Origin of the sequence: Sinosporangium album, assembly GCF_900100605.1 — a bacterium.
GTDB classification, from domain to species: domain Bacteria; phylum Actinomycetota; class Actinomycetes; order Streptosporangiales; family Streptosporangiaceae; genus Sinosporangium; species Sinosporangium album.
The window spans coordinates 115,344-290,649 of record NZ_FNCN01000008.1; the positions used below are offsets into that span (position 1 = coordinate 115,344).

Here is a 175,306-nt window from a genome sequence, read left to right on the forward strand (position 1 = left end):
TGGTTCGCCGGCTACACCCCCGAACTGGCCGCCGCCGTCAGCATCGGCGACCTGCGCGGGTCCTACCGCCACCCGCTGCGCGGCGTCACCATCGGACGCTCCTACTACGGCTCCGTGCAGGGCGCCTCCCTGCCGGGGCCCATCTGGGTGGACTCCATGCGCGGCGCCCTCGCCGGCGCCCCCGCCACGCCGTTCAACCGGCCCAATATGGCCCGCTTCGGCGGCGGTCACACCCCCGGCCTCGAACAGGCCGAACGCGAGGAACGCGACCGGCGCCGCGGGCGCGACGAGCCCGACGCCCGCGACGAGGCCGACTACCAGGCAGGCATCCTCGGCGAAGGCTGGCGCTGGCCCTGGGAGGACTGACGCCCCTCCCCGCTGCGGCCCGCCCGCTCAGGGCGGCGCCGTACGGCACGGCGAGGATCGTCGAACAGAGCGGCCTTCCTGGCCGCATCGCCCACGCCCGGGCCTTGGCGGCCCTCCCACTCCCGATTCCCCCGTCGCCTGAAGGCGACGGTCCCCTCGGGAGAATCTCATGGCACAACAAGCGCGTTCGCGCCCAAGAGGACTTTGATGTCTCCGGCGAACGCGCCGTTGCTGGTGTTCACCGAGTAGTGAGGAAGCGTAACGATGTTGATCTTCCGGTTGAGCCGCTCTACTCGCAGGTGAACAGGAGTTTCGCCGGGATGTACGTTCAAGATGCGCTTGAGTTCGTCGACGAGCTCTCTGTTTATGCGTTCCTCACGGAGGGCGATAACGATCGGTTCGCGGCCATCGTCCTGGATTCCTGAGACGTCGAGGAACGTGATCTCGGTGGCGTTGAAGGAGATGGTGGCTTCGTCTCCGTCGCCGCGTGAACGGATCCGGCCGGTGACGGCGACGACCAGGTCGGGGGCGAGGTTGGTGCCGTAAAGCTGGTAGGTCTGAGGGAAGCAGGGCACCTCGATGGACGCGTCGTGATCCTCGATTTTGAGGATGGCCCAGACGTCTCCCTTTTTGGTGACCTTCTTATCGATGCCGGAGATAATTCCGGAGATGCGGATATTACCTGCTCCGGCCTGCCCGTCCAGCACTTGGGCGATGGCCAGGTCCCGGTTACGTTCCAGGATGCGTTCGGCGCCGTTGAGGGGATGATCGGAGACGTAAAGGCCAAGCATTTCCCGCTCGAAGGACAGTTTCGTCTTCTTATCCCATTCCCCTTCGGGGACTGAGATGTGGAAGACGCTTCCCGCTCCGCTGTCGTCATCGAAGGCGCCGAAGAGCGAGTCCTGGCCAAGGGCTTCCTTACGCTTGACGTCGATCACAGCATCCACGGCCTGGTCGTGAATCTGCATCAGCCCTTGGCGAGGGTGACCGAGACCGTCGAATGCTCCGGCTTTGATCAGAGATTCAATAGTGCGCTTGTTGCAGACGACCTGGGGAACCTTGGTCAGGAAGTCGTTGAAGTCGGTGTAGGCCCGCTTCTCGCTACGTGCGGAGATGATGCCCTTGATGGCGTTCTCCCCGACGTTCTGGATCGCGCCCAATCCGAAGCGGACGTCCTCCCCGACGGCCGAGAACCGCAGACCGGATTCGTTGACATCAGGCAGCAGGACCTTGAGCTTCATGCGTCGGCACTCAGCGAGGTAGAGCGCCATGCGATCCTTGTTCGTGCCCACAGAGGTGAGCAGGGCGGCCATGTACTCGGCCGGGTAGTTGGCCTTGAGGTAGGCGGTCCAGTAGGAGACGAGACCGTAGCCGGCGGTGTGGGACTTGTTGAAGCCGTAGGAGCTGAACGGTTCCAGAACGTCCCAGACGGCCTTCGCGGCTTCCTCGGTGTAGCCCTTGGCGACCATTCCAGAGGAGAACGTGGCCCACTGCTTGTCCATCTCCTCTTTCTTCTTCTTGCCCATGGCCCGGCGCAGGATGTCGGCGCCGCCGAGGGTGTAGCCGGCCATCTGCTGGGCGATGGCCATGACCTGCTCCTGGTAGACCACCAGGTGGTAGGTGGTACCGAGGATCGGCTCAAGGGCTTCCTTGAGCGAAGGATGGATCGGGGTGATCCCCTGCTGGCCGGCCTTGCGCAGCGCATAGTTGACGTGAGCGTTCGCCCCCATAGGGCCGGGACGGCCCAGGGCCAGGATGGACGAGATGTCTTCGAATCGGGCCGGAGCGATCAGCTTGGTAAGGTCCCGCATCATCGAGCTGTCGAGCTGGAACACGCCGAGCGTCTCGCCGCGGGCCAGTAGCTCGTAGGTCTTCTTGTCATCCAGCGGAAGGCTGATCATGTCCAGGTCGATACCGCGGTTGTCCTTCACGTTCTGCACCGCGTCACCGATGACGGTCAGGTTGCGCAGGCCCAAGAAGTCCATCTTCAGGGCGCCCATGGACTCGGAACTGGGTCCGTCGAAGCCGGTGATGTGAGCACCGTCATCAGGACGCATGAAGATCGGCATGACGTCGATCAACGGCTGCGAGGACAGGATAACTCCCGCCGCGTGCACACCGGTGCCCCGGGTCAGCCCCTCAAGCCCAAGCGCCGTGTCAATGACCTGCTTGACGTCCGTGTCTTCCTCGTACATCTTCCGAAGCTCGGTCGCCTCGGCGTACCGGGAGTGCTTCTCATCGAAGATGGCGGTAAGCGGGATTTCCTTACCCATGACGGCCGGCGGAAAGGCTTTAGTGATCTTCTCGCCCACCGGGAAGGGGTAGCCCAGGACGCGGGCCGCGTCCTTGACCGCCGCCTTCGACTTGATCGTCATATAGGTGATGATCAGCGAGACATTGTCCTCGCCGTACTTCTCGGTGACGTAACGGATCATGTCCCCGCGCCGACGCTCGTCGAAGTCGAGGTCGACATCGGGCATGGAGATGCGTTCGGGGTTCAGGAACCGCTCGAACAGCAGTGAATGCTCGATGGGGTCGAGCTCGGTGATGCCGGTGACGTAAGCCACCATCGAGCCGGTGGCGGAGCCTCGGCCCGGGCCGAGCCAGATTCCGTTCTCCCGGGCGTGGCGGCAGATGTCCGCGACGACGAGGAAGTAACCGGGGAACCCCATCCCTTCGATGACGCCGAGCTCGTATTCGATCCGCTCCGTCACATGGGTTGGAACGGGATCGCCGTAACGCCGCACCGCGCCACGGTGTGCCTCCTTGCGGAGCCAGCTCATTTCGGTCTCCCCCTCGGGGACCGGGAACTTGGCGGCAAGGTCACGGTGGGCGAACACCTCGTCGTACGGCTCGACCCGCTCGGCGATCAGCAGGGTGTTCTTGCAACCCTCGGCCCACACATCGGAGTTGGGGTCCAGCGCCCACATCTCCTCGGCCGTGCGTACGTAGTAGCCGTTGCCGGAGAACCGGAACCGGGTGGGGTCGCTGAGCAGGGAGTTGGTGCCGACGCAGAGCAGCGCGTCGTGGGCGGTGGCCTGGTCTTCGGTCACATAGTGGGAGTCGTTGGTGACCAGGGGCGGAATGCCGAGAGCCTTGCCGATCCGCAGCAGGTCCTCGCGGACCCCCGTCTCGATCGGAATCCCACCGTGATCCATGACTTCCAGGAAGTAATTGTCCCGCCCGAATATCTCTTGGTACTTGGCGGCGTATTCCAACGCCTTGTCGTACTGCCCGAGCCGGAGCCGCGTCTGCACCGCTCCAGACGGGCAGCCCGTGGTGGCGACGATCCCTTCGTGATACTGCTCGAACAGCTCGTCGTCCATGCGCGGGTATTTCTTCATGTGGCCTTCGAGAGAGGCCAGGGACGAGATCCTGAACAGGTTCCGCAGGCCCTGGGCGTTGACCGCCCACATGGTCTTGTGAAGGTAGGTGCCGCCGGCCGACACGTCACCGCCCAGACCGGTGCGCTCGTCCGACTTGCGCTGGTGGGGCTCCCCCCAGAACACCGGTCGCTTGTAGTGGCGGGATTCGGGGCTGACGTAACCCTCGATGCCGATGATGGGCTTGACCCCGGCGGCCTTCATCTTCGACTGGAACTCGTAGGCGCCGAACATGTTTCCGTGGTCGCTCATCGCGATCGCGGGCATGCCCAGCGCGGCTGCCCGCTCGGCCAGTTTGCCGATCTTCGCCGCTCCGTCCAGCATGGAGTACTCGGTGTGAACATGCAGGTGAACGAACGAATCAGCCACCGGTGACCTTGGCCTTTCGTGGTGGGTCGAGTGGAGGCTCCTACTCTATCGAGCACCCGAAGTGGCCGTCGTGACTCATCTGGAAATAGATGATCATTGGTGCGGGAGACCTCCCGGCCACGCGAGAGGCCCCGCAGCCGGACGGTTGCGGGGCCCCGTGAGACAGGTAGGCGTCACGCATGTCGCCGTGGTCGGTGATCGCGATGGCGGGCATCCCGAGATCTCCGACCCGCTTGACATCTGCTTCAGCCGAGCGGCTCCGTCGAGCATGGAGTACTCGGTGTGAACATGCAGATGAACAAACGACTCACCCGTACGGCTCCCCTATTCGTGCGGCGCGCCAGCGCCTACGCGTGTTGAGGCCGCCCCGGAGGCACAGCGCGCCCTAAGGTCGGTCCTATAACCAGCTAAACCACTTTGAGCTGGGAAAACAGCGGGGGAACCGGGATGGCGTCAGAGTCAACGGAACAAGGTTATAGCCATGTCCTGAGCAGCCGGCAGGTCCAGATGATCGCGATCGGCGGGGCCATCGGCGTGGGTCTGTTCCTCGGGTCGGGAGGCCGCCTCGCGGCGGCCGGTCCCGGCCTGGTGCTGTCCTACGCGGTGGCCGGGATCGCGGCGTTCCTCGTCATGCGGGCGCTCGGCGAGCTTGTACAGCACCGGCCCACGTCGGGCTCGTTCGTGGACTACGCCCACGAGTTCGTCGGCCCGTGGGCGAGCTTCGCCAGCGGGTGGATGTACTGGATCAACTGGGCCTTCACCGGCATCGCCGAGCTCACCGCCATCGCCACCTACGTGCACAAGTGGGCCCCTGATCTTCCGCAGTGGATCACCGCCCTGGGCGCGCTGGTGCTCGTGCTCGCCGTCAACCTGCTCTCGGTGCGCCTCTTCGGGGAGTTGGAGTTCTGGTTCGCCCTGCTCAAGGTGCTGGCCATCACGGTGTTCCTGGTGGTGGGCACCTGGATGGTGGTCTTCGCCGTCAACGGCGCGGGGCCGGCCAACATGACCGCCGATGGCGGGTTCATGCCGTTCGGGCTGCCCCTGGTCCTGATGAGCCTGCAGGCCGTGGTGTTCGCCTACTCCGGCATCGAGCTCGTGGGCGTCGCCGCCGGGGAGACCAAGGACGTGCGCAAGGTCATGCCGAAGGCCATCAACGGCGTCGTCTGGCGCATCGCGGTGTTCTACGTGGGATCGGTGCTGCTGCTGATCATGGTGCTGCCCTGGACCGCGTACAGCGGGACGCAGTCGCCCTTCGTCACGGTGTTCAGCTCGCTCGGCGTCCCCTGGGCGGGCGACGCGATGAACCTCGTCGTCATCACCGCCGCCATGTCCTCGTGCAACTCCGGTCTCTACTCCACCGGCCGCATTCTGCGCTCCATGGCCCTGAAGGGCGAGGCGCCCGCGGTGACGGGTCGGCTGAACTCGCGGCATGTGCCGTACGGCGGGATCGCCATCACGGCGGCGGTGTTCCTCGGCGGGGTGGTGCTCAACTACTTCGTGCCGAAGCAGGCGTTCGACATCGCCATCGCGATCGCCTCGCTGGGAGTGATCACGACGTGGGGCACGCTGCTCTACTGCCAGATCGGGCTGCGCCGGGCGGCTCTGCGCGGCGAGGTCGCGCGGCCGGGGTTCCGGATGCCCGGCTCGCCGTACACGAACTGGTTCGCTCTGGCCCTGCTCGGCCTGGTCGTGGCGCTCATGGCGTTCGCCGACGAACCCCAGCGGATCGCTTTCTACAGCATTCCGCTGCTGGCGGCGGCCATCGCGGTCGGATGGCGGATCGTGAACGCGCGCCGGGGGCACCTGCGCAGGCCCCCGGCCGCCGGGCAGCCGATCGTCAGCGGCCCTGTCGCTCCGCCAGGCGCAGTCCCGCCTCGATGACCGCGTTCATGACCGGCGCGAGTCCCGCCTCCCCCAGCGTGGGGGCGCGCTCCGCCATGGCCGCGACCAGGCGGCGTTCCCGTTCCATGTCGCGCCCGGCGAACCCGCCGACGGGCTTCAATCGCTGGACGACCCCGGCGAGCGCGGCCCTGCGCTCCAGCAGGACGGCGAGCGCCGCGTCCACGCGGTCGATCGCCCCGCGGGCGGTCGCCACCGTGTCGGGGACCTCCTGCCGCACCACCGCGCCGATCAGCACCGCCGCCTCGCGGGCCCGGGCCACGGCCTCGGCGCCCGCCTCGGGCGCGACCATCAGGCCGTCGGCCCCCGCGGCGACGGCGGGCGCGGCGAGGTCCGCCCCGCCCGCAAGGCCCGCCAGCACGGGCCTGCCCGACCGCTCACGCGCGGCGCGCATCAGCGCCAGGTCGAGGGCGGGGCGGGCCAGGTGGGTACGGCTCCCGCTCTCGCAGAGCACCACGTCGTCGTTGCCCTCGGCGGCGCAGTAGTCGCCGACCGCCAGCCATTCCTCAAGCGTCGCCGTAGGGCCGCGCCGTACCACGACCGGCAGCCCGAGCCGGGCCGCGGTCCCGACGAGCCCGAGGTCCTGCGCCCACTCCCCGCCGATCACGACGGCGTCGGCCGCGGCCTGGATCGCGGGCAGGTCCGCCGAGGAGAACGGCTCCACCAGCAGCGGCCCGGCGAACGCGGCCCGGGCCTCCCCCACGGCCTCCTCCGCGCGACGCCGCCCGCCGTGCTCGCGCAGCGACACCCACCGGGCGTCCGGCCCCGCGGCGGCCTCCCCGCCGATGACCACCACCGGGCCGGTGCCCACGCACAGGTTTCCGATCCGTACGGCGCGGGCCTCGCGTTCGGTGTGAGGAGTCGATGACATATATGGATCTCCCGTGGGTAGGGCCGGCGACCGGGTCCGAAGCCGACCAGGGACGACACGTCGATGAGACGGTCTGTGTCGGTAAAGCCTGGAAAACACGAAAGGCAGAGACTTTGGTCTCTGCCTTGGCGCCGGCTCCGCAGGGGTCGCTAGATCACATGTATGCGACCGGCTCTCGCGGAGCCGGCTGAATAAACGCGAAATAGCGGGTCATGGCGTCGACCATAGGGCATGCTCCTCCGACGTGCCACTTAATGGATAAATTCGTCCCACATGACGAGACGGCAAATACGGGTGAAATCTCCGTACGGTCGATGTAGATCCCCCGCTATGGGAGGATTTCTAGGGCTGGGAGGGGGTTTGAGCGGTGATGCAGTGGGACGGGGAACACCGGAACGATCGCCGCATCGCTGACCGCTACCACCTGCTCGAACCTATCGGGCAGGGCGGCATGGGCGTGGTCTGGCGGGCGCATGACGAACTGCTCGACCGGACCGTCGCGGTCAAGGAGGTCCGGTACGGCGGCGGTCTCGGCGACGAGAAACACGTGCTGAACCGGCGGATGATGCGTGAGGCCCGGGCCGCTGCGCGCCTGACTCACCCTAACGTCGTGGTCGTCTACGACGTGATCGAAGAGGACCACCGGCCGTGGATCGTCATGCAGCTGGTGCCCTCCCGCTCGCTCGGCCAGGTCATCAGGGCCGACGGCCCGCTCAAGCCGCGCCGCGTCGCCGACATCGGCCTCCAGGTGCTCGACGCCCTGCGCGGCGCGCACCGCGCGGGCGTGCTGCACCGCGACGTCAAGCCGGAGAACGTCCTGCTGGCCCATGACGGCCGCGTCGTGCTCACCGACTTCGGCATCGCGACGCTGGAGACCGAGACCGCGCTCACCATGACCGGCCTGGCCGGCACCCCGGCCTTCATCGCGCCCGAACGCCTGCGCGGCCTGCCCGCCCGGCGCGAGTCCGACCTCTGGTCGCTCGGCGCGACGCTGTACGCCGCCGTGGAGGGCAAATCCCCGCACGACCGGGGCATGGCCATGGCCACGATGCACTCGGTGCTGAACGACGCGCCCGCGCTGCCGCGGAACGCCGGGCCGCTGTTCCCGGTGCTCGACGGGCTGCTGCGCAAGGAGCCGGTCCAGCGGCTGACCTACGACGAGGCGGCCGACATGCTGCGCAAGGTCATGGAGGGGCACTCGCCCACCATGCCCTTCGGTGTCGTCGCCCCGCGTCCGCCCGCGGCCTCGCCCGCGGCGGAGCCCATCCCCGAGACCGGCCATCACGCCTCCCCTGCGCGCCCCGCGGGGCCGGGCGACGCCGGCAAGCGGCCGGGCAGGAACCCCTACCAGGGCCAGGGCGACGCACAGCAGGGCCGGGGCAACGCACAGCAGGGCCGGGGCGACGCGCCTCGCCTGAGGGGCCACGCCCCCGTCGCCGGCACCGTACGCCCGCGGCGGCCCGCGCCGCCCCCGGAGCCCCCGGCGGCCGACGACGTGGAGATCGCGACCCGCAAGTCCCGGCTTCCCGGCACCGCCGGACCGGGCCCGGCCGCCGCACGCTATGGCACGGACGCGGCCGAGGCCCCCGCCACGCGGCGACCCGCCCCCGGGGCGACCTCGGAATCGCGGGCGGCGGAGAAGAGCCTCCTGGAGCCCTCTGAGGCCGTCGGCGGCCGTCCCTCTTCCGCGCGCTCCCACGGGGGCCTGCCCGAGGTCGACGCCCCGCGCACGCCGTCCACCTCTGCGAGCGGCAAGACCGCCAAAGGCCGCAAGCCCGGCGCGGGCGGCGCCGCGGCGGCCGGCAAGGCCGCGAAGGCGGACGGCCCCGCCCCTGCCGGTGCGGCGGCGGCCTCCGGCGACCCGCTGGAGGACGACGCCCTCACCTCCCCCAGCCTCGTCATGCCCGCTATCCTGGACGACGCGCCGCCCCCGTCCGGCGGCGACGCCGCCCCCGGGATGACCGTCACCGCCTCCCCCGCCAAGGGCAAGACCGGCGCAGGCACGGCGTCCACCGGCAAGGCCGGCACGAGCGCGGCCAAGTCCGGCACGGGCAAGGCGGCCTCGGGTACGGCGGACGCCGCCAAGTCCGGCACCGGTAAGTCCGGCACGGGCGCAGCGGGCAAGGGCAAGCCGGGGACCGGCCAGGCCAAGACCGGATCCGGCTCGTCAGACGCGGACACATCGGACGCAGGCAAGCCCGGCAGATCGAGCTCGGGCAAGAGCGCCGACAAGTCCCGCATTGCCGGGCCGGGCACCGATGTAACGGATACAGATAAGTCCGGCACTTCGGGCCCCGACGCGAACGCCGGGAAGCCCGGAACAGCCGACCTGTACACAGACACCGCAGGCACGGACAAGTCCGCCACTTCGGATACAGGAAGCGGCACGCCCAGGTCCACCAGCTCGCGCGCCACCCCCACCGGCTCGGACAAATCCGATCTGCCGGACTCGGGTCCGGACGACCTGGACACAGACGCCACAGACACCGGCACCCCGACCCCGGGCAAGCCCGGATCCGCCACACCCAGCCCGGACAGCACCAGCAAGCCCGGCACATCACGCACAGGCAAGACCAGCACCGGCAAGACCGGCACATCCGGCCCCGACACGAACGCTGGAAAGCCCGGAACAGCCGACCTGGACACGGACACCACGGGCACGGACACGGCGGGCACGGACACGGCGGGCACGGACGGCGGCAGTCTGAGCACGGGTGCCCGCACGCTGGGCACCGGAAGCTCGCGCACGGCGCCCACGAGCTCAGACAAGTCCGGCACATCAGGCTCGGACGCGGACATCGACGGCCTGGACTCAGACGGGACCGACAGTGACGCGGCGACCCCGGGCAAGCCTGGATCCGCCGCGCCCGACCTGGACACCGCAAGCACCAGCAAGCCCGACTTGTCCGGCCTTGACACCGACACGTCAGACAAAGACGCCGCAGAAACGGATACGGCGAGCACAGGGACGGCAGGCACCGGCAGCATGAGCGCCAGCGCCCGCAAGCCCAAAGCCGACAGCCCGGACAACGCCTCGACGGGCACGGGCAAGCCCGGCGCATCAGGCTCGGACGCGGCCGATGCCGCCCAGCCCGCATCCGGCGACCCGGACCTGGACGCGGCGGACGCCGAGGCGGCCTCAGGCACCGCGGCGACCGGCAAGGCCCGCTCCCGCACGACCGGCAGCGGCAAGTCCAAGTCCGGTGCGACGGGGTCGTCTGCGACGGGATCCTCCAAGGCGGGAACCGGCAAGCCCGGCGCGGGATCGGCGGACGCCGTACTCGGCGCCGACAGCCCCGCCTCCCTCCACGAGAACGCGTCCGACTCGGCGAAGAACCACGACGGGGACGCCCAGCACGGGGACTCGGGCGACGCCGACCGGCCACGCACCGCCGCCGATAAACCCGGCAAACCCAGCGAGACCGGCAAGGTCTCCACGTCCTCGGCCCGGTCCGGTGGGGCCAAGCCCGCCGCGAGCACGTCGGAGGCCGAAGACGCGCCGCCGCCGGAATCCGAACCGGCCTCGCCGGCGAGGGCCTCCCTGGGGGCGGACGACGCCTCCTGGAGCGACTCGGGCGAAACACGTAAGCACCCGACGATGGGAAGCCCGGCGTCGGAGCCCGCATCCACGCCCGCATCGGGCTGGTCCTCCAGGTCTGCCCCCGGCTCCGCGTCCGGGGCCGACTCGGCGCCACGGGCGTCCACCTCGGCCTATGGCAAGGCCGAGCCCAAGGCCGCCTCTCCGAAGGCGGGTGTCCGGGACGAGGAGGCGGTCGCCGTACCCGGCCTGGTGGGCACGCCGACGGTAAGGGTGCGCGAAGAGCGGCCCGCTCTCGACGACCTGCCCCCGTCGTACTTCGGGGCGACCGCGAAACTGCCCACTCCCCCGCTGGAGCAGGCCCCCGCCGCCCCGCGGCAGCCGCTCGCCGACGCTCAGTCGACGGTGATGGGCCTGCGCCCCTCGATGCCGCCCCGCCGGTCGTCGCCCCTGCGCAAGGTCGTGCCCGCCGTGACCGTCGCCGTGGTCATCGTGGCGGGCGTGTCGCTGTACCTCGGCATGCGGAGCGGCGAGGCGGTGAACCCGGCACCCCCGGAGGTGACCACGTCGGCGTCGGCCGCGCCGAGTACGGCCGAGCCGGAGGGGGGGCGCAGGCCCGCGGCTACGCCCGCCGAGCCCGCCGAACCGACGGCGACGCCCGCCGAGAAACCCGCCGAGAAGGAGGAGAAGGACGCGCTTCCGGCGGGTTGGAAGATGTACAAGGACAAGAAGATGGGCTTCTCGGTCGGGCTTCCCCCCGGCTGGAAGGAGCTTTCACGCACCGGCAGCTGGGTGCGTTTCCGGGGGCCGGGCGCCAGCCCGAGCTCCTACCTGCACATCGAGGAGGCGAGCGAGCCCGGCGGCGACCCGCTGAAGGACTGGCGCAGGCAGGAGCCCACCCTCAAATACAACTTCGGCGGCTACAAGAAATTGTGGATCAAGAAGGTCGACTACCAGAAGGCCGCCGCCGACTGGGAGTTCACCTGGCGTGCCAACTCCGGCAAGTCGCGCGTACGCAACCGCGGTTTCGTCACCGACAACGGCCGCGCCTACGCGATCTACTGGCACACCCGGTCGAACAAGTGGAAGGAGCATCTCCGCTTCTTCAACGGCTTCGCCGACACCTTCAAGCCCGCCAAGTAGCAGCGTGACCGGCGGACGGGGGGGAAGCGCGGTGAGCGGGCAGCGCCGCGTGGCCGGCCGCTATCTGCTGATCGAGCAGATCGGCCAGGGCGGCATGGGCGTCGTCTGGCGGGCCCACGACGAGCTGCTCGACCGCGTGGTCGCGGTCAAGGAGGTGCGCTACGCCGGGGTCGACGACGAGAAGCGGGCATCCCTCAACCAGCGCACCATGCGCGAGGCGCGCGCGGCCGGACGGCTGGACCACCCGTCGGTCGTGGTGATCCACGACGTGATCGAGGAGGACGGCAGACCGTGGATCGTCATGCAGCTCGTCCGTTCGCGGTCGCTCGGCACGGTGGTCCGTACACAAGGACCGCTCGCGCCGCACTACGCGGCGTCGGTGGGGCTCCAGGTGCTGGGGGCGCTGCGGGCCGCCCACGCCGCCGGTGTGCTGCACCGCGACGTCAAGCCCGAGAACGTGCTGCTGGCCGATGACGGGCGGGTCGTGCTGACCGACTTCGGCATCGCGACCACCGAGGAGGACCCGGCTCTCACCAGCACCGGCGCTGTGATCGGCACCCCCGCCTTCCTGCCGCCCGAGCGGCTGAACGGCCTGCCGGCGACGGCCGAGTCCGACCTGTGGTCGCTCGGGGCGACCCTGTACGCCGCGGTCGAAGGGCGATCGCCGTTCGACCGGGGGGCCACGGCCCCGACCATGGCGGCGGTGCTGTACGACGAGCCGACCCCCATGGCCCGGGCCGGGCTGCTCGCGCCCGTCATCACCGGGCTACTCGCCAAGGACCCGGATACGCGCATGCGCGCCGAGGAGGCCGCCGAGCTGCTCCGCGGGACCTCCGAGCGGCATGTGCCCCCTCCGGCCGCACGCACCGCCGAGCGGCCGGTGCGGCCCGCCGCCCGGCGCGGCCGTACGGCACTGCTCGCGGCGGCGGTAGCCGTACCCCTGGCCTTGGCCTCGGCGGGTGCCGCGGTCTGGCTCGCGCTCCGGGGCGGCGAAACGGCCGAGCCGCCGCCGGGCTCGACGCACGTGGCGATCGCCACCGCGTCGCAGGCCCAGCGCACAAGCCCCTCCCCGCCGACGACGCCGCGCCCGGCCCCCTCCCCGTCGTCGTCCCGTACGGCACAAGCCCCCGCCACCGGGCGCGTCGCCGTGCCGCCGAGGTGGAAGCCGTACCGCCATCCGACCATGGGCTACTCCCTCGCCATCCCCCCGGGGTGGAGCGCGACCGACCACTCCACACGGTCGCGGACGGAGATCCGGAGTGCCCGCGGCACGAGCTACCTGTGGGTGGAGTGGACCACGCCCGAGGATCCGACGGGCGACCCGGTGCGCGCCATGGCCGAGCTCGAACGGAGGGTCCTGGCCGAGAAGTCCCTCCCGGGCTACCGGCGGATAGCGATCCGGCCGCTCACCTACCTGGGCCGGCCGGCCGCCGACTGGGAGTTCACCTTCACGACCACCTCCGAAGGCACCGTCCACGTGATCGACCGGGGCTTCCAGACGGAGAGCGGTCAGCACTACGTGATGTACTGGCGGACGCCCGAGACCGAATGGCACCGGAACCTGCACTACTTCAAGGCCTTCGCCCGCACTTTCCGCCCCTGAGGCCGACCGCCGCAGGACCGCCCCGACCGGCCCCGCGAGCCCGCCTCCGTCCGGCGGGCCCGGGGCTGCCCGATGGGCGACGCGGTCAGGATTCGCACCCGATGGGCGACGCGGTCAGGATTCGCACCCGATGGGCGACGCGGTCAGGATTCGCGCCCGATGGGCGACGCGGTCAGGATTCGCGCCCGGCGAGCTCCAGGGCCGTGGCGAGATCCTCGGGGTATTCGCTGGTGAAGGACACCCACGCGCCTGTGGTCGGGTGTTCGAAGGACAGGGTGACGGCGTGCAGCCACTGCCGGCCCACCTTGAGCCGGGCGGCCAGGGTGGGGTCCGCGCCGTACATGAGGTCGCCGACGCACGGGTGGCGCAGTGCGGACATGTGCACGCGGATCTGGTGGGTGCGGCCGGTCTCCAGGCCGATGTCCAGCAGGGAGGCGGCCCGGAACGCCTCGACCGTGTCGTAGTGCGTGATGGAGGGCTTGCCGCCCGCCACGACCGCGAACCGGCCGTCGCCGGACGGGTGCCGGTCGATCGGAGCGTCGACGGTGCCGCGCAGCGGGTCGAGGTGGCCTTGCACGAGCGCGTGGTAGCGCTTGTCGACGCGGCGCTCCTTGAAGGCCCGTTTGAGCAGGGAGTACGCCACTTCGCTCTTGGCGACGACCATCGTGCCGCTCGTGTTGGCGTCGAGGCGGTGGACGATGCCCTGGCGTTCGGCGGCGCCGCTGGTGGCGACGGTGTGGCCCGCGCCGAGCAGTCCGCCGATGACGGTGGGGCCGGTCCAGCCGACGGTCGGGTGGGCGGCGACGCCGATCGGCTTGTCGACGACGATGAGGTCGGAGTCCTCGTAGAGGATCTTCATGCCGGGCACGGGCTCGGCCACCGGCATCGGGGCGGTGGGCGGCGGCGGCAGGGTGACGTCGAGCCACGCGCCGGCGTGGACGCGGTCGGACTTGGCCGCGGCCTGGCCGTCCACGAGCACGTCGCCGACGGCGATCAGCTCGGCGGCCCGGGTGCGGGAGAAGCCGAACAGCCTGGACAGGGCGGCGTCGAGACGCTCACCGGCGAGGCCGTCGGGCACGGGGAGACTCCGCTGGTCAGCCATGAGCGCCGTCCTTCCCCGCGTCACCGGCATCGCCACCGGAGCCGGAAGCCGGGCCGGCCCCGGGAACCGGGCCTGAGCCCGGTGCCGATCCGGGCCCGTCCGCATCGGCCTCACCGGCCTCACCGGCCTCGGCGGCCTTCGCCGGGGCGACGTCCCCGGTGTCGCGGGTGCCGTCGATCTGGTAACCGCGCCACGCGAGGAACACGGCCAGGGTGCCGCCGCAGACGATGGACGAGTCCGCCACGTTGAAAATCGGGAAGTGGCCCGGGAACACCTCGACGAAGTCGACCACGTGCCCTTCGAAGACGCCGGGCGAGCGGAAGACGCGGTCGGTCAGGTTGCCGAGCGCCCCCCCGAGGAGGAGGCCGAGGGTCACGGCCCAGGGGAGGCTGCGGAGGTTCTTGGCGGTGCGCAGGATCGCGATCACGACGATGGTGGCGACAGCGGTCAGCAGCAACGTCAGCCCGGCGCCGATGCTGAACGCGGCTCCGGAGTTGCGAATGACCCGGAACTGCAGGAGCCCGCTGATGAGCTCCACCGGCGCGCGGCCCTCGACGGTCTCCACCACGACGATCTTGGAGGCGAGATCGGAGAGGTAGATGGCCACGGCGATGACCGCCAGCAGCCCCACCCGCTTGGGGAAGGGCGAGGTGCCCCGGGAGTCGCCGGGAGCGTGGGATCCGCCGCGCGGCGCGGAGTCCGCGCCGCCGGCCTCGCCGCTCCCGGCACCTTCACCGGAGCCGCCGTTCAGCGGCGCTCCTCCCGCTGCTTGCAGGCCACGCACAGCGTCGCCCTCGGGAACGCTCGCAGCCGTTCCTTGCCGATCGGCTTGTGGCACGATTCGCACACTCCATAGGTCCCTGCGTCGATCCGGGCGATCGCCCGCTCGTTCTGCGCGAGTAGGTCGCGCGAATTCAGGGTAAGGGCGATCTCACGTTCCCGCTCATACGTCTTCGCCCCGGCGTCGGCCTGATCATCCCCCGCGCCCTCGGACATGTCGCCGGAGGCGATCTCGGACTCCGCGCGGGCGATATCGCGCCTGAGGGCCTCGATCTCCTTGGCCAGGGTCCGGCGGACCTCGGCGAGCTCCTCCGGGGTCCAGGTTGCCGCGGGGGCTTCTTCTGTCCTCTTCGCGGTGCGCGTGGTCGCGGCCATGGCAGCCTCCTTGCTGTGCCGTTCCCGTTCGACGCGTTCAACGGGTGCCGAGAGCATAGGTCGCCCATAACAGAACGGCAAACGACCCGCCGTAACATTTACCACTCCCGTACGATGACCCCCCTCTTCAGGGACTCCTCATCGTTACCCATAATTTCCATGCCTTTGTCTACTTCTTCCACTTGCCTGCTTCCCACGGAGGACACGCGGTCGTGCGGGGTGCGTTATCGTGTGAAGCTGCAAGGCGTTGATGGGGACGAGTAGGTCCGAGATTTCCCGCTGAGCGACCCGGGGACGGTGCGAGCCCGGGGCGGGAGCCGGTCCGAAGATCACCCCGGAGCCGCCGGAAGAACGGCATCCAGTCACGGAAGGCCCAGTAGACCCGGCCGCACCCCAATCGAGAGGGCACCCGGAGCTCCCGGTGCCAAGGAGGGTGGTACCGCGGGGCCGCGCATCGGTCTCGTCCCTCCGCGCCACCAGTCTCACCGGCTCTCTCGGCGTGGAGGTCCCGCCCGCGATGTCACCCCAGTATTTCCAGCATCTCCCGGCCTCGGTCGACCTGCCCGCGCTGGAACGCGAGGTCCTCGACCGCTGGCGCGACGGCAAGATCTTCGAGCGCTCCCTGGAGCAGAACGCCGACCGCCCGTCGTGGGTGTTCTACGAGGGCCCGCCCACCGCCAACGGCATGCCCGGCGTCCACCACGTCGAGGCGCGGGTCTTCAAGGACCTCTTCCCCCGCTACAAGTCGATGCGCGGCTTCCACGTCCCGCGCAAGGCCGGCTGGGACTGCCACGGCCTGCCCGTCGAGGTCGCCGTGGAGAAGGAGCTCGGCCTCGCGGGCAAACCCGAGATCGAGGCGTACGGCATCGCCGAGTTCAACGACCGCTGTCGCGAGTCGGTGCTGCGGCACGTGGACGCCTTCGAGGAGATGACCGAGCGGATGGGCTACTGGGTGGACATGTCCCAGGCCTACCGCACGATGGACCCCTCCTATGTCGAGGCGGTCTGGTGGTCGCTCAAGGTCGTCTGGGACAAGGGCCTGCTCATGCGGGACTTCCGCATCACGCCCTACTGCCCCCGCTGCGGCACCGGCCTGTCCGACCACGAGCTCGGCCAGCCCGGCGGATACGAGACGATCACCAGCCCGTCGGTCTACGTGCGGATGCCCGTCACCTCGGGGCGCTTCGAGGGCGTCGACCTGCTCATCTGGACCACCACGCCGTGGACGCTCGTGTCCAACACGGCTGTCGCCGTACACCCCGAGGTGACCTACGTCGTCGCCGAGAAGGACGGCGAGAAGCCGGTGATCGTGGCCGAGCCCCTGGTCGCGGCGGCGCTCGGCGAGGAGTGGACCGTCCGCGAGCGGGTGCTCGGCACCGAGCTGGAGCGCACGCCGTACTCCCGGCCGTTCGAGCTGGTCGACATCCCGGACGCTCACTATGTCGTGCTGGCGGACTACGTCACCATCGAGGATGGCACGGGTCTCGTGCACCAGGCGCCCGCCTTCGGCGCGGACGACATGGTCGTCTGTAAGAAGTACGGCATGCAGATCGTCAATCCGATCGGCCCCGACGGGCGGTTCCTCCCCGAGGTCCCGTTCGTCGGCGGTGTCTTCTTCAAGGACGCCGACGAGCGCCTGACCGAGGACCTGCGCGAGCGCGGCCTGCTGTTCCGCGGCAGCCACTTCGAGCACAGCTACCCGCACTGCTGGCGCTGCCACACCTCGCTGCTCTACTACGCGCTCCCCTCGTGGTACATCCGCACCACCGCCATCAAGGACCGGCTCTTCGCCGAGAACGAGAAGACCAACTGGTTCCCGGAGAGCATCAAGCACGGCCGCTACGGCGAGTGGCTGCGCAACAACGTCGACTGGGCGCTGTCGCGCTCCCGCTACTGGGGCACGCCCCTCCCGCTGTGGGTGTGCGGCGAGGACGAGAGCCACGTGACCTGCGTCGGGTCGCTCAAGGAGCTGAGCGAGCTGGCCGGCCGCGACCTCACCGCGCTCGACCCTCACCGCCCCTACGTCGACGACGTCACCTTCGGCTGCCCCGACTGCGGCGCCGAGGCCCGGCGCGTGCCCGACGTCATCGACGTCTGGTACGACTCGGGGGCCATGCCGTTCGCCCAGTGGGGCGCGCCCCACATCAACGAGGACGAGTTCGAGAAGGCGTTCCCCGGCCAGTTCATCTGCGAGGCCATCGACCAGACCCGCGGCTGGTTCTACTCGATGATGACGGTCGGCACCCTGGTGTTCGACCGGTCGTCCTACGAGAACGTGCTCTGCCTCGGCCTGATCCTCGCCGAGGACGGGCGCAAGATGAGCAAGCACCTCGGCAACGTCCTGCAGCCCATCCCGCTGATGGACGACCACGGCGCCGACGCCCTGCGGTGGTTCATGGCGGTCTCCGGCTCCCCCTGGGCGCCGCGGCGCGTCGGCCACCACGTGCTGGAGGAGATCATCAGGAAGGTCCTGCTGACCTACTGGAACACCACCTCCTTCTTCACGCTCTACGCCAACGCGGAGTCCTGGTCTCCCGAACGGCTCGCGACCGCCCCCGCGTACGGCGACCGCCCCCTCATCGACCGGTGGGCCCTCGCCGAGCTCCACCGCACCGTCTCCGACGTCACCGCCTCCCTCGACGAGTTCGACAGCGCCCGCGCCGGGCGGCGGCTCACCGAGTTCCTCGACGATCTCTCCAACTGGTACGTCCGCCGGTCCCGCCGCCGCTTCTGGACGGGCGAGGAGTCGGCCTTCGCGACGCTGTACGAGTGCCTGACGACGGTGTCGCAGCTCATGGCCCCGATCGTGCCGTTCCTCACCGACTACCTGTGGAACGTCCTGCGCGCTCCCGACGCGCCGCCGTCGGTGCACCTCAGCACCTGGCCCGCGGTACGGCAGGAGCTCCTCGACCCCGCCCTCAGCGAGCAGATGGCCCTCGTACGCCGCCTCGTCGAGCTCGGGCGCTCCGCCCGGGCCGCCGGCGGCGTCAAGACCCGCCAGCCGCTCGGCCGGGCCCTCGTCGGGGCCCCGGGCTGGGCCGACCTCCCCGAGGCGCTGCGCGACCTCATCGCCGACGAGCTCAACGTCCAGACGCTCGAAAACCTCTCGGGCTTCTCCGCCGACCTCGTCACCTTCACCGTCAAGCCCAACTTCCGCGCTCTCGGCAAGCGGTTCGGCTCCCAGACCAAGGCCGCCGCCGCCGCCGTGTCCGCGGCCGAACCCGCCGCCCTCGCCCGCTCCCTGCGCGGTGGCGGCACGGTCACACTCACCGCCGACGGCCTCGGCGAGATCGAGGTCGGCCTCGACGACGTCATCGTCACCGAGCAGCCGAAGTCCGGCTGGGCCGTCGAGACCGGCGCCATCGACACGGGCACCGGCGAGACCGTCGCCCTCGACCTGGCCATCACCGACGAACTGCGCCGGGCCGGCCTCGCGCGCGAGGTGATCCGCCTCGTCCAGGAGTCCCGGAAGGCGACCGGCCTGTCCATCACCGACAGGATCGACCTGTTCTGGTCGACCTCGGACCCCGACCTCGCCGCGGCCCTGCGCGACCAGTCCGACGCCATCGCCGCCGAGGTCCTCGCCACCACCGTCGTGGAATCCCCCGGACTCGACCAGGTCACCCACCACGACGCCGACCTCGACCTCACCTTCCAACTCCGCCGCACCACGGCCTGACCCGACCGCCGACCGCCCCGGAAGACCACACGGCCTTCCGGGGCGGTTCTGATCACCTTTGGCGACTTTCGCCGGTATGGATTAGCCAGTGGGCTAGACGGCGGGCCTTAAATGAAATGCGGTGCACGAGCGAGCATCGAAACAGAAAAATACGCCACTTCATCAGCCTGCAGGCTCTCGCAATTTCCCGTCCTGGTTCTGGTCGGCCTGCCGTCAAGTGACACCACGCCATCGATCCCCATACCGGGGGCGCGTGCCGTACGGCTTGCGCGCGGCAGGCTCAGTGCTGGCAGATGGAGCAGGCCGTGAAACCGCCGCGGACCGCTTCCTGGCGGAGCATGGTGTCCAGGGCCGACTCCTCGGTGGCGCGGACGATCGGGCACGAGGAGTCGTGGTAGCGGTGGGTGCCGGAGATCACCGTGACGGCGGCCGGGAGGCCCTGAGCGGTCGCGGCGGCGTCGGGCTGATCCTGTCCCGGGTAAGCCGGGGACCCGGAGTCTGCGAGGCTCTCAGAACCCGCGGAGGGCCCGTTCTGCTGCTGCGGCCCGTCGCCCTTGCTGGCGAACCAGCCGCCCGTGGACCGAGAGGTGGCCGGCGGGATGATCGGAGGGGTGAATCCCGGCACCGCGGGCGGTTCGGCGCGGTGCGGCCGGGGGTCGTCCAGGGATGGAGATCCACCCCGGTCGCCGGAACCATAGGTGGTCGGGCTGGAGTCGGGCCAGTCGGACAGGGCGCCCGAACCCAGGGGGGCCGACGTGGAACCGGCCGCGCCCGCGGGGTGGGCCGCGCTCGGGGAGCCGGTCTCGGAGGGGGCGGCGGTGCCGGAATAACCGGAGTAACCGGGCAGGTCAGCCGATCCGATCGCGGTGGCGGTGTAACCGGGCAGGTCGCCGGAGCCACCGGATGAACCCGGAGGCCGTGTCCGATCACCGGAACCTGCGGAGGGGGCGTGGAAGGCCGGTGAATCATCGGAACCGGCGAACGCGGACGGCCCGGAAGACGTCAGCGGACCCTCGGCGGACAGGCCGGACGCCCCAGAGGAACCAGGAGACGCAGAAGACGCAGAGGGACCGGGAGACCTGTGAAGGTCTCCGGAATCCGCAGGGAAGTGTGCGGCCTCGGAGGGGCCTGCGGATGAGGCCGTGCCGGTGGTGGGGGGCGTGGACTCCGGAGAGGGGGTGTCCGGATCGGCGACGGAAGGGAGCTGTCGACCGCCGAGCGCGGCGTCGGGAAGGCACGTGGTGCAGGGCGAGAAACCCTCGTCCCTGGCCTCCTCGTAGGTCAACTGCTCAAGCTGCTTGCCGATGAGCTGGCGGCAGCCGGCCGCGTGATAGCGCTTGCGCCCCGGCACGACCAGGACTATGGCGTCCGGAGAGATCCCTGACGGCGCGGGCCCGGCGAGCGGCCCGGCCGAGGGATGGGGGCGGGAGTGGGTCGCGGTGATCGTCGCTGCTTGACGGTGGGTGGAGGGGCCCATCGAGGGGGTTGCGACCGACGTCGTCGTCGGCGCACCCATGAACCCGCCTGGATGAGCGTGAGCCGGCGGTGCCCCCGGCAAGTGCGGTGCCGGGGCCTCGGCGTCGGCTCTCCCGCCGCCGGGAAACAGCTTGTGGCGCCAGAGCAGTGCCGCGATAACGAGGAAGACCGCGGAGAGCACACTGAGCACGATCGACCACATGACGAGGAAGACCTTGCCCAGGACGATGCCCGCGATCAGCAACACGATTGCCGCGAGCACCAGACCGGCACTGACGAGGATCACAGGGAAACTCCCGGTTGACGGGCCGAACGAGGAGTCGACCCGAAGGTGAGCTCTCTCATCTCACCGGTGTCCTCGGACGTGGAGCCGCGCCCGCGAGAGCGGCGGCACGCACCCGCTCGGGGTGTGCGACCGGGGATCGCCGTGGATGAGCGAGGCTCGCTGCTAACGGCGGTCGGAGTGCGGGCCGTCGGCGGTCTGGAAGGCACCCGGGTGCTGCGCGGGGTCGGCACCGAAAGGCGGAGGACCTCCGGGGATGGCCTGCTGGACGCCCGGTCCGTGCGGAGCCATGGCCGGGGCCGGACCCATCTGGCCGCCACCCATCTGGCCACCGCTCATCTGGCCGGGCCCCATCTGACCGGGCCCCATCTGACCGCCGCCCATCTGACCGCCGCCCATCTGACCGCCGCCCATCTGGCCGGAGCCGATCTGGGGCGGGCCGACGGGAGCCGCGCCGATCTGGTTGGCGCCCATCTGAGCCGCGCCGACGATCGGGAAGGCACCGCTGGCGTCGGCGGAGACGTTGAGGTCGGCGAGCCGGTCTTCCAGATAGAGCTTCAGCCTGCTGCGGTATTCGCGCTCGAAGCTCCGCAGCTCCTCGACCTTGCGCTCAAGCTCGTCACGTGTCTGCACGAGGGAGCCCATCGCCTGGCGGTGCCGCTCCTGCGCGTCGCGTTCCAGCGTCTCGGCGCGGGCGCGGGCGTCGCCGATGACCTGCTCGGCCTGGCGGCGCGCCTTGCCGAGGATCTCGTCGGCCTCGCGGCGGGCGCGGGTGACGGTCTCGTCGGCCTCGCGGCGGGCGTCGGAGATCGCCTGGTCGGCTGTCTGCTGCGCCAGCGCGAGAACACGGGCCGCGGTGTCCATGTTGTCCTCGGGGGGAGGCATCATGGAGACGGGGGCGGGCACCTGGACCGGCTCCGGAGGCTTGATCGGCTCGGGCGGCGGCGGCAGCATCATCTCGGGCTTGGGCTCGGCCACGGGCGCCGGGGCCATCGCCATGCCCATACCACCGGGCACCTTGCCGCGCAGGCACTCGGCCAGTTTCGCGCGGAGCTCCTCGTTCTCTTGAATAAGGCGGTCGAGCTCTGCTTCGACCTCATCGAGGAATGCGTCGACCTCCTCCTCGTCGTATCCCGGCCTCAACCGGGTCGTACTGAACTGCTTGTTCCGCACATCAGCGGGCGTCAGCGGCATTTCGGTCTCCTTGGCGCGCTTGGAGTCTGTCCGGAGGGACGGTACCCGATCAAAGAAGCGCGGACACGAGTTGGATCATGACCAACACCACAATGAAAAGCACTGTGAAGCTTAGGTCAAAAGCCACCGTACCCAACCTGAGGGGCGGAATGAAACGGCGGAGGAACTTGAGAGGTGGGTCGGTCATCGTGTATGTCGCCTCGGCCAACACCAGCACAAGCCCGGTGGGGCGCCAATGGCGCGCGAACGCCTGGACCGTCTCAAAGATCATCCTGCCGATCAGGAGCACCAAGTAGAGAGTGAGCGCGAAGACCAGGATGCTCTCAACAACCGCCATGGTCTCGCCTCCTCTCTGTCTCGGTCCACCGTCCCCGGTCCCCCGGGGACCCGTCCGGCCAATCAGTGTTCATGGTGGCACTCTAGCTCTGGTTGAAGAACCCGCGTTCCGCGATTCGGGCCTTGTCCTCGGCAGTCACCTCGACATTGGCAGGGGTCAACAGGAACACCTTGTTCGTAACACGGTCGATGCTTCCGTGTAGGCCAAAGATGAGACCTGCCGCGAAATCGACCAGCCTCCTGGCGTCGGAGTCAACCATCTCCGTCAGGTTCATGATGACCGGAGTGCCCTCGCGGAAGTGTTCGCCGATGGTCCTCGCCTCGTTGTACGTGCGGGGATGCAACGTAGTGATCCGCGCCAGATCGGTGGTGCGAGACTCGACCACGGCGGCCGCCTGTCTCGGCGCCGGCACGTCGGTGTCGGCATCCTCATCCCGCTCGTCGACCTCCGGCGGCAGCTCCTCACTGTGGTGGCGCCGCTCATAGTCGTCGACATAGTCCGGGTAGGAATCCGAATACGGCCTATATCTCTCGTGGTCGTCCTCCACCAGACCGAGGTAGACCGCCATCTTGCGCATCGCGCCGCCGGCCATTGCTACGTCATCCTCCGTCGTCCGTTGAAGGCCGGTGGCGGCAGCCGTACCCCCCCACAGCTCGCCACCGCTCGACCTCTACTCCAAATTTGCGGACACCAGGCCCACTTGAGGGGACATTACCTGACGAAGGGCCTTCGACGGCCGAGCAACGCCGTACCGATCCGCAGGTGTGTCGCACCATTCACAATGGCTTCCACGAGGTCGCCGCTCATGCCGGCGGAAACGATGTCCGCGGAGGGGTGCCGCGAACGTACGGCTCCCGCCAGCTCTGTCAGAAGCGTGAACGCCTTGCCCGGGTCACCGCCCAGCGGCGCCACCGCCATCAGCCCGCGAAGACCGAGTCCTTCGGCCCGCTCGACCTCTTCGGCGAGGGGCAATACGTCGGCCGGGCGCACCCCGCCCCGGGTCGGGTCGTCGTCAAGGGCCACCTGTATGAGACAGCCGAGCTCCCGACCTGCGGCGATGGCCGCGCGACCCAGCGCGGCGACAAGCCTGGACCGGTCCACGGAGTGCACAAGATCGGCGTACTCGGCCACGGAACGGGCCTTGTTCGTCTGCAATTGGCCGATGAAATGCCAGGTCAGCCCGAGATCGTGGCACTCGCGCGCCTTCAGGGCGGCTTCCTGGTCGCGGTTCTCCCCGACGTCGGTGACGCCGAGCCCGGCGAGAACGCGGACGTCTGAAGCCGGATAGGTCTTGGTGACGGCGATCAATGTGATCTCGTCGCGGGAACGCCCCGATGCCCGACAGGCATCGGCGATGCGTTCCTCCACCTCGGCCAGCCCGGCCGCGATCTCGTCGTGTCGTGTCTGTTCTGTCACTCTGGCCGCCTATAACGCAGTGGAACCGGCGGCTCTATCGTGCCCTCTCACGCGAGGGGCGGCTTACGCGCCCCCGAGCGAGGGAGGCTGCTGCCGGAGGAACTCGGGCACGTCGAGTTCCTCCTCCTGCTCTTCGAAAACCACGGGTTGCCGCACGCCGAAGCCACTGAGCCGGGTCGGCATGGGCGTCGGCGGAGACTGCGGCTCCGGAGCCGGACGGGGAATCGACACCACCGCGGGCGACTCATCCGCGGGTACGGCGGAGCCCGCCGAACCCGGGGAGGCCGCGGGCGACACCGGGTGCACGGGCGACACGAGCGGCGCGGCGGAGGGTTCGGCGACCGGGGCCGGAGCCACCGCCGGCGGAGGCATCTCGACGACGGGCGGAGCGGGCGGCGGCGGGGGGATCGGCGGCATCACGGGCCGCAGCGGCGAGTGCTGCGCCGAGACCGGGGAGCTCCCCAGCGGGTTGGACCTGGCCTCGGTCTTGACCGTCGGCGCCGCCGTCGGCGGCTTGGGCGACGAGGTCACCGTCGCGGACGGCGGCGGAGTCGCGGCCGCCTGGCGCTGCTGCCGGCCCTGCGGCGCCATCAGCTGAGGCTTCTCCTGCGCCTGCGGCTCGTCGAACCCCGCGGCGATGACGGTCACGCGGACCTCGTCGCCGAGGGCGTCGTCGATGACCGTGCCGAAGATGATGTTGGCGTCGATGGCGGCGGCGTTGGACACGAGCTGGGCGGCCTCGTTGATCTCGAAGAGGCCCAGGTCGGAGCCGCCGGCGATCGACAGGAGGACGCCGTGGGCGCCGTCGATGCTGGCTTCGAGCAGCGGGCTCGACACGGCCATCTCGGCGGCGGCCACCGACCTGTCGTCACCCCTGGCGTGGCCGATGCCCATGAGCGCGGAGCCCGCGCCGGACATGACCGACTTCACGTCGGCGAAGTCGAGGTTGATCAGGCCGGGCGTCGTGATGAGGTCGGTGATGCCCTGCACACCGGAGAGCAGCACCTGGTCGGCCGCCTTGAAGGCGTCGAGCACGCTCACCTGCCGGTCGGAGATCGACAGCAGCCGGTCGTTGGGGATCACGATGAGGGTGTCGACCTCATCGCGCAATGTCTCTATTCCGGCCTCCGCCTGCATGGCGCGGCGACGGCCTTCGAAGCTGAACGGCCTGGTCACCACCCCTATGGTCAGCGCGCCGAGGGATCGGGCGATGTTGGCCACCACCGGCGCGCCGCCGGTGCCCGTGCCGCCGCCCTCGCCGGCCGTCACGAAGACCATGTCGGCCCCCTTGAGGACCTCCTCGATCTCCTCGCGGTGGTCCTCGGCGGCCTTGCGGCCCACCTCGGGGTTGGCCCCGGCGCCGAGGCCGCGCGTGAGCTCCCGGCCCACATCCAGTTTCACGTCGGCGTCACTCATCAGCAGCGCCTGGGCGTCGGTGTTGATGGCGATGAACTCGACGCCCTTGAGTCCCTCCTCGATCATCCGGTTGACGGCGTTCACTCCGCCGCCGCCAATGCCGACGACTTTGATGACCGCGAGGTAGTTCTGCGGTGCTGCCACGACGAGGGGCCTTTCCGCTCGTTGACTTGCCATTTCGTGTGGTACGGCGAGGCGCGGTACCACGATTCCCAAACTCTCACCCTCAAGTTGAGATTTAGATTTATGTCAACCTGAGGATTGATACGGACAGTAGGGTTACGCACCACTCGGGTCAACTAAGCGCGCCGCAAGCACGCCCGGCGTGTCGCGCCCTGTCCCTTTCGCACGAACCCTGCTTTCCTGCACTCCCGACCCTCTCACTTGTCCGCTATCAGTCCCGCCGACTTGACCGGGACCACACCGATTCATTTGACCGCGACCACGTCCGGCGAACTCACGTCATACACGTCGTACGGCTTGCGCAGCAGACCGGTGACCACGCGCACCTTGTCCTCCGCCCGGTCCGCCCCTCCCCAGACGACCTCGCGGCCGTCCCCGAGGACCAGGGAGACGCTCTCAGCCGACGGGGCCCGCACCTCCTTGACCCTGCGCCCGAGCTCCTCGGGCAATGCCCTGATCACGGCCAGTGCGGCGGCCGTGGCCGGGTCTCCGGGCCGCGGGGCCGAGACCCTCAGCACGGGCAGCTTCGCCGGGGCTCGCTGCTCGATGCCCATGACCACTCCGTGCCGGTCGACGAGGGCGAAGGCCCCGCCGTACGGCAGGGCGGCCACCGCCCGCCGCTCCACGACGCTGATGCGGAGGGTGCCCGGCCACCCCCGCTCGATGCGCGCCGACTCGAGCTGCTTGATCTCCAGCACGCGGCTCTCGATCTCGGCGAGGTCGAGCGTCGCGAGCGGCTCCTGGTCGGCGACGTCGGCCGCTTCACGGACGCGCTCCTTGGGAATTGTGACATTTCCCACTATCTGCACCTCGCTCACGCCCAGGACCGGAGAGAAGAACACCAACCACGCGGCCGTGCCCACCACTCCCACGGTGAGCAGGGCCACGAACGCCGTGCGCGCCTTCATAGAGTCGCCCCCCGATCGGCTCCCTCGGACAAGTGGTCAGCGGCCGGACAGCTCCGTCACGATGCGGGGCCCGAGCTCGGTCACGTCTCCCGCGCCCATCGTCAGCACGATGTCGCCCGGCCGCGCGCGCTCGGCCACCAGCGCGGGCACCGCACCCCGGTCGGGCGCGTAGGAGACCTGCTCCGCGGGGAGCGGCACGTGTCCCGCGACCAGCGCGCCCGAGACTCCGGGCTCGGGGTCCTCGCGCGCGCCGTAGACGTCCATCACGACGGCCTCGTCGGCCAGCCCGAGCGCCGCCCCGAACTCCGCGGCGAAGAACCTCGTGCGGGAGTACAGGTGCGGCTGGAACACCGCGATCACCCGGCCCGTGCCCGAGAACGACGCCACCACGTCGCGGGCCGCCTTGAGATCGGCGGCCAGCTCGGTCGGATGGTGGGCGTAGCTGTCGAAGACGGCCACGCCCTTCGCCTCCCCCTTGTGCTCGAACCGGCGCTTGGCGCCGGTGAAGGCGGCGAGCCCGTCGCGGATCTCGGCGAAGGGGACGCCCAGCTCGGCCGCCACCGCGATGACGGCGGTGGCGTTGAGCGCGTTGTGCGCGCCGGGAACCGCGAGGCGGACCCGGCCCCCCGACCCGTTCGGACCCTCGACGGTGAACACCACGCCCATGCCGTCCGGCGTCACGTCGGAGACGCGGAAGTCGGCGCCCTCGGCCTCGCCGTATGTCCGCACGGTGAGGCCCCTGCCCGTCGCGACGGGCACCAGGGCCGCGGCCCCGGGGTCGTCGACGCACACGACGAGGACCGAGCCGACGCGCTCGGCGAACCGCGCGAAGGAGGCGTGCACCGCCTCGGGCTCACCGTAGTTGTCGAGATGGTCGGCCTCGATGTTGGTCACCACGGCGAGGCGGGGGGCGAGCATCAGGAAGGAGCCGTCGCTCTCGTCCGCCTCCGCCACGAAGACCTCGCCGGAGCCCTCGTCGGCACCGAGCCCGGTCGTGACGAGCTGGCCGCCCACGCAGTAGGACGGATCGGCCCCGCACTTCTGCAGCGCGACGGTCAGCATCGAGGTGGTCGTCGTCTTACCGTGGGTGCCCGCCACCGCCACGGCGGTGCGCCCCGCCATCACCGACGCGAGCGCCGCGGCCCGCGGGATCACCCGCAGTCCCCGGCGCAGCGCCTCGCCGAGCTCGGGGTTGGAGTCGCGGATGGCGGTGGACACGACCACCGTGTCGACGCTCTTGATGTGGGAGGCGGCGTGTCCGATGTAGACGGTCGCGCCGAGCGCGCGCAGCTCCGTCAGGATCTCCGAGCCCCGGGCGTCGCTGCCGGACACCCGCACGCCGCGCTTGAGCAGGATGCGGGCGATCCCCGACATGCCCGCTCCACCGATGCCGATGAAGTGGACGCGGCCGAGGTCTTCGGCCGCGACGGGGGCGACGGGCGCGACCAGGCTCATCTGCGGCCCCCGGCCTGGGCGATGCGGATCACGCGGTGGGCGAGGTCCACATCGGCGTCCCGCCGTCCGAGCTGCAGCGCCGCCTCCGACATCATCGCGACCCGCTCGGGGTCGCGCAGGATCGGGATGAGGTTGTGCACGATCCACTGCGGGGTCAGCTCGGCGTCCTCCACCATGAGCCCGCCGCCGCCCGCCACCACGGGGGTGGCGTTGAGCCGCTGCTCGCCGTTGCCGTGGGGCAGCGGCACGTAGGCCGCGGGCAGGCCCACCGCGGTGAGCTCGGCGACCGTCATCGCCCCGCTGCGGCACAGCGCGAAGTCGGCCGCGGCGTAGGCGAGGTCCATGCGGTCGACATAGGGCAGCACCACGTATTGCGGGTCGCCGGGAGGCGGCTCCTCCTCAAGCTGGTTCTTGGGGCCGAGCACGTGGAGCACCTGGACGCCCGAGGCGCGCAGGGCCCGCGCCGACTCCAGGGCGGCGTTGTTGATCGAACGCGCGCCCTGCGAGCCGCCGAACACGAGCAGCGTCGGCAGATCGGCCTCCAGCCCGAACCACGAGCGGGCCTTGTCGCCCATGACCAGCCGGTCGAGCGAGACGATGTCGCGCCGCAAAGGAATGCCGACGCACTGGGCGTGGGGCAGCACCGTCTCGGCGTGGCCCGTGAAGACGTGCTCGGTCAGCCGCGCGCCGAGGCGGTTGGCGAGACCGGGTTTGGGGTTGGCCTCGTGGACCACGATGGGGACGCCGCGCCGCCGCGCCGCCACGTAGGCGGGGGTGGCGACGTAGCCACCGAAGCCCACCAGCACATCGGCCCCCACCCGGTCCAGGATCTGGGCCGCGGTGTTGACCGCTCCGGCGAGTCTCCCGGGCACCGTCAGGAGTTGCGGAGTGATCGACCTCGGTAGCGGCACGGCCGGGACGAGCTCCAGCTCGTAGCCGCGCTGGGGCACCAGTCTGGTCTCGAGGCCGCGCTCGGTGCCGAGACAGGTGATGCCGATGTTCGGGTCAAGCTGACGCAGAGCGTCGGCCAGAGCCAGGGCCGGTTCGATGTGACCGGCCGTCCCGCCGCCGGCGAGGACCACCCTCATGTCGGTCCTTTCGATTTCCCGTGCCGTTGATGACCGCCTTGTGGAAAACCCGGCGTATCCTCGACGCCGCACCACCCAGGCCAAGCCAGCTTAGAGCCCGCGCCGCCGGTCCGGGGCCACGCGCGGCCAGCGCCTCGGCCGCACCGGGCTCCCGTTTGGCGAACGAGAGCAGCATTCCGAGCGACGCCAGCGTCGGCAGCAGGGCCGATCCACCGTAGGAGACCAGCGGAAGCGGGATGCCCGTGACGGGCACGACTCCGATGACCGCTCCGATGTTGACCATCGCCTGCCCGGTGATCCAGGCGATCACCGCGGCGGACGCCAGTCGTACGAAGGGGTCCTTCGCCCGCGAGGCCACACGCAGGCCCGCGTAGCCGAGGATGCCGAACAGCGCCACCACGGCCAGCGTGCCGAAGAGCCCGAGTTCCTCTCCGAGGATCGAGAAGATGAAGTCGCTCTCGGCGTGCGGGATCCAGCTCCACTTCTGCCTGCTGCTGCCGAGCCCGAGACCGAACCACCCGCCGGACCCCATCGCGATCTGCCCCTGAACCGCCTGGTAGCCGGTGTCCTGGGCGTCGGCCCACGGGTCGAGGAAACCGGTGATGCGGTCCATGCGGTAGGGCTCAACGTAGATCATGATAATCGCCGCGAGCGCGGCGATTCCCATGATCCCTGCGAACAACCGGATCGGCGCACCGACCACCCACAGCAGCGACAGGAAGATGATCAGTAGGACCAGTGTCGTGCCGAGGTCACGCCCCAGCATCACCATGACGGCGAGGATCACGGTGCCGGGCATCAGGGGGATGAGCAGATGCCGCCATTCGATGCGGCCCGCGCGGGCCTTGCGGGCCAGTAGATCGGCGCCCCACAGCGCGAGCCCCAGCTTGGCCGGCTCGGAGGGCTGGAGGTAGAACGGTCCGACCGCGATCCACCGCTGCGCCCCGAGCTGCGACTCTCCGACGAAAATAACGACCAGCAGGCCGATGATCGACAGCGCGACCAGCGGATATCCCGCCCAGCGGAAGAACTTCTGCGGCAGCCGGGAGCAGATCCACATCAGTGTCACACCGAGGAACGCCGAGAACGACTGCTTGAAGAACCAGTAGAACGGGGTGCCCGTCTCCTCGATCGCCTCGATGCTGGAGGCCGACAGCACCATCATCAGGCCGATCACCAGCAGCAGGGTGGTGCACCCGAGCACGAGGTAGTACGACGTCAGGGGTCGGTTGAGCAGCTCGCGCAGGGTGCCGAGCTGCTCGCGCGGCCAGCGGGAGGCTCCGGCCGCGGCGCGCTGGGGGCCTGTGGCCGCGGCGTCCTCGCTCACCCCTCCTCCAGGCGGCCTACGGCGCGGGCGAACGCCTCTCCCCTCGCACCGTAGCCCGTGAACATGTCCAATGACGCTCCTGCCGGGGCCAGCAGCACGGTGTCCCCGGGGGAGGCGAGCCTTGCGGCTTCGGTGACGACACGGTCCATGACCCCAGTCTCTTGCCCGGGCACCTCCACCACGGGGACATTCGGCGCGTGTCGCGTCAGAGCCTCATGGATCAGTCCGCGATCGGCCCCGAGAAGCACCGCTGCGCGGAGCCGGGGCGCGGCGGCGCGCACCAGGTCGCTCACGTCGGCGCCCTTGAGCTGCCCGCCCGCCACCCACACGATCGACCCGTAGGTCATGAGCGATGCCGCGGCGGCGTGCGGGTTGGTGGCCTTGGAGTCGTCCACGTAGTCCACGCCGGCGACCGTGGCCACGTGGGCGATGCGGTGGGGGTCGGGGACGAAGGTCTCAAGGCCCCGCCGTACGGCGTCGGCCGGCACGCCGAGGGCCCGGGCGAGGGCGGCGGCGGCCAGGGCGTTGGCGACATTGTGCGGGGCGAACGGCCGTACATCGGACAGGTGGGCCAGCTCCTCGGCCGTCGACCGGGGGTCGTCGACGAAGGCGCGGTCCACGAGGAGGTCCTCGACCACCCCGAGCTGCCCCGGCCGCGGCACCTGGAGGGTGAAGCCCACGGCTCTGGTGTACGGCGCCGCCAGCTCGGCCGCCACCTCGTCGTCGGCGTTGTAGACCACGGTGCCCGCGCGTTCGAAGATGCGGCCCTTGGCCTCGGCGTACGCGTCCAGGGAGCCGTGCCAGTCGATGTGGTCGGGCGCGACGTTGAGGACGGCGGCGGCGAGCGGGGCGAGCCCGCTCGACCAGTGGAGCTGGAAGCTGGACAGTTCCACCGCGAGCACGTCGGCGTGCCCGCCGACGGCCTCGACGATGGGGGTGCCGACGTTGCCGACGGCCAGGGGACGCCGCCCCGCCGCAGCGAGGATCGACGCCAGCATGCGCACCGTCGTGGTCTTGCCGTTGGTGCCGGTCAGCGCGAGCCACGGCGCGGCGCCCTCGGGGCGCAGCCGCCAGGCCAGCTCGACCTCGCCGATGACCTCGACGCCCCGCTCGCGGGCGCCCGCGAGCAGCGGGTGGGTGGGGCGCCAGCCGGGCGAGGTGACGAGCAGGCCCGTGCCGTCGGGAAGCTCCTCGGCCCCGAATCTGACCTCGACGCCGAGCCCGGCGAGCTCGGCCGCGAGCGCCCGCTGCCGGTCGCCGTCGGAGCCCTCCAGCACGACGACCCGGTCTCCCCGTACGGCGAGAGCCCGCGCCGCGGCCGAACCCGACACGCCAAGACCCGCCACACAGATGGTCTTACTCACGAACTGGGCACCCATTCCACGTAGAACAGTCCAAGGCCGACGGCCGCGAACAGCCCGGCGATCAGCCAGAACCGCACCACGATGGTCGTCTCCGCCCACCCCTTCAACTCGAAGTGGTGTTGGAGCGGCGCCATCCGGAACACACGTTTACCTGTCATCTTGAAGAAGCCGACCTGGATGATCACGGACAGCGTGATCATGACGCAGAGGCCCGCCAGGATGACCAGCAGCAGCTGGGTGCGGGTGGTGAAGGCGAGCCCGGCGAGCACGCCGCCGAGGGCGAGCGAACCGGTGTCGCCCATGAAGATCTTGGCGGGAGGCGCGTTCCACCAGAGGAACCCGACCAGCGCTCCGAGGACGGCCGCCGCCACGACCGCCAGGTCGAGCGGATCTCGCACCCAGTAGCAGTTGGGCCCGAGCTGCTGGGTGACGCAGCTGTTGCGGAACTGCCAGTTGCCGATGACGACGTAGGCGCCGAGGACCACACCGGCGGCGCCGCTCGCGAGGCCGTCCAGGCCGTCGGTCAGGTTGACCGCGTTCGAGAAGCCGACGATCCAGATCAGCACCCAGACGGTGAAGCCGATGAGGCCGATGGAGGGGCCGAAGTCGCGCAGGAACGAGAAGCGGGTCTCGGCCGGGGTGATGGCGTAGCCGTTGGGGAAGCGCGTCACCAGCACGGCGAACACCACGCCGACGATGAGCTGCCCGAACGCCTTGGCGCCGCTGCGCAGACCGAGGCTGCGCTGCTTGTAGATCTTGATGAAGTCGTCGAGGAAGCCCACCGCGCCGAGGCCGGTCATCAGGAAGAGCACCAGCAGCGCCGAGGCGGTCGGCTCCGACAGCGTGGCGAGGTGGGAGGCGGCGAAGCCGAGCAGGGCCGCGATGACGATGACGGTGCCGCCCATCGTCGGGGTGCCGCGCTTGCCCTGGTGGGCCTCGGGGCCCTCCTCGCGGATGCTCTGGCCGTAGCCGCGGCGGGAGAACAGTCGGATCGCGAGCGGCGTGCCGAGCATCGACAGCACGAGCGCCACCGCCGCCGCGATGAGGACGTTGGTCACGTCGCGGAACCTCCGAGCAGCGCGGCCGCGACCCGTTCCAGCCCCATGGCCCTCGGCCCCTTCACCAGCACGACGTCCCCGGAGACGAGTCTGCCGCCGATCTCGGCGGCGGCGGTCTCGACGTTCTCGGCGTGGACCACCTCTGTCCCGGAGCCCGCCGCGTGCGCCCCGGCGAGCACGGGCCCGGCGTCCGGGCCGACCACGACCAGCGCGGCGAGGCCGGCTCCGCCGGCGAGGCGGCCGAGTTCCTCGTTGAGTCTGGCGCTCTCGTCGCCGAGTTCGCGCAGCGCCGCGATGACCGCGAGCCTGCGCCGCCCGCCCGCCAGTCCGCCGAGCGCCCGGAAGGCGGCCCGCATCGAGTCGGGGTTGGCGTTGTAGGCGTCGTTGACGACGGTGACGCCGTCGGCCCGGTCCCGGACCTCCATGCGCCAGTGGCTGCGGGGCTCGGCCAGCGACAGCTCCTCGGCAATCGTCGCGACGGGGATGCCGAGCTCGTAGGCCGCCGCCGCGGCGGCGAGCGCGTTGCTCACGGCGTGCTCGCCGTACAGGCGCAGGCGCGCCTCCGCCGAGCCGGACGGCGTGCGCAGCGTGAAGGACGCGCGCCCGCCGGCGATCACGACCCGTTCGGCGCGGACCGAGGCCTCGGCCGAGCGGCCGAACAGGGTGACGCGCGCGTCGGTGCGCTCGGCCATCGACCGCACGAGCGGGTCGTCGGCGTTGAGCACCGCCACGCCGGACGGGGGGAGCGCCTCGACGAGTTCGCCCTTGGCCTTGGCGATCGCCTCCCTGCCGCCGAAGACGCCGAGGTGGGCGGTGCCCACGTTCAGCACGACGCCGATGCGCGGCGGGGCGATGCCGGCGAGGTAGCCGATGTGGCCGGCGTCCCGCGCGCTCAGTTCGAGCACCAGGAAGCGCGTGGACTCGTCGGCCCTCAGCACGGTCAGCGGGTGGCCGATCTCGTTGTTGAACGAGTTGACCGGCGCCACAGTGGGCCCCACACGCGCGGTCAGCCCGGCGAGCAGGTCCTTGGTCGAGGTCTTGCCGGACGAGCCGGTGATGCCGACGACCGTCACCGAGGGCAACTCGGCGTGTACGGCGCTCGCCAGGTCGGCGAGGGCTCGCGTGGTGTCCGGCACCACCACGGCCGGTCCGTCGACGGGACGGCCGGCCAGCACGGCGACGGCGCCCGCCTCGACGGCCTGCGCCGCGAAGTCGTGCCCGTCGGAACGTTCGCCCCTGATCGCCACGAACAGCGACCCTGGCACGACCTCGCGTGAGTCGATCACGACCGGCCCGCGCACGAAGGCGCGGGGGTCGGCCATCCCCGCCAGGGCCCCCGAGGTGATCTCGGCGATCCTGGCCAGAGGCAACGGGATCATGTGTTCTTCCTACTCTCCACACGTGCTCTGACGGCCTCGGCGACCACCTGCCGGTCGTCGAACGGGATCACCTCACCGGCGACGTATTGCCCCTGCTCGTGTCCCTTGCCCGCCACGACGACGACGTCGCCGTGCTCGGCCCGGTCGACCGCCAGGGCGATGGCCGCCGCGCGGTCGGGCTCCATGATCATATGAGCCCGCTTGTCGCGCGGGACCCGCAGGGCTCCGTCCATCATCGCGGCCAGGATCGCAAGGGGGTCCTCCGAGCGTGGATTGTCGCTGGTGAGAATGGCCACATCGGCCAACCGGGCCGCGGCCTCGCCCATCAGCGGGCGCTTGCCCCGGTCGCGGTCGCCACCGCAGCCGAGCACGACGGTCAGCCGTCCCTCGGTGACCTCGCGCAGGGAGCGCAGGACCGATTCCACGGCCCCGGGTTTGTGAGAGTAGTCCACGATGGCCTGGAAGTCGCCTGTGGTGGGCACCCTTTCCATGCGGCCCGGGACGCCGGTGAGCGTGCCGACCCCGGCCACGGCCGCCTGAAGCGGCACGCCCGCCTCGACGAGCGTGACGACGGCGCCGAGCGTGTTGGCGACGTTGAACAGGCCGGGCAGGGCCGTCGTCACATCCGCCTCGACGCCGCCGGGGCCGACGACGCGGAACGAGCTGCCCTCGCCGCCGAGGCGCACACCGGTCGCCACCCACTCGGCGTCGGCCCGGCCCTCCGCCGAGAACGTGGTCATCGGCACCTTGGCGCGGCGCAGCAGCTCGCGCCCGTAGGCGTCGTCGATGTTGACCACGCCGGCGCGGCTCCGCTCAGGGGTGAACAACTCCACTTTCGTCGAGAAATAGTCATCGAGGTCGCGGTGGAAATCGAGATGGTCCTGCGACAGGTTGGTGAACAGCGCGACGTCGTAACGCACCTCGTCGACGCGGCCGAGCGCGATCGCGTGGCTGGAGACCTCCATCGCGGCGGCGGTGACGCCCGCCTCGCGCATCAGGGCGAACAGGCCGTGGAGCTCGGTGGCCTCGGGCGTGGTCAGCTTGGGCACGAACCGCTCGCCGCCCACGTGGATCTCCACCCCGCCCACCAGGCCCGTGCGGTGGCCTGCGGCTTTGAGACCGGCTTCGAGCAGGAACGTGGTCGTCGACTTGCCGCTCGTGCCGGTGACCCCGAGCAGCAGCAGGGACGCGGCAGGCCGCCCGTAGACCCAGGCGGCGACCTCGCCGAGCACCCCCCGGGGGTCGTCCACGACCAGCACGGGCAGGCCGGTCGCCGCGGCGCGTTCCCGCCCCGCGGGGTCGGTGAGGACGGCCACGGCGCCCGCCGACAGCGCCTCGGCCGCGTAATCGGCTCCGTGCGCCGAGCTGCCGGAGAGCGCGACGTAGAGGTCGCCGCGCATCACCTGGCGGGAGTCGATGGTCACCCCCGTCACCGCGCCGCGGGGCACCCTCGGGGCGCCGGAAGGCTCTTTGAGCAGGGCTGAGAGCCCGGACAGTGGCCGGGGCGGGCTGGATTTCGGTCGCATCGACGACGGGGGACGCACGGCGAGAGCGTACCTTCCCTCGTCACCCACCGGCGCGTATCCGCACCTTCGGCGGTGTCGCGCCGGAGGGAGCGATCTTCCGGTTCTTGAGCGCGAAGGTCATCACGTCCTTGAACACCGGAGCCGCGATCTCCCCACCATAGTGGCCGTTCCGGGGGTCCTGGATCACCGCGAGCACGACGATCTGCGGATCCTCCACCGGTGCGAATCCCACGAAAGTGGCGGTGTATCCGCAATAACCCTGGCAGCTCTGGTCGTAGCGCATCGCCGTACCGGTCTTGCCGCCCACCCGGTAGTCCTTGATCGCCGCGAGATTGCCCGTGCCGTCCTCACTCACGGCCGCCTCCAGCATCAGGCCGATCTCCTCGGCGGTGCGCTCGCTCACGACGCGCCGCTGCTCACCGGGCGCGGCGGGCACCAGCTTGCCCTGGGAGTCGGTGGTGCCGGCGACGATCCTCGGCGTGACGCGCACGCCGCCGTTCGCGATCGTCTGGTACACGCTCGCCATCTGCAGCGCGGTCACCGACACGCCCTGGCCGTACGACACCGTGCAGCGCTGGCTTCCCGACCAGTTCTCCCATTTCGGCAGCAACCCCGCCTCGGAGCCCGGCAGCCCGCCGCCGGGCCGCTCCCCGAAGCCGAACGCCTTCAGCATGTCGTGCAGCTTCTGGTCGCCCACCTTCTGCGCGGCCAGGATGGTGCCCACGTTGCTGGATGTCGCCACGATCCCCGAGAACGTCAACCTCTCGGGCGGATGCGGGTGGGCGTCCTTGAGCGTGCGGTCGGCGCACCGGATGCTGTCCCTGACCAGGAACTCCGTCTCGGGCCGTACGGCTCCCGCCTCCAGAGCCGCCGCCGCCGTGATGACCTTGTTGGTGCTGCCCGGCTCGAACACCTCGGCCACCGACCGGTTGATCCAGTGCTCCTGAGGGGCCTTCTGCCAGTTGTTCAGGTCGACTTCCGGCGCGTTGGCCATGGCGAGGATGTCGGCCGTCTTCACGTCCAGCGCGATGAGGCTGCCGCCGCGCGCCCCCACGGTCTTGACCTGGTCGGCGATGACCTTCTGGGCGGCCCACTGCAGGTCCCTGTCGATGGTGAGCCGCACATCGCGGCCGGGCTCCGGCGCCTGACGCCTCACGCTGGTGAGCGGAATGCGCTGCCCGTCGCGGCCCATCTCCGTGGTCTGGCTGCCGTCGCGCCCGGACAGGGTGCTGTTGAACGCCTGCTCCAACCCCGACAGGCCCTTGCCCTCGTCGCCCAGGAACCCCACGAGGCTGCCCGCGAGGTCGCCGCCCGGGTAGGTGCGGCGGTACTCGTGTTTCGAGCTGATCCCCTTGAAGTCGTTGTCCATGATCCGCTTCGCCACCACCGGGTCCACCCAGCGTGCGATGCGCACATAGCGCCGCTTGTTCTTGGGGGTCAGCTTGGCGGTGATCTCGTCTTTGGCGATCCCCAGCTCGGCGGAGAGCACAGAGGCGATCTTGTCGCGCCCCTGGGGCGGCACGTTCTCGGGATCGGCGGCGATCTCCCTGGACTCGACGGTGACCGCCAGCTCGTTGCCCTTGGCGTCGGTGATGGAGCCCCGGCGCGCGGGCAGCGTCTCGGTCTGCACCCGCTGCGTGGCGGCGGCGGCCTCGTACACCTTGGAGTCCAGGCCCTGCATCTGCACCAGCCGACCGGCGAAGATCGACAGCACGAAGGTCATCGCGACCAGGCCGATGTTGATGCGCCGCCGGGGGTTGCCCAGCATCAGCACGGACGGGGACCTGCCGGGTGGCCGCGGTCCGCGGCCTCCGGGCCGCGCCGTCCGCACGGCCGTCGTCTCGTCCTCGCGTACGGCACCGCCCCGCGGTCGCCCGCCCCGCACGGGCCCCTGGGCCGCGCGCCTGTCGCGGGACCCGCCGGGGGCCTCGCGCCCCGCCGCGTCGCGCCCCACGCCGTCGCGGGACCGCGCGCCCCGGCCCGCTCCCTCACGGGACGCACCCTCGCGGCTCACCCCGTCGCGCTCACCCCGGCCCGCCGTACGGCTTCCGCCCTGCCCGGGGCCGCGCCCGTCCGGACGCCCGCCCCCTGGCCCGCCGGCGCCCTCACCACGCCCGTCGGAACGCCCGGCCCTGCCGCCCCCGGGCCCCGCCGCGCCGGCCTCGCCGCGCTTGTCACCCCGGCCCGCCGTACGGCTTCCGCCCCGATCACGGCCTTCGCCACGGCCTTCGCCACGGCCTTCGCCCCGCCCCGTGCCCGGGCCGGCGGCACGGGCGCCGCGTTGGCCGCCCCTGCGCCCGTCGGGACCCTCATCGTGGTCGCCACCGCGACCGGCCGCGGCACCGTCGCCGTCCTGGCGTGGAGGACGGGCGGGACCGTCGGCGCGGCCCTGGCCTCCCTGGCCTCCGGGCCCCCGGCGCGTCGCGCCCGGGCCTCCGGACGGTCCGGCCCCGGAAGCACCGCGGCCGGGGCCTTTGCCCCGGCCGCCACCGCTTTCTCTCACTGGCCCCTGTCCCCCGGCCGCTCACCTTCGGTGCCGCCCGCACCCGAACCTGTGCCCGCGTTCGCGATGTTCCCCGCGGGTCCACCGTGACCCGCCACGCCGACGTCGGCGGCCGTGCCGCCCGTGCCCGCCGGGTCCTGGCGAGCGGGGCTTCCCGCCGTGCCGACGTCGACCACGCCCCCCAGACCGGTGCCGCTACCCGTGCCGCTGCCCGCGCCCAGACTCGTGCCCGTGCCGGGACCGCCGGCCGTGCCGCTCGCCGCGCCCGTGGCGGAGCCGGCGGGCGCCGGCGGCGCCTTCTCGCTCGACCGCCCGGTCAAGGCCGTCGGATTGTCAGGGTCCACGAAGTCGGGCGAGCCCCACGCGGGCCGCTCGCCGAGCCGTGCGGCCTCGTTGGCCATGTTGCGCGGTTGCTCCCGCACCACGTTGTCCTGTCTGACCCGCTCGGCCTTGCGGAGGATGTCGTTGGTCTCGTTGCGCAGCGTCGTGGCCTCGAACGAGTCCTGCGCGAGGACGGTTTTCAGCAGAAGCAGGCTGACCAGTCCGCCGCAGAGCAGACCCACCAGGAGCAGCACGAACGGCGCCCGAGGGGCCCGCGCGCGACGCCTCACCGGAGCCGGGGCGGGGCTCTCGGCGGCCGGTGTGGGCCGAATCACTCCCTCGGAGGCCCTAAGATCGTGTTCCACCTGGCGGGGCACCTTCGTACCACCGCGCCCGGGAAGGCCGCGCGTCGGCACGCGCGCGGGCTTCACCCCACGGGAAGCGGGGCTCCGCCTGATCTCACGGTCAGTCTTCGTCAACTGGCTCACGGATCCTCTCTGCTGCCCGCAACCGGGCCGAGGCCGCCCGCGGGTTTCGGGCCGTCTCGGTCTCGCTCGGCGGCTCGGCTCCCCTGGTAAGGAGGCGGAACCTCGGTTCATGACCCGGAAGCGGGACCGGCAGCCCTGCCGGGCTGGTGTCCTTGGTGCGCGCTGTGAGGGCCTGCTTGGTCAGCCGGTCCTCAAGCGAGTGGTAGGAAAGCACAACCACTCGCCCACCCACCGTCAGCGCATCGAGGGCTGCGGGCAGGGCGACGTCGAGTGCCGCCAACTCCGCATTCACCTCGATACGCAATGCCTGGAAAGTCCTTTTTGCGGGGTTTCCACCTGTTCGTCGCTTAGCTGCTGGAATCGCCTCACGGACAATCTCAGCAAGTCGCTTAGTCGACGTTATGGCCTCCTTGGCCCGTTCCTTGGTGATTAGGCGTGCGACACGCGGAGCAGATGGTTCTTCGCCGTAATCGCGAAGGATGCGGGTTAGCTCCGCAACCGTGTAGTTGTTCACTACATACTCGGCCGTGAGCTCCTGATCCGTATCCATCCGCATATCCAGCGGCGCGTCGTACGAGTACGCGAAACCACGCCCGGCTTCGTCGAGCTGGGGCGAGGAGACACCGAGGTCGAACAGGACTCCCTGTACGCGCCGGACACCCGCGTGCCGAAGCACGTCGGTCAACTCATCGGAGACCGCCCGCACCAGCGTGACGCGCTCGGCATAGGGAGCGAGCCTGGCGGTCGAGTGCTCGATCGCGAACGGGTCGCGGTCGATCCCGATCAGCCTCAGCGAGGGGTGCGCCCGCAGGAGCGCCTCCGCGTGCCCGCCGAGCCCGAGGTTCGCGTCGACCAGGACGGCGCCGGGAGCGTCGACAGCGGGAGCCAGAAGCTCCAGCACGCGCTCCAGCATCACCGGCACATGACCGCCCGGAGGCGTCGCGCCGTCCCGCGGACGGCCCTCGCGCCCGGCCTCCGGCCCGGTGGTGCCGCCCTTCGCGCAGTTTTCTACACGCATGCGAAAACCCCCCTCTCACGCCTGCTCGCGGATGACGAGGCGGGCGAACAGCGAGCGTTGAGTGCTGCCGCCGACCCGATCGCCGGCGACGCTGCCGCCGGCGATCCGACCCACACCCCGGCTGGGGCTGCCGCACAGCCAAGACCCACCCATATGGGTGACCCGCCCATATGGGCGGAAAAGCTCATTTGATGTGACTGTAAACGGGTCCCCACCCTGGCCGTCCGGCCAGGTCCCCATCCGCAACCTCTTCGAAGTAGCCGGCCACCTGACACCGGGGAAGGTGCATCAGCTCACCGGCAAGCGGGTGCGGGTGGAGACCTCGCCGAACGACGTTTTCACCGAAATGTCGATCTTGGATTAGAGAACTCCTGGCAGCACCTCCTCCGACAGGTCGGCGAAGGCCTGCTCCTGATCGGTCAGATAGGTGTCCCAAGCCTTGGCGTCCCAGATCTCCAACCGGGTGTTGGCTCCGATGACCGCACACTCGCGCTCAAGCCCCGCGTAGGTGCGCAGACTCTGCGGAATCGTGATGCGGCCCTGCTTGTCGGGGACCTCGTCGGACGCACTGGCAAAGAAGACGCGGCTGTAATCCCGGACCGCCTTCGCGGTCACCGGCGCCGTCCGCAGGGCCTCGGTGATGCGTTTGAACTCCTCTACTGGAAAAACGTAGAGGCAACGCTCCTGGCCTTTGGTGATCACCAGACCCTCCGCCAGCTCCTCGCGGTACTTCGCCGGCAGGAACAGCCGTCCCTTGTCGTCCAGACGCGGGTGATGAGTGCCGAGAAACACCGGCCCCACCTCCCGTGCCACATGGATCGTCAGGCGCTAGAGCCCCTGCTCTCCACTGCGCACCACCATACTCCACTTCTCCCCACCGTCAACTGATTCCAACCGCCTTCATCAGGTGTTTCCCTCACGTTTTCGCAGGTCAGAGCGGTGGGGCAGAGTGGAGCGCCGTCGCGGTGCGGCGCGAGTCACGGGCGTGTCGGAGCTTGATCGGAGCTTGATCCGACACGCTGCGTGAGCGTCCGGAGCGGCCCTCCCGGAGGGGTCGGGGACTGTTGGGGTGGTTCACCGCGAATCCGGCTAAAAGTCGCCGGAGACCTCATCGCACCGTAGTGTCTGTACACACAATGGAAAAGGAATCGCAAGCATCCCGCGATCTCCAGACGCTAATAGCGGGGTGTCTGTCGCTCTCCCCCTGGAGGTCTGGTGGCACTAACCCATGACGTTCCTCCCCGGCTCGACGACCTCGTGCCGACGGCACACCGGATCGGACAGGCGATCGAGTCCGTCATCGAGGGGAAGGGCGACGTCATCCGGCTGACCCTCACCGTGATGCTCGCCGAAGGCCACCTGCTGATCGAGGACGTCCCCGGAGTCGGCAAGACCATGCTGGCCAAGGCACTGGCGCGTTCCATCGACTGCACCGTACGGCGGGTGCAGTTCACGCCCGACCTCCTCCCCAGCGACATCACCGGCGTGAGCGCGTACAACCAGCAGACCAGGGACTTCGAGTTCAAACCGGGCCCGGTCTTCGCGAACATCGTGGTCGGCGACGAGATCAACCGCGCTTCCCCCAAGACCCAGTCGGCCCTCTTGGAATGCATGGAGGAGCACCAGGTCACCGTGGACGGCGTGACCTATCCGCTGGAGTCGCCGTTCATGGTCATCGCCACCCAGAACCCGATCGAGATGGAGGGCACCTATCCCCTCCCCGAGGCGCAGCGCGACCGGTTCACCGCCCGCATCGCCATGGGCTACCCCGAGCCCACCGCCGAGCTGGAGATGCTCGACGTGCACGGGGGGACCTCCCCTCTGGACAAGCTGCAGGCGGTCGCGACCACCGCCGAGGTCACGGCCCTTATCGCGGCCGTGCGCGCCGTTTACGTGTCCCACCCCGTCAAGCGCTACGCCATCGACCTCGTCACCGCGACCCGCCGCTCCCCCGACCTGAGGCTCGGCGCGTCCCCGCGCTCGACCCTCCAGCTCGTCAGGGCCGCGCGGGCGCACGCCGCCCTGCAGGGACGCGACTACGTGATTCCCGACGACCTGCAGGACCTCGCCGTACCCGTGCTCGCCCACCGGCTCCTGCCCAGCATCGAGGCCCAGAGCCAGCGGCGCCTGCCCGAGCAGGTGATGGCCGACCTCCTGCACCGGGTGCCCGTTCCCGAAGCGCGGGCGAGGTGACGTCCGCCCTCAAGGCGCTCACCCCGCGCGGCCGGTCCTTCCTCGCCTCGGGCCTCGCCGCGCTGCTCTGCGCCGTCATCCTCGGGGAGCACGACCTGCTCAGGATCGCCGTACTGATCACGTCCCTGCCGCTGATCGCCGCCCTTGTGGTGGCTCGGACACGCTACCGGCTGAGCTGCGCGCGACGGGTCCACCCCGCCCGCTGCGAGGCCGGGGGCGAGGCCGTCGTGACGCTCAGGCTGGAGAACGTCACCAGGCTCCCCACCGGACTGCTGATGATCGAGGACACCGTGCCGTTCGCGCTCGGCGCGCGGCCCCGCTTCGTCCTCGACCGGGTCGAGGCCCGGGGCGTGCGCGAGGTCGAGTACAGGGTCCGGTCGGACCTGCGCGGCCGTTTCACCGTCGGGCCCCTGACCGTGCGCATCGCCGACCCGTTCGGACTGGTCGAGCTGGGGCGGGCGTTCACCGCCACCGACACGTTCGTCGTCGTCCCGCAGGTCGTCCCCCTGCCGCCGGTCCGCCTTTCGGGAGAGTGGGCCGGCGGAGGCGACAGCAGCAACCGCAGCATGGCCTCGGCGGGCGACGACGACGTCGCCCCGCGCGAATACCGCTACGGCGACGACCTGCGCCGGGTGCACTGGCGTTCCACGGCGCGCCGCGGCGAGCTGATGGTGCGGCGCGAGGAGCAGCAGTGGCAGAGCCGCGGCACCCTGCTGCTCGACACCCGCAGATACGCGCACCGCGGCGAGGGGCCGCGCTCCTCCTTCGAGACCGCCGTATCGGCCGCGGCCTCCATCGGCACCCACCTCAGCCACAGCGGCCTCGGCCTTCGCCTGGTCACCGACCAGGGCGCCGAGCATGTCGCCGACCAGGGCATGAGCTGGTCGCTGCTCGACACCCTCGCGGTCATACGGCACAGCGGCGGACGCGCCCTGGACCTCGGTCTCGCCGCGACACGGCAGCGCGGCGGCGACGGACTCATCGTCGCCGTGCTGGGAGCGGTCGACGCCGACGAGGCCAGGGCGCTGGCCCGGCTGCGGCACGGCTCCATGACCGGGGTCGCGGTCCTGCTGGACGTCGCCGCGTGGGACCAGAGCGACCCCGACCGGGACGAGCTTGAGCGTGCCGCCGGGGCGCGAGCCGCGCTCGCCGCGGCGGGCTGGCGGATCGTACGGCTGCCGCCCGGGGTCCCGATCTCCTCGGTGTGGCCCGAGGCCGCGGGGGAGCGCGGCCGGATGTCGTACACCGGAGGCGCGGCATGAGACTCGCCCTCGCGAGCGGCGCCGCGACACTGGCCGTGTCGTTCACGCTGTATCCGCTGTTCGCCACCGGCGCCTGGTTCTGGTACGCCCTCGGCGCCATCCTCACCGTCACGGCCCTCGGCGCGGGGGCGAGCAGGTTCAGCATCCCGGACTGGGCGGTGCTCCCGGCGGGGCTGGTCGGCCTGACGATGTATACGACGGCCGCGTTCTCTCGGGACCAGGCGTGGCTGTGGGTGTTCCCGACCTTCGACTCGGTCGCCGAGGTGGCCGCCCTGTGGGCGCTGGGCTTCGACGACATCCAGCGCTACGCGGCCCCGGTGCCCGCGAGCCAGGGGATCATCGCCTTGACGACGGCGGGCGTGGGGCTCATCGCCCTCCTGGTGGACCTGTTCGCCGCGCGGATGCGCCTGGCCGCCCTGGCGGGGTTGCCGCTGCTCGCGCTGTTCACGGTCCCGGCCGCGGTGATCACCGAGCCTCTCGCGTGGCCTTCGTTCATCATCGCCGCGCTCGGATACCTGGTGCTGCTGCTCGCCGACGGGCGGGAGCGGGTGAACCGCTGGGGACGCGCGGTGCTCGCACGGCGCCAGGCCGGCGGGAGCGACTCCCCCGCCACTCAGCCGCATGTGGGAGCGCTGAAGCTGTCGGGCAAGCGCATCGGTTTCGCCGCCATCGCCCTGGCGGTGCTGGTGCCCACCGCGCTGCCCACGCTCTCCCCCAATCCGCTGTTCGGGTTCGGAGTGGGGGGCGGCCTCGGCAGGGGAAGCAACACGATCACCATCCCCAACCCGATCGCGGGCCTGCGGGGCCAGCTCGAACTGCCGGCCAAGGCGACCGTCCTCAGCTACACGAGCTCCGACGCGGCTCCGCGCTATCTGCGGCTGTGGTCGCTGGACACCTTCAACGGGGACGAGTTCCAGATGACCGCGCCGACCGGGCGTCCGGAGGACCGGGTCGGCGCCGGCGGCCGGCTTCCGCCTGCGCCGGGGCTGTCGCCCAGTGTGGCGATGCGGACGAACGAGCTCGGCGTCGAGGTCAGCCCCGACATAAATCGGCTGGAGTTCCTACCGCTGCCGTACAACACGACGTCGGTCGACATCGAGGGCGACTGGCGCGCGGACCGCAGCACGCTCGTGGTGTTCTCGACCACGGAGCTGGCGGCGGGCCAGAGCTACCGCGTCACCACGGTCGAGCCCGAGCCCACCGCGCGGACGCTCGACGGGGCGGCGGCGCCGCCGGACGACATCAAGACCCGCTACCTGCAGCTTCCCGACGATCTCCCCGAGGAGATCAGGGAACTCGCGGTGCGCGAGACCGCGGGGGCCCGGACGCCGTTCCGGAAAGCGGTGGAGCTGCAGAACTGGTTCACCAGGCGCGGCGGGTTCACGTACTCGCTGGCCACCGGCGGCCACGGCTCCTCGGCGCTGATCGACTTCCTGATGCACACCCGGACGGGCTACTGCGAGCAGTTCGCGGTGTCCATGGCAGTGCTGTCGCGGGTGCTCGGCATTCCAGCGCGCGTGGCGATCGGCTACACCGGCGGCACCCGGGTGGGTGACCGGTGGGAGGTGTCCACGCGCGACACCCATGCCTGGCCCGAGCTGTACTTCGAAGGTGTCGGCTGGCTCGCGTTCGAGCCGACGCCGGCCGGCAGTGCGGGGCAGGGCAGCGCGCGCGTCCCCGCCTACACCCGCATCGCGGAGCCTTCCGACGACACCGAGCGCCCGGGCGACACGGCCGCCGAGCGGAACTCCGAGCCGGACGAGGCCGACCCCTCGGCCGCGCCCGCGACGCGCGGCCAGGGCCCGCTGGACCGCGAGGGCACCTCCTCCTCCACGGCCGTGGAGGAGGAGTTCCCGGTGATCGCGTGGGTCGGCGTCGGTGTGGGCGCGGTGGCGCTCCTGCTGCTCGTCCCCGCTTTCGCGCGGGTCGTCATGCGCTTCCGCAGGCTGCGTGCCATGTCGGTGCCCGTCGCCGCGCGGGAGGATGTGGCGGTGCCGTACGGCCGAGCCGTCGAGGTGCGTTCGGCCGGCAGGGAGGGTGCGGTCACGCGGGTGTGGGCCGAGCTGGACGACATGCTCTACGACTACGGGATGTCGCGGGAGCCGAGTGAGAGTCCGAGGGCGCTGGCCCGCCGGCTGAGCGAGGGCAACGCGTTCGGGCCCGAGGCGGCCGAGGCCGTGAAGAGGATCACCGCGGCGATCGAGCGGTTGATGTTCGCCCGGGATCCGGGCGGGACCGCGGTCGGCGCGGCCGATCTGAAGCTGGTGCGCGCGGCGCTCGCCGCCTCGGTGGGCCGTCGGCGGCGGTGGCGGGCCGCTCTGCTGCCGCCCTCGACGCTGCGGCGGCTGGGAAGCGTCGGCACGCGGCTGCTGGATGTCTTCGACAGGCTGGAGAGCCTGGAGATCAGGCGGGCGACGGCCCGCAGGTAGGCACATAGGCGCAGGACCTCATGCCTCTGGATCCGCGGCCGGATCCGTCGCGGTCCTGGGCCGGTGGCCTCTCCTTTGCGGGGAAGGGGCGACTGGTCCGGGGCCGCGACCTCACATCCTCCGGCGGGGAGAAACGCTCACTGGTCGTCGTGGCGACGACGCCAGCGCTCCTCCATGCGTTCCATGAACCCGGGGCGTCGTTGCCCGCGCGGCCTTCCCGCGGGGCGCTGGCGACCGGGGCCACTGGGCGCGGCGGCCTCTGTGCCCCCGAACCCGTTCATGCGCTTCCAGCTCGACAGACCCCACAGGCATGCGGCGAGCATGACCACGAAGCCGCCGACACCGAGTGCGATGACCTGCGACACGACACCGACCATCAACAACACGACGCCGAGGAGGAAGCCGATGGAGGCCTTCACCAGGCGGCGCTTGTAGTGGTTGCGCGGATCACGGATCCGTACGGCATTGGCCCACTTCGGGTCCTCGGCGTAGAGGGCCTGCTCGATCTGGTCGAGCAAGCGCTGCTCGTGCTCAGAGAGCGGCACGGCGCCTCCCAAGGACGGCCCCAGGACGGGGTAGACGGCAACGGACGACACGGGGTGTCCGAACCTCGCGGTCGGTTATCCCCAGAATACGAGGCTGTAGACGTGGGCGAAAGAAAACGTCCAACGTAGACCAAACCGGAGGCGATGTCATAGATCCATTCCATCAAAGAATGGCGGAACTCGTGACATCAGACTGCTGGCACTTTGCCGCCCGCTGGGCGTCTCCGCACCGGCTCCTCCGGTCTTCCGTGCCCCGGCCTCCCCGCGCCGGGGACCCCACGGCGAGCCGTCCCGAGCGGATACCGCCCTTGGGCGGACACCCGCGCCGACGGATCTCACCGATCTGGACATATCCACCTCCTTTTTGACGTCGATGTCATAAGTCCATTTCATCAAATCTCGGACGGACCAGCGAGGCGGGGACCACAGCACCGGGCCCGAACCTTCGAACCGCTTTGTCCGCCGCGAGTTCGGCCTCCCTCCGGCCGAGGTCGCGCTCACCCAGTTTGAGCTGGTGAGAGACCCCTTCGACCGGGCGCAGGCCCTCGACCCGGACGCCCACGAGCCGCAGCCTCACCCGCTGGAGCCCCGCGGCGGCGAAAAGATCGCAGGCCGTGGCGTAGATCTCCGCCGCGACATCGGTCGGCTCCCGGAGGGTCCTGGACCTGGTGATCGTGGTGAAATCCGACCTGCGCAGCTTGACGCTGACCGTGCGGCCGACGTGGCCCCCCTCGCGCAGGCGGGCGGCGACCCGTTCGCTGAGGCGCAGCAGTTCGCGCCGGATCACCTCGGGATCGTGCACATCGGAGGCGAACGTCTCCTCCGCCCCGATGCTCTTGTCCGGGGTGTGGGGCGTGACCGGGCGCTCGTCGCGGCCCCAGGCGAGGGCGGCCAGGTGGGCACCCGCGGCCTGGCCGAGCTCGCGTTTGAGCGTCGCGGGAGGGACCCGGGCGAGGTCTCCGACGGTTTTGATGCCGAGCCTGGTCAGCGCGCTCTCGGTGCGCTCCCCCACACCCCACAGCATCGCGACGGGAAGCGGGTGGAGGAACTCGACCACCCCGTCGGCGGGGACGACCAGCAGGCCGTCGGGCTTGCACTGGCGTGAGGCAAGCTTGGCCACGAATTTGCTGCTCGCCACGCCGACAGAGCAGGTCACCCCGAACTCCTCACGCACCCGCCGCCTGATCAGCTCCGCGATCACGGCGGGCGAACCGATCAGCCTGCCCGCCCCCGACACGTCGAGGAACGCCTCGTCGGAGGCGATCGGCTCCACCAGCGGCGTGAAGGACTGGAACAGCTCCATGATCCCTCGGGAGACCTGCGAGTATTTCCCGTGGCTCGGCGGGATGACCACGGCCGACGGGCACAGGCGGCGTGCCCGCGTCATCGGCATCGCCGAGTGCACGCCGAAGCGCCTCGCCTCATAGGTCGCGCTCAGCACCACCCCGCGCGCCCCGGCCGCCCCCACGATCACCGGCCTTCCCCGGAGCTCGGGCCGGTCGAGCAGCTCGACGGCGGCGAAGAAGGCGTCCATGTCGACATGGAGGATCGGGCAGCCCGTGTCGTCGGCCCTCGGCCCACCGCCCCGGGCGCCGCCCTGGATCACCTGCTTACGCGACACGCCATCCAGTCTATGCGAACTGCCGTTCGATCACTGTGCGGCACGAGCCGTCACTGCCGCAGACGGCACGGGCACGAGCGCGGCGCGGACACGGCGCGGACACGGACGGCACGAGCCGTCACGGCCGAGGACGGCACGGGCACGGCACGGCCGAGGACGGCACGGGCACGGCACGGGCACGGCACGGCCGAGGACGGCACGGCCGAGGGCCGGTCAGGCGCGGTGGCCGAGGATGTGGACCTGGGTGGCGATGTCGCGCAGCACGGGGTGGCGGGCGGCCGCGTGCTCCAGCGCCGCGAACGCCTGGGCCGCCCCCGGGTCTCCGTCCAGCAGGCGGCTCGGCACGAGATCGGCGAAGACCCGCACCCCGTGCACCTCACCCGGAACGAACCCCGAGGCGGCGAGCAGCCCGGCCAGCCCCTCGCCGGTGAAGCGGCGCGGAGTCGGGTCGTGGTCGCCCCAGTGGCCCGCGGGGTCGGCCAGCAGGCTCAGCGCCTCCTTGAACCGGCCCGAGGTCGCCCGGTGGATCGCCGTGGCCACCGGATTGGCCGCCAGCACGCTGATCACTCCGCCCGGGCGCAGCAGCCCCGCCATGGCGACCAGCGCCGCGGCGGGGTCCTCCACGTATTCGAGGACGCTGTGGCAGAGCACCAGGTCCGCGCCCCCGGCGGGAAGCAGCTCGGCGAGGTCTCCCGCGTCGCCCTGGAGGGAGCGCACGCCCACCCCGGCCTCCGAGGCGCGCCGTTCGAGCGCGGCGAGGGAGTCGGGACTCGGGTCCACCACCGTCACCGCGTGCCCGAGCTCGGCGAGAGGTACGGCGAAGCCGCCCGTGCCTCCCCCTGCGTCCACGATGTCCAAACGGTCCCGCCCGGCGGCGGAGGCCAGCTCGTCGAGCACCGCTCGCAGCGCGTCCCACACCACCGCGGTGCGGACCGCGGTGGCTCCCACGGGTCTCATCACACTCTGGTCGCGCATTGGATCTCCCCCTCCGTCAAGGCTCAGTCAGAGCCTAAGGCTAGAGGGCGAGCTTGGGCTTGAGCTGATTGAAGCGGGCGAGCAGCCCGTTGACGAACTGCGGCGAGTCGTCGGTGGACAGCTCGGAGGCCAGATGCACCCACTCGCTGATCACGACGCCGTCCGGCACGTCGGGCATCCAGAGCAACTCGTAGGTGCCCGCGCGCAGCACGTTGCGATCGACGGCCGGCATGCGGTCGAGCGTCCAGCCCTCGGAATAGGTCTCGATGAGGTCGTCGATGCGCCTCACATGCCGGACCACGCCCTCGACCAGGGTCGAGGTGTATTCGTTGACCGGCGGCTCGGCGCGCGCCACCCTCTCGGCGAGGACCGTGAGCGGGTTCTCGCTCCGGAGTTCGGCCTCGAAGAGGATGTCAAGCGCGCGGCGGCGCGCCTTCCCTCTGGCCGACATCAGGCGCGGCCGAGGTATTCGCCGCTGCGGGTGTCCACCTTGATCTTCTCGCCGGTCGTGATGAACAGCGGCACCTTGATCTCGGCACCGGTCTCCAGCGTGGCGGGCTTGGTGCCGCCGGTGGAGCGGTCACCCTGCAGGCCCGGCTCGGTGTGGGACACGGTCAGCTCGACCGCGGCCGGAAGGTCGACGTAGAGCGCCGAGCCGTCGTGGAACGCCACGGTGGCGAGGGTGTTCTCCAGCATGTAGTCGGCGGCCGAGCCGACGGTCGCCCTGGGCACGTTGACCATGTCGTAGGTCTCGGTGTCCATGAAGACGAAGTCGTCGCCGTCGAGGTAGGAGAACTGCATCTCGCGCTTGTCGACGTTGGCCACGTCGACCTTCACGCCGGCGTTGAAGGTCTTGTCGACCACCTTGCCGGACAGCACGTTCTTGAGCTTGGTGCGGACGAAGGCACCGCCCTTGCCGGGCTTGACGTGCTGGAACTCCACGACGGCCCAGAGCTCACCGCCGTCAAGCTTGAGCACCATGCCGTTTTTGAGGTCGTTGGTCGTCGCCACTCGTCTCTTCTCCCGCGTACAAGCCCTATGCGCATACTCGGTCGCTCAGTCTACCGGCCCCGGAACAGGGCGACGGCCGCTCGGGTGCGGCGCGTACCGCTCGGGACGGCCCGTACGGCGTACGCCGAGCGGCCGGCGTCCGCGGAGGGAAACAGCTCATTGACCGCCCCCCGGCAACGCCACTACCGTGCCGATGAAGGTTAGGAAGGTTTCCTAACTTTCACCCCCTCGCTCAGGAGAGCCGATGAGACCACGCACGCTCGCGGTCGGCGCCCTCGTCATGGGCCTTGTGGCCGCAGGGAGCCCCGCCATGGCCGAATCGAACCCCTCACCAGTCCTGATCAGGGTAGACCAGGTCGGATACGCGACGACCGAGTCCAAACACGCCTATCTCATGACCTCCGCCCCCTCCCCCGGAGCCGGATTCACCGTCGTCGACCACAGGGGCAGGGAGGTGCTGCGCGGAAAGGCCGGAGCGGACCTCGGCTCCTGGAACAGCGCATACGGCCACGTCTACACACTTGACCTGTCACGGCTCCGCCGTACCGGCACCTATCACATCAAGAGCGGCACGGCGGTCTCGCCGGGCTTCCGGATCGCCCGCCACAGAGCCTTCGCCGACACGGCGTCCAAGGCCGTGACCTTCTTCGGCGGCCAGCGCGACGGCGCCGGCGTGCTGCCCGGACCGCTGCGGCGCAAGCCGAGCCACCTCAACGACCGGGCCGCGGACGTCTACGACTGGCCCACGTTCACCGGCCCCGGCACCGACCAGATCAAAGGCGAACTCACCAAGGTCGGCGGACCCGTGGATGTGGAAGGAGGGTGGTACGACGCGGGCGACTACCTCAAGTTCACCCACATCCTGTCCTACGTCGATACCTTGATGTGGGCCACCCAGCGCGACGCCGGGCGGGCGGCCGACCCGCGCCTCGCGGCCGAGGCCGCGCACGGCCTCAGGTGGCTCGACAAGATGTGGGACGAGAAGACCAAGACCCTCTACATCCAGGTCGGCATCGGCGCGGGCAACGAGGAGGGCACCTTCGTCGGCGACCACGACATCTGGCGCCTGCCCGAGGCCGACGACGGCGACACCGGCGCCGACCGGAAGTTCATCCGCAACCGCCCCGTGTTCCGCGCCGCCGCCCCCGGCCGGCCGATCAGCCCCAACCTCGCGGGCCGTACGGCTGCCGCCTTCGCCCTCGCCTCCCAGGTCGAACCCGACCGCCGCCGCGCCGCAGGGCTCCTGGACAAGGCCGCCCAGATCTACGCCATGGCCAAGACCGAGAACGTCGGGACGCTCGTCACCTCGCTCCCCCACGCGTTCTACCCCGAGACCCTGTGGCGCGACGACATGGAGCTCGGCGGCGCCGAGCTCGCCCTCGCCGCGGCGCGGCTCCGCGACCCGCGCGCGGCCGACTGGCTGCGCCAGGCCGCGCACTGGGCTTCGGAGTACATCACGCATGACAGGGGCGACACGCTCAACCTCTACGACGTCAGCGCGCTCGCCCACGCCGACCTCGTCAAGGCGATCCGCGCCACCCGCGCCACCGGGCTCGCCGTCGGCGAGGCCGACCTGCTCGGCGACATCAAGGCCCAACTCGACATCGGCGCCGCCCGCGCCGCCGCCGACCCGTTCCGGGCCGGGGCGCGGTACGACCAGTTCGACTCCGTGCCCCGCACCTTCGGCCTGATCGCCACCGCCAAGCTGTACCGCGCCGTGAGCGGGGACAGGACCTACGACGACTTCGGCACCAGGCAGCGCAACTGGGCCCTCGGGGCCAACGCCTGGGGCACCTCTTTCATGGTCGGCGCCGGGGAAGGGGCCATCGCCTGCCCGCACCACCAGATCGCCAACCTCACGCGGCGCCCCGCCGTCGGCGCCGTCGTCAACGGCCCCAACAGCAAGACCCTCTTCGACAGCGGTCTCGGCGGCCACTTCGCCGAAATGAACCACTGCCCGCCCGACGGCGTCGACCGTTTCGACCGGTTCACCGGGCGGGGTTCCCGCTTCGTCGACGACGTCCGCTCGTGGCAGGCTTCCGAGCCGGCCGATGACTTCGCCGCCATCGCGCTGTACGCCCTCTCCCTCACCGCCAAGGGCTGACGCCCCGCCGACCCCGCCGGGCCCCTCGCTCCCCCCGGGGCCCGGCGGCCCGGGCGGGGCCCCCGGCCGGGCGGCCACGGGTGGAGCGAAGCGGCCCGGCAGGGCTAGGAGGCCAGCTCTTTGATCTTCTCGATGAGCTTGAGGCGGTCGGCGTGGGAGGCGGCGAGAGGGGTGACGTTGAGGGTGGTGACGCCGGACTCCCGGAGGGCGGCGATGCGGTCGCGGATGAAGCCCTCGGGACCGATGAGGGAGGTGGATTCGAGGAGCTCCCTGGGCACGTGGGCGGCGGCTTCGGCCTTGCGGCCGGCGAGGTAGAGGTCTTGGATGGTCTCGGCCTCCTTCTCGTAGCCGTAGCGCCGGGCGAGGTCGTTGTAGAAGTTCCTGCCCTTGGCGCCCATGCCGCCGATGTAGAGCGCGGCGTCGTCTCTGCCGAGTTCGAGCAGGTCACCGGCGTCGTCGCCGATGGCGAGGGGGGCGTTGGCGATGATGTCGAGCCCGCCGAGGGCGGGGTCGCGCCGGGCGTGGCCGGAGGCGAGGGAGTCGCCCCAGACGTCCTTGGCCTTCTCCGGCATGTAGAAGAGCGGTTGCCAGCCTTCGGCGAGTTCGGCCGCGAGCTCGACGTTCTTGGGGCCGATGGCGGCGATGACGACGGGGATGCGGTCGCGGACCGGGTTGTTGATCAGCTTGAGGGGTTTGCCCAGGCCGGTGCCGCGCTCGGGGGGCAGCGGGAGGGTGTAGTGCCTGCCCTCGTAGGTGAGCCGCTCCTTGCGCCACACGGCGCGGCAGATCTCGATGATCTCGCGGGTGCGCCCCAGGGGCGCGGTGTACGGCACGCCGTGGAATCCCTCGATGACCTGCGGCCCGGAGGCGCCGAGGCCGAGGGTGAAGCGCCCGCCGGACACGTAGTCCATGCCGGCGGCGGTCATGGCCAGCAGCGCGGGGGTGCGGGAGTAGATGGGAAGGATGCCGGAGGCGATCTGGAGCCGTTCGGTCTTGGCGGCGATGAACCCCATCTGGCTGACGGCGTCGAACGTGTACGCCTCCGCGACGAAGACGATGTCGAGCCCGGCTTTCTCGTAGTCGGCCAGTCCGTCCACCGTCTCCTTGAAGCCTCCCGCGTAGTTCAGGGCCATTCCGATGCGCATGTGCCGGGTTCCTTCCGTTTCACACCCACGACCACGTCATAAGACCGAACAAGATTCGGTCCGCTCAGTCAGAGGCTAGCGGATCGCCCCGCCCCCGCCACTCCCCATGATCGCCTCCACTCAGCGGCAGTCACGGCGCGCTGCGGTTGTATTACCCCTCGTGAGCGACCTAGCCTACGCAGGGTGCTGAGACGGGTGGTCATGGTTATGGCGGCGCTGATCGCACTCGTCATGGGCGGCCACAGACTCCTTCCCGAGCTCGGCGGTGTCACCCCCGTCCTGGAGAGTCTGCTGCCGTGGCTCGGGGTCGCCGTGCCCTTCCTCCTCGTCGCCGCCCTCGCCGCCCGGTCGGGGTCGGCGGTGGCGACCGCGGCCGTCCCCGGGCTGGTGTGGGGGCTGATGTTCGGGCCCGACCTGCTGCGCAGCGGCCCCGGCGGGCCGAGCGACCTGTCGGTGGCCACGCTCAACATCGGGGCGGCGACCCCCGACCAGGCCAAGGCCGTCCGCGCCGTCGCCCGTGGACGCGACCTGCTCGCGCTCCAGGAGCTGCGGGGAGGCGGGCTGGACCCGGTCCTCGCCGCTCGTTTCCCCTACCACTTCACCGCCGGCACGGTCGGCCTGTGGAGCCGCTACCCCATCACCGAGACCAGCCGCCTCGACCTCGGCCTCGGGTGGCCGCGCGCGCTGCGCGCGGTCGTGAGGACGCCCAAGGGCCGGGTCACGGTCTACGTGGCGCATCTGGCCTCCGCCAGGCCCGGCGAGACCGCCGTACGCGACCGCACGCTCGCCGAGGCCCGCCGCGTCATCGCCCGTGACGGCAGCGACCGGCTCCTGCTGCTCGGCGACCTCAACACCGCGACCACCGACCGCAAACTGGCCAGCCTCGTGCCACCGCTCACCGACGCCCACGTCGAGGCCGGGACCGGCTTCGGCTTCACCTGGCCGTCGATGTTCCCGATCACCCGGCCCGACCACATCCTCTACCGGGGGCTCACGGCCACGCGGGCCGGAGTGGAGGCCGCCCCCGGCAGCGACCACCTCGCAGCGGTCGCCTGGCTCCGCATCTGACCGGCGCGCGCACGCCCCGGCCTCCCCCGCCCTGTCAGCCCCGCCCTGTCAGCCCCGCCCTGTCAGCGCCCGCGGGCCTGCGCGAGGTCGTCGGGGGTGTCCAGGTCCGCCGGGTCGCCCGCGTCGTCGCACGGCACCTCGGTGACGAGGTGCCGGTGAGCGGCCAGGAACGGCCGCGCCCCCACGTCGCCCACCGCCAGCGACGCCACCGCGTCGAAGTGCTCCCGCGCGATCAGCACAGGGTTGCGCCTGGCCCCGCCGTACGTCGCCACCGCGACGTACGCGCCGGCGCGGTGCGCCGCCACCAGGCGCCGTACGGCGCGGGCCCGGATTCCCGGCTGATCCACCAAGGCCACGACCACCGCGCTCGCCTCCGGCGGCACGGCCGACAGCCCGACCCGCAGCGACGATCCCATCCCGGAGCGCCACTCCGGGTTGCGGGCCACCACAGCGCGGCGCACCGGCACGACGGCCGCGCCGAGCACCACCACGACGGGGTGGCATCCGCCGTCTTCCAGCAGCCTGACCCCGCGGTCGACGAGCCGTTCGCCGTCCAGCTCCACCAGCGCCTTGGGGGTGCCCATGCGGGTGCCCGCGCCAGCGGCGAGCAGCAGCCCCGCCACGGGCGGCCCGCTGTCGTGGTGTCCGAGGTCGACCGGGGTGGCGGCGGGATCGTCCATGGCGGTCGGCGTTCTCCCTGTTCTCTAGAGTGTCCGCGCTCAGCGCCCTCAGCGCCCTCAGCGCCCTCAGCGCCCTCAGCGCCCTCAGCGCCCTCAGCGCCCTCAGCGCCCTCAGCGCCCTCAGTGCCCTCAGTGCCCTCAGTGCTCTCCGTGGATGCGGCCGATCGTGTCGGTCAGCGGGCGGCCCGATCCGCCCCACCGGAGCTGGATGAGCTCGGCCGCGATGGACACGGCGGTCTCCTCGGGGGTCCGCGCGCCGAGGTCCAGCCCGACCGGAGAGCGCAGCCGCGCGAGTTCGCCGCCGGTCAGGCCGGCCTCGCGAAGCCGTACCAACCGGTCCTCGTGGGTGCGGCGCGAGCCCATGGCGCCCACGTAGCCGGCGCGGGTGCGCAGGGCCACCTCCAGCAGCGGGACGTCGAACTTGGGGTCGTGGGTCAGCACGCAGATCGCCGTACGCTCGTCGACGCCGGCCGCGACGGCGCTCAGGTAGTCATGCGGCCACTTCACCACGACCTCGTCGGCCTCAGGGAAGCGTTTGGCCGTCACGAAGAGCGGCCGGGCGTCGCAGACCACCACGTGGTAGCCGAGGAACTTGCCGATGCGCGCCACCGCGGCGGCGAAGTCGATCGCCCCGAACACCAGCATGCGCGGCGGCGGCACGAACGAATGCACGAAGACCGACAGGTCGTCCAGGCGCCGCTCTCCCTCGGCCCCGTAGCGGCGCACGCCGGTCAACCCCTGGGCGAGCATGCCGCGCGCGTCGTCGTCGACCGCCTCGTCCAGCCGTGCCACGCCGAGCGAGCCCGAGGCCCGGTCGGGCCAGATGACGCGCCTGGCGCCCGTACGGCCGGGGCCCGCGATGATCGTGGCCGTCGCCACGGGCTCGTGCGCCTCGATCGACGCGGCGATCTCCCCGAGCTCCGGGAACGTCTCGCGTGACACCGGCTCGACGAGCACATCGAGGATGCCGCCGCAGGTCAGCCCGACGGCGAACGCGTCGTCGTCGCTCACGCCGTACCGCTGGAGCACCGGCCCGGTCGCCTCGGTCGCCAGCTCGAACACCGCGCCTTCGACGCAGCCGCCCGAGACGCTGCCGACGACCTCGTCGCGCAGCACGGCCATCGAGGCGCCCGGCGGCCTCGGCGCGCTGCGGAAGGTGTTCACCACCGTGGCCAGCCCGAACCGTTCGCCGGCCCTCCACCAGCGCACGACCTGTGAGAGAACGTCACGCATGAGCGAGCCTTTCCGCGATACGAACGGTTAGCGGCTAAGTGTTCATATGGCGGGGTGGGTTGAACGGTTGCGGGGTCAGCGTTCGGGGGCTTCGCCTCGGCTGCGGATGAGGGCGAGGAGTTCGGCCACCTGGCGGCGGGCGCGATCATGCTCGGAGCCCTGGATGCCGACGGCGCCGATGGTGGCGCCGTCGGCGAAGTCGATTTTGGCCCAGGGGTCGCCGTCGATGAGGGTGACGTCGAGGACTTCGGGCCACTCGTAGCGGTGGACCCGCAGGGGGTTGACCAGGGTGATGCCCTTGTCGGTGGCCTCCACCCGGCAGCGGCCGAGAAGGTGGAGGACGCCGGCGACGAAGCAGCCGAACGCCACGACGCCGATCTTGTCGGCGATCTTGAAGGGCGGGGGCAGGGCGACGGCCATGATAACCGCGCCGACGACGATGACGCCCGCGAAGCCGTACGCCACGATTCTCCCCTTCTTGGGCCGCCAGACGACGGGGAGGGGCGGAGGGTTCACGGTGTCAGACATTACGGGCTCGCTGCTGCTCAGAAGGGTTGGAGGAACGACTGGCAACCTATCGCACAGGACCGCCGCCCCCGATCTTCACCTCGCCGTAAGCGCCGAGCGCCTCCCGCCCGCGCCTCCCGCCGCGCCCGCGGCCCGACCGGGAGGCCGGTGGCAGGCCCGGCCGTGCGGGTCGCGGAGACCCGCACGGCCGGGCCGTGCCGAACTCGCCGAACTCACTTTCGCAGATCGCGCAGCACCAGGGCGGTCTCCAGGGCGGCGACCGTGGCCTCGTAACCCTTGTCCTCCTTGCTACCGGGGTGACCGGAGCGTTCGAGGGCCTGGTCGAGTGTGTCGCAGGTGAGGACGCCGTTGCCAACGGGGGTTTCCTCGTCGAGGGCGATGCGGGTGAGGCCGGCGGTGACCGAGTCGCACACGTAGTCGAAATGCGCCGTGTCTCCGCGGATCACCGCCCCCAGCGCCACGACGGCGTCGCGGCGGCGGGCGAGTGCCTGGGTGACGACGGGGATCTCCAGGGCCCCCGCCACCCGCACCACGTCGCAGGCGGCGCCGCTGTCCTGCGCCGCCTGTACGGCACGGGCCACCAGTTGGTCGGTGACCGCGGAGTGCCAGCGGGCCGCCACGATGCCCACGGTGAGCCCGCCCGCGTCCACGATCTCCGCCTCGGGCCGTCCTGTGCCGCTCATGGTGCTTTCTCTCGATCCTTGTCGTAGGGCTGGGGAGGCCGTCCTGCTCCCGGCGTTCCCATCATGCTCGTCGTTCTCGTCGTTCTCGTCGTTCTCGTCGTGCTCGTCGTTCTCGTCGTCGTGCCGCGCCGCTGGCGGCCCGACGCGGTTGAAGTCCGAGGCGGGACGCCTCGCGTGCCGTTCACGGCGACTCCCGGCCGCCTTCGCCGCCGGATGCGCCGAACCTCCGTGTCCACGTAACTCCGTATCGCTTCATCGATTCTCCGAAAAGCGTGGGTGTTCACCGTTGATGACAGCTTTCAGCCGCGGACCTTCGGTGATTCACCGCGTCCACGTCACGCCAGACCGCATCATCGACACCTCCTCGGCCTTAGTCGTATCCCTGTGTGTTGCGACTCCTGAAAGCTCCGCTCATGACGCGTTTCGATGAGATTTTTCTTGTCTGCACGACGCGGGACCGGCGTCGGTGCTCCGGGCCGGTCGCCACGCCCTTCGCCGCCGCCCCTCCTCTACAAGAGTGCGCCGACCGCCCGCCTGATACCTCGGCTCGGTGAGATAGGCGTACCGGAGCGCGTGCCCCACCTTCCCCGCGCGGCGTGGTCACCGGGTCTCCGGCGTGCCGTCGCCCTCGGAGAGGCTCAGGGCGTCGATGTGGTGGCCGAGGCGGTGGCGCTTGGCGGCGAGGTAGCGCTCATTGTGGGGGTTGACCGCGACGGGCATAGGCTCCCGGCCGAGCACCTTGATGCCGTAGCCGTCCATGCCGCGGAGCTTGGCGGGGTTGTTGGTGAGCAGCCGGACGGACCGCACGCCGAGATCGGCGAGCATCTGGCCGGCGTTGCCGAACTCGCGGGAGTCGACCGGCAGCCCGAGTTCGAGGTTGGCATCGACGGTGTCGTGGCCGTTGTCCTGGAGGCTGTACGCCTTGAGCTTGGCCAGGAGCCCGATGCCGCGCCCCTCGTGACCGCGCAGATAGACGACGACGCCCCGGCCCTCGGCGGCGATGGAGGCCATGGCGGTGTCGAGCTGGACACCGCAGTCGCAGCGCAGGGAGCCGAGCACGTCGCCGGTGAGGCATTCGGAGTGGGCCCGGACCAGGATGTTCTCGCCGTCGGCGATGTCGCCGTAGACGAGGGCGATGTGTTCGCCGCCATCGATGGCGCTGGAGAAGCCGTAGGCCCGCCACATGCCGTAGCGGTTGGGGAGGGTGGTCTCGGCGACGCGGGTCACCATGCGCTCGGTGCGGCGCCGGTAGTCGATGAGCTGCTCGATGGACACGAGGGAGAGGTCGTGTTCGTCGCAGAACTCGCGCAGTTCGGGGAGGCGCTTCATCGTGCCGTCGTCGTTGACGACCTCGGCCAGGGCGCCGGCGGGGCTGAGGCCCGCCAGGGCGGCGAGGTCGGCGGCGGCCTCGGTGTGGCCGGGCCGTACGAGCACGCCCCCCTCGCGGTAGCGGAGGGGGAAGACATGGCCGGGCCGTACGAGATCGCCGGGTTCGGTCGCCGAGTCGCACAGGATGCGAATGGTGCGGGCGCGGTCGGCGGCGGAGATGCCGGTGGTGACCCCGTCCTGCGCGTCGACGCTGATGGTGTAGGCGGTGCGCATGCGTTCGCGGTTGTCGCGCACCATGAGGGGCAGGCCGAGCCGGTCGAGCTGCTCTCCGTGCATGGACACGCAGATCACGCCGCTGGTGTGGCGGATGGTGAAGGCGAGGAGCTGCGGGGTGGCCTTGGCCGCGGCGAAGATGATGTCGCCTTCGTTCTCGCGGCTCTCGTCATCGACGACCACGACGGGCTTGCCCTCGCGGATGTCGGCCACGGCGCGCTCGATGGGGTCGAGTCTGATGTCGCTCATGGGATCACACACCGAACCCGTGGGCGCCCACAAGCTTCTCGACGTACTTGGCGATGACGTCGACCTCCAGGTTGACCGGATCGCCGGGACGTTTGAAGCCGAAGGTCGTCAGGTCGAGCGTGGTGGGGATGAGGCTCACGCCGAAGGCGCCGTTCGAGACGCCGGTGACGGTCAGGCTGACGCCGTCGACCGTGATGGAGCCCTTCTCCACGACGTAGCGGTCGAGGTCGGCGGGCAGCGAGACCCTCACATCGACCCAGTGCTCCCCGGGCTCGTAGGAGAGGATCACCCCGCTGCCGTCGACATGGCCCTGCACGATGTGCCCGCCGAGCCGCCCGTCCGCGCGTACGGCGCGCTCCAGATTGACCTTGGACCCCACCGACAGAGCGCCGAGCGAACTGCGATCGAGGCTTTCCTTCATGACGTCCACCGTGAACACGCCGCCGGTGACTTCCACAACGGTCAAGCAGACGCCGTTGACGGCGATCGACTCGCCGTGGGAGGCGTCGGATGTGACAAGTTCGCCGCGGACCGACAGGCGTGCGGAGTCATGTCCATGTTCGAGGGCGACGACCTCGCCCAGTTCCTCGATGATTCCGGTGAACAAACTCGGCTCCTCACCTCAGGGTCTTCCGCGCACGGGCGGCGGCCCCGGGGGTGAGGGGTGCCTGGAACACACCCTTGGCGGAAAGCCCCCGCTCAGGGGACGCCTTCCGCTCGCGCGCTTCCTCCCATCCGGACTTTCACCGTCGGTCCCGGATTTCCACCGGATCAACCGGCCGATGGACTCGGCCGGGTCGCGGACTGTCACCGCCGGTTCGGAATTACACCGACCCCGGAGCACGCTGCTCTGGCATCAGTTTGCCATGCCTGTCAAAATCACCGCGACCGCCCCCCGGCTAGGGCCCGGGGGCGGTCGCGGTAGGCGCGCGCCAGGCCCTGCGGGAGGGCCGGGACGGGTCAGGTGAGGGGGGACGCCTTCTCGGCGAGGGCGCGGAGGTGGTCGATGGCGCGGGCGGGGTCGTCTGCGCCGTAGACGGCGCTGCCGGCCACGAAGACGTCGGCTCCGGCCTCGGCGCAGCGCTCGATGGTCTCCGCCGACACCCCGCCGTCGACCTGGAGCCACAGCTCTCCGCCGCGGGCGGCGATGAGAGCCCTGGCCCGCCGCACCTTGGGCAGCACGACGTCGAGGAACCTCTGGCCGCCGAAGCCCGGCTCGACGGTCATCAGCAGCAGCATGTCGATCTCGCCCAGCAGGTCCTCGTACGGCTCGACCGCCGTGGCCGGGTTCAGCGCGAACCCGGCGCGGGCCCCGGCCGCGCGGATCTGCCGCAGCGTGCGCACGGGCGCCTTGGCCGCTTCGGCGTGGATGGTGACGCTGCCCGCGCCGGCCTCGGCGTAGGCGGGCGCCCAGCGGTCCGGGTCCTCGATCATGAGATGGCAGTCGACGGGGGTGTCCGTCGCCTTGAGCAGGGACTCGACGACGGGCAGCCCGAGCGTCAGGTTGGGCACGAAGTGGTTGTCCATGACGTCGACGTGGAGCCAGTCGGCATTGGCGACCGCCGCGGCCTCGTCGGCCAGACGGGCGAAGTCCGCGGACAAAATGCTGGGAGAGATCTGTACGGCCATGATGACAGGAGTCTAGGGGGCGACGGGCCGGGCGCGTTCGGCCAGCCCCAGCGCCACGAAGACCAGCGGCGCCCCGAGCACCGCCCACAGCGACAGCGCAGCATAACCGAGGTAGGCAGCGGCCTCCGTCAGCACGATGGAGCCCTCCACTGCGATCATCCGCGTGGCGAGCCAGATCACCACGGCCCCCGCCACCCCGACGAGCCAGCGCAGCCCCCTGGCGACCAGCGAGCCGGCCGCCGAGAAGCCTCCCCGCGCGAAGAGCACCGACCCCCCGGCGATCACGCCGAACAGGCCTCCCGCGATGGCCGCCAGCCTGCTCTCCTCCCACGGGGCGACGAATCCCGCGAAGCGCCACGCGTCCGGCAGGCTCCAGCCCGCGCCCGCCAGCGAGGCGAGCACCGCGAGAGCCACCACCCCCAGCGAGACGGCCAGAGCGAGCAGCACCTGCACCCCGATCGTCCGGGCACGCCACCACGCCATCACCGGCTTCTCCAGCCGGGACACCAGCAGGAGGATCACCAGCCCGACCAGGATGCCCGCCGCCACATCCGACAGGAAGTGGACCCCGAGGTAGAGCCGCGACCAGGCCATCAGCGCGACGAACACCACGGCCGCCCCCACGGCGTACGGCTTGCGCGCCTGGAGCGCCAACCAGCCGGCGAACACCGTCGCCGTCTGCGCGTGCCCCGACGGGATGCCGAACGTCGGCTCCCTGGCGAAGGCGTGCACCCGCGCGTCGATCCAGTAGGGCCTCGGAGCCTGCAGCAGGAGCTTGCCGACCGAGTTGAGGCCCGCCGACAGCAGCACCACCAGCCCGAGGCGCAACCCGAAGCGAGGGTTGACACACCAGTAGACCACCGAGAGGACCACGACCACGAACCCGTTGGTGCCGAGAGCCGACACCACCTTCAGCGGCGCCTCCAGCCAGCCGGGCAGGGCCTGGAACCACAGGATCAGATCGATCTCGTCGTATCTCAGCCGTTCCAGGAAGTCCACGGTCTCCTCAGATCCCCCGAGCGGAAGCCCCCTCCGGGAAGGCCACGGGCCTGCGGAGCCCACGAGCACAGCCGAGAAGGCTCAGTGTGGATTCCCACCGTAGCCAGAACCGACCGCCCACGCGCGAAACCGTCACTGGGAACCCAACACGAGCAACCCACCAGGACGACCCGGCAGAACGGCCCGACAGGACGACCCAACAGGACGGCCCGGCAGGACGGCCCGACAGGACGGCCCTGGCGCCGGGGCGCCAACTCGGGCGACCGACTCCTAGGAGGACGTCCACTCGACGAGTTTGGTCACCGTGTTCCAGTTGCGGCTCGTGGCGACGACGCCCTTGAACAAGGCCGGGCGCGCGAGCGTCTCGGCCAGCTTGGAGCGGCCCATGCCGCCGGGCAGATGGAGGTAGATCACCCGGTCGCCGAGCGCGAACCGCTCGGGCAGGAACGCCTCGGCCCGGATGGAGGCAAGCCTGTCAGGTAAGACCCGTTCGGATAGGAATGTGGCGTGCACCACCGTGCCCTCGGCGGCGTGCTCGGCGAACGGGTTGGCCTGGGCCACGGCCTGAAGGTGGGCACCGCTGCGGACGAGGCAGGAGACCGGGAAGCCGAAGCGCCTCTCGATCCCCTGCTCGATCTCACCGGAGAGGGAACCCTCGACCCCAGGCGCCTCCGCCGGCCCGCGGAAGACCACGTTGCCGCTGGCGACATAGGTGCGGACGCCCTCATAGCCGAGCCCCTCGACGACCTGCCGCAGCTCCGCCATGGGCACCTTGGCATGGCCGCCCACGTTGACCCCGCGAAGCAGCGCGGCATAAGCCGTCATCTGAGACTCCCCCCTCACAGCCATCGTCGGCACCCTAGCCCCCGCCACCGACAAAACCGCCCCCGACAGAAGCAGCGCCCGGCAGAAGCAGCTTGTCGGTGGGGTGATTGCCTACCAAGGCGACGACGGGTAGCCGACCTGAGAGGGCGACCGGCCCCCTGGAACTGAGACACGGCCCAGGCGCCTACGGGAGGCAGGCGCCGGTGGCCAACGTGCCCCTCAGGGCGCGGAACGGCGGTTCCCCATGGGGGGTCAGAGGCGGCGCAGCAGGGCGAGGAACATCGCGTCGGTGCCGTGCACGTGCGGCCAGAACTGGGCGTACGGCCCTTCGCCCAGATCGCCCACCTCCGGCAGGTAGGCCCGCGCGTCGAGCACCTCGACCCCGTCCTGCCCGGCGACGACGTCGCGGGTCTCGGCCAGGTGCGGGGAGCAGGTGACGTAGGCGACGACGCCGCCGGGGCGCACGGCGTCGACGGCGGTGGCCAGCAGCCGGCGTTGAAGCGCGGCGAGTTCGGGGACGCTGCGCGGGTCGCGCCGCCAGCGCGCCTCCGGGCGGCGGCGCAGCGCGCCGAGGCCGGTGCAGGGCGCGTCGACCATGACGCGGTCGAACACACCGGACCGCCACGCCGGAGCCGTGCCGTCGGCGGTGACGACGGCGGCCTCCCGGGTGGTCTGACGTACGAGGCGCGCCCGGTGGTATTGCAGGTCGGCCGCGAGCAGGTGGGCGCCGCCGGGGTGTCCGCCGGGATGCTCACCGGGGCGCCCGCCTGGACGTTCGCCGGGGTCGCCGTCCGGAGCGAAGCCCGGCATGCCGTGGGTGGCGACGGCGTCGAGCAGGCCCGCCTTGCCGCCGGGCCCGGCGCAGAGGTCGAGCCAGCGGGTGTCGGCGCCGTCGACGGGGACGCGGGTGAGGGCGAGGGCGACGAGCTGGCTGGCCTCGTCCTGGACGGCCGCCCGGCCTTCGGCGACGGCGGCGAAGGAGCCGGGGTCGCCTTCGGGCAGGTAGGCGGCCTGCGGGGAGTAGCGCGCCGGGGCGCCGCCGGCGGCGAGCAGTTCGTCGACGGTGGCGCGGCCGGGCCGGGCGACGAGGACGACCTTGGGGCGGTCGTTGTCGGCGGCGAGGAGCTCGGCGGTCTGGTCGGCGTCGCCGCCCAGGGCGGCGAGGAACGCCTCGACGATCCACCGCGGGTGGCTGTGGGTGACGGCGAGGTGGCCGACGAGGTCGTCGGCCGCTTCGGGGGCGACGATGGGGAGCCATTCGTCGATCTCTCGACCGGCGATCTTGCGCAGGACGGCGTTGGCGAAGCGGGAGGGGCCGACGCCGACGCGCAGCCGTACGAGGTCGACGGTGGCGCTCACGGCGGCGTGGGCGGGCACGCGGGTGCGCAGGAGCTGGTGGGCCCCGAGGCGGATCGCGTCGAGGACCGGCGGGTCGATGTCGTAGGGCTCGCGGTCGCTGCACACCGCGATGATCTCGTCGTAGGTGCCGAGACCGCGCAGGGTGCCGTAGGCGAGTTCGGTGGCCAGGGCCGCGTCGCGCCCGCCGATGCCGCGGTCGCGCAGCATGCGGGGCATGAGCAGGTTGGCGTAGGCGTCGCGCTCGTCCACGGCCCGCATGAGGTCGTAGGCGGCGTTGCGCGCCTCGTCTCTGTGGGGCATGTCGCGTTTGCCGCCGCGCTGTGGAGGACGCGGCCCGCCCCGGTGGTGCCTTCGGTCGTTCCTCATCTGGAGCTCAGCAGATCCTCATCGTTCGGTCGCGTGCCGCGTGCCCATTCCACGGCGGTCATCAGGCGCTTGCCCTGCGGCTGGACGTCGCCGAGCCGCACCGGGTCGGTCACCGTGCCGACCAGGACGGCGTCCTTGCCCGCCTGGACGCGGCCGGGGGCCAGGCGCGGGCCAGGCTCGGGACGGACTGGGCCGAGTTTGAGGCGGGCGCCCCTGAACTCGGTCCACGCCCCCGGCGCGGGCGTGCACGCGCGGATCAGGCGGTCGACGCGTGCGGCCGGGGCCGCCCAGTCCACTCTGGCGTCCTCGACATTGATCTTGGGGGCGAGGCTCACCCCGTCGGCGGGCTGCGGCCTGGCCGAAAGGGTGCCGTCCTCGACGCCGTCCATGGTCAGCGACAGCAGCTCCGCTCCGGACACGGCGAGCCTGCCCAGCACGTCGCCACTGGTGTCGTGCGGGCCGATGGGCTCGGTGACGACGCCGAAGACCGGTCCGGCGTCGAGCTCCTTGACGATCCGGAACGTCGCCGCGCCCGTGATCTCGTCACCGTGGAGCACGGCGTGCTGCACGGGGGCGGCTCCCCGCCACGCGGGCAACAGGGAGAAGTGCAGGTTGATCCACCCGTGAGGGGGGATGTCGAGGGCGGCCTGCGGGAGCAGCGCCCCGTAGGCCACGACCGGGCAGGCGTCGGGGGCCAGCTCGGCGAGCCGGGCAAGGAAGTCGGGATCGCCCGCCTTGGCCGGTTTCAGCACCTCGACGCCGTGCTCGTCGGCGAGCTGCGCCACAGGGCTCGTGTGGACGCCGCGACCGCGGCCCGACCGGGCGTCGGGCCGCGTGATCACGGCGACGACCTCGTGGCGCGGCGAATCGAGCAGCAGGCGCAACGAGGGAAGAGCGGTGTCCGGAGTGCCGGCGAAGACCAGACGCAACGTTCCTACAGACCCTTCCCGTAAGTCTCGACAGTCAGCCCAGTCTAGGGGCGACGCCGGAGCGAGCCTTCATCGCGGCCTTCCTCGCGGCCTTGGAGACGGCCGGCTCGGGGTGGTGTGTGCCGAGCATCTCCAGCACGCTCAGCGTGTCGGGATGGTCGACCGACGTCATCTCCTCGACCAGCCGCACGAGGTCGTCGCCCGACTCCAGCGCGCCGAGCTCGGCGGAGGTGGAGAGCGACTGCGGCAGGCAGGTCAGCGCGGCGAGGGTGTCGACCGCGACCCAGACGTTGTCGTCGCCGGTGAGGCACGGGGCGGGCAGGTCGCGGATGTGCAGCCAGGAGGCGGCGTATCTCCACACCATCGGCTCGCCGAGCGCGTCGCGCACCGCCGCCTCCGCCTCCGGGCCGAGCTCCTCCAGGATGGCCGTGGCCGTGCCGCGCGCCCCTGCCGACCCCGACACGGCCACGGCGATCAGCTCGCGCGCCGCCTCCTCGGGGGATCGGCGCTCCAGCCAGACGGCGACGGCGCTCGGCGCGGCGGCGCCCGAGGTCGCGGCCTCGACCAGCTCGGCGGCCGACAGGTCGGCGAAGACGGCCACCTCTCCCTCGGTGGGGACGTCGTGGCCCTCGCGGAGGAGGTCCTGCCGGACCGCCCACACGCCGAGCGGCGAAAGGCGGAACCTGCCGTGCGGCGCGTCCTCGACGAGCCCGCAGTAGGCGAGCAGGTCGAGCGCTCCGGTGAGCTCGTCGGCGAGCGAGCCGGCGAGGCGGCGCATCTCGGCCTGCCCGGCCTCGCACGCGACCTCGTGGGATTGGAGGACCCCCTTGGCGAGTACGGCGGGAGCCAGGCCGTCCTTCACCGAATACATCGTCGCGAGCACCTCGGCGAGGTGGTCGTCCATGACGGCCGAGCCCGTCAGCCCGCCCTCCTGCCCCTCGTCGGCCCGGTCGAGGACGTCCATGACGACGCCGTCCCAGAACTCCAGCAGCGCGGTCTCGGAGAGCCCGGACAGCCTGTGGAGGGGGCCGGGCTCGGCCGTGCCGCCGTTGATCCGCAGCAGCCTGGTGTTGACGGCGACGACCCACAGGAGGTGGAGGCGGGCCGCCTGCCGCGCGGAGCCGGGCGGACCCGGCAGGCCGAGCGCGGCGGTCGCGGCCCGGGCGGCGGGCCCCGGCAGCAGACCGCCGGGGCCGACGGGGCGGGTGCCGGTCCAGGCGGCGAGACGCAGGGCGTCGGCCACCAGGGGCACCTGAGGGACGGCGCGGGCCAGATCGGCCTCGCAGGCCAGCTCGACGGGTGGGAAGCTCAGCATGTCGCCGCCGCACTCGGCGCAGTCGCAGGCGTGGTCTCCCCCGCCGTGGGAGCGGCCCCCGTCGGGGCCCGCGAGTGTGTCGCCGAGCAGGGAGGTGCGCTCCTGCGGCTGCGCCTCACCCAGCTCGTCGATCAGCTTGCGAAGCTGAAGGAGGTCGAACACGTTGCCGCTCTTGGTCACTCAGGAAACTTAACGCACACCGGCCCCGGGGAAGTACTTCAGCCGATGGCCCGGGACCGCGCCTTGAACGCGGCCTTGCGCGCCGCCTTGGCGACGTCGGGGTCGGCGAGCGATCGGCCGAGCAGTTCGAGGACGGCGACGACGTCGGGGTGGTCGACCCGCCACATCTCCTCGATCATGTGGGCCGGCGGGCCGGAGGCGGCCATGTTCTCGGAGAAGTTCTCGGGGTCCTCCTCGGCGGCCGGCATGGCGAGCGCCAGCATGTCCACGCTCATCCAGAGCAGCTCGGCCTGGGTGAGGGCGGGGGCGGGCAGGCCGCGCGCCGCGAGCCAGTGGATGGCGTGGGGGCGCAGCTCCGACTCGTCGAGGGCGGCGCGGACGGCGGGCTCGGCCTCGGCGGGGAGCCTGTCGACGATCGTCATCGCGATGCCCCTGGCGACGGCGGGCGCTCCGGCCGCCGCGCCGAGCAGTTCGGCCGCGGCCCGGCCGGGGTCGCGCCGTTCGAGCCAGGCGTCGATGTCGCGCTCGGCCAGCTCGGTGGGCACGCCGCTCAGCAGGCCCTCGATGAGCCCGACGGCGTCGGCCTCGGCGAGGTCCTCGGCCTCGGGCGCCTCCATGCCGAGGCCGAGGTAGAGGCGGCGCAGCGCCCACAGGGCGAGCGGGGTGAGCTCGAAGGTGTCGCCGCGGCGGGCGACCAGGCCGCAGTAGGCCAGGCGGTCGAGCGCCCCGCCGATGTCGAGGCCGCCGGTCTCCTCGCCGAGCTCGTCGAGGTATTCGAGGACCGTCGCGGTGGGCACCGGCACCTGGAGCCGGTAGAGCAGGTGCAGCAGGTCGTAGAGTTCGCGGTCGAGCACGGGGGCGCCGGTGACGGCTCCCCCGGCGTCGGCCTCGACGAGGAGGCCGACGGTGTCGGCCCACATCGCGAGCAGGTCGTCGTCGTCGCGCTCGGCGGGCGGCGCGAACCCGGCGCGGACGGTCATCGACGCGCGCGAGGTCTCGACCTCGCCAAGGCCGCGGGCGAGGTCCCACAGGAGCGCAGGCCGGGGAACGGGGGCGTGGGCTGCGTCCTTGACCCGCAGGGCGCCCTTGACGGTGGGGGTGCGCTCGCTGTCGCGCATCCAGGCGATCAGGGTGTGGAGGTCTGCCAGCAGCGGCACCTTTCGCGCGGCGGCGGCGAGCTCGGCGGGGGGCGCCAGCCGTACCGGGGGCAGGGGGGCGCAGGCGGGGCACTCGCAGGGGGTCTCGGCGAGGAGTTCGGCCTCGCCGGAGGGGATGACGAGGGTGTCGGGCTGCTCCAGCGACTCGGGGCCTATGGCGCTGAACATGCTCTTGGCCATGCCGTATCTGGACGTGTCGGCCAGGGCGTCCGGCATCTCCGGCTCGATCCCGTCGAGCCGGGCGCGCATGCCGGTCGCGAGCTCGGCGGAGGAGTGGCCGGAGTCGAGGAGGAAGTCGACGAGGGTGCGGGCGGCGGCGACCGTCTCGGAAGCGCTCTCGGGCGGTGCGATGACCTTGCGCGGGTAAATGGAGAGCAGGAGTTCCTCGAACGTGTCGGCGGTGAAATCGCCGAGCTGGTTCACCCCCAAATAGTCACTTGCGTAGTCGCAGAGCAACCGGATCTCATCCACATCCACGTCAAGGCCGCGGGAACGCCCCCACGCCCGCAGATCGTCGACGACTTGATTCACCCATTCGATCGACACATGGAGAAACTAACGGCTCACTGTCAGCTCGGCGAATCGGGGAAACAGGCTAAATCAGTTCGAGCGGGTCGACGCATATCCTGACCACCTCCGGAGCCTTGCGGGCGGATCGCACTCCGGCCGCCCCTTTCAGCGCCGCCACCAGGTCGGCTCCTCCCGCGCGTGGCGCGCGCACCATCGCGCGCACGGTCTCGGTCTCGCCGCCGCGCGGGGTCTCCACCGGCACCGGGCCGAGCACCTCGGCCGTCTCCGGCAGACGCGCCTCCGCCAGCATCTCCCGCACCGCCGAGGGCGACCCGGTCAGCGTCGCCATGCGTACGGCGGGCGGAAACGCGAGCTCGGCCCGGTCGGCCAGTTCGCGTTCGGCGTGCGTGACGGGATCCCAGCGCAGCAGCGCCTGGACGGCGGGCAGGGCCGCCCCCGCCAGCACGACGAGCTCGGCGCGCGGGCGCAGCAGCGCGGCGGCGTTCATCCAGCGGCGCAGCGCCTCCTCGGCGGCGCGCAGGTCGGCCCGGCCGAGCAGCGCCCACCCGTCGAGCAGCACCGCGGCCGCGTATCCGTCAGCGACGACCGGCTCGGCCCCCGGCGTCGCGACCACGAGCGCCCTGCCCGGCCCGACCGAGGCGAGCACGCCGTCGCGGCCCGAGGTCCTGACGGTCACCGAGGGGAAGGCCCTGCCGAGTTCCTCGGCGGTGCGTCTGGCGCCGACGACGACCGCCCGTATGCGCGGGGTGCCGCAGGACGGGCACCGCCAGTCGGCCGCGATGCGCCCGCACCAGCGGCAGGCGGGCGCGGAGTGGCCGGCGCGCAGCGCGAGGGGACCTCGGCAGTGGGCGCAGCGCGCGGGCGCCCGGCACCCCTGGCACGCCAGTGCCGGCAGGTATCCCCGGCGCGGCACCTGCACCAGCACCGGCCCGCTCTCCAGGCCGTGCTTGAGCGCCTGCCAGGCGACCGACGGCAGCCGGGCGGCGCGGGCGGCCTGGTCCCGGGCGAGGTCGGCGTCCTCGCCCGCGGGGCGCACCCTCGGCGCGCGCGTCCGGACCGTCTCGCGGGCCGCGGCGATCGGCCTGGCCCAGCCCGCGGCGATGAGCTGGGTGGCCTCTGCCGTACGCGTGTATCCGCCGATCAGCAGCCCGGCGCGTGCGCGGTGCGCCCGCAGGGCGAGCACGTCGCGGGCGTGCGGGTAGGGCGCGTGGGGCTCGGCGTGCAGGTCGTCGCCGTCGTCCCAGATCACGGCCAGCCCCAGGTCGCGCACGGGCGCGAACGCGGCGGCCCGCGTGCCCACTGCGGCTGCCACCTCGCCGCGAAGCACGCGCAGCCACCGCCGGTAGCGTTCGGCGGGGCCGAGGTCGGCCGTGAGCGCCACGTGCGCGCCGGTCCCCAGCAGGGCGGTGAGCGCCGCGTCGGCCACCGCGACGTCCTTGCCGTCCGGCACCACCACGACCGCGCCCCGGCCGCTCCTCAGCGTCGCCCAGACGGCGTGCGCGACCTCCCCCGGCCATCCGGGCCCCTCGGGCCCGGCGCCGGGCAGCGCCGTCCAGACCGCGCGCGGGGAGCGCCCTTCGGCGAGCGCGGAGAGGAAGGACCCGCCCATGGGGTAGTCCGCCCAGCCGGGTTCCGACGGCTCGGCGTCCCCTTCCCCGACTGCGGACGGCTCAGCGGCGGATATCTCGGCGGCGTCCCCTTCCCCGACTGCGGACGGCTCAGCGGCGGATATCTCGGCGGCGGCTCCTTCCCCGGCGATGGACGGCTCGGCGGCCGACGGCTCGGCGGCGGGCCGCGCCTCGGACTCCACGCGGGCGTGCCGGGGAGGTACGGCAAGGCGGAGCACGTCGGCCATGGTGCCGGCGTAGTGGTCGGCCACCGCGCGGGCCAGCCCCGCGATCTCGGGTGTCACCACCGCCTCGGGCGACACCACCCGGGTGAGGGGCGTCAGCTTGCCCTGGTGCTCGCTCTCCTCGGCGCGCTCCAGCAGGAACCCGTCGACGAGCTTGCCCGCGAAACGCACCCTCACCCGGCACCCGGGCACCGCCGTGTCGGCCATGTCGTGCGGCACGAGGTAGTCGAACAGCCGGTCCAGGTGCGGCAGCGGGTTGTCGACGGCCACCCGCGCCACCGGCGACGATTCGGCCGGCCGTACGGCGGGGGCCGCCGCGGCGGGCTTGCCCCCCGGCGCGGCGCGGCCGGCGGCCCTCCCGCCGCCGGTCCGCGGCGTGGAGCGACCGGCGCCGGATCCGCCGGCCGCCGCGTCCCCCTCCGCCTCCCCCGCGGCGGGCACCGCCGTCACCGCCGACAGGGGCAGCAGGGCGTCGTCGTCGGACGGCTGGGCGAAGTCGGTCACGACCTACGTCCTACCAGAATCGGCGGGGGTCGCCGAACGACCCGCGCGCGTGTGTGCGCACGTCACCCCAGGTCATCTCAAGCCGGACACCCAGAACAGGACGCGTGTCGCGCGAGGCGGGGCCTGTCGGATCGGGGATGTTTGGCCAGTGGGTCGGCGCCATGGAGCGCTCCATGGGAAAACCCAGGCGACGGGGGGACCCCTCCCGGATCGGCGCCTGAGCGCTGCGGATCACACTGGCACACCATGCCGCCCACTGGCCACTCGTAGTTTTCCGTCGGAGCATCGCTCCCACATCGGGAATAGTGCCTAACCCTCTACGCAGAGAGCGTCACCCGGAACGCACGCCGCCCCTCGCGGAATCGCGGGGACCGCCGTCACGGGGTGCCGAGTGCGCCTCGGTCGCCTCGGTCTCCGCCACGGGTGTCGCCTCCACGGCTCACCGGGGTCGTCCGGGCTCCGGCCGTTACAGCGACCTTCCCCCGCGAGCCGGATATCACGCCGACTTTCCGAGAACCGCGTTCGGCCGAATCGCGAACACGGGAGCACCACCGCCGACAATGCCGGGAGCAAAGGCGGGAACACACGCTCAGGGGCCTCGAAGAGGGCGCCGCACCGGCCGGGGCGCGCGTCTGGCCGATCACGCGCGTCAGTGTAGAAGCGCCGCCGGAGCCACGTACAGGTTTTCCCGGCAAAGGTCGCGCACGGGATTTCCGGACTGCCGCGAGTCGGCGTTCGGGCTGGTCACACATGCATTGTCCCCGTTGCCGCCGTTGTCACTGTTGTCCCCGTTGTCGCCAGCGAGCGCTCACGCCCTGGGCCGCACTCGCCCCAGCACGCCCCCACCGGCCGGGAACACCCGCGTCGCCTCGCCGGCGCCGTGGTGGCGCTCGGCGACCCACGCGGCGACCTGGGTGCGCGATGCCAGGCTCGCCTTGGTGAGGATGTTGCGCACGTGCGCGTCCACGGTGCGTTTGGCGATGCCGAGCTCTACGGCGATCTGCCGGTTCGTCATCCCCTCGACGATGAGCTCGGCCACCTGAAGCTCCCGGGGACTCAGTGGCGGCGCGGCACCGGAGGGGCGCCCGGCGGCTTCAGCGGGCTCGGGCCCCGGAGTCGACGGGCCCGGGGCGGACGCCGCCTCGCGCCGGTCGGCACGGTCCACGGCCGGCGGGCCACCGGGCTCGGGGACGGCTCCGCCCGCACCACCGCCCCGCTCGGGCGACGGCGCCTGCTCGGGGATGCGGATGCGGACGGCGGGGCCGCCACCCGCCCGGCCCCGGGCGAACTCCGCGTGGAGGAACGGCAGGCGGTAGCGCATGCCGTAGTCTCCCGCCTCGCGCAGCACCACCGACGCGTCGACCAGGGCCGCGAGCACCCCGGCCACACCGCCGTACGCGGAGGCGCCGGGCACGGCCTGCGCGGCGAGCGGCAGCACGCGTTCGGCCGTCTCCAGGTCGAACGGGCCGTCGAAGACCGACAGCGCCGACCACAGCGCCCGGCCGGCCGGGTCGCAGAGTTCGTGGCTCCACGCGATGGCCGCCCGCATGTCACGGTGGCGTGCGAGCCTGCTGCGGCTCGCCCCGAGCACCTCGAAGGGGTCGGCCAGCCGGTCGAGCAGCTCGTGGGCCGACAGCGACCGCAGGCGCGCGGCGGCGAGCTCGATCGCCAGCGGGATGCCGTCGAGGCGGCGGCAGATGTCGGCGACCGCCGGAAGCGCCTCCGGGGTGGGCGCGAAGGCCGGGTCGACCGCTGCGGCGCGCTCGGCGAACAGCTGTACGGCGGGCGAGGCCGGCGCCGCGGCGCCGCCCTGCGCTCCGGCATCGTCGGCGGCCCGCACGTCGCCGCCCGACGCGTCCGGCCCACCGGCCTCCGGGATCGGAAGCGGCGGCACCGCCAGCAGCCGCTCGCCGGGGACGCCGAGCGGACGGCGGGAGGTCGCCAGCACCCCAATGCGGGGGGCGCGGCGCAGCAGCGCCTCGGCCAGCAGCGCCACGCCCTCGACCACGTGCTCGCAGGTGTCCAGGACGAGGAGCGCCCGAAGGCCGCGCAGCGCCTCCACGACGCGCGTGAGCTCGGCGGGGGTCCCAGCCCGGACGCGGGAGTCGGCGGCATGGCCGCGCGGGTCGGGGCGGGCGCCGTCGCGCGGGCCGAGGACCGCGGCGATGAGCGCGGCCGGGCAGGACCCGGCCGGCACGGAGGACAGCTCGATCTGCCAGACGCCGTCGGGGAACCGCCGGCGGGACAACCGGGCGATCTGCGCCCCCACCCGCGACTTGCCCACACCCGGGGCGCCCGTGACGGTGACCAGCCGTGCCTCGCCGAGCAGCCTGACACCGTCGGCCACCTCGGCCGCCCTGCCGATCAGGGGGGTGATGTCGGCCGCGAGATTGCCCGGGCGCCTTGCCTGCACCGGCCACCTCCCCCGGGTATCGACAGGAGCCGGACATTAGCACGAGCCGCGACACACGCGCCGGGCCTGTGACAACTCCGTATCGGCCAGGGTTTCCTCACCCGTCCCCGCGGCGGCCCGGCCCCGAGGACAGGTCACAGGGCTGGGTCACAGGGCTGGGTCACAGGGCTGGGTCACAGGGCCCCGCGCCGCCGTTCGTCACCCCGCCGGTTCGCCGCCCACGCGGCGACCTGCGCCCGCCCGGAGAAGCCGAGCTTGGCGAGGATGTGCTCGACATGGGTGTCCACGGTACGGCGGGCGACCACGAGCCGCTGCGCGATCTGGCGGTTGGTCAGCCCGTCGGCGACCAGCTCGGCGACCTCCCGCTCGCGCGGCGAGAGCGGCGCCCACAGCGACGGGCCGGGCGTGAGCGCCGGGGAGTCCGACGGGCCGAGGGCGTACGCCACGATCTCGTCGGTCGGCAGGGCCCGCCCCGCGGACACCGCGTCGGCGTAGGCGGCGGGCGTGAGCAGCCTGCCGAGCCGCTCCTCGTGGCGCTGGTGCTCGGCGAGGAAATGCGGGGAGCCGAACAGGAAGCGCCCCACCGACGACCAGCGCTGGTGCGCCGCGCTGAGCAGCCGCGCGGCCCGCTCGGGCACCTCCTCGTCGGCGGCGATCCACGCCAGCAGCTCCATGCTGAGCGCTGTGCCGACCGCGTCCTGCAGCTCGTGACCGACCCGCAGCGCCCCCCGCGCGTGCTGTACGGCCGCCGCCGCGTCGCCCTTGGCCCGGGCCACCAGCGCGAGCCCGATGTCGGCCCACGAGCGCGACCACGCCTCGCCCTGCGCCAGGCACACGGCCCGGCACTCTTCGAGGACCGAGGCCGCCGCGTCGATCCGCCCCGCCCATACGTAGGTGAGGCCGAGCTCCACCATGGCCGTCAACCTGACCGTGGGGGGGAGGCTCTCCCCGCCCGGTCCGCGCACCGCCTCCGACAAGCACTTGTCCGCCGTCTCGATGTCGCCCCGGCTGAACGACACCGTGCCCTGCACCTTGAGCATGTGGACGCGCTCCTCGCGCACGCCGAGCCCGCCGCACTCCGCCAGCGCCGCCTTGGCCGCGGTGAAGTCGCCCTGGCCGGCGGCGAGGTAGGCGAGCCTCAACAGCGCCCTCGACCTCTCCGCCGGGTTCCCCTCCCCGAAGGCGAGCAGCGTCTCCAAGTGGTGGCGGCCATCCCTGGTCATGCCGCAGGCGACCCAGAGGAACCACAGCGCCGACGCCAGCCGCAGCCCGACCGGCGCCTCCCCCGGCCGCGCGGCGCAGAACTCCAGCGCGGCGCGCAGATTGGGCCAGTCATCGCGCACCCGGCTCCACTCGGCGACCTGGTCGCCGCCCGGCGGTGTACGGCTCGCCGCCTCCGCCTCCGCCAGGTAGTGGTCGCGGTGCCGCGTCGCCAGCGACAGCGCCTCGGCGGGGCCGTGCCACTGCGCCTTGCCGTACTCGCGGATGCTGTCGAGCATCCGGTAGTGCGTGCGGTGGCCCTGCTTGACGCACACGACGATCGACTTCTCCACGAGGCCGTCGAGCGCGGGGAACACCCGGCCCGCCGGCAGGGTCTCGTCGGCGCAGACCGCATTGGCCGCCACCAGGTCGAACCCTCCGGAAAACACGGAGAGCCTCGCCCACAGCGTGCGTTCCTCGGCCGTGCAGAGGTCGTGGCTCCACGCGATGGCCGCCCACATGGTCTGGTGGCGCGCGTCGGCGGTCGCGATCGCGCCGGATCCGTTGCCCGGCCGCTCACGGATGAGCTGAAGGATGCGGCTGACCGGCAGGGCACGCGCGCGGACCGCGGCGAGCTCGATGGCCAGCGGGATGCCGTCGAGGCGGCGGCAGAGTTCGGCGACGGCGGGAGCGTTGTCGCCGGTCAGGGTGAACCCCGGGTCGACGGCCCGGACACGGTCGAGGAAGAGCCGCACCGAGTCGCATTCGCCGAGAGCGGTCACGGACACGGGAGCGACCGACTCGGGGGCGGCGGGGTCGGCGGGCGCCGGGGTGACCGGCGCGGAGGTGACCGGCGCGGAGGTGACCGGCGCGGAGGTGACCGGCACGGGAGCAATGGGCGCGGGGGTAACGGGCACGGGGGCGGGAGTGACGGGCTCGGGAGTAACGGGCACGGCCATCGGATGCACGACGAGGCTGTGCTCGCCGGGCGCCCCCAGCACCTGGCGGCTCGTGGCGAGCACGCGCAATCCGGGAGCGGCGGCGAGCAGCGTCTGCGCCATCTGCGAGCAGGCGTCCACGAGGTGTTCGCAGGTGTCGAGCACCAGGAGAAGCTCGCGGTCGGCGAGATACTCGGCGAGCACCTCCGCAGCCGGTCGCGTCGAACGGTCCGGCACGTCGAGCGCGTGCGCCACCACCTGTTCGAGCCGCCTCTCGTCGGACAGGCTCGACAGCTCCACCAGGTGCACCCCGCCGGTGAAGGCCCTGCGCAGACTGTGCGCCGCCCGCAGCGCGACGCGCGTCTTGCCCACCCCGGGAATGCCCGTCACCGTCACCAGCCGCGAATGCTGCAGCATGCGGCGCACGGACGCGACCTCTCCACGCCGACCGATGAAAGGCGTCAGCTCGGCGGGAAGCTCACCCCGCCGGTTCATGCCCACGTCTCGACCTCCAGGACCACCGAGGCCACTGCGGGACGGCGGGGGGCGGAAAGAGCGAATGCCACGATCCGTGGCAGCTCCACGGATCGCGGCATTCGCGCCAACGGTCTACAGTCCGGCGGCGGTGCGGAGGGCCTCGGCGCGGTCGGTCCTCTCCCAGGAGAAGTTCGGTTCCTCACGGCCGAAGTGGCCGTACGCGGCGGTCTCCGAGTAGATCGGGCGCAGCAGGTCGAGGTCGCGGATGATCGCGGCCGGGCGCAGGTCGAACGTCTGCAGCACGGCCTCCTGGATCTTGGCGATCGCGACCTTCTCGGTGCCGAAGGTCTCCACGAACAGACCGACCGGCTGAGCCTTGCCGATCGCGTAGGCCACCTGGACCTCGCAGCGGTCGGCCAGCTCGGCCGCCACCACGTTCTTGGCGACCCAGCGCATCGCGTAAGCGGCCGACCGGTCGACCTTGGACGGGTCCTTGCCGGAGAAGGCGCCGCCGCCGTGGCGGGCCATGCCGCCGTAGGTGTCGGCGATGATCTTGCGGCCGGTGAGGCCGGCGTCGCCCATCGGACCACCGATCTCGAAACGGCCCGTCGGGTTGACCAGCAGCCGGTAGCCCTCGGTGTCGATGTCGAGCTCGGCGAGCACGGGGTCGACCACGTGCTCCTTGATGTCGGGGGTGAGCATCTCCTTGAGGTCGATCTCGGCCGCGTGCTGCGTCGAGACGACCACGGTGTCGAGGCGGACGGGCGTGTCGCCGTCGTATTCGATCGTCACCTGCGTCTTGCCGTCGGGGCGGAGGTAGGGCACCGTGCCGCTCTTGCGCACCGCCGACAGGCGGCGGGCGAGGCGCTGGGCGAGCTGGATCGGCAGCGGCATCAGCTCGGGGGTCTCGCGGCAGGCGTATCCGAACATGAGCCCCTGGTCGCCCGCGCCCTGGCGGTCGAGCTCGTCGCCCGCACCGCCCTCGCGGTGCTCATAGGCGTCGTCGACGCCCTGGGCGATGTCCGGCGACTGGGCGCCGATCGAGACCGACACCCCGCAGGAGGCGCCGTCGAAGCCCTTGTGGGAGGCGTCGTAGCCGATCTCAAGGATCTTCTCGCGAATGACGCCGGGAAGGTCGACGTAGGTTTCCGTCGTCACCTCACCCGCGACGTGGACCTGGCCGGTAGTGATCATCGTCTCGACGGCGACCCGGCTCCTCGGGTCGTCCTTGAGCATGGCGTCGAGAATCGCGTCACTGATCTGGTCGGCGATCTTGTCCGGGTGGCCCTCTGTGACCGACTCGGAGGTGAACAGGCGACGGGACAACTCAGTGGCTCCTCATGCAGCGGCTGCTGACGTTATCGATGCTCGGAGGCGACGGCACGCCGCGAGCACTCGGGGCGAAGTCTAGCCCCACCCACCACGACGCGCCTAAACCGTCTTCGATGCGAACCCCCCGGCACACCCCTCCCACCCTCATCGAACCCTCCGGCCCCCATGCCGCTCACGCCGCATTTCCCCCCAGGTCAGAGGGGATTTCTCCGCCGGTCGGCGCAAGCCGTACGGCGACACGCCGGGGCCGCGCGCTCAGAGGTCGGGCAGGGGGTCGAGGGGAAGAGTCTCCGGGGCGAACACCTCGGCGTCGGCCGCGGTCACTACGGCGAGGTATTCCTCGTTCACGTTGAAATGCGTGGCCCCGATCCGGATCGTCGGCATCGGACCGAACTCCACGGGGCCGAGGCGTGTTCTGCGCGGCAGCGCCTGGTAGATGTCGATCGGCGTGTCCCGGTCGAAGTACCGGGTCGCCAGGACGAGGATCCGCCGGTCCCCGACCACCACCAGGAAGTACGCCGGCCCCGGCGTCCCCGACAGCGTCGCCGGAAACACATATCGGATCTCCTCATCGGCTTCCATGAGGCCCCGGCACCGCTCTCTTACGGCTCTGGCCACCGGCATGATCGCCCTCCTCGCCACACCGCGATCTCGACGCTAGTGTCCGCGCTCCGGCCCTCCATCGCAATGCACAAAAACGCTCCAAAACCAGTCCACATTGCCCCACCGCCGCATTCCCAGACCCCCACCCACCAGCCCAAAAACCCTCGCCAACAAAGTCGGAACCCCAACCTCACCCCCACCAGACCGGGAGCCACGTCCCCGGATATCAACCAGACCGGGAGCGACCTCCCGGGATGTCGGCCAGACCGGGAGCGACCTCCCGGGATGTCGGCCAGACCGGGAGTGCGAGGGGGCGCCGGTGTCTGGACCGACGAACGCAGGGAGCGCAGCGACCGGAGAGAGGAGGGAAGCGACATCAGGAGCCGCCCTCCGTGGGGGCCGACCTCCCAGGCCACCGGCCAGACCGGAAGTGACCTCTCGGATATCGGGCCGAGGGGGTGGGTCAGGCCAGGCGGGGGGCCACGAGGTCGAGGACGACGTGGGCCAGGGCGTCCTTGGGGCCGCGGGGGACCTCGACGGCCGGGCCGTCGGCGCTGAGGATGACGGCGGCGTTGTCGGGCGTGCCGAAGGCGAGGTTCTCGCCGACCTCGTTGACGACGAGCAGGTCGCAGCCCTTGCGTTTGAGCTTGGCCTGGCCGTTGGCCAGGATGTCGTCGGTCTCGGCGGCGAAGCCGACGATGACGGCGGGCCCGGGGCCGCCGGTGTCGCGGCGGAGGGCGCCGAGCTCGGCGAGGATGTCGGGGTTCTTGGTGAGGTGGATGGGGTCGGGCTCGTCCGACGTCTTCTTGATCTTGGACCCGCTGCGTTCGGCGGGCCGGAAGTCCGCCACGGCGGCGGCCATCACGATCACGTCGGCGGTGCCGTACGCGGCGAGCACGGCGTCACGCATGTCGCGCGCCGATTCGACCCGCACCACGGTCGCCCCCGCCGGGTCGTCGAGCGTGACGTTGGCGCTCACAACCGTGACCTGCGCCCCCCTCGCCACGGCGGCGCGCGCCAGAGCGTAGCCCTGGAGGCCCGACGACCGGTTGCCGAGGAAGCGCACCGGGTCCAAGGCCTCGCGGGTGCCGCCGGCGGACACCACCACGCGGCGGCCGGCCAGGTCGCGCGGCCTGCCGGAGAGAATGGCACGGCAGACCTCGAAGATCTCCCGCGGCTCGGGCAGCCGTCCCGGCCCGGTGTCGGCGCCGGTGAGCCGGCCGACGGCCGGGTCGATCACCAGGGAGCCGCGTTCGCGCAGCGTGGCCACGTTGGCGCGGGTCGCGGGGTGCTCCCACATCTCGGTGTGCATCGCCGGGGCGAACACGACCGGGCAGCGGGCGGTGAGAAGCGTGTTGGTCAGCAGGTCGCCCGCGAGCCCGCAGGCGGCCTTGGCGAGCACGTCGGCGGTGGCGGGCGCGACGACGACGAGGTCGGCCTCCTGGCCGATGCGCACGTGCGGGACCTCGTGGACGTCCTCCCACACCTCGGAGGCGACCGGGTGCCCGGACAGCGCGGCCCACGTGGGCGCCCCGACGAATTTCAGCGCCTCGCGGGTCGGCACGACACGCACGTCGTGACCGGACTCGGTGAACAGCCGGAGCAGCTCACACGCCTTGTAGGCGGCGATGCCGGCGCTCACGCCGAGCACCACCCGCGGCTTTCGCGACGCCGTCTCCCCCGCTGCAGAACCCACGAGCCCCTCCGCCTTCCACATCGCCGTACGTGCGTCCCGGCCCCGGCGGACACATCACACCGGAACCGCGAACCCCACCCATCGTGCACGAGCCCCCAGTCGGCCGCGCAGGGACCCCGTCGATAGACGGGTACGGCAGAGCCGAACAGGCGGGCACACGGCGGGCGGCACGGACCAGACCCCGGACGGCGGCGGGGCCGGTGCGGGGTGGATCAGCCCTCGATGGGCTCGGAGGTGAGCAGACTCTCGCTGACCTCGCGCAGCGCGATGGACAGCGGCTTCTCCTGAGCGTGGGTCTCCACGAGCGGGCCCACGTATTCGAGCAGGCCCTCGCCGAGCTGCGAGTAGTACGCGTTGATCTGGCGCGCCCGCTTGGCGCCCATGATCACAAGACTGTATTTGCTGTCGACCACGTCGAGAAGCTGGTCGATCGGCGGGTTGGTGATGCCTTCGGCGGTCTGGGTGGTGCCTGCCACGTCGTCATTCCCCTAGGTCGGTGAGTGCTGGTCTGCCGGGGGCCTCCTCGGGGGGCAGAGCTCCCTCCGGGCCGGTCATCAAGGCTATCAGCCGATGACACACATCCTGGACCGATGTGTTGACCAGCGTCAGGTCGAATTCTTTCTCGGCGGCCATCTCCACGAGCCCGGCCTCAAGGCGTCTGGCGATGACGTCCTCGGGCTCGGTGCCCCGGCCTCTGAGCCTGCTCTCCAGCTCTTCCCAGCTCGGTGGGGCGAGGAAGACCAGAAGCGCCTCCGGCATGCTCTCCCGGACCTGGCGCGCCCCCTGCAGATCGATCTCCAGCAGGGTGGGGACGCCGTCGGCCAGGCGTTCGAGGACGGGGCCTCGGGGCGTGCCGTACCGATTGCCGGTGAACTCGGCCCATTCAAGCAGTTCGCCGGACTCGATGAGTCTGTCGAACTCGTCGGAGTCGGCGAAATAGTACTCCACCCCGTGGGTCTCACCGGGTCGAGGCTTTCGGGTGGTCACCGAGACCGACAGCCACACCTCGGGGTGTGCCCGCCGGAGCTCGGCGACAACCGTGGACTTACCGACGCCCGACGGCCCCGAGAGAACCGTCAGGCGCCTGCCGGGCCGCCCGGAGGAGGGTTCGACCTTCTCCGCGGGACCGGCCGAAGGCATGGCGTCACCGTCACCTGTCCCGGACCCGCCGGAAGCGGTTGCCTGGTCGGCCCGACCACCGTCAGGCCAGGACGTAGCGATCACGCCAATACCCCCGTTTATGTCCTTCGTTCGGGCGAGACCGAGATCAGCTCTCGGAGCCGCCGAACTCGCGCTCCAGGGCGGAGCGCTGGTTGGCACCGAGACCCCGCACACGGCGGGACTCGGCGATACCGAGTCGCTCCATCAGCTGCTTGGCACGGACCTTGCCCACACCAGGGAGCGACTCCAACAGCGCCGACACCTTCATCTTGCCGATGACGTCGTCGGTCTGACCATCCTTCAGCACCTCAGCCAGAGAAACCGCGTTGCGCTTGAGCCGGTTCTTGACCTCGGCACGCTCACGGCGAGCCTTGGCAGCCTTTTCCAGGGCTGCGGCGCGCTGCTCGGGGGTCAGGGGAGGAAGAGCCACGCCGGGTCACCTCGAATTTCTGTCGATGTACTCGGACGGGAGGGGAAACTAGCTGGTCTTGGGCCATCAGGCAACGTCAAAGCCGGTTTCTGTCCCCACAAAATCTACTTCGACACTCTCCGTAATCACTAGATCACAGATAGCAGACGAAAACGCCCGGACATCTGGCTTTCCCCACAGGGCCCTCGGAGGGCCGTCAGCCCTCCGAAGCCGTACGGCGGAGCGCCGCGGCGATGGCCGCGGCGGCGGCTCCCGGATCGGGCGCTCCGGTGATGGGCCTGCCGATCACCAGGAGGTCGGCCCCGTCGGCCAGGGCGCGCTCGGGGGTGGCCACGCGGGCCTGGTCCTGGGTCGCCGCCCCCTCGGGGCGCACACCCGGGGTGATCAATGTCACGCCGGGCCCGACCTCGGCACGCACGGCGGCGACCTCCTGGGGCGAGCAGACCAGCGCCTGGGCGCCCGCGCCGACCGCCATGACCGCGAGCCGCCGTACGGCGTCCGCCGGCGGGCCTTCGATGCCGATCGCGGCCAGATCCCCGGCGGAGAGCGAGGTCAGGACGGTCACGGCGGCCACCTGGGAGCCTGGGAGGGCCTCTACGGCGCCCTGGATCATCGCGGGGCCGCCAGACGCGTGGACGGTCAGGATCGCGGGCTTGAGGCGTGCCACGGCCCGCGTGGCGGCCACGACGGTGTTCGGGATGTCGTGGAGCTTCAGGTCGAGGAAAACCCGCACTCCACTGGCTCCCCGCACAGAAGCGATCACATCGGGCCCGTAACGAAGGTAGAGTTCGAGCCCTACCTTCACGGTGCTGACATGCGGGGTCACCAGAGCGGCCCAGCGGGCGGCGGTCTCAAGGTCGGGCGCGTCCAGGGCGACGGCGATGGGCGCTCTCGTCACAGCGAGCTCTCCTCCAGGTGCCGGGAACCGCTTCCCGGCGGGCGGTGGGCCCGGCCGACGGCGTCGGCGAGGCGGTGGATGCCCCTGGCGGCGAGCAGCTCCTCAAGCTCCTTGAGGATCCGCACGGCCGCGAGGGGGTCGTGGAACAGCGCGGTGCCGACGGCGACGGCACACGCTCCGGCGAGGATCATCTCCAAGGCGTCCCTGCCGGTGGTGACGCCCCCCACGCCGATGATCGGCACAAGGGGCAGGGCGTTGTAGACCTGCCACACGCACCGCACGGCGAGCGGGCGCACGGCGGGCCCCGACAGGCCGCCGGAGACGGCGGCCAGCGCGGGGCGCATGGTGTCGGTGTCGATGCTCATCCCCAGCGGGTTGTTGATCATCGACAGGGCGTCGGCCCCGCCCTGCGCGCAGGCGGCGGCGACGGTCACGATGTCGGTCACGTCGGGCGACAGCTTGGCCACCACCGGCACGTCGTCCGGGATCACCGTGCGCACCGACGCGACCACCTCGGCGGAGGCGGCGCCGTCGCGGGCGAAGACCCTGCCGCGGTCCTCGATGTTGGGGCAGGCGAGGTTGACCTCGACAGCGGTGACTCCGGGCGCGCCTGCCAGCCTGCGGGCCAGGGCGGTGTACTCCGCGACCGACCCGCCGCCGATGGACACGATCGTCCGGATGGAGCGCTGGGCGAGCCACGGCAGCTCCCGGTCGAGGAACACCTCGATCCCCGGCCCCGGGAGGCCGACGGCGTTGAGCAGTCCCGAGGGCGTCTCGGTCATGCGCGGCGTGGGCCGCCCCGCGCGGGGGGCCATGGTGATGGAGCGGGTGGTGTGGGCGCCGAGCCGGCCGAGGTCGAAGAACGGGGCGAGTTCCCGTCCCGTGCCCGCGCACCCGGCCGCCGTGATGACGGGGTTGGCCAGTTCGACGTGCGTGATGTAGGTGCTCATGTCGACGGAGCGCCCGTCAGGTGACATTGCGTGCACTCCCTCCGCCGGGAGCCCCCAGCGCGTCGAAGGGGATCGTTCCGATGTCGTCGAACCGGACCCGCTCGCCGCGGAACACCGGCCCCTCCGCGCAGGCGCGGACCATGCGGGTCACCCCGTCGTCGCCGATCACGGGGAGCACGCACGTCATGCACACGCCGATGCCGCACGCCATGGCCTCCTCCACCGCGACCTGCACTGGTATGTCGAATTCGATGCCGACCGCGGTGACCCCGCGCAGCATGCCCATGGGGCCGCAGGCGTAGATCACGTCGGCGCGCACGTCGGCGATGACGCCGGGCAGCACGTCCGCCACCCGGCCCCGCAGGCCGAGGGAGCCGTCCTCGGTGGTCAACGTCGCGGTCTCGCCCATGCGGCGGGCGCGCAGCGCGCCGAACACGCGGTCGGCGCTCGCCGCCCCGAGCACGAAGTCGACCCGGCAGTGCCGCCGCAGCAGCACGTCGGCGAGGCCGAAGAGCGTGGCGGAGCCGTACTCGCCGCCGACGAGGACGCAGTTGACGGGGTCGCGCGGCAGCGGGAAGGCCCGCCCGAGCGGGCCGACGAGGTCCAGGGTGTCCCTGGCCCTGCGGTCGGCCAGCCAGGCGGTGCCGGGCCCGCTCACGGCGATCACGAAATCCACCGTGCCGCCGTAGTCGGGCTTGACGTCGTGTACGGCGAGGGCCCGGCGGGTGACCATCGGCGTGCCCGGCCCACCGACGGCGACCGAGACGAAGTGCCCGGGTCTGTAGCGCTCCGCGATGCCGGGCGCCACGACGGTCAGCGCGTGGTAGGCGTCGACACGGCGCGTTGTCAGCACCGTGCCGGTCACCTGGAGTGGGCTACCACCCAAACGTGCATCCCTTCGCCGCATGTTCTCCGCACAGCGGTCGGCGGCCAGGCTGACGGCTATGCGCTGCCTTGTTCGCCGGTGCGGCCTCTGAGCCGCTCCGCGTGCTCTTGAAGGGACCGTACGCCCACTTCTCCTCGGACGATGGCCTGGATGCCCTGAACGGCCGCGGCGAGCCCTTGGACGGTGGTGATGCACGGGATCTCCCGCAGCACCGCCGCCGTGCGGATCTCGTAGCCGTCCAGGCGCGGCCCGGACTGGCCGGGGCTGCCGAACGGCGTGTTCACGATGAGGTCCACCTCACCGTCGAGAATGCGCTGCACGATCGTCGGCTCGCCGTCGCTTCCGGCCCCCTCACTGTGCTTGCGCACGATCTTGGCACGGACTCCGTTGCGGCGCAGCACCTCCGCCGTGCCCTCGGTGGCGAGGATCTCGAAGCCGAGGTCCGCCAGGGCCTTCACCGGGAACACCATGGCGCGCTTGTCGCGGTTGGCCACCGAGACGAACGCCCTGCCCTTGGTCGGGAGCTGCCCGTAGGCGGCGTCCTGCGACTTGGCGAAGGCGTGGCCGAACACCTCGTCGATGCCCATCACCTCGCCCGTGGAGCGCATCTCCGGCCCGAGCACGATGTCCACGCCCCGGAACCGGTTGAACGGCAGCACGGCCTCCTTCACCGCGACCGGCGCGTCCAGCGGCAGCGTGCCCCCGTCTCCGTCGGCGGGGAGCATGCCCTCGGCGCGGAGCTGCGCGACCGTGGCGCCCATCATCACGCGGGCCGCCGCCTTGGCCAGCGGCACCGCCGTGGCCTTGGACACGAAGGGCACCGTACGGCTGGCGCGCGGGTTGGCCTCAAGGACGTACAGCACGCCCGCCGACAGCGCGTATTGCACGTTGAGCAGTCCGCGGACCCCGACGCCGCGGGCAATGGCCTCGGTGGCGGCGCGGATGCGCTTGATGTCGGCGCCGCCGAGCGTGATCGGCGGCAGGGCGCACGCCGAGTCGCCCGAGTGGATGCCGGCCTCCTCGATGTGCTCCATGACGCCGCCGAGGTAGAGCTCCTCGCCGTCGTAGAGCGCGTCCACGTCAATCTCGACGGCCTCGTCGAGGAACCTGTCCACGAGCACGGGGTGCTCGGAGGAGGCCTGCTCCATGTAGCGGGCGAGGTTGTCGTCGTCGTAGACGATCGCCATACCGGCGCCGCCGAGCACGTAGGACGGGCGCACCAGCACCGGGTAGCCGATCTCCCCGGCGACCTCGATCGCCTCCTCGACGGTGAGAGCGGTGCCGTGCTTGGGCGCGGGGAGCCCCGCCTCGGCCAGCACCCGCCCGAACGCGCCGCGCTCCTCGGCCAGGTGGATCGACTCGGGCGAGGTGCCCACCACCGGCACGCCGGCGTCCTTGAGCGCCTGGGCCAGCCCGAGCGGCGTCTGCCCGCCGAGCTGCACGATCACGCCGACGACCGGGCCGGTGCGCTGCTCGGCGTGCACCACCTCCAGCACGTCCTCCAGGGTGAGCGGCTCGAAGTAGAGCCGGTCGGAGGTGTCGTAGTCGGTGGAGACGGTCTCGGGGTTGCAGTTGACCATGACGGTCTCGAAGCCCGCGGCCGACAGCTCGAACGAGGCGTGCACGCAGGCGTAGTCGAACTCGATGCCCTGCCCGATGCGGTTGGGGCCGCTGCCGAGGATGATGACCTTGGGCCGGTCGCCCGTCGGGACCTCGTCCTCCTCGTCGTAGGTGGAGTAGAGGTACGGCGTGGCCGCGGCGAACTCGGCGGCGCAGGTGTCCACCGTGTTGTAGACCGGCCGCACCCCGAGCTCGTGGCGCAGCGCCCGCACCTCGGCCTCGGCCAGGCCGCGCAGGCCGGCGATCTGGGCGTCGCTGAAGCCGTACCGCTTGGCCGCGGTGAGCTCGGCGGCCGACAGCCGCTCGGCGGAGGCGATCTCGCCGGCGGTCTCGTGCAGGGCGAAGAGCTGGTCGAGGAACCACGGGTCGATCGCGGTGGCCTCGTAGAGCTCGTCGGCGGTGGCCCCGGCCCGGATGGCGGCCATCACGGTGGCCAGGCGGCCGTCGTGCGGCGTGCGCACCCGCTCGACCAGGTCGCCGCGGTCTCCGGGGTCGCCCTCCCAGGTGAAGGAGGAGCCCTTGCGCTCCAGCGACCTCAGCGCCTTCTGCAGCGCCTCGGGGAACGAGCGGCCGATGGCCATGGCCTCGCCGACGGACTTCATGTGGGTGGTGAGCGTCTGGTCGGCCCCCGCGAACTTCTCGAAGGCGAACCTCGGCACCTTGACGACCACGTAGTCCAGCGAGGGTTCGAACGACGCCGGGGTCTCCCGCGTGATGTCGTTGGGGATCTCGTCCAGCGTGTAGCCGATGGCGAGCTTGGCCGCGATCTTGGCGATCGGGAAGCCGGTCGCCTTGGAGGCGAGGGCGCTGGAACGCGACACCCGGGGGTTCATCTCGATGACGATCATGCGGCCGGTGCGCGGGTCGACGGCGAACTGGATGTTGCAGCCGCCGGTGTCCACGCCGACCTCGCGGATGACCGCGATGGCCACGTCGCGCATGTTCTGGTATTCGCGGTCGGTCAGGGTCATCGCCGGGGCCACGGTGACGCTGTCGCCGGTGTGCACGCCCATTGGGTCGATGTTCTCGATGGAGCACACGATGACGACGTTGTCGGCCCGGTCGCGCATGACCTCCAGCTCGTATTCCTTCCAGCCGAGGATGGACTCCTCAAGGAGCACCTCGGAGGTCGGCGAGGCGTCCAGCCCGGCACCCGCGATGCGGCGCAGCGCCGCCTCGTCGTGGGCGAAGCCCGACCCGACGCCGCCCATGGTGAAGGAGGGCCGCACGACCACCGGGTAGCCGAGCTCCTCGGCGGCGGCGACGCACTGGTCGAGGGTGTGGCAGATCGCGCTGCGGGCCGACTCGGCGTTGAGGCCGTGGTCGCGGGCCACCTTGGCGACGATGCCCTTGAACCTCTCGCGGTTCTCGCCGGCCTGGATCGCGTCCACGTCCGCGCCGATCAGCTCGACGCCGTAGCGTTCGAGCACACCGGCCTCGTGCAGGGCGATCGCGGTGTTGAGCGCGGTCTGCCCGCCGAGCGTCGGCAGCAGCGCGTCGGGCCGCTCCCGCTCGATGATCTTCTCGACGATCTCGGGGGTGATCGGCTCGACGTAGGTCGCGTCGGCGAACTCCGGGTCGGTCATGATCGTGGCGGGGTTGCTGTTGACGAGCACGACGCGGAAACCCTCGGCCCGGAGCACCCGGCACGCCTGCGTGCCCGAGTAGTCGAACTCGCACGCCTGCCCGATCACGATCGGCCCCGACCCGATCACCATGACCGAGGAGATATCGGTGCGCTTAGGCACGCTGGTGTCCTTCCATCAAGCCGTTGAACTCGTCGAACAGGTAGGCCGCGTCGTGCGGACCCGCCGCCGCCTCCGGGTGGTACTGGACGCTGAACCCGGGCCGGTCGAGCAGCCGCAGCCCCTCCACGCAGCCGTCGTTGAGGTTGACGTGGCTGACCTCGGCTCTGCCGTACGGCGTGTCGAACGGCCCGTCGAGCGGGGCCTGTACGGCGAAGCCGTGGTTGTGGCTGGTGATCTCGACCTTGCCGGTGCGGCGGTCCTGCACCGGCTGGTTGACGCCGCGGTGGCCGTAGCGCAGCTTGTAGGTCGCAAGGCCGAGCGCGCGGCCGAGGATCTGGTTGCCGAAGCAGATGCCGAAGAACGGCGTGCCGGAGTCGAGCACCCCGCGCAGCGCCTCCACCGCGAAGTCGGCGGTCTGCGGGTCGCCGGGCCCGTTGGAGAAGAAGACGCCGTCGGGGCGCAGGGCCAGGATGTCGGCGGTGGTGGCGGAGGCGGGCAGCACGTGCACGCGGCAGCCGCGCTCGGCCATGCGCTGCGGCGTCATCGCCTTGATGCCGAGGTCGACGGCGGCGACGGTGAAGCGGTGCCCGCCGACCGGCTCGACCACGTAGGGCTCGGTGGTGGACACCTCGCGGGCGAGGTCGGCGCCGAGCATGGCGGGGCTTCGCCGTACGCGCTCGACGAGCTCCTCGACGGGGGCGAGGGCGGCGCCGGAGAAGACGCCGGCGCGCATGGCGCCCCGCTCGCGCAGGTGGCGGGTGAGGGCGCGGGTGCCGGGTACGGCGATGCCCACGACGCCCTGGGCTCGGAGCTCGTCGTCGAGGGACCGCTTGGCCCTCCAGTTGGAGGAGACGCGGGACGGCTCCCGCACGACGTAGCCGGCGACCCAGATGCGCGAGGACTCGGGGTCCTCGTCGTTGACGCCGGTGTTGCCGATGTGCGGCGCGGTCATCGCGACGATCTGGCGGTGGTAGGACGGGTCGGTGAGGGTCTCCTGGTAGCCGGTCATGCCGGTGTTGAAGACCATCTCGCCGAAGGTCTCGCCGACGGCGCCATAGGGACGGCCGTTGAAGACTCGGCCGTCTTCCAGGACGAGAATGGCGGTCTCCGTCACGCGAGCTTCCCTTCGAGAACGGTGGGCCGGCCCCGCAGGAAGGTCGCGACGACCTTGCCGGGGAGGGTGAGGCCCGTATATGGCGTGTTGCGGCTCTTGGAGGCGAAGGCGCCGGGGTCGACGCCGGTCCGCGCGGACGGGTCGAGGAGGGTGAGGTTGGCGGTGGCGCCGACCTCGATCGGCATGCCGTGCCCGGCGACCCTGCCGATGTGCGCCGGGGCGATGGACATGCGCTGGGCGACCCCGGCCCAGTCGAGCAGGCCGGTCTCGACCATGGCGAGCTGCACGACCGGCAGCGCGGTCTCCAGCCCGATCATGCCCATGGCCGCCGCGCCCCACTCGGCCTCCTTGTCCTCCACGGGGTGGGGGGCGTGGTCGGTGGCGACGCAGTCGATGGTGCCGTCGGCGAGCGCGGCGCGCAGCGCCTCCACGTCTTCGCGGGTGCGCAGCGGCGGGTTGACCTTGTAGATCGGGTTGTAGGCCCCGGCGGGGGACGCCTCGACGAGGTCGTCGGTGAGCAGCAGGTGGTGCGGGGTCACCTCGGCCGTGACGTCCCACCCCTTGCTCTTGGCCCAGCGGATGATCTCGACGGAGCCGGCGGTGGAGACGTGGCAGACGTGCAGGCGGGAGCCGACGTGGGCGGCGAGCAGGCAGTCGCGGGCGATGATCGCCTCCTCGGCGACCGCGGGCCAGCCGGTCAGGCCGAGCCTGCCGGAGACGGCCCCCTCGTTCATCTGGGCGTCCTCGGTGAGGCGCGGCTCCTGCGCGTGCTGGGCGATGACGCCGTCGAACGCCTTCACGTATTCCAGGGCGCGGCGCATCAGCACCGCGTCGGACACGCATTTGCCGTCGTCGGAGAAGACGCGGACGCGGGCCGCGGAGTCGGCCATGGCGCCGAGTTCGGCGAGGCGCTCGCCCGCGAGGCCCACGGTGACGGCGCCGACCGGGCGCACGTCGCAGTGGCCGGCCTCCTGGCCGAGCCGCCACACCTGCTCGACCACGCCGGCGGTGTCGGCGACGGGCGAGGTGTTGGCCATGGCGTGCACGGCGGTGAACCCGCCGAGGGCTGCGGCGCGGGTGCCGGTCTCGACCGTCTCGGCGTCCTCGCGGCCCGGCTCGCGCAGGTGGGTGTGGAGGTCGACGAGGCCGGGCAGGGCCACGAGCCCTTCGGCGTCGAGGGTCTCGGCGCCCGCCGGGGCGGTGAGGCCGGCACCCGTCTCGACGATCAGCCCGTCGCGGATCAGCAGGTCGGCGGGCTCTCCCCCGACAATGCTCGCGCCTTTGACGAGATAGGCGGTCACTGAGCTCCCCCTTCGAGTTCGGCGCCACCCAGCAGCAGGTAGAGCACAGCCATGCGGATCGTCACGCCGTTGGTGACCTGTTCGACGATGGTGGAGCGCGGCGAGTCGGCGACCTCGGCCGCGATCTCCATGCCGCGGTTCATCGGCCCGGGGTGCATCACGACCGCGTGGTCGGGCATCCGGCCGAGCCGGTCGCGGTCGAGCCCGTAGCGCCTGCTGTATTCGCGGGCGCTGGGGAAGAACGCGGCGTTCATGCGCTCGCGCTGCACGCGGAGCATCATCACGACGTCGGACTTGGGCAGCACCCCGTCGAGGTCGTAGGAGATCTCGCACGGCCACGACCCGACGGAGACGGGCAGCAGCGTCGGCGGGGCGACCAGCGTCACCTGCGCGCCGAGGGTGGCCAGCAGCAGCACGTTGGAGCGGGCGACGCGGCTGTGCAGGACGTCGCCGACGATGGTGACGCGGCGGCCGTCGAGCGGGCCGAGCCTGCGCCGCATGGAGAAGGCGTCGAGGAGGGCCTGCGTCGGGTGCTCGTGGGTGCCGTCGCCGGCGTTGACGATGCTGCCGTCGACCCACTCGGCCAGCCGGTGGGGCGCGCCGGAGGCGCTGTGCCGGATGACGACGGCGTCGGCGCCCATCGCCTGCAGCGTGAGCGCGGTGTCCTTCAGGCTCTCGCCCTTGGAGACGCTGGAGCCTTTGGCGGAGAAGTTGATGACGTCGGCCGACAGGCGCTTGGCGGCGGCCTCGAAGGAGATGCGGGTGCGGGTGGAGTCCTCGAAGAAGAGGTTGACGACGGTGCGTCCGCGCAGGGTCGGCAGCTTCTTGATGGAGCGCTGCGACACCTGGGCCAGCTCCTCGGCGGTGTCGAGGATGAGGAGGGCGTCGTCGCGGCTCAGGTCTCCGGCCGAGATGAGGTGGCGCTTCACCTGTCCTCCTCCTTGATCAGCACGACCGCGTCGCGGCCGTCGGTCTCCGAGAGATAGACCTTGACCTTCTCGCTCATCGCGGTGGGGAGGTTCTTGCCGACGTAGTCGGCGCGGATGGGCAGCTCGCGGTGCCCTCTGTCGACCAGGGTGGCGAGCTGTACGGCTCGCGGCCTGCCGATGTCGCCGAGCGCGTCGAGGGCGGCGCGGACGGTGCGCCCGGAGAACAGCACGTCGTCGACCAGGACGACGATCTTGCCGTCGATGCCGTCGGCGGGGAGCTCGGTGCGGCCGAGGGGGCGGGCGGGGCGCAGGCGCAGATCGTCGCGGTACATCGTGATGTCGATGGAGCCCGAGGGGACCGTCACGCCCTCGAAGCGGGCGACGCGCTCGCCGATGCGCCGGGCCAAGGTGACGCCCCGGGTGGGGATGCCGAGAAGGACGACATCCTGCGCGCCTTTGGTGCGCTCCAAGATCTCGTGGGCGATCCTGGTGAGGGCCCGCTGGATATCGGGGCCTTCGAGGACGGCCCGAGAGACGTTCGCCGTGGTTGGGCGCGTTCGGGCATCAGACATGACAAAATCACCGCCTTTTCCGCCTCACAGGACGGGTCTTTAAAGGAATTCGGTCTCCGTCACACTATCAGCCGGCTTCTGGGAGGCCTTGACGAGCTGCCCTGACGGGCACAGGGCGACACGTTGACTACACTCCGCTACCGGGGTTTCGGAAGTGGCACGCGGGGGCGGCACGGGCTCAGGATGGGGGAAGGGGGCAGGCGCGATGGGAGCTCGGCTACGGGTCATCCGCGGTCGGATCAGGTCGATCAGATCCACCGCCAAGATCACACGCGCGCAGCAGCTCATCGCCACCTCCCGCGTCAGCAAGGCCAGGGAGCGGGCCGCGGCGGCGGAGCCGTACGCCAGGGAGATCACGCGTGCCGTCTCCACGCTCGTGACGCACCACACCGCGCTCGACCACCCGATCCTCGACATGCGGCCTGACACCTCGCGCGTGGCGGTGCTGGCACTGACCAGCGACCGCGGGTTCTGCGGGGCCTTCAACCACGATGTGATCCGGCAGACCGAGGCCGTGGGCGGGCTGCTGCGCGACCAGGGCAAGGAGCCGGTCTTCTACGTGACAGGGCGCAGGGGGGCCGAATGGTTCCGCTTCCGGGGGCGGGAGACCGTGCGGGAATGGTCGGGTTTCTCCGGTGAGCCGCACTACCCGGTGGCGTCGGAGGTCGGCCAGACCCTTCTCGACGCCTTCGCCACGCCGACCCGCGAGGGCGGGGTCGGCGAGGTGCACATCATCTACAACCAGTTCATCTCCATGCTGACGCAGAAGGTGACCGCGCACCGGATCCTGCCCATCGAGATCGAGGAGCGGGTGCGTCCGGTGGCCGAGGGCGCGCTGCCGGAGGCGCCCTTCGACTTCGAGCCCTCGGCGGACGCGGTGCTCGACGCGCTGCTGCGGACCTACGTCCGCTCCCGGGTGTGGTTCATGATGCTCAGCTCCGCCGCGGCCGAGCACGCGGCGCGGCGCACGGCGATGACGGCCGCCACCGAGAACGCGCTGGAGCTCATCGAGCAGCTCACCCGGCAGGCCAACGAGGCGCGCCAGGAGGAGATCACCACGGAGATCAGCGAGATCGTCGGCGGGGCGGCGGGGCTCCACGACCTCTCCACGACCTGACCGCACGCCCGCGCTTCATCCATGGCCGATCCGGGGGATCCTCGGCTCCCGAGGGAGTGTCCGCCAAGGGAAGAGTTCCGTGAAGGACGGAAAAATCTACCTCAATAGCTTGGCAAAACAATATTTAGGACTATAAAAACCCAGATAGCACACCCCCATCGCGCCCAGACGATCGGCCGGACGCGCCGCCCCCGCGGACCGGCCCGGCCACGCGGGCCGGGAACCGCGCCGGGAACGGCGCCGAGCCGATGCCCCCAGGAGGAGTCCACGTGGCACTGTCCCCGCACGACCAGCGTGCCCTCGGCGACATCGGCGCCCGCCTCGCGGCGGAGGACCCGCACCTCGCGGCGCGCCTACGTGCCTTCACCACCTCCACCACGGCGTCGCCCCCGTCGCGCCTGCGCATGGTGCCCGTGGCGATAGCGGCGCTGCTGATGGCCGCCGCCGCCCTGGTGCTCCCCCACCTCGCCGACTCCGGCGGCGCGGCGACCGCACCCCCGGCCTCGCAGTCCGGCGCGGCGACGCCCTGACCGTGCGTGACCGTGCGTGACCATGCGTAACCGCGCCTCGGCGCGGACGCCGTACGCGCCGGGGCGACCGGGCCGAACGCCGCGAGGACCGCGGCGGAACGCCATGGAACCCACCTTCTACATCCACCTATAAGGCCGAAGAACGGCCCACGGGCCGCGGGTTTCGGTCGCTTTAGCCTGGGGGACGTCCCCCTTGTCGCTTATGGGGTGGAAGCGGCGCCGGGGGGCACTCATGGGGGAATCTGCTGGCGATCGTCCGCCGCGCCCGCTCGCCGCCTGCAGCCACGGCGACCACGGCGGGCACAGCGGCCACGGTGACTACGAAGGCCACGGCGACCACGGCGACCACGGCGGACCGCCACCGCCCGGTCCCCGCGCCGCACACGCCTCCGAGCCCGACGGCGAACTCGGGCTCGCGCGGGCGACCGCGCTCGTGGCCGGCAACATCGTCGGCACGGGCATCTTCCTGCTCCCCGCCGCGCTCGCCGTGTTCGGCACGGTCGGCATCGCGGCGTTCGGCATCGTCACGGTGGGGGCGATCGCCCTGGCCGTGGTCTTCGGCCGACTCGGAGCACGCCTGCCCTCGGCGGGCGGGCCGTACGTCTACGCGAGGGACGCCTTCGGCGAGTTCCCCGGTTTCCTGAACGCGTGGTCGTTCTGGATCACGGCCTGGGCCGGCAACGCGGGCATCGCCTTCGCCTGGGTGGGATACGTCAACTACTTCCTGCACTGGGACAGCACCGCCGGGAAGATCGCCATCGGGCTGGCGGGGCTCTGCATCCCGGCGCTGATCAACCTCAGCGGCGTCCGGACCATGGGCACGTTCCAACTCGTCACGGCGGCGCTGAAGTTCGCCCCCTTGATCTTCATCTCGGTCGTGGGACTGGCGTTCGTGCGGGCGGACAACTTCGGCCCGTTCAACGCGACCGCCGGCACCTGGGCCGCGGCGCTGTCGGGAGCGGCGGCCCTGGTGCTGTTCGCCTATTCCGGCGTCGAGAGCGCGGCGGTCGCCGCCGAGAAGGTCAAGGACCCGATCCGCAACATCGGCAGAGCGAGCGTGTACGGCTGCCTCGCCTGCGCCGCGCTCTACATGCTCTCCACCGTCGCCATCTTCGGAACGGTCCCGCAGCACCGACTCGTCCACTCCGAGGCGCCCTTCGCCGATGCCGTCAACGGCATGTTCGGCGGCGGTTTCTGGGGCGGAGTGGTGGCCGCGTGCGCCATCGTCTCGGGTCTCGGCGCGTTGAACGGCTGGACGATGCTGGTGGCGGAGATGCCGCTGGCGTCGGCCCGCGACGGCCTGTTCCCGTCCTTCTTCACCCGGGTCAACGCGCGCGATGTGCCCTACGTCGGGGTGATCGCCGGTGCCGTGCTGGCGTCCGCCACGTTCGTCACGGCCTTCGCGGCGGAGAACGCGTTCAGCACGATCCTGCTGCTCGCGACGTTCACCACGGTCATTCCGTACATGTTCTCGGCCGCGGCCCAGATGTTCTGGCTGGTGACCGGTGGACGCCGGGTCGAGGGCCGGCACCTGGCCAGGGATGTCGCGGTCGCCGCGGTCGCGCTGCTGTTCACGTTCTGGATGGTGGTCGGCGCGGGGAGCGCGGCGGTCTTTCAGGGGACATTAATGCTGTTGATGGGCATTCCCATCTATATCTGGATCAAGGCCTCGCGCGGGGAATACGGGGTCGCGAGATGAACGAGATGAAAGGGATGCGTTGAGCTTTCACGTCGACTCCGAGGTGGGCCCGCTCCGGCAGGTGCTGGTACACAAGCCAGAACTCTCGCTCAAGCGCCTCACCCCCTCGAACAAGGACGACCTCCTCTTCGACGACGTGCTGTGGGTGCAGCGCGCCGTGGAGGAGCACGAGGAGTGGCAGCGCACGCTGCGGGCCAGGGGCATCGTCGTGCATCTGCTGATCGACCTGCTGCGCGAGACGATCGACATCCCCGATGCGCGCAAGCACATCCTCGACGGCATCATCGACGAACGCTGGTTCGGCCCCCTGGCCACCGACTCCATCCGCAACACCCTCGACGCGATGCCGTCGGCGGTGCTCGCCCGCTTCCTCACCGGCGGCATCACCAAGCGCGAGATCATGGAGTACGGCACCGACCCCAAAAGCCTCGCCTTCCACTCCCTCGGCCTGGACGACTTCGTCCTGCCGCCGCTGCCCAACCACCTCTTCACCCGCGACACCTCGTGCTGGATCTACGACGGCGTCTCCATCAACGCCATGAAGAAGAAGGCGCGGATGCGGGAGACCGTCAACATGGAGGCGGTCTACCGGTGGCACCCGCTCTTCGCCCCCGGATACGACCGGCCGAAGGAGGGCGGCTACCACGTGTGGCTGCCGGGGACGCCCGTGGCGCCGGCCACCATCGAGGGCGGGGACGTGCTGGTCATCGGGCGTGGCGCCGTACTCATCGGGATGAGCGAGCGCACGCAGCCGCAGGCGGTCGAGATGCTGGCGCGCAATCTGTTCAAGGCCGGGTCGGCGAGGGTGATCGTGACCCTCAACGTGCCGAAGGCCCGCGCGTTCATGCACCTGGACACCGTGATGACCATGGTGGACGTGGGGGTTTTCACGAAGTACGCCGGGCTCGGGATGCTGCCGTCGTACACCATCGAGCCGGGCGACAACGAAAAGGAGCTGAAGGTCACCGACCACCCGCCCGAGGACATGCACAAGGCCATCGCCGAGGCGCTCGGGCTGCCCGAGATCACCGTGCTCACCGCCCAGCAGGACGTGCACGCAGCCGCGCGGGAGCAGTGGGACGACGGGTGCAACGTGCTGGCCGTCGAGCCGGGCGTGGTCATCGCCTACGAGCGCAACACGACGACCAACAACTTCCTCAGCTCGCGGGGCATCGAGGTCATCACGATCAGGGGCAGCGAGCTCGGCCGGGGCCGGGGCGGCCCGAGGTGTATGAGCTGCCCGTTGGAAAGAGATGCCATCTGACACCGCCCACCCGGACCGTTCCCGGCAGAAGGGAGATCCTGTGCGTTCAATCTGGCGCAGGATCTTCCGTACAAAGCCCGTCGGGGAGATCATCGCGGAGGGGGGACACGGGGAGGGCGGGGAGCTCAAACGCTCCATGTCGCTGACGCAGCTCACGATGTTCAGCGTCGGCGCGACGCTCGGGACCGGGATCTTCGTCATCCTGGGCGAGGCCGCCCCGCTCGCCGGGCCGGCCGTGGTCGTCTCGTTCCTCCTCGCCGCGGTCACCGCCCTGTTCTCGGCCCTGTCCTACGCGGAACTGGCGGGGACCATCCCGGTCTCCGGCTCCTCCTATTCCTATGCCTACGCCACCCTCGGCGAGGTGGTGGCCTGGGTGTGCGGGTGGTGCCTGCTGCTGGAGTACGCGGTGTCGGTGTCGGCGGTCGCGGTCGGATGGGGCCAATACCTCAACGAGTTCTTCGGCCAGTCGACCGGATGGCGCATACCCGCCGCCCTGTCCGGCCCGCCCGGCATCGACGGGGGCGTGGTCAACCTTCCCGCTATCGCCGTGGTGCTCCTCGCCACCGTGCTCCTGCTGCGGGGCGCCTCCGAGAGCGCGACGGCGAACGCGGTCATGGTGGTCGTCAAAATCGGTGTGCTGCTGTTCTTCTGCGTCATCGCCTTCACCGCCTTCGACAGCGATAACCTCACGCCCTTCGCGCCGCTCGGCATGGCCGGCCTCAGCGCCGCCGGAGCCAAGGTCTTCTTCTCCTACATCGGCTTCGACGCCGCCTCCACCGCCGGGGAGGAGGCCAAGAACCCCCGCCGTGATCTGCCGCTCGCCATCCTGCTGTCGCTCGGCATCGTCACCCTCGTCTATGTCCTGGTGGCGCTGGCCTCGGTGGGCGTGCTGCCCTGGCAGCGGCTCAGCGGCTCGGAGGCGTCGCTGGCCAAGGTGCTGGAGGACGCGACCGGCTCGGCGTGGCCCTCGGTCGTGCTGTCGCTCGGCGCGGTGGTCGCCATCGCCAGCGTGGTGCTGACCGTGCTGTACGGCCAGACCCGCATCCTGTTCGCCATGTCGCGGGACGGGCTCATCCCGAAGGTCTTCCAGAGGGTCAGCCCCCGCCGCCGCGTCCCCGCGGCGAACACGATCATCGTGTCGGCGTTCGTCGCGATCCTCGCGGGACTCGTACCGCTCGGGCGGCTCGCCGACGCCACGAGCATCGGCACGCTCTTCGCCTTCGCCGTCGTCAACGTCGGCGTCATCGTCCTGCGGTCCACCAGACCCGACCTTCCCCGCAACTTCCGCACCCCGCTGTTCCCGCTCACCCCGATCCTGGGCGTGTTGTTCTGCCTCTACCTCATGGTCAACCTGGACCGGCAGACGTGGGCGGTGTTCGCCGTCTGGACGCTGGTCGGGCTCGCCGCCTACTTCGCGTACGGCTTCCGCCGTTCACGCCTGGCCCAGGCGGCAGGGGCGTGTCGGCCGCACTGAACTCCACCTCGTGACTCCCCCGCGAGATCCTGATGCGCGCCTCCAACGAGTCGTGGTCCGCTTCGCCGCGCCGTCCTCGGAGACACCTCGTTGAAGATCATACTCGCGGTGCCGTGCCCCGTGATCATCGTCCCCGGGGTTCCGGCCCCCCGTGGAACCCGTAGAACCCGTGACACGCATCGGAAACCCTGAAATTCCTACGTTTCGGACAGGACAACCCAGACGATCGTGTCGGACCACACCGGATCGGATTCGGCATCTTTTTTCCAATCAGCTTGACCTTGAGCGCCCACAGCTTTACCGTCACTGTCCGTAACCACACCTCGCGGCGTTGTCGGGAAAAACCCGGCAGTCCTGTCACCGATGGTGCCTACCCCGGGCACGGACCCCGGTGGTCAGGGCATATGCCGCGAGGGAGCACAATTTGGTGAGAAGCACGACCTTGTTGAGAGCAGGACAAAACTAAGAGCCGGGGGGCCACACGATGCCGTCTGAGTACGCCAAGTCGCTGGGTGCACGACTCCGTGCGATCCGCACCCAGCAGGGCCTGTCCCTGCACGGAGTCGAAGAGAAGTCCCGTGGCCGCTGGAAGGCCGTTGTCGTGGGCTCCTACGAACGCGGCGACAGGGCGGTCACGGTGCAGAAGCTCGCCGAGCTGGCCGATTTCTATGGTGTGCCGGTTTCGGAGCTGCTGCCCGGCGGTGCGGCGCCGAGTCCTTTGGGCCCGACGCCGAAGCTTGTGATCGATCTTGAGCGCCTCGCCCAGCTCCCCAAGGAGAAGGCCGGGGCCCTCGCGCGCTACGCGGCGACGATCCAGAGCCAGCGTGGTGACTACAACGGCAAGGTCCTGTCCATCCGCCAGGAGGACCTGCGTTCCCTTGCCGTGATTTATGACAAGTCCCCTGCCGAGCTGACCGAGGAACTCATCGGCTGGGGAGTGCTTGACGCGGAGGCGCGCCGGGCGGTCGAAACCTTCTAGGCGCTCAGCGGGCCGCTCGCGGCCCGGAACCTCTTGCTGTTGTTCGGATAAGCATTCACGGCCTTCGTGCGCGCTGGCGGCCTCACAGACGCGCACGAAGGCCGTTTTTGCTGTTCACGCCTGGTCAAATCCGGACAGACGCCGGTTGCCGTACATGTCACCTCCATAACCCTGGTGAGTTGATCTTCAATGATCGACAACGATTGTGGTAGTAACGACTCAGGCAGGGGATTCAAGAATTTTGGTGGCCATGACCACAGGCAATGGCGAGGGGGACTCCGCAACCGCACGCACCACTCCTCCACACGAGGTGCGCGTGTCCGCGGAGCACGAGGACTTCAATACGCGAGCCCAGGGCGGACCAGGCAGGCCCGAGGGCCTTGTCGCCGTGGTCGACGCCGCGGCCCGCGGCAGGGCCGATGGCCTGCTGAAAGTCCTCCCTTTCGCCATGATGGCCGGGGTCGGCCTCGCCGAGCTGCTGACCGACTCCGGCGTCGGCCTCCTCCCCCTCCTCGCCCTCGGCCCCGCCTTCGCCAGCGTCGCCTGCGAGATCCGTACGACCGCCCTGATCGGCACCATCGCGGTCACGCTCTGCCTGCTGCTCGGCGTCTACAACGACAGCCTGGGCACCGTACGCACCAACGTGACCCTCGGCGCGATCGTCGGCGTCACCGTGGCCAGCGCCCTGGCCAGCGCCGGACGCATGAGATACGAACGCCGCCTCGCCGACGTGACGTCCGTCGCCGAGGCGGCGCAGCGCGTCCTGCTCCGCCCGGTCCCCCGCCGCGCCGGCCCCGGCATCGGCATGGCCGTCTCCTACACCTCGGCGGCGGCCGAGGCCCGGATCGGCGGCGACCTGTACGAGGTCGTGACCCGGCCCACCGGCGGCGTGCGCATCATCGTGGGCGATGTCCAGGGCAAGGGCCTTGAGGCGGTCGAGACCGCCGCGGTCGTCCTTGGCGCGTTCCGAGAGGCCGCCCACGACGAGGCCGAGCTTCCCGGTGTCGTCGCGCGCCTGGAGAAGGCCCTGGCCAGACACCTGTCCGGGGAGCAGTTCGTGACCGTCGTCCTGGCCGAGGTGATCGACGAGAAGGAGATCGCCATGGTCAACTGCGGCCACCCCGGCCCTCTCGTGCTCACCGGGGACGGCGCCCACTTCCTCGCCGAACCGCCCGAGGAGGCCCCGCCGCTCGGACTGCTCTCGCTGGAGCCCGAACCGCCGGTGCCCTACCGGGTGCCCTTCGCGCCCGGCGACCAGATCCTCTTCTACACCGACGGCGTCATCGAGGCCCGCGACCCGTTCCAGCGGTTCTACCCGCTGACCGCGAGAACGCATCTGCTCGAAGGGCCCGACCCGCAGGCCGCCCTCGACGCTCTGCGGGCCGACCTGCTGCGCCACGTCGGCAGGCCGCTCGGGGACGACGCCGCCATGCTCCTGCTCCGCCGCCGCACCCCGAGCTGACCGGGCCGGCGGATCCCATGGCCCATGGTCCCGTTCCACATGATCTTCATGGTCCGTACGCGTGCGCCCGTCTCCCCCTGCTCCGGGCCCTCCGGCTTTACTCGACGCTTAACTCCACCCCCTTACTCCACCTACTCCACATTGACGGGCATTCCACCGGTAATCCGCACCAACTCATCGAAAGACGTCTGGAACACCGTGTGCGGGTGGCCGCCGGCCGCCCACACCGCGTCGTACTTGCCGAGCCACCGGTCCACGAGCGTCCGCACCGGGGCGGGGTGGCCCACCGGCGCGACCCCGCCGATGGGCTGGCCGGTGGCCTCCCTCACGAACTCCGGCGTCGCCCGTCTGACGGACTCCGCCCCGATCGTCCGGGCGATGAGCGCGGTGTTCACCCGGTGTGCGCCGCTGGTCAACACCAGCAGCGGCGCACCGTCGGCGTTGAAGATCAAACTATTGGCGATCGCCCCGATCTCACAGCCAAGCTGCGCTGCGGCGGCCTCCGCGGTGGGGGCCGAATCCGGCAGGACCACGATCTCCCCGGGCGCGTTGAGCGCCCGCAGGGCTTCGGCGACTTTCACGGCATTCGGATGGAACTTTTCTGGCATCCGCCCACTCTAAAGAGTTTGACGAACATAAGCGATTGGTTACTTTCAAGAGAGTAAGTCAGGGATTGCGTTGCTTCTACGCTAATGTCCTTGACTCAAGTCTGGCGAAATTGAGGGGATGGTTTTAGGTGGGGGTAGTTCGGCGGCCCATGGTGGCCGCTCTCATCACGGCGGGCGCCGTACTCGTCAGCGGCTGCGCCACAGGCTCTGACACGGCAGGCCCGGTCCACTCGGCGGCGTCCCGCACCGCCGCCGTCACCACGACACCGACGACCAGTACGGCGACGGCCGGTACACCGACGACCGGTACGGCCGGTACGGCGACGACCGGCCTTTTACGCGACACCGCAGCCCCCGCCTCGGGGGGAGCCATCCGTGGAACGTTCAAAACGCCCGGCAAGAGACTCGCCGTCGGTTCCAAGGGCACTGCCGTCAGCACCCTCCAGCGGCGCCTGAAGGACCTCGGCTACAGCCCCGGCACGATCGACGGCCGGTACGGCGGAGCCACCCAGAGCGCCGTCTGGGCCTTCCAGAAGATCAACGGCATCCGCCCGACCCAGACCGGAGCCGTCGGCTCCGCCACCTGGAAAGCCCTCGAAGACCCCGCGACCCCGAAGGTGCTCGCCCCCCGCGGCCGACCCGACCGGGCCGAGGTCGACCTCACCAAGCAGGTCGTGGTCCTCTACCGGCGCGGCGAGGTGCGGCTGATCAGCCACATCTCCTCCGGCAGCGGCATCCCCTACTGCGAGACGACCGAATGGCAGGGCAAGACCCAGAAGTTCTGCGGCAGCGCCCGAACCCCCACCGGCAACTACAAAACCACTTGGCGCCGGTCGGGCTGGCACAAGTCCTACCTCGGCGAGCTCTACAACCCGATCTTCTTCAACGGAGGCATCGCCTTCCACGGAGCCCTCTCGGTCCCACTCGCCCCCGCCTCCCACGGCTGCGTCCGCCTGCCCATGCACATCGCCAAAGTCCTGCCCGGCCTCCTCGGCACCGGTGTCCCCGTCCACGTCCGAGGCGCATTCCGCCGCTGACAGCCCCGGCCCGGCCGCGCCGGCACCTATCGATCCCCCTGAAGGCCCTGGGACATCGCTCCCAGGGCCTTCGCCGTGAACGGCCCGGCAGCATCCGGCTCCACCACGGACTCGCCACGCCGTCGTATGCCGCCCGACCTTGAGACACAAACTCCCCATTGGGCAACATATCGAATCTCTGTTCGCACATATGTTGACATGGCCCCTATATCGAAACTATGTTCGATAGCGTGACGTGAGACTCGCGGCTCACGTCCATGGGAGTGCCCGGCGGGCCGCCTCACCCATGGGGGCCGGCCTGCCGGGCGGCTCCACGGGCGGTGACATGTCCTCGTCGTCGGCGGAGACGATCCGGCCATGTCCAGCCGGACGGGGAGAGGGGAAGCTCCTCGTCCGGCACGCCCGGAAAACTGTCGGTGGGGTCTGCCACGCTGGGCTCAGCGGCGGAGCCCTCGCCGGGGTTCCAGGCGACCCAAGGAGGCCGAAGCACGATGCCCAGGCTCAGCGACCCACACCGGACACCCCATCCCGCCACAGGCCACCGCCCCTTCACGGCCTCCGCCCCCACGCCACCCCCCAGTGGCACGGCGCACGCACCCGAGCCGAGGCCGTCGGCTCCGCTCGCGTCGAAGGTCCGGGCGCACCTCGCCGACGCGCATGCGCGGCTCGCCGAGACGGCGACGGCGCGCACACCGGCTGGGCGCTATGTCGCCGCGCACATGGCGGCGCTGCGAGCCGCCGCGGCGGTGCTGGCGGCGCGCCCGCGCCCCATGGAAGGGCGGCGAAGAAGGCTGCAGAGCGCCTGGGAGCTGCTGCCGCAGGCCGAGCCCCAGCTCGCCGACTGGGCGGTCTACTTCGCGGCGAGCGCCGCGAAGCGGGCGGCGGCCGAGGCCGGCCTGGTCCGCACGGTGAGCGCGGCCGACGCCGACGAGCTCGCGATCCAGGCCGACACGTTCGTGACCTTGGTCGAGACCCTGCTGGGCGTCCCGCACCGGCACGCTCCCCAACCGCACATCCCCCTGGCCGGATAAGGCCCACCACACACACCCATAAATGTCATGACATAGCCCAATATGTGACCGTAGAGCGGCTTTCTTCATGGAACAGGTGAGATCCCGGCGGAGCTGTACCAAACAGCGCGGGGCGCGGGATGTGAGGTGAAACGGGCACTGCTAGTGTGCGGTGAGTGATCGGACTGCGGCACGTGGGCGCCGATGAGTTCACCGCTCGCCTGGGGTCGGTGATCTACATTTACAGTGCGGCGATGCGCCCTCCGACCGATCAGATCTCGGGGCGCAAGTGCATCATGCGCAATCACTCCGCCTATCCCGATTTCACATGCGTTCTCGCCGAGCTGCCCGACAGGACGCCGGTCGGCTTCGCGTATGGGTTCCACGGGGCGCCCGGCCAGTGGTGGCACGACGTGATCAGCCGCTCCGTGGTCGAGCTGCTGGGCGAGGAGAGCGCCTACGAGTGGTTCGACGACCCTTTGGAGCTCGCGGAGATCCACGTTCACCCCGATTTCCAGGGCAAGGGCATCGGCCGAAGCATGATCTACGCGCTCTGCGAGGGCCGCAAGGAGCGCACCGCCGTGCTTTCCACGCACGATCAGCCGACCGCCGCCCGGCACCTCTACCGCAGCCTCGGTTTCACCGACCTGTTGAGCCGGTACACCTTTCCCGGCGGCCATGAGCTGTACGCGATCGTCGGCCGCACACTTCCGCTGCCGGCGCCTACGTCCCCCAATCTCCCCCATGGCTCCTGCACGCTCTGACCACCGCCCCCGATATTCCGCATGGGACATTAGATGCGTGCACACACAACCAAAATTAGATAAATAGGCTGATCAAAGCAACAATGGCCATAAGGAAGCCTCATGTTCTTTACGGAGGAAGCCATGGCCGCGGAATACGACTACCCGACCCACCGTCTCAGCCCGGACAATACGGCGACCCTGCTGGTCGACCACCAGACCGGCCTCATCGTCGGGGTGCAGGATCACGACCAGAACGAGCTCAGCCGCAACGCGCTGGCACTGGCCCGGGCCGGGAAGGTCTTCGGGGTCCCGGTCGTGGCGTCGTCGTCGGCGCAGACGGGCCCCAACGGGCCACTGCTTCCGGAACTGGTCGCCGACCTCCCCGAGGGAACACCGATCATCCACCGCACGGGAGAGGTGGACGCGTTCGACGACCCGAGGTTCGACGACGCCGTCCGCGCGGCGGACCGGCCCAACCTGGTCATCGCCGGCGTCATCACCGACGTGTGCCTGATGTTCGCCTCGCTGTCGGCGCGGGCGCGCGGCTACAACGTGCACGCCGTGATCGACGCCTCGGGCACCACGAACAAGCTCGCCCGCGAGACGTCGATCGTACGGCTGGCCGCGGCGGGTGTCGTCGTCAACTCGACCGTGGCCGTGCTGTCGGAGCTGCTGCGCGACTGGAAGACCCCCGGCGGGCCGGGGACCGCGGAGATCTTCGGCCGGCTGGCGATGCCGTTCTACGGCGCGGTGAGCGCGAGCCACGCGGCGGCCGGGCGGGGCGAGCGGTAACCACGCAGAGCGCGGGCCGGGAGCGACGGGCGTGTGACGGCTGTCACACGCCCTTCGCGCGCCCAGCCCGGGAACAAACGGGGCACTCGGTTGTTATAGTGCATGCGCACGCATCAAAATGGATGCGTCAGAGCACGTCAGAGACGTTATTAAGGGCAGGAATCATCATGGCAACCGAGTACGACTACGCCACCAACCGCCTCACGGCAGACAACACCGCGATCCTGCTGGTGGACCACCAGACCGGTCTGATTCTCGGAGTCCAGGACCACGACCAGAACGAGGTCCGCCGCAAGGCGCAGGCCCTCGCCCGCACGGGCAAGGTCTACGGCATCCCGGTCATCGCCACGACCTCGGCTCCCACCGGCCCCAACGGCCCGCTCCTGCCGGAACTGGTCGCCGAGCTCCCCGAGGGCACGCCGATCATCCACCGCAGCGGTGAGGTGGACGCGTTCGACGACCCGCGCTTCGAGGAGGCCGTCCGCGCCACGGGCGCGACCAACCTCATCATCGCCGGTGTCATCACCGACGTCTGCCTGATGTTCCCCTCGCTGTCGGCGCGGGCGCGCGGCTACAGCGTGCATGCCATCATCGACGCCTCGGGCACGACCAACGTCCTGGCGCGTGAGACCTCGATGGCGCGCCTCCAGCAGGCGGGCGTGGTGCTGAACAGCACGGTCGGCGTGATCTCCGAGCTTCTGCGAGACTGGAAGACCCCGGCCGGCCCCGGCACCGCAGGCATCTTCAGTGAGCTGGCCATGCCGTTCTACGGCGCGGTGGTGGCGAGCCACGCCTCCGCCGGCGGCGCGGCTTCCTGACCCAAAGCGTGTGAGCCCGGGATGCCGCGGGGGCTTCCCGGGCTCACGCATGCCCCCCATCGGGCACGATGGCAGTCAACAGGACAGTGGCCGCGGGGCGGTCCCCGGTGCGAGACCATGTCGTCGGAAACCTGTCCGGAAAGTGGAGGACTACGATGCCCGGCGAGACGACGACCAGCCCGCGCGGCTTCAAGGTCGCGGTCTGGCGCTCCTTGATGGAGACGCACGTCTTCGTGCTCCGCGAGATCGAGACCGAGTTGCAGCAGCGCCACCGGTTGTCGCTCAGCGAGTTCGACGCCCTGGTCAACATCCCTGCGGAGGGTACGCGGCTGGTCGACCTGAAAAAGCGGGTCGTGCTGAGCCAGAGCGCGGTGAGCAGGCTCTGCGACCGGCTTGAGCAGCGGGGGCTCGTCGAGCGCATCCCGTGCCCCGAGGACCAGCGCGGAGTGGAGGTGCGTGTCACGCCGGCCGGGCGCAAGCTGCTCCGCCAGGCCGTCAGGACCAACGCGGACGTGGTGGAGCGGGCCTTCGCCGACCACCTGTCGCCCGCGCAGCTCGACGCCCTCCATGACGCCCTGGCCACGGTGCGCATGAGCCAGGCCGGCGCGTGAGTCGGGCCGACGCGTGAGCGCCGCCCGTGGCGGGCACGAGGCCCCGCACACGGGCTCAGGCGGCGGATCGGCGAGGGCGGCCGGGTCGAAGGGCCGTCAGCCGCGCCGTCAACCCGCCTTGGCGGGCACCGGCTGGATGCGCTGGAACACCTCGCGGGTCGCGCTCGACTTGTTGAAGGTGATGAAGTGGAGGCCCGGCGCCCCCTCGTTGAGGAGGGTCTGGGACAGCTCGGCGGCGTGCTCGATGCCGAGCCGCCTGACCGCGACGGGGTCGTGGGCGACGGCCTCGAAGCGCTTGGCCACATCATCTGGGAAGGGCGCCCCCGAGAGCTGCTCGGAGCGGGCGATCGTGCTCATCTGGGTGACGGGCATCAGACCGGGGATGATCGGCGTGTCGCACCCCTTGGCCGCGACGCGGTCGCGGAGCCGCAGGTAGTCCTCGGCGCGGAAGAACATCTGGGTGATCGCGTAGTCGGCCCCGGCCCTGCACTTGCGGACGAAGTAATCGGTGTCCGACTCGATGGACGTCGAACGCGGATGCTTGTACGGGAAGGCCGCGACGCCCACGCAGAAGTCGCCCGACTGCCTGATCAGGCGGACGAGGTCCTCGGCGTAGAGGACCCCCTCGGGGTGGCGGAGCCACTCGCCCATGGGGTCGCCGGGCGGGTCGCCGCGCACCGCGAGGATGTTGCGCACCCCGGCGTCGGCGAAGCGGCCGATGAGGTGGCGCAGCTCGCGGACGGAGTGGTCGACCGCCGTGAAGTGGGCGACGGGGGTGAGGGTGGTCGAGTGGGCGATGCGCTCGACGACGCCGACGGTGCGGTCGCGGGTGGAGCCGCCCGCGCCGTAGGTGACCGAGACGAACGTCGGGCTCAGCGCCTCAAGCTCGCGGATCGCCCGCCAGAGGTTGCGCTCGCCCTCGTCGGTCTTCGGAGGGAAGAACTCGAAAGAGAACGTGCGATCACCGGACGCGAGCATCTCGCGCACGGTCGGCACGCGATCGGGGATCATCGAGGGGCGTCCCAAAGCCATGCCTCCAAGGCTACAGGGCCTCCGCGTGCCCCGGGGGGTGACCTTCGCGGCCCGGCGCGCCGGGCCGGGAGGGCGGGCGGCATGGGGCACGGGACGTGAAGCCCGGATGCCGCGATCCGCGGCGCCCCGGGCACGTGGACGTGAAACCGATTCCGGTTCGCGGAGCCGGGCGCCGCGCCGGCGCGTTTTCCCAGGTCATGGGACCTTTCGGACAATGCATGCGGAAGCCGTACGGACTATCGGTAGACGCGCAATCGGAATGTAACTCACCGGCCGTTAACCTCATGGCATGACCACTTCCGCAGCCATCGGCACCATGGCCGAGCTCCGCGCAGGAGTCGATCGATCCCTGCGGGAGTTCGTCGACCGCCAACGCCCCCAGTTCTGGTCTCCCGATCTCGCCCCCATGCTCCTGGCCGCGGAGGAGTTCCTGGCCGGCGGCAAACGCCTGAGACCCGCGTTCTGCTATTGGGGCTGGAGGGGCGCCGGAGGCGAGGACCGCCCGGCGATGATCACCGCCGCGGCCTCGCTGGAGCTGCTCCAGGCGAGCGCGCTCGTCCACGACGACGTGATGGACGCCAGCGATCTGCGCCGGGGCATGCCGTCGGCGCACCGGCGCTTCCAGGCCCTCCACGAGAAGGCGGGATGGCACGGCTCGTCCGAGCAGTTCGGCCAGGGCGCGGCGATCCTGCTCGGCAACACGATGCTGATCTGGTCGGGTGAGATGTGGCGCACGAGCGGCCTGCCCGAGGAGGCGCTCGCGGCGGCACGCCCGGTCCACGACCACATGCGCACCGAGCTGATGTGCGGCCAGTACCTCGACCTGCTGGAGCAGGCCCACGGGGAGGGCACCTTCGAGTCCGCGCTGCGCGTGGCGCTGCACAAGAGCGGCAAATACTCCGTGGAGCAGCCGCTGCGGCTCGGTCTCGTGCTGGCCGCGAGGGCGCAGGAACCGTGGATCGACGAGGTGTGCGTGGGGTTCGGGCAGAAGGTCGGGATCGCCTTCCAGCTCCGCGACGACGTGCTCGGCGTGTTCGGCGACCCGGCCGAGACGGGCAAGCCCGCCGGCGACGACCTGCGCGAGGGCAAGCGCACGATGCTGATCGCGCGGACACTGGCCGGGGCGTCCCCGGCGCAGGCCGACGCCGTACGGCGACTGCTCGGTGATCCGGATCTGGACGCCGACGGGGTGGAGCGGCTGCGCGAGATCATCCGCGACACCGGGGCGCCGGCCTACTGCGAGGACATGATCAAGCGCTATCTCGACGAGGCGCTGGCCGCCCTAGCGGCCTCTCCGATCATTCCCGAGGCGCAGACGGCGCTGGCGGATCTGGCGGTGGCGGCCACGAGCCGCAGGACCTGACACGCGGCACTTGGAGCGCGGCACCTGACACGCGGTGCCGGACGCGAGGCGCCGCGTACGGCCCTGGCCGTCCTTGCCGGACGGCCAGGGAGGGAGCGGGCGGGGGTCAGGCGGAGGCCGCCGCCAGGCGGCGAGCGAACTCCGCGGCGGCGGCGCCGGGGTCGTCGGCTTCGGTGATGGCCCGGACGACCACGATCCGGTCCGCCCCGTGGGCGAGGACCTCGTCGAGGTTGCCGAGATCGATGCCGCCGATGGCGAACCACGGGCGCGGGGGCAGCGTGGCCGCGTGCTTGACCAGCCCGAGGCCCGGCGCGTGCCGTCCGGGCTTGGTCGGGGTGGGCCACACGGGTCCGCAGCAGTAGTAGTCCACTCCGGGTTCCTCGGCGGCGGCTGCCGCCTCGGCCTCGGAGTGGGTGGAGCGGCCGATCAGAATGCCGGGCCCGAGCATCTCGCGAGCCACGGGAACCGGCAGGTCGTCCTGGCCGAGGTGCAGGATGTCGGGCCGTACGGCGAAAGCCACGTCGGCCCGGTCGTTCACGGCCAGCAGGGCGCCGTGACGGTCGCAAGCGTCCCGGAAGACCTCCAGCAGCTCGATTTCCTCTCGGGCCTCCAGCCCCTTCTCACGTAGCTGCACGATGTCGACGCCGCCGACGAGGACATCGTCGAGGAACTCGGCCAGGTCGCCGCGGTCGCGGCGGCCGTCGGTGCAGAGGTAGAGACGGGCCGTGGAGAGCGCCGGGCGCGGGTCAGAACGCAAGGGCCTGGGCCCGGCGCTTGACCTCGGTGTGGCGGCCCGCGAGGATCGCCTCCACCGGTGCTCCCGGCAGGGAGTCGTCGGGGGTGAACAGCCAGCGTAGCGATTCGACGTCGTCGAATCCCGCGTCGGCGAGCACGGTGAGCGTGCCCGGAAGGCCCTTGACGACGTCGTCTTCGGCGAGGAAGACGGCGGGAACCTGGGGTTCGCCGCCCTCGCGCCGCACGCCGATGAGCTTGCGGTCCTTCAAGAGCTGCTTGGTTCGCCCGGAGCTTAGCCCGAGCCTCTTCGCCACCTCCGACAGGGGGAGCCACTCTCCCACGAGCTGGTCGGTCTCACGGTCGATCTGCGCAACAGAAAGCGTCACGAACCCACCACTACCACATCGTGGCCGCGAGCAAACACCCCGAGGGCCGGTCCAGAGGCCCATTTCATGACAAATCCTTCCAGGTCACCGGGTCAGGCGACCGTGCAGTCACGGAGCGTGATAGAGGGGTCGGTGATCCGGTCGACGTCGAGCCGCTGTCCGCTCTCGACGATGCGCCGGCCCTGGACGAGATCGCGGGGCCGGTCCACCGTGAGCAGGGCGGCCAGGCGGTCGTCCCCGGTCAGCCAGCACAGCGCCCACTTGGGGTCGCGCTCGGGGTCGCCGCGCCGTACGAGCCGGGCCCCGACGTGGTAGCCGGCGTATTGCACCATGCGGCCGAACTGCTCGGACCAGAAGTACGGCACGGGGTCGTAAACCGCGTCCTCACCGAGCAGGGTGGCCGCGGCGACCTCGGGGGCGTTGAGCGCGCTGTCCCAGTGCTCGACGCGCAGCCGGGCCTGGAAGCGCCGGGACCACCAGGCCGCGCAGTCGCCCACCGCGACCACTCCGGGCAGCGAGGTGGCGAGGTGCTCGTCGGTGACCACGCCGTCCTCGATCGTGAGGCCCGACCCGGCCAGCCATCCGACGGCCGGCCGTACGCCGACGCCGGTCACCACCACGTCGGCGTGAAGGGTACGGCCGGAGGCCAGGGTGACGCCGCCCGGGTCGACGGAGGCCACCCGCTCGCCGAGGACCAGGTCGATGCCGGCCGCGGCGTACCAAGGCGCGGTGTGGGCGCCGGCCTCGGCGCCGAGCGCGACCGACAGCGGCGCCTGCCCCGCCTCGACGACGGTGACCTCGCAGCCGGCCCTGCGGGCCGCGGTCGCCACCTCGGCCCCGATCCAGCCGGCGCCGACGACCACCAGGCGCACCCCCGGCCCGAACCTGGAGCGCAGCCTCAGCGCGTCGTCGATCGTGCGCAGGACCTGCTGGTCGCCTTCGCCGCGCAGCCTGATCGGAGTCGCGCCGGTCGCGATGACGAGCCCGTCGTAGAGGATCTCGCCCTCGGTGGTCTCCACGGTGCCCTCGCGCAGCCCCTTCGCGGCCACGCCGGCGCGATGTCTCACGTTCATGGCATCGAGATCGGATTCCCACCGCGACGAGTCGGCCTCCCCGAGGAGCACCGCCTTCGACAGCGGAGGGCGATCGTAGGGACGATGTGACTCTTCCCCGATCAATGTGATGTTTCCCTGGAAACCGCGCGCCCTCAGCGCCTCGGCGCTCCGCACACCGGCCAGACCCGCGCCCACCACCACGACATGATTCACACTTCCCGACCCTAATTTGCCAACCCGCATCCCACCAACGGGCGGTCAGGTAACAAAAGTCGGTATTCGCACGCACAGGTGGGATGACCGTGCCGTGCGATTCGTTCTGGGGTGGTCGTAGTCTGGAGTGTGGAACGACGCGCGGGAGTCCGGCCGCACCGGGCTGAGAGGAAGGCTGCGACGGCCTTCGACCGCCAGCGAACCTGATCCGGATCATGCCGGCGAAGGGAGCGGAACTACATATGCCCTCATCCTCCCCCCGATCTCCCGATGTTCTCGTCCTCGGTGGCGGGATCATCGGACTGTCCGCCGCGTGGCGGGCCGCCCGCCGCGGACTCACCGCCACGGTGGTCGACCCCGACCCCGGGCGGGGCGCCACCCACGCTGCCGCCGGCATGCTCGCGCCGGTCAGCGAGGTGACCTACACCGAGGAGCCGCTGCTGCGACTCGGCCTCGCGTCGCTGGCGCTCTGGCCGGCGTTCGCCGCCGAGCTCTCCGCCGACAGCGGCCACAACCTCGACTACCGCACCGACGGCACCCTCGACGTGGCGTTCGGCGCCGACGACATGGCCGCTCTGGACGACCTCTCGGTGTTCCTCGACAAACTCGGCCTGCCGTTCGACCGGCTCACCGGCCGCGAATGCCGCCGCATGGAGCCCATGCTCGCGCCGTCGGTGCGTGGCGGGCTGCTGGCCCGCGGCGACGCGTGGGTGGACCCCCGCCGGGCCGCCGCCGCCCTCCTGGCCGCCCTCGACCGCCACGGCGTGCCCGTGCTGCGGCGGCGCGCCGCCGAGGTCCTGCCCGGCGAAGGCGTACGGCTTTCCGGCGGCGACGTGCTGACCGCATCCCGGACCGTGATCGCCTGCGGGGCCTGGAGCGGTTCACTGCCCGGCCTGCCGCCCGGCGTCGCGCCGCCCGTGCGCCCGGTCAAGGGCCAGATCATGCGGCTGCGCGACCCCTCGCGCCTGCTCACCCACACCGTCCGCGGCACCGTGCACGGATCCTCGGTCTACCTGGTACCGCGCGGCGACGGCGAGGTCGTCCTCGGCGCGACCCAGGAGGAAATGGGGTTCGACACGCGGGTGACGGCGGGCGGGCTGTGGGAACTGCTCAGGGACGCCCGCGAGCTCGTGCCGGGCGTCACCGAACTGGAGGTCGCGGACACGGTGGCCGGGCTGCGCCCCGGCACCCCCGACAACCTCCCTCTGATCGGGCCGACGGCGGTGCCCGGCCTGCACATGGCGACGGGCCATCACCGGGGCGGCGTGCTGCTGGCCCCGCTGACGGCCGACCTGCTCTTCGGGGACGGCGACAAGGGCCTGGCCCTTGCGTGCTCGCCCCGCCGGTTCAAGGAAGACGCATGAATGTGATGATCAATGGCGAGGCGCACGACATGCCCCCCGGGGCTACGGTGGCCTACGCCGTACAGGCGCTCACGAGCGCGACGAGCGGCATCGCCGTGGCGGTGAACGACGAGGTCGTACGGCGGAGCGCATGGGACACGACCCCGCTCAGCGAGCGCGACCGGGTCGAGGTGCTCACGGCGGTGCAAGGTGGATGACCTCATCATCGGCGGAGAGAAGTTCGCCTCACGCCTGATCATGGGCACGGGCGGCGCGCCGTCCCTGGAGGTGCTCGACCAGGCGCTCGTCGCCTCGGGCACCGAGCTGACCACGGTGGCCATGCGGCGGCTCGACCCGGCCGCCCGGGGCTCGGTGCTCGACGTGCTGCGCCGCAGGGACATCAAGGTGCTGCCGAACACCGCCGGGTGCTACACGGCGGGCGAGGCCGTGCTGACCGCGCGGCTCGCCCGCGAGGCGCTCGGCACGCCGTGGGTCAAGCTGGAGGTCATCTCCGACGAGCGGACACTGCTGCCGGACCCCATCGAGACGTTCGACGCGGCCGAGCGGCTGGTGGCCGATGGTTTCGTGGTCCTGCCGTACATCGGCGACGACCCGGCCCTCGCCCGCCGGCTGGAGCAGGCCGGGTGCGCGGCGGTCATGCCGCTCGGGGCTCCGATCGGCTCCGGCCTCGGCATCCGCAACCCGCACAACATCGAGCTGATCGTGGAGGCGGCCTCGGTGCCGGTGATCCTGGACGCCGGCATCGGCACGGCGAGCGACGCGGCGCTGGCGATGGAGCTCGGCTGCGACGCGGTGCTGCTGGCGACCGCGGTCACGAGGGCTCAGCGGCCCGAACTCATGGCGGCGGCGATGCGTGGAGCGGTCGAGGCGGGCCGGGCAGCGCGACTCGCGGGTCGCATCCCGAAGCGTCGCTATGCCGAGGCTTCGTCACCTATGAGCAAGTAAAGGGAGCTTTGTCGGATTTTTGAGGCGGCAGCTTGGCATCGCTTTGCGACCGCCGGGCTCTACCCTCACGGAAACGCCCGTAAACTCTGGCACGTGGACACGACCGATGCCGACGCCCTAGTCGGGCGACTCCTCGACGGGCGCTATCGCGTCGAGTCAAGAGTGGCCCAAGGTGGGATGGCCACGGTCTACGTCGCGCTCGACGTGCGACTCGACCGCACGGTCGCGGTGAAGGTCATGCACGGCACCCTGTCGGCGGACCCGAGCTTCGTGCGCCGGTTCATCGGCGAGGCGAAGTCCGTGGCCAGCCTCTCCCACCCCAACATCGTGCAGGTCTTCGACCAGGGCACCGACGGTGCCACGGTCTACCTCTCGATGGAATACGTGCCGGGCCGCACCCTGCGCGACGTCCTGCGCTCGCGGGGCCGCCTGCCGGCCCGCGACGCGCTGGAGCTCATGATCCCCGTGCTGGCCGCGCTCGGCTCGGCCCACCAGGCCGGGCTCGTGCACCGCGACGTCAAGCCGGAGAACGTGCTGCTCGCCGACGACGGCAGGGTCAAGGTCGTGGACTTCGGCCTGGCCCGCGCCGTCGCCGCCTCCAACCAGACCCGCACGGGGCTGATGATCGGCACGATCGGCTACATGTCGCCCGAGCAGGTGACCACCGGGGTCGTCGACGCGCGCAGCGACGTCTACGCGGCGGGCGTCATGCTCTTCGAGCTGCTGACCGGGCGCCAGCCGTACGAGGGCGAGTCGCCCATGGCGGTCGCCTACAAGCACGTGCACGACTCGGTGCCCCCGCCCTCGACCCTGGTGCCGGAGCTCCCGCCGGAGGTCGACACGCTGGTGGCCCACGCCACCCAGCGGGAGGCCGCCGATCGGCCCGCCGACGCCACGGCCCTGCTCGTGGCCGCGGTCGAGGCGCACCGCACGCTGCCCCGCGACAGCGGGATGCGGCCGCTCTACCAGACGGTGATCCCCAACCGGCATTCCGCCTCGGGAGCGTCCACCGGCGCGCGTTCCATGCCGGTGTCGGCGCCCGTGCCCGACGCCACCAGCGTGATGCCCAGCGGCGCCATGCCGGGAGCCCCCGTCTCCGCGAGCCCGGTGCCCGGCGCGCCCGGCACCGGGGCCCGTGCGGTCCCCGGCCCCAACCACACCCTCATCCAGCCGAAGGGCGCCATCCCCCCCACGGCCCCGCCCCCCGCCGCTCCCGCCAAGCGTCGTTCCCAAGCCAACTGGTTCCTCATCGGCCTCGCCGCCGTCATGGTCGTGGCCGTGGGGGCGACCGGCTACTGGTTCTCCCGGGCCGAGGTCGTCAAGGTGCCCTACCTGCTCGGCAAGAACCTCTCGGTGGCCAAGAGCGAGGCCCTCCAGCGGGGTTTCGTCGTCGACGTCCTCCAGTCCGAGCACGACAACACCGTCGGCGAGGGCAAGGTGCTGCGCACCGACCCGGTGGCCAACGCCGAGGTCGAGGCGGGCTCCACCATCAAGCTGGTGCCCTCGTCCGGGCCCGTCCGCGTGATCGTGCCCAACATCGCCGGGCTCAGCGAGGCCGAGGCGCGCGTGCGCATCGCCGACGTGGGCCTCACCGTCGACGAGATCTCCCGCATCCCCGACAAGTCCGTGCCGCGCGACAAGGTCATGCGCACGAGCCCCCAGATCGGGTCCAAGATCCGCAAGGGCGCCAAGGTCGACCTGGTGATCAGCGCGGGCCTGGTGATGCCCGACGTGACCGGCATGCTCCGCGAGCAGGCCGAGCAGATCCTCCGCGAGCAGGGCTACAACGTGGAGATCATCGAGCAGGAGGACGCCGCCCAGCCCGGCACCGTCATCGCCCAGTCCCCGCAGCCCAAGGCCGAGGTCAACCCGGGACATGCCACCCGCCTCACCGTGTCCAAGGGCTCCGGCTTCCGCTGGCCGTGGGACGCCGACGACGACGACTCCGTCGACGGCTTCATCACCATCCCCAGCGTCCTGTTCAAGAACGTGCACGACGCCCAGAAGGAGCTCCAGGCCGCCGGTCTGAAGGTCAAGACCCGCAAGGTGTACGGCACAGGCCAGGTCAGAGCCCAACGCCCCATCGGCAACGTGGTGCCCCCGGGCACCGAGGTCCAGATCTGGCACTAGGAGCTGTTTGGAGTTCGGATCTAGGTGAGAACCCGGTGGCGGGCCGACCGGAGCTGGTAGAACTCGGACGTGGCGCGCTTCGATGTGACAGATGCCGAGTGGGCGTTGATCGAGCCGCACCTGCCGGTGGCGGCCACCGGGCCGCTGCCGCGGCGGGTGCGTGACCAGTTCAACGGGATCCTGTGGCGGTTCCGCACCGGATCCGGCTGGCGCGACGTCCCCGAACGCTACGGGCCCTGGTCCACGCTCTACTCCCGGTTCAGCGGCTGGGCCAAGGCCGGGGTGTTCCAGGGGCTGATGGACGCGCTGATCGCCGAGGCCGCAGCGCGCGGGCGGGTCGGGCTGGAGCTGGTCAGCGTGGACTCCACGATCGTGCGGGCGCATCAGGAGTCGGCCGGGCTGGCGGTCGCCGGGGAGACCCTGGATGCGCTGGAGCAGGCCCTGACCGAGGAAAAGGGGGCTCCGCTTCCGGAGCAGCCGCCGGTGCTGCGGGTGATGCGCCGCAGGTCGCGCCCGGCGCGGACGACACGGACGCGTCGTCGGGCCGGGATCGTGCCGCCACACGGCGGCGCCGCAAGGCCCGGGCCAAGGCTGCCGGGCTCGGCCGGTCCCGGGGCGGGCTGAGCAGCAAGATCCATGCCGCGGTCGACGCCGCCGGGCTGCCTCCGGCCTTTGTGCTCACGCCCGGGCAGGCCGCCGACTGCCCGCGGTTCACCACCGTCTTGGACAGGATCCGCATCCCCGGCCCGGCCGGCCGGCCTCGGACCCGCCCTGCCGCGGTGGCCGCGGACAAGGCCTACTCCTCCAAGGCCAACCGCGCCTACCTGCGCCGCCGCCGGATCGCCGCGGTCATCCCGGAGAAGGCCGACCAGCAGGCCAACCGGAAGAAGAAGGGGTCAGCCGGCGGGAGGCCCGTCGGGTTCGATCCGGAGCGCTACCGGCAGCGCAGCACCGTCGAGCGCTGCTTCCAGAAGATCAAGACCTGGCGCGGCCTGGCCACCCGCTACGACAAAGCCCCGGAAAGCTACGAGGCCGGACTCTACCTGCGAGGCTCGATCATGTGGCTGAAACTCCTCACCTCCATCACATGATCCGAACTCCAAACAGCTCCTAGCTCGGGCGATAGTTGCGGTCACCACGGGCTACACCGAGGCAATGGACGGGTTATGCCGAGAAGTCATCCAGTCCAACTGGGCACGCAAGCCTTCGAGCAGGTTTGTGGAGGGGGTCCAGCCGAGTAGTCGGCGCGCTGTGCTGGTGTCGGCGCAGGTAGTGGTGACGTCTCCGCTTCGGGCGGTCTCGGACCGGATGGAGATCCTTCCAGCGGTGAGCTGGCGGACGTGCTCGACGACGTCGCGTAGCGCTGTTTGGCCGCCGCCACCGACATTGATCACACTGTGCGACAGGAGTGCGCTACCAGCGGCGACGGTCGCGGTGATGGCGTCGTCGACGAAGGTGAAGTCTCGCCTCTGGTTGCCGTCCCCGTAGAGGGTGATGGGCTGTTCGGTGGTTGCGGCCTTCAGAAGGCGTTGGATGAACATGTCCTCACGCTGGCGGGGGCCGTACACGGTGAAGTATCGGAGGGCGACGACGGTAGTGGCGCAGTCGCGTCGTGCCGCGTGGGCCAGGCACAGTTGTTCTTCGGCGAGCTTGGTGACCGCGTACGGCGAGGCGGGCCGTGGGTGGTCGGTTTCGCTGCTGGGCCGGTTGGTGGCGGAGCCGTACACGCTGGAGGAGGAGGCGACGACCAGCCGCGGGACGCGCAGGCGGGTCACGGCGTGCATGAGGCGTTGGGTGGCGGTGATGTTGGAGGCCACATAGTCGTCGAAGTCGGCCCCCCATGAGGGGTGGACTCCCGGGATTCCGGCCAGGTGGAAGACGACATCGGCGCCGGGCAGCAGGGGTTCTATCGCACAGGTCCGCAGGTCGCCGGTGACGAAGATGAAGCGGGGGTCGTGGCGGACGTCGGCGAGGTTGAGATACGCGCCTCGGTGGAAGACAGGGTCGCGCCGGTCGATGCCGATGACATCGACGCCTTGGGCGAGCAGTGTCTGGCATAGGTGCGAGCCGAGGAATCCGGCGGCTCCGGTGACGACGGCTCGCGTGGGGCGGGGGTAGGTTTGGGGGACCGTTGAGTGCATGGGCGTCCTCCGGTTAGTACAGGTGGGTGAGGAGCAATCGGCCGTGGGCCACAAGTTTGGGGGCATTGGTCTCGTAGCCGCGTACGAGCGCGGTGACGGCTTCCAGAGCTTCGAAGCGGTGGAGGAGTTCCTGCTCTTCTGGACTGGGGTGGTGGCCGTAGCCGTCGAAGAAGGCGTCTCGCAGGGCGGGTGCCTGCCGCCAGTGGCGGTGGTGAAGTCGGGCGAAGTCGCGGATGCGTGCGTCGAGTCGGGTGTGCTCGAAGTCGACCGCGATCACATCCCGGCCGGGGCCGATGATCCAGTTGCGCGGCTGGTAATCCAGATGGCAGATCGCGCTGTCGACGACGATGCCGTCGAGCTCGTCGGCGCGCCGAAGTAATGCGTGGAGCTCGCTGGCGGTGATCAATGACGCGTGGTGGGCGCGGGTCGCCCACCACCGCATCCGTTCAGCAAGGTAAGCGGAGACGTCTGAGTTCGGGTGCGGGCCGGGGAAAGCTTGGTGGAGCAGCCGTAGGACGTGACCGGCCGCGTGGTGGGCGTGGCGCTCGGCTGGTGACCCGGGCGGGCCTTGGCTGGGGCGATGACCCGATACAGCGGTGAGCAGCAGACACTGGCTGCCAGGGTCTGCGGCGATCAGGTGAGGGGCGTGGTCGCCGAGGGCGGGCGCCCATGCGGTGTAGGCACGCGCTTCCGTCTCGAACCTGACGGGACTGCTGTGGTGCTTGAGGACGGAGCGCTCCCCGCTGGCGTCTTCTAGGAACTGCACATAGGGCGGTAGATCGATGCGGGTGATGGCCGTGACGGGTCCGAGATGCCGGTGGACGAAGCCGAGTGCGTCCTCCGCCGTGATGTTCATGACGCCTCCTGGTCAGGCAGGTGGGCGGTGTCGTTGTGGGTGTAAAGCATCCATCGTTCGTCGTCGAAGCGGTTGCGGTGTAACTGCCAGTGGGTGAGGGAGGCGTGGTCGACGGTGAAGCCTGCTGTGAGGTCGGGTCGTAGGCGCAGGAGGAGGGTGTGCGCGGCCAGGACGGTCTCCCCATGGGCGGCCAGCAGGACGCGCCCTCCTTGGTGGTCGCGAATCAGACTCGATAAGACGGTGCCGACGCGCTGGAGATAGCCGTTCCAGGTGTCGGAGCCGGGCGCCCAAGGCAGGTCGGGATGGACATGCGAGCCGCCGCGGAAGGCGGTCTTCACCTCGTACCACGGCTTGCCGTCCGCGTCGCCGTGTCGTGGCCCGTCCAAACCGTTGGCGATGACCAGGGGGAGGCCGATGGCCTGGGCCAGGATGGAGCCGCTCTCCTGCAGCCTCGGCCGTGGCCCGGCGTAGAGGTGGGTGAACGGGCGCCTCTGATGAGAGATGGCGAGCCGCTCGGCGGCCAGGATCATCTGCCGACGGCCGAGGTCGGTCAGGCCGGTGCAGGTGCGGGGGCCACCGACAACGCCGTCGGCGTTGCATTGGGCTTGACCGTGCCGTACGAAGATCAATTCGGTGACGATCACAGCAGGTTCTCCGCGACGGGTCGGACGTCGGACCACAGGTATCGGTAGCCGCCCCGGCCCTGGTAGGGGCGGGTGAGCAGGTCGTGTATCTCGGCGTAGTCCAGGAGCTGGCTGAGCGCGACCGGTGTCACGGCGCCGGCGAGGAGAGGCTGGTTGTAGGCGGTCAGCGCGCCGGTGAAGGTGCCAATCGGGAGCGGGCCGTGCGTCATGGCCAGGGTGACGAGCAGCTTGGCCAGGTCATAGCCGAATGGCGCGAGGGTGAGATCGTCGACGTCAACCATGACGGGTTCGCTACCCGCCGTCATGAGCACGTTGCGCGGGTTGGTGTCCTTGTAGAAGGCGACCCGCGTCGCCGGGTCCAGGTTCAGCAGCGGCAAGACCGCGGCGACCTCCTGGGAGCTGGCATAGCCGTCGCGTTCACGCTGTCGCAGAGCGGCCAGGCGCGGGGCCACAAAGGCGGTCAGGGATCGGCTGCTGGCCAGCGGGTGCGGACGGTTCAGGTGCGCGCGGTGCAGGTCGCTCGCCCACGCCGCAGTGTGCGCATGGCCGAGGGCTGCGGCCACCGCAGGCGCGTCGTTCACCTGGGCATGACGTCCGTCGACGAATCCGAAGTCGATGCTGGTGGTGTGCACGGCCAGGATGGGCGGTAGTCGGAGTGGTTGCGCCTGCTGGTTCAGCCAGGCGTGATGGGCGACTGCCTGGCAAACCGCCTCGCGGCCGGAGTAGGACTTAGTGAAGGTGGCGAGGGTCATGTGCGCCTGCTTCGGGTAGCGACAACGTAGGTGATCGTGGAGAGGGCTCTCATGGGACGCTCGCGTGTGTGGCGATGGAGCGCTGCGGCTATCGCTTCTGGGCGTCCGCTGAGCTCGGCTGGCAAGTGATATTTGGGGTTGGTAGCCAGGTAGGCCGCCACGTGGTCCAGTCCCGCAAAGACGAACTCGTGCTGCTCATGCTCGATGTGGGTGACGGGGATGATCGGCGCGACCAGGTCGGCGAGGTTGCCGCTATGGGCACTGGTGTACAAGCTCGGCCGTTGAGCCGCGCCGGGGTCTAAGCCGGTCCCGGCGAGGAGATCGTCGAGGGCGCGGTAGCTGTCGGCGGACTTCGTCACCAAGATCGCGGTGCCGCCCGAGGCCAGGGTCCGGCCGAGCTCGGTGATCGCTGGGCGGGGGTCAGGGGCGTGATAGAGGCAGAACGCGGCCACGACGAGGTCGCAGGAAGCATCCGGAAACGGCAGGGCGTGGAAGTCGGCGCGCAGGTAGGCCACCGCTGTACAGGCCCCAGCCTGGATCGCGGGTTCGACACGACCGCGAGCATCGGAGAGCATCGCCATCGAGGCGTCGACGAGTGCCAGGGCGCGCGGCTGAAGCCGTTCGATGAGGATACGGCTGCTGGTTCCCCTGCCACAGCCGACGTCGGCGACGGTCGCCTTGGAAGGAGTGGCGAGGCGGTTGAGGGCCAGGTCGGCGATGACCTCGGCGACGGGCCGCCCACGGGTCTTGGCCTGATGCAGCGCTGAGGTACGCACGGCCAGCCGTGTGCCGTCGCGGTACAGCTCGGCGGTCGCGGCCAGGTCGGTGAAGGCGTTGCCGGTCCATGTCATGGGCAGCCTCGCCTGCGGGCTGGCCCGGAACGGCTCGGGCGGCGGCCGACTACCGGTTGGCGGCCAGCTGTTGGAGCCAGCGCTTTGTCTGGGCACGGCTGTTCAGGAACATCACCTGCTTGCCGGTGCCATACTGGCTGATCTTCGCCAGAACCTGAGGGCGCATCTTTCGCCGGTAGGTGGCGACGTAGCGGACGACTCCCCAGTGAATGCGGTTGTAGACGCCTTGCTGGTGCTGTCCCGCGCCGTGCCGTACCTGGCGCGACAGGATGCCCCACAGAGCAGCCGGGGTGGAGACGTCCATGATCACCACGGTGTCGCAGGCTTCCAGCCGGACGTGCAGGGAGGAGTTGTAGTTGCCGTCGATGACCCAGCTCGGCTCGGAGACGAGTTCGCGTTGGGCGGCCTCGAACTTCTCCGGTGGCAGCGTGTTCCACTCGTCGTCGAAGTAGACGGCGTCCAGATGGGTGACCGGCGCCTGGAGCAGGCGGCCGAGTTCGCGGGCAACGTGGGACTTGCCGCTGCCGCCGGACCCGACGACGGCGACCCGGTTCATCTGCATGGCACTCCACGATAGTCAATGCCTCCTCCTCCCACCTGCTGGTTGCGAGACGGCGGCGAGCAAGGTGTTCATGACCTGGAGCTGGTGGCTGAGCCGGAAGGGCTCCAGCTTGGCCAGACAGGCGGCGATGAGCTCCGCATGCGTTGTGCTGCCCGCAAGGGCGTACAGGTCGTGGGCGGCGGTGATGACGTCCTGGCCGGTGCGGACGATCAGCGGCTCGGGCACGAAGTCGGCGACGCGGGCGATCGTGGCGGGTGCCAGCGGTAGGCACCCGGCGAGCACCGCCTCGAACAGGCGCTGGGTCATTTGCGCGGCGGCGGCGTAGCGGTCGGGCAGCAAGAGGACCGTGGCCAGGCTCTGGTCATGGATGCGGGTCACCTGCTCGAACGGCACCCTGCCGCGGAACTTCACGTGCGGCCAGCGTCTGGTGTTCTGCCACTTGCCGGCCACCTGGTGCGGCAGATGGGCGGCGGCGGGCGCGAAGTAGGCGTCGAACATCTCGTCGCGGTCGTATTGATTGCCGACGTAGCACAGGGGATACGGCCTCGTACGGGTGGCCAACTCGACGGGGTCAGCCGCGGCCAGAAGGACATCGTCCAAGGGGAAGAGCAGCGTGGTCGCGCCCGGCGTCGGCAGGAGGGCTGCCTCGCAGACGGTGACGCCGCGGTGATGACGCAGTTCATCCTCGGCGGACAGCCGACGGTCCTTGTCCCAGATGATCGTGGGTACGCCGAGGCGGTGCAGGTAGTGGTCGATGAGCTGGTTCTGCCGATGCAGGTCGCAGGTGTGGCCCGGCGTCGCGCAGTCGGTGGTGTTGCGGCCGGGGATAGGCCAGCGCCACTCCAGAAATAGCACGTCGAGGTCGGGGAAAGCGTCGTCGAATTGATAGTAGGCGCCTGCTTCGCCGTCGCCGGCCTCGTGCCGGTCGCGGTCAGGCTGAAGCAGGACAAGATCATGCCCGGCGCCACGGATGCCGTCGAGGAAGGGGCGGCGATGGCTGCGCCCGCCGTCCGGGGTGTCGGTGATACCGGGGCCGAGGAAGCCCCAGAAGCTGTAGCCGATCTTCACTTGGTGAACCATCGCTCTTCCAGCATGAGCGCGTCCAGGCCGCTTTCGGCCAGGCAGTCCAAGGCCATGGCCGGGGTGCCGCAGATCGGCTTGCCCTTGACGTTGAGGGAGGTGTTGATCAGCACCGGGACGCCGGTGCGGCGGGCGAACGCGGCAAGCACCGCGTGCACAAACGGGTTGTCGACCTGCGTGACGGTCTGCAGACGGGCGGTGCCGTTGGCGTGGACGATGGCCGGGATGAGCGTGCGCGCCAGGTCGGTCACCCCTGACGCCGTCGACATGAACGGCGCCTGCTGGTCGAGAGTGAAGTAGTCGGCAGCGTGCTCGGCCAGCGCCATGGGGGCGAAGGGCCGGAACGGCTCGCGGAACTTCACCACGGCGTTGAGCTTCTCGACCACGTCCGACCGGAGGGGCGAGGCGAGGATTGAGCGGTTGCCCAGTGCTCGTGGACCCGCCTCGACGCGGCCGTGGAACAGGCCGACGATGAGCCCGGCGGCGAGCTGATCGGCGAGGAAGTCCGCAGCGTCTCCGTCAACGGGCTTTTCGACCAGGGACGGCCAGCGCACCATGTCGATGGACGCCGCCGGGTATTCGGGGCCGAGGTAGCAGCGGGTCAGCCCGGTCAGCGGCAGGCTGCTCACTTCCAGGTGAGCGGCTGCGGCGGCGCCGATCGCGGTACCTGCGTCACCGGGCGCGGGCGGCACGAACACCTCGTCGAAGACGCCCGCCTCGATGATCTTTCCGATGGAGACGCAGTTGGTGGCCACGCCTCCTCCGACGCACAGCCGCCGTTCTCCGGTACGCCGCTGGGCCAGCCGGGCGAGGTGGAGCATGACCTGGTTGGTGTGCTCCTGGAGGGCGGCGGCTAGATCACGATGTACCTCGGTGAGGGGTTCTTCCGGACGGCGAGGCAGGCAGGTTGCCTCGGCGAAGGCAGGGCGGAGCCGTTTGTGGCCGGAGGACAGGACACGGAGCGCGAAGTAGGCCGGATGCAGGGTGAACCCGTGCGCGGTGATCGGGATGATGCGCTCGAACAGCTCGCGGAATCGTGCTGGATCGCCGAGGGCGGCCAGCGCCATCACGGTGCCTTCCTCGTCGCCGCGCCGCCATCCCAGATGCTCAGTGACGGCGCCGTAGGCGTAGCCAAGCGAGGCGGGGTCACGCAGCGTCAGCACCTGCTTCAGCGCAGGTCCGCCTCCGCCGGCGCAGCTCGCGGCAGCGATGGTGGTGGTCTGCGTCTCGCCGAGGCTGTCGACGATGAGCACCGCCGACCGATCCCAGCCGGAGGCGGCAAAGGCGTAGAGCTGGTGGGTGTGGTGGTGGCGAACGGGCCGAACGCGAGCATTCGGGAACTCGCTCTGCAGCCCGCGCACCCGTCGCATGGTCCGCAAACCGACCTTGGCGAAGCTTCTGGCACGCTCCAGCGCCGGGCCACTGCCAAGGTGAAGAGGCAGGGCGGCGAGGTCGCCGAAGTACAGGGAGCCGTGGAAGTTGTAGGCGACCACGTCCACCTGCTCGGGCAGCAGGTGCGCCTCGCGCAGGAGCCAGGCGACCGCCTGCTCAGGGTAGGCGCGGGTGTGCTTGACCTCGCTCAGCCGCTCCTCCTCCACGAAGCCTTCGAGCTTGCCGTCGATGAGCAGCGCGGCAGCCGAGTCGTGGGTGTAGGAGCACAGGCCGAGCACCGCGTGTGAGCGGTGGCTGGGGATGGACGTGAGCGGGTTCACCGCGCAGCCGCCGAGGCCCGCTGCTGCAGAACGGTGTACCAGCCGCGCAGCCCCTCGCCGAGCGGGCCGCTAATGCCATTGGCCCGCTCACAAGCGGCCGCACGCTCACCGCTCTTCCACAGCCGGTAGCTAGCCATCACCGCAGCCATTGCATCCCAGCCCGGTTGACCGACCGGGCGGTCCATCAGGACCTCGGTCAGTAGCTCGTCGAACCCGGACCACGGGGTGACCAGCGACGGCATCACCTCGCACGGCGTGCCCGCCTGCACGGCCCCAGCGGCTTCGAAGTCGTGTTCATACAGGTGAAGGGAGTCCACATGGTGGTGGTAGGGACCTAGGTCGACGCCCAGCCAGCCCGCCATGAGCTCGTGCATCACCGTGGCAGTGAAGATGTCGTACGGCAGGCCGGTCCACAGGTCGTTGCTACGCATGGTGGTCACCATGTGTAAACGACCACCCCGCAGATGAAAGCGATATCCCAGAGTGCAGGGCACATCTCGGTGCCCGCCCGCGTCTCTGGCCGGATCGTAGAGCTGGATGACGGCCCGTCGACTGTCCGGATCGTCGCTCAGCGTGGCCACCACCTGGGCGAGCTGGTCGACCTGAGCGTCCCACCGGCGCATGCGAGGGCCGTATGCGCCGCGAAGGATGCCATCATCCTCGGCATACTGGCGGAGCCGGTCGTTGTAGTCGTAGATCCACGAGGCGTCGGTGCCTGACAAGATCCACACACATTCGGCGACCGCGAACGCGGGGTTGAGAACGCGGGCGGGTTGAGCGGGCAGCAGACGGCCGCGGGGCTGATCAATCAGCAGCCGGACGTCGAGCACCTCACGGGTGGGCATGGCGCGCGGGCTCACAGCGGCGCCCTGCCGTACGGCAGCGACGGAGGCGGCGAACACCTCCGCGATCGTCTCACCGGAGATCGTGGTCACGGGCGCTTCTCCATTCTGCTGATCTTCGGGCGGAGACTGTCAAAAGGGTCCGTCCAGCCGGGAGAGCCTCGCAGGGCGTTAGCGCGCACCGCGTCCGCATCCCCCACCACAAGCCTCCAGCCCACTCGCGCTGTTGAAATCGTGTGGCAGTAATCGAACGCCGTATGGCGGGACGTCACCAGAGCTTGCCCGGGGACGTTGCGAGTCCTAGCGTGAAACAGTCAACGTCCCCCAACGCCCCTGCGGGATCACGCCTATGGCCAACGAACGCCTGCGCGCCGCTCTACTTGCCAGCCCCTTCACCGAAGAGGCGCTGGCTGCCCACCTGGGTATCGACCCCAAAAGCGTCCAGCGGTGGATCACCCGGGACGTCATCCCTCGAAGAGCCACGGCCCATGGGGCGGCGCAAGCCCTGGACGCTCCCCTTGCCTACCTGTGGCCCGAGTTGGCGGTTGACCCTCCCGCAGCCTCAGAGGCGGAGATCGTACGTCTGTATCCGCACCGCTCGGCCACCCCTCGCCAGCTCTGGCTGGATCTCCTCTCCCGGGCCTCTAGCCACGTGTGGCTGTTCGCCAACGCGAGCCTCTTCTTGCCGGAGGACAACCCGGAGTCCATCTCCATGCTGATGGACAAGGCCGCGGCTGGCCTCTCAGTACGGATCATGATGGGTGACCCAGACACGCCCGAGATGGCGCTGCGTGGTGTGGAAGAGCGGCTCTATGATGCGATCCCCGGCAGGATAAGGATGGCCCTGGCCTACTACAGCCCATTGATCGACGTACCCGGCATCGAGTTCCGGCTGCACCGGACTTCTTTATACAACTCGATCTTCCGCTACGACGACGAGATGCTCGTCAACCAGCACATCTATGGCACCTACGGCTACATCGCACCGATCCTGCACCTGAGGCGGATCGACGGAGGAGACTTCTTCGACACCTACCAAAGGAGTTTCGAGCGGGTGTGGGAATCGGCGTATCCGATCCAGGAGTCGAACTTCCACAGGCAAAGGCAGATCCGCCTAGCCGACTGCGCTGCGTCGGCTACGCCACAGCCGCCCGAGCTTGAATCGCGCTGACCCCCTGCACAAGAGCCGCCGCGTCAACCAGGTCAGGGAGGGCTACCTCGGCCCCTTCGGCCAAGAGCTCCTCCACCGTATTCGGCCCGGAGGCTACCCCGATCGCGATCGCACCACCGTTGCGTGCTGCCTGGATGTCGCGGACAGTGTCGCCGATCAGAATGGTCGTTGACGCCCGAAGGTCCACGCCGTACTTGGCGCGAGCCCGTTCGCGGGCTACTTCCACCAGGTTGGCGCGCACGATGTCGTCTGAGCCGTACCCGCCAACCTCGAAGTCGAGACCGTGGTGGAGCTCGAACGCCTCAACCTTCACAAAGGCGTTGGGCTGAATGTTGCCCGTCAGCACCGACTGAATGACTCCCGAGATGCCGCTGAGCGCCGTGATCGCCTCACGCGCGCCGGGCAGTCCGTAACCTAGCTCACGCAGGCGCTCGCGGCGCGCAGCCAGCGAAGCCCGCAGGGCCTCGGGAATCATCGTTGCGTGCGAGTCGGTGACCTCGATCCCATGTCGCACCAGAAGGTTCGTCATGATCTCCAGGTCGGTACGACCGTCAGTCTCAGCTCGATATTCTGCGGGCTGCCCGGTGACCAACTCGAACGCGCCGGCGTACGTCTCCTTGCTCACGCCGCCGTTCTCGATAAGCGTGTGGTCAACATCCCACAACACCAGCACAGCAGGTACGTCCGCGGTCATGGGGTCGTCTCCGATCTGTCGGCGGAGTCCACATCGTAGCCAGAGCTGGTCTCTCAGCGCAGAGCGATCGGCCTGCCGCCCGTCGGGGCAAGGCGCCTGCTCATACGATCAATCATTGCCGGATGGATCATGGCTTCGGAGCGGGCGGGAAGGGTTTCGTAGTCTCGAACCAGGCGGCGGTGGAATATCAGCCATCCGAGGGTGCGCTCTGCGACCCAGCGCCGGGGCAGGGCGCTAGCCCCTCGTATGGCCGTCCTCGCGAAAGGACGGCCATACACGTTTTCGGGGGTGCCCTCGGCTTCCCCGGCCCGACTGAGTCCAAGGCCCAGTGCCCACCCGCCCAGGGGCGGCCAACCGATCGGAAGGCGCCGCCCGGCCAAGGGCCCCCGCCCCGGGGCGTCAGTCGGACACGTCCTTTCAGCTGGCCAGAGGGCGTCCCCCGGCCAGGGGGTCGCGGGCGTTGGCGGGTCAGGGGGTGGGGCGGGGGCTCTGCTCGGCCCAGAGGAGGGCGGCCAGGCGGCGTAGGAGTGGGCCCGCTTCGGTGAGGTAGCGCGAGGGGACCGCCGGGGAGGCGTCGGAGGGGGTGTCCAGGGGCAGGTCGACGAGGGCGTAGGCCGCGTCGAAGCCGGCGGCGCGCAGTTCGTCGTCGGCCAGGTCGCGCCGCCCGCACACGGCCACCACGGGCACGCCGGCCTTGGCCGCCGCCTGGGCGACTCCCGCGGGGGCCTTGCCGCGCAGGGTCTGGCGGTCCAGCGCCCCCTCTCCGGTGATCACCAGCCGCGCGCCCTTCAGGTGGGTGTCGAATCCGACGAGTTCCAGCAGGTAGTCGATGCCGGGCCTGATCTCGGCTTCCAGGAAGGCCAGGGCGGCGAAGCCCACTCCCCCGGCCGCGCCCGCCCCCGGCTGCCCTGCCACGCCCATGGGGCGCACGCGGCCGTCGTGCTCGACGGCTCCGACCAGCCCGTGCGTGTGAGCGCAGACGGCGGCGAGCCTCGCGAGCCCCGCCGAAAGGACGGCCACGTCCTCGGGAGTGGCCCCCTTCTGCGGGGCGTACACGGCCGCCGCCCCCTCGGGGCCGAGCAGCGGGTTGTCGACGTCCACCACCACCACAAACTCCACCCCCTCGTCGGGGGCCCCATCGTGGCCGTGGCCGTGACCGTGGCCGTGGCCATGGCCGTGACCGTCCGCGGTGAAGCTCATGAATCCGGTCAGGTCAATGCGGTCCAGGGCCCGGAGGGCGGCGCCGCCGGGGGGCAGCTCCCGCCCGTCGGCGTCCAGCAGCCGCGCGCCGAGGGCGCTGAGCAGCCCCGCTCCCCCATCGGTGGTGGCGCTGCCGCCGAGGCCGAGGACCACGCGGCGGGCGCCGTGCCGTACGGCATGGGCGATCAGTTCGCCCGTGCCCCGGGTCGTGGCGGTGAGGGGGGCGGGTGCGCCGGGCAGGCGGCGCAGGCCGGACGCCTCGGCCAGTTCGACGACGGCGATCGGCTGCGCGGGGTGGCGTGCGTAGGCCGCGGTGATGCGCTCACCGGTCGGGCCGGTCACCTCCACCTCCACCCGGTCGAACCCGGCGGCGACCACCGCGTCGACGGTGCCGTCGCCCCCGTCGGCGACAGGGACCACGATGGTGCGCACCCCGGCGCCGAGGCCGGCCACGATGTGGCCGGCGGCCTCGGCCGCGCTGAGCGACCCTTTGAACTTGTCCGGCGCTACGACGACATGGCCGGATGACTCAGACAACTGCACTCCCTAAACCCGTGGCTCTATCGTGACGATCGACGCGGAGCCGCCCCCGGTGTCCCGGCGGCGGACCCCCTGGGCCTCGATGGCCCGGACGATGAGGGCGGCCTCCAGATCGAAAAGCTCCTCGGGTGCCATTGTCCCGAAGTACGGTGCGGCGGCCCGCAGGCGCGGGAGGTCGGGCGCTCAGCCGTAGAGCTCGCCCAGCCCCACCAGCACGACCTCTCCCCGCGCCTCGGCCTCACGCAACTCCTCGGTGAACCCGGCCGCGGAGTAGCACACGAGACGGGTCCGCTCGGCGTCGTACTTCCCCCCGCGCTTGACGAGTTCGAGCACCCGCCGCAGCCGCTCCAGGTGGTCCGCCCCCATGGTCTCCCCCCAATTCACCTCGCCGATCGCCAGCAAGGGGGCCTTACCGCCGTCGGCGTGACCGACCGCGGCGACGTCCACCTCGTGCGTGGTCCTGTTGGCCGGGTCGTTGATCGTGCCGGCCGTGACCTGGGTGGGCCAGTCGCCCAGCGTCTGCTCCGCGGAGTGCAAGGTCCACTCGCGGCACAACCTTTCGAAGTGCGGACCGAGCACGTTGCCGGCGAACCTCTGCTTTCCCCGCCGCCAGATCCTCTCAGCCCCCGTACCCCGCAGAAGCTGGGGCCAGAACGGCCGCATGATGGCGTGGTAGAAGACGAGGAGAGGTTCCTTGATCCGGAAGTCGGTACGGTTGCCTCGGAAGGCGTCCGTTTCACGCATGACGAGGCCCGCGTCCTCCAGCACCGTCAACGGGTGGGCGAGTTCGTTGCTCTTCCGCCCCACGAAGGCCGCGATGCCTCCCCGCCCGCTGTTGCCGTCGGCGATGGCATTGAGCACCGAGTTGTAAAGCGCGCTGTCCCGCAGATCGGGCTCCTCGGCGAGCAGATAGCGCGCCTCCAGGAACATCGGACTGCCCGGCGACATGATCGCACGTGTGATCCAGTCGTCGAAGTCGCCCAGATCCTTGGGCGCGTCGTATCTGATCATCTCGGTGCGGTAGGCCGGCGTCCCGCCGACGACGGCATGCACCAGCACCGCGAGCCGCGGGTCGTTCAATCCCCAGAAGCGCGCCGCGAGCCGGTAATCGAACGTGTCGACGGGGAGGTCCAGGGACGCCCGGCCCCGAAGCGGAGCGTTGCCGGACAGCAAGCGGCCCATGAACGACATGGCGGAGCCGCACAAAAGCAGCCGAGTGCGCGACTCCACACGTTCGGCCCGCCGGGGAGCATAGGCCGCCTGAATGATCGACGGCAGAGCCGGACTGGCTTGGACCAGATAGGGGAACTCATCGATCACCACAGGAACCGGGCGCTCCCTGCCGATCCGGAGCAGCACGTCGACGACGGTGGACCAGTTCGTCGGCATGAACGGAGCCACCGGATCGAGGTATCGCGTCAACGCATTGCCGATCAGCGCGAGCGACTCGGCCTCGGTGGCCTCCTGCGCCGAGAAGTAGAACCCTCCCATCTCCTGGCAGAGGGCTGCCAGCAGAAAGCTCTTTCCCTGGCGGCGACGGCCGGAGACAACACCGAGAGTGGCACTCGGCTGTTCGTCGCTGGCGAATCGCACCAGGGCTTCCCACTCACGCTCTCGGCCGAACATGTCATCGGGCTTGCGCATCGACACCCCGCACTGAGAGAACTGTAGTTATGAGAACTGTACTTCTCTCACCTGCCGCAGAGGGTGGCGGTGGAGAGGGGGGTGACAGACTGGAGAGGCGGGGAGGGGAAGCGCGGCGGCGTGGGGCCGGGCGTACGGCGGGGCGCGGGTCGGCCGGGGCGTAAGGCGTAAGGTGAGGCCATCATGACGCAGACTCCACTCATCGGCGGGCACGTGTCCGTCGCCAAGGGGCTGGCCACGGGTGGGCTGGCCTATGCCGACGAGATCGGCGCCGAGGTGATCCAGGTTTTCGTGTCCAATCCGCGGGGGTGGGCGCTGAGCGCGGGGAAGCCCGCGGAGGACGCCCTCCTGCGCGAGTCGGGGATGCCGGTGTTCGTGCATGCGCCGTACCTCTCGAACTTCGGCTCTCCGAACGCCGAGACGCTGAAGCTGTCGGCGACGTCGGTGCGCCACTCGCTGCGGCGCGGGGCGGAGATCGGGGCGCGCGGGGTGGTGGTGCATACGGGGTCGGCGGTCAGCCAGTCGCGTGACGACGCGATGCGCCAACTGCGCGAGCATCTGCTGCCGCTGCTGGACGAGATCCCCGACGATGGGCCGGATCTGCTGTTCGAGCCGATGGCGGGGCAGGGTGCGATGCTGTGCGCGACGGTGCAGGACGTCGGTCCCTATCTCGACGCGCTGGACTTCCACCCCCGGGCGGGGGTGTGTCTGGACACCTGCCACGCCTTCGCGGCGGGGCACGACCTCACGGTGGAGGGCGGGCCCGGGCGCATGCTGGAGGCCCTGCACGAGGTGGCGCCGGGGCGCCTGAAGTTCGTCCACGCCAACGATTCGAAGGATCCGTGCGGGTCGAAGCGCGACCACCACGAGAACATCGGTGCGGGCCTCATCGGCGCCGAGCCGTTCGGCGAGCTGATGCGGCACCCGCTGGCCGCGGAGGTGCCCGTCTGCATCGAGACGCCCGGCAAGGCCGACAGGCATCGGGAGGACATCGCGCTGCTCAAGAAGCTGCGCGACGGCTGACCCGCGCGACCACGGCCCTGCGGCCGCCCCTGCGCGACGGCCGACTCCAGCGAGGCGACGGGATCCCGCCTGAGGGTGGCGCCGCGGGGACGGGGCGCCCGGGTGGTGGCACCCGGGCGTGGCGGCGGCGCACCCCCCGACCCCGCCCGGGCCCGCGCCGGCCCAGGGGGGTGTCAGGTGGAGGGCGACCGCGGCAACCCGCGATCCCGCCGCCCCCGAGTGGCCGGATCCCGGGTCGGCTCTGGCCCCCCGTCACGTCGGCGGCCGCCGGTGCCCCTGCCCCCCGGTCAGGGGCACCGGCGGCCGATGGTGACCGATGGGTTTCCCGGTCACGTGTGGTGCCCGCGCGCACCGGATGATCTGTGAGCCTCGGGCCCGTTGCCGATCCGATGTGGCGGGTTCGCCTTCCGACGCGGGAAACACTACGGATGTGATCTTGCGCATGACGCCAAGTTCGCCATGGCGTAGACCAACGGTGTGTAGTCGGCGACCTACGGGCGAGAGGGGCACGACGAACGGCACACCGCGCACGACGAGTGGTCGCGCGTCATGACCGGAGTTCCGGCGGCATCCCTGTCACGTGCGGTTTCCGATCAAGGGAAGGGGCTTGAACCCGCCGCATGAGTTGCTCGCGGACCTGCCTGGTGTGCCTGCGGCTCACCGTGAGCGTCTCGGCGCCGACACGGAGCGTCACCCGCCCGCTCTCGTACTTCATCTCGGTCACGTGCCGTATGGAGACCAGGGTGCTGCGGTGTACGCGGATGAAGCCCGCGTTCCGCCAGCGCCGTTCCAGCGCGGCCAGCGGCATGCGCACGAGGTAGCGGCCGTCCATCGTGTGCAGCCGGACGTAGTCGCCGTGCGCTTCGGCGAACCACACCGCCTGCTGGGGCACGAACCTCGTGCGTCCTCCGAGCTCGACGGGGATGACGTCGTCGCAGCCGACCTCGGCCGCGGGGGCGGCGACGTCCGTGAGGCGGCGCACCGCCTCGGCGAGCCGCTCGGCGCGCACGGGCTTGAGCAGATAGTCGACGGCCTTGACCTCGAACGCCTGCACGGCGCAGTCGTCGTGGGCGGTGACGAAGACGAGCCTGGGCGGGTTCGGGAATCCGCCGATGAGGCGTGCGAGGTCGAGACCGTCGAGGCCCGGCATGCGGATGTCGAGGAAGACCCCGTCGAGCCGCTCGCCGGCCCCGATCATCTGGACCATGTCCTGGAGGGCGCGGACGCCGTCGGAGGCGGTGGTCACGCTCCCGATCCTGCTGTCGCACCGGAGCAGGAAGGCCAGTTCGTCCAGGGCGGGAGGCTCGTCGTCGACGGCCAGCACTCGCAGCATGGCGACGAGGTTCCCGCGAGCACGCCCCGACGGCAAGCGGAACGACGGCAATGCGCAAAAGACTAACTACGAAGAGTGATGGAGGGCGGGGCTTTCGGCACACGGAACGCGACGGTGGTGCCCCAGCCCGGGGCGGTCCGGATGACGAGGCCGTGGTCGTCGCCGTAGAGGCCGCGGAGCCGTACGTCCACGTTGGCGATCCCTATCCCCCGGCCGCCGCGGCGCGATCCCGGGGCCGCGGCGAGCAGCCCCGGCACCCGGCCGGGGTCCATCCCGACCCCGTCGTCGAACACGCTGATATGCGCCTCCGTGCCCGCGTCGCGGACCACCACGAGCACCCGTCCCCGCCCGGCGCGAGGCGCCAGGCCGTGCCTGACGGCGTTCTCGACGAGCGGCTGGAGGCACAGGTACGGCACGGGCACGGGCATCACCTCCGGGTCGACCTGGACGTCGAAGACGATCCTCTCGCCGTACCGCGCCCGCTCCAGCACCAGGTAGCGGTCGAGGCAGCGCAGTTCGTCGGCGAACGTGGTGATCTCTCCGGCGCTGCCCAGGGTGTGCCGGGCGAAGTCGGCGAAATCGGCGACCAGGTCCCGGGCCTGTTCGGGGTCGGTGCGGACCAGCGAGGCGATGGTGGCCAGGGAGTTGCCGATGAAGTGCGGTGAGATCTGGGCGGCCAGGGCCCTGGTCTCGGCGGCGAGGACGCGGCGGCGGGACTCGTCGAGCTCGGCCAGCTCCAGCCGGCCCGACATCAGCGCGGCGGCCTCGCCAGCGGCGCGTACGGCTTCCGCACTGAGTTCGGCCCCGTAGACGGCGAGCGCTCCGGCGGCTCGGCCGCCCGACATGAGGGGCACGACCAGCGCGACCCTCACCCGGCAGTAGGCGTCGCAGCCCGCCGCGGGGGCGAGGTGCGGCCCGCCGGCGCCGAAGGCCGAGGACATGAGGTCCGCCAACGCGTCGAGGTGGGTGCGGCTGTGGCCGGCGCAGGCGTCGAAGGCCAGCACCGCGTCCGGGGCCGACAGGTCCGCCGAGGAGAGGGCCACGGCGGTGGCGCCGAGGAGGGGGCGCAGGCGCCGTACGGCGTGGCGGGCGGCGGGCGCGGTGAGGCCGGAGCGTAACGCGGTGGCGGCCTCGGCGACGGCGTGGAGGGAGGTGAAGGCGGAGGGAGACTCGCTTCCCCGGGCGGGAGAGGCGCAGCGGCGCGCGGTCAGGAACCCCAGCAGGCCGCTCGTCACGGAGAGGAGGGCATATCCAGCGGCGGACATGCCCGCGAACCGTAGCACTCCGTGACCGCGCGGGCCTGCCGTTTCCCCGATGCGGCTAGGGGGGACCTTCGCCGGGTTCCTCCTGGTAGGAGTAGCGCTGTTCCTTCCAGGGGTCGGCGATGTTGTGGTAGCCGCGCTCCTCCCAGAAGCCGCGCCGGTCCTCCATCATGTACTCCACGCCTCGCACCCATTTCACGCTCTTCCAGGCGTAGAGGTGCGGAACAACGACGCGGAGGGGGTAGCCCCGTTCCGGGGAGATGGTCTTGCCGTCGAGTTCCAGGGCGAACAGGGTTTCGGGGGCGGTGAAGTCGCTCATGCGGATGTTGGCGCTGTAGCCGTACTCCGCCCAGATCAGCACATGCGTCACGCCGGGAGCGGGGGGCGCCAGGTCGAGCAGGACCGCCGGGGAGACCCCCGACCACTCGCTGCCCATGATCGAGAACTTGGTGACGCAGTGGAAGTCGGCCAACACCGTCGTGCGCGGAAGCGCGCGGAACTGCGGCCAGGTGAAGCGGTGCTGCTCACCGGAGGCCGTGGCGCCGATCACACGGAACTCCCACGTGGCGGGGCGGAAGGCGGGCACCCGGCCGTAGTGGATGACGGGGCGGCCACGCGGCACGTATTGCCCCGGGGGCAGGCGGTTCTCCTCCCGCGGAGACTCGGGGGGGGCGGGTGGCTCCACCTCAGTCACCTCGCCGCCTACGTGTCACCCGGAGCCGTTCGCCGCGGCGTGAAGTGGGCACGGACGCCATCCTCCCATCGGCTCTGGTGAGCGGTGGACGCGCCCACCGGTCAAACCGTCCACCACAGTGGGGTAGCATTGCCCGCGATGCGTACTGCGTTCTGGTTTTGGTATGGCGACGGACCCTCTGGTCGGACCGTTCGCCGTCAGACGCTGCGCTGACAACAGGCAAACGGAAGGCCCCGGGTCCAGTGGACCCGGGGCCTTCCGGTGTTTCAGAGGTCATGTCGGCAGTGGTCGTTGAACAGGAGAGATGATGGTCATCGTTATGGCACCCGAGGCCACGCAGGGCGATGTCGACGCGATTGTCCGCGTCGTCGCGGCGGCGGGAGGCGAGGCGTTCGTCAGCCGGGGCGTCAGCCGTACGATCGTGGGTCTTGTGGGTGATATCGAGCGCTTCTCGACGCTCAACCTGCGGAGCATGAGCGGGGTCGCGGATGTGATCAAGGTTTCAACGGCCCACAAGCTGGTCAGCCGGGACAACCACCCCGAGCGTTCCACCGTGCGTGTGGGCGGGGTGCCCATCGGCCCGGACACCGTCACGCTGATCGCGGGTCCCTGCGCGGTGGAGACGCCGCAGCAGACCCTTGAGGCCGCTCTGATGGCCAAGTCCGCCGGGGCCACGCTCCTGCGCGGCGGGGCCTACAAGCCGCGCACCTCGCCGTACGCCTTCCAGGGGCTCGGCGAGGCGGGCCTGCGCATCCTGGCCGACGTGCGCGAGGAGACCGGGCTGCCGGTGGTGACGGAGGTGGTGGACGCCCACGACGTCGAGCTGGTGGCGTCGTACGCGGACATGCTGCAGGTCGGCACCCGCAACGCCCAGAACTTCGCGCTGCTGCAGGCCGTCGGCTCGGTCGGCAAGCCGGTCATGCTCAAGCGGGGCATGAACGCCACGATCGAGGAGTGGCTCATGGCCGCGGAGTACATCGCCCAGCGCGGCAACCTGGACATCGTGCTGTGTGAGCGGGGCATCCGCACCTTCGAGACAGCGACGAGGAACACTCTGGACGTGTCGGCGGTGCCCGTCGCGCAGCGCCTGTCCCACCTGCCGGTGATCATCGACCCGTCCCACTCGGGCGGGCGGCGCGACCTGGTGCTGCCGCTCACCCGGGCGGCTGTCGCGGTCGGCGCCGACGGCGTGATCATCGACGTGCACCCGCACCCGGAGCAGGCCCTCTGCGACGGGCCTCAGGCCCTGGTCGACGGCGACCTGGTGGAGCTCGCACGGGTGATGCGGGAGCTGCCCGCGATCGTCGGGCGCACGCCGGCGACGGACACCCTCGCCTCGGCCTGACAGGCCCGGCACGGCGGGTGGGGGCGTCGGCGCGTACGGCGTGAGCCCCCGCGGCCCGAAGGGCGCGGAGCGCGGCGGAGACCCCGCCGCGCCCGCCGCCCGGCGCCGCCGTCAGGCGTCGATCTCGTAGGTCTGCAGGGAGTCGGCGAGCCGGACGGCGAGGTCCTCGACGTCGAGCCGCTTCTCGATCTGGCGGAGGTCCTCGATGCGCGCGCGGGTCTCCGCCGAACGCGGCGCAAGCAGGGTGCAGCAGTCCTCGTCGGGGAGCTCGGAGATCGCCAGGGTGCCGATGCGGCGCGCCTCGGCCATGATCTCGGTCTTGTCCATGCCGACCAGGGGCCGCAGGATCGGCAGCCGGACGGCGTCGTCGAGCGCCGTGATGTTGGCCAGGGTCTGGGACGAGACCTGGCCGAGGGAGTCGCCGGTGATGAGCGCGGCGGCGCGGACCTTGTGGGCGACCTCTTCGGCCGTCTTGAGCATGAGCCGCCGCTGCGCCACCATCTGGAGGCGGTCGGCGCCCGACGACTTGAGCGACTGCTGCGCCTTGCCGAACGGCACCACCCAGAGCCGGGACCTGCCCTGGAACTTGTCGAGCTCCCGCACCAGCGCGTAGGCCTTGTAGATCGACTCCGAGGTCGAGAACGGGATGCCGGAGAAGTGCAGGAAGTCCACGCGAAGGCCGCGGCGCATCATGCGGTAGGCCGCCACGGGCGAGTCGATGCCGCCGGACATGAGCACGAGGGCGCGGCCGCTCGACCCGACGGGGAGCCCGCCCTGGCCGGGGATGCCGCCGGTGTAGATGAAGACCTCGTCGCGGTCGACCTCGACGGAGACGGTCAGCTCGGGGTTCTTGAGGTCGACGGGCAGCCCGTAGACGTCGTTGATCTCGCCGCCGACCGCGCGGTCGAGCTCCATGGACCGCAGGGGGAAGCGCTTGTCCCTGCGGCGTGACCGCACAGCGAACCGCGCGCCCCGCTTGACCTCGTCGGAGTCCCTGATGAGCTCCACGGCGGCCTTGATGACGGTGTCGGGGTCCTTGGCCACGCTCCAGGCGGGGTGGACCCAGACCAGGCCGGGCACCTCCGCGACGCGCCTGGCGACGGCGTCCGCCCGCTCGGGGGTCGTGCCCTCCGGGAGGAAGAGGGCGATGACACCGTGGCGCTGCCGTACATCCACCTTGAGGTCGAGCTTCTTCAGCGCGCCCTTGATGTTGCCCTGCAGCCGCCGCTCGAACAGCTCGCGGTTTTTGCCCTTAAGGACGATCTCGCCCAATTTGAGGAGCACGCAGGGCTCGCCCATGGCGGACATGGTCATGGCGGAACCTCCGGTTGGGTGGCACGAGAACTGGGCAAATCCTGGGAACACCCGATCAATGCTCACAGAAACGGCGCGATCCGGCAGGAAGCACACCGTGACCCAGCTACTTTAGTCCTCTAGGAACCCCTGCCGGGATCGCGCCAAAGGTCGCGTCGGCGACCTTTGTAACCGACCTGATAGTCAGGACCTCTGTCGGACAGCCCTTCACGCTGCAATAATTCCTAGCTCCCCTGTCAAGGAATGAAGTCACATGGCATCTATTGACCATTTCTCGTACGGCCTGCTAACCCCCCTCCTGGCGTACGTGATGTCGGCGAGCGGCTCCATGCTCGGCCTGCTGCTGACGGCCCGCGCGCGCAGCGCCGAGGGCCCCTCGAAGTACCGCTGGCTGGCCGGAGCGGCGATTTCGATCGGCGGCACAGGCATCTGGGTCATGCACTTCATCGCCATGATGGGCTTCGATGTGCGCGGCACCCAGATCCGCTATGACGTCCCGTTGACAGTGATCTCCGCGCTGATCGCCATCGTCGTGGTGAGTGCCGGACTGGTGGTCGTCTCCAAGGGCGGCGACCGGGTGTTCCCCTTGCTGGCCGGCGGACTGCTCACCGGACTTGGCGTGGCCAGCATGCACTACCTCGGCATGGCGGCCATGAACATGTCGGGGCACGTGTCCTATGACCCGCTTGTCGTGGGCGTCTCGCTGCTGATCGCCGTTGTGGCAGCGACGGTCGCGCTGTGGTTCACGCTCAAGGTGAGCGGCGCGATCGCCACCACGGCGGCTGCGCTGATCATGGGTGTGGCGGTCTGCGGCATGCACTACACCGGCATGTTCGCGATGAGCGTCGAGGTGCACCCGGCGACCGCCCCGGTGCCCGGCGCCGAGGGCATCGACTTCCTGCTGCCGCTGCTGGTCGGCATCAGCCTGGTGACGCTCGGTCTGCTGCTGGCGGTCCTGCTGTCGCCGTCCGAGGGCGAGCTGCGCAGCGAGGCCGAGCTCATCGCCCGGCTGCAGAACACCAGGGGCGACCGCCTCGGCCAGCACGCCCGCCCCGCGGCCCCCGGCAAGCCCGCGCAGGAGTCCGAGCAGGCGGGCAGCCTGTTCAACGCCCGCCGCAACCGGTGACCCGCCGATGACGTGTCGATGACGTGTCGGCGACCCGCCGCGAAACGGTGATCCAAGACCGGCCGGGGGCATGCCACCCGGCCGGCGCGATCGCGGACGCGACCAGGCCCGAGCCGGCCTAGCCGAAGAAGACCTCCGCCTCCGCGTAGCGGCTCTCCGGGACGGTCTTCAGCTCGGCCGTCGCCTCGGCCAGCGGAACGCGGACGATGTCGGTGCCGCGCAGCGCGACCATCTTCCCGAAGTCGCCCTGGTGGACCGCGTCGATCGCCTGGAGGCCGAACCGCGTGGCCAGTACCCGGTCGAACGCGGTGGGCGTGCCGCCGCGCTGGATGTGGCCGAGCACCGTGGTGCGGGCCTCCTTGCCGGTGCGCTTCTCGATCTCGCGGGCCAGCCATTCGCCGACGCCCCCGAGCCTCACGTGGCCGAACGCGTCGAGCTCACCGCTCTGCAGGGACATCTGCCCCTCCAACGGGTGCGCTCCCTCGGCGACGACGATGATCGGCGCGTAGCGGGTCTTGAAACGCGACTCGACGTACTCGCACACCCGCTCGATGTCGAACGGCTTCTCCGGGATGAGGACGACGTTGGCCCCCGCGGCCATGCCGGCGTGCAGGGCGATCCACCCGGCGTGGCGGCCCATCACCTCGCAGATCAGAGCGCGGTGGTGGGACTCCGCGGTGGTGTGGAGGCGGTCGATCGCCTCCACCGCGATGTTGACGGCCGTGTCGAACCCGAAGGTGTAGTCGGTCGCGTTGAGGTCGTTGTCGATCGTCTTGGGCACGCCGACGACCTTGACCTCGCGGTCGAAGAGCTGCTTCGCCACGCCGAGCGTGTCCTCACCCCCGATCGCGATCAGGGCGTCGACCCCGTGGTTGGCGAGGTTGTCCTTGATGTGCTCGACCCCGCCGTCGATCTTCATGGGGTTGGTGCGGGACGAGCCGAGGATCGTTCCACCCCGCGGCAGGATGCCGCGCACGGTGGAGACGTCGAGGGGCATCGTGTCGCCCTCAAGCGGGCCGCGCCACCCGTCCCGGAAGCCGATGAACTCGTGGCCGTAGTCGCTGATGCCTTTGCGGACCGCTGCCCGGATGACGGCGTTGAGGCCGGGGCAGTCGCCACCGCCGGTGAGCACTCCAATACGCATGACGGGTTCCTCCCGATGGTCTGCACAACCAGACTATGTTTCGACGCACGACCGGCGGTGGGATGGAACCCCACAGACAGTCGGTGACGGAAGGCATTGTGCCGGAGTGGCGAAAAATGGTCTAGACCAAATGAGGAGCGCGCATGACCGTTCTAGCCGTGGACGCGGGCACCACCGGAGTCACCGCACTTGTCGTGGCCGAGGACGGACGGGTGGAGTCCCAAGGTTACGAAGAATTTGCCCAGTATTTCCCTGAACCTGGTCATGTGGAGCACGAACCTGACGAGATCTGGGAGGCGACCCTCAGCGCATGCCGTACGGCACTCGCCGGGGCGTCGGGCACCCCTACCTGTGTCGGGGTCACCAACCAGCGCGAGACCGCCGTGCTGTGGGACCGGGCGACGCTCGCGGCCCCCCGCCGGGCGATCGTGTGGCAAGACCGCCGCACCGCGCCGATCTGCGCCAGGCTCCGCGAAGGCGGCCACGAGGAGAGGGTGGCCGAGCTGACCGGGCTGCGGCTCGACCCCTACTTCACCGGGACGAAGTTCACCTGGCTGTCGGAACACGCCCCCGACCTGTGGGGCGAGGCCGGCGCCGGGCGGGTCGCGCTCGGCACGGTCGACTCCTACATCGTCTCCCGCATGACGGGCGGCGCCAGGCACGTCACCGACGCCTCCAACGCCTCCCGCACGCTGCTGTACGACCTGTCCGCCGCGGCCTGGTCCCCCGAGCTGTGCGAGCTGTTCAACGTGCCTCTCCGCGCGCTTCCGGAGATCGTGCCGAGCTACGGCGAGGCCGGGCGCACCGACCCCTCGGCATTCCTCGGACTCGACCTGCCGGTGAGCGGCATCGCCGGCGACCAGCAGGCCGCGCTGTTCGGCCAGGGGTGCTTCTCCCCCGGCGACGTGAAGTGCACGTACGGCACGGGCTCGTTCGTCCTCATCAACACCGGAGAGCGGATCGTCCGCTCGGACGCCGGGCTGCTGACCACGGTGGCCTGGCAGAAGCCCTCGGGCGAACTGACCTACGCGCTGGAGGGTGCGATCTTCGTCACAGGCGCGGCGGTGCAGTGGCTGCGCGACGGGCTCGGCCTGCTCGGCACCGCGCCGGAGTCCGAGGCCGTCGCGCGCTCCGTCCCGGACTCGGGCGGCGTGGTGTTCGTGCCCGCCCTCACCGGCCTCGGCGCGCCCCACTGGGACCCCTCGGCCCGCGGTGCCATCGTCGGCCTGACACGCGGCACGACCCGGGCCCACCTCGTGCGCGCCACCTTGGAGGCCATCGCCTTCGAAGTGCGCGACGTGGTGGAGGTGATGACCGGAGCCGCCGGGCTCGACGTCCCCACGCTCAAGGCCGACGGCGGGGCGAGCGCCAACGACCTGCTCATGCAGATGCAGGCCGACCAGCTCGCCACCCCGGTCGAGCGCCCGGTGGTCCACGACACCACCGCGCTCGGCGCCGCCTTCCTCGCCGGACTCGGCACCGGGCTCTGGTCGTCCCCGGAGGAGCTCGCCCGGACGTGGCGGCTGGACCGCCGCTTCGAACCCGGCGAGCGCGACGACGCGGCCTACAAGCACTGGCTCAGAGCGGTCGAACGCGCCAAACACTGGGCGTAGCCCCTTTCCCTCCTTTCTCTCCCTGCCTTCGGCCAGGCCGCGCCCAGTGGGAGAGGCGCAGCCTGAGGGTTGGCGCAAGTTCTCGCAAACCGGCGTCCGGCCGTCGCGGGCGCGGGGCACAGTCGTGCTCCACGCAGGCGCGATCAAGGGGAGCATCCGATGCGGCAGGCGCCGGGGACGATGGGCGACGCGCCCCCGACCAGGATCAGGTCCCGGAGGGCGCTGGTCTTCCTCGACCGCGACCTCCCGATGGACCCCTCCCCCGAGGACTCCTCCGCGCCCGCCGCCGCACCCGCCGCCACGGCCGCCGGCGCGGGCGCCGCCGACGATGCGGCGTTGCTGGCCCACGCACTGCGGAGCTGCGGCTTCGACACCCGCACGCAGACTCCCGACCGGTCTCCCCACACCGCCATGGCCGACTTCCTGGCCGGGGCCGAACCCGGCGAGCTGCTGGTGGTGCGCTGGCCGTCGGGTTCCACGGCGGCACCGACGGTGATCAGCGACTTCGGGCGGATGGCGGCCCAGACGAGTGCGGCAGCCGTACTCCTCGTCGTGGACTTCGGGTGGATCATCCAGGGCGATCCCGACGCGTGCGGCGAGGGGACCCGCTGGCTCCGCGTGCCGGGCGACCCTCCCGTCGCCGCGGCGGCGCTGACGATCGGCATCACGGCGGGCGCCGCCCGTCCCGCCGCCACGCCGTCCCTCACCGGCCTCGTGGCTCAGGCGCTGCTGCCCGGTGCGGCTCTGGCCCACCCGGGGGCGGCCGACGGGCCCGTCACGGTGGGCGACCTCTTCGGCGCCGCGCGCCTGGCCTACGAACGGGCGGGAGCGGGGCGTACGGCGGTGCTGTTCACCCACGGCGACGCCGAGCACGTCGTGGTGGGCCGGCGCCTTCCCGCCGCGAGGGAGGTGGAACCCGGGCTCGCCGTCGCGGTGGAACGGCTGGGCCTGGCCGGCGACAGCGTTCCGCCGGGGCCTGCCGCCGAGATCGTGGGCCGGGTCCACGATCTGCACCTCGGCGAGGCGGCCCGGCGGCTGCTGCGGCGGGCCGCGCTGCTGCACGACGACGAGCCGCTCACCCCCGGACTCGCCGCGCTGCTGGTCGGCGAGCGCGGAGGCCGGAGGCCTCCAGCGGGCGACGGGGAGGCCAGGGAGACCGGGGACGGGCCCGCGGGGTCTTCGGCGGCGTCCCCGGCGTCCCCGGCGTCCCTGGCGTGGGGGGCGCTGGCCGGGTGGGGCCTGCTCGGGGAGAGCAGCACGTTCTCCCACCCCGCCGTGCGCGAGTTCGCGCTGGCCAGGCTCACCCCCGACGAGGTGGCCCGGGTTCCGGCGGCGCTGCGCAGGGGCAGGGCCGAGGGCCGCCTCCTCCCGCCCCGCACACCGCTGACGGCCGACCGCTGGACCACGCGCGACATGCTCGGCCATCACATGTACGCGGAGGCCGTGGCGGCCTTCATCCGCCACCCCGACACCCGGCCCCCGCTGACCATCGGCGTCAAGGGGCCCTGGGGCGCGGGCAAGACCTCGCTGATGCGGATGCTCCAGGACCTGCTCGACCCCGGGGCGGCCGGCGACACCCCGGCCCGCGTCCACCTGGTCAAGCGGCTCCGCCCCCGCCGTGGCCGCGGCCTGCCGGCAGCGCTCAGGCGCCCCTTCGGCGGACGCGCGCGCTCCGCGGAAGGCGGGGTGACCGTGGCCGAGGTGCTGTCCCGGGTGCGGCACCCCCCCGGCGAGCCGGGTGAGCCGGGTGAGCCGGGCGGCCACAGGGCGGAGCCCGAGAGCGGCCCCGAGCTGCCGTCCCGGGAGCGGTGGCGGCCGACGGTGTGGTTCAACCCGTGGACCTACCAGAGCGACGAGCAGGTCTGGGCGGGCCTCGCCCACGAGATCATCACCCAGGTGACCGGGCGGCTGCCGCGCGGCGAACGCGAACGCTTCTGGCTGGAGCTCAACCTGGCGCGGATCGACAGGGAGGCCGTACGGCGGCGCGCCTACGGGCTCGCCCTCACCCGCCTCGCCCCCGTGGCGCTCGCCCTGGCGGCCACCGCCGTACTCACCTGCGCCGCGCTCGCGTCGGCGGCCATCACCCCGGCGCTCTCGCCGTTCCTGCGGACGACGGCCTCGGTCCTCGGCTCGGTGGGGCCGGTGGCGGTGCTCGGGGCCGCAGCCGTACGGCTGGCGGGCTTCTTCCGCGAGTCGGCGAACGTGGCCTTCGGCGGGCTGCTGCGCCGTCCCGACCTGTTCGGATCGGCGCAGACGCTGCTGGGGGACGCGATGGCCGACCCGGGGTACCAGTCGCGCGCCGGGTTCCTCCACCTCGTGCAGACGGACATGCGCCGGGTGCTCGACCTGGTCGCCACGGAGGAGCGGCCGCTCGTCGTGTTCGTGGATGATCTGGACCGCTGCTCCCCCGGCACCGTGGCGCAGGTCATCGAGGCGGTCAACCTGTTCCTCGCGGGCGAGTTCCCCAACTGCGTGTTCGTGCTGGCCATGGAGCCGGGTGTGGTGGCCGCGCACGTGGAGGCGGCCTACCGGGACCTGGTGGAGGCCCTGCCCGAGGACGAGAGGCCGGGGCTCGGCTGGCGGTTCCTGGAGAAGATCGTGCAGTTGCCGCTCAGCATGCCCAAGCTCGACGAGGGCTCCCAGGTCCCCGCTTACGTCAGGGGCCTGCTCGGCCTTGCGCCGTACCCGGTGACCGTCCCAGGGCCCGCCGTGCCCATTACCGTGCCCATTACCGTGCCCACCGCCGTGCCCACCGCCGTGCCCACCGCCGTGCCCATTACCGTGCCCCCTTCCGGGTCGCCCGCCGTACCCCCTACCGCGCCTCCCGTCTCCCATTCCGCCTCCCATTCCGCCGCGCAGGCGGCCGGGCGCCCCGCCGGGCGCCCCGCCTCCGGTCACTCCAGGCCGGCGCGCCCGGCCACCGGCGTGCCGACCGACGAGGGCGGCGATCTGGTCGCGCGTCTTGAGGCGGCGATCAGGCGGCGGAATCCCTCCACGGACCGGCTTGACGCGGTGGCGCGCGAGGAACAGGAGTCGCTCGGCGTGCGCCCCCCGGCGGGGTTCGCCCTGGCCCCGGCCACGCGCCTGGCCGCCGACCGGGTCTTCAACGACCTCCACAGCGACGAGCACGCGTGCCGCGCGATCGAATCGGCCCTGCCGACACTGGCGCTGGGCAACCCGCGCGAGGTCAAGCGCTACCTGAACGTCTACCGGTTCTATGCGTTCGTCGCCTACCGCAGAACCCTGGCCGGCCGCCCGGCCGTCCCCGACGCGGCCGTCGCCAAGCTCGCCGCGTTGACCATACGGTGGCCGCACCTGCTCTCGGCGCTCACCCGCGAGAGCCGGGACGGCGGCACCGTGCTCGCCGCCCTGGAGCGCGCGGCCCGGGCCGGTGCGAGCGCCTTCCACGCCGCGCTCGCGGACGCCGACCTCGACGAGGCCGCGCCGGTCTCCCGCTGGGACGGCCTCCACGCCCTGCTGGCCTCTCCCCCCTCGATCGCCGACGCGGCGGCGGACCTGCTCTAGGTGGCCTTTAGGTGGCCCCTAGGTGGCCCCTAGGTGGCCCCTAGGTGGCACAGCCGAGCGCGGCGCGCCGGAGCCGTACGGCACGGCCCCGGCGGTTCGGGTGCGCCCCGCTCCGACCTGGCGGGGGTCAGCGTTGCGCCTGCATCATCCAGTGGTGCTTCTCCAGGTCGTGGGACACGTCGTCCAGCAGGTCCTGGGTGACCGGGTCGGGCTCGGCGACGGCCTGGATGCGCTCGCGCATGCGGCCGACGATCGATTCGAGGATGTCGGTCATCGCGGCCACGACTTTGCCGTCCTCCAGCGCGCCGGGGTTGATCTGCGGCACATGGCTGTGCTTCGCGACCGTCGAGGCGCGGCCGTCGGGGTGCGCACCGATGGCGCTGGCCCGTTCGGCGATCGTGTCGGTGTGTTTCCGGGCTACGCCGACGATCTCGTCGAGGTGCAGGTGCACCGCGCGGAAGTTGTGGCCTATCACGTTCCAGTGGGCCTGTTTCGCCAGCAGCGTGAGGTCGATGAGATCGACCAGCGCGCCCTGCAGCACCTCGCTGACGATCTTCCGGTCTTCCTGGGCCAGTGCGCCGGTGATCGCGGCCATAGCCTGCCTCCCGTCGTTCTCCTGCGGTTCGCCGCCCGCCTCCGGCAGGGACGAAAGCAATCTCAAACCGGCCCTACCCGGCAAATCACCCAAATCACCTGAATTGACCCGTTCTTAACGCTCCCCGCGTTGACACTGTCATAGTTACAGTGTCATTCTGCGCGTATGAGTGAGACCCTGACGATCGCCGAGCTCGCGGAGCGCGCCTCCCGGGTGCTGCGTGACGGCGCGCCGGGGGCGAACGGCCGCGTGCGCGAGGTGCCGAGCGAACGTCTCATCCGGTGGTATACGACGATCGGCCTGGTCGACCCGCCGCTGACGCGGCGGGGGCGCGTGGCGCGCTACGGCAGACGCCACCTGCTGCAGGTGGTGGCCGTCAAACGCCTCCAGGCCGACGGCCTGTCCATCGCCGACATCCAGGTGAGGCTCACCGGCGCCACCGACGCCGCGCTGGAGGAGGTGGCGCGCCTGCCGGCCGCTCCCGGCCCGTCCACCGCGAACGCGGAGACGCCGGAGACGCCGGAGACGCCGGAGACGCGGCCCCCGGAGCGCTTCTGGGCCCGCAGCCCCGCCGCCCGGCGCGCGGAGCAGCCCTCGGCACAAGGCCCGGCACAGAGCCCGGCACAAGGCCCAGCACAAGGCACGGCACAGAGCCCGGCACAAGGCCCAGCACAAGGCACGGCACAGAGCCCGGCACAGAGCGCGGCCCAGAGCCCGGCACAAGGCCCGGCACAGGGCGCGGAGCCACCGGTCCGGCCGTCCGCGACCCCCGTTCACGGCGTACGGCTCGCGCCCGGCGTGACGCTGCTGCTCGACGGCGCCGCCCGCGGGCTCGCTCCGGGTGACCTGGCGGCCGTGAGCACGGCGGCGGCCCCCCTCCTCGCGGCGCTTCGCGACCTGGGCCTCGCCCCGGCCGGTGTCCCGCCGTACAACCCGTACACCGCGCACACCACCCCGCCTGACATGCCCGAAGAGCCCGACGAGACCCCTTCGGAGGGGAGCACCCGATGACTTTCACCATCACCGCGCTGCCGGAGAAGCAGTGCGCTCCGCAGCCCGACGCCGGGCTCGGCGCTCTGCGCACCGAGCAGGGCAACCTTCCGCTGGAGAGCGTGGACGTCACCGCCGCCGTCGCGGGCACCGCGGCGGAGATGGCGGTGACGCAGTGCTTCCGCAATCCGCATGACGTGCCGCTTGAGGCCACCTATGTCTTCCCGCTGCCGAGCCGGGCCGCGGTCACCGCCTTCACCATGGAGGCGGACGGCCACGTGGTCGAGGGCGTGCTGAAGGAACGCGCGCAGGCCAGGGCGGACTACGACCAGGCACTCGCCGAAGGGCGCCGGGCCGCGATCGCCGAGGAGGACCGGCCCGATGTGTTCACGATGCGGGTGGGCAACATCGTGCCCGGGGAACGGGTGACCGTACGGCTGGCGCTGAGCGGGCCTCTGCCGTACGAGGACGGCGCGGCGACGTTCCGCTTCCCGCTGGTGGTGGCCCCGCGCTATGTGCCGGGTGCGCCGCTGTCCGGCCCCTCCACGGGGGCGGGGACGGCACCGGACACCGACGCGGTGCCGGACGCGTCGCGGATCACGCCTCCGGTGCTGCTGCCCGGCTTCCCCGACCCGGTGCGCCTGGCGCTCGCCGTACGCTTCGACCCGGCGGCCGTCGCGCCGTACGACGTCGCCTCCAGCCTCCACGTGGTACGCGAGGAGGAGAGCGGCGACGGCGTCGTCGTACGGCTGGAGCCGGGCGAGCGGCTCGACCGGGACTTCATTCTGAGGCTGCGCTTCCCGGCGTCGAACTCGCTGACGCTCGTCCCCGACGAGCCGGGACGTACGGACGCCGAGTCCGGTGAGGGCGACGGCACGTTCCTGTTGACGGTGGTGCCTCCGGAGGGCGAACGCCGTACGCCGAAGGACGTGGTGCTGCTGCTGGACCGCTCGGGCAGCATGGGCGGATGGAAGATGGTTGCCGCGCGGCGGGCCGCGGCCCGCATCGTGGACACCTTGACGAGTGACGACCGGTTCGCTGTGTTCTCCTTCGACCACGTGGTCGAACGGCCGGACGGCCTTTCCGCCGGGCTCGTGCCCGCCTCCGACCGCAACCGGTTCCGCGCGGTCGAGCACCTGGCCGGCCTGTCGGCGCGGGGAGGCACGGAGCTGCTCCGGCCGCTGTCGGAGGCCATCGCCCTGCTGACGGAAGACGGGGGCGGCGGCCTGGGCAGGGACCGGGTCCTGGTGCTGGTGACCGATGGCCAGGTGGCGAACGAGGACGAGATCCTGGCCCGGATCGGCCCGGCGCTCGCCGACGTCCGCATGCACACCGTCGGCATCGATCGGGCGGTCAACGCGGCCTTCCTCGGCCGCCTCGCGGGGCTCGGGTCGGGGCGCTGCGAACTGGTGGAGTCCGAGGACCGGCTCGACGCTGCCATGGAGCACATTCATCGGCGTGTCGGCGCGCCTCTGGTGACGGGCCTGCGGATGTCGGCCGACGGCCTCGACCTGGTCGACGGCAGCGTGGAGCCCTTCGGTTCGCTGTTCAGTGGTGTGCCGCTGACGGTGTCGGGGCGTTTCCGCGGCGCGGCGGCGGGTTCGCTGACGCTGTCGGGGACCGGTCCCGACGGTGAGCCGTGGGAGCGCCGTGTGGAGGGCGCCGCCGGGGGTGGCGGCGCCGTACGCGCGATGTGGGCGCGGGGCCGTGTGCGGGCGCTGGAGGACCGCTACGCGATAGGCGCCCAGGGGTGGCCGACGCCGTACGACGAGGGTGAGCGGGCGCTGGAGGAGAAGATCGTGGCGACTTCGCTCCGCTACGGGGTGCTGAGCAGGTTCACGGCGTTCGTCGCGGTGGACTCCCGGGTGGTGGGCGAGGGCGGGCCCGGCCACCGGGTCGTGCAGCCGGTGGAGCTGCCGAGCGGCTGGGAGCCCCCGGTGCCGCCGGCGCCGTCCCCGGGCGCTCCGATCATGCTCGCGGCGGCGTCGTACGGCGGGGCCGACGCGTTCGGGGCGCCGCCGCCGGCGCCTGCCGCGGGCGGCTTCGCGCAGGCCGTCCCGCCTCCGGCGGCGGGCCCGAGGATGGTCGGCCGGGCGCGCATGTCGGCGCCGGCGCCCGCTCCCGCGGGGAACACGCTTGCGGAGGTGCGCCCGCAGCTCGTCCAGGAGCTGGAGCGCCTGGCCGGTGTCGACCGCCTCTCCCCGCGCGAGCTGCGGGGCTATCTGGCCGACCTGGGCAGCCGCCTGTCGGCGCTCGCCTCCCACCTGGGAGGCCACCCCGACCTGTCGGCGCTCGCCCGTGACCTCGAAGCCGCCGAGGAGCCGGGCAGCGACCCCGGGGACCTGCTGGCCCGCGTCCGCGACCTGCTGCGCGCCCTGACCGGGGAGCCCGGTCCGGGGGCGGCGGAACGGCCCTCCTTCTGGAAGCGCCGCTAGACCCGCCCGTCACACCCGCCCGTCACACCTGCCCGTCGACCAGGGCGGCCCGCACCCGGCTGATGTGCTCGGGGGTCGTACGGCAGCAGCCCCCGATCAGGCTCGCCCCGGCCGCGCGCCACTCCGCCGCGGCCTGGGCGAACGCCGAGGGCTCGGCGGTGCCCAGCCACCGCCGGGCGGCCGGGTCGAAGGTCTCGCCGGAGTTGGGGTAGACGACGACGGGGCAGTTGTCGATGCACCGGATGAGCGAGGGGATGTAGCGCGGCGGGGTGCAGTTGACGCCGACGGCGACGACCCTCGGATGCCCGGAGAACACGGCCGCCGCCTCTCTGAGCGGGGTGCCGTCGCTGATGCGGGACTCGTCGCGGCAGGAGAAACTCACCCAGATGCGGGCGTCGGGGGTCTCGTCGAGGAGGCGGGCCAGGGCGCGGGCCTCGCCGTACGAGGGGATGGTCTCGCAGGCGAGCAGGTCGGCACCGGAGGCGGCGAGCAGGTGCCACCGGTCGCGGTGCCAGTCCGCCAGCGCGTCCTCGTCGAGGTCGTAGTCGCCGGTGTATTCGACTCCGCCTGTGAGGAAGGCCCCGTAGGGGCCGACGCTCGCCGCGACGAGCCCGCCGCCGTGCTCGTCGCGGGCCTGCATGGCGAGCGTGACGGAGAGGGTGATGAGATCCTCGGCCTCGCGGTGGGAGCACCCCCGGCGCATGAGGCCGGGGATGGTCGCCTGATAGCTGGCGGTCGTCGCGACGTCGGCGCCTGCGGCGAAGTAGTCGCGATGGGCCCGGCGGATCGCGCCGGGATCGTCGGCGAGAAGTCTCGCGGACCAGAGGTCGTCGCCGAGGTCGCCTCCGAGCGCCTCCAGACGGCTCGCCAGACCACCGTCGAGGACGAGGATGTCGCGGCCTTCCAGGGCGGAACTCACCCGCCAACTCTATGCGGAACCGGACATCGCACAACCCCCGGGAAGAGGGCTGTTCAGGACCCTCCGGCAGCCGCCTGCCGCGCGGCCCGGGCCATCTCCACCTTGGCGCTCGTGGCGTATTTGTCGACGTATTCCTGGCCGGACAGCTCCATCAGCGCATACATGATCTCGTCGGTGACGGCGCGCAGCACGAGGCGGTCCTCCTCCATGCCGTAGTAGCGGGAGAAGTCGAGCGGCTTGCCGAACTTCACCCCCGGCCGGATGCCGAGCCTGGGCAGGAGTCGGCCCGGCGGCATCATCTCGAAGGTGTTGACCATCGCCCAGGGGATGACCGGGGCGCGGGATTCGAGCGCGAGCCGGGCGACGCCGGTCTTGCCCTTGTAGAGACGCCCGTCGGGAGACCGCGTGCCCTCGGGGTAGATGCCGAGGATCTCGCCCTCCCCGAGCACCCGCAGGCCGGTGCGGAGCGCGGCCTCGCTGGCCTTGCCGCCGGACCGGTCCACCGGCACCGTGCCCACCCCGGTGAAGAAGGCCCGGACGAGCAGGCCCTTGATGCCCCTGCCGGTGAAGTATTCGGCTTTGCCCAGGGAGATGACCTTGCGGGGAAGTTGGAGGGGGCCAAAAAAGTGGTCGGCGAACGACAAATGATTGCCGGCGAGGATGACGGGCCCCTCGTCGGGAACATTCTTGGCGCCCTCCGTCCAGGGCCGGAACACGAGATGGAGGATCGGCTTCAAAATCGCCTTCACCACCCAGTAGAACACTCGGGGCACCTCATCTCGGTATTCGAGTCTTCACGCACGACGCGCTATCCTCCCATCTTCCGGCCACCCCTCCCACACCGACAAATCAACCTCTCGCACAACCACCCCGGATCGTGCGACCATCAGTCGATCAGCCGCTGCGCGAGGAGGCCCGGCCATGCCACTCATGCCTGGCGCCGAGCCGTACCACCACGAAGGTGGTCAAATCGGCGTTCTTCTCTGCCATGGTTTCACCGGCACACCGCAGTCTCTGCGCCCATGGGGCGAGTTCCTCGCCACGGCGGGCCTGACCGTGTCGCTTCCCAGGCTCCCCGGTCACGGCACCACCTGGCAGGAGATGAACCGCACGCGCTGGGAAGACTGGTATGCCGAGCTCGACCTCGCCTTCGCCGATCTGCAGGGCCGGTGTGCCGAGATCTTCGTCATGGGGCTCTCGCTCGGCGGATGCATGGCGTTCCGGCTGGCCGAGGTGCACGGCACCGGCGTCCGCGGTGTGGTGGCGGTCAACCCGTCCCTGTCGCTCGACGCCCCCCTGCTGCGGTTCGCGCCGCTGATCAAGCTGTTCGTGCCCTCGGTGGCGGGCCTGGCCGGCGACATCAAAAAGCCCGGCGTGAGCGAGCTGGCCTATACCCGCACGCCGGTCCGCGCCGCCGCCACGCTGCCCCGGCTGTGGACCCTGGTGCAGTCCGAGCTCGAACGGATCACGCAGCCGGTGCTGGTCTTCCACAGCCCGCAGGACCACGTGGTCAAACCCACGAGTGTTCGCATCCTGCGGGAACGCCTCACCGGCGGCAACCTCGACGTGATCGAACTCACCGACAGCTTCCACGTCGCGACCCTGGACAATGAGGCAGATCGGATTTTCACGGGGAGCCTCGACTTCGTAAGGACACATGCCTCTGTACCCTTACAGAGAGACTGATCGCGAGCAGGGGGACGCGAGCAGGGGGAGATGCGCGGTCTTACACAAGGAAGCGACCGGCCGATGGACACAGTCACGTGACGCCTCAAAGCGATGAGGACGAGGTCTGGCGTCAGATCGTCGCGTCCTTCAACGCCCCGGTGGACAGCGATCCCTCCGGCCAGCCGTGGCCGGACAGCGAGAACCTCACACCGGAGCCCGCAGGACGCCGAACCGACGACGACCCCACGGCCGATCTTCCCTCCACGCCGCCCGCCGACCCACGCGAGCCTCGGGACATCCGGGATCTTCTCGATCTTCGTGATGGTTCAGAGGCGGGTCCCGGCGGCCTCGGCGCCCCCGGCCCCGACCGGCCGCACCGGGGCGGCGCGTTCCAGCGCCGACCCGACGACGGCTCCCGGGACCCCCTCGACCTCCCCGGACACACGGGCGGCGACCCCGACTCCGGCGACGGGGCCGACGAGGGGGCCGACGAGGGGCATTACGAGCCGCCGCCTCCCCCACCGCTCCCCAAGGCCGACACGCCCACCAAGCTCGCGTGGTTCGCCCTCTTCGGAGGACCCGCCTACCTGCTCCTGGCCGCCATGCTCGGCTGGCACATGGAGGGGTGGGCGCTGTTCGCCGCCGTCGCCGCCTTCATCGGCGGCTTCGTCGCCCTGGTCGTGCGGATGGGCGACGGCCCCCCCAACGACTCCGGCTGGGACGACGGCGCCGTCATCTGACGCCCCGCTCCCCGGCCCGCGCGCAAGACCCGGCGCTCCCACTCAGCGGTCGGTGGGGCCGCCGAAACGCTTGACCACGTCGGTGTAGCGGTCGGCCTGGTCGACGACGTGGCCCACCGCCCAGACGCCTGAGGAGCCGGGGACGGCCGTCACCGACTGGAGCCGCAGCGTGCCGCCCTCGGCCACGGGCCCACCCCTGATGATCTTGCCTTTGCCGTGCTCGTAGCGCATCAGGAACGCCTCGCTCGGGCGGCTCGGGTCGGACCCGGAAATCCAGAACCGGCCCTTGCCGTCGCCGGTCACGCCGTACAGATGCGCGTCGGCGTCCGGCACGCGCACCTGGCTCCAGCGCCTGCCGTTCCAGGCCAGCACGAGAGGCGCGATGTCGTCCGGCCCCCGGTAGACGCCACCCACGGCCAGAACGCGCTTGGGCGAGTCGACATAGACGTCCCGGAGGTAGCCCCCCGGGATCGAGGGAACCCGCACAGACCTCCACGTGCCGCCGGACAGGCGCATGATCAACGGTTTGGACCCGGTGTCGCCGACGGTCCACCCGTCGCCCTTCGCCGACACCGACACACCGTAGAGCACGCCCTTGGTCTTCATCGGCGTCAGCGACCAGCTCGCCCCGTCACCCGAGAGCACCAGAGGCTTGCCGTCACGGCTTCCGACCGCCACCACCTTGCCCTGCGCGGCGGTCACACCCCCCAGCCAGTCGCCCCCGCGCAAGTCGTCCACGGTGACCCGGTCGAACCCTCCCGCGTCACCCTTCGCGATGTACGGCTGGCCGTCGTGACCATCGCCGACCGTCCACATCTGACCCGGCCCCGCCGCGGCGACCGAACGCAGATGGCCCGCGCCCGTCGCGTCGTTGCGGATCGGCACATGCGACCACGAGGCGCCGTCCCACCGTGTGATCACGCCGCGGTTCTGCCAGACGTCCCAGATCTCCTGCTGCCCCACCGCCCACACGTCGGTGCTCGACAGGGCGACGACATCGGAGAGCGACCCGTCGGCGCGCAGCCGAGCGCTGGTGGACTGCTGCCAAGCCTCGGCCACGGGCGGATTGGTCGGTTCGGCGTGCGCGGAAACGGCCGGCGTCGCTGAGGCGAGAAGCGCGGCTGCCGCGCACACGACCGAAGCACGCCGCATTGAGCGGCGGGTCATGGGGAAATCGTACGGCCCTGGCCCTGCACTTCGTGGCTTCACCCGCCCGGTGATGCCCGATGCGTGGTGAGATCAGCGACAACGGGCAGATGGTCGGTCGCCGCCCGGAGGTCGGCCGTATCGGCCTCCGCCGTACCGCAGCCGAGGACCGTCAAGCCGGGCGACGCGAAGACTCCGTCGATCCGGTAGCGCGGTCCGCGTGCCGAGAACGTCAGCCCGTCCCCGCGCGGAACACGCGCGAAGCAGTCGGTGTAGCGCTCCGTCAGATACCGCCAGGCGGGCTCGTGGTCCTGCTCGTTGACATCGCCCGCCAGCACGACCGAAGCCCCGTGGCGCGCCGCCACGTCCTCCGCCAACGCCACGACCTCCTCGACATGGGCGAGCCTCGCCGCCGCCGCCAGATCAAGGTGGAACGACCCCACCGCCAGCCGCGCGCCCGCCACCTCGACCACCGCGAGCGCGAGCCCGCGCCGCTCCAGCCGGGGAAACCGCCGCAGCGCATGGCTCTCATCGTGCACAAGCCGTACGGCACCGCCGACGAGAACCGCCACCCCGCCCACCCGGCCGCCCGCGCCCACCCTCATGCCCGCCGACTCGGCCAGCCCGCGCCGCTTCGCCCGCCAGCGCAGGAACCGCGGCGCCTCCTGCACGCACAGCAGATCCGGCGCCATGCTCCTGATGACCCTGGTCAGCGCTTCGGCATCGTCATACATCGACCGCACGTTGTACGTCGCCACCCTGACCGCCATGCACTCCCCCGCAGACGCCTACCGGTCTCCCATACTGGCTCCCCGAATTGGGAAACGCGGAGCGCTCGGGCCGGGGGCCGGGTCGGGCCGACCGCGTGGGCCCGGCGGCACCGGGGGTGCCGCCGGGGCGCGGGTCGTCAGGGCAGGCGGGCCAGATCGGCCGCGCCGACGAGGCCGGCCGAGGGGCCGAGTTCGGCGAGGCGGACCTCGGCCACGGGCCGGTGGCCCCGCCCGGTGAGAAGAGCCGCGTAGGTCTCCCGCACCTGGTCGACGAAGAGGTCGGCGGCGCGTGAGACGCCCCCGCCGATGATGAAGCACCCCGGGTCGAGGACCGCGCTGAGGTCGGCCATGCCCTGGGCCAGCCAGCCCGCGAGGACCGAGAACGCCGCCAAGGCGGCCTCGTCGCCCAGCCTCGCCGCCTCGGTGACCTCCTCGCCCTCGATCGTGCCGCCGGCGAGCCCCAGCAGGATGCCCGCCCGCTGCGGGTCGGCCGCCGCGATCTCCCTGGCCTCCATGACAAGGGCCCGGCCGCTGGCGTACTGCTCCCAGCAGCCCAGGTTGCCGCACCCGCACAGCCTGCCGCCCGGGACGACCTGCATGTGGCCGAGCTCGGCGCCCATGCCCCACCGGCCCCGGTAGAGCGCGCCGTCGAACACCAGTCCGCCGCCGATGCCCGTGCCCACCGTGAGCAGCACGACGTGGCTCTGCCCGCGCCCCGCCCCGAAGCGGGCCTCCGCCCACGCCGTCGCGTTCGCGTCGTTCTCCACCACCACCGGCAGCCCGACAAGGGAGGAGACCTTCTTCTGCAGCGGCTCCTCCCGCCAGGCCAGGTTGGGCGCGAAACGCACAACCGACCGCGTCTCATCCACGAACCCCGCCGCGCCGAGGCCCACGGCCTCGATATCGCGCCCGCGACGCAGCTCGCCCACAACCTCCGCGATCGTCTCCGCAACCCGGTCGACGTCGTCGGCGGGGGTAGGACGAAGCAGGTGGTCCTGCACTCGGCCGTCCTCGTCGACTACGCCCGCGGCAATCTTTGTGCCGCCGATGTCCACACCGATGGTCAGCATGTCCCCAACCATTCCCAAGCGGGCCCAGACTCAGCCCATGTTCGCGGCATCAGCGTAGTCATATCCGCCAAACAGTTAGGGTTTGCGGGGTGTCGACGGGCGCTGGATGGCGCCGACGAAGCTCTTGACCACGGACATGACCTCGTCCCCCGCCGCCTTCAGATGGCCGGTGACATCCGTGCCCGCCTCGCGCTGAGCGGCGATGGCCCGGCACACCGGGCAGGCGCGGCAGACGTACTCCTCGTCCTCGTGCGGCATGGACACGGCCTCCTCCCACACATCACGGGCGGGCTCGGACCTGCCGCCGACTCGGCTGCCGGTGAAGTCCGAGATCACCTGGCCGACGCCGTTCACGACACCGTTCACGCTGCCCCGCACCACGGCCTTCCCGACCTCGCGGGTGGCGCGCGCCTGGAGGGAGCCGAGCAGCTTGGCGGCCTCGTCCGCCACCGCGCCGAACGCCTCCCGGCCCAGCCGCTCGTAAGCCCAGACCGCCTCACTCCCCCAACCCCGGTCACCGTTGCGGGACGCATCGGCCTCCCGACCCCGGTCGCGGGTCTCCCGGGCATGGGAGTCCCGGCCGCTCTCCTCATGCGCGGCGCGGGCACGGGCCTCGTGGTCACCGGCGCCGTTCACCGGGGCGGCAGCCGCCGCGGCGGCACCGGCCACCGGCGTCCCGGGCTTCGCCGTACGGCTCCCCGCCACCGAACCCGCCTCCTCGACGCTCGCCTTGGCCGCAGCCGCCTTGGCCGTACCCGTCTTCGTGCTGGTGAGGTCGGCCTTAGCCCCCTTGGCCGAGCGGGTCTTAGCCGGGGCCGCCTCGGCACCGGCTGCCTTGGCCGAGCGGGCCTTGACCGAGCGGGTCTTGGCCGGAGCCGCCTCCGTGGGACTCACCTGGCCATCGACCGCCTCGCTCGCGCCCGCCTCGGCGCCGGACGCCTTGGCCGGGGTGCGCTTGGCCGCACGCGCCTTGGTGCCGGCGGGGTCGGCCTTGGCCCCCTTGGCGGCGGTCGCCTTGGCCGGGCGGGCCTTGGCCGGGCGGGCCTTGGCCGGAGCCGCCTCCGCCGGGCTCGCCTCGCCGTCGGCCGCCTTGCCCGCGCCGGCCTTGGCGGCAGCCGTCCTGGCCGAGCGGGCCTTGGCCGCGCTCACCTTGGCGGCGGGCTCGACCACGGCAGGCTCGACCACGGCGGGCTTGACCGCGGCGGGCTTGACCGCGGTGGCCTCGGGCGGGGTGCCGGGCGTCGCTTCCGGGAGGGCGGCGGTGACGCCGAGGGCGTCGCCGCCGGGAAAGGTCGGCGGCTCGGAACGCGTACGGCGGGTGCGGCTTTGAGCCGCGTGTGCGGTTGTGGTCTGCCCGCCGTCGTGGCGGTCCTGCTCGCTGTTCTCGCTCATATGTGGCCCTCCTATCTCAAAACGCTACCCGAGAGGAGGGCTCGGGAGAGCGTGTCATCAGTTCGTGGAACTATCTCGGGACCAGCGGGAACCCCAGTTGGTGATCAAGGAAGGCTACCTGCTCTCGACCCGCTTCTTGAGTCCTTTGAGCGCGGTGTCGACGATGACCTTTTCGGCTTTTCGTTTGATCATGCCCAGCATCGGCATCTTGACGTCGGCGGAAAGCTCGTAGGTGACCTCGGTGCCGCGGTCGGTGGCGGCGAGCTGATAGCTCCCGTCGAGGGCCGACAGCATGCGCCCGGGCGTGACGATACGCCAGGTGACCAGCTCGTCGCCGTGCCACTCGTAGCCGAGGGTGTAGTCGTCGGAGAGGACGCCCGCGTCGAGGGTGAACCGCACCTCGTCGGGGCGGCCGTCGCGGTGGGTGGTGAGGATCTCCGCCGACTTCACCTGCCCGGCCCACTCGGGGTATGCGGGAAAGTCGGCGATGACCGCCATGACGGCGGCCGGCTCGGCGTCGATCGTGGTGCGCGAGGTGGTGCGATCAGCCATGGGCCCACGCTACCGGGCTGATCCGTGGTGCTCCGGCCTTCACACGGGGGGCGAGGCGGACTCTCCCGCCGAGCGGGGTGGAAAAGCCGATCCGTCCGGCGGATCGGCGCCCGGGAACATCCTGCAAGGTAGCGTCGAGTAACACGTGCGACACGCGATGTTCAGTGATCAACCGAGTGACGCGCGTCCCATTACCGGCTGCTACCGTGGAATTGCCCTTGATAACGCATGGGTGACGGATCTACCTGAGCGTAACTTCACGCGGTAACGTCCAGGCAGCCCACGCACCTGGAGGAGTCACCGTGCGCGAGTACAGCGTCCCTGTCCTTGTCAATGTGCCGGCTTCCGCCACTCTCACCGATACGGTGTTCGAGCGGGGTGAGCGCGACCCCGGCGTGGTCGTCTTCCGCCGGAGCGACGGTGAGCGCTGGAGGTCCGTGACGGCGGGCGAGTTCCGGGGCGAGGTCGCGAAGCTGGCCAAGGGGCTGATCTCGGCGGGTGTCGAGCCGGGTGACCGGGTGGCCTTGATGTCGCGCACGCGTTACGAGTGGACGGTGGCCGACTACGCCATTTGGGCCGCGGGCGCGGTGAGCGTGCCGATCTATGAGACCTCCTCCGCCGAACAGGTCAAGTGGATCATCTCCGACAGCGGCAGCAAGTCCGTGATCGTGGAGCACGCCGACCACGAGGCGAGGGTGCGCGAGGTCCTCGCCGATCTTCCGGACCTCAAGAACATCTGGAACATCGAGGAGGGTTCGCTCGACGAACTGGCGAGAGCGGGGGCGGACATCTCCGACGCGACGCTGGAGGAGTCCCGCACGAGCCGCATCGGCGCCGACCTCGCGACCATCATCTACACGTCGGGCACGACCGGCATGCCCAAGGGGTGCCGCCTGACCCACGACAACCTGCTCTTCACCGCCCGCAACGTGATGGACGGACCGCTTGAGCAGCTTTTCAAGGTCCGCGACCGGGCGGCGCTGCTGTTCCTCCCCCTCGCCCACAGCTTCGCCCGCATCATCGAGGTCGTGCTCGTCGAGACGGCCACGGTGATCGGTCACAGCCCGAACATGCGCAACATCGCCCCCGACCTGTTGAGCTTCAAGCCCACGTTCCTGCTCGCCGTACCTCGCGTGTTCGAGAAGGTCTACAACGCCGCCGAGCAGAAGGCGGTGGCCGGCGGCAAGGGAGCGATCTTCCAGAGGGCGGCGGACGTGGCGATCGCGTGGAGCCGGGCGGAGAGCTCGGGCGGCGCGGGGCTCGGGCTGCGGCTCAAGCACGCGCTGTTCGACAAGCTGGTCTACAGCAAGCTGCGCGCGGCGACGGGCGGCGAGCTGTCGGCGGCGGTGTCGGGCGGGTCGGCGCTCGGCGAGCGGCTCGGCCATTTCTTCCGCGGTGTCGGCATCGAGGTGGTCGAGGGGTACGGGCTGACCGAGACGTCCGCGCCGTCCACGGTGAACATGCCGGGCGCCAACAAGATCGGCACCGTGGGCAAGCCGTTCCCCGGCGTGACGATCCGCATCGCCGACGACGGCGAGATCCTGGTCAAGGGCCGCCATGTGTTCAAGGGCTACTGGAACAACGAGGAGAGCACCCGCGAGGTCCTCGACGAGGACGGCTGGTTCCACACGGGAGACCTCGGCGCCCTGGACGCGGACGGCTATCTGCGCATCACCGGCCGTACGAAGGAGATCCTGGTGACGGCGGGCGGCAAGAACGTGGCGCCGGCGCCGATGGAGGACCGCATCCGGGCCCATCCCCTGGTGTCGCAGGCGCTGGTGGTCGGGGACGACCGCCCGTTCATCGCCGCGCTGATCACGCTCGACCCGGAGGCGGTCGAGCAGTGGAAGAGCGCCAACGGGCGGCAGGGCGCGACTCTCTCGGAGCTGGCCAAGGACCCGGCCGTGCTGGCGGACGTCCAGAAGGCCGTGGACGAGGCCAACAGCCACGTGTCGTCGGCGGAGGCGATCAAGAAGTTCGTGGTGCTTGACGCAGACATCACCGAGGAAAGCGGCCATCTCACGCCGAAGCTCAGCATCAAACGAAACATCGTCTATCGCGACTTCGCCTCTGAAATCAACGCGCTCTACACCTAGCGTTCACGCTCGCCGCCTAGAAAACGCATAGCGCCCCGTAGGAAGGGTCGTGACAGCGTGTCCGGTTCCCGCCGCACCTTCCCCTGTGGCGGGACGCCCTCCGGGGACGTGAGTATGTCGCCGAACGCCGCCGCGACGGTCTCCCATCCCCACGCGCGCTCGACCCAGGCCCGGCCCCGCTCGCCCATGCGCCGGGCGGCGGCCGGGTCGGCGAGCAGCTCCGTCAGGGCGGAGGCGACCTCGGTCGCGGACGTGCCGTCCACGAGCAGGCCCGTCGTGCCGGGCAGGACCGCGTCGGGCGCCCCTCCGGACCGGCCCGCCACCACCGGCAGGCCCGTCGCCGACGCCTCCAGGTAGACGATCCCGAGCCCCTCCACGTCGATGCCGGAGAGCCGCGTACGGCACGGCATCGCGAACACGTCCCCGGCGTCGAAGCACGCCGGCAGCGCCGACCACGCCACCGGACCGGTGAACCGCACCGCCTCCCCCAGCCCGCGGGCCGCGACCATCCGCTCCAAGGTGCGCCGGTAGGGCCCGTCCCCCACAAGTAACAGCACCGCGTCCGGTACGGCACGGCGCACGAGCGGCCAGGCCCGGATCAGGGTGTCCTGTCCCTTGCGCGGCACCAACCGCGACACGCACACCACGACGGGGGCGTCCCCGAGGCCGAGCGCGGCGCGCACGCGCGCCCCTCCGGCCCCCGGCCGGAAGGCGCGGGTGTCGACGCCGGGCGCCAGCCGTACGAGGGCTTCGTCCCTGATGACGGCGGAGAGTCTGCGCCTGGTGTATTCACCGAGGTAGGTGACGGTATCGGCGTGCTCGCCGATCCTGCGCAGCAGCCCGCGGGCGACGGGAACGCTCGCCCACGACGCCTCGTGGCCGTGGGTGAGCATGACGATGCGGCGCGCCCCGGCGGCGCGCAGGTCGGGGGCGATGAGGCCGAGCGGGGCCGCGGCCCCGAACACCACCGTGTCGCACTGGTGGGCCTGGATGAGATCGGCCGCGCGGCGGGCGACCGAGGGGGTCGGCAGCATGAGCGAGGTGGGGTGGCGGACGACGCTGTAGTCCTGCCGCGCGTCGAAGCTCGCGCCGCCACTCCACGACGGGGCGTAGACGGTGACCGACTCCGGGGGGAGGGTCCGGGCCAGGCCGTGGACGAACGCCTGGATTCCCCCCGCCCGGGGTGGGAAGTCGTTGGTGACGATCAGGGTGCGGCCGGCGGAGGTCGCCGGGACGGCGGTCACGGTTCGGGAAGGTGGTTGAACCGTGCCCATGCGCGGGCGAGGGCGATGCGCTCGGGCGTGGGCGGGTGCGAGCCGTAGAGCGCGACCTCCAGCGCGTCGGGTGACAGGTCGGAGAGGTTGGTCGTGGCGAGGCGCTTCTGCATCGCGACGAACGTCGCCGGGTCGCGGGTGAGGTTGAGCGCGTGCACGTCGGCGCGGGCCTCGATGTGCCGGCTGACGATGTTCTGGACGGGCCCGGACAGGACGGTGCCGAGGGTGATCAGGCCGAGGAGGAGCCCGGCCGCGCGCGGGTCGGCGAGCGCGGCGACGCCTGTGCGGCGCCGTACGAACGGGGTGGCCGCCGCGACGGCGATCAGGCAGGTGCCGAAGCCCGCGCCGAGGGCGCCGATGAGGGTGCCGTAAAGCACGTCGTCGCGCTTGGCGTGGCCGAGTTCGTGCGCGGCGATCAGTTCGATCTCTCCGGGAGGGGCCTTCAGCAGCGTGTCGTAGACGACGATGCGCCGGGTGGCCCCGAAGCCCGACACGTAGGCGTTCAGGGCCGTGGTGCGGCGGGAGGCGTCGGCGACGAGCACATCGTCGACGGGCACCCCGTCGCGGGCGGCCATGGCCAGCAGGTCGTCGCGGAGCTGTCCGGCGGGCATGGGCCGGAAGTCGTTGTAGACGGGTTCGATGAGGACCGGGTAGACGAACGACCCGACGACCGTCAGCGCGCACGCCCCCAGGGCGGCGGGGATCCACCACCGCGCCACACGTCTGGCCAGCGCTACCACGGCGAGTACGGCGAGGGCCAGCAGTGCCGTGCGCACGCCGATGCCTTTGAGCCGGTCGAGCGACCAGGTCAGCCATGTCTGGGTGGAAAGGCCGTATTCACGAAGGTAGGTCTCCGCCCACATGCCGAGCGGCCACCGCAGCACCTCGACGGCCGCCGTGAGCGCGGCGACCGCCACGGGCACCCGCACCCACCACGGGCCTTTCAGCCGGTCGAGGACACGGGCGCCGAGCGGGGTCGCGATCAGCAGCCCGGCGAGCACCAGCGTCAGCCCGAGCGAAATATAGACGGGTGCGGCCGTCACGGCGTCCAGCGCCTCCGACCGCGCGATCTGCTCGGCGCCGAAGTCTCTCGCGGGGTCGGCCGGGACCTCGGGCGCGCCGGCGGGCAGCGCCCGCCACGGCGTGGTGAACGCGATCACGGCCAGCACCGCGACGCCGAGGACGGCGGCCAGCGCGCCGGCGCCGCGCGCCGCGCGCGGGAGAAGCCGCGCGGGTGGCGTGGCCGGCGGGTCCGCGGTGTCCGGCGCGCTCATGTCGTCCCCCTCAAGCGAGTGTGTCCCGAACGTAGACCCGCCATTCGGCGGTCAGCCCAGTGACCGTCATGCCCAGCTTCGACAGCGCCGCGTCGATGCCGCGCCGCTCCGCATCACGGTAGAGCCTCACCAGGGCGTCTTCACCGAACCGTGCCGCGAGAAGCGCGCAGGCGAGCCAAGACTCCGCGTAAACCTGGGCGAGTCTCGGCGCCCCGGGCCGGAAGTCCGCGCGTTCGGGCAGCCGGTACGGCACCGCCCCCTCACGCACCTCCTGCGCGAGCTCGGCCGCGGCCTCCCACGCGGGGAGCCCCGCGTCACGGTAGCCGACGTAGTCGGCGAAGCCCTCCACCAGCCAGATCGGCATCCCGCTCACGGCGGCGCCGGTCGCGACGTGGGTCAGCTCGTGGGCCAGCACCACGTCCCGGCCCGTCGCCGTGAGCCGGGCGAACAGCCGCGGGTTGACGACGACGCGGTCGACGGTGGCCACGGCGGCCAGCCCGTCGAGTACGGCCGCGCCCGCGATGAGCCCGGCCATCCGCTCGCTACTCGGCACGAGCACCACGGCGGGGCGGGCGCTGCCCCACACCTCGGTGACCTGGCGGGTCGCGGGACCGACCCGCGTGGCGATGTCGCGCACCAGGGCGGAGTCGGCGCCGTAGCCCACCACGAGGAAGTCCTCGCCCCTGATGACCTCGGGGCCGCCGGCCGGGCCGCGCTCGGGCGCGGCGGCGGACAGCACGGCGCCGCAGGCCAGCGCCAGCAGTGCGGGGAGGGCGAGGCGGCGGGTGAGGTGGCTTCGCGGGTGCGCCCGGGAAGCCGCGGCCCGGTGGGCCGCGTCAGGGCCGGGCACCGGGGCACCGGGGCACCGGGCGGCGGGAGCGATGCGCAGCGACATGCTCGCAGAGCTTAACGGCGGGAGCTCCGGCTCGCCCGGCAGGCGCCGTACGGACGGCCGGGCGCGGGAACGTGGGAAAGCCCCGTCCCGGGGGGTGGACGGGGCTGGTCTCCCGGATGCGCGTACGGCTGCCGCACGGTAGTGCCCGGACCCGGCCGCGCAGGCCGCCCGTGGCGGTGCCCGGCGCGTGAGCGCGAGGCCGAAGCGGCCTTGGGGCGGGGTCCTTGGTGTCGTGGGCCTCTTACAGTCCGGGACGGACCGCTCCGCTGAAGGCGCGCTTGCGCCACGAGCTCAGTTTCTCGATCCGGACGGTCTTGCCACTACTGGGCGAGTGCACGATCTTGTTCTTGCCGATGTACATGGCCACGTGGCCCTTGCCATGGAAGAACATCAGGTCACCGGGCTTGAGACTCTTCCAGGAGACCTTCTTGTCGATACCGCGGAACATGCTGTAGGAGGTCCGGGGCAGCTTGATGCCGGCCTTGCGCCACGCGAACTGGAGGAGCCCTGAGCAGTCGAAGGCATTGGGGCCGGTCGCGCCGTACCTGTAGGGGTCGCCGACCTGCTGCTTCGCCACCTTGATGGCCTTCTTGGCCTTGATCTTCTGCTTCTCGACCTTGGAGATCTTCTTGGTCTTGGCCGCGGCCTTGGGCTTGGCCTTCGCGTCGTCGGCCTTCTTGTCGGCCTTCTTCTCGGCCTCGGCCGTGCTGGGTTCTTCCAGCGCGTCGGCGGGGTCGAAGGTCACGACGGGGGGGTTCGGGGGCATGGGGGTCATCGCCTGGGCCGGTGCGGTGAGTCCGATCGCTCCGGCGGACGCGGTGAGGGAGAGCGCGGCTCCGCCGATACCCAAGCGGATCACGCGCGACAGCGGGGGGTTATGCGGGGACGTAAACAGGATTGCTCCTTGTGTCTTCCACCAATGCCGACCGGGTTAGCTGACGGGTTCGGGCGTGGAAGTTCGCCCTACAACGCATTGGCGTTGATTCACCCCTAGCCCAGAAAAATCAGGGCTTTTGGGTCCCCGGTTCCACGCCTCCTGACTGCGTGGATTAGGCAGATCACGTGCGTCTCATGGGGGTGAGACACCGCGGGGTGTGTCACTCGTTGCGGACGGGGGTGGTCCGAACGCGGCGGCGGCACGGCTTGCTCGTCACCGAACGGGAACGTACTCCGATCGTCACATTTCAGCAAAGCCCCAACCAAAGATAAAGATCACGTAAACGTGGAATCACCCCAAAAATCCCAGATAAATCAGGGCTTGTGTTATGCAAATGTGACCCTCCTCACATTTTCCAGATCGTGACCTAAGGACGCCTCATGCACCACATGCGTCACAGCGGCAACACCTGAGGAAGCACCGTCACCTCGCCGCCCACCGTGCGCTCCCCCCTCTCGACACCCGGACTGCGCGTCCAGCGCAGTAGTTCCCTCCCTTCGGGGATTCATCCGATGCATGAATAGAGGGGAAATGTGGCAATGATCACGATTAAACAGACCGGGTTTGATCGTTCCAACAGCAGCGCACAAAGCATGACGTGATCACTACATGGCTGTCGCCCAGACGCCAGCCGCAGAGCCAGGACACATGCCCCATGGCGTTCGACACCACCCAGATGTCCGCCTTACCTCACGGTGAGCCCCTGTCAGGGCACACGGTCAAGGGCGTGCGGCCAGAGGCGGCAGGGGCGGCGCGGTCAGGGGCGCACCGCGCCCACGAAACGGCCTCTGCCGTACGAGTCCAGCGGCGTGATCTTCACGACGTCGCCGGTCTGGGGCGCGTGGACCATCTTGCCTCCGCCCGCGTACATGCCGACGTGGCCCAGGCCGTGGCTGAAGAGCAGGTCGCCGGGCTGGATCTGGTCCATGGGCACACGGCGGCTGGAGCCCCAGCTCCACTGGTCCCACGTGGTGCGCGGCAGCGTGACCCCGGCGGAGCTCCAGGACGCCTGCATCAGCCCGGAGCAGTCCCAACTGCCCGGTCCGGTGCCGCCGTAGCGGTACGGCTTGCCAATCTGCCCATAGGCGAACTGCAGCGCGGCCAGTGCGTTCCCTGAGGCCGCCCCGGTGTACTGCTGCCCGGCGCTGCGGGTGTTGCCCCGCTTGTAGGTGCCCAGGCGGCGCAGCAGGCCCGTCTGGCGGACGATCAGCTTCTCGATCTTCTCCTTCTCCTTGCGAAGGTCGGACCGGGCCTGATCGGCCTCGGAGAGCGCCTCCTTGGCCTTGTCCCTGCGTTCTCGCAGCGAGCGGGTGGCCTCCTCGAAGGCGGACATGGTCTGGGCCTGCTCGGAGGACAGGTGGTCGAGGGCCGCCATTCCGCTGAGCAGCGAGCCGGGGTTGTTCTCCGCCGCGAGAGCGGGCCATCCCATGACGTCGCCGAAGCGGTAGCGGTTGACGGCGACGGCCACGAGGCGCTCGCGCATGGTGTCCACGCCCGCGCTCTGCCGCTCGTAGTCCGCGCTCAGCTCCTTGTGCTTCTTCCTGGCCTTCTTCAGACGCTCGCCGGCGAGGTTGTACTTGTCGACGACCTTGTCCGCCTCGTCGTTGAGCTTGGTGAGCCTCTCCCTGGCCTGAGCGACGGTGGGGCGAGGATCCGCGGCGGCTCCGTTGAGCGGGAGGAACAGGACGGCGGCGGCCAGGCCCGCGGCCATGGGGACTCGGCCGAACCTCAACGGCACTACGCTTTCACCCTTCAATCAGCTCAATCAGCGTTTCGATCCTGCGGTCCGGCCGTGAGTACGCCGACCGACCACCGATCAGGGGGATGGCCCGGCAAAGGCTCCATGCTCAGGACTTGGGGCGAAATAGTACTAAATCTACGCTGACTGACTCATGCTTTTGTTGGGATTGGCGAGAAAAGTGAGTCAGGCGCGGCCGAGTCGCCGCAGCAGCAGACCGGACGGCACGGGCCTCGCGCCCATCCTCCGCACCGAATCGGCCACCTCCCGGTCGGAGGAGACCACGGCGATCGCCCGGCCCTTCGGCTCGGCTCTGACGAGCTGTCTGATCAGGTCGTCGGCGCTCTGGCCGGGGACGCTGAACATCACCCTCACCCCGCGCGGCGCGGCCACCTGCACGGGGGCGTTCAGCTCCGCGCCGTCGAAGACGCAGGTGATCTCGATGCGGGTCTGCGCGACCAGCCCGCCGAGCCCGGTGAGCAGCCGGGTACGCTGATCGGCCAGCGTCAACGCCCCATAACCGCTCTTGGTCACGTTGTAACCGTCGACGATCAGATGCGGCTGCGGAAGGGCGAGCAACTGATCGAGCAGCGCCGGATCATCGTCTGACAGCGCCCGCGCGGGGACCCCCGGCCTCGACGGAGCGGCCGCGGTCACCGAATCGGCCGGCCGGGAGATCGTAGAGGGCAGCGCCAGCTCCCTGCGGAGCCCGGCCGCCGCGTCCTGCAGCGCGTCGAGCAGCACACGCACCCGCGCGTCCTCGACGCTGCGGCCCTCCCGCGCCGACCGGCGCGTCGCCTCCATCTGCCGCTCGGCGTCGGCCAGCCGCTCGCGCAGCCGCCGCAGCTCGGCCTCGCCCGCGCTGCCCGCGGCCGTCAGCGCGGCCCGGGCCTCCTCGGCGGCATGCTCGCTCTCCACGGCGCGGCGCTCGGCGGACTTGGCCTTCTCGCGGGCGTCGTGGAGCTTGCGCCGCAGATCGGAATTCTCCGAACGCGCGGATCTTAGTTGCTCGCGCAGCCGCTCCGCCTCCTCCTTGGAGGAGGACTTGAGCACGGCGACCTGCTCGCGCAGGCGCGTGATGGTCTGCTCGTTGGCCGACCCCTCGGCCACGGCCGTGCGCTCCAGCTCGGCCCGCGCGTCCTCGACCATGCCGACCCAGCCGGGCGGCCGGGTGAGGTAGGCGGCTGCGGCCACCAGCACCGGCTCGGCGGCGGGCGGCACCGTGCCCTCGGCCAGACTGCTCACCAGAGCGGGCCACCCGGCCGCCAGCGCCTCGGCGACGTGCTCGCGGAACTCCTTGTCGGTCTCCAACTGAGCCGCGATCGGGGTCGCCCCCAGCCTGGCCCGCTTGCGCGGCTCGAACTTGCTGATGCCGCGCAGCGGCGGAGGCACCGAGGGGGCCGGGAGCGACGCCAGGACCTGCGCGGCGAGCTCCACCACGTGTAACCGAACCTGCTCGGGCAGCGGACGAGACAGGCCCTCTCCGGCTGAACTCATCCCACGTCCCCTTAGTCCACCTCTCGGCACTGGTCTGTCACTAAGGGTACGGCTGCCGCAGGCATGGGCGTGTCTCAGGCCACAGTTAGGCACCCTCCGGCACGGAACGAACCGCTTCAGTAATCCTATGAGGAGATCAATCCCGCATCCTGGACCAGCAGTGCGACCTGCACTCTGTTGTTCAATTCAAGTTTGGTCAAGACTCTAGAAACATGCGCTTTGACGGTCGCCACACTCATGAACAACTCGCCGCCGATCTCCGCGTTGGCCTTGCCCCGGCCCACCGCCACGGCCACCTCGCGCTCGCGCTCGCTCAGCCTGGCCAGCAGCGCCCTGGCCCTCTCCCGGCGCGAGTCCACGGCCGTCTCCGACACATGCGAGATCAACTGGCGGGTGACGGCCGGTGACAGGATCGGCTCCCCCGCGGCGACCTTGCGGATGGCCGCGACCAGCTCCGCGGGCGGGGTGTCCTTGAGCAGGAAACCGGCCGCCCCGGCCCGCAGGGCGCGCAGCACCTGGGCGTCGGCGTGGAACGTGGTAAGCACGACGACCTCCGGCGCCCCGGCCACCGCGCGGAGCCGCTCGGTGGCGGTCAGGCCGTCGACCTTCGGCATCCGGATGTCCATCAGCACCACGTCCGGCCGGTGCCGGGCGACCAGCGCGGGCACCTCCTCGCCGTCGGCCGCCTCTCCCGCGACCCGGATCTCCTCTGCTCCGGCCAGGATCATCGAGAGCCCGGCGCGGACAAGCGCGTCGTCGTCAACGATCAGAACGCTGATGGGTGAACTCATGCCGGCCACGGTAGCCACGCCTTCAGCCGGAAGTCACCGCCGGGACCGTGACCGTGCTCAACGTGACCGTGTCCGACGTGACCGTGCTCGACGTGACCGTATTCCAGTCGGCCTCCGGCGAGCTCGGCCCGTTCGGTCATGCCGATCAGCCCGGTGCCGGCGCCGGGAATCCGGTCGGGGGCCGGCGGGCCACCGCCCGCTCCCTTGGCGGACGCCGCGAGGGCGGGCACCCGGTTGTGCACCTCGGCGGTGACCCCCTCCCCCGGAGCTCCCCCGACCCGCACGGCGACCTGCTCGCCTCCCGCGTGCTTGCGGGCGTTGGTGAGCGCCTCCTGGACGATCCGGTAGACGTTCCGTCCGAGCGCCTCCGGGGGCTCCCCCGTCACCGACATCTCGAAGGCCACCGACATGCCCGCCTGCCTGGACTCCTCCACCAGATCCGACAGGTCGGCGAGCGTGGGCTGCGGCCGTTCGGGCTGCCCGTCTCCCTGCCCGTGCCGCAGCACCCCGATGACCTCCCTGAGATCCTGGAGCGCCTGATGGGCGCTCGACCGGATCGCCCCCGCCGCGCGGGAGATCTCCGCGGCCGGGGCGTCCGGCCGGAACTCCAGCGCTCCCGCGTGCAGGCTGAGCAGGGAGATCCGGTGCGCGAGCACATCGTGCATCTCGCGTGCGATGCGCTCGCGTTCGAGGTGACGCGCGCGTTCCTCCCGCAGCCCCGCCTCGACCTCGGCCCGGTGCGCCCGCTCGCGCAGCGAGTGAACCAGTTGCCTGCGGGCCTGGACGAACATGCCCCAGGTCATCGTCAGCAGATAGAAGCTCGCGGTGCTCACGACCGTGCCCCAGTATTTCAGCTCGGGATCGGGGTAGAACGCCGCCCACGGCAGCGTCGCGGCCATGTGCAGACCGCCGACCACCGCCACCACGCGAAAGGGCCGGTGCACCGCCACCGTGAACACGGCGACGATCACCGCTCCCGAGGCGAGCTGCGCGAACATCGTGAAGGGCAGCAGCCCGACGGCCAGCCCCACCGGCCAGCGGCGGCGCAGCCACACGGCGGCGCAGGCGCCCGCTCCGATCACCTGCTCCACGAGCACGACGTGCTGCGGCCGACCCTGCAACTCCGATATGGCCAGCAAGGTGACTAGCGCCGCCAAGAGGAAGAGCGTGATGTCGACGATCCAGTCGCGGGTCGACCGCCGGACCCTGCCGAGCCGCCCGTCCGATGTGTCGCCGAGCAGGGCGGCGGGCAGCGCCCAGCGGTATTCCATCATGTTTGAGGAGGTTATGGCCTTGGGCGGATCGTACGGTAGCGACCAAAGTCGATGTCATGCGGCGACCTTGGACGCCTGATCCGCTTCCGAAGGCCGACGCGGCCCGCCGCCCTGTCAGATGACGCTTGACCATCGTGAAGGCCCTTCTCGAAGTCCTCGGCATCCTGGCCCGCACGCGGACCGTGAACACCGCCCGTGGACCGATCCGGCACCGTTCCGCCCGGCCGTTGGAGCGCTCTACACGGTGCTCCCCCGTTCGGCGTGGGCGCCTTCCCAAGGCCCGGCCACGGGTGCGGGAACCTCCGTCCGATCGCGCCTGCCGGGATGCCCGTACGGCTTAAGCGGTGATCTGCCTGAGGACTTGTCGGTGCCGCCTTCTATGGTCTTGGTCGTGGACGCGGTACAGGGAACGTTGGACGACCTGGGCACTCCCCTCAGCGACGTCACTTTCGTCGTGTTCGACTTGGAGACGACCGGGGGCTCCGCCTCGGAGCACGCCATCACCGAGATCGGCGCCGTCAAGGTGCGCGGAGGGGAGGTGATCGGCGAGCTCGCGACGCTCGTCGACCCGGGCGGCCCCATCCCGCCGTTCATCTCGGTGCTGACCGGCATCACCGACGCGATGGTGGTCGCGGCCCCCAGAATCGAGTCGGTGCTGCCCAGCTTCCTGGAGTTCATCAGGGGGACGACGCTGGTCGCCCACAACGCCGGTTTCGACGTGGGGTTCATCAAAGCCGCCTGCGCCGCCCACGGCTATCCCCCGCCGATCAACGCCGTGCTCGACACCGTCGATCTGGCCCGCCGCCTGCTGACCCGCGACGAGACCCCCAACTGCAAGCTCGCGACGCTCGCGCGGCTCTTCCGCACCTCCACAGAGCCCTGCCACCGGGCGTTGCAGGACGCCCGGGCGACGGTCGGGGTGCTCCACGGGCTGATCGAGCGCGCCGGGTCGTTCGACGTGCACACGGTGGAGGACCTCCGTTCGTTCGTCCGCGCCCCGACGCCCGAGCAGCGCCGCAAGCGCCACCTGGCCGACCTCGTGCCGCACGCCCCCGGCGTCTACGTGTTCGAGGACGCCCATGGGGAGGCGCTCTACATCGGCAAGAGCACGAACCTGCGCAACCGCGTCCGGTCCTACTTCACCGCGAGCGAGACGCGTCCCCGCATCCGCGAGATGATCGGCGTCGCCGAACGGGTGCGGCCCATCGTGTGCGCGACCGCGCTGGAGGCCGAGGTGCGCGAGCTGCGGCTGATCGGCGCGGCCAAGCCGCGTTACAATCGCAAGTCCCGCTTCCCGGAGAAGGCCGTGTGGCTGAAGCTCACCGACGAGCCCTTCCCCCGGCTCTCGATCGTCCGCGAGGTGAAGGACGACCAGGGCACCTACCTCGGCCCGTTCGGCAGCACCCGCCTCGCCGACGACGCGCGGGCCGCCCTGCACGAGGCCGTACCGCTGCGCCGCTGCACCGAGCGGCTCACGCTCCGCACCACGCGGCCCGCCTGCGCCCTGGCCGGGATCGGCCGCTGCGGGGCGCCCTGCGAGGGGCGCGAGAGCCCGGCGGCCTACCACGAGCACGTCGACGCGGCACGCGAGGCCATGACCGGCGACGCGGGCGCGGTGTTCACAGCCCTGGAGGCCCGCATGGAGCGCCTGGCCGCCGAGCAGCGCTACGAGGAGGCCGCCGTCGACCGCGACAGACTCGCCGCCTACGTGCGCACCGCGGCCCGCATGCAGCGCCTGTCCTCGCTCACCAGGCTTCCCCACCTCGTGGCCGCCTCGCCCGCCTTCAGCGGCGGGTGGGAGATCCACGTGGTGAGGCACGGCAGGCTGACGGCGGCGGGGGTGATGCCCAAGGGGGCCCACCCGGCGCCCTTCGTCGAGGCGCTGGTCGCCACCGCCGAGACCGTCTCCCCAGGACCCGGCCCGACCCCCGCGGCCACCGCCGAGGAGACCGAGTGCGTGCTCCGCTGGCTTGAGTCGCCGGGGGTGCGGCTGGTGGAGGTCGACGGCGAGTGGAGCCTGCCCGCGCGGGGCGCGGCCCGCCTCAAAGCCCGCATCGACCTCGCCTACGCGCCCCGGCACCGGCCCTCCTCCCGGGAGGGGCGCCCCCTACGCTAGGGATTACGCATCTAGGGACTACCCAGACGTTCAGCCGTTCAGCCGTTCAGCGCGAGGAGGAAGAGTGGTCACGGCCATCGTCCACATCAACGCCGAGGTGGACCGCATCCCCGAGGTCGCCCAGGCCATCGCCGCCCTCGACGAGGTCAGCGAGGTCTACTCCATCACCGGTGAATACGACCTGCTGGCAATGGTGCGGGTCGCGAGCTACGAGCAGGTCGCGGAGGTGATCCCGGGACGGCTCAACAAGATCCCCGGCGTGCTCGACACCGTGACGCAGCTGGCCTTCCGCACCTATTCCCGGCACGACCTCGACGCCGCGTTCTCCCTCGGCCTGTCCGAGTCCGACTGACCTTCCGCCGAGGGCGGCAGGGCTTCGCACGAGACGAACGCACGACGCGACGGCGAAGGGGGCGGGGCGCCTGTGGCGCCCCGCCCCCTTCGTTGCGTGGTGACAGCTCCGTCAGACCGGGGTCTAACGACCCCTCATCGGCCGATCGACGACTGGTCGTCTCCTCCGCCGACGGCGGCGTGCTCATCCTCGCCGTGGCCGTGGCCCTGATGGATGGCGATCTTCTCGCCACCGTAGGCACGGCTCATCTTGGCCCTGAGCTTGCCGAGCGGGCCGCGCATGCTCTTCGGCGGGATGCCGTCGCGCTCCTCGGCCTCGTCGGCGCCGGGCAGCATCGGCACAGGCTTCTTGTCGAGCATGTGGTCGGCGATGTCCTCGGCCGCGGGCACGTGGATCTCGATGTATTCACCGCTCGGAAGACGCTTGATGACACCCGATTCCACGCCATGACCGATGACCTCGGCGTCCTTGCGCTGCAGGCCGATGCAGATCGAGTAGGTGACCGCATATGTGATGGCCGGCAGGACGAAGATCATCACTCGGCCGACGAGCGTGGTGACGAACAGCGAGATGTGGAACTTCGCCGAGATCTCGTCGTTCGCGCCGAGCAGCCACAGCACGCCGTAGAACGAGATCGCCGACATACCGATCGCGGTGCGGTGCGGGTTGTTGCGCGGACGGTCGCACACGTGGTGCTCGCGCCGGTCGCCGGTGACCCACTGTTCCAGGAACGGATAGAGCGCCAGACCGGTCATGATGATGCCCATGGGCACCAAGGCCGGGATGATCACGCTCAACGGCAGTGTGTAACCGAGGAAGTTGATCTCCCATGCGGGCATCAACCGCAGCGCGCCCTCCAGGAAGCCCATGTAGAAGTCGGGCTGGGAGCCTGCGGAGATGTCCGCCGGTGTATACGGGCCGAACAGCCAGATCGGGTTGATCTGGGCGAAGGTTCCGAGGCCCGCGATCACCGCGAACGTGAACAGGAAGTACGCGCCCGCCTTGGCCATGAAGGCCGGGTAGAACGGTGCGCCCACCACGTTCGTGTTCGTGCGGCCCTTACCCGGCATCTGGGTGTGCTTCTGGACCCACATCAGGATCATGTGGGCCGTGATCAGCGCCAGCAGGATGCCGGGGATCAGCAGCACGTGCAGGGTGAAGAACCTGGAGATGATATCCGTGCCCGGATATTCACCACCGAACAGGAAGAAGGTGAGGTAGGTGCCGATCAGCGGCAGCGAGATCGCCACACCCTCGGTGATGCGCAGACCCGCGCCCGACAGGAGGTCGTCGGGGAGCGAGTAGCCGGTCAGACCCTCAAGCAGCGCCAGCGTGAGCAGCCCGACGCCGATCAGCCAGTTGAGCTCGCGCGGCTTGCGGTACGCGCCGGTGAAGAACACCCGGAGCGCGTGCACCATCATGCCGGCCACGAACAGCAGCGCCGCCCAGTGGTGCATCTGCCGCATGAGCAGACCACCCCGGACCTCGAAGCTGATGTGCAGCGCCGAGGCGTACGCCTCCGACATGCCGACGCCCTTGAGCGGCTCGTAGGAACCGTCGTAGATGACGTGGGCCATGCTGGGCTTGAACCAGAACGTCAGGAACGTGCCGGTCAGCAGGAGGATGATGAACGAGTAGAGCGCGATCTCCCCGAGCAGGAACGACCAGTGGTCCGGGAAGATCTTCCGCATGTTGCGCTTGAGGAAGTTGCCCGCCCCGACGCGGTCGTCCAGGAAGGTGCTGATGCCGGCGATCGCCTTGGGCGGAGCCGCGTTCGTGCCTCTCTGAACGGTGCCCACACCATTTGCCGTCATTTCGCTCATGCCTGGCCTCCCTTGGCACGAACCTCAGCCTCGGCGTCGCCGCGCTCCCAGAAGCTCGGCCCGGGCGGGACCGGGAAATCGCCCTTGGCGATGAGGTATCCCTCTTCGTCGACCCCGATCGGCAACTGCGGCAGCGGTCGCGCGGCAGGTCCGAAGACTACCTTCGCACCGTCGGACGCGTCGAACGTGGACTGGTGGCACGGGCACAGGATGTGGTGCGTCGTCTGCTCGTAGAGCGCCGCGGGGCAACCCACGTGGGTGCAGATCTTCGAGTAGGCGATGATGCCGTCGTGAGTCCAGTTGATGTTGGTGCCGGACTTGATCTCCTCCGGCCTCAACTTGATCAGGATCAGCGTCGACTTGGCCAGCTCGTTGAGGTCGTGCGTGTATTCCTCGGGAACCACCGACAGGATTCCGCCCGGCGTGTTGAAGTCCGCCGCGCGGATCGGAGCGCCGGTGCCCTCGACGACAAGCTTGCGCGGCTTGCCGGCCTTGGTCTTCTTGCCCCACACCGTGTGGCGCAGAACCGTGCCGGGAAGCGGCCCGAGGTCCTTGAGCAGCACCAGCGGGAGAAGTCCCAGCGGCGCCGCCGCCAGCAGCAGCGTACGGCGCAGCAGCGAGCGCTTGACGAAGCCGCTCTCCTCGACGCCCTGCGCGAACGTCTCGGCGACGTAAGAGCGGGCCGCCTTGTCCGAGCGCATCTCGTGGCGCTCCTGGACCAGGTTGTACTTCGGCATCACCATGCGGACCCAGACCACGACGCCGATCGCCAGGGCCAGGAACGCGAGCGTGAGCGTGCCTCCGAGCGCGAGGTTGGAGACCGCGGTCTTGTCGATGTCGCCGACCTGGAAGATCACATAGGAGGCGATGAAGCCGATCGCGGCGAGGAAGGTGATCACGAAGCAGAGAGCGGCGATGCGCTCTCCCTTCCTGGCCGTCTTCTCGTCCTGGAACTTCACCCCAGGCAGGGGACCGGGTCCCTGCGGGCTACCGTCGTCGCCTGTGCCCAGGAGCGCGGTGCTCTCCGCGGGCGAGGGCGTACCGATGACGCGTTTCGGCACGCGCTCATCGATCCGCTCGGGCTCGTGTTCGTTCTCAGTCATGACTTCTTCTGTCGCCTCTTCGCGGTGATCCAGATGGCGGCGAGCACGAGAAGGCTGATGCCTACGACCCACAGCGCGAGGCCCTCGGTCACCGGGCCGATACGGCCGAGACCGAAGCCACCCGGGTCCTTCTGCCCACGGACGCCGACGATGTAGGCGATCATGTCCCGCTTCTGCTCGGGGGTGATCGTGCTGTCGTTGAACGGCGGCATGGCCTGCGGGCCCGTGATCATCGCCTCGTAGATCTGCTTCGGAGTCGACTGGTTCAGATCAGGCGCGTACTTGCCCTCGGTCAGCGCGCCACCGGCACCGACGAAGTTGTGACACTGAATGCAGTTGGCCCGGAAGAGCTCCCCGCCCTTGGCGGAGTTGCCCTTGGCCGGGTCGACCTGCTCGTCCGTCGGGATGGCCGGGCCGCCGCCCTTGGACTGCACGTAGGCGGCGAGCTGACGGATGGTCGTCTCGTTCACCCAGGGGGCCGGCGGCTTCCTCGGCGCCTGGGCGCCGGGGTTGGCCGCGGGCATGCGCCCGCTGCTCACCTGGAAGTCGACGGCCGCGCCGCCGACGCCGACCAGCGTGGGGCCGGTCTTCGTGCCCTCCAGATTGAGGCCATGACAACTCGCGCAGCTCGCCTCAAAGAGCTTCTTGCCCTCGGCGACGTCGTCGACCTTGCCCGACGAGATCGCCGCGTCTGCGCTCTGCCCGGTCGGCGCGGCAACTGCGTAAAGCCCGCCGAGCAGGGCGAGAGCGAGAAGCAGGACGGCGTATCTCGCGAGGGGATGCCGCCGCCGAGCGGTGATCCTATTCACAGAGATCCCGTTCCGATCAGTGGATGATGTAGATGGTCGCGAAGAGGCCGATCCAGACCACGTCCACGAAGTGCCAGTAGTAGGACACGACGATGGCGCTGGTCGCCTGCTCATGAGTGAAGCGCTTCGCGGCGTACGTGCGTCCCAGCATGAAGAGGAACGCGATCAGTCCACCGGTCACGTGGAGTCCGTGGAAGCCCGTGGTCAGGTAGAACACCGAGTCGTACGCGCTGTGCGACAACGTGTGGCCTTGGCCGACCAACTCGCCGTACTCATAGATCTGCCCCGCGACGAAGACGGAGCCCATCAGGAAGCTGACGATATACCAGAAGCGGAGTTTGGCCACTTGGCCCTTCTCCGCCGCCCAGACACCGAGCTGGCACGTCACACTGGAAAGCACCAGGATGATCGTGTTCACCGTGGAGAACGGGACGTTGAGGTGAGCCTCCGGCCAGGGCATGCCCTCGCTCAGACTCACAGACCGGATCGTGAAGTACATCGCGAACAGCGCCGCGAAGAACATGAGCTCAGAGGACAGCCACACGATCGTCCCGACGCTGACCAGGTTTGGTCGGCGCGACGCGTGTGCCGTCGTCGTCGAAGTAATTGCGGATGCTGTCGCCACGGGCAGCATTATTGCGGCTCTCCTGGTCGGGTCGCCCCACGACCCCCCGTTAGGGCGTGCAAAGTCCGCCGCAATGGGGATAGAGCAGGCAATCGGCCTGCCTGCACGTCCGGCCTGGGTATCCGACCCAGGTGACCGGTACCATCCATGGTGACCATACCTCCCACAAGCGATAAGTGAGCGCGACCGTGAGCAGCGACCAGGTGATGAAGGTCCTCGTTTACAGCGACGACGCCTCGACCCGTGAGAAGGTACGGCTGGCCATCGGCAGACGCCCCGCCCCGGACCTCCCCCTCGCGGAGATCATCGAGTGCGCCACGCAGGCCAAGGTGATCCAGCTCCTCGACAGCGGAGAGATCGACGTCGCCGTCCTCGACGGCGAGGCGCAGCCCGCGGGCGGCATGGGCGTCAGCCGCCAGGCCAAGGACGAGGTCTTCGACTGCCCGCCCATCTGCCTGCTCATCGCGCGCCGCGACGACCGCTGGCTGGCCAACTGGTCCCGCGCCGACGCCGTCGTCGCCCAGCCGATCGACCCCATGGTCATGGCCGACACCGTCGCCGACCTCATGCGGACCCGCTCCGCCGGTCGTCTGACCGCCCACTGACCCTCCCCCGGGCCGCCTCCCGCGACGAGCCGGCCCGGCCCTCCCCCGCCCCCTCGCCGCATGCCCAAAGCGCGCAATCAGACACAGCTAGGCCAACACCCAGGAATCAGCCCTTGCGGTGGCCCTCACTTGCCAGGTCAAAGCCATGTTGGGAGTGCGAGGGGGCGCCGGTGTCTGGACTGAGGAGCGCCGGGAGCGAAGCGACCACAGCAACGAGGGAAGACACCGGGTCAAGAGCCCCCTCGCCGCGACGCGAAGCGTCGCCATCGAACACCGCCCGGCCAACCCATCG

General features: G+C 70.9%; 146 protein-coding genes, 3 pseudogenes, 3 riboswitches and 1 other annotated feature (1 of these 153 running past the window's edge). Of the genes and pseudogenes, 46 read left to right on the forward strand and 103 right to left on the reverse strand.

The window, feature by feature from the left end; genetic code table 11:
• Positions 1 to 366, forward strand: partial view of a transglycosylase domain-containing protein gene (locus BLQ73_RS10485; RefSeq protein WP_245690971.1) — the 3' portion only. The gene continues 1,902 nt to the left of window position 1, outside the view; only the last 366 of its 2,268 coding nucleotides appear in the window; the start codon falls outside the window, past its left edge; it ends in the stop codon at positions 364 to 366.
• 167 nt (positions 367 to 533) lie between these two features.
• Here BLQ73_RS10485 and dnaE read toward each other — a convergent pair whose 3' ends face one another.
• Positions 534 to 4,118 carry a DNA polymerase III subunit alpha gene (gene dnaE, locus BLQ73_RS10490; RefSeq protein WP_093170204.1) on the reverse strand — a complete coding sequence of 1,195 codons (3,585 nt, stop codon included), beginning with the start codon at positions 4,116 to 4,118 and terminating at the stop codon, positions 534 to 536.
• A 507-nt stretch (positions 4,119 to 4,625) separates the two neighbouring features.
• Here dnaE and BLQ73_RS10495 point away from each other — a divergent pair.
• Positions 4,626 to 5,999, forward strand: coding sequence for an amino acid permease (locus tag BLQ73_RS10495; protein WP_245690972.1), 1,374 nt, complete (start codon positions 4,626 to 4,628; stop codon positions 5,997 to 5,999).
• Here BLQ73_RS10495 and BLQ73_RS34835 read toward each other — a convergent pair.
• On the reverse strand, positions 5,956 to 6,888 hold the full coding sequence (locus tag BLQ73_RS34835) for a chorismate mutase (RefSeq protein WP_093170206.1): 933 nt from the start codon (positions 6,886 to 6,888) through the stop codon (positions 5,956 to 5,958). The two genes, BLQ73_RS10495 and BLQ73_RS34835, sit on opposite strands and share 44 nt — an antisense overlap.
• 370 nt (positions 6,889 to 7,258) lie before the next feature.
• Between BLQ73_RS34835 and BLQ73_RS10505 the strand changes: the two genes are divergently transcribed.
• Positions 7,259 to 11,569 carry a protein kinase domain-containing protein gene (locus BLQ73_RS10505; protein ID WP_093170207.1) on the forward strand — a complete coding sequence of 1,437 codons (4,311 nt, stop codon included), beginning with the start codon at positions 7,259 to 7,261 and terminating at the stop codon, positions 11,567 to 11,569.
• Positions 11,570 to 11,600: 31 nt separating this feature from the next.
• A complete protein-coding gene (locus BLQ73_RS10510; RefSeq protein ID WP_093170208.1) occupies positions 11,601 to 13,172 on the forward strand; it encodes a serine/threonine-protein kinase in 1,572 nt (523 codons plus the stop codon).
• 172 nt (positions 13,173 to 13,344) lie between these two features.
• Here BLQ73_RS10510 and BLQ73_RS10515 read toward each other — a convergent pair whose 3' ends face one another.
• From BLQ73_RS10515 to BLQ73_RS10525, 3 genes are read right to left on the reverse strand one after another with little or no spacing between them, the layout of a single operon-like run.
• Positions 13,345 to 14,274: an RluA family pseudouridine synthase gene (locus BLQ73_RS10515; RefSeq protein WP_093170209.1), complete on the reverse strand. Its 930-nt coding sequence runs from the start codon at positions 14,272 to 14,274 to the stop codon at positions 13,345 to 13,347.
• Entirely contained in the window at positions 14,267 to 15,058 is a 792-nt protein-coding gene (gene lspA / locus BLQ73_RS10520) for a signal peptidase II (RefSeq protein WP_245690973.1), read from the reverse strand. Before lspA ends, BLQ73_RS10515 begins: the two co-directional genes overlap by 8 nt.
• Positions 15,022 to 15,429 carry a TraR/DksA family transcriptional regulator gene (locus BLQ73_RS10525; protein ID WP_093170210.1) on the reverse strand — a complete coding sequence of 136 codons (408 nt, stop codon included), beginning with the start codon at positions 15,427 to 15,429 and terminating at the stop codon, positions 15,022 to 15,024. The genes lspA and BLQ73_RS10525 overlap by 37 nt, the downstream gene beginning before the upstream one ends.
• A gap of 517 nt (positions 15,430 to 15,946) precedes the next feature.
• Between BLQ73_RS10525 and ileS the strand changes: the two genes are divergently transcribed.
• Positions 15,947 to 19,108 carry an isoleucine--tRNA ligase gene (gene ileS, locus BLQ73_RS10530; RefSeq protein WP_093170330.1) on the forward strand — a complete coding sequence of 1,054 codons (3,162 nt, stop codon included), beginning with the start codon at positions 15,947 to 15,949 and terminating at the stop codon, positions 19,106 to 19,108.
• Positions 19,109 to 19,388: 280 nt separating this feature from the next.
• Here the strand turns inward: ileS and BLQ73_RS10535 are convergent, their stop codons facing one another.
• Complete coding sequence (locus BLQ73_RS10535; RefSeq protein ID WP_093170211.1) at positions 19,389 to 20,870, reverse strand: hypothetical protein; 1,482 nt, start codon at positions 20,868 to 20,870, stop codon at positions 19,389 to 19,391.
• A 276-nt stretch (positions 20,871 to 21,146) separates the two neighbouring features.
• Here BLQ73_RS10535 and BLQ73_RS34965 point away from each other — a divergent pair.
• Positions 21,147 to 21,305, forward strand: a pseudogene (locus tag BLQ73_RS34965) (hypothetical protein); the annotation flags it as partial.
• A 654-nt stretch (positions 21,306 to 21,959) separates the two neighbouring features.
• On the opposite strand, the pseudogene BLQ73_RS34970 reads toward BLQ73_RS34965, so the two are convergent.
• The 18 genes and pseudogenes from BLQ73_RS34970 to BLQ73_RS32225 all read right to left on the reverse strand — a co-directional run.
• Positions 21,960 to 22,061: pseudogene (locus tag BLQ73_RS34970) on the reverse strand (DivIVA domain-containing protein); the annotation flags it as partial.
• 49 nt (positions 22,062 to 22,110) lie between these two features.
• On the reverse strand, positions 22,111 to 22,398 hold the full coding sequence (locus BLQ73_RS10550) for a YggT family protein (protein WP_093170212.1): 288 nt from the start codon (positions 22,396 to 22,398) through the stop codon (positions 22,111 to 22,113).
• A gap of 82 nt (positions 22,399 to 22,480) precedes the next feature.
• Positions 22,481 to 22,990, reverse strand: a complete 510-nt coding sequence (locus BLQ73_RS10555; RefSeq protein ID WP_093170213.1) for a cell division protein SepF — start codon at positions 22,988 to 22,990, stop codon at positions 22,481 to 22,483.
• Positions 22,991 to 23,109: 119 nt separating this feature from the next.
• Complete coding sequence (locus BLQ73_RS10560; RefSeq protein WP_093170214.1) at positions 23,110 to 23,814, reverse strand: YggS family pyridoxal phosphate-dependent enzyme; 705 nt, start codon at positions 23,812 to 23,814, stop codon at positions 23,110 to 23,112.
• A gap of 63 nt (positions 23,815 to 23,877) precedes the next feature.
• Complete coding sequence (ftsZ, locus tag BLQ73_RS10565) at positions 23,878 to 25,374, reverse strand: cell division protein FtsZ (protein ID WP_093170215.1); 1,497 nt, start codon at positions 25,372 to 25,374, stop codon at positions 23,878 to 23,880.
• A gap of 284 nt (positions 25,375 to 25,658) precedes the next feature.
• Positions 25,659 to 26,321 carry a cell division protein FtsQ/DivIB gene (locus BLQ73_RS10570; protein WP_093170216.1) on the reverse strand — a complete coding sequence of 221 codons (663 nt, stop codon included), beginning with the start codon at positions 26,319 to 26,321 and terminating at the stop codon, positions 25,659 to 25,661.
• A gap of 36 nt (positions 26,322 to 26,357) precedes the next feature.
• On the reverse strand, positions 26,358 to 27,776 hold the full coding sequence (gene murC, locus BLQ73_RS10575) for a UDP-N-acetylmuramate--L-alanine ligase (protein ID WP_093170217.1): 1,419 nt from the start codon (positions 27,774 to 27,776) through the stop codon (positions 26,358 to 26,360).
• Entirely contained in the window at positions 27,773 to 28,864 is a 1,092-nt protein-coding gene (gene murG / locus BLQ73_RS10580; protein ID WP_093170218.1) for an undecaprenyldiphospho-muramoylpentapeptide beta-N-acetylglucosaminyltransferase, read from the reverse strand. The genes murC and murG overlap by 4 nt, the downstream gene beginning before the upstream one ends.
• Positions 28,782 to 30,191 (reverse strand): putative lipid II flippase FtsW, encoded by a 1,410-nt coding sequence (gene ftsW, locus BLQ73_RS10585; RefSeq protein WP_093170219.1) that lies wholly within the window; start codon positions 30,189 to 30,191, stop codon positions 28,782 to 28,784. Before ftsW ends, murG begins: the two co-directional genes overlap by 83 nt.
• Positions 30,188 to 31,570, reverse strand: a complete 1,383-nt coding sequence (gene murD, locus BLQ73_RS10590; RefSeq protein ID WP_093170220.1) for a UDP-N-acetylmuramoyl-L-alanine--D-glutamate ligase — start codon at positions 31,568 to 31,570, stop codon at positions 30,188 to 30,190. Before murD ends, ftsW begins: the two co-directional genes overlap by 4 nt.
• Positions 31,552 to 32,613 (reverse strand): phospho-N-acetylmuramoyl-pentapeptide-transferase, encoded by a 1,062-nt coding sequence (gene mraY / locus BLQ73_RS10595; RefSeq protein WP_093170221.1) that lies wholly within the window; start codon positions 32,611 to 32,613, stop codon positions 31,552 to 31,554. Before mraY ends, murD begins: the two co-directional genes overlap by 19 nt.
• On the reverse strand, positions 32,610 to 33,992 hold the full coding sequence (locus BLQ73_RS10600; RefSeq protein ID WP_093170222.1) for a UDP-N-acetylmuramoyl-tripeptide--D-alanyl-D-alanine ligase: 1,383 nt from the start codon (positions 33,990 to 33,992) through the stop codon (positions 32,610 to 32,612). Before BLQ73_RS10600 ends, mraY begins: the two co-directional genes overlap by 4 nt.
• Positions 33,989 to 35,518, reverse strand: a complete 1,530-nt coding sequence (locus BLQ73_RS10605; protein ID WP_093170331.1) for a UDP-N-acetylmuramoyl-L-alanyl-D-glutamate--2,6-diaminopimelate ligase — start codon at positions 35,516 to 35,518, stop codon at positions 33,989 to 33,991. The genes BLQ73_RS10600 and BLQ73_RS10605 overlap by 4 nt, the downstream gene beginning before the upstream one ends.
• A gap of 40 nt (positions 35,519 to 35,558) precedes the next feature.
• Positions 35,559 to 37,292 carry a peptidoglycan D,D-transpeptidase FtsI family protein gene (locus BLQ73_RS10610; RefSeq protein ID WP_476712861.1) on the reverse strand — a complete coding sequence of 578 codons (1,734 nt, stop codon included), beginning with the start codon at positions 37,290 to 37,292 and terminating at the stop codon, positions 35,559 to 35,561.
• Positions 37,293 to 37,528: 236 nt separating this feature from the next.
• A complete protein-coding gene (locus tag BLQ73_RS10615; RefSeq protein ID WP_093170223.1) occupies positions 37,529 to 38,008 on the reverse strand; it encodes a hypothetical protein in 480 nt (159 codons plus the stop codon).
• A 9-nt stretch (positions 38,009 to 38,017) separates the two neighbouring features.
• Positions 38,018 to 38,596: a hypothetical protein gene (locus tag BLQ73_RS10620; RefSeq protein ID WP_093170224.1), complete on the reverse strand. Its 579-nt coding sequence runs from the start codon at positions 38,594 to 38,596 to the stop codon at positions 38,018 to 38,020.
• 211 nt (positions 38,597 to 38,807) lie between these two features.
• Positions 38,808 to 39,848, reverse strand: coding sequence for a 16S rRNA (cytosine(1402)-N(4))-methyltransferase RsmH (gene rsmH, locus BLQ73_RS10625; protein WP_093170225.1), 1,041 nt, complete (start codon positions 39,846 to 39,848; stop codon positions 38,808 to 38,810).
• Between the two features lie 15 nt (positions 39,849 to 39,863).
• A complete protein-coding gene (locus BLQ73_RS32225; RefSeq protein ID WP_176955363.1) occupies positions 39,864 to 40,001 on the reverse strand; it encodes a hypothetical protein in 138 nt (45 codons plus the stop codon).
• Positions 40,002 to 40,041: 40 nt separating this feature from the next.
• Here BLQ73_RS32225 and BLQ73_RS33385 point away from each other — a divergent pair, with 40 nt between their 5' ends.
• Positions 40,042 to 40,212 (forward strand): hypothetical protein, encoded by a 171-nt coding sequence (locus BLQ73_RS33385; RefSeq protein ID WP_218125730.1) that lies wholly within the window; start codon positions 40,042 to 40,044, stop codon positions 40,210 to 40,212.
• On the opposite strand, the gene mraZ is transcribed toward BLQ73_RS33385, so the two are convergent.
• On the reverse strand, positions 40,209 to 40,640 hold the full coding sequence (gene mraZ, locus BLQ73_RS10630; protein ID WP_093170333.1) for a division/cell wall cluster transcriptional repressor MraZ: 432 nt from the start codon (positions 40,638 to 40,640) through the stop codon (positions 40,209 to 40,211). The two genes, BLQ73_RS33385 and mraZ, sit on opposite strands and share 4 nt — an antisense overlap.
• A gap of 423 nt (positions 40,641 to 41,063) precedes the next feature.
• Here mraZ and BLQ73_RS10635 point away from each other — a divergent pair, with 423 nt between their 5' ends.
• Genes BLQ73_RS10635 through BLQ73_RS10645 form a run of 3 tightly spaced genes read left to right on the forward strand, consistent with a single transcriptional unit; the run spans position 41,064 to position 45,732 of the window.
• Complete coding sequence (locus BLQ73_RS10635) at positions 41,064 to 42,041, forward strand: AAA family ATPase (protein ID WP_093170226.1); 978 nt, start codon at positions 41,064 to 41,066, stop codon at positions 42,039 to 42,041.
• On the forward strand, positions 42,038 to 43,303 hold the full coding sequence (locus tag BLQ73_RS10640) for a DUF58 domain-containing protein (protein WP_093170227.1): 1,266 nt from the start codon (positions 42,038 to 42,040) through the stop codon (positions 43,301 to 43,303). The genes BLQ73_RS10635 and BLQ73_RS10640 overlap by 4 nt, the downstream gene beginning before the upstream one ends.
• On the forward strand, positions 43,300 to 45,732 hold the full coding sequence (locus BLQ73_RS10645; RefSeq protein WP_093170228.1) for a transglutaminase TgpA family protein: 2,433 nt from the start codon (positions 43,300 to 43,302) through the stop codon (positions 45,730 to 45,732). The genes BLQ73_RS10640 and BLQ73_RS10645 overlap by 4 nt, the downstream gene beginning before the upstream one ends.
• A gap of 137 nt (positions 45,733 to 45,869) precedes the next feature.
• Here BLQ73_RS10645 and BLQ73_RS10650 read toward each other — a convergent pair whose 3' ends face one another.
• The 5 genes from BLQ73_RS10650 to efp form a co-directional block, all read right to left on the reverse strand.
• Positions 45,870 to 46,277, reverse strand: a complete 408-nt coding sequence (locus tag BLQ73_RS10650; RefSeq protein WP_093170334.1) for a DUF3040 domain-containing protein — start codon at positions 46,275 to 46,277, stop codon at positions 45,870 to 45,872.
• Between the two features lie 376 nt (positions 46,278 to 46,653).
• Entirely contained in the window at positions 46,654 to 47,898 is a 1,245-nt protein-coding gene (locus BLQ73_RS10655) for a DNA polymerase IV (protein WP_093170229.1), read from the reverse strand.
• Positions 47,899 to 48,111: 213 nt separating this feature from the next.
• Entirely contained in the window at positions 48,112 to 48,873 is a 762-nt protein-coding gene (locus BLQ73_RS10660; protein ID WP_176955364.1) for a class I SAM-dependent methyltransferase, read from the reverse strand.
• 40 nt (positions 48,874 to 48,913) lie between these two features.
• Positions 48,914 to 49,324, reverse strand: a complete 411-nt coding sequence (gene nusB, locus BLQ73_RS10665) for a transcription antitermination factor NusB (protein WP_093170230.1) — start codon at positions 49,322 to 49,324, stop codon at positions 48,914 to 48,916.
• A complete protein-coding gene (efp, locus tag BLQ73_RS10670; protein WP_093170231.1) occupies positions 49,324 to 49,884 on the reverse strand; it encodes an elongation factor P in 561 nt (186 codons plus the stop codon). Before efp ends, nusB begins: the two co-directional genes overlap by 1 nt.
• A 244-nt stretch (positions 49,885 to 50,128) precedes the next feature.
• Between efp and BLQ73_RS10675 the strand changes: the two genes are divergently transcribed.
• Entirely contained in the window at positions 50,129 to 51,988 is a 1,860-nt protein-coding gene (locus tag BLQ73_RS10675) for a glycoside hydrolase family 9 protein (RefSeq protein WP_093170232.1), read from the forward strand.
• A gap of 104 nt (positions 51,989 to 52,092) precedes the next feature.
• On the opposite strand, the gene BLQ73_RS10680 is transcribed toward BLQ73_RS10675, so the two are convergent.
• Positions 52,093 to 53,133: an LLM class F420-dependent oxidoreductase gene (locus BLQ73_RS10680; protein ID WP_093170233.1), complete on the reverse strand. Its 1,041-nt coding sequence runs from the start codon at positions 53,131 to 53,133 to the stop codon at positions 52,093 to 52,095.
• A gap of 183 nt (positions 53,134 to 53,316) precedes the next feature.
• Between BLQ73_RS10680 and BLQ73_RS10685 the strand changes: the two genes are divergently transcribed.
• Positions 53,317 to 54,201, forward strand: coding sequence for an endonuclease/exonuclease/phosphatase family protein (locus BLQ73_RS10685; RefSeq protein WP_245690977.1), 885 nt, complete (start codon positions 53,317 to 53,319; stop codon positions 54,199 to 54,201).
• Positions 54,202 to 54,263: 62 nt separating this feature from the next.
• On the opposite strand, the gene BLQ73_RS10690 is transcribed toward BLQ73_RS10685, so the two are convergent.
• The 4 genes from BLQ73_RS10690 to ribH all read right to left on the reverse strand — a co-directional run bounded on the left by BLQ73_RS10690 (position 54,264) and on the right by ribH (position 57,325).
• Entirely contained in the window at positions 54,264 to 54,881 is a 618-nt protein-coding gene (locus tag BLQ73_RS10690; RefSeq protein ID WP_176955365.1) for a nucleotidyltransferase family protein, read from the reverse strand.
• A 138-nt stretch (positions 54,882 to 55,019) separates the two neighbouring features.
• The gene (locus BLQ73_RS10700; protein ID WP_093170235.1) at positions 55,020 to 56,114 is read right to left on the reverse strand and encodes an XdhC family protein; all 1,095 of its coding nucleotides are present in this window, start codon (positions 56,112 to 56,114) and stop codon (positions 55,020 to 55,022) included.
• Between the two features lie 75 nt (positions 56,115 to 56,189).
• Positions 56,190 to 56,642: a PH domain-containing protein gene (locus tag BLQ73_RS10705; protein ID WP_093170236.1), complete on the reverse strand. Its 453-nt coding sequence runs from the start codon at positions 56,640 to 56,642 to the stop codon at positions 56,190 to 56,192.
• Positions 56,643 to 56,854: 212 nt separating this feature from the next.
• Positions 56,855 to 57,325 carry a 6,7-dimethyl-8-ribityllumazine synthase gene (ribH, locus tag BLQ73_RS10710; protein WP_093170237.1) on the reverse strand — a complete coding sequence of 157 codons (471 nt, stop codon included), beginning with the start codon at positions 57,323 to 57,325 and terminating at the stop codon, positions 56,855 to 56,857.
• A gap of 63 nt (positions 57,326 to 57,388) precedes the next feature.
• On the opposite strand from ribH, the gene BLQ73_RS32230 reads away from it, so the two are divergent.
• A complete protein-coding gene (locus BLQ73_RS32230; RefSeq protein ID WP_176955366.1) occupies positions 57,389 to 57,565 on the forward strand; it encodes a hypothetical protein in 177 nt (58 codons plus the stop codon).
• A gap of 360 nt (positions 57,566 to 57,925) precedes the next feature.
• On the opposite strand, the gene BLQ73_RS10715 is transcribed toward BLQ73_RS32230, so the two are convergent.
• From BLQ73_RS10715 to pyrR, 26 genes are all read right to left on the reverse strand, one after another.
• Complete coding sequence (locus BLQ73_RS10715; protein WP_093170238.1) at positions 57,926 to 59,176, reverse strand: bifunctional 3,4-dihydroxy-2-butanone-4-phosphate synthase/GTP cyclohydrolase II; 1,251 nt, start codon at positions 59,174 to 59,176, stop codon at positions 57,926 to 57,928.
• A gap of 4 nt (positions 59,177 to 59,180) precedes the next feature.
• The gene (locus BLQ73_RS10720; protein WP_093170239.1) at positions 59,181 to 59,783 is read right to left on the reverse strand and encodes a riboflavin synthase; all 603 of its coding nucleotides are present in this window, start codon (positions 59,781 to 59,783) and stop codon (positions 59,181 to 59,183) included.
• Positions 59,784 to 59,893: 110 nt separating this feature from the next.
• A riboswitch (FMN riboswitch) is annotated at positions 59,894 to 60,024 on the reverse strand.
• Positions 60,025 to 60,136: 112 nt separating this feature from the next.
• Complete coding sequence (gene rpe / locus BLQ73_RS10725) at positions 60,137 to 60,805, reverse strand: ribulose-phosphate 3-epimerase (protein ID WP_093170240.1); 669 nt, start codon at positions 60,803 to 60,805, stop codon at positions 60,137 to 60,139.
• A 12-nt stretch (positions 60,806 to 60,817) separates the two neighbouring features.
• The gene (locus BLQ73_RS10730; protein WP_176955367.1) at positions 60,818 to 61,804 is read right to left on the reverse strand and encodes a phosphatase PAP2 family protein; all 987 of its coding nucleotides are present in this window, start codon (positions 61,802 to 61,804) and stop codon (positions 60,818 to 60,820) included.
• A gap of 270 nt (positions 61,805 to 62,074) precedes the next feature.
• A complete protein-coding gene (locus BLQ73_RS10735) occupies positions 62,075 to 62,629 on the reverse strand; it encodes a DUF1697 domain-containing protein (RefSeq protein WP_093170242.1) in 555 nt (184 codons plus the stop codon).
• A gap of 67 nt (positions 62,630 to 62,696) precedes the next feature.
• Positions 62,697 to 62,822 (forward strand) — a sequence feature (16S ribosomal RNA rRNA prediction is too short).
• Positions 62,823 to 62,881: 59 nt separating this feature from the next.
• Positions 62,882 to 64,354 (reverse strand): RsmB/NOP family class I SAM-dependent RNA methyltransferase, encoded by a 1,473-nt coding sequence (locus tag BLQ73_RS10740; protein ID WP_338056615.1) that lies wholly within the window; start codon positions 64,352 to 64,354, stop codon positions 62,882 to 62,884.
• Positions 64,351 to 65,283 carry a methionyl-tRNA formyltransferase gene (gene fmt / locus BLQ73_RS10745; protein ID WP_093170243.1) on the reverse strand — a complete coding sequence of 311 codons (933 nt, stop codon included), beginning with the start codon at positions 65,281 to 65,283 and terminating at the stop codon, positions 64,351 to 64,353. The genes BLQ73_RS10740 and fmt overlap by 4 nt, the downstream gene beginning before the upstream one ends.
• A 34-nt stretch (positions 65,284 to 65,317) precedes the next feature.
• Positions 65,318 to 66,778, reverse strand: a complete 1,461-nt coding sequence (locus BLQ73_RS10750) for a hypothetical protein (protein ID WP_093170244.1) — start codon at positions 66,776 to 66,778, stop codon at positions 65,318 to 65,320.
• 38 nt (positions 66,779 to 66,816) lie between these two features.
• Positions 66,817 to 68,481, reverse strand: a complete 1,665-nt coding sequence (locus tag BLQ73_RS10755; protein WP_245690978.1) for a hypothetical protein — start codon at positions 68,479 to 68,481, stop codon at positions 66,817 to 66,819.
• A 49-nt stretch (positions 68,482 to 68,530) separates the two neighbouring features.
• On the reverse strand, positions 68,531 to 70,822 hold the full coding sequence (locus BLQ73_RS10760; RefSeq protein WP_245690979.1) for a primosomal protein N': 2,292 nt from the start codon (positions 70,820 to 70,822) through the stop codon (positions 68,531 to 68,533).
• A gap of 808 nt (positions 70,823 to 71,630) precedes the next feature.
• Positions 71,631 to 73,235: a LuxR C-terminal-related transcriptional regulator gene (locus BLQ73_RS10765; protein WP_093170245.1), complete on the reverse strand. Its 1,605-nt coding sequence runs from the start codon at positions 73,233 to 73,235 to the stop codon at positions 71,631 to 71,633.
• 173 nt (positions 73,236 to 73,408) lie between these two features.
• Complete coding sequence (locus BLQ73_RS31115) at positions 73,409 to 75,868, reverse strand: ATP-binding protein (RefSeq protein WP_143020206.1); 2,460 nt, start codon at positions 75,866 to 75,868, stop codon at positions 73,409 to 73,411.
• A 114-nt stretch (positions 75,869 to 75,982) separates the two neighbouring features.
• On the reverse strand, positions 75,983 to 77,176 hold the full coding sequence (gene metK / locus BLQ73_RS10780; RefSeq protein WP_093170246.1) for a methionine adenosyltransferase: 1,194 nt from the start codon (positions 77,174 to 77,176) through the stop codon (positions 75,983 to 75,985).
• A 261-nt stretch (positions 77,177 to 77,437) separates the two neighbouring features.
• Positions 77,438 to 77,806 (reverse strand): hypothetical protein, encoded by a 369-nt coding sequence (locus BLQ73_RS10785; RefSeq protein ID WP_093170247.1) that lies wholly within the window; start codon positions 77,804 to 77,806, stop codon positions 77,438 to 77,440.
• A 442-nt stretch (positions 77,807 to 78,248) separates the two neighbouring features.
• Positions 78,249 to 79,481: a bifunctional phosphopantothenoylcysteine decarboxylase/phosphopantothenate--cysteine ligase CoaBC gene (gene coaBC / locus BLQ73_RS10790; protein WP_245690980.1), complete on the reverse strand. Its 1,233-nt coding sequence runs from the start codon at positions 79,479 to 79,481 to the stop codon at positions 78,249 to 78,251.
• A 212-nt stretch (positions 79,482 to 79,693) separates the two neighbouring features.
• On the reverse strand, positions 79,694 to 79,957 hold the full coding sequence (rpoZ, locus tag BLQ73_RS10795; RefSeq protein WP_093170249.1) for a DNA-directed RNA polymerase subunit omega: 264 nt from the start codon (positions 79,955 to 79,957) through the stop codon (positions 79,694 to 79,696).
• Positions 79,958 to 79,961: 4 nt separating this feature from the next.
• Positions 79,962 to 80,621, reverse strand: a complete 660-nt coding sequence (gene gmk / locus BLQ73_RS10800; RefSeq protein ID WP_093170250.1) for a guanylate kinase — start codon at positions 80,619 to 80,621, stop codon at positions 79,962 to 79,964.
• 127 nt (positions 80,622 to 80,748) lie between these two features.
• Positions 80,749 to 81,072, reverse strand: a complete 324-nt coding sequence (gene mihF, locus BLQ73_RS10805) for an integration host factor, actinobacterial type (RefSeq protein WP_093170251.1) — start codon at positions 81,070 to 81,072, stop codon at positions 80,749 to 80,751.
• 196 nt (positions 81,073 to 81,268) lie between these two features.
• Positions 81,269 to 81,970 (reverse strand): orotidine-5'-phosphate decarboxylase, encoded by a 702-nt coding sequence (gene pyrF, locus BLQ73_RS10810; protein ID WP_093170252.1) that lies wholly within the window; start codon positions 81,968 to 81,970, stop codon positions 81,269 to 81,271.
• On the reverse strand, positions 81,967 to 82,947 hold the full coding sequence (locus tag BLQ73_RS10815; protein ID WP_093170253.1) for a dihydroorotate dehydrogenase: 981 nt from the start codon (positions 82,945 to 82,947) through the stop codon (positions 81,967 to 81,969). The genes pyrF and BLQ73_RS10815 overlap by 4 nt, the downstream gene beginning before the upstream one ends.
• Positions 82,937 to 83,827: a dihydroorotate dehydrogenase electron transfer subunit gene (locus BLQ73_RS10820; protein ID WP_093170254.1), complete on the reverse strand. Its 891-nt coding sequence runs from the start codon at positions 83,825 to 83,827 to the stop codon at positions 82,937 to 82,939. The genes BLQ73_RS10815 and BLQ73_RS10820 overlap by 11 nt, the downstream gene beginning before the upstream one ends.
• Before the next feature lie 35 nt (positions 83,828 to 83,862).
• Complete coding sequence (gene carB / locus BLQ73_RS10825) at positions 83,863 to 87,174, reverse strand: carbamoyl-phosphate synthase large subunit (protein ID WP_093170255.1); 3,312 nt, start codon at positions 87,172 to 87,174, stop codon at positions 83,863 to 83,865.
• Positions 87,167 to 88,288 carry a glutamine-hydrolyzing carbamoyl-phosphate synthase small subunit gene (gene carA, locus BLQ73_RS10830; RefSeq protein WP_093170256.1) on the reverse strand — a complete coding sequence of 374 codons (1,122 nt, stop codon included), beginning with the start codon at positions 88,286 to 88,288 and terminating at the stop codon, positions 87,167 to 87,169. The genes carB and carA overlap by 8 nt, the downstream gene beginning before the upstream one ends.
• The gene (locus tag BLQ73_RS10835) at positions 88,285 to 89,589 is read right to left on the reverse strand and encodes a dihydroorotase (RefSeq protein ID WP_093170257.1); all 1,305 of its coding nucleotides are present in this window, start codon (positions 89,587 to 89,589) and stop codon (positions 88,285 to 88,287) included. The genes carA and BLQ73_RS10835 overlap by 4 nt, the downstream gene beginning before the upstream one ends.
• Positions 89,586 to 90,518, reverse strand: a complete 933-nt coding sequence (locus BLQ73_RS10840) for an aspartate carbamoyltransferase catalytic subunit (protein ID WP_093170258.1) — start codon at positions 90,516 to 90,518, stop codon at positions 89,586 to 89,588. The genes BLQ73_RS10835 and BLQ73_RS10840 overlap by 4 nt, the downstream gene beginning before the upstream one ends.
• Complete coding sequence (pyrR, locus tag BLQ73_RS10845) at positions 90,515 to 91,090, reverse strand: bifunctional pyr operon transcriptional regulator/uracil phosphoribosyltransferase PyrR (protein WP_093170259.1); 576 nt, start codon at positions 91,088 to 91,090, stop codon at positions 90,515 to 90,517. Before pyrR ends, BLQ73_RS10840 begins: the two co-directional genes overlap by 4 nt.
• A gap of 205 nt (positions 91,091 to 91,295) precedes the next feature.
• Between pyrR and BLQ73_RS10850 the strand changes: the two genes are divergently transcribed.
• The 7 genes from BLQ73_RS10850 to BLQ73_RS10880 all read left to right on the forward strand — a co-directional run bounded on the left by BLQ73_RS10850 (position 91,296) and on the right by BLQ73_RS10880 (position 99,615).
• Positions 91,296 to 92,207, forward strand: coding sequence for a F0F1 ATP synthase subunit gamma (locus BLQ73_RS10850; RefSeq protein ID WP_093170260.1), 912 nt, complete (start codon positions 91,296 to 91,298; stop codon positions 92,205 to 92,207).
• A 269-nt stretch (positions 92,208 to 92,476) separates the two neighbouring features.
• A complete protein-coding gene (locus tag BLQ73_RS10855) occupies positions 92,477 to 92,737 on the forward strand; it encodes a DUF3040 domain-containing protein (RefSeq protein WP_176955368.1) in 261 nt (86 codons plus the stop codon).
• 232 nt (positions 92,738 to 92,969) lie between these two features.
• Positions 92,970 to 94,436 (forward strand): amino acid permease, encoded by a 1,467-nt coding sequence (locus BLQ73_RS10860; protein ID WP_093170262.1) that lies wholly within the window; start codon positions 92,970 to 92,972, stop codon positions 94,434 to 94,436.
• Between the two features lie 19 nt (positions 94,437 to 94,455).
• The gene (locus tag BLQ73_RS10865; protein ID WP_093170263.1) at positions 94,456 to 95,700 is read left to right on the forward strand and encodes an arginine deiminase; all 1,245 of its coding nucleotides are present in this window, start codon (positions 94,456 to 94,458) and stop codon (positions 95,698 to 95,700) included.
• Positions 95,701 to 95,740: 40 nt separating this feature from the next.
• Positions 95,741 to 97,174 carry an amino acid permease gene (locus BLQ73_RS10870; RefSeq protein ID WP_245690982.1) on the forward strand — a complete coding sequence of 478 codons (1,434 nt, stop codon included), beginning with the start codon at positions 95,741 to 95,743 and terminating at the stop codon, positions 97,172 to 97,174.
• A gap of 484 nt (positions 97,175 to 97,658) precedes the next feature.
• Positions 97,659 to 98,153, forward strand: a complete 495-nt coding sequence (bldD, locus tag BLQ73_RS10875) for a transcriptional regulator BldD (RefSeq protein ID WP_093170265.1) — start codon at positions 97,659 to 97,661, stop codon at positions 98,151 to 98,153.
• A 250-nt stretch (positions 98,154 to 98,403) separates the two neighbouring features.
• Complete coding sequence (locus BLQ73_RS10880; protein WP_093170266.1) at positions 98,404 to 99,615, forward strand: PP2C family protein-serine/threonine phosphatase; 1,212 nt, start codon at positions 98,404 to 98,406, stop codon at positions 99,613 to 99,615.
• A 131-nt stretch (positions 99,616 to 99,746) separates the two neighbouring features.
• Here the strand turns inward: BLQ73_RS10880 and BLQ73_RS10885 are convergent, their stop codons facing one another.
• Positions 99,747 to 100,223 carry a YbaK/EbsC family protein gene (locus BLQ73_RS10885; protein ID WP_093170267.1) on the reverse strand — a complete coding sequence of 159 codons (477 nt, stop codon included), beginning with the start codon at positions 100,221 to 100,223 and terminating at the stop codon, positions 99,747 to 99,749.
• A 128-nt stretch (positions 100,224 to 100,351) separates the two neighbouring features.
• Between BLQ73_RS10885 and BLQ73_RS10890 the strand changes: the two genes are divergently transcribed.
• The 6 genes from BLQ73_RS10890 (at position 100,352) to BLQ73_RS10915 (ending at position 105,237) form a co-directional block, all read left to right on the forward strand.
• Positions 100,352 to 101,260, forward strand: coding sequence for a L,D-transpeptidase family protein (locus BLQ73_RS10890; protein ID WP_245690983.1), 909 nt, complete (start codon positions 100,352 to 100,354; stop codon positions 101,258 to 101,260).
• A gap of 491 nt (positions 101,261 to 101,751) precedes the next feature.
• Positions 101,752 to 102,291, forward strand: a complete 540-nt coding sequence (locus tag BLQ73_RS10895) for an SAV_6107 family HEPN domain-containing protein (RefSeq protein WP_176955369.1) — start codon at positions 101,752 to 101,754, stop codon at positions 102,289 to 102,291.
• 155 nt (positions 102,292 to 102,446) lie between these two features.
• Positions 102,447 to 103,034, forward strand: coding sequence for a GNAT family N-acetyltransferase (locus BLQ73_RS10900; protein WP_245690984.1), 588 nt, complete (start codon positions 102,447 to 102,449; stop codon positions 103,032 to 103,034).
• 102 nt (positions 103,035 to 103,136) lie between these two features.
• Positions 103,137 to 103,808, forward strand: a complete 672-nt coding sequence (locus tag BLQ73_RS10905; RefSeq protein WP_218125741.1) for an isochorismatase family protein — start codon at positions 103,137 to 103,139, stop codon at positions 103,806 to 103,808.
• Between the two features lie 167 nt (positions 103,809 to 103,975).
• The gene (locus BLQ73_RS10910) at positions 103,976 to 104,626 is read left to right on the forward strand and encodes an isochorismatase family protein (RefSeq protein ID WP_093170269.1); all 651 of its coding nucleotides are present in this window, start codon (positions 103,976 to 103,978) and stop codon (positions 104,624 to 104,626) included.
• A gap of 155 nt (positions 104,627 to 104,781) precedes the next feature.
• The gene (locus BLQ73_RS10915; RefSeq protein WP_218125742.1) at positions 104,782 to 105,237 is read left to right on the forward strand and encodes a MarR family winged helix-turn-helix transcriptional regulator; all 456 of its coding nucleotides are present in this window, start codon (positions 104,782 to 104,784) and stop codon (positions 105,235 to 105,237) included.
• 108 nt (positions 105,238 to 105,345) lie between these two features.
• Here the strand turns inward: BLQ73_RS10915 and metF are convergent, their stop codons facing one another.
• Positions 105,346 to 106,269, reverse strand: a complete 924-nt coding sequence (gene metF / locus BLQ73_RS10920) for a methylenetetrahydrofolate reductase [NAD(P)H] (protein WP_093170270.1) — start codon at positions 106,267 to 106,269, stop codon at positions 105,346 to 105,348.
• 289 nt (positions 106,270 to 106,558) lie between these two features.
• Here metF and BLQ73_RS10925 point away from each other — a divergent pair, with 289 nt between their 5' ends.
• Entirely contained in the window at positions 106,559 to 107,632 is a 1,074-nt protein-coding gene (locus tag BLQ73_RS10925) for a polyprenyl synthetase family protein (protein WP_093170271.1), read from the forward strand.
• A gap of 106 nt (positions 107,633 to 107,738) precedes the next feature.
• Here the strand turns inward: BLQ73_RS10925 and thiE are convergent, their stop codons facing one another.
• The 3 genes from thiE to BLQ73_RS10940 all read right to left on the reverse strand — a co-directional run bounded on the left by thiE (position 107,739) and on the right by BLQ73_RS10940 (position 110,021).
• On the reverse strand, positions 107,739 to 108,389 hold the full coding sequence (thiE, locus tag BLQ73_RS10930) for a thiamine phosphate synthase (protein WP_093170272.1): 651 nt from the start codon (positions 108,387 to 108,389) through the stop codon (positions 107,739 to 107,741).
• Complete coding sequence (locus BLQ73_RS10935; RefSeq protein ID WP_093170273.1) at positions 108,379 to 108,753, reverse strand: Rv2175c family DNA-binding protein; 375 nt, start codon at positions 108,751 to 108,753, stop codon at positions 108,379 to 108,381. The genes thiE and BLQ73_RS10935 overlap by 11 nt, the downstream gene beginning before the upstream one ends.
• A gap of 92 nt (positions 108,754 to 108,845) precedes the next feature.
• Positions 108,846 to 110,021, reverse strand: a complete 1,176-nt coding sequence (locus BLQ73_RS10940) for an NAD(P)/FAD-dependent oxidoreductase (RefSeq protein WP_245690985.1) — start codon at positions 110,019 to 110,021, stop codon at positions 108,846 to 108,848.
• Between the two features lie 131 nt (positions 110,022 to 110,152).
• A riboswitch (TPP riboswitch) is annotated at positions 110,153 to 110,268 on the forward strand.
• Between BLQ73_RS10940 and thiO the strand changes: the two genes are divergently transcribed.
• The 5 genes and pseudogenes from thiO to BLQ73_RS10965 all read left to right on the forward strand — a co-directional run bounded on the left by thiO (position 110,264) and on the right by BLQ73_RS10965 (position 115,551).
• A complete protein-coding gene (gene thiO, locus BLQ73_RS10945) occupies positions 110,264 to 111,385 on the forward strand; it encodes a glycine oxidase ThiO (protein WP_093170275.1) in 1,122 nt (373 codons plus the stop codon). Its footprint overlaps the riboswitch before it by 5 nt.
• Complete coding sequence (gene thiS, locus BLQ73_RS10950; RefSeq protein WP_093170276.1) at positions 111,382 to 111,582, forward strand: sulfur carrier protein ThiS; 201 nt, start codon at positions 111,382 to 111,384, stop codon at positions 111,580 to 111,582. Before thiO ends, thiS begins: the two co-directional genes overlap by 4 nt.
• Positions 111,575 to 112,330 carry a thiazole synthase gene (locus BLQ73_RS10955; RefSeq protein WP_093170277.1) on the forward strand — a complete coding sequence of 252 codons (756 nt, stop codon included), beginning with the start codon at positions 111,575 to 111,577 and terminating at the stop codon, positions 112,328 to 112,330. The genes thiS and BLQ73_RS10955 overlap by 8 nt, the downstream gene beginning before the upstream one ends.
• 93 nt (positions 112,331 to 112,423) lie before the next feature.
• Positions 112,424 to 114,460 carry a Stk1 family PASTA domain-containing Ser/Thr kinase gene (pknB, locus tag BLQ73_RS10960; RefSeq protein ID WP_093170278.1) on the forward strand — a complete coding sequence of 679 codons (2,037 nt, stop codon included), beginning with the start codon at positions 112,424 to 112,426 and terminating at the stop codon, positions 114,458 to 114,460.
• 69 nt (positions 114,461 to 114,529) lie between these two features.
• Positions 114,530 to 115,551, forward strand: a pseudogene (locus BLQ73_RS10965) (IS5 family transposase).
• A 51-nt stretch (positions 115,552 to 115,602) separates the two neighbouring features.
• Here BLQ73_RS10965 and BLQ73_RS10970 read toward each other — a convergent pair.
• Genes BLQ73_RS10970 through BLQ73_RS11010 form a run of 9 tightly spaced genes read right to left on the reverse strand, consistent with a single transcriptional unit; the run spans position 115,603 to position 123,993 of the window.
• Entirely contained in the window at positions 115,603 to 116,601 is a 999-nt protein-coding gene (locus BLQ73_RS10970; protein ID WP_093170279.1) for an NAD-dependent epimerase/dehydratase family protein, read from the reverse strand.
• A 13-nt stretch (positions 116,602 to 116,614) separates the two neighbouring features.
• On the reverse strand, positions 116,615 to 117,457 hold the full coding sequence (locus BLQ73_RS10975; RefSeq protein ID WP_093170280.1) for a phosphotransferase: 843 nt from the start codon (positions 117,455 to 117,457) through the stop codon (positions 116,615 to 116,617).
• Complete coding sequence (locus tag BLQ73_RS10980) at positions 117,454 to 118,101, reverse strand: histidine phosphatase family protein (protein ID WP_093170281.1); 648 nt, start codon at positions 118,099 to 118,101, stop codon at positions 117,454 to 117,456. The genes BLQ73_RS10975 and BLQ73_RS10980 overlap by 4 nt, the downstream gene beginning before the upstream one ends.
• Positions 118,098 to 118,853 carry a phosphotransferase gene (locus BLQ73_RS10985; protein ID WP_093170282.1) on the reverse strand — a complete coding sequence of 252 codons (756 nt, stop codon included), beginning with the start codon at positions 118,851 to 118,853 and terminating at the stop codon, positions 118,098 to 118,100. Before BLQ73_RS10985 ends, BLQ73_RS10980 begins: the two co-directional genes overlap by 4 nt.
• Entirely contained in the window at positions 118,850 to 119,704 is an 855-nt protein-coding gene (locus BLQ73_RS10990) for a class I SAM-dependent methyltransferase (protein WP_093170283.1), read from the reverse strand. Before BLQ73_RS10990 ends, BLQ73_RS10985 begins: the two co-directional genes overlap by 4 nt.
• A gap of 49 nt (positions 119,705 to 119,753) precedes the next feature.
• Positions 119,754 to 120,266 carry a P-loop NTPase family protein gene (locus BLQ73_RS10995; protein WP_218125744.1) on the reverse strand — a complete coding sequence of 171 codons (513 nt, stop codon included), beginning with the start codon at positions 120,264 to 120,266 and terminating at the stop codon, positions 119,754 to 119,756.
• A 15-nt stretch (positions 120,267 to 120,281) separates the two neighbouring features.
• Positions 120,282 to 121,346 (reverse strand): CgeB family protein, encoded by a 1,065-nt coding sequence (locus BLQ73_RS11000; RefSeq protein ID WP_093170284.1) that lies wholly within the window; start codon positions 121,344 to 121,346, stop codon positions 120,282 to 120,284.
• Positions 121,331 to 123,058: a carbamoyltransferase family protein gene (locus BLQ73_RS11005; RefSeq protein WP_245690986.1), complete on the reverse strand. Its 1,728-nt coding sequence runs from the start codon at positions 123,056 to 123,058 to the stop codon at positions 121,331 to 121,333. Before BLQ73_RS11005 ends, BLQ73_RS11000 begins: the two co-directional genes overlap by 16 nt.
• On the reverse strand, positions 123,055 to 123,993 hold the full coding sequence (locus BLQ73_RS11010; protein ID WP_093170285.1) for a thymidylate synthase: 939 nt from the start codon (positions 123,991 to 123,993) through the stop codon (positions 123,055 to 123,057). The genes BLQ73_RS11005 and BLQ73_RS11010 overlap by 4 nt, the downstream gene beginning before the upstream one ends.
• A 256-nt stretch (positions 123,994 to 124,249) precedes the next feature.
• Between BLQ73_RS11010 and BLQ73_RS11015 the strand changes: the two genes are divergently transcribed.
• Entirely contained in the window at positions 124,250 to 125,071 is an 822-nt protein-coding gene (locus BLQ73_RS11015; RefSeq protein ID WP_176955370.1) for a helix-turn-helix domain-containing protein, read from the forward strand.
• On the opposite strand, the gene BLQ73_RS11020 is transcribed toward BLQ73_RS11015, so the two are convergent.
• From BLQ73_RS11020 to BLQ73_RS11035, 3 genes are all read right to left on the reverse strand, one after another.
• The gene (locus BLQ73_RS11020) at positions 125,037 to 125,765 is read right to left on the reverse strand and encodes an HAD family hydrolase (RefSeq protein WP_093170286.1); all 729 of its coding nucleotides are present in this window, start codon (positions 125,763 to 125,765) and stop codon (positions 125,037 to 125,039) included. The two genes, BLQ73_RS11015 and BLQ73_RS11020, sit on opposite strands and share 35 nt — an antisense overlap.
• Before the next feature lie 468 nt (positions 125,766 to 126,233).
• Positions 126,234 to 127,502 (reverse strand): glycerate kinase, encoded by a 1,269-nt coding sequence (locus tag BLQ73_RS11030; protein ID WP_093170347.1) that lies wholly within the window; start codon positions 127,500 to 127,502, stop codon positions 126,234 to 126,236.
• Between the two features lie 186 nt (positions 127,503 to 127,688).
• A complete protein-coding gene (locus tag BLQ73_RS11035; RefSeq protein ID WP_093170287.1) occupies positions 127,689 to 129,149 on the reverse strand; it encodes an AAA family ATPase in 1,461 nt (486 codons plus the stop codon).
• 183 nt (positions 129,150 to 129,332) lie between these two features.
• On the opposite strand from BLQ73_RS11035, the gene BLQ73_RS11040 reads away from it, so the two are divergent.
• Entirely contained in the window at positions 129,333 to 130,172 is an 840-nt protein-coding gene (locus BLQ73_RS11040) for a deoxyribonuclease IV (RefSeq protein WP_093170288.1), read from the forward strand.
• A 547-nt stretch (positions 130,173 to 130,719) separates the two neighbouring features.
• Here the strand turns inward: BLQ73_RS11040 and BLQ73_RS11045 are convergent.
• From BLQ73_RS11045 to BLQ73_RS11055, 3 genes are all read right to left on the reverse strand, one after another.
• Positions 130,720 to 131,505 carry a LytR/AlgR family response regulator transcription factor gene (locus tag BLQ73_RS11045; protein ID WP_093170289.1) on the reverse strand — a complete coding sequence of 262 codons (786 nt, stop codon included), beginning with the start codon at positions 131,503 to 131,505 and terminating at the stop codon, positions 130,720 to 130,722.
• A gap of 62 nt (positions 131,506 to 131,567) precedes the next feature.
• Positions 131,568 to 132,770 (reverse strand): sensor histidine kinase, encoded by a 1,203-nt coding sequence (locus BLQ73_RS11050; RefSeq protein WP_093170348.1) that lies wholly within the window; start codon positions 132,768 to 132,770, stop codon positions 131,568 to 131,570.
• Between the two features lie 55 nt (positions 132,771 to 132,825).
• Positions 132,826 to 133,452 carry a molybdopterin-dependent oxidoreductase gene (locus tag BLQ73_RS11055; protein ID WP_218125746.1) on the reverse strand — a complete coding sequence of 209 codons (627 nt, stop codon included), beginning with the start codon at positions 133,450 to 133,452 and terminating at the stop codon, positions 132,826 to 132,828.
• 316 nt (positions 133,453 to 133,768) lie between these two features.
• Between BLQ73_RS11055 and aroF the strand changes: the two genes are divergently transcribed.
• Complete coding sequence (gene aroF, locus BLQ73_RS11060; RefSeq protein ID WP_093170349.1) at positions 133,769 to 134,806, forward strand: 3-deoxy-7-phosphoheptulonate synthase; 1,038 nt, start codon at positions 133,769 to 133,771, stop codon at positions 134,804 to 134,806.
• Between the two features lie 111 nt (positions 134,807 to 134,917).
• Here the strand turns inward: aroF and thiI are convergent, their stop codons facing one another.
• Complete coding sequence (gene thiI / locus BLQ73_RS11065; RefSeq protein ID WP_093170291.1) at positions 134,918 to 136,120, reverse strand: tRNA uracil 4-sulfurtransferase ThiI; 1,203 nt, start codon at positions 136,118 to 136,120, stop codon at positions 134,918 to 134,920.
• A gap of 253 nt (positions 136,121 to 136,373) precedes the next feature.
• On the opposite strand from thiI, the gene BLQ73_RS11070 reads away from it, so the two are divergent.
• A complete protein-coding gene (locus tag BLQ73_RS11070; RefSeq protein WP_093170292.1) occupies positions 136,374 to 137,246 on the forward strand; it encodes an MHYT domain-containing protein in 873 nt (290 codons plus the stop codon).
• 118 nt (positions 137,247 to 137,364) lie between these two features.
• On the opposite strand, the gene BLQ73_RS11075 is transcribed toward BLQ73_RS11070, so the two are convergent.
• Positions 137,365 to 138,390: a 6-phosphofructokinase gene (locus BLQ73_RS11075; protein WP_093170293.1), complete on the reverse strand. Its 1,026-nt coding sequence runs from the start codon at positions 138,388 to 138,390 to the stop codon at positions 137,365 to 137,367.
• A 143-nt stretch (positions 138,391 to 138,533) separates the two neighbouring features.
• Here BLQ73_RS11075 and glpK point away from each other — a divergent pair, with 143 nt between their 5' ends.
• Entirely contained in the window at positions 138,534 to 140,003 is a 1,470-nt protein-coding gene (gene glpK, locus BLQ73_RS11080) for a glycerol kinase GlpK (RefSeq protein ID WP_093170294.1), read from the forward strand.
• A 159-nt stretch (positions 140,004 to 140,162) separates the two neighbouring features.
• Complete coding sequence (locus BLQ73_RS34575; RefSeq protein ID WP_093170295.1) at positions 140,163 to 143,528, forward strand: KAP family P-loop NTPase fold protein; 3,366 nt, start codon at positions 140,163 to 140,165, stop codon at positions 143,526 to 143,528.
• 127 nt (positions 143,529 to 143,655) lie between these two features.
• On the opposite strand, the gene BLQ73_RS11090 is transcribed toward BLQ73_RS34575, so the two are convergent.
• Positions 143,656 to 144,123, reverse strand: a complete 468-nt coding sequence (locus BLQ73_RS11090; protein ID WP_093170296.1) for a Dps family protein — start codon at positions 144,121 to 144,123, stop codon at positions 143,656 to 143,658.
• Between the two features lie 165 nt (positions 144,124 to 144,288).
• On the opposite strand from BLQ73_RS11090, the gene BLQ73_RS34000 reads away from it, so the two are divergent.
• Together BLQ73_RS34000 and BLQ73_RS11100 are read left to right on the forward strand one after the other, a co-directional pair.
• Positions 144,289 to 145,134, forward strand: a complete 846-nt coding sequence (locus tag BLQ73_RS34000; protein WP_245690988.1) for a helix-turn-helix domain-containing protein — start codon at positions 144,289 to 144,291, stop codon at positions 145,132 to 145,134.
• Entirely contained in the window at positions 145,131 to 147,548 is a 2,418-nt protein-coding gene (locus BLQ73_RS11100; protein WP_093170297.1) for a VIT domain-containing protein, read from the forward strand. Before BLQ73_RS34000 ends, BLQ73_RS11100 begins: the two co-directional genes overlap by 4 nt.
• A 22-nt stretch (positions 147,549 to 147,570) precedes the next feature.
• On the opposite strand, the gene mmuM is transcribed toward BLQ73_RS11100, so the two are convergent.
• Entirely contained in the window at positions 147,571 to 148,467 is an 897-nt protein-coding gene (gene mmuM / locus BLQ73_RS11105; RefSeq protein ID WP_093170298.1) for a homocysteine S-methyltransferase, read from the reverse strand.
• A gap of 53 nt (positions 148,468 to 148,520) precedes the next feature.
• A complete protein-coding gene (locus BLQ73_RS11110) occupies positions 148,521 to 149,231 on the reverse strand; it encodes a lysophospholipid acyltransferase family protein (RefSeq protein WP_093170299.1) in 711 nt (236 codons plus the stop codon).
• Between the two features lie 157 nt (positions 149,232 to 149,388).
• Between BLQ73_RS11110 and BLQ73_RS11115 the strand changes: the two genes are divergently transcribed.
• A complete protein-coding gene (locus BLQ73_RS11115) occupies positions 149,389 to 150,153 on the forward strand; it encodes an alpha/beta hydrolase (protein WP_093170300.1) in 765 nt (254 codons plus the stop codon).
• Between the two features lie 77 nt (positions 150,154 to 150,230).
• Positions 150,231 to 150,875: a hypothetical protein gene (locus BLQ73_RS34005; protein ID WP_245690989.1), complete on the forward strand. Its 645-nt coding sequence runs from the start codon at positions 150,231 to 150,233 to the stop codon at positions 150,873 to 150,875.
• 42 nt (positions 150,876 to 150,917) lie between these two features.
• On the opposite strand, the gene BLQ73_RS11125 is transcribed toward BLQ73_RS34005, so the two are convergent.
• From BLQ73_RS11125 to BLQ73_RS11145, 5 genes are all read right to left on the reverse strand, one after another.
• Positions 150,918 to 152,042, reverse strand: coding sequence for a beta propeller repeat protein (locus BLQ73_RS11125; RefSeq protein ID WP_176955371.1), 1,125 nt, complete (start codon positions 152,040 to 152,042; stop codon positions 150,918 to 150,920).
• A gap of 38 nt (positions 152,043 to 152,080) precedes the next feature.
• Complete coding sequence (locus BLQ73_RS11130; protein ID WP_093170302.1) at positions 152,081 to 152,791, reverse strand: endonuclease/exonuclease/phosphatase family protein; 711 nt, start codon at positions 152,789 to 152,791, stop codon at positions 152,081 to 152,083.
• 137 nt (positions 152,792 to 152,928) lie between these two features.
• Entirely contained in the window at positions 152,929 to 153,861 is a 933-nt protein-coding gene (locus BLQ73_RS11135) for an ROK family glucokinase (RefSeq protein ID WP_093170303.1), read from the reverse strand.
• A 75-nt stretch (positions 153,862 to 153,936) separates the two neighbouring features.
• Positions 153,937 to 155,253, reverse strand: a complete 1,317-nt coding sequence (locus BLQ73_RS11140; protein ID WP_093170304.1) for a hypothetical protein — start codon at positions 155,251 to 155,253, stop codon at positions 153,937 to 153,939.
• Between the two features lie 114 nt (positions 155,254 to 155,367).
• A complete protein-coding gene (locus BLQ73_RS11145) occupies positions 155,368 to 155,805 on the reverse strand; it encodes an SRPBCC family protein (protein WP_093170305.1) in 438 nt (145 codons plus the stop codon).
• A gap of 302 nt (positions 155,806 to 156,107) precedes the next feature.
• Here BLQ73_RS11145 and BLQ73_RS11150 point away from each other — a divergent pair, with 302 nt between their 5' ends.
• Positions 156,108 to 157,901 carry an AMP-dependent synthetase/ligase gene (locus BLQ73_RS11150; protein WP_093170306.1) on the forward strand — a complete coding sequence of 598 codons (1,794 nt, stop codon included), beginning with the start codon at positions 156,108 to 156,110 and terminating at the stop codon, positions 157,899 to 157,901.
• Here BLQ73_RS11150 and BLQ73_RS11155 read toward each other — a convergent pair.
• From BLQ73_RS11155 to BLQ73_RS11190, 8 genes are all read right to left on the reverse strand, one after another.
• Entirely contained in the window at positions 157,898 to 159,145 is a 1,248-nt protein-coding gene (locus BLQ73_RS11155; RefSeq protein ID WP_245690990.1) for a glycosyltransferase family 4 protein, read from the reverse strand. The two genes, BLQ73_RS11150 and BLQ73_RS11155, sit on opposite strands and share 4 nt — an antisense overlap.
• Entirely contained in the window at positions 159,142 to 160,449 is a 1,308-nt protein-coding gene (locus BLQ73_RS11160; RefSeq protein WP_093170308.1) for a M48 family metallopeptidase, read from the reverse strand. The genes BLQ73_RS11155 and BLQ73_RS11160 overlap by 4 nt, the downstream gene beginning before the upstream one ends.
• Before the next feature lie 10 nt (positions 160,450 to 160,459).
• Entirely contained in the window at positions 160,460 to 161,344 is an 885-nt protein-coding gene (locus tag BLQ73_RS11165) for a gluzincin family metallopeptidase (protein WP_093170309.1), read from the reverse strand.
• A gap of 241 nt (positions 161,345 to 161,585) precedes the next feature.
• Positions 161,586 to 162,203, reverse strand: a complete 618-nt coding sequence (locus tag BLQ73_RS11170; RefSeq protein ID WP_245690991.1) for a C40 family peptidase — start codon at positions 162,201 to 162,203, stop codon at positions 161,586 to 161,588.
• A 46-nt stretch (positions 162,204 to 162,249) separates the two neighbouring features.
• Positions 162,250 to 162,410: riboswitch (cyclic di-AMP (ydaO/yuaA leader) on the reverse strand.
• Positions 162,411 to 163,038: 628 nt separating this feature from the next.
• Positions 163,039 to 164,019, reverse strand: coding sequence for a C40 family peptidase (locus tag BLQ73_RS11175; RefSeq protein WP_245690992.1), 981 nt, complete (start codon positions 164,017 to 164,019; stop codon positions 163,039 to 163,041).
• A gap of 186 nt (positions 164,020 to 164,205) precedes the next feature.
• On the reverse strand, positions 164,206 to 165,516 hold the full coding sequence (locus BLQ73_RS11180; RefSeq protein ID WP_093170311.1) for an NYN domain-containing protein: 1,311 nt from the start codon (positions 165,514 to 165,516) through the stop codon (positions 164,206 to 164,208).
• 125 nt (positions 165,517 to 165,641) lie between these two features.
• Positions 165,642 to 166,307, reverse strand: coding sequence for a response regulator (locus BLQ73_RS11185; protein ID WP_093170351.1), 666 nt, complete (start codon positions 166,305 to 166,307; stop codon positions 165,642 to 165,644).
• Positions 166,304 to 167,581, reverse strand: a complete 1,278-nt coding sequence (locus BLQ73_RS11190) for a sensor histidine kinase (protein WP_093170312.1) — start codon at positions 167,579 to 167,581, stop codon at positions 166,304 to 166,306. Before BLQ73_RS11190 ends, BLQ73_RS11185 begins: the two co-directional genes overlap by 4 nt.
• 379 nt (positions 167,582 to 167,960) lie before the next feature.
• Here BLQ73_RS11190 and BLQ73_RS11195 point away from each other — a divergent pair, with 379 nt between their 5' ends.
• Both BLQ73_RS11195 and BLQ73_RS11200 read left to right on the forward strand, forming a co-directional pair.
• Positions 167,961 to 169,697, forward strand: coding sequence for a DEDD exonuclease domain-containing protein (locus BLQ73_RS11195; protein ID WP_176955372.1), 1,737 nt, complete (start codon positions 167,961 to 167,963; stop codon positions 169,695 to 169,697).
• Between the two features lie 64 nt (positions 169,698 to 169,761).
• Positions 169,762 to 170,049 (forward strand): Lrp/AsnC family transcriptional regulator, encoded by a 288-nt coding sequence (locus BLQ73_RS11200; protein WP_093170313.1) that lies wholly within the window; start codon positions 169,762 to 169,764, stop codon positions 170,047 to 170,049.
• Positions 170,050 to 170,183: 134 nt separating this feature from the next.
• Here BLQ73_RS11200 and qcrB read toward each other — a convergent pair whose 3' ends face one another.
• Genes qcrB through ctaE form a run of 4 tightly spaced genes read right to left on the reverse strand, consistent with a single transcriptional unit; the run spans position 170,184 to position 174,418 of the window.
• Positions 170,184 to 171,872, reverse strand: a complete 1,689-nt coding sequence (gene qcrB, locus BLQ73_RS11205) for a cytochrome bc1 complex cytochrome b subunit (RefSeq protein WP_245690993.1) — start codon at positions 171,870 to 171,872, stop codon at positions 170,184 to 170,186.
• Positions 171,869 to 172,975, reverse strand: coding sequence for a cytochrome bc1 complex Rieske iron-sulfur subunit (gene qcrA, locus BLQ73_RS11210; RefSeq protein ID WP_093170315.1), 1,107 nt, complete (start codon positions 172,973 to 172,975; stop codon positions 171,869 to 171,871). The genes qcrB and qcrA overlap by 4 nt, the downstream gene beginning before the upstream one ends.
• The gene (gene qcrC, locus BLQ73_RS11215) at positions 172,972 to 173,784 is read right to left on the reverse strand and encodes a cytochrome bc1 complex diheme cytochrome c subunit (protein ID WP_093170316.1); all 813 of its coding nucleotides are present in this window, start codon (positions 173,782 to 173,784) and stop codon (positions 172,972 to 172,974) included. Before qcrC ends, qcrA begins: the two co-directional genes overlap by 4 nt.
• 16 nt (positions 173,785 to 173,800) lie before the next feature.
• Positions 173,801 to 174,418 (reverse strand): aa3-type cytochrome oxidase subunit III, encoded by a 618-nt coding sequence (gene ctaE / locus BLQ73_RS11220; RefSeq protein WP_093170317.1) that lies wholly within the window; start codon positions 174,416 to 174,418, stop codon positions 173,801 to 173,803.
• A 197-nt stretch (positions 174,419 to 174,615) separates the two neighbouring features.
• Between ctaE and BLQ73_RS11225 the strand changes: the two genes are divergently transcribed.
• Positions 174,616 to 175,014, forward strand: a complete 399-nt coding sequence (locus BLQ73_RS11225; protein WP_093170353.1) for a type 2 periplasmic-binding domain-containing protein — start codon at positions 174,616 to 174,618, stop codon at positions 175,012 to 175,014.
• The last annotated feature ends 292 nt before the right edge of the window (positions 175,015 to 175,306 follow it).

Bases quoted from the DNA above. Each gene is read 5' to 3' on its own strand.
- BLQ73_RS11160 (WP_093170308.1), bottom strand. From the start codon at position 160,449: ATGAGCGCGCCGGACACCGCGGACCCGCCGGCCACGCCACCCGCGCGG.
- BLQ73_RS11035 (WP_093170287.1), bottom strand. From the start codon at position 129,149: ATGCGCAAGCCCGATGACATGTTCGGCCGAGAGCGTGAGTGGGAAGCC.
- BLQ73_RS10605 (WP_093170331.1), bottom strand. From the start codon at position 35,518: ATGCGACCGAAATCCAGCCCGCCCCGGCCACTGTCCGGGCTCTCAGCC.
- BLQ73_RS34835 (WP_093170206.1), bottom strand. From the start codon at position 6,888: ATGTCATCGACTCCTCACACCGAACGCGAGGCCCGCGCCGTACGGATC.
- BLQ73_RS10515 (WP_093170209.1), bottom strand. From the start codon at position 14,274: ATGGCTGACCAGCGGAGTCTCCCCGTGCCCGACGGCCTCGCCGGTGAG.
- BLQ73_RS10925 (WP_093170271.1), top strand. From the start codon at position 106,559: ATGACCACTTCCGCAGCCATCGGCACCATGGCCGAGCTCCGCGCAGGA.
- BLQ73_RS11100 (WP_093170297.1), top strand. From the start codon at position 145,131: ATGACTTTCACCATCACCGCGCTGCCGGAGAAGCAGTGCGCTCCGCAG.
- BLQ73_RS11135 (WP_093170303.1), bottom strand. From the start codon at position 153,861: ATGCTGACCATCGGTGTGGACATCGGCGGCACAAAGATTGCCGCGGGC.
- BLQ73_RS11180 (WP_093170311.1), bottom strand. From the start codon at position 165,516: ATGAGTTCAGCCGGAGAGGGCCTGTCTCGTCCGCTGCCCGAGCAGGTT.
- BLQ73_RS31115 (WP_143020206.1), bottom strand. From the start codon at position 75,868: ATGAACCGGCGGGGTGAGCTTCCCGCCGAGCTGACGCCTTTCATCGGT.
- BLQ73_RS10995 (WP_218125744.1), bottom strand. From the start codon at position 120,266: ATGCAGATGAACCGGGTCGCCGTCGTCGGGTCCGGCGGCAGCGGCAAG.
- qcrB (WP_245690993.1), bottom strand. From the start codon at position 171,872: ATGAGCGAAATGACGGCAAATGGTGTGGGCACCGTTCAGAGAGGCACG.
- BLQ73_RS11075 (WP_093170293.1), bottom strand. From the start codon at position 138,390: ATGCGTATTGGAGTGCTCACCGGCGGTGGCGACTGCCCCGGCCTCAAC.
- BLQ73_RS11145 (WP_093170305.1), bottom strand. From the start codon at position 155,805: ATGGCTGATCGCACCACCTCGCGCACCACGATCGACGCCGAGCCGGCC.
- rpe (WP_093170240.1), bottom strand. From the start codon at position 60,805: ATGGCCGTACAGATCTCTCCCAGCATTTTGTCCGCGGACTTCGCCCGT.
- BLQ73_RS10915 (WP_218125742.1), top strand. From the start codon at position 104,782: ATGCCCGGCGAGACGACGACCAGCCCGCGCGGCTTCAAGGTCGCGGTC.
- BLQ73_RS10850 (WP_093170260.1), top strand. From the start codon at position 91,296: ATGGGAGCTCGGCTACGGGTCATCCGCGGTCGGATCAGGTCGATCAGA.
- murC (WP_093170217.1), bottom strand. From the start codon at position 27,776: ATGAGCCTGGTCGCGCCCGTCGCCCCCGTCGCGGCCGAAGACCTCGGC.
- BLQ73_RS10645 (WP_093170228.1), top strand. From the start codon at position 43,300: ATGAGACTCGCCCTCGCGAGCGGCGCCGCGACACTGGCCGTGTCGTTC.
- BLQ73_RS11045 (WP_093170289.1), bottom strand. From the start codon at position 131,505: ATGCTGCGAGTGCTGGCCGTCGACGACGAGCCTCCCGCCCTGGACGAA.
- BLQ73_RS11020 (WP_093170286.1), bottom strand. From the start codon at position 125,765: ATGACCGCGGACGTACCTGCTGTGCTGGTGTTGTGGGATGTTGACCAC.
- thiI (WP_093170291.1), bottom strand. From the start codon at position 136,120: ATGACCATGTCCGCCATGGGCGAGCCCTGCGTGCTCCTCAAATTGGGC.
- aroF (WP_093170349.1), top strand. From the start codon at position 133,769: ATGGTCATCGTTATGGCACCCGAGGCCACGCAGGGCGATGTCGACGCG.
- BLQ73_RS11125 (WP_176955371.1), bottom strand. From the start codon at position 152,042: ATGACCCGCCGCTCAATGCGGCGTGCTTCGGTCGTGTGCGCGGCAGCC.
- BLQ73_RS11090 (WP_093170296.1), bottom strand. From the start codon at position 144,123: ATGGCCGCGATCACCGGCGCACTGGCCCAGGAAGACCGGAAGATCGTC.
- metF (WP_093170270.1), bottom strand. From the start codon at position 106,269: ATGGCTTTGGGACGCCCCTCGATGATCCCCGATCGCGTGCCGACCGTG.
- BLQ73_RS10705 (WP_093170236.1), bottom strand. From the start codon at position 56,642: ATGTCTGACACCGTGAACCCTCCGCCCCTCCCCGTCGTCTGGCGGCCC.
- rsmH (WP_093170225.1), bottom strand. From the start codon at position 39,848: ATGCGTGTAGAAAACTGCGCGAAGGGCGGCACCACCGGGCCGGAGGCC.
- qcrA (WP_093170315.1), bottom strand. From the start codon at position 172,975: ATGACTGAGAACGAACACGAGCCCGAGCGGATCGATGAGCGCGTGCCG.
- BLQ73_RS10495 (WP_245690972.1), top strand. From the start codon at position 4,626: ATGATCGCGATCGGCGGGGCCATCGGCGTGGGTCTGTTCCTCGGGTCG.
- thiS (WP_093170276.1), top strand. From the start codon at position 111,382: ATGAATGTGATGATCAATGGCGAGGCGCACGACATGCCCCCCGGGGCT.
- BLQ73_RS10785 (WP_093170247.1), bottom strand. From the start codon at position 77,806: ATGCCGGTGGCCAGAGCCGTAAGAGAGCGGTGCCGGGGCCTCATGGAA.
- BLQ73_RS11165 (WP_093170309.1), bottom strand. From the start codon at position 161,344: ATGTCGCTGCGCATCGCTCCCGCCGCCCGGTGCCCCGGTGCCCCGGTG.
- murG (WP_093170218.1), bottom strand. From the start codon at position 28,864: ATGAGGGTGGTCCTCGCCGGCGGCGGGACGGCCGGTCACATCGAACCG.
- BLQ73_RS10885 (WP_093170267.1), bottom strand. From the start codon at position 100,223: ATGCCAGAAAAGTTCCATCCGAATGCCGTGAAAGTCGCCGAAGCCCTG.
- BLQ73_RS32230 (WP_176955366.1), top strand. From the start codon at position 57,389: ATGCTCGTCGTTCTCGTCGTTCTCGTCGTTCTCGTCGTGCTCGTCGTT.
- BLQ73_RS34000 (WP_245690988.1), top strand. From the start codon at position 144,289: ATGAGTGAGACCCTGACGATCGCCGAGCTCGCGGAGCGCGCCTCCCGG.
- BLQ73_RS10715 (WP_093170238.1), bottom strand. From the start codon at position 59,176: ATGAGCGACATCAGACTCGACCCCATCGAGCGCGCCGTGGCCGACATC.
- BLQ73_RS10740 (WP_338056615.1), bottom strand. From the start codon at position 64,354: ATGAGGAACGACCGAAGGCACCACCGGGGCGGGCCGCGTCCTCCACAG.
- glpK (WP_093170294.1), top strand. From the start codon at position 138,534: ATGACCGTTCTAGCCGTGGACGCGGGCACCACCGGAGTCACCGCACTT.
- pyrR (WP_093170259.1), bottom strand. From the start codon at position 91,090: ATGTCTGATGCCCGAACGCGCCCAACCACGGCGAACGTCTCTCGGGCC.
- BLQ73_RS10985 (WP_093170282.1), bottom strand. From the start codon at position 118,853: ATGACCCTCGCCACCTTCACTAAGTCCTACTCCGGCCGCGAGGCGGTT.
- BLQ73_RS10815 (WP_093170253.1), bottom strand. From the start codon at position 82,947: ATGTCACCTGACGGGCGCTCCGTCGACATGAGCACCTACATCACGCAC.
- BLQ73_RS10680 (WP_093170233.1), bottom strand. From the start codon at position 53,133: ATGCGCATCGGAATGGCCCTGAACTACGCGGGAGGCTTCAAGGAGACG.
- BLQ73_RS10820 (WP_093170254.1), bottom strand. From the start codon at position 83,827: ATGCGGCGAAGGGATGCACGTTTGGGTGGTAGCCCACTCCAGGTGACC.
- BLQ73_RS11050 (WP_093170348.1), bottom strand. From the start codon at position 132,770: ATGTCCGCCGCTGGATATGCCCTCCTCTCCGTGACGAGCGGCCTGCTG.
- bldD (WP_093170265.1), top strand. From the start codon at position 97,659: ATGCCGTCTGAGTACGCCAAGTCGCTGGGTGCACGACTCCGTGCGATC.
- BLQ73_RS10860 (WP_093170262.1), top strand. From the start codon at position 92,970: ATGGGGGAATCTGCTGGCGATCGTCCGCCGCGCCCGCTCGCCGCCTGC.
- BLQ73_RS10880 (WP_093170266.1), top strand. From the start codon at position 98,404: ATGACCACAGGCAATGGCGAGGGGGACTCCGCAACCGCACGCACCACT.
- nusB (WP_093170230.1), bottom strand. From the start codon at position 49,324: ATGTCGGCCAGAGGGAAGGCGCGCCGCCGCGCGCTTGACATCCTCTTC.
- BLQ73_RS11190 (WP_093170312.1), bottom strand. From the start codon at position 167,581: ATGATGGAATACCGCTGGGCGCTGCCCGCCGCCCTGCTCGGCGACACA.
- BLQ73_RS10910 (WP_093170269.1), top strand. From the start codon at position 103,976: ATGGCAACCGAGTACGACTACGCCACCAACCGCCTCACGGCAGACAAC.
- BLQ73_RS10970 (WP_093170279.1), bottom strand. From the start codon at position 116,601: ATGCACTCAACGGTCCCCCAAACCTACCCCCGCCCCACGCGAGCCGTC.
- BLQ73_RS10525 (WP_093170210.1), bottom strand. From the start codon at position 15,429: ATGGCCGCGACCACGCGCACCGCGAAGAGGACAGAAGAAGCCCCCGCG.
- ileS (WP_093170330.1), top strand. From the start codon at position 15,947: ATGTCACCCCAGTATTTCCAGCATCTCCCGGCCTCGGTCGACCTGCCC.
- BLQ73_RS11115 (WP_093170300.1), top strand. From the start codon at position 149,389: ATGCCACTCATGCCTGGCGCCGAGCCGTACCACCACGAAGGTGGTCAA.
- BLQ73_RS10690 (WP_176955365.1), bottom strand. From the start codon at position 54,881: ATGGACGATCCCGCCGCCACCCCGGTCGACCTCGGACACCACGACAGC.
- BLQ73_RS10735 (WP_093170242.1), bottom strand. From the start codon at position 62,629: ATGACGGCTTATGCCGCGCTGCTTCGCGGGGTCAACGTGGGCGGCCAT.
- BLQ73_RS11000 (WP_093170284.1), bottom strand. From the start codon at position 121,346: ATGGTTCACCAAGTGAAGATCGGCTACAGCTTCTGGGGCTTCCTCGGC.
- ribH (WP_093170237.1), bottom strand. From the start codon at position 57,325: ATGAGCGGCACAGGACGGCCCGAGGCGGAGATCGTGGACGCGGGCGGG.
- BLQ73_RS10895 (WP_176955369.1), top strand. From the start codon at position 101,752: ATGCCCAGGCTCAGCGACCCACACCGGACACCCCATCCCGCCACAGGC.
- BLQ73_RS32225 (WP_176955363.1), bottom strand. From the start codon at position 40,001: ATGGGTGGGTCTTGGCTGTGCGGCAGCCCCAGCCGGGGTGTGGGTCGG.
- BLQ73_RS10675 (WP_093170232.1), top strand. From the start codon at position 50,129: ATGAGACCACGCACGCTCGCGGTCGGCGCCCTCGTCATGGGCCTTGTG.
- BLQ73_RS10600 (WP_093170222.1), bottom strand. From the start codon at position 33,992: ATGATCCCGTTGCCTCTGGCCAGGATCGCCGAGATCACCTCGGGGGCC.
- BLQ73_RS10700 (WP_093170235.1), bottom strand. From the start codon at position 56,114: ATGCGTGACGTTCTCTCACAGGTCGTGCGCTGGTGGAGGGCCGGCGAA.
- BLQ73_RS11015 (WP_176955370.1), top strand. From the start codon at position 124,250: ATGGCCAACGAACGCCTGCGCGCCGCTCTACTTGCCAGCCCCTTCACC.
- BLQ73_RS34575 (WP_093170295.1), top strand. From the start codon at position 140,163: ATGCGGCAGGCGCCGGGGACGATGGGCGACGCGCCCCCGACCAGGATC.
- BLQ73_RS11130 (WP_093170302.1), bottom strand. From the start codon at position 152,791: ATGGCGGTCAGGGTGGCGACGTACAACGTGCGGTCGATGTATGACGAT.
- gmk (WP_093170250.1), bottom strand. From the start codon at position 80,621: ATGCCTTCGGCCGGTCCCGCGGAGAAGGTCGAACCCTCCTCCGGGCGG.
- BLQ73_RS11225 (WP_093170353.1), top strand. From the start codon at position 174,616: ATGAAGGTCCTCGTTTACAGCGACGACGCCTCGACCCGTGAGAAGGTA.
- BLQ73_RS11195 (WP_176955372.1), top strand. From the start codon at position 167,961: ATGGTCTTGGTCGTGGACGCGGTACAGGGAACGTTGGACGACCTGGGC.
- BLQ73_RS11185 (WP_093170351.1), bottom strand. From the start codon at position 166,307: ATGAGTTCACCCATCAGCGTTCTGATCGTTGACGACGACGCGCTTGTC.
- thiO (WP_093170275.1), top strand. From the start codon at position 110,264: ATGCCCTCATCCTCCCCCCGATCTCCCGATGTTCTCGTCCTCGGTGGC.
- BLQ73_RS10550 (WP_093170212.1), bottom strand. From the start codon at position 22,398: ATGGCGGTTGTTGAGAGCATCCTGGTCTTCGCGCTCACTCTCTACTTG.
- BLQ73_RS10555 (WP_093170213.1), bottom strand. From the start codon at position 22,990: ATGGCCGGCGGCGCGATGCGCAAGATGGCGGTCTACCTCGGTCTGGTG.
- ctaE (WP_093170317.1), bottom strand. From the start codon at position 174,418: ATGCTGCCCGTGGCGACAGCATCCGCAATTACTTCGACGACGACGGCA.
- BLQ73_RS10990 (WP_093170283.1), bottom strand. From the start codon at position 119,704: ATGACATGGACCGGCAACGCCTTCACCGACCTGGCCGCGACCGCCGAG.
- BLQ73_RS10975 (WP_093170280.1), bottom strand. From the start codon at position 117,457: ATGAACATCACGGCGGAGGACGCACTCGGCTTCGTCCACCGGCATCTC.
- BLQ73_RS10660 (WP_176955364.1), bottom strand. From the start codon at position 48,873: ATGCGCGACCAGAGTGTGATGAGACCCGTGGGAGCCACCGCGGTCCGC.
- BLQ73_RS11040 (WP_093170288.1), top strand. From the start codon at position 129,333: ATGACGCAGACTCCACTCATCGGCGGGCACGTGTCCGTCGCCAAGGGG.
- BLQ73_RS11070 (WP_093170292.1), top strand. From the start codon at position 136,374: ATGGCATCTATTGACCATTTCTCGTACGGCCTGCTAACCCCCCTCCTG.
- BLQ73_RS10905 (WP_218125741.1), top strand. From the start codon at position 103,137: ATGTTCTTTACGGAGGAAGCCATGGCCGCGGAATACGACTACCCGACC.
- murD (WP_093170220.1), bottom strand. From the start codon at position 31,570: ATGGGTGCCCAGTTCGTGAGTAAGACCATCTGTGTGGCGGGTCTTGGC.
- BLQ73_RS10570 (WP_093170216.1), bottom strand. From the start codon at position 26,321: ATGAAGGCGCGCACGGCGTTCGTGGCCCTGCTCACCGTGGGAGTGGTG.
- BLQ73_RS11140 (WP_093170304.1), bottom strand. From the start codon at position 155,253: ATGAGCGAGAACAGCGAGCAGGACCGCCACGACGGCGGGCAGACCACA.
- BLQ73_RS10505 (WP_093170207.1), top strand. From the start codon at position 7,259: ATGCAGTGGGACGGGGAACACCGGAACGATCGCCGCATCGCTGACCGC.